The sequence below is a fragment of the Curtobacterium sp. VKM Ac-2861 genome, from assembly GCF_013204965.1.
In the GTDB taxonomy this organism is placed as follows: domain Bacteria; phylum Actinomycetota; class Actinomycetes; order Actinomycetales; family Microbacteriaceae; genus Curtobacterium.
On sequence record NZ_JABMLA010000002.1, the window covers coordinates 1 to 230686 of the forward strand.

Consider the following 230686-nt stretch of genomic DNA (forward strand, 5'->3'; position numbering starts at 1 on the left):
TGAGCCCGGTTCAATACCGAGCTCACGCCCTCGCGGCCTAATCTGACTTCACGGTCCAACAAACCGGGACCAGTTCACTGGCACCGCGCCTCCCGTCCGTCGGGTCCGTGCCATCAGGGCACGTGACCAGTCGCGTGGTCTCGCTCTGGTCAGTCGGTGCCGGAGTCGAAGGCTGCGCCCTCGGAGGCGAGGTCCGTCCGGCGTCCGAGTGCGTCCTCGGCGTCCGAGGCGATGACGGCGCCACCGAGGATCTCCTCGGACTCGCCCGCCTCGAGCTCGCCGACGAGCTCGGCCGTCGCACCGCCGATGAGACCGGCGGCCGCGTACTGCTCGAGCCTTGAGCGGGAGTCCGCGATGTCGAGGTTGCGCATCGTCAGCTGACCGATGCGGTCGTCCGGACCGAAGGCGGCGTCGCCGACCCGCTCCATCGAGAGCTTGTCGGGGTGGTACGACAGCGCCGGACCCGTGGTGTCGAGGATCGTGTAGTCGTCGCCGCGGCGCAGGCGCAACGTGACCTCGCCGGTGACGGCCGACGCGACCCAGCGCTGCAGGGACTCGCGGAGCATGAGCGACTGCGGGTCGAGCCAGCGGCCCTCGTACATCAGGCGCCCGAGGCGACGGCCCTCGTTGTGGTACGACGCGACCGTGTCCTCGTTGTGGATCGCGTTGAGCAGCCGCTCGTAGGCGATGTGCAGCAGGGCCATGCCCGGTGCCTCGTAGATGCCGCGGCTCTTCGCCTCGATGATGCGGTTCTCGATCTGGTCGGACGCGCCGAGGCCGTGACGACCGCCGATCGCGTTCGCCTCGTAGACGAGTGCGACGGCGTCCGTGTACTCCTGGCCGTTGATCGCGACGGGGCGTCCGGCCTCGAAGCGGATGCTGACGACCTCGGTGGCGACCTCGACGTCGTCACGCCAGGCGGCGACGCCCATGATCGGCTCGACGATGTCCAGGCCGCTCGAGAGCTCTTCGAGGCTCTTCGCCTCGTGCGTGGCACCCCAGATGTTGGCGTCGGTCGAGTACGCCTTCTCGGTGGAGTCGCGGTACGGGAAGCCGCGGGCGACGAGCCACTCGCTCATCTCCTTGCGACCGCCGAGCTCCTCGACGAACTCGGAGTCCAGCCACGGCTTGTAGACGCGCAGACGCGGGTTGGCCATCAAGCCGTAGCGGTAGAACCGCTCGATGTCGTTGCCCTTGTAGGTGGAGCCGTCGCCCCAGATGTCGACGCCGTCCTCCTTCATCGCACGGACGAGCATCGTGCCCGTCACCGCACGACCGAGGGGCGTCGTGTTGAAGTAGGTCTTGCCGCCGGAACGGATGTGGAAGGCGCCGGTCTGCAGGGCGACGAGGCCCTCTTCCACCAGGGCGCTCTTCGCGTCGACCAGGCGGGCGATCTCGGCACCGTACTCGTGGGCGCGGCTCGGGACGGCGTCGATGTCCGGCTCGTCGTACTGACCGATGTCGGCCGTGTACGTGCAGGGGATCGCCCCCTTCTCGCGCATCCAGGCAACGGCGCAGGAGGTGTCGAGACCCCCTGAGAACGCGATGCCGACTCGTTCGCCGACGGGGAGACTGCTCAGGACCTTGGACACGGGGTCAATCGTACGGGGAGACCGGGGCACGCTACCGTCCAGCGCGACGGTTGTGGAGAACTCGTCCCGCGAACCGGGAACCGATCCGCTGCGCCCGGACAATACAGGGCATGAACCAGATCACGGGGGACCGAGCGGACTGGGCGCTGGGCATGGCCGGCGACGGCCGAGCGGTCGGACGCGTCTTCGACCGCCACGCCCCACGCCTGCGCCGGCACGCCGTCGGCCTCGTCCCCACCCCGGTCGACGCCGACGACGTCGTGGCCATCGCGTTCCTCGAGGCCTGGCGGAAGCGCGAACGCGTCCGCTTCGTCGACGACTCCATGTTGCCCTGGCTGCTCGTCACGGCGACGAACACCGCGCACAACCTGACCCGCGCCACCCGCCGTCACCGGCTCTTCCTCGGGAGGTTCCCGGTCGACGACCCCGCTCCCGACCCCGCAGAGTCGTTCACCGACGCCGAAGCGGTCGCAGCATTGCGCGGGCTCCCGATCGCAGACCAGCGGGTGCTCACGCTCTGCGTGCTCGAAGGCCTCGGCGAACGCGAAGCGGCCGCAGCCCTCGGGGTCGCACCGGGCACCGTGAAGTCCCGGCTCCACCGGGCGAAGGCACGACTCCAGCAGCAGTACTCGACGTCAGCGGAACCCCTCGGAGGCACACTGTGAACGACCACATCTCCCCTCGTCTCGCCGCGATGCGCGACGCCCTCGTCGCCGACGTCGACGCGACGGCCACGGCCACGGCCACGGCCACGGCCAGCCCACCGGCCCGTCGACGCCGCCGACCGACGCGGGGAACGGTGATCACGGTCGCGGCGGCCTTCCTCGCCGGTTCGGCCGTGACCGGTGGGATCACCGCGGCGGCCCTGCCCGCGACCGACCAGGACGCCGTGCTCGAGACCGCCCTCGCCACGTCGACGCGCTACCAGGTGGAGGAGGGGAACCACGCGACACTGCTCGGCACGCCAGCGTTCGCCGTCACCCGCGGCGAAGGCTCGTTCCCCCTCGGCACCCGTCCCGACGGCGCGGATCGCGTGACGCTCACGTGGGAGTGCCTCGAGCCGGGGACGTTCACGATCCGGGTCGACGGGACGACCGTAGACTCCGCCGCCTGCACCCCCACGAGCACGAAGGACCAGGTGACCGTGCTCGGCTCCCGCTGGGGCATGTACCCGGCGCCGGGATCGGGAGGAGCCACCGTGTCCGTGTCCGGCGAGGGTTCGGCGCGGTACGCGGTGTGGGCCTCGTGGGCGAAGTCGGCCTCGATCGCACGGCCGTCCGCCCAGCAGCGGGCGGAGACCGCCGACGGGAAGGTCACGCTCGACGAGTACACCGCGGCGTTCAACCGGCTCCAGGCCTGCCTGGCGCAGGCCGGTCAGTCGATGGGCACCGTCCCGCTGTCGTGGTACGCCGACGGCGCATGGACGAGCCGACCGACGGGAACCGGACCGTGGTACCTCTACTCGACACCCTCGGAGGGTTCGGAGACCTTCGACACCCAGTGCTACCCGCGCGAGTTCGGAGACGTCGACGCCGTCTGGCAGGACGAGCACCCCATGCCGGAGGACCCGCCGGTCCAGCCGGCCGCGGGGTGATCGTCGGTGCCCCTGGAAAGCGCTGCAGGGACGAGAACCCCTTCGACCTGCTGGTGCCCCTGGAGGGACTCGAACCCCCAACCGTTTCCTTAGGTTGCTGGGCTCCCGGGCATTCCTGGCACTACCCGCATATCTGGTCTGACCAGGCATTTCCTTCGGAACCGGTCGGACGCCGTCTCCCGGGTTTTCCCGTTGATTCCCGGCCGTTCCCGTCATAAACGTTGACCAAAGCGTTGACCTCGACGCCGCGTGTGCGGCGAAGCCGCATGTGCGACCGGCCAGAGGGGGCCAAGGCGACTTCCCGCGCTGTAGCCGCTCCTACGCACCGTACAAGACACCTTCCCACGGTGCGTCTGTGAAACAGAAGAAGCGCGAGCCCGGTGGGGCTCGCGCTTCTTCTGCCGCTCCTACGGCCGCGGTTCAGATCACCTCGTCGCGGTATGCCGGCTGCCCGTAGCTCAGGCCTTCCCACCGCACTTCGATTGGCCACCCGCCGCCCTTCGTGACGACTCCGCGCGTGCCTCCGGCCACGAACGACCTGCTCATGCCGCCGTGATCCTTCGCTGCCGCGACGACCGTGCCAGCCGAGATTGCCATGCTGTGCTCCCTTCACCGTGGGCCGCCATCCGGCCCCGCACCCTCCTTATGCGCGGACTCCGACCGTCAGCGGTCGACGGTACAATTCCCGCCCACACGACCCGCCGACCGGAAGGCAGCCACCGTGATTCTCGACCCCCGCATCGCGGTATCCGGCGACTGGCACGGGCGGCTGGACCTCGCGCCAGCCGTCATCGACGCGGTCGCCGAAGCCGACGTCCGCACGCTTGTCCAGCTTGGTGACTTGCAGATGCTCTTTCACGGGACCGCGCATGAGCATGAGCGGCTCCGGAGGCTATCCGCGCACCTTGAACTTCGTGGCGTGCAGCTGCTCGTGGTGCCCGGTAATCACGACGGGTACACAGCAATCAACAGGCTCCCCACCGACAGTGAAGGCGTGCGTCGTTTCAACGAACGCATCGGTTTCCTCCCCCGCGGCTGGCGAGCGCGGACCGCGACAGGCACTACCGTGGCGGCGCTGAGTGGCGCGAACAGCATTGACGTAGGCACCAGGGGCCAGCAGCTTTTCGAAGACTCGCTGCCGAACTGGTGGCCGGAAGAATCCATCACCGAATCGGACCTCACCGCCCTCGGCCACGAGCCCGTCGACCTGCTACTCGGCCACGATGCGCCGGCCTCCAGGGCGCTGGGTGAGGTGCTTGAGCGCGCGGACCACCTGTGGGATCCGGCGGGGCTTGCGTATAGCAGGCGTGGCCAGCGGATGTTCCACCGGGGGTTCCTGCAAGTGAAGCCGCGGCTGGTCGTTTCAGGGCATTACCACCTGAACTTGGACGCAGTGGAAGGCTACGTCGGGGACGACGGTGCATCGTTCGAATCGCGAAGCGTCATCCTCAACAAGCTGGGGTTGGGGCGAGCCAACGCAGTCGTAGGCATTGAGGAGCTGAGCGTCGAGCTGCTCGACGAATGAGGATGCGGCGTCGGCCGAGCATAGGGGCCCCACGGTCAACCGTCGTTCCTGAGTTCGAGTTTCAGGCCGAGCGCCTGCGCCACCTTGGCGATGGTCGCAGTTGTGACGTCGTTGTTCGCCTCGACGCGCGCGATCGTCGGGCGTGACACTCCGGACTTCTCTCCCAGCTCCGCCTGCGACCAGCCCTGCTTCTTCCGTGCCTCGCGGATGACGTCGCCGAACCCGTGCTGTTCCGCTTCGCCCATAGTCACGCGCCTTCCGTGTCGGAGCCCGCGCTCCCGCTAAGAAGGTGCTGAGCATGTAACGCGTCCGCAGCGATATCGGCGATCTGCCTGACAAATGCCGGATCCGTCATGTACGACTGGATTTCCTTCGACTCGTTCACCGTCTTGAGGACCGCGATTCCGACGGCGCCGCTGAAGCCCTCGGACGCCTTGAGCTGAGCGAGGGAGTTGTTCTTCGCCATCGCCACGGCCTCCTCATTGGCGTCGAGGAAACCCCAGAAGGTCGTAATGAAACCCGAGACGCTTTCGGGCCTGACGTCGACCCCCTTGGCCTTGAACATCTCGTTGACTTTGTCGATGGCTTCGTCAAGTGGTCCGCGCTTCGGTGCGGCGCTGCCGCCGTACTCTCCGTCAAAGATGGGAAGCTTGATGCCGTCTCCGCTGCCCTCGCTGACCGAGTGGTCCTCCTCGATCGCGGACGGGACGAGCTTGACGCCCGATAGCTGCACGCCCTCGAGGAAGCTGTCGTCGCGGTTATCGCCGTCGGCGTGGAGATTCCGGCCCAGCAGGGTCGCGAGGATGGCGCGGCGGTGCAGCTCCGGATCCTGGTAGTCGACGATCTGGCTGAGGAACTGCCATGCGTTGCGGTACCCGAGCACGTTGGCGCGGAAGGTGTCGAGTTCTTCCCTCCGCTTCTTGTCCTTCGACAACACAGCCTGCCACCGCTGGCCGTTCCACCGGCTCTTGATCGGCGACAGCGCCTTGGCGATAGCCTCCCCACCGGCGTCGTGGAGGAAAGCATCGGCGACCGCGTCCATCTCCTCGTGCGTGTAGAGCCCGGCCGTATCAAGCCGTTCACCGACTGTGATCAGTGCATTTGGGTCGATGTCACCGTCGACATGCGCGTCGGAGTAGTACAGCTTAAAGTCTGCCTGGACGCTCGCGGGCGTATTGCGGAAGTCGACGACCATCGGTGCGGTCTTGCCCGGGTAGATGCGGTTCAGCCGGGACAGTGTCTGCACGGTGGCGACGCCGGAGAGCTTCTTGTCGACGTACATTGCCGTCAAGCGCGGCTCGTCGAAGCCCGTCTGGAACTTGTTCGCGACGATGAGGACGCGGTAGACGCCCTCCTCCCGGAAGACCCTGCCCACGTCGCTGACGCCGTTGACCAAGACCTCGGTGACGCTCTCGCCGTCCTCGTCGGTGAGCGAGCCCGAGAATGCCGCGAGCGTGCGGAGGTCGTAGCCCTTCTCGGCGATGTAGGCGTCCATCTTCCGCGACCAGCTCAGCGCCTCCATGCGCGAGCTGGTGACGACCATGGCGCGCGCTTGGCCGCCGAGAAGCGGCTGCACATTGCGCCGGAAATGCTCGACCACGACCCGCACCTTCTGAGCAATGGCGGTCGGGTGGAGCCTCGCGTAGCGAACGATGCTCGAGACCGCCTCGCCGGTGTTGACCTGGATGTCACTCTCCGACTCCTCGCCGTCCAGAGTGTTCTTCACCCGGAGGAACATGTCATAGGTCGAGTAGTTGGTGAGCACGTCGAGGATGAAGCCCTCCTCGATCGCCTGCGCCATCGTGTAAGTGTCGAAGGCCTCCCAGCGGTCGCCGACCTGGGTGCCGAACAGGCGCAGCGTCTTCCCCTTTGGCGTCGCGGTCAGGGCAACGAAGGTGATGTTCGCGGACGCCGCGATCGCCGAGTCCTTCGCGGCGAGGAGGTCGTCGGCGCTGATCTCCTCGTTGGGGTCGACCTCGACGTCCACGAGCAGCTCCTTGAGCTGCTTGGCAGCCGAGCCCGACTGCGACGAGTGGGCCTCGTCGGCCACGACCGCCCAGCGCCGGCCCCGCAGCTCCTCGGTGTCCTCGATGAGCTTCATGACCTCGGGAAAGGTCTGCAGGGTGCAGGTGATGATGTGGTCGCCCTCGACGAGCGCCTTCCTCAGCTGCGGCGACTTAGCGCCGGACTTCTCGCCCACGGCCACGACGAGGCCCTTGCTCGACTGCACGAGGTTCATGTCGTCGCGGATGTTCTCGTCCAGGACCGTGCGGTCGGTGACGACGATGACCGAGTCGAACGTCGACTTCGAGTCGGCGCTCATGTGCCGGATCAGGCGATGGCTGAGCCACGCGATGGTCTTGGTCTTGCCGGAGCCGGCGGAGTGCCAGATGAGGTAGCGCGTGCCGGGCCCGTTCGCCTCGATGTCGGCGACCACGCGCTCAACGGCACGCAGCTGGTGGAAGCGCGGGAAGACGAGCCGACCGTCGTCTTTCTTCCCGGACTTGCCCGGCTCGAAGAGCGCGAAGTCTTTGAGGATGCGCATGAAGTTCGGGCGCGCGAGGATCTCCCGCCATAGGTAGTTGGTCGACGAGCCGGTCGCCGACGGCGGGTTGCCCTCGTGGCCTTCGTCGCCCTGGTTGAAGGGCAGGAAGACGGTGTCCCCGCCCTGCAGCTTGGTCGTCATGTAGACGAGGTCGTTGGAGACCGCAAAGTGAACGAGCGCCCGCCCGGGCGCGAGCAGCGGGCGGCTCCTGCCGGGCTTGCGGTCCTCCTTGTACTGGCGGATCGCGTGGTTGACCGTCTGCGTGTTGTCGGTCTTGAGCTCCAGCGTGACCACCGGCAGGCCGTTGGCGACGAGCACGACGTCGATGCTCTCGTTCGTCTTCGTGTCGAAGCGGACCTGGCGCAGGACCCTGAGCCTCACAGCCGCGGCCGCCTCGACGACCTCAGTCAGGTTCGGGTTCGCGGGCGGGAAGGCCATCATCGCGCCGAACTTCGCAGTCGGACGCCCGATCTGCGCATAGGAGAAGCCCTTGCGCAGCACGCCGAGCAGTCCGCCGACGGGATGCCCGGTCGTCGAGTCCATCCTCGTCGCCTTGGCAAGCTCCTTGGTGATGTGCTCGAGGAGCTTCCGCTCCGCATCGGCCCTCTGCGCGCCGACGAGGTCCCCGGGGATGGCCTTCTCGTACTCGTCCGGGTACTGGGTAGCCAGCCAGTGCAGCGCGTCGGCCGGCACCATGGCCAGACCGACGTCCCACCCGGTCGGCTTCCCGTCGCCCTCATACAGCCAGCCGCGCTCGGCCAGCTCGGAGCAGAGGTTCCCCTCGAACTCGCGCTCCATCAGCTGCGCGTGGCTCATGCGACTTCCTTCTTGCCGGTGACGACGTCGAGTAGGAACGCAGATGAGCGCTCCACGAGGAGGTCACGGAGGCTGGCGAGCTTCACCAGCATCCCATCGATGCGACCGGTGACTTCGTCGAGATGTGCAATGGCTTGACCAAGCTCCGCTGGAGGCGGAAGCGGTATCGAGAGGGCAAGTAGATCTCGGACGTTGATCCGCGGGGTGCGAACGTTGCCCTGGTCTGCCCCACCGATTCCGCGAACCCACTGGGCCATGAACTCGATGAACTGAGGGGAACGCATGACATACTCAACCCAGCTTGAGGAAACACCGTCACGAGGCCGAAGAACTGCATAGTCCGGGCTCACCAATCCGCTCGCGGCAGCCCGCCCAAGTCCACCTTGGAACGCACGCATTCGATTGACGACGATGTCTCCTGTCTGAGCGACCTTGTACTTGGTCAGATCCGCACCGGCCTGCTGTCCAGACAAGGAGTGCTCGCGAAGCAAAACACCGTGGTGGATTGAGACAGAGAGCAATGGGAGCCTCTGGTTCTCTTCTCCGGCTCGATCGTCCACTTCGTCCATCAGCCACTGAAGCCTGACCGTGTCGAAGCCCAGGGCATGGACGGTCGACCACGTTGCAGTTCGGCGGGCGCGTAGAAGTGAAGCAAGCTGGTCGAGCCGACCGTTCATGGCCTCGGTGCGGTCCATCCGATCTGCTACATGTCGTTGCACTTCAATCGGAGGCAGCGGGACCCTGATCCGAGACATCCGCGTGAAGTTCGTTGACCACAGATCGTCGACTATGCCCGTACCCCAGCGGAAGAACTCGTCCTGGAACGCGATGCTCCGGAAGAGGTGGTGGCCGTATTCCGGAAGCAGGATGTCACGCCTCGGAGTCATGACGGAGTAGACGACCGAGACACTCCCGTCCTGGCGGGCCAGACCGGACGCCCCACGTCGGTCGGATCGAGAGTTGATAACCAGGTCGCCGGCTCGGACGAGCTTCCGATCGCCTTCGGTCTGTGACTTGGCGACGCCCGCCAGCTGGGGCGTCACGCCCAGCTTCCCGACGGACAGCGCCGGAAAATCCGTCTCGCTGACCTTTTCGTTCCGTTCGGCCACCACGGACCCGATCGGAGCCATTACGAAAGCAGCGCTCTCGAGTAGCGATCGATGAACTGCCAGCTCGGTCACTGGTCGCTCACCAGCTTGAACATGGCTGCGAGCTCGCTCATGAGCCCCTGCACCTTGGAGTCGATCTCTTCGAGAGACCGTGGCGCCCGCGGCGTATAGAAAATCCTCGTGAACGGAATTTCGTTGCCCTGCTTCGCTTTGCCTTCGTCCCACTTTGCGTCGGGAGAAAAAGGCAGCACCTCTCTCGCCATATGCTCCGCCAGGTCTTCGCTCAGCTGTACGCGCTCGGTCATCTTCCAGCCGCTCGAAACGACTGGGTTGCCCTTCCGGTCCACGGCAGGTGGCGCTGACTCATCGGGCACCGCAAGTGCCTTCATCACGGCATCCACCAAGCCGAGCGATGCCTTCAGCCCAGCTGCCTTCACCGCTTGGGTGAAGGCCTGAGGAAGCTCGTTCCAGCTTGTGCCGTCGAGCGATTCGAGCACGGACACGTGCCCTTCCTCGAAGTCCTTCCGCTCGCGCAGCGCCTCGACTGCATCAATACTGAAGCGAGCTGAGAGTCGAGCCTGCTTGTAGACAGCGACATCTCGGAATCTGAAGTCGTCCGGAGCCATCACGCGCGATATCTCCGGGTCCGCGTCGGCGAACGCCTTGTACGCCTCGAGCACCGGGTGACGGTCCGTCGTGCTCATCTCCCGACGCTTCTCACCCATGGGCCTGCGCAGCAGAGTCCACTGGTCCGATCCGTCGATCAGCTGGATCTTTCCCTTCCGCAGCGGGTCCTTGTTCGTGTCGAGGATCCAGACGTAGGTCGGGATGCCAGTCCCATAGAACATGCTCGGTGGCAGAGCGATGATCGCGTCAATGAGGTCCTCATCGAGGAGCCACTCACGGATGGCGGTTGGCCCTTTGTCCCCGTTGAAGAGCGGAGCCGCGTTCGAGACAACGGCGGCGCGACCGCCCTGGCCGTTCTTGCCGGCTGGGCTGAGCTTCGAGGCGCAGTGGGCCAGGAACAGCATCTGGCCGTCGGCCGTGCTCGGGAGGCCGTGGCTGAACCGCGAGACCGGCACCTTCGCCTGGTCGCGTACAGATTTCTCGTCGGCCGACCAGTCCGTGCCGAACGGCGGATTCGAGAGCACGTAGTCGAAGTTCTGCCCCTCGTAGAGGTCCTCGACGAGGGTGTTGCCCTGCTTGATCGCGTCGGGGCGGCCGCCCTGGATGAGCAGGTCCGCCTTGCCGAGGGCAAATGCGGACGGCATGAGTTCCTGGCCGTAGAGCGTGACGTCGATCTTCGTGTTCATGCGCCGCAGCGCATCCTGGGCTATCAGCAGCATGCCACCGGAACCAGCCGTCGGGTCGTAGATCGAGCGCGCTGCGCTCTCCCCTGCGAGGGTGTCGTCGTCGTTGGCGATCAAGACGTCGACCATGAGCTTGATTGCGTCACGCGGCGTGTAGAAGTTGCCGGCGGCTTTACCCTTCTTGTTGAAGGCCCGGTACATGACGTCCTCGAAAACGTCGCCCATGCCGGTGTCACTAAGGTCCTTCGGTCCCAGCGGTAGCGTCGAGAAGTGCTTGACGACGGCATGCAGACGGTTGGCGTCGGCGAGGACCTTCGCGCGTCGGTTGAAGTCGAACGACACCCAGATGTCGGCGATGTTGTTCGAGAACCCGTCGACGTAGCTCTTGAGGGACTTGTCCACGTTGTCGTCGACCGACGCGATAGTGGTCAGGTTGAGCGGCGACACGTTGTAGAACCCCAGGCCGAACCGGTCCTTGACGGCTATGTCGATGAGGTGCTGCGGCATGCCGGCGAAGCTCTTGACGTACTTGACGACGTCGTCCTTATTGTCGGCCAGCATGCACTCCAGACGACGAAGTACCGTAAACGGCAGGATGTAATCGCCGTAGTCCTCCTCATCGACGATGTTGCGCAGATACTTGTCGGCCGTCTCCCAGACGATCCGCGCCGTGGTCTTCCTGGATGCCTCTGCCGTCTCGGCCATGCGTGCTCGTTCCCGCTCGTCGCGCTGCTCGCGCTCGTCCCCTGTATCAAGGACTTTACACGGCTGTTGTATCAGCAACGTGACATCTTGGGCTCGTGTCCGGGGCCGGCGGGCTCCTTCCTAGCGGCGGCCTTCCGTGCTGTCGGGACCGAGCAGCAGCGCTCAGCAAGCAGAAGCCTCCTCCTCCGCCAACGGGTGTGCGCCGCCGGGACGGCACTTCCCCGCGGCGCCCCGCGCCGGCACCCGGGTCACGGTGGGCTGCGGCGGCCAGCAGCGATGTCGGCCCACAAGTCCTCGGCGACGTGAGCTTCATGGAGCGAGCTGTGAAGGGAGCTCTCCGCGCACACCCACGCAACCACGTCGAGCGCCTGCTCCGGTGTGAGGACAGCGCCCGCTTGAATGCGGGCCACCCATCCGTGACGGATCAGAATCTGGCGCAGACTGTCGGATGCGCCGGCTGGCTTCACCCGCTGGTACCGATTTCCGCCGTTGCCGCATCCTATATTCACCTCTACCGCAAGCCGTCCCTGCGGCAGAGTGAGCAGTTGCACTGCAGCGGCCTGCTTCTCTTCCCCGGGCCGGTAGGCGGTGATGCCCGCCGCGGAGCCGGGCTTCGCGAGGGCCAACGCGGCGATGTGGCTCTCAAGCGCTGCCCACTCAACCGAGACGCCGGCATCGGTGACCAGCGCCGCGGTCGGTAGCTGCTCCCAAGTCATATATGAGGTATGCGCGGAACCTACACCGCGTCCGCAGCGGCCAATTCCGCCATCCGCCGGTACAGAGTGGCGCGTGACATGCCCAGATCTCGCGCTGCTTGAGCTGCGGGCACCCCCGCTTCGATGAGCCGCACCGCGCTCGCGATAGCCGAGGTTGAGTACGCCCTCCGCCTTCCGCCCAAATCATCGCCGGCTGCACGCCTTTTTGCGACGCTGTTCCGGATGCGCTCCCGCTTGATTTCGAGCTCCATTGTGGCCAGCGCACTCATGACCGTGAACACCATGGCGCCCATCGGCGTCGCTGTATCCACTTCCCCACCGCCGAGGTTCAGCACCCGCAGCCCCACCCCGCCCCCGCGGAAATCCGCCGCGAGGTCGAGCAGATTCTGAGTGCTGCGGCCCAAACGGTCCAAGGTTGTGACAAGGAGAGTGTCTCCATCGCGGAGAGCACGACGAGCAGCATCGAACGCGGGGCGTGAGGCTTTCCCACCGGAAACGCCGGAGTCGACGTAGAGGTCAGCGGGGAGGACGCCGGCGTTGAGAAGGTCTTGCTCCTGCCGATCAGTCCGCTGTGCGCCGGTGCTCACACGTGCGTATCCAATCAACTTCGCGGTCATCTGCTGGTCTCCCTGTCTCGCATCCTGCTTCGCTTACACGAACATGCGCGGAGCTTGCGAGACATGGATAGGAGACATGGGCTCGTGAGCACCCGCTCGAACTCGCCATCACGCCTTCGAGACATCTCTCAACCGACCAGTTGTGTGACAGCCCACCCGTCACCTACTTGACGGCGTCTCTCGACGCATTGGGCAGGGCCAACCTGCCGGTAGTACGACACGCCGCGCAGCCTCCTCGTCGCACACCAAACGCGTATGTCACCGCGCCCACCCGCGACGATCAGTTCAGGTCCCGCAAGACAGATCGTCAATCGTCGAACATGCCCCCCCCCCCCCGAACTGGGAGGTGGGGGTGGTTCTGCCTGTTGACCAAGGCAACATAAGCCGATGCTGAGTCAACTGTCAGTCGACGCTCGACGAACACTCCGCCGATCGGTAGGTCGCTCAGAGCAACGTTCTTCGAGCGCTCTCCCCGGGGATCCGCTTCATGAAGACCAGAATCGCCATAACCGCGCTCATTGCGAGCACGCTCACTTTGATCGCCCTGACCGGGTGCGCGCACCAACCGAAGACCGCCGACGAGGCCCTCTCGATCTACTTCCAGGACCTCGTCGACGGCAAGGCAGAGGCGGCGCAAGAGATTGTGCCACTGGCAGGGAAGACTCAGCTCGACGACGCGATCTACTCGAAGGCATCGAACCGCATCTCGGAGTTCGTCATCGGCAAGCCGCGGGAGGACTCCAGCGAACCGGGGACTGCCGTCACCAAGGCAACCTTCACAGTGAATGGTGAACGGGACACGGCTGAGTTCACGTCACACAAGACTTCAGACGGGTTCGAATTCGAACCGGCCGAATGGGACAAACTGAACCTCAAGCACCCGTTCGCCAAGGACGTCAAGGTCAACGGGGTGTCGGTGAAGGCACAGGATATGTCGGTCTTCCCGGGCAAGTACAAGGTCACGGCGTCGTCGAAGAACAGGTTCGTCGTGGTTGAGGGTCACGACTTGGATACCTCGAAGTCGTCGGGACCCGCGCTGACCGCGACCGTGGTGAAGGCGGAGCGCGACAAGGTCGTGAAGCAGCTCGACTCGGATATCCACGTGTGCATGGACGCGCCCATCTCAGAGCGTGCGCTCGCATGCCCTAACTGGGTACAGCACGACATGACGGCCGACGACAGCAAGGCCACGAACGTCCAGTGGACGATGGTCAAGTACCCGACTTACGAGAAGTCGATGACGGTGCGCGACGACGGCTATGTGTCGGATCCGACCATCGGCGGACGGATGCAACTGACCTTCGACTGGTCCAACCCGTGGAGCGGCGACCACTCGGAAAAGTTCGACAGCGATGTCGAATACCAGGACGGCTTGATCGACGGACTTCAGGACACCATGCAGGTGAGTTTTGCTGTCACCGAAAGCGGCGTCGAAATCGTCTACCCGAAGACGGTCAAAGCCCGCTTCCCCCACTCCGTTGATTCGGGCACGTGGGCGCAGACGGTCGACAGCGAACTGTTCTAACCCGCCTTCGTGGCAACTCAGTCGGCTCTCTTCAGAGGCGGGTGCGGGGCAGCACCACGATGCGCTCGCCGGCGACAGGTGCCGCCTTGAGCCTGGCAAGCCAAGGTGTCTTCGCGTTCGGACCGCTGGCGAGTGGTGAAGCACCGTACAGGGCACGGACAACCTCGTGGAAGAGGCCGTCCTTCGAGGTCAGCGTCTGGTCGTAGAAGAAGCGTCGATTAGCAAGGTCGCCGTCGTCGTCAGGCGCGCTCTCGGCGACGAGTAGCAGGCAGACGCGGTCTGGCTGCCAACGTGCTCGGCGCTCGGCGTACCAGTGTTCTTCGGACATGTGAGATCAGTCGGAGGAACTCGCCTGCGAATCCTTTTCGTCCGCATCCGGAGTATCGACGGAGGAATTCTCGGCGAGTTGCTTAGCCACGCTGCGTTCGCGGAGCTTGCCGACAGCCCATTTTCCGCCCACGACTAGGCCAGTAGCACCCAAGGTGGTCAGGGCGCCGACCGCGCCTCCCTGCTTCGCGCCGTCGCCAAAGCCCTTGTGGTACCCGTGTCCCCATGCCGGATTGCCCATATGCGTCTCCTCTGTCAGTCTGATCTTGGCATGGAGAGACCGCTCAGCACGGCATCGTCGCCGCCCGCCGGAACTCCGATAAGGCCGTCGGGAAGCAGAAACTCTGGGCCGTGACCGAGACGCTTCGCACCGGCGTTCCCGTTCCGCCGGTCAACTACGGTGCCGCGGCCGCGCCCTTGACCAGCGCACCACCGAGGTCTTCGTCTGCTCCGACCACCCCTGCTCCTCATAACGGCCCCGAGTGACGATCGACGGCAGAAAACCCAAAGCACGGCACCGACCGAAATGCTTACGAGCTACGCCGCCTCTTCTTCTTGGCTCCGGGTCGGGGTGCCGCTCCCACGAAGCCGGATGAAAGAGCCGAGGGCAGCCGGGCCGGTGGTGGCCCTCTCGAGCACGTCCGCGAAGGTGGGTCCGTACGCGACCAGCACCTGGCCGAACGCCGGTGATTCGCCGCGGCGGCCGGTGGCGTCGATGAAACGCAGGCGGGAGCGGATGAAGACCACCGCGTCGGCGTGAGTCATCACGGTGCTGTGCCACCACCGCGTATCCGTCCGCGCGGGCAGAAGAGCGAGCACCTCACCGCCCGCGGCTGCATGCGACGTAGCCCGGTGAGTGAATCTTGGGAGGAGTGGGCCGTAGGGCGGGTTCATCCAGCACTTCGTGCGAGAGCCCCAGGGCGTCGCCGGCTCCAGTGCGTCGAGGTCCTTCGTGATGAATCGGCTGGCCGGCACGGCGATGTGCGGGCTGGTGACGATGCCGTCGACGCCAGGCGCGGCGACATCAACATCGAAGTGGATAGGCACTCCGTCGTCGTCGGTGAGTGCCGCGAAAAGCTCCGGCGGTGTGTACCACTCCACCGCACCTGAGGCTGTATCGCCGAAGCGCACCCCGGTGCTCGGCCGCAGCGGCGACACGGCGCCAAGCCGTCTGTTCACGAAGTCACGTACCGTGTTAGGTGCGGTGCCCGCTGACAGCCCATACTCCGCGATCAGCCGGCGCCTCACCTCCGCTGGGCTGCGCACACCTGCTTGCAGCAGGTGGAGCACTGCATGTTCGAAGGGCGCCATCACCGGGGCCGCCCGCTTACCGACCACGGACGCCCGGGCCGTCGGCCCGGCGAGCAGCGCCGAGACCGTCCGCCGGTTCACCCCGAAGCGCTCAGCAAGCGCCCGCTGCGAGTGGCCCTTTCGCTGAAGGCGCCGCAGCTCAGCAGCAAGCGCAGCACGGCGGGCAGCGGATTCGGCGGAAGGGCGCGTCACCGAGAAATCGTGTCAGCACTCCCCAGTCACCCACCCGTCGACACTCCGTGGTGCAGATTCAGGGCGTCGTCGCTCCTTTCTCCGCACGTCCTGAAAGTGCACCGCCACGGCCATCTTGATGCAGAATCCCGACCCGAATCATTTCCGCATCCTGCATCACCCGAAGTACACCGGTGGGGTAGCCCGCGACGGCCATCGTGCCTTCGGGAAGGCGATGCCCAATCCCTAGCATCTGCCGGGTCACATACAACGGCGGCCAGTTCGCACTCCACGGCTCCGGCACCGCCGCCTCCAACAGGGCGTCCTTCCGTGCACGCAGCGCCCGCACCGAGTCTCCGGGAAGCGCTCCGGCGGCTTCACCGGGGATTTCGAGACCGCGACGACGGGCCCAGGCCGTCCAGGCGCTCCGCTGCGCACGCATCGCCGCACGCGCCACCGCGTAGGCGGGAATCCGGCGCGGTGTCCACTCGGATGTCGCCTCCAAGCACAGGATGCCGACGACCAGCGCGACGGGAGACTCCGCTGTGATGAGGCGCCCATCGCCGCGGAGTTCGTGAGCCCAGAGAAGTGCGCGTGTCATAGAAGCGGTATGCGCGGAGGCGAGACGAGCGAGAGGCGAAGGGTGGGGGTGCCGAGCGGCCGGGGATGCCATCCTTCATACCTCGTATGTGCACGGGCACGAAGCGGCCCCCGCCGCGGAGTGGAAGCAACGCAGGCAAGGGCCGATTCTGGAGAGCGCCGCCATCTGTAGGAGGTCCGGCGACGCGGGTCTTACTTCCTCCAGTGGGTGCCGAGGACCTCGGCGTCACCGGTGATGAGCACGGAGCCGAGCGTGCACGGCATCTGCTCAGCCAGCACCTGACGTGCAGACTCGGCTTGCGCGAAGGGTACGTGGAGGATGAGCTCGTCGTGCACGCCGAGGAAGAGTGCCTCGGGGCCGATGGCATCAGCTACTCGCATGACTCCTCCTTCAAAGATGTCGGCGGCGCTCCCTTGGATCATCCAGTTCAGTGACTTGTACAGCTCACCCCGGCCTAGCGCCGGAAGCGGTCGACCGCCGAGCGTCGTCATGAACTCAGATGCGGCGAAGCGGTCCTGCAGCTCAACGCGGTACTCCCGCAACCGGTTGTAGCGAGTCCAGACCGCGTCAATGAGCGAAGCGGCATCCTTCTCCGACATGCAGAGATCCGCTGCAGTGCTCGAGGGGCCGCGCCCGTACAGGCAGGCCAGGAAGGCCACTTTCGCCTGCGACCGATTGACGGGAGCCCCGCCGAAGGTCCATCCGGCAGCCGCCGCTGTGTACACGTCACCACTCGCCACATCCGCGGCGAGCCGCGCATCGCCGGACATCGCGGCAGCGACCGTTGGCTCCACCTGGTGGTAATCCAAGCTCACGAGCACGTAACCCGGATCCGCCATCAGCATGCCTCGGAGCGCCCGGCCGAGATTCTGCAACGCGGGGCGCCGCGCTAGCGCGCGACCGGTCTTCGTGTGCCGAACAATCATCTGCGGGTACACCCGGTCCCCTTGCCTTAGCCGGTCAAGCTCAAGAAGCTTCCCCCGGGTGCGGCCCAGCTCACGGGCGGCTAGCAACGCACCGTAGGAGACACGGGCGCGGGTTGTATCTTCCACCTGAGCCTGCGCGACGGCGTTCTGCTCCAGCGAGGGATGACCTGTTGCATCCCGAACGGTGACGCCATTGGCTGCCAACCACGCATGCGCCGCAGCAACGCCCGCATCCGACGCAGCCATCAGATCAACGCCGTTCTCCACCCGAAGCCGGCGCACCTCCTCCTCGACGACCGTCCGCTCACGCAGCAGACGGTCCACATCGAGACGGATGCCGCGAGCCTGTACCGGACGCCACGCGTGATCCTGCCGAACAGAGCGCATCGCTGCCGCACGGGAAGCCGAAGTGCTCTCCGCCGCCAAACCGGCCACGGCACGAGCACACGCAACTGCGGCCCGTGCAGCACCACGAGGCTCATCCGAGTATGTGACGCCTGGCCGGGGCAGCATCCAGCCCTCAGCCCCCGGCCGAAGCACCGCGTAGGCGGTTGAGACATCTCGCAGCCAGGTGAGCGTTGACAGTGCCACGCCGAAACGACGGTGCAGTGCTGTGGCCGCAGCTGATCCGCGAACGGCCCACACCTTCGATTCTTCGGGGCCCAGGCTCCGGAGGGCGGTCAGGGCCCTCCGGACGGTCGCGTCATCTTGTAGTGGCACGGTCCACGAGGACCCCGTCGCGTCGCCAACCGCGAGCTGAGTTTCAGTGACCGCGAAACCCAACCCACGACGCGATGACTGCAGCCACTGCTCGAACTTAGGCATGCCCTCGTACGTGAGCCGGGTCATCAGGCTGCCGCCGCTTCAGGTTCGGCGGCACGGCCCGGGATACGACGCTCGCCCTCGACGCTCGCGGTGATGAAGTAAAAGTTCGACCTCTTCGACGACGCTGCTTTCTGCACAGCCTGCAGCACATACCGGGTACCGCGGTACGGGATGCCAGTACCGAGGACTGCCTTCATCGCCTTACCCCACGCGGTGGCCTGAGCAGTTTCCGGCAACATCGGGCTGATCAGCGCCAGCGAAGACGGAAGATCGGGACGCTGCTGCCCCTGAAGAGGGCTCTTTGCGTCCTGGCGGATGTCGGCCGCCGTGCGGCGAGTTTCACCCCGACGCTCCCACAGATACTCGAGGATGGGCCCCCACTCCTCGCCGAGTTCGTCGTCCTCATCGACTTTCTCGAAGAAGCCCTCCATAGCGGCTTCGTGGACCGGGACGCCGCCCTCGTTCGTGACATGAGTAAGCGCGCCGAGAATGGTGGCCGCCCAGTTGTGCGAGAAGCCATAGCCGGGGGTGTCGACCGGGTTCTGCAGGCCGAAGAGGAGCACGGTATGTGCAGCAGCAACCAGCATCGGTCGGTTCTCCGCGATGTACTTCGGAAGGGAGGGGTGGCGGTACTCGGTTCGGGCAATCGGTGAACCCGCACCGAAGGAGCCGAGCCTGACCTCAACCACGCGGCGGTTGTAGTCGCCGCCGAGCTCGACATTGTTTCCAGCCATCGTCGCGATGACGCCGGTCTGCTTAACGGCGTCGTTCGAGCCGAGCTTGCGGCGCTCCTGCTCACCATCGAGGGCGGTCGGCAGCTCGGTCACGATGAGGCCGGAGAGCTTCACTCCGCGCGGCACCTCATCGCAGTGGAGGAAGCGCCCGCCCGCCATCAAAAGCGCGACGAGCCTCTTCTCGGTCTCGTCGTCGTTGAAGCCACCCACCCGGAAAGAGGTGGCCGCCGGTGTACCCGTGGCAAGCAGCCGGCCGATCAGCAGTAAGTAGCTCTTACCCGCACCGCGGTCGGCTGCGTTCGCGAGAAAAAGGGGTGAGCCGTTCAGCAGCGGTCGGCCCACGCACGTCAGTAGGTACACCATCGCGCGGGCGCGGTCGCCCGGGGTCGCGAAGTTGAAGTCCCAGAGGAGCTCGTCGTCAAGCATCTCGAAAGCGGCCTGCGCTTCCGCCAGAGTCGGCTTCTCCGGCACGGCGTATTCACGGGCCCAGCGGGTGCGGTCTCGGTGCGGAAGCGTGACGAACGCTTTCGAGGTCATGTCGTAGCCCGGCTTAGAGACCACCCGGCCCTCGCGGGTGAGCACTGGCTCACGGCCGACGTAGTGAAGTGGCGGGAGCGCCCCGTACCCTTTCAGCGTCTCGAAGACGCCCTGCACGACAGTCGGCGGTAGCTGGTGTGAGGGGCGGAAGCCTGGGGTACCGTCCTTGCTGGTGAAGCTGGTGCCAAGTTGCGCTGCTGCGATCATGAGGCGAGAGGCTGACTGAGAATCCCAATAACGGACGCGGCCGCCTGCGTCGATGTACACCGGGCCCGCCGGTTCTCCCTCCAGCACGTACGAAAAGGCGAGCGGCCGGGAGCGGTCTGATGCGCTTCGCGCGGCGCGAACCTCGGTCACGAAGTCCGAAATCACTTTGGTGGTCTCCTGCTGAACTTCGATCTCGGCGCGGGCGCCATGCCGGGTGAAGACCTCAGCGGTGACCGCGACGTGGCCTTCGTCGACGAGGTACTGCGCGAGATCTTCGGGTGAGGTGATGTCGGCGCGCGATGGGCACTCAAGGCAGAGGTCGAAGGCCCGTGCGACGACACCGTTACCAACGTCGAAACCATGGGCAAAAGCTCGTGCTTCTTCCAGCAGCTCGCCGTGCTCGGCCTCGCGGGAGAAGAGCCGGCCGGCTTCGCCTTCGCCGGATTCCACCCAGCCGGCGCTGGTCAAGAACCGGGTCATGTCCGCTGTGGTCGCCCCACGGTTGTAGCGGTCCCGGACGCTGTTGGTCTGCTCGTCGTGGGCCCGGATGTCGTACACCGACCGGGCGGTTCGCGGGTCGCGTGCGTCCGAGAGGCTGTCGAGCAATACGCCGAGACCGGCCAGCTCGCCATGCGTGACTGGCGTCGGTATCCCGACTTCGCCGCTCGCCAGCCGGTGTGTGCCAGTCTCGGTGATGGTTGGTGCGATGGGCGTGCTCCCGCCTACGGCGATGTCCGCGATGACGGTGCCGTCTTGCAGAGCGCGGCGGGTCGCGAGGCTGCTCAGTACCGCCCTGTACTCCTCATCACTTCGAGCAGTGACCCCGAGGACGCGGAGGCGGCGGCCATCCGGGAGGTCTTCACACCACCCGGCATCAACCAGCGTCATCAGCCGCCCAAGGCTTGCGCGGGTAACCGCGTCGCTCAGAGCCTCCCCGGTGGCGCCGTTCACGTCTGCGGCCCGGAGCGCCACTGGGTACATGAAGCTCCCGTCCGTACGGGCGACGCGGCCCGGGATCCCGAGACACAGGCCCACCTGAGTTCCGGCCATCACCTCGGGCAGGGCGTCAGTCGGTGCGATGGTCGCTCCGTCGATAGCGACGGTTAGGCTCTGCCCCCGCAGGAGCTCCAGCGTACGCAGGACGCGGTGGCCGCCCAGCGACTCTGAGGCGATGGCGTTTCCGCTGATCATCTCTTGCTTCCACTCTCGGGTCGCGGTGAGTTCCTACACTCAGTGGGCCGCGTGCCCGTTCGAAGGGAGCTATGCGGCGAGAAGCAGATCAGCCGGAGGTGGTCCTGCCGGATCGTCTTCGGCACGCGCGCACGGCGGGGGCGGGGGGGGGGAGGGTCGACTAGCGGTCGGGGTTGAGCTGCCCTTTCGACCGACGGGGGTGGAGGGGGTTAGGGGGGTCGGGGGGGTCATTTTCAGTCGTGTTGGGTGAGGAAAACGGAGTCTGCGCTCTGCTCACACTGGGAGCGACCGAAAAACAACCCCCCCCTTGCCCCCATCCCCCCCCCCCCCTCCCCTGGCTGGCTTTGAGGTGCGATGCGCACGCGGCCTGAGCGGGACTTCGGGTCAGGCGCTGACCCGAACGGACGCGCGCGCACGAGCTCCTCACTCCGCAGCGCTCCGGCAGCCGCCCGCTGCGTGCCGGCTGGGCGTGGGGCTTCGCGCACACTCCGCCTCCGGACGGCCCACACGGCATGGCTACGGCAGCAAGCCACTCTCAGGTCTCCCGCGGCCTGACCTTTGCTGTGGCAGACGCTTCTGCCCGACCAGCGCCAAGACCGCCTCCCCGCTCACCCCGAGCTGACGTCTTCGTGTTGGAGGACGGGCAGGTGATGCCGTCACCGGAGCAGGTTGAGCTGCTCCGCGCGGCTCTGTCGATGTCGCCGCAGAACCGGTCGGCGAGGCTGCGCGTCATCCGTGACCAGCAGGTCAGCCCGCGACCCCTCCCCCAGAGCGGTGGCCCGCGGCAGGGTCCGCTGACCCCTGAGCAGGAACAGCACCTCGAATCCATGTGAAGGTGCTGGCGGCCCTGCAGCCACTCATTTTCCGACGGGGTGAGCTGCTCGCCGCTGCGCAGGCGTCAGGGATCCCGATGGCCCCTTATCGGCAGGGAGACGGGCCTGCCCCTGCGGACGTACGCCGCAGCATCGACGCCGCGCACCGCCGGAACTCCTCAATCCAGCCGGGTTGATTCAGCCGAGATCAACCCGGCCGGTTGACCAGCACGCAGGTTCCTCCGCCGCTCACTTTGCAGGTGCGGACTTCCCGTCCTTGTCCTTCAACCACTTGTCGGTCGGAGCCCACCCGCCGGTGCGACTCATCGCGAACGTCAGGAGCACTTCGCGGCGCGCGGCCGGGTTCCACTTCAACCGCTGCCAGTCGTCGCGGTCGCGGAGGTCGGCGATGAACAGGTCGCTGGTCTGATCAAGCAGTGCGTACGCGGACCGCCACTCTTCGGTCACCCGTCCCGGCGCCCATCTGAGTGCGTACCCGGCGCCGACATCGTCGGCGGACCCTGCTCTGCTGCGGATGAACGCTTCGACGACCGGTTTCCGGGACATCGGCTTCGCCGCCCTCACCCCTTCATCGTCGATGGCCTCCTGGATGAGTTGCTGCGCACGAGCCATCCATGCACGGTGTTCCCGCGCTCGTTTCTCGTCCGCATCTTCCTGCGACTCTGCAAGTTCCGCGGTCAGGTCACGCCACCATGCTGCCTTCGCCCAGTACGCGTAGGACGTGCCGCCGCCGATCCAGCGCACGTCGATGCCGGTCCGGTCACCGTCGTGGCTACCGGCAGCGTTCCGCAGTCCAGCCGGCACCTCCTCGATGTCGTCGAGGAACTCCGCCGCGTCGAAGAGCTCCTCCGTCACGGACACAAACGCCGCCCCGACCTGCACAGCAACGTCCAGCGCATCGTCGAGGGACACCTCCGGCGCCATGAAGAACACCTCCGGCTCCCGCAACGTCGCCGGCAACACCCGAAGACCCCGAGCGGACGCCTCCAACGACGCCCGACTGAACAGCTCCTGCAACTCCGCAGCGGTGACAGCCGGGTCCGTGTCGTCAGTCATGGCTCGACCGTAGCGGCAGCAGTGACGAGAACGGTGTCACTTTGCCAGGCAGGTGGTCGCTCGTCCGCTGCCTGGTCCTTTGAGTCGGAGGGTGCAGGTCCACTTCGGTGTGGTCAGCACGGCCCGCACGCGTTCGTCAGCGGGAACCTTCTCGGCTTTCGCGGTAATTGTGGCGGTCCCGTAGGCGGGGGCTGTCTGCGCTGACCGGGCAACGACTCTCCCGTCCGCGGTGATGGTCAGGTCTCCTGGGGTTCTGCTTCCACCGGCGGTGAGTAGGGCTTGCACGTCAACGGTGAGGGTGTCGCGTTCACTCGTCGCTCCTGGCGCGGTGATGACCGTACCGGCGAGGACGGGAGTTCGGTCCGGGGCGCTGAGCATGGAGAACGCCGCAGCGAGTCCAGCGGCGACGACGGCGGCGGTGATGCACCTGCTCGCTGCGACGATGACCTGTCGGCGCCACACCATCGTGTGATTGAACCAATCCCTGACCTCATCGAGGTTCCCGGGGGCGAACGTGCTGACACGCATCACCTGGGTGACGGTCGCCAGAGCGATCGCGGCGATGGCGAGGAGGACCGCGACGACGGCAAAGAACCGGGGTGTGCCGGTGGCCATGATCGTGGCGATGGACGCCACACCTCCGACAGCGAGGACGGTGCCGAGGACGGACACCTGTTCGACGATGCGGGGCGCAGCCGCTTCGACTAACGCGAGTTCCTTGACGGGGGTGAACTGTTCCGCGATAGCGGCGTCGAGGAGGTCGTCCCGGGTTGGATCTTCCGCCTGTCCGATGCCACCGCCTTCGCCGCTCGGGACGATGTTCCCACGGACGATGACCTTGTGCGGTTTCGCGTCCCTTCCCTCTCCGCCGGGGCATTCCACCATCACGCGGAACGGTCCGAGTTGGACGGCTTGAACAGGCCGTGGTGGCGCAGGCCTTAGCCGGGGCTGACGAATCAGCTCTTGGACTTGGGTGAGGATCTCCTGTTGACCGAGTTGTTCCCACACGAGGCTCTTATCGATGATGTGACCCTGCGGACATCTGTAATCAGCGGGGTCCAGATCTGCTGAGCCGAGCATGGCGCACCTCCACGTCCGGCATCGTCGCCGTGGTGCTCACGGTCCTCCGGTCGAATCGTCGACGCAAGATGCCAAGCCGCAGAAAAACCGCAGGTCGCTACGGGGATCACCCATGCCCAGAGGCGCCAGTCAGTGGCTTGGGTGCCAGACCATCCACTTCTCGTCGATGGCCTTCTCGACATCGACTCCCATTCGCTTCGCAATGAGGAGCGTCTGCACAAGCACGTCCGCCAGTTCGTACTCGAGGTCCTGCCGCAACTGCGCCGCGCTCTTGCCCTTGTCGCGTGCCTGGCCACGGACTGCGAGGTAGGCCTGCGTCAGCTCACCTACCTCCTCGTTGAGCTTGAGCACGAACCAGTCGTCATTGCGGTCGATGTCGTGCATCACCGCGTAGTGAGCCGACACCTCTTCAACGTTGCTGGTGAGTTCGGTGATGTCCATGGCTTCTCCTCGGTTCCGGGTAGCGACCACTACGTCGACTGACTGTGTCGGTGGACACAGTTCCATCTTCCGGTGGATGTCCCGCCGTCGCCCGACGGGCACAGTACTGGGGTGTGGGGAATCCGTTCGGTCGCGGCTGCCGCCGTGGGGGTGGCAGTCGCGGCCAGCCTCACGGGCTGTTCCAGCGCCGGCTGGTGCGCACCGTTGGAGCCGGGTCCGTCGGTCACTGCGGACTACGCGCCGACCACGACACGTCTCGAAGCGCTGCCCGGAGTGACCCAGGTCTCGGCGGAGTACCGGCAGCCGGATGACTCGCACTGTGTGTCACGGCAGTCTCTCGAGACCGCCCCGTGGGCTGCGTCGTACACGGTGCATGTCCGCACCGGTTTCACGCTCGAGCAGGTAAACGCTGTCCGCGCAGCGCTCGGGTCATCGTCCGGCACTGTGTCCGCGAAGGCGGGTTCCGATGTCGCAGCGTGGGACCTGGAACTACCGGCAGCGTTGCCGGCGGATTTAACACCGTCCGCGTCGGAGTCGCCGAGACTCAGCGACGCGGACGGGTACCGGGTCGTGACCGAGGCTGCGACCCTTCCCGGGGTGTCCGTCGCGCAACGGGAAGCGACGTCGACGACGATCCGTGTCCGGTCCCCTTCGGCGGTCATGACCGCCGCCACATGGTTGCGGGCGCACTTCGACGAGTCGGCGTCCACATGGGTGTACGTCGGCACCCGAACGAAATGGACGATGTCCGCTGGGGTGACCGGACTGTTCGGGACATCGGACGCCGCACTCACCACCGCGGCGCGACTCACTGCTGACCATCCGGACATGGAACAACTCGACCTCGGCCGCACTCTCATCACGGCCATCACCCCGACCAGGCGGCAGGCGGAGCAGGTCGTCGCAGCGTTCGAGCGGACACCAGCGGACGGCAGGGAGCAGGAGGTGTCCGCATGGTGGCCGGACGGCAACGGGACGAAAGTGTCCGGCGTCGTCGGCGCCGAGTCGGCGGGACGTGGCACGCTGAGCCCATGACGTCTGACCTGGTGCGGCTTGCTCATGAGGTGGCATCGAAGGCGCATGCCGGGCAGGTGGACAAGGTCGGCCGGCCGTACATCGAGCATCCGACCGCGGTCGCGGAACGGCTCACCACCGACGACGAGCAGGTCGTCGGGTTCCTCCACGATGTCGTCGAGGACACGGACATCGCCCTCGCCGAGCTCCGCGCCATGGGGTTCACCGTCGAGCAGGTCCTCGCCGTCGATGCGATGACGAAGCGTCGCGGGGAACCGCTTGAGAAGTCGATGGCCCGGGTCCTCGCTGACCCCATCGCCCCACGGGTGAAGCGTGCCGACGTCAGCCACAACGCCGGCCCCACCCGGCTCGCCACCATCACCGACGAAGCCACCCGGACACGGCTGCAGCGGAAGTACGAACGGACCGCGGTCCTCCTCGGGACGACGCTGCCGGACATCTTCGACGAGTTCGGGGTCGAACGGTGACCGGTGAGTGGCTGGTTCCGCCGTCGCCGGAGCCGTTGACTGGGGACGAGGAGTTCACCGGGGTGCCGGCGACAGTGGGCGACTTCTGGCGGTTCGCGCTCGGGGACCTCCGGATGAACAACGCTCGTGGGTACCTGGCGGAGTTCCTCGTCGCGCAAGCACTCGGTCTCGGCAACGTGCGCCGGGTCAAATGGGATGCGTACGACCTGCTGCTCGACGACGGTGTTCGCATCGAGGTGAAGTCCTCGGCGTACCTGCAGGCGTGGGAGCAGCGGCAGCTGTCCCGCATCGGGTTCTCCGGTCTCCGCGGGACGCGCTACCACCCACGTCATGGCTACGACCCGGCAGGGAAGCAGTTCAACGCGCATGTCTACGTCTTCTGCGTGCAGACCGCGACGGTGCACGGCGAGTACCGACCGCTCGATGTGACCCAGTGGGATTTCCACGTCACGTCGAAGAGCGCGCTTGAGGAAGCAGGGGTTGGGCAGAGCATCACCCTTCCGACGGTGCTTCGCATCGCTACGCGCTCCGACGCGGCGCACCTGCGAGACGTGGTCGCCGCCGCTGCGGCGGGGCAGAACGTCAACGACGAACCGTGGTGGTGACGGTGACCCGCAGCTCACCGACGGCGTCAGTCGGCGGGTAGCTGGTCACAGTGTCGTCTCACCCTCACGTTGGTCGAGTTCTACGAGCATCGCCGCGGTGTTCCGCAGCGCTTTCGGTGTCTGCACGAGGGTGACGACGAGCATGACGAGGAACAGCGCCGCGGCAATCCAGAAGAACGGTCGGCCGGTGACGGCGAGGGTCACCTCGAGCACGAGCGCGAGGGTGAACACGACGGGGCCGAGCCATCGCTGCCGCCGGTACAGCTGTTGGTAGTGCGTGAGCGCTTGCCGCCACTGGTCAAGGTCAGCGTCCGCCGGCAGTTCTCCGCGGCGAACCGCTCGCCCGAACGCACGGTTCTGCGCTGCGGGTCCGATGTCCCGCCGTTGCCAGCCGAGGTAGAGGCCGAACAGCACTCCGAACATCGCGCCGGTGACGGTGCTGCTGACGACGCGGATGCTGACGGGAACGTCAGCGGGCAACGTCACGTACGTCGCCAGGTACCAGAACCCACCGAACGCGACGGCGAGGACCACCATCACCGCCCACAGCGGCCACCTGCTCATCAGACCCATGACCCCAGAGTGCCAGCCGGCATCCATGTTCGCCGCGGTCGCGGTGTCCCGACTTCGTCGTGAACTTCCGGGACGCTGGTCGTCCCGGGGTGCGGCGGTAGCCGGCGGCAGAATTCCAGGCCGAAACGGGTGGGGAAGGAGAGGTGAGATGTCTCGGGTCAGAAGTGGTCAACGTGATGGTGGTGAGCCATGAAGGTGAACGAGACAGTGCGGATCTGAACTGGACGAACGGTGAGACATCGACCGGGGTCAGAAGCTTGCAGGCGGGACATGCTGACGTCCGCCCGCGACTTCGTCACGGGCGAGCGGGCGGGACGTTCACGTGACGGCTGCCGGGTCGTGCCGCGGGTCGGACTCTGTCCGGGTCCGCTGGCGCGTCCCCGGCGTTGCCGGTGCGTGTTCGTTCCGTCCGCGTGATGTCTGCTTGTCCCGCTGTCCGCTTCGCTCCCAGCGGGCGGTGTCTGGTGCGGTGGCGGTGCGTGGTTCGGGGCGGTGGCTTGTCCCGGGTCCGCTGCGCTCCCCCGGGTGTGGTCGTGAACGTCGACGGGACGGGCGTCGGGTCGTTCACGATGCTCGCTCGTTCCTCGCTCGCGCCCTCGCTGGGGCTCGGGCTCTGCCGACTGCGTCGTCAGTGTCTGCGGTGCGGTGGGCGGTGTGGGTGGCGGTGCGGTGGCGGGTCGGGGCGTGGGGCGTTGCGGTGGCGGGACGGGTGCGTTGCGTCGGCGTGACGTGGGGTGTGGACGGGTGCAGGTGTGGTCGTGGTTGGGGGTTTGGGGGTCGCTCCCTCGTTCCTCGGTCGCGAGCGCCTGCGGCGTGCGGTGTCGGCTCGCGTGGCGGGTGGGGCGGCTGCGCGTGGTCGGTGGGCGTGACGGTGTCGGAACGGACGCGGTGCGGCGGTCGTGACGGGTGACGTGTCCGGGTGGGGCGGTGGCTTGAGGTCCTGACCGGGTTCGTTCCTCACCCGGTGCTCCCTCGTTCCTCGGTCGCAGCGCTGCGCGCACGTCGGGCGTCGCGTTGGCGGGACGGTGGCGGTGCGGTGAACGCGGCGAGGGCGGGTGGCGTGACGGTGGCGGTGCGTGGGACGTGACGGTGACGGTGCGAGGCATCGTTTCGGACGTGACCAGGCACCGCGCGGAGCGCTGACCACACCGAGGTGGCGAGACGACGACGACACGAGGTCCGATGCGACCCGTGACGAAGGTCTCGACAACGCGAGGTGCGGGGCGGACACGACCCGGGGGAACGTAACGCAGACGGGACGACAGCAGCACGTGACCGGAGCGACCCCGAGGGAGCGACTCGTGTGCGACGAGTTCAACGAGACGAACACGACGGGGACACTCCTGGGACGGTGGCGAAGCGACCGTGGAGGACCCCGCCGGGATGCGAGACCAACGAGCATGACGGGCATCGCTTGGAGCGAAGCGACGCGATGCGCGAGACGACGAGCCTGCGAGGAGCGAGCCCGCGAACTGAGGAACGAAGCAGCGGCGCCCACCGCACGGTGCGAACCACGGAGAACACACTGAGGCACGAAGGGGGCTGGTGAATCGGGTGAGGCGGCGGGGCCGCGGCGGCCGGCGGCTTGGGCGATATTGGCATGTCACAGATTCGATGGAGGGGTATGGCACGTCGCCTTTTTCGCCGCATCTGCACGGTCAGAACGCATCAACGCGTGCTGGCCATGCGGGCCGGGCGCTGACGACGAAGAGGGGTGCGCGGTGACAGGTCTCGACGACGCACGGGTGTGGCAGTTCACGCGTGCCGGTTCCATCGAACCGAACGCGATGACGGTGACGCAGCGGGCGTCGGCGTTCACGTCTGCTACGCCCGATGGAAGCGTGCTGCTGACGCGTCGCGATGAGGACGGCTTGCACCACTACTTGATGCTGCCGCCGGGTGGTCGCCTGCGGCGAGGAGGCGGTCCGCTTCGGCGGCGGTGAAGTCGATGATGGTCATGCTGTGGCCCATGGTCCCCTCCGGTTTCAATGCTGTGTCCGTCGCTGCATCTATGCGCGGAGCGGGGGCAGAAGTTGTGCGACAGCGAGGCGGAGCGGGCTGCGGCCGATAGTAGGCGGTGGGGCAAGTGGGCCCCTACTGGAAGGACTACCGACATGAGCACCAACGACTTCGGCGCGCAGGCCCGCAGCATCGCAGCCGACCTCGCCACCATCATCGAGGAGAACATCGCGGCCGGCCGCTGCGCGGACCGCCCGTTGTTCTGGGCTGAGCAGCGTGCGTTCTGGGGGCAGGTCCGAGACGGGAGCTGAACGGCGGGCACCGCATCCGCGAGACGAGGTGTTCGCGTGCGGGTGCGGCGTCACATGTCGTCAATGAGCCGGAGCGTGTACCCGTCGGGGATCGTCTGGTGGCTGACGTAGTGGGTGAAGATCGGCGCTGCTTCGTCCGCTGTGAAGACTTCTGCGGGGTGCCGGGACTCATGAGCGTCCTGCACGTCGACGGTCTCCGTGAGCGGCTCGCGGAGGTCGTGGGCGCGACCGACGATGTAGAACCGGCACTCCCCGTCGTCCTCACGACGGCGGAGTTCGACGCTGATCTTCTCGGCTGTGCCGCCGGCTTGCAGGTAGGAGCCGTCGAACTCGACCTCGACCTCGACCTCGACCTCGACCTCGACCTATTCTGTGTTAAACGTCCAGTCGGCGTCATCAGGGCACCACCAGATCCGCCACGCGAACCGCTCGTCGTCATCGAGCAACCGCAGCATGTGGCGCAGCTGCTCCGGCATCGGCCGGAACGTGTCTTTGAGGATGCTGCTGATGCTGCTGTTGGTCTCTTGGATGATCATGCGTTACTTCACTCGCTGGTAGTTGACCGACGTGATCTTGATGCGTTCGCCGTTCAGTGTGGCGTAGGCCGGGTGGTCGTAGGACACGGCGCTGTCGAACGCCTCCTGCGCCTTATCCGCGGACGTGCCGCCCTTCACCTCGATGCCTTCCCACGTCCCGTCGGGCTTCTTCATCAACCCGTCGTAGACGCCCTACTTCGTCGCGCTCCGCCCTCGGCTACACCACCACAGACGGGTCGAAGCGCATCGTCGTCAAGAAGGGCCTCAACGCTGGCAGCCGCGCCCGCGTCCTCGCGCACGTCTACGCTGGACACACCGAACGAGACGACTACCACGTCGGCGACGGCGGCCACCGCGGACACATGGAAATCGAAGCCGACAGCATCAGCTATCTCATGCTCCGCTTCAACGGCCTCTCCACCAACGTCGGCCGCGCGAACGCCGCGTACAACTTCGGCTGGGTCAAACACGCCGAGCACAGCCCGAAGGCCGTCCCCAAGACCGGCGACACCACCGCCACGGCGTTCGAGCAGCTCACCACCGACCACAACTGGCGGAACATGGTCGAACCCACCGGCGATGCGAAGAAGGCAGAAGCCGCCGAATGTGCAGCCATCCAGGCCCACATCCAGGCCGAGAAGGATGCCAAACGCGCCGAACAAAGCCTGCCGCCCGGAAGAAGCGCGGCGCTCCCGCTCGGAAGCGCATCACCGCGAAAAGGTCCCCGTCGCCGCCTGACCGGACCGCCGGCTGCCCCTCTAGGCTGAGCGAACATCATCTGGAGGGGAAGCACGCCATGGCGAAACTGAGCAAGAACGAACAGGACACACTCGTCAGCGACATGACCATGTCGATGGACGGCGGGTTCGACGAGGACCAGTTCGAAGCGGACTACGCCAAGCTCGACGCGAAGCACAAGGCAGAGGTGGACGAAGCCGCACGGCAGTTCGAAGCGAACGCCGTCGGATGGGACGACGACGACGACTGAGGGCCGTACCACCGCACATAAGTAGGCCTTGACGTTCAACGAGCATGACCACCCGCGTCACCACACCGGACGTTTCACCGAGAAGCAGCAAGTAGGCGACGTCATCGAACTGCGCCCAGCCGTCCGGCCACGGTTCGTGCACGCCTGGGATGGACTGCACACCAGGGCATCGGACGCAATCCCGGTCCGCAAGTGCGCTCCTGCGGACCGTAGGGTGTTTAAGCGAGCATCGGGCTGGCGTCGGGGCGCGCGGCGAGCATCGGCGCCAGCCCAGGATGCTCGTCGAGTCCGGCCGCTTCCCAGCCACGCACCGGCACGGGTGCGTTCTCATCCCGCAGGCGTGCAGGCTGGTAGATGGTCCACGGCTGGTTGCCCTGCCCGACGATGTGCACTGTGCGCCCCTTGCCGTTGCCCGCTTCGAGGGCGTCAGCGTGCTCGACGCCGTTCTCGGCGAACCCGCGGCCCTGGTGGATGAAGACGTCGTCGAGAACGATCTCCTCACCGAGGACGGTCGCGACGAACTGCTTCCGAACGGACAGCAGGGAGAGACCATCGCCGCGGAGCTGCTTGAGCAGGGTGTCGTCGTACTTGCCGCTGAGGGTGATGTTGTACCCGTCGACGCGGGGCATCGGCACGGCGAATCCGCGCAACATCTGGCGAAGCGTCGCCGCCCACAGCCGGTCCGTGACGGAGACGCCGTCTGCCGGGAACGTGAACGCGACGTCGAGTTCGTTCTCTATGGCGGCGAGGTCGTCGAGGAACGCGATGAACGCCGGGTCGGGAGCGTGACGGTCACCGGCGCCGAGCCGGAACGCCGCGAAGTCCCGGTCGTTCACACGGATGGTGACCAGGTCCGCCTCGTCGATGAGGCTCATGAACTTCGTCAGCCGGCGCACATCGCGGGCGGGTACCCCGCCGTTGCTGGTCTCAAACGTCACGTCTTGCGGTGGGGTGTCCTCGCTGTCCGGGATAACCCAGTGAGCAGTGAGCCCGCCGTCGATGTCGGCGACGAGCTGACTGCCCTCCGAACCGCGGGCGAACCGCTTCACCTTGCCGTTCACAGACCCGAGGCGCCGCTGGTTGTTGTCCTCTGCGATGAGGGTGACCTTCGCTCCTGCGCCGGCGTTCGACGGCATCAGGTGCACCTCGGACACTTGCTCCTCACCGTCGAACCACGGGGCGCCGCTGAACCCGACCGACGGGACGATGCGCGCGGGGAGGACGATGGTGTCAGCGACTCCGAAACGCATCGCCTCATCGAACTGGCGACGGAGGTCCTCATCCCCCTCAGCAAACGTCGCGGTCATCGTCGTCGTCAACGGTTCCGCGAGGTGTGCGCCCGGATGTCGGGCAACAAGATGCTGATACTGGCGGCCACGAGCGTCGATACCGACCGACCACATCCAGTGCGGGCTCTGCGCCTCCAGCTGCTTCTGCACCCGGTCAAGAACAACGCCGATGTCCTTCCGGTGAGCCAGCGCCTCCTCAGGCTTGTGCACTGCCGTGAGAAGCTCCACCGCACGGTCCTTCGCGAAGTAGTCCAACAGGTGCGGATGCTTCCCGAACAGACCGTCGAGTTCGGCGCGGCCCAGGATGTCCACTCGAACGTCGTGGTCCGCGCCGAGGCCCAGGACGTACTCCCGCTCCTCACGCGTCGGGTTCCTCGGGATGACGAGCGTCCACCGTGAAGGCTTGTGGTTCTTCCACGCTGTGTCGAAGGACTCCTTCACCTGCTGCTTCCGCCGACCCCACATTCCGGAGAAGCCCTCGGGGAAGTACTTCAGCTGGAAGATCCGCACGACCTTCCCCTGCGGGTCCCAGACGCCGACGTCGACACCTCCGTCACCGCCGCGGCCGTCGAGGGCTTGAGCGGTGAACCCACCGCCGGTGAACTCCGCCACGAGGAGCGCTTCAACCACACGGTCGAACTCCGGCTGCCCCATCGTCTCAAACGGCACGTTCTGTCCAGCCACACCAGCCCCCTTCACGTCCCCTTGAGCGTACTGAGTGCGACCGACGCGCCCCGTGCGTCCTCGAATCTCGTCACCACGGAGCCCGCGGGCCCGTCTCCTGCTCGTGGACGAGGCGGCCAACGACGCAGACAGCGTGGACCTGGTTGACCGTGGCGCAAAGGAATAGGGCGATGGCGGTCAGCAGAAAAGCCCCCGGAGTGTTGCCGTGGATGTTACCGATTCAGGCCTTTCACATGTCCGCTGTCCGGCCGATGCTCACGCCGGCCATGGACGCACGCTGAGGCGCTGGACACCGACCCGATGCGCGACTTGTTCGCGTCCGCGACGATCACCGTCGCAGCCGACAACGACGCCAAGCGCGCGGCCGGCCTCTGCGGCCTCCTGTCCATCTCCGCTACCGCTGTGTCAGCGCTCGGGGCAGCGGTAGTCGCCGTCGTCCTCGTCCTCGTCGTCGTCGTCGTCGTCGTCGTCGTCGTCATCGTCATCGTCATCGTCATCGTCATCGTCATCGTCATCGTCATCGTCATCGTCATCGTCATCGTCATCGTCATCATCTGGCCGATTCTCGCGTGGGTCATCGGCCTCATCGCGCTCGGGTAACGGGGTACGAGACTGGTTGAGCTCAAGCGAGATCCCGCTGGCTCCGGGGGACACGTAAAAGGCCCCGGCATCGCGCCGGCAGCCGAGCCCGCACCCACGGCCTCCGCGCATACCTCATCCCGTGGACCTCAAATGGAGTGAGAAAGATCGCTCGGCGCGCCGTGTCAGTGAGCACCGGCGCTGGGTGCAAGCCGGAATTCTCCGTCGGTGGCAGGAAAGCCCCGAATATCAAACCGCCGTCGCACCGCCTCTGTTCCGACTCCTCTGCTACGTAGACCTCGAGCTCTACGGGCCGATGTGGGATGCCCTGACCGACGCCGAACCTCAAGCGGCCCATCTTCTCCTCGAGACCGTCGAGCCCCTACGGATACCCCGTGCCCTCATCATCACCGGGGGCTTCATCGAGCACTGGGGTGACCGCGGCCCGGCACTCGTAGCCGGCGAAATCGGCAGCGTGACCCGCGCGACACGGACGGTTCTCGCCCTCCTCGAATCCCGCATCAGCGACGCTCACAGCCCCGCCGACGCCCATCTCCGTGCCGCCATCCGCGGCGCCGCTGAAGCGGTCCCCGAGGCGTTCACGGAAGCGGCACGGAAGCATGAGCGGGCGGTGGAAGTGGTCGAAATGGTGAGTGCTGGTGGGGATGCGGCGTATCAGGCGGCGGCGGAGCTACTCAGCCGGGAGTGAGCGGCTACGGAAAATCCACCACGCCGCTCTCACACAGGAGCCGGAACAGCGTCAGGACCGTGGCCGCGGCGCGTATGACCTCCACGTTGCCGTCGGGAGCGACTCCCGCCGGCAGTTGCGTATCCAGCAGGTACAGCGTGGGAAGCCGAGGGCGCCAGAAGGAGACTGCGACCGGTGTGTGCCGGGGCGCGTAGTACGCGGCCCGCTCCGCCACGGTCATCAACGCCTCCGGTGTGCGGCCGCGCACTTGCATCCAGTATCGGCGCTCCGCTGCCTGACACGCGGATGTGACCGCAGCAGCAAGAGTGGTGGCGGTGAGCGCTGGGAAAACGTGCGCCAGCACAGCAGCCGGCAGCGCCTGGCCGCCCAGACAGAAGAAAGCCCAATCAGGGCCAGAAGGAAGGGTGAACCGCAGCAACGGCACGGTGCAGGTATGCGCGGGTAAGACGGAGCGATTGAAAGCAGGCCTGACCGGGGCTTTCTCAGTACTTCCCGGAACCTCCCGCTGGGGCGCGCATCCGCGCATAGGAGGAGAGCACGCGAGCGCGTGCTCCGGTAGCCACCTGGTGGCCGGGACACCTCACACAGAAAACCACCGCCGTGCCCGCTACAGCGCTCCCTTTCCCGGACCTCGTCTCCGATGTCGATGTCGCCGCCCTCCTCGGTGTAAGCCCGAAGACGCTCGCCAACTGGCGCTCCGCCGGAATCGGCCCGTCCTACTTCAAAGTCGGCGGCCGTGTGCGCTACGACCAGGCCGTCATCCTCGCGTGGCTTGACGCTGTTCGGGTCGCCTGATGGGGCGACAGAAGCTCCCCACTGGACAGCACGGCTCAATCAGCACCACCGAAGTGGCCGCCGTACGCGGCCACGACGGGCAGCTTGTGCAGAAGAAGTATGTCGTCGCGAAAACCCGTCTCGGTGTCGCTGCGGGCCCCTCCCGGCTCGTCGAAGCGCGAGGTGCAACCGCGGGCGCCGCTCGACGAGCCCTGCAGGCGAAGCTCGCCACGCTCAGAGCGGAGCTGGAGCAGAACCCCACCGAGCCGAGCGGCCCCACGATGGCCGAACTCGTAGAGAAGTGGTGGGCGATGAAGACCGCAGGGCGCCTCGCCGAAAACACGCGTCTGGCTTACCGCGATGTCATCGACCGACTGATTCTGCCCAAGCTCGGGGAAACACCGGTGCGGGACGTGCGCGCCGACGTGCTCGCCAGCTGGCTGCACGAAGAACGCCAGATTCGCCGGGTACAAGCAGAGCACGCTCGCACGTTGCTCAATCAGATGCTCAACGCTGCGGTGGCGTGGCAGTGGCGTGACTCAAACCCGGTCCGCGACGTGAAGCCCCTCAGCAACGAGCAACCCGAGACCGACCCACGCGGCGACGAAGAGCGATGGCTCGGGTCGGCGGACCTCGAAGCGCTGCGGGAGGGTCTCCACGGGATGCGGCAGCGGTCTTTCGTACCCGACATGGTCGAGCTGATGCTGGGGCTCGGGCTCCGTATCTCCGAAGCGATTGCGCTGCGGGCCGGCGACATCGAGTGGGAGCACCCAGACGGAGTCCTCGTACACGTTCGGCGTGCCGTCATCACCCCGGCGTACGGGCAGCCGTTCCTTCAGGCTCATACGAAGAGCGGCCCAGACGGGGCCCGCGCTGTGTTTGCAGCGGCCTTCGTCGTCGAGATTCTCAGACGCCTTGCCTCGGCTGCCGCATCCGAAGGCTTCCTCCTCGTGAACCGTGACGGCGGGATGGTGAGTGCTCGGAGCGCGCGTACGTCTCTTCGTATGGTGCGCGAGCGGGTGGGCCTCCTGCGCGTGACGGCGCATACTTTCCGCCGGACGGCCGGACGGGCGGCAGCAGACGAAGGTGGCGTGGCTGCCGCTACCGCCCTTCTGGGGCATGCGAGCGAGGCCACGACGGAAGAGTTCTACCTCCCGAAGATGAGGAAGGCACCCGCTGATGCGCGAGCAGCCCTACAGGCGCTCGCCCCGTCTCAGACGCCGACCGACTGACCCCGCCCGATGAAAGCGCCTGCATCCACGTGGATGCAGGCGCTTTTCCGTGCCCGACCGGTGGTCATAAGCGTTGAGTAAACGTTGACCTAGATGGCACGTGAGGCTGCGGACCGCCTTACTTCCGCTTGTTTGTGCCCCTGGAGGGACTCGAACCCCCAACCGTTTCCTTAGGACGGAACTGCTCTTCCATTGAGCTACAGAGGCTGGCCCGTCCACTCTAGCGGCGGAACGGCTCCAGGAAGGTCGTCAGCTCGTCGACGTACAGCGCCGGCTGCTCGAACGGCGCGAAGTGTCCCCCGCGCGGCATCATCCGGTACGACACCAGGTTCGTCGTCCGCTCGAGCCACGCCCGCGGCGGCTCCACCAGGTCGCCGGGGAACAGCGAGAAACCGGAGGGCGCCTCGACCCGTCGGGCCGACTGCTCCGGCGGGATGGCGGCGTTCGCGCGGTACATCCGCATCGCGGAACCGATCGTGCCGGTGGCCCAGTACTCGGTCAGCAGCGCGAGCACCTCGTCCTGCGTGTACACGGACCACAGGTCGCCGTCGCAGTCACTCCACGACCGGAGCTTCTCGACGATCCACGCGGCGAGTCCGGCGGGTGAGTCGTTCAGGCCGACCGCGACGGTCTGCGGCTTCGTGCGGTGCATCATCGCGTAGGCACCCTCGGCGTCGCGCCACCGGGCGGTCGCGGCGACGAACCCGCGTTCCTCCGGCGACAACGTGTCGAGGTCGATGCCAGGCCAGGCGAGCCCGCCGTCGATGCGGTGCACGGCGACGACCCGGTCGGCGTGGTCGAGCGCGAGGTAGCGGGCGACGTGCGTGCCGATGTCCCCGCCGGCGACCGCGAAGCGCTCGTAGCCCAGCTCGGTCATCAGCTCGGCCCACATGCCGGCGACCGCGCGGGCGTCGATGGGCTGCGGCGGGGCGTCGGAGAACCCGTACCCGGGCATGTCCGGCACGATCACGTCGAACCCGGCTTCGACGAGCATCGGCAGGACCTTGCGGTACCGCCACCCGGAGTCCGGCCAGCCGTGGGCGAGCAGGAGCGGCAGCGCATCGGGCGTGCCCGCTCGGGCGTGCAGCACGTGGATCCCGGTGCCGTCGATCGTCAGCCGTCGGCTGGGCAGTGCGGCGAGCGCCGCCCGGTGCGCGTCGAAGTCGAAGCCGTCGGCCCAGTACTCGATGAGCGACCGGAGCTCGTCGACGTCCGCCCCGAGCGACCATCCGGTGCCGGCGGGTGCGTCCGGCCAGCGCGAGGCCCGCAGTCGTGCGCGGAGGTCCTCGATGGTCGCGTCGTCGATCTGCGGTGTCTCGCCCATGCCCGCGACGCTACTCAGCGGGACCGACACGTGGACGGCGGTCACCGCACCCGAGCCCGCGTCAGCAGCAGTCGCAGGCGTCGGCCGCGCGCTCGCCGGTCAGGGCGGCGACCGGCTGCTTGCACGCGTCGCCGCGCCAGGCCTCGAGTCCCTCGCGCACCGCGAACACGACGACCACCAGGCCAGCCACCGGATCAGCCCACGACCACCCGAACAGTGTGTTCAGGAGCAGCCCGACCAGCACCGCGGCGGACAGGTAGCTGCACACCAGGGTCTGCTTGGAGTCCGCGATCGCCGACGCCGAACCGAGTTCCTTGCCGGTCCGCCGTTCGACCAGGCTGAGGAACGGCATCACGGCCAGGCTGACCGCCGCCAGCACGATACCGACGGTGCTGTGCTCCGGCTCGCGCACCCCGGTCAGGGTCAGCACCGCGTCGACGCTGACGTACAGCGCCAGTGCGAAGAACGACACCGCGATGACCTTGAGCGCGACGCGCTCCCGCGCCTCGGGGTCCGGCCCGGCGAACTGCCACGCGACCGCCGCGGCGGACAGGACCTCGACGACGGAGTCGAGTCCGAAGCCGATCAGGGCGGTCGACGATGCCACCGAACCGGCGGCGATCGCGATGACCGCCTCGATGACGTTGTACGTGATCGTCGCGGCGACGATCCACCGGATCCGCCGCTGCAGCACACGTCGGCGATCGGGAACCGCCCGGACGGTCGCGTCGGTCACGCGCCGGGTCCGCAGCAGAGCGGGACGTCGCAGTCCTCATCGGTGCACGCCTCACCGTCGTCGACGGCGAGCACGACCTCGAGGAGCGAGCGGATCGCAGCCCCGAGGTGCGGGTCGGCGATCTCGTAGCGGGTGGAGCGCCCCTCGGGCACCGCGACGACGATGCCGCATCCGCGCAGGCAGGCGAGGTGGTTCGAGACGTTCGAACGGGTGAGCCCCAGGTCGGTCGCGAGCCGGCCCGGGTAGACCGGCGCTTCGAGCATCTCGAGCAGGATCCGGGAGCGCGTCCGGTCCGCCATCGCCCGGCCGAGCCGGTGCATGACGTCGAGCCGCGGAACCATGGTCAGCATGCGCTGACCATACAGCACACGCTGACGTATCGAGTGCCCCACCCCGGCAGGCAGACCCGGGATACGGCAGGCTGGGACCGTCTGCCACCTGCCAGGCGCCACACACACCACAGAGGAACCACATGACGGATCAGACGACCGCGAACGCGTGGCAACGCTTCTGGGCACGCGGCGGGTGGTGGCGTTCGGTCCTGCTCGCCGCCGTCTACCTGCTCGTGTACCTCGGCATCAGTCAGCTGATCGGCCTGTTCGTGCGGCCGTTCATCGACCTCGACGACCTGTACGGCGACCCCATGAGCGTGCTCTTGGCCTCGATCCTGCCGATCGGCCTGATGGGCCTGCTCCTGCTGCTGTTCGCGCGCTCGCTCGGGTGGCTGCCGCACCTGTTCCGCCGCCGTACGGCAAGCGCCCCGCGGTGGATGTGGATCGCGGTCGTCATCACCGTCGTCCCGCCGGTGATGAAGCTCGCCGGCACCGACTGGTCCCGCTTCACCCCCACGCTCGTCCTCGCGATCCTGTTCTTCGGCCTCTGCGTCGGGTTCGCCGAAGAACTCCTCACCCGTGGTCTCACGGTCGAGCTGCTCGAACACCACGGGTACAGCGAGCGTGCGGTCTACGTGCTGTCGTCGGTCGTCTTCGGATTGATCCACCTGCAGAACCTGCTCGGCGGCGGCAACCCACTGCTCGTGTTCGCGACGGTCGGCTACGCGATGGGCTTCGGCGCGATGATGTTCCTCGCGCTCCGGGTGAGCCGGTGGCTGATCGTCCCGATGCTCCTGCACGCCCTCACCGACCCCACCACCCTGATGGCGGCGGGCGGCATCAACGATGCGCACGCCGTCGTGACCGGCGGATCGCCCGCGCTGGTCACCTTCGCGTCGCTGTTCAACTTCGTCTACATCGCCTTCGGGATCGTTGCGGTCTTCCTCCTGCCGGGCCGCAAGCGCGCGCTCTGAACGCACCCACCTGACGGCCTGGAGGCCCGTGGCGGCCCCGCCACGTGCCTCCAGGCCGTCATCGAGTGAGCACAAGACGACGGGTCGCCACCCGCGACCCGTCGCCTTCTGCTCACTCGGCGCCGCGCACGACCCGCGCGGGGCGCGCCCCCTTCTCGTCGGCGCGAGCTTCGCGTCAGCGCGGTTCCCTCGTGTCGGCGGTCGCGCGGCGTTCGCGGCGATTCCGGAGCGTCTCGCGGAGGACACTGATCGCGATCGCGACGGACAACGCGATCAGCACGATCTCGATGACCCCGGTGGTGGCCGGGGGTTCGGCACCCTCGTGGTTCCGCCCGGCGGTCTGCAGGAACAGCGCAGCGTCGTTGAGCCCGTGCAGGAGCATCGGCACCCACAGCCGCCCGGTTGCGCGGCGCGCGGCGTAGTACAGGGCGCCGTCCATGCTGATGAACGCCACCTGGAACAGGATCAAGCCGAGCGGCAGGCCCGCGATCAGGTACCCCACGACGTGCGCGAGGCCGAACATGACCGAGGAGACGATGAGGACGACGAACTCGGAGTGGTGCGCGCGGAGCGCGGTGACGAGGATCCCGCGGAAGTACAGTTCCTCGCCGACGCCGACACCGAGGGCCCCGATCAGGACGACGACGATGATCCCGGCAGAGGCCTCGGACCACGGCACGAGGCTGAACAGGATCACTGTGGAGACGAGAGACAGCAACGGTGCGGCGAGCCACCACCAGCGCCGAGGACGCCCGACCGCAACGGGACGCTCGTGCCAGATGTCCTTCCACCAGCCGGAGCGACGGGCGAAGTACAGCCCGACGATGATCATGATGCCGACCGGGATCCAGGTACCGGCGAGCCAGTCGGCGATCGGGTGGTTCTCCCCGTCAACCGCGGCGCTGAGCAGGTTCCCCAACCCCGCGGCCATCACCACGTAGACCGCGCAGGCGACGAGCGCGATCCAGAACAGCCGCGGGACCTCGCGGCGTCGACCGATGTCGGTGGTCACGCCGCTGCCCCGGCCGACTGCGCCTCGGGGGCCCGACCGCTGACACGACCCTTGATGAAGAAGAGCACCAGGAGCGCGAGCACGGGGTAGACGAAGTTGAAGATCCCGGCGAAGCCGATCAGGCCAGCATCGCCAGCGGTCGCCGCGGTGGTGTCGATGCCGCCCGTGGCGAGGATCGTGGTGGGGTCGGTCGCGGCGTGCAGGAGCATCGCGGGGACGATGCTGCCGGTGACCCGCATCGACAGGAAGAACATCATGCCGATGCCGAAGGTGTAGACGACGGTCACAGCGACCGTCGGCAACGCCGCCCCGCCGATCGCGTTCGACGCGTGCATCAGCCCGAACAGCAGCGACGACAACAGCGCGACCGTCCGCTCGGTGTGGTGCCCACGTCGGAGGAGGTTCACGGCGACGCCACGGGCGATGAGCTCCTCGGCGAACCCGATGCACAGGCCGAGGAACAGCACCGCGAAGACCACGGAGACCGAGTACGACGACCAGTTCGTCGCGATGAGCCGGATCACGATCGGCACGAGCAGCAGGACCACGGCGATCCACATCCACCCGCGCCCCGGCAGCGGCTGCCGCCCGAAGACCTCGCGCCCCCACCCGAGGGTACGGACGAAGACCACGGTCAACAGCCCCATCACGATGATCGGCAAGGCGACGCCCACGATGGCGCCACGGGGTGTGGCGAACAGCTCGTCAGCGGTGATGCCACGGGCGAGCGTGTGGGCGTTCAGCCAGCCGAGCCCCTCGTAGACGGCGAGGTAGAGGACGACGGCCAGCACGGCGCGCCACCAGCCGCCGCGGTTCCAGAACCGCTGCCATCCGTTGGTCTCGATCGCACTGTGGTGGGCAGGGGCAGTGTCCATGACGGGGTCCGTTCGTCCTGAGTGAGCGGGCGGAGCGCTACGACTGAGCTGCCCTCACCTGAGCGTAGCGACAGGGGGGGACGACGGACGAGGGCACACGGCTCGCTACGCGGCCACGAGGTACTCGTCCCACTCCGCCTGCGGACGCTCGATGCCGCGCACGACCCACGACGAACCGTGCGGGATCTTCGGACGGAAACGCAGCCGCCACCCCATCTCCTGCGGGGTGCGGTCACCCTTCTCGTTGTTGCAGGCCAGGCAGCAGGCCACGAGGTTCTCCCACGAGTCCTGCCCGCCGCGCGACTTCGGCTGCACGTGGTCGATCGTCGTCGCGTGCCGGTCGCAGTACGCGCACCGGTTGGCGTCACGGCGCAGGACTCCGCGGCGCGACACCGGCACGAGTCTCGAGTGCGGGATGCGCACGTACCGGGTGAGGATGATGACGGACGGCCGATCGAAGCTCGAGGTCGCCCCGGTCACCGGGTGTTCGAGGTCGGCTGCGACGACGGAGGCCTTCTGGTTCATGACCAGCACGAGGGCTCGTCGGAACGAGATCACCGCGAGGGGCTCGTAACCGGCGTTGAGGACGAGAGTGCGCATTGGTTCCCTTCCGACGTGCCTGGACGGCTTCCAGGCGCTGCGGGTGCGTCGGACCGGGGTCCTTCGCAGGTGACCGTCGCTCGCGCACACGTCCCCTGAACCACGAAGAGCACCACCCGGATGGGCAGTGCTCTGGTCATGCAGGGGCGTGCTCGTGCACGCAGGCGGTGGTCGACCGTATGTCGATGCGCGCGCGCCGACCCATGGTGCGGGTCGTGCGGAACAACGACATGGGGTCTCCCTGCTCGGGGCCTTGCGGACCGGTGCAGCGCCAGGCTACGTCAGAAACCGGCCCGGCACGAGGGTGCACGGGCCGGTTTCGGCGATGTTCACGGGTTCGATGCCCCGCGGTCGGGTCTGATGCCTCAGATGCCGAAGCGGACGATGTGGTAGTCGCTGGTCCAGATCGGACGGATCGACACGGAGCCACCGGGCTTCGGGGCGTCCATGATCATGCCGTTGCCCATGTAGAAGCCGTCGTGCGCCTCGTTGTTGAAGATGACGACGTCGCCGGGCTGCGCCTCGGACTCGGGGATCGTGGTGCCGGCCTGGTCCTGCAGCGGCACCGAGTGCGCGAGGTTGATGCCGTACTGGGCGTAGACGAACATGACGTAGCCCGAGCAGTCGAAGCCGGACGGGTCGGCACCACCGAAGACGTACGGGGTGCCGATGTACTGCTTGGCGGTGGCGACCACGGCCGGCAGCGAGAACGGGGTGTCCGCGGCGCTGGAGCTCGCCACGTAGTCGGCGGCGGACGGGCCGGTGTACGAGGCGTACTGCTCGGCGGTCTGGGCACGCGCCGCCTGCGTGGCGGATGCTGCCTGCTCGGCCTGCTCAGCGGCTGCCTCGGTCGCTTCGGCCTGGTCGGCTGCAGCCTGCTTGGCCGCTGCGCGTGCGTCGAGCGTCGCGGTCGACGTGGCACCGTAGCCGTCGCGGCTCGTGCCGGCCAGCGCGACGGCGTCGGACACCGAGAACTCCTGGCTCTCCGTCGCACGGACCTGGCGCTGCGCGTTCGCCGCCTCGGTGCCGGTGGAGGTCTGCGCGGCGAAGGCAGGCGCGACCGCCACGGTGCCGAACATGCCGGCGGCCACCGTCAGGACGATGGGGGCGAGGAACTTGCGCTTGCGCGACGACGAGCTCGCCTTGGCAGCGGTCGCGGTGGCCGCGGCCTGTGCGGCACGACGGCCACCGGGGAGCGGGGCGGAGCGGACCGGGACGACCTTGCGGGTCGGGCGCGCGTCGGCCTGGCGGACGGACCGCCGGGTGAGCGGTGCGTCGGTGGCGTTCTCGGTGTTCGTCGGGTTGGCGGGCGTCTGGTCGTCCGCGGCGGAACCGGTCTGCGTCAAGGGTGTGGTCTCCGGCGTCTCGTCATCACGCTGCCGTGGGTGTCCGGCGACGTGCAACCCCATCCGTTCGTCATCGTTTCCGATCGAGGCAGGAGACGGGTTCGAGACGTCCTGCCACGGGTCTCCGGCTCAGGCGCAGCGCGGGGACTCGACGAGTGTACGGGGCCGTCGTTACCTTGTCGAGATGAAACGGGCCGTTTGTAACGAAACGGTAAAGAAGCCCTGGTCAGGGCACTGAAATCAGTCCCGCTCGATGTAGACGTGCTGCGCGACCTCGACGGGGAGCTCGATGCCCGAGTCCTCACCCTCGACGCGGACGGCGACGTAGGCCCCGGCGCGCTGCACGCTCGCCAGACGACCGGGCATGACCCCGGCCGTGCGGAGCTGGTGCAGGAGCTCGGGCTCGAACTGCACGGGCTCGCCCAGACGACGGATCACACCGGTCGCGACGGCGTCGGTCCCCTCGGTCGCGGCGACGATGTTCTGCACGCCGTCGAGGAACCCGGCGGCTGCGGGGCCGCCGATCTCGGCCAGGCCGGGGATCGGGTTGCCGTAGGGCGACTCGGTCGGGTTGCCGAGCATCTCGAGCAGGCGGACCTCGACCTGCTCGCTCATGACGTGTTCCCACCGGCAGGCCTCGTCGTGGACGAACGCCCAGTCGAGTCCGATGACGTCGGCCAGCAGGCGCTCCGCCAGACGGTGCTTGCGCATGACGTGGGTGGCTCGGGAGCGCCCTTCGTCGGTGAGCTCGAGGTGGCGGTCTCCGGAGACGACGACCAGGCCGTCGCGCTCCATGCGGGCGATGGTCTGCGAGACCGTCGGGCCCGAGTGACCGAGGCGCTCCGAGATGCGAGCGCGCAGCGGAACGATCGCCTCCTCCTCCAAGTCGAGGATGGTGCGAAGGTACATCTCCGTGGTGTCGACGAGATCGGTCACGGTCCGCCTCTCATGTCTGGGCCCAGCGGCCACCACCCTACTTGTTCGGACCGACGAACTCCGACCGACACTTGCACGGGGCAAGAACAGGGCCGTGGCCGCAGCGCTCCAGCCCTCCCCGTCCGGCCGGTACAGGCGCACCAGCACTGGGATCGCGCTCGGTAGGATCGGTGCATGGCAGACATCGTCATCCCCGCCGAACTCCTCCCCACCGACGGCCGCTTCGGCTGCGGACCGTCCAAGATCCGCGGCGCGCAGCTCGAGTCCCTCGTGACGCGCGGGGCCACGATCCTCGGCACGTCCCACCGCCAGAAGCCCGTGAAGGACCTGGTCGGCAGCGTCCGCTCCGGGCTCGCCGACCTGTTCCAGGTCCCCGAGGGCTACGAGGTCGTCCTCGGCAACGGCGGCTCGACCGCGTTCTGGGACGCCGCCGCGTTCGGCCTCATCGAGCGTCGCGCAGAGAACCTGTCCTTCGGCGAGTTCGGGTCGAAGTTCGCCAAGGCCGCCGGCGCCCCGTGGCTCGAGGCACCGCACGTCGTCGAGGCCCCCGGCGGATCGCTCGCCGCGCTCGAGCCCGTCGACGGCGTCGACGTCTACGCCTACCCGCACAACGAGACCTCGACCGGTGTCATGGCCCCGGTCGTCCGCGCCGCCGGTGACGCCGGAGCACTGACCGTCGTCGACGCCACGAGCGCCGCCGGTGGTGCCGCGTTCGACGTGGACGCCACCGACGTCTACTACTTCGCCCCGCAGAAGAACTTCGCCTCCGACGGCGGCCTGTGGCTCGCGCTGTTCTCCCCCGCCGCGATCGAGCGCGTCGAGCGCATCGCAGCGAGCGGTCGGTACATCCCCGAGTTCTTGTCGCTCAAGAACGCCGTCGACAACTCGCGCCTGAACCAGACGCTGAACACCCCGGCGATCTCGACGCTGCTGCTGCTCGACGACCAGGTCCGGTGGATCAACGAGTCGGGCGGCCTGGCCTGGGCGGACACCCGCACGAAGACCTCGTCGTCGACGCTGTACGACTGGGCCGAGTCGGTCGACTACGCGACGCCGTTCGTGACCGACCCCGCAGCCCGCTCGCAGGTCGTCGCCACGATCGACCTCGACGACTCGATCGACGCCAAGGCCGTCGCCGCGACCCTGCGCGCGAACGGCATCGTCGACACCGAGCCGTACCGGAAGCTCGGGCGCAACCAGCTGCGCGTCGCGACGTTCACCGCGATCGACCCGGACGACGTCGCGAAGCTCGTGCAGGCGATCGACTTCACGGTCGGCGCCCTGCGCTGACCCGTCCGTCGCGCGGGCCAGCGCCGGCGACGAACACCACGGAAACGACGAAGCACCACGGGATCCCGTGGTGCTTCGTCGTTGTTCGGGTGCGTGTCAGGAGCGGTGGAAGTCCGGGTCGACCTCACCGGCATCGAGCTGGGCGCCGTCGAGGTCGGCGTCCGGGTCGACGGGCTGCACGCGCTGCGCGCGACGACGGCGAGGGGGCTGCGGGGCGTCGTCGACGTCCTCGTCAGCGGTGTCGGCGAGCGCGTCGACGTCCACACCATCGATGTCGTCGTCGTCCGGTTCGTCGAGGTCGTCCTCGTCCGCTTCGAACTCGGAGTCCTCGTCGTCCTCGTCGTCATCCGACTCGTCGTCGGCTTCGTCGTCGTCCGAGTCGTCGTAGTCGGCGTCCTCGTCGTCGTCCGAGTCGTCATCGAAGTCGTCGTCGTCCTCGTCGTCCGACTCGTCGTCGTCGCCCTCGTCGTCGGACTCGTGGTCCTGCGCCGCCCGGTACTCGGCCAGTCGCTCGGACCACGGCACCCACTCCGGTGCGACGAGCGAGCCGTCGCCGGGCATCAGCTCGACCTCGAGCACGGTGGGGTCCTCGTCGCCGACCTTCGCGACGCTGACGGTCCAGCGCCAGCCGGGGTAGCCCGGCATGCGGTTCGCGAACAGGACGGAGACGACGCCGTCGCCCTCATCCACGGTGCCGACGGGCGCGCCGATGCTCGACTCGGGGGTCACCTCGAGCAGCGCGGTCCGCGCCAGGTCAGTGAAGTCAACGGGTGCTGCGTCAACAGGTACTGCGTCGCTGTCTGTCATGGCGTCACGCCTCCAACTGGTCTGCGACGTGCCGCAGGATGGCGGCGAGTCGATCGCCGTTCTTCGGGTAGCGGCCGTGGCGGAGGTCTCCGCTGATCCGGTCGAGTTCCTTCACCAGGTCCTCGACGATCACGGCCATGTCGTCTGCGGAGCGACGGGTCATCCGGGACAACGACGGCTGCGGGTCGAGGAGCCGCACGGACAGTGCCTGCGACCCCTTCTTCCCCTGCACGACGCCGTACTCGAGCCGGGATCCCGCCTTCACGGTCACGACGCCCTCGGGCAGCGAGGACGCGTGCAGGAACACCTGGTCGCCGTCGTCTCCGGTGATGAAGCCGAAGCCCTTGTCGTCGTCGTAGAACTTGACCTTGCCGGTGGGCATGCGTGGACTCCTCGAGGTCGTGGTACGGCCGTGGTGCGTCGGATATCCTGGGTCGATGGCCAATCCGACCCGATCAACCGGGAACCCGCAGGATTCCGCAGAACCCCCGGTGACGTTCAATCGTACCGAACGCGCTCTGGCGTTCATGGTCGGTGGCATCTTCATCGCTGCGTTCCTCTGCATGGCGGCGATGATCGTCATGTGGTTGACGGTCCCGAGCGCGCAGGGCTCCATGCCGTGGCCGGTGATCATGGCGATCCCGCTCGTCGGCTTCCCGATCGGCATGGTCCTGGTCTTCACGCTCCTCGCCATCACCTGGACGCGCCGCGCACGAGCCAACCGGACGGCTCGCTGACGTCCGCCCCGGACGCTGGCACCGGACGATGACGACCACCGCCGACCTGGCCGCCCGACTCCGGGCGTTGCCGGACGACTCCCTCGAACGACTCGTCGCTGCGCGGAGCCTGCCCCCGGCCGCCCTCGGCGAGACCGGTCCGCAACGGATCACCGACTTCTTCGACCTGGCCGAGGCGCTCCGCACCGACGACGCGGTCGACGCCGCCGTCGAGCACCTGCCCCGCGCCACGATCCTGGCGCTCCGCGACGGCGGGGACGCCGACCGCCTCGGTCCGGCGATCACGCTCGGCCTGGCCGACGAGGACGGCGCCGTCGACGACGCGGTCGCCGCACGCGTGGCCGCCCACCCCGACCTCGTGGCACTGCGATCGACGGGAGGCCCGGATCGCCCCGACCGCGCCGCCCACGCCGACGACGTGGCCGGCCAGGACCGCGCGCGCACCACCGGCGCGGAGCAGGCGTTCTCGAGCATGACCGTGCTCGCCGAGCTGCTGCGTGCGGTGGACGCCGGCACCGTCCGCGAACTCGTCAAGGGCGGCATCGGGACGCCGCTCGCGAAGACCCTGGCCGAGCGCATCGGCACCGACGCCGACGTCGTGCCCGGCCGCCTCGCACTGCTCGACCGGGTCGGGTTCGCCGACCCGGGCTCCGGCCGGTGGACGGTCACCGACGCCGGACAGGACTGGCTCGTCGCCGACTGGCCGGACCGCTGGGCGACCCTCGTGTCGGCCTGGGCGGACACCCTCGGCCCCGCGGTGCACGAGGTCCTCGCACTCGCCGACGACGACCTGCGCGATCTCGTGGCACTCGGCCGCTGGGCGTACCCGGCGGGCTCCCGCTGGCTCGACGCCGTGCTGCTCGAGGCGGCCGGCACCGCCGCGTCGCTCGGACTCGCGGTCGACGGCATCGTCACGAGCACCGGCCGCGCGTTGCTGGACGGTGACGCCAGGCCTGCGGCGGACGACCTGCCCGGCACCGTCAGCCAGGTGTACATGCAGCACGACCTGACGGTGATCGCCCCCGGGCCCCTCGCCCCGGTCGACGACGCCGCCCTGCGCACGGTCGCCGTGCTCGAGGCACCCGGTCTGGCCGCCCGCTACCGCATCTCCGAGGACACCCTGCGCACGGCGTTCCGTGCCGGGCACTCCCGTGACGACGTCCTGGCGCTGCTCACCCGGTTGTCGTCGACCGGCGTCCCGCAGCCCCTCGCCTACCTGGTCGACCAGGTCGCCGGACGCGACGGCAGCATCGTCGTCGACCGCGGCGAGGGCGGGGTCGGCACCGTCGTCCGCGGCACCGCGGACCAGCTCGACCTGATCGGTGTGGACGCCGAACTCCGGCAGATGGCGTGGGAGCGCAGCGACCTGACGACGCTCACCACCCGCTACCCGGCGCACGTCGTGCACACCGCGCTCGAGGACCAGCGCTACCCGGCCGTGCTCGCGACCGGCGCCCGCCCCGAGACGCACCACGGGCCTCCCGGTCGGCGCAGCCCCACCGGACGCTCGCCGGAGCAGGCGGCGCACGCACTCGTGGAACGGCTCCGCCTGACCACCCAGCGTGGCGATGCGGAACCCGAGCAGGAGTGGCTCGGGCGGCAGATCGACCTGGCCGTGCGCGGTCGCACACCGATCCGGCTGACGGTGCGGATGCCGGACGGCTCCGAACGGCCGTTCTCGATCATCCCGACCTCGGTCGCCGCCGGACGCGTCCGAGGGCGCGACACCAGCGTCGACGTCGAGCGCACGCTGCCGCTGTCGCTCGTCGTGGCGGTCGAGAGCGACGCCTGAGGTGCACGGTCACCCGAACGCAGGTGACGACGGCTAGGCTGGCAGGTCATGAACGGACCGCTGATCGTGCAGAGCGACCGCACCGTGCTCCTCGAGGTCGCACACCCCGACGCCGAGGACGCACGCCACGAGCTCGCGGCCTTCGCCGAACTCGAACGCGCCCCCGAGCACGTGCACACCTACCGCATCACCCGCCTCGGCCTGTGGAACGCACGGGCCGCCGGACACGACGCCGAGGCGATGATCGCCACCCTCGAGCGCTTCGCGAAGTTCCCGGTCCCGCAGAGCGTCACCGTGGACATCCGCGACACGGTGTCCCGCTACGGCCGACTCGTCATCCGGCGTGAGGAACGCGAGGACGCCCCGGTCATCGCGAACTCCCCCGCCGAGGAACTCGAGCGCCTGCCCGTCCTGCTCCTGACCGCCGAGGACCCGTCCGTGCTGGCCGAGGTCATCCGGTCGAAGCGGATCAAGCCACTGCTCGGCGACATGCGGACCCCCTCCGAGGTCGAGCTGCAGCCGTGGGCACGCGGCCAGATCAAGCAGGAACTCGTGAAGCTCGGCTGGCCGGCCGAGGACCTGGCGGGCTACACCCCCGGGCAGCCGCATCCGATCGACCTCGACACGACCGAGTGGCACATGCGCCCGTACCAGGAGCAGGCCGTCGACACCTTCTTCGCGCAGGGGTCCGGTGTCGTCGTGCTGCCCTGTGGCGCCGGCAAGACCCTGGTCGGCGCCGGGGCGATGGCGACCGTCAAGGCGACCACGCTCATCCTCGTGACGAACACCGTGTCCGCACGGCAGTGGCGCAGCGAACTCCTGAAGCGCACGACCCTGAAGGCCGAGGACATCGGCGAGTACTCGGGCAGCGTCAAGGAGATCCGGCCGGTCACGATCGCGACCTACCAGATCCTGACCGCCCGTCGGAAGGGCGAGTACACGCACCTGTCCCTGCTCGACGCCCTCGACTGGGGCCTCATCGTCTACGACGAGGTCCACCTGCTGCCGGCCCCGGTGTTCAAGCTGACCGCCGACCTGCAGGCCCGCCGACGCCTGGGACTGACCGCGACGCTCGTGCGCGAGGACGGCCGCGAGGGCGACGTCTTCTCGCTCATCGGTCCGAAGCGCTACGACGCTCCGTGGAAGGAGATCGAGGCCCAGGGCTACATCTCCCCGGCCGAGTGCTACGAGGTGCGCATCGACCTGCCGCACCAGGAACGCCTGGAGTACGCGGCCTCGAGCGACGACGAACGGTACCGGCTCGCTGCCACCTCGCCCGCGAAGACCCCGGTCGTCCGCGAGCTCATCGAGAAGCACCGCGGCGAGCAGATCCTGGTGATCGGGCAGTACATCGACCAGCTCGACGCACTGGCGGCGTCGCTCGACGCGGCCGAGATCACGGGTGCGACCCCGGTCGACGAACGTGAGCGGCTGTACGACGCGTTCCGTGCCGGCGAGGTGGACGTGCTCGTCGTGTCGAAGGTCGCGAACTTCTCCATCGACCTGCCCGACGCCACCGTCGCGATCCAGGTCTCCGGGTCGTTCGGGTCACGACAAGAAGAGGCGCAGCGCCTCGGTCGACTGCTCCGTCCGAACAAGGACGGCCTGCCCGCGTCGTTCTACACGCTCGTGGCGCGGGACACCGTCGACCAGGACTTCGCGCAGAACCGGCAGCGGTTCCTCGCCGAGCAGGGGTACTCCTACACGATCCTGGATGCCGACCAGGTCCAGGCGCCCGTGGGCTGACGTACGCACCGCTCTCAGGAAACCATTAGGGAACGGTCAGAAGATAGGACCATGAGCGATGGCCCCAAGATCCTGATCGTCGACGACGAGCCGAACATCCGCGACCTCCTGACGACCTCGTTGCGCTTCGCCGGGTTCGCCGTCCGTGCCGTCGGCAACGGCGCACAGGCGATCTCGGCCGTGCTCGAGGAAGAACCCGACCTGATCATCCTCGACGTGATGCTCCCCGACATGAACGGCTTCGGCGTCACCAAGCGCCTGCGGTCGTCCGGGTACACCTCGCCGATCCTGTTCCTCACCGCGAAGGACGACACCGAGGACAAGATCACCGGCCTCACCGTCGGCGGCGACGACTACGTCACCAAGCCGTTCTCCCTCGACGAGATCGTCGCCCGCATCAAGGCCATCCTCCGTCGCACCATGAACGACGAGGAAGACGCGATCATCCGCGCTGGCGAGCTCACCATGGACCAGGACACGCACGAGGTCACGATCGGCGACGCGCAGATCGAGCTCTCCCCCACCGAGTTCAAGCTGCTCCGCTACCTGATGCTCAACCCGAACCGCGTGCTGTCGAAGGCGCAGATCCTCGACCACGTCTGGGAGTACGACTTCAACGGCGACGCCGGCATCGTGGAGAGCTACATCTCGTACCTGCGTCGCAAGCTCGACCAGTACTCGGCCGAGCCGATCATCCAGACCAAGCGCGGCTTCGGGTACATGCTCAAGGCGTCCAAGGCCTCGTAGCACCTCCGTTCTTCACGGCGGTCGTCCGGTTTCACCGGGCGGCCGCTGTCTATCGTTGGGGCAGCATGCACACGCGAATGAGCCGCTGGTGGGACGGGATCTCCCTGCGCACCAAGATCACCGGGATCACGGTGCTCCTGGTGGCGCTCGGCCTGCTCGTCGCCGGGCTCGGCACCATGACCGTCCTGTCGACGTACCTGATGGCGCAGCTCGACAACAACGTCAAGGGCACCACGGAGCAGCTCGAGGGCCAGAACATCAGCGACGGCGAGCAGTACTGCAAGCTGTCGGTCGTGCTGTCGCAGAGCGCCTACGTGGCCGCGTACGACGCCGACGGCGACCAGATCTGCCAGACGAAGGCATCGAGCCGCCCGGACATCCGCGAACTGGACTTCTCCGCAGCGGCGCAGAACGGTGCGCGCTTCTCGCTCTACGACAGCCAGCACAACCACGAGTGGCGTGCCCAGGTCATCCCGGCGTCACTGCAGAACCAGACGAGCGGCTCCACCGAGACCGGCTTCGTGCTCGTCGCGGTGTCGAGCGCCGACACGGACCAGACCATCGCCCGGTTCACCGTCATCTTCCTGGGCTTCGGCATCTCGGTGATCCTGCTCGGCGCCATGCTCACGCGGCTGCTCGTCACCGCCACGTTCGACCCGTTGCGCGACGTCGAGGACACCGCCGCACGCTTCGCCGCCGGTGACTTCAACCAGCGCCTCGAGGCCGACACCCCGAACACCGAGGTCGGGCGACTGAACCGCTCCCTGAACGTCATGCTCGAGCGCATCGACACCGCGTTCGAGGACCGCCAGCGCACCATCGACCAGATGCGCCGGTTCGTCGGCGACGCCTCGCACGAACTCCGCACCCCGCTGGTGTCCCTGCGCGGGTACGCCGAGCTGTACCGCATGGGTGCCCTCCGCAAGGAAGAAGACGTCGCCCAGGCGATGGAGCGCATCGAGAAAGAGGCGAAGCGGATGGGCCTGCTCGTGCAGGACCTGCTCCAGCTCGCCCGCATCGACGAGTCCAAGCCGCTCGAGCTCGGCCCGGTCGACCTCGTCGCGATCGCCCGTGACTCGGCGCTCGACACCATGGCGTCCAACCCCGACCGCGAGATCCAGGTCCTGGTCGAGGACGCCATGACGGGCGAGAGCGTCCCCCAGGCAGTGCGGCCGCCCGCGTCGTCGTCGTCGCTCTCGTCGGGGTCGTCGGACTCGTCGGGCTCCTTGTCCGACACGGGCGAGGTCCCCCCGGCATCGCCCACGTCGGCGAACACCACGGGGCCCATCGCGTTCTCGCGGCAGACGATCGCGCGGCTGCGTGCTCGGAGGACCCGGGCGATGGACATCGAGGCCGGTACCGCCCCCACCGACGAGACGACGCCACTGCCGACGGTCGTCATGCCCCAGCGTCCCCCGATCGTGCTGGCGGAGGAGAACAAGATCCGCCAGATCGTCACGAACCTGATGGGCAACGCCATGCGGTTCACCGAGCACGACGACCCGATCGAGATCGGCGTCGGGGTGGACGACGACCGCGGCATGGCCCACATCGACGTCATCGACCACGGTGAGGGGATCCCGGCGCAGCTGCGCGACAAGATCTTCCAGCGGTTCTGGCGTGCCGACACCTCGCGTGCGCGGGACACCGGTGGTTCGGGCCTCGGGCTCGCGATCGTGTCGGGCATCGTCGCGGCACACCACGGCTCGGTCGAGGTCTTCGACACCGAGGGCGGCGGCGCGACCTTCCGCGTCTGGCTGCCGCTGCTGCCGCGCGACTACGCCGCCTGACGCGGGCGCGCGGCGCGCGGGCGTCCGCGCGCCCGTCCGTCTCGCCCGAGGTTCCAAAATCTCGGCATCTCGCGCCACATCGCGCTCGGGTTCGGAACCTCGGCGTCCAGCACACGGCGAGTCGTGGAACCTCGACGGGACAGGGCGACCGGGTAGCCACCCCGTCCGGAGCCGCATCACAACGATCAGCGAGGGCGTCCCTCGACCAGAGCCGCGCGATGCCCTCGCCCGGACCGGGGCATCGCCCACGAGACGCCGGCCCCGGCCACGGTCGGACGCAGCTGCGGAGAACGGCGCTGCACGGGCCTCCAGTCCGAACCCGACCGCCTCGGTGAGGTTCCGCGACATGCCGCACGTTGATCGCCGAGGTTCCAGACCTCGACGAACGGGGCGCCGAGATGCCGAGATTTCGGAACCTCGGGGGACGAGATCCGCGCCAGGCGCCACGCCCCACGCGCCCCGCACGCGGAAGGGCCCCGCACGCGCAGCGTGCGGGGCCCTTCGAACAGGACTGCTTAGAAGTCCATGCCACCAGTCGGGTCGCCGGCCGGAGCAGCCGCGGCGCGCTCGGGCTTGTCGGCGACGACGACCTCGGTCGTCAGGAACAGACCAGCGATCGACGCAGCGTTCTGCAGCGCCGAACGCGTGACCTTGGCCGGGTCGATGATGCCCGCGGCGATGAGGTCGACGTACTCGCCGGTCGCGGCGTTGAGGCCCCAACCTGCTTCGAGCTCGCGGACCTTGGCGGCCACGACACCCGGCTCGAGACCGGCGTTCAGCGCGATCTGCTTGAGCGGTGCGTCGATGGCGACGCGGACGATGTTCGCACCGGTCGCCTCGTCACCCTCGAGGGTGAGTGCGTCGAGCGCGACCTTGCCGGCCTGGATGAGGGCGACGCCACCACCGGCGACGATGCCCTCTTCGACGGCAGCCTTCGCGTTGCGGACGGCGTCCTCGATGCGGTGCTTGCGCTCCTTGAGCTCGACCTCGGTCGCGGCACCCGCCTTGATGACGGCGACGCCACCGGCGAGCTTCGCGAGGCGCTCCTGGAGCTTCTCGCGGTCGTAGTCGGAGTCGGTCGCGTCGATCTCGGCGCGGATCTGACGGACACGGCCGGCGATCTGCTCGGCGTCGCCGGCACCCTCGACGATCGTGGTCTCGTCCTTGGTGATGACGACCTTGCGGGCACGACCGAGCAGGTCGAGCGTCGCGTTCTCGAGCTTGAGGCCGACCTCTTCGGAGATGACCTGGCCACCGGTCAGGATCGCGATGTCCTGCAGCATGGCCTTGCGGCGGTCACCGAAGCCCGGGGCCTTGACGGCGACGGACTTGAAGATGCCGCGGATCTTGTTCACGACGAGCGTGGCCAGGGCCTCGCCGTCGACGTCCTCGGCGATGATCAGGAGCTGCTTGCCCGCCTGGATCACCTTGTCGACGACCGGCAGGAGGTCCTTGATGTTCGAGATCTTCGAGTTGACGATCAGGATGTAAGCGTCCTCGAAGACGGCTTCCTGACGCTCGGGGTCGGTGACGAAGTACTGCGACAGGTAGCCCTTGTCGAAGCGCATGCCCTCGGTCAGCTCGAGCTCGGTGCCGAAGGTGTTCGACTCCTCGACGGTGACGACACCTTCCTTGCCGACCTTGTCGATGGCCTCGGCGATGAGCGCGCCGATGGTCGGGTCTGCAGCCGAGATCGACGCGGTCGCGGCGATCTGGTCCTTGGTCTCGATGTCCTTCGCGTTGGCGAGGAGCTGGTCGGAGACGGCGGAGACGGCCTTCTCGATGCCGCGCTTGAGCGACACGGGGTCGGCGCCGGCTGCGACGTTGCGCAGGCCCTCGCGGACGAGTGCCTGGGCGAGGACGGTCGCGGTGGTCGTACCGTCACCGGCGACGTCGTCGGTCTTCTTGGCGACCTCCTTGACGAGCTCCGCACCGATCTTCTCGTACGGGTCGTCGAGCTCGATCTCCTTGGCGATGGAGACACCGTCGTTCGTGATCGTGGGGGCGCCCCACTTCTTCTCGAGGACGACGTTGCGGCCGCGCGGGCCGAGCGTCACCTTCACGGCGTCGGCCAGCTGGTTCAGGCCGCGCTCGAGGCCACGGCGGGCCTCCTCGTCGAAAGCAATGATCTTAGCCATGTGAGTTCTCGTCCCTCCCGGACGTCGTGGGGTCGTGCTGGCACTCAACGTGAGCGAGTGCCAACGCCGATTCTGGCACTCGACCGGTGCGAGTGCAACACGATCGGGAGGCTCGTCACGTCTTCCCAGGACACGCCCCGCCAACAGCGCACCCCGACCACCGCCGCGGACCGCCCGCCACGCACGTCATGCAGCGCGGGTCACGCACGACGAACGCGCCGCCCCTGACGGGACGGCGCGTTCGCGATGAGTGTCGTGCGTTCAGGCCGGTCGGACTGCCTCCGCCTGCGGGCCCTTCGACCCGGTGCCGACGTCGAACACCACTGCCTGGCCCTCCTCGAGGACCTTGTAACCCGACATGTCGATGGCCGAGTAGTGCACGAACACGTCCTGGCCTCCTCCATCGACGGTGATGAAGCCGAAGCCCTTTTCAGCGTTGAACCACTTCACGGTTCCGTTGGCCATGATCTCTTGCTCCCTGGTACTGCTGTGCGAACGACGTGTTCGTCGTCTGCAAGGGACTCTGCTCGAAGCGCGCCGATCAGGCAAGAGGTGTGACGTTGTTTCACGTCGATTCCGTCAGAAATCAACGTGCCCGAAACACGACCGTCACAAATGCGGGTGGGGAGCGCCCGCGGAATGCGGATCAGCCGGTGTAGTCGGCCCCGAGCACGACGCTCACGTCGGCGTTCGGGAACGCTGCCGACTGCTGCACGGCGGCGACCCCGAGCTGCTTCGCGATGCCCTGCGCGACCGCCGCCTGTGCGGCCTGCTGGTAGTACACGACGGTCGAGGTCGACCCGGTCGTGCCGGCGTCCCCGGTCGAGGCGACCTGCCAGCCGGCACCGGTCAGCGTGGCGCTGGCGCGGGCGGCGAGACCGGTGGTCGTCGTGCCGTTCAGGACGACGACGGTGGTCGTGCCCTGCTGTGCCGGCGTCGCGGCAGCGGCTCCGGAGTCGGCACCCGACCCGGCCGACGACGATGCCGAGGGCTTCGAGGTGGCGGACGCGGACGGCTTCGACGTGGCCGACGAGCTCGTCGACGCCGAGGGCGAGTCCGAGCCGCTGAACGAGTAGCTGCCGTTCAGGAGCGCGAGGACGAGCACGCCGATGCCGACGAGCACACCGGTGGCGAGTGCCGCCCAGGCGAACGCGATCCAGCCACGGCCGCGGCGCTGGGCACCGCGGTGTGCGCCGACCCGAGGGCCGTCGGCGACGTCGTCGAACCGGTCACGGGGGAATCTGGTGCTCATCGTTCCTCTTCACGTCCTTCGGGAGCAGCACCGGGCGCGACGAAGCTGCGCGTCGCCCGGGCGCTGGTGCGCGCGTGCCGGAGCCGCTGCAGCCTGGTGACGAGCTGCGGGTCGTACGCGAGTGCCGCGGGCGAGTCGATCACGCGGTTCAGCACCTGGTAGTAGCGCGCCGCCGACATCTCGAACTCGACCCGGATCTCCGCTTCCTTCGTGCGGTCGTGCCGTGCCCGGTCGTGCTCGAACGACAGCACACGCTGCGCGAGCTCACTGAGCTGGTCAGCGCGGTGCTGGTCAGCGCGGTGCTCGTCAGCACGGTGCTCGTCGGTGGAGCTGGTCACGGCGGTTCCGATCACGGTCGGGTAACGGGTCTCGCACATCGTAGGGGCGGAGAGCATCCGGACCCTGGCACGGCGCTGGACTGTCGCGAACACCGGTCACAGGTTCAGGTCGCGGAACCAGCGCACACGCGTGCCGAACGGGTCCGAGACGGCGACCGCGGTGCCGTCGATCGAGGCCGTGGCGAAGGCGTCCGGATCCGCCGCGTCGACGTCGTCGGGCAGCGTCGCCGCCACACCGCGCAGGATCCCGGTGCGTTCGAGCGCGATCCAGTGCACGCCGCGTTCGCGGACGCGGTCCACGAACCGCTGGCGCTCGGCACCCGGCACGTAGACCAGGGTGCCGGTGGTCAGCACGACCGGCTCCACGTCGTCCGGCAGGGCGTCCAGTGCGCGGTCGAGGTCGCCGGGCAGCGTGCCCCGGATCCGCACGGGAGGCACGGCGAGCGTCGCGCGCGCCGCCTCGCGCATCAGGGCGGTCCGGTCCAGGGCCTCTGGTGGGACCGCTTCGACCAGACGGTCGAACGCGCCGTCCGCCCACAGGTCGATCGGGTTCGGGTCGAGCAGCACCCGCGCACCGACGCGGATCGGCGCGCGGGCCGGAGCCGGCACCGTCCCCGAGGCCGCGACGACGAGCCGGATCGACGGATCGTCCGCTGCCGTGTGCAGCCGCACGAGTCCGTCGCGCTCCGCGACGCGGTGGTCGAGCGTGACCCGGTCCGGGATCGAGCAGAGCCCGGCGGCACCCCCTGCGTCCACCAACCCGAGCGGCCGCGAGGCCCGCTCGGCGAGCGCCGCGAACAGCGGGACGACGGGACCGAGCCGCCGCGGGTCGTTGGCCTGCACCGTGGCGGAGGCGAGGGCCGTGACCAGGGCGGGGCGGGCCTCCCGACCGATCGCGCGCAGCGCACCGGGGTCCGACGGATCCGCGCCGAGCCGCCGCGCGACCGCGAAGAAGAGTTCCGGCTGCCGCTGCTGCTCGGCGACCTCGTCGAGGAGCGCGACCAACACGGGGTCGAGCGACCGCGCCCAGGCGGCGTAGGACGGGGACACGGCCCCGATGCGGTCGGCGTAGGCGGCGTAGCGGCCGAGGGTGTCCATCAGCGCCCCGGGCGGTGCATGCCGACGTGCCGGATGCCGGCTTCGTCGTAGGGGGTCCCGAACCGGACGAAGCCGTGGCGTTCGTAGAGCGCAGCGACGTACTCCTGGGCGTGCAGGACGACGGGTTCGTGCCCGTGGGCCGCGAGCACGGCGGCGACGAGCCGGCCAGCGATGCCCTGCCCGCGGTGGTCGGGGTGCGTCGCGACCCGGCCGATCACCCAGGACGGCGGCGGTGCGTCCGCCGGGTGTTCCTCGTCGGCAGCCGGTCGGATCAGGCGCAGGTACCCAACCGCTTCGGTGTCCGTACCGAACCACCAGTGCTCGGTCTCGGGCTCGCGGTCACGGCCGTCGAAGTCCTCGGCCGTCACCCGTTGTTCGAGTGCGAAGACGCGGTTCCGGAGCACCACGATGCCGTACAGTTCGTCCGTCGTCAGACGGGTCCAGCGGGCGTGGTGCACGGAATGCTCGGACATCGTCGCGAGTTTACTGAAGTGGTCGGGAGTGCCCGGAAGAACCCGACCGGAAGCAGGAGGAAACAATGGCATACAACGTCGACAAGTCCGACGCCCAGTGGCGCGAGGATCTCTCCCCGGACCAGTACGCCGTCCTGCGTCAGGCGGGGACCGAACGGCCGTGGACCGGTGAACTCCTCGACGAGGAGCGTGCCGGCGTCTACACCTGTGCGGCCTGCGGCGCGGAGCTGTTCAAGAGCGGCACGAAGTTCGACTCCGGCTGCGGCTGGCCGTCGTTCTACGAGTCGGTGAACCCCGACGCCGTGCAGCTGATCGACGACAAGTCGCTGGGCATGGTGCGCACCGAGGTCCGTTGCGCGAACTGCGGTTCGCACCTGGGCCACGTGTTCCCCGACGGCTTCGGCACCCCCACCGGCGACCGGTACTGCATGAACTCGATCTCGCTGAACTTCGCGGAGAAGCCGGCCGAGTGAGACCCCGACGCCCTCACCGGTAAGATGAGCGGCGTCAGCCGGCATGGCGCAATTGGTAGCGCACCGTACTTGTAATACGGGGGTTGCGGGTTCAAGTCCCGCTGCCGGCCCCACAACCGCCGTCAGGCGAAGCGATGCCCCGGGTGATCACTCACCCGGGGCATCGGCGCGTGTGGAACACGGATCAGGGAGTGTTCCGGGCGCTGGACGCGGTAACCAGCCGGTCGTGCGACGAGGATGACACCTCACCGAACCGTGCGTCCACACCCGGACCCCACATCAGCGCGAATCCGCACGAACGTGCACGGATCTTCAGCGCCCGCCGGTGATCTTGCGCCCCCGCTGGGCGACGCCCGCGGTGCCGTACGGGTAGTCGTCGATGCGCGGGGCGCTGGCGTCGGTGAGCTGCGCGAGCTCCGCGTCGGTCAGCACGAGGTCGGCCGCACCGAGGTTGTCCTCGAGCTGGGACACGGTCCGGGCGCCGAGGATCACGCTCGTCACCGCCGGCCGGGCGAGCAGCCAGGCGAGGGCGACCTGCGACCGCGAGGCGCCGTGCGCGTCGGCGACGGCGGACACCGCGTCGAGGACGGCCCAGGTGCGCTCGTCACCGTTCCGCGCTTCCCAGGCCTCCATGCCGCGTGCCGGGTTCTCGCCGAGGCGGGTGGAGCCGGTGGGCGCTTCGTCGCGCTGGTACTTGCCGGACAGCCAGCCGCCGGCCAGGGGCGACCAGGGCAGCAGGCCGATCCCGGCGTCGAGGCTGGCGGGGACGATCTCGTGCTCGATGTCGCGGACGAGCAGGTTGTACTGCGGCTGCAGGGTGACCGGCGGGGCCCACCCGTGCGCCTTCGCCTCGTACACGGCCTTCGTGATCTGGTACCCGAGGTAGTTGGAGAACCCGTACGAGCCGATCTTGCCGGCGGAGACCGCGTCGTCGAGGAACCGGAGCGTCTCCTCGATCGGCGTCAGGGCGTCCCAGGCGTGCATCTGGTACAGGTCGATGTGGTCGACGCCGAGGCGCTCGAGCGAGGCGTCGAGCGCGACCCGGAGGTGCCGGCGCGACAGGCCGACGTCGTTCGGGCCGTCACCCTGCGGGAAGCGGCCCTTGGTGGCGAGGACGACCTGCTGCGCCTCGGTGGGGTGCGCCGCGAGCCAGCGACCGATGATCCGCTCGGACTCGTTGCCCGAGTAGACGTCGGCCGTGTCGATCAGGGTGCCGCCGGCCGCGACGAACGTGTCGATGATGGTGTGGGAGGTGGGTTCGTCGGCTTCGCTGCCGAACGTCATGGTGCCGAGGGTCAGCGTCGACACCGATGTCCCGCTGTTGCCGAGGAGTCTGTAGTCCATGGCGGGGACGGTACGCGCGGTGTCCGGCGACAGCGAGGACCTACGAGTACCCCTCAGCGCGGGGCGGACAACGCGCGCCGGTCAGGAGCGCAGGAACGCCAGCGCGGCTTCGCGGAACGCCCGCGACGTCGGCGCGTTGAAGTGGTTGCGCCCCGGGATCTCGAAGAACGACGCGTCCGGGGCCGCCTGCGCCAACCGCACGGCGCTGTCGCGGATGCCGTCCTCGCTGCCAGCGGCCATCAGGATCGGCTGCGCGGGGGCGTTGTCGGGCGTCGGCTCGATGCTGTTCCGCATCCCCTCGACCATCGCCACGAGCGCCGCGAGGTCGTTCCCCTCGACGTTCCCCGCCATGGTCAGGTAGCCGTTGGTCACGCGGTCCTCGATCGGGGTGCCGTCCGCCAGGTACGCCTTCGCCTGGTCGACCCGCACGCGGCGCATCGGGTCGGCGTCGGGGATCCCGCCGAACACCGCGCGGGTGATGCGGTCCGGCAGCCGTTCGGCGGTGTGCCACCCGACGCGTGCACCGAGCGAGTACCCGAGGAACGCGACCTCGTCGAGCAGGTACGTGTCGATCACGGTGGTGACGTCCGCCACGAGCAGGTCCATCGAGTACGCACCGGGGTCGCGCGGCTTCGCGCTCGCGCCGTGCCCGCGCTGGTCGAACGCCAGCACGCGGTACCCGGCGCGGACGAGGTCGCGGGTCCAGCCGGAGGCGTGCCAGTTCAGCACCGCACCGGAGGCGAACCCGTGCACCGCGACGACCGCAGGGGCGTCGGGATCGCCGAAGTCGTAGGTCGCGATCCGGAGGCCGTCGGGCGACATCACGATGCGGGGACGGGGCGCTTCGGGGACGAGTGACATGTCCCCTCCAGGGTACCGGGGCACTGTGGTCGCCATGGACGGCTACGGCGGTGACCAGATCCGGGCGGCAGAGCGGCCGCACCTCGATGCGGGTGAGCCCCTCATGCAACGAGCGGCCGACGGGCTGGCCCGCATCGTCGGCGACCTGCTCGACGATCCGGCCGTCCGGCCGGGCGACGGACCGGGGTCCGTCCTCCTGCTGGTGGGCAGCGGCGACAACGGTGGTGACGCCCTGTTCGCGGGTGCGCGGCTGGCGGCGGCCGGGAGGCACGTGGCAGTCTTGCGCGTCGGCTCACGCGTGCACGAGGCGGGCCTGGCAGCGGCGCTGGACACCGGGGCGCGCCTCCTCGATGATCCTGCCGGACCGGAGGCTGCGGTGACGGACGCGGCACTCGACGCCGACCTGGTGCTCGACGCGATCCTCGGGATCGGGGTGCAGGGGCCTGCGGCCCTCCGCTCCCCCGCCCGCGAGGTCGTCGACGCCATCCGTGAACTCGCCCGCGACCAGCGCGCACCGTTCGTCGTCGCCGTCGACGTGCCGAGCGGCATCGACGTCGACACCGGCGGGATCGCGGACGACCACGTCCTGCACGCCGACGTCACGGTCACATTCGGCGGGGTGAAGGCCGGGTTGCTGACGGGGCCGGCCGCCACCCTCGCCGGACGGATCGAGCTGGTGGACGTCGGGATCGGTGCGGACCTGGCGACGATGGAGCCGCTGGTCCGCACCTGACCCCGATCCGTCAGCGCAGCCGTCCCTCAGTGGTGCTGGTACAGGACCGGCTCCGGCAGTCCGTGCTCGGCGCGGATGCTCCGCGCGATGCCCTCGACGGCGATGAGCGCGTCCACCACGAGCTCCGGCGTGACCGGGAACGGCATGTTGTGGATGGTCTCGCCCTCGACGGTCGCGGCCTCGGCCACGGCGCGGAGCTCCGTCGTGTCGTCGACGGTCAGGCCGATCTCGGTCAGGGTGTTCGGCAGGCCGACCTTCGTGGTGAAGACGACGAAGTCCTCGATCTCCTCGGCCGGTGCACCCTCGAGCACGAGCTGCGCGATCGTGCCGATGTTGACCTTCTGCCCGTGCGCCAAGCCGTGCGCCTGCGGAGCGGCGGTCAGTCCGTTGTGGATCGCGTGCGCTGCCGCCAGTCCGCCGGACTCGAACCCCAGGCCCGACAGCAGGGTGTTCGCCTCGACGACCTTCTCGAGCGCGGGCGTGACGACCTTGGCCTTCACGGCCTCGATGGCCTGCAGGGCGTTCTCGTGCAGCAGCTTCCAGGACAGCTCGGCGAGCGCGACGCCGGTCTCGGTCTGCAGCCCGCCGGCCATGGTGTCGGCGTTCGCACGCTTGGCGGCACGGGCCTCGACCCAGGTGGCCAGGGCGTCGCCGATGCCCGCGACCAGGAACTGGACGGGAGCGTTCGCGACGAGCTTCGTGTCGATGAGGACGAGGTCGGGGTTGTGCGGGAAGAACCGGTACTCGATGAACTCCCCTTCCTCGGAGTAGATCACCGCGAGCGCCGAGGTCGGGGCGTCGGTGCTCGCCGCCGTCGGGACACTCGCCCAGCGGATGCCGGCCAGGTGCCCGGAGGCCTTGGCCGCGTCGATCGCCGAACCGCCGCCGAGCCCGACGATGACGTCCGCGTCGGTCGACCGGATCTGCTCGACGAGGTCGTCGACCGCCTTCGGCGTCGCGAAGCGACCGAAGCCGACCCGCTCGACCCGCAGGTCGGCCGCCTGGAAGCTCGTCGTCACCGCGGCCTCGACGATGCCCCACACGACGTCGTCGGCGACGATCAGGGGGCGCTTGCCGATGGGGGCGACGAACTCGCCGACGCGGGTGATCGCGTCCTTGCCCTGCACGTAGCGGGCGGGGCTCATCACGGTGCTGATGGGAGTGGCCATGGTTGCGGTTCCTTCCGGTTGTACGACACGTGTCGGGGTCGCCGACGTCCCAGACGGTACGCGCGGGGCATGCGTGCGGCGTGCGAGTCCCGTGGGCCGTACATTCGGGGGCATGACGTTCAACGACGATTCGCAGCTCAAGGGCGGCAGGGTGAAGCGCCGGGGTCGGACGGCCGCGGTCGGCGGCGGCGCCGTCGGCGTCACGGCGATCGTCGTCTTCCTGATCGCGCAGTTCACGGGCTTCGACCTCAGCGGGTTCGTCGACGGCGGCAGCGGCACGACGCAGATCCAGCAGCAGGGCGAGACCGTGGACGCCGCGCCGGAGTGCCGCACCGGGCGAGACGCCAACCTCAAGGTCGAGTGCCGGATGGAGGGCGCAGCCGAGTCACTCGACGGCTACTGGACGGCCGAGGCCCGGAAGCTCGGAATCTCGTACACGGCGCCGGACTTCTTCCTGTTCGACGGCTCGACTGACACGTCGTGCGGTCAGGCGTCCGCTGCAACCGGGCCCTTCTACTGCCCGCCGGACCGCGCGATCTACCTCGACACCGCGTTCTACGACGACCTGCAGTCGAAGTACGGGTCGTCGGGCGGGCCGCTCGCGCAGATGTACGTCGTCGCGCACGAGTGGGGCCACCACATCCAGCAGCTGCAGGGTGCCTTCGCGAGCACGGACCGATCGGGCACCGGGGCCTCGTCCGGCAGTGTCCGCGTCGAGCTGCAGGCCGACTGCTACGCCGGCGCCTGGGTCGGCGACGCGGCGAACACCGAGGACGCGAGCGGCGAGACCTTCTTCGAGCCGATCAGCCGGTCCGAGATCGCCGATGCCCTGTCCGCCGCGAGCGCCGTGGGCGACGACAGCATCCAGGAGCGCTCGAGCGGCCGGGTCGATCCGGACTCGTTCACGCACGGCTCGAGTGAGCAGCGCCAGAAGTGGTTCGTCCGCGGCTACCAGCAGGGCGCGACGAGCTGCGACACGTTCAGCGTCCCTGGTTCGTCGCTGTAGCGATCAGCCCTTCGTCGGCGTGGGCGTCGGTGTCGCGCTCCGCGTGCGGGACGGCGTCGCGCTCGGCGTGGGGGTCGGGGTGGGGGTCGGGGTGGGCGTCGCCTCGGTGGCACCGGCCGCGGTGACCACGAAGGTGCGGAAGTCGTCGTTCGTGATCGGCGACGTGAGCTCGTACTGCTGCCCGTTGACGAGCACCAGCGGCGTGCCGGGGAAGTCGCTCAGGGTCGACCCGGGGATGTCGCCGCCGGACACCGCGGTCGTCTGCTCGTCGACCCACTTGCTGTAGTCCTGGTCGGCGATGCAGCTCGTGACGGCCCGGCGGTCCTGCAGGCCGGAGACCCCGGTGACGACCTTGGTGAGCTGCGCGTCGGTGAGCCCGGGTGTGCCTTCTTCCGGCTGCTCGGCGTAGAGCGCCTTGTTGACCGCGTAGAACTGGTCCGGCGAGTGCTCGGCGACGCAGGCCGCGGCGTTCGCGGCGCGCAGTGAGTACTTGGTGCCCTGCGATCGGTTCGACAGGACCGCGAGCGGGTGGATGTCGACGGTGGCGGCGCCGGAGTCGACGAGGCTCTCGATGTAGTCGCCGTTGGCCTGTTCGAACTCGCCGCAGGTCGGGCAGAGGTAGTCGACGTACAGCGTGATGCGCACCGTGCCCGCACCAGCGGTCGCCGAGGCGCTCGGCGACGCACTGCTCGACGCGGTCACGGGCTTGAGCCCCTCGCCGAGGGTGATGCCGCCCTGCGACATGGTCGAGGGCCCGGGGCCTGCTGGCTTCACGGAGTCGACCAGGACGAGCGTGACGACGGCGGCCGCTGCGAGCAGCACGACACCGAGTCCGATCTGGAGTCCGAGCCGGGTGCCGCGCTGGCGGCGCTTCTGCTGTGTCCTGTGGCGCTGCGCTCGCTGTCGGGCGGCTTCGCGGCGCTCGTTCCGCGCGGCGCGGGCGTCACCCTCGGGGCGGTTGGTCATCGGTGCGTCGTCCTCCTGATCGGCGTCCGCACGACCTACCCCCGCTCGGCGGACGGACCCGGCGATTGTAGTGGGCCGCTCTGGGAACCACCCAACCACGCTCTGGGAACCGACCGGCCAGGGGGAAAACACTGGCGCACCCGCGAGAACTCGTGTTGTATGAACCTCGATGGTCGACGACGACCATCCGGGGCCCTCGCGGGCTGACCGCTTCACTCGGATCGTCCGGCACGTACCTGCCGGTGAAGAAAGGACCGAACGCTCATGGCGTCCGTCACCTATGACAAGGCAACCCGTCTCTACCCCGGAGGCAACCGTCCCGCGGTCGACTCCCTCGACCTGGACGTCGCCGACGGCGAGTTCCTCGTCCTCGTCGGCCCCTCGGGTTGTGGCAAGTCCACCTCGCTCCGCATGCTGGCCGGCCTCGAAGAGGTCAACTCCGGTCAGATCCGAATCGGCGACCGCGACGTCACGGACGTCCCGCCGAAGGACCGCGACATCGCGATGGTGTTCCAGAACTACGCGCTGTACCCGCACATGACCGTCGCCGAGAACATGGGCTTCGCGCTCAAGATCGCCGGTGTCGGCAAGGACGAGCGCGCCACCCGCGTGCAGGAAGCCGCGAAGCTCCTCGACCTCGAGGACTACCTCGGCCGCAAGCCGAAGGCGCTCTCCGGTGGTCAGCGTCAGCGCGTCGCGATGGGCCGTGCGATCGTCCGTCAGCCGCAGGTGTTCCTCATGGACGAGCCGCTGTCGAACCTCGACGCCAAGCTCCGCGTCCAGACCCGTACGCAGATCGCGTCGCTCCAGCGTCGTCTCGGCGTCACCACGGTCTACGTCACGCACGACCAGACCGAGGCACTGACCATGGGTGACCGCATCGCGGTGCTCAAGGACGGCATCCTGCAGCAGGTCGGCACGCCGCGTGACCTGTACGAGAAGCCGAACAACGTCTTCGTCGCGGGCTTCATCGGCTCGCCGGCGATGAACCTGCTGCCGGCCGACGTCGTCGAGGGCGGCATCAAGTTCGGCACGCTCAACCACGCGATCGACCGCGACACGCTCTCCAACGCGCGTTCCGCCCAGATCACCGTGGGCATCCGCCCCGAGGACGTCGTCGTGGCGCAGTCGGGCGAGGGCCTGCCGGTCACGGTCGACGTGGTCGAGGAACTCGGCGCCGACGGCTACCTCTACGGTCACGCCGACGTCAAGGGCACGCGCGTCGACATCGTCGCTCGCGTGGACGGCCGTTCGCACCCGTCGATCGGTGACACCATCGTGGTGACGCCGAAGTCGGGCCACGTGCACGCCTTCGACACCGAGTCGGGCGAGCGCCTGGACGACAAGGCCGTCGTCAGCGCGTAACCGAAGCGCACTCCCCGAGAGCCCGCGCCGCCTCACAAGGGCGGGTCGCGGGCTCTCGGCTGTCCCCCACGACACCGAAGGATCCACCGTGCCCGACTCGATGTCCATCACCGCAGCCACCGTCGACCCCGGCCTGCTCGACCTGCCGTGGGACCTGCCGCTGGCGGATTGGCCGGACGACACCATCGTGGCCCTGCCGAAGGGGATCTCGCGGCACCTCGTGCGCTTCGTGCACCTGAGTGGGTACGTCGCCGCCGTGAAGGAGACCGGCGAGGAGATCGCGCGATCCGAGTACGAGATGCTCCGCACGCTGCAGCGCATGGACGTGCCGTGCGTCGACCCCGTCGCCGTCATCACCGGTCGGGTCGACGCGGACGGCGAGCAGTTGCACCCCGTGCTCGTGACGCGGCACCTGCGCTTCTCGCTGCCGTACCGCGCGCTGTACTCGCAGACCCTGCGCCCGGAGACCGCGACCCGTCTCGTCGATGCCCTGGCGCTGCTGCTCGTCCGGCTGCACGTCATCGGCTTCTACTGGGGCGACGTGTCTCTGTCGAACACGCTGTTCCGTCGCGACGCGGGCTCGTTCGCCGCGTACCTGGTCGACGCCGAGACCGGCAAGCTCTACCCCGGCGGCCTGTCGAACGGGCAGCGCGAGAACGACCTCGAGGTCGCGCGCGTGAACATCGCCGGCGAGCTCCTCGACCTCGAGGCCGGCGGCCGTCTCGACGAGAACGCCGACCCCGTGGACGTCTCCAACCGGATCGTGGCGCAGTACCGGACGCTCTGGACCGAGCTCACGGGCACCGAGCAGTTCGACATCAAGGAACGCTGGCGCATCAACGACCGCGTCGAGCGGCTCAACGAGCTCGGCTTCGACATCGAGGAGCTCTCGATCCACACGACCGAGGGCGGTTCGCAGGTGCGGATCCAGCCGAAGGTCGTCGACGCCGGACACCACCAGCGACGCCTGCTGCGGCTGACCGGCCTGGACGCCGGCGAGAACCAGGCCCGACGCCTGCTCAACGACCTCGACTCGTACCGGGCACGCAACGGCCGCGACGAACTCGACGAGGAGATGGTGGCGCACGAGTGGGTCTCGCGGGTCTTCGAGCCCGTCGTCCGCTCGATCCCCCGTGACCTGCGCGGTCGCCTCGAACCCGCGGAGGTCTTCCACGAACTGCTCGAGCACCGCTGGTTCATGTCGCAGGAAGAGGAGCGGTCGGTCTCGCTGCCCGAGGCCACCACGGCGTACATCAACGACGTGCTGCGCCACCGCCGCGACGAGCGCCTGCTCATCAACCCGCCGACGTCGTCGATGACGCTGCCGATCCCCGTGGTCGACGACGCGGACCCCGCAGACGACGACGCCGACGTCCAGGACTGGCGCACCACCGTCTGACCCGCCCGGGCCCGCGCCCGTCCCGTCCCGCACGCCCGGGCCGTTCCGCGCGCCCGCCCCCGTTCCGTTCCGTTCCGTTCCGTTCCGCCGAGGTTCCGAAATCTCGGAACCTCGGCGCGCAAGACGGCCGTGTGTGGAACCTCGGCAGAACGCACTCGGCGAGTCGTGGAACCTCGACACGACGCACGCGGCGCGTCGCGGAACCCCACGGACGCACAGGAGGCCCGGTGCCGGTCTCGCGGACCGGCCCCGGGCCTCCAGGCAGTGCCGTCGACGGCCCCCAGCGGCCGGGCGGACGCCGGTGCGGCTACTCGGCGCGACGGCGCCGGGCGACCTCCCACAGGGTGACGCTCGCGGCGATGCCGGCGTTGAGGGACTCGGTCGCACTCGAGATCGGGATCGACACGATCGCGTCGCATGTCTCGGTGACCAGGCGCGACAGCCCCTTGCCCTCGGAACCGACGACGATCACGATCGGGCGGTCGGCGAGCGCGAGGCCGTCGAGCTCCACGTCGCCGTCGCCGTCCAGACCGAGGACGAACAGGCCCATCGACTTGAGGGACTTCAGCGTCTGGGTGAGGTTCGGGGCCATCGCGACGGGCGTGCGGGCCGCGGCGCCGGCGGAGGTCTTCCACGCCGACGCGGTGACGCCGACCGAACGACGCTGCGGCACGATGACGCCGTGTCCGCCGAACGCGGCGGTCGAGCGGATGATCGCCCCGAGGTTGCGGGGGTCGGTGATGCCGTCGAGCGCGACGAGCAGCGGGACCTGGTCGCGCGAGAAGGCCTGCTCGACGATGTCCTCGGACACGGCGTACTGGTACGCCGGCACCTTGAGCGCGACGCCCTGGTGCACGCTGTCGTGGCCGGTGATGCGGTCGAGCTCGGGGCGCATGAGCTCGATGATCGGCACGCTGCGGTGGTTCGCGAGCGTCAGGATCTCCTTGACGCGGTCGTCGACCTCGATGCGCGACGCGATGTAGAGCGTCGTCGACGGGGTCTTCGTGCGCAGCGCCTCGAGCACGGAGTTCCGTCCGGTCACGAGCTCGGAGTCATCGGTCTTCCGGGCCGGCGGACGACCGGTGCGGCCCTGCGGGGTGCTCGAGGAACCGTGACGGCCCTTGGCTGCCTCGAAGCGGTCCTTCGCCGCCTTGCGCTTGCCGGCGGGGTGGTACGGCCGGTCCTCGGCCTTCGGGGTCGGCTTGCGACCCTCGAGCGCCTGGGCACCCTGACCACCGGAACCGACCTGCTTGTTGCCCTTGCGACCGGTGCGGACGGCGCCGGGCCGACCCTTCTTGCTTCCCGAGACGTTCTTCATGCGTAGCTCCTGTTCGGCACTGCCGTGTTCAGGCGATGCTCCAGCGTGTTCCGGACGGCGTGTCCTCGATCGTGATGCCCGCGGCGGCGAGGTCGTCGCGCACGCGGTCGGCCGCAGCGAAGTCCCGTGCTGCCCTGGCGTCCGCGCGCTCCTGCACGAGGCGTTCGACGAGAGCGGCGAGCGGGCCTGCCGAGGTGTCCTGACCGCCCCCCGACCAGTGGGCGGCTCGCGGGTCGATGCCGAGGACCTCTACCATGGCGGCCACCTGATGGTACGCGACCCCGAGCGTTTCCGCATCGTCGGTGTCCAGGGCAGCGTTGCCGGTGCGCACGGTCTCGTGCAGGACGGCCAGCGCCTGGGGCACTGCGAGGTCGTCGTCCATCGCGGCGGCGAAGGCGTCCGGCACGGCGGGGGCGTCGGCGAGGTGCACGCCTTCGAGCCGCACCTCGGCCCGCTGCAGGAACCCGTCGATGCGGTCGTAGGCGGCCTCGGCCTCGGCCAACGAGCCGTCGTGGTGGTCGATCGAGGAGCGGTAGTGCGCGGCGCCCAGGAAGTACCGCACCACGGCCGGACGGGCAGCGGCCAGGAAGTCGGCGGCGAAGATCGAGTTGCCGAGCGACTTCGACATCTTCTGGCCCTCGACCGTGACGAGCCCGTTGTGCAACCAGTACGACGCGAACGGGTCGCCCGCCGCGGTGGACTGCGCGAGCTCGTTCTCGTGGTGCGGGAACCGCAGGTCGAGTCCGCCGCCGTGGATGTCGAACGCCGGACCGAGGTACCGCCGCGACATGGCGGAGCACTCGATGTGCCAGCCCGGACGACCGGGGCCCCACGGGGAGTCCCACGACGCGGTCGACGGCTCGCCGGGCTTCGCACCCTTCCAGAGCGCGAAGTCGCGGGCGTCGCGCTTGCCACGGGGGTCGGCGTCGGCGGCCTCGACCATGTCCTCGCGACGCTGCCGGGTGAGCGCCCCGTAGGACTCCCAGCTGCCGGTGTCGAAGTAGACGTCGCCCGAGTCGTCGGCTGCGACGTAGGCGTGGCCGCGGTCGATGAGCTTCGTGATGATGTCGTGCATCTGCGGCACGCTCGCTGTTGCCCGCGGCTCGTAGGTCGGGGGCAGGATGCCGAGGGCGTTGTACGCGGCGGTGAACTCGAGCTCGACGCGGTAGGCGCGGGCGAACCACGCTTCGTCGGTGCCGGCGGCCAGGTCGAGCACCTTGTCGTCGATGTCGGTGACGTTCCGCACGAGGGTGACGCGCAGACCGCGGTACGTCAGCCAGCGGCGCCAGATGTCGTAGACCAGGGCCGAGCGCAGGTGTCCGATGTGCGGCGACGACTGCACCGTCGGACCGCAGACGTAGACGCTGACCTGTCCGTCGACCAGGGGGACGAGGTCGACGACGGCTGCGGCGCGGGAGTCGTAGAGGCGAACGGTCACGATCCCAAGCCTAGGACGTCAGGCCGGTCGGGTGACGGCCGTGGCGATCGCGGCGAGCCCCTCGCCCCGGCCGGTGAACCCGAGGCCGTCGGTCGTCGTGCCGGACACCGCGACGGGGGCACCGACGACGGCGGACAGGGCATCCTGCATCTCCGCACGACGGGCCCCGATGCGCGGCCGGTTCCCGATGATCTGCACCGTGACCGACACGGGTACGAGGCCGGCGTCGGCGAGCAGCCCGACGGCACCGCGGATGAAGACGTCCCCGGCGGCTCCGGCGTAGGCGGGGTCGGCGGTGCCGAACGTCCCACCGATGTCACCGAGGCCACCCGCGGAGAGCAGGGCGTCGCACACCGCGTGTGCCACGGCGTCACCGTCGCTGTGCCCGGAGAGGCCGGGTTCGCCGGGGAAGTCGAGCAGGCCGACGCGGCACGGCGACTCGACGTCGAACGCGTGCACGTCGACCCCGAGCCCGAGCCGGACCGCCGAGGCATCCGGGACTCCCGAGGCCGTCGCGCGTGACCGGACGATCGACTCTGCTCGTCCGAGGTCCCACGGCGTCGTGATCTTGAAGGCATCGGCGTCGCCCGGCACGAAGCGCACCGTGCCACCGGCCGCCTGGAACACGCCGGCGTCGTCGGTCTCGGACTGCGTCGACACCGCGTACGCCCGTCGGAGTGCGTCGAGCGGGAAGCCCTGCGGCGTCTGGACCCCGACGAGCGCGGACCGGTCGACGGTCTCGACGACCACGTCGCCGGACACCCGCTTGACCGTGTCGGTGACGGGGAGCGCGGGGACGACGCCGTCACCGGTGCCGGTCGCGACCGAACCCTCGACCGCGTCGAACACCCGGTCGAACTGCGCGGCCGGCGTGAGGCACCGCGCCGCATCGTGCACCAGCACCGCGGTGACGGAGTCCGGCAGCACGCCCAGGCCGGCCTGGACCGAACCATGGCGATCCGTGCCTCCCGGAACCACCGCCGTGTACGCGACCGCGGCGCCCGCGACCGAGGCGACCACCTGACGGCAGTCCTCGAGCAGGGTCGACGGCGCGACCACGACGACCAGCGTCGGAGCCGACAACGTGAACAGCGGCTCGAGCGCCCGCGCGAGCATGAGCTGCCCCGCGACGGGCACGAACGCCTTCGCGGTGCCGATGCCGAGCCGGGTTCCGGACCCGGCTGCAACGACGACGACCGCCCGGTCCACCCCTTCGGGGAACCGTGCGGTCGTCGTGGTGTGCAGTGCGCTCAGGACGCGAGGACTTCGTCGAGGACGGTCGATGCCTTGTCCTCGTCGGTCTTCTCGGCCAGGGCCAACTCGGAGATCAGGATCTGCCGCGCCTTGGCCAGCATCCGCTTCTCGCCCGCGGACAGGCCGCGGTCCTGATCGCGTCGCCAGAGGTCGCGGACGACCTCGGAGACCTTGATGACGTCCCCGGAAGCGAGCTTCTCGAGGTTCGCCTTGTACCGGCGCGACCAGTTGGTGGGCTCTTCGGTGAACGGCGCCCGGAGGACCTCGAACACCTTGTCGAGCCCTTCCTTGCCGATCACGTCGCGGACTCCGACCAGGTCGACGTTGTCCGCCGGTACCTCGATCGTCAGGTCACCCTGCGTGACCCGCAGTTTCAGGTAGACCTTTTCCTCGCCCTTGATGACGCGCGTCTTGACTTCAGAGATGGTTGCCGCCCCGTGGTGGGGGTAGACGACGGTCTCGCCGACCTCGAATTGCATGTATCAGGCTCCGTTCCCAGACTTCCAGTTTACCACAAGGGGTGTTCGGGTAAGGGGACCCTCAGCACTGGGCCTTCCCGGTGATCGCTAAGATGGAGCGGGACCGTCTGGTCCTCATCGACTTACGGAGGAATCTCTTGCGAGCTCGGGTACTCGTGTCCGTCGCCGTTGCGGCAACCATCGCGCTGGGCGCCACCGGGTGCGAGTTCATGTCGCCCGCGCACACCGTCGACATCAAGCAGATCACCGACGGCGTCAACGTCTCGACCGGCAAGGTCGACGTGCGGAACGCCATCCTCATCTCGGACGACGGCGAGGGTGCGCGGTTCATCGGCACGCTGGTGAACAACTCCGACACCGACGGCATCACCGTGTCGGTCGAGATCGGTGGCGACACCGAGACCGTGCTGGTGCCGGCGAACTCGCACGTCGACCTGGCGAACGACTCGCAGCACGACACCCTCGACTTCGACAGCGCGGACGCGAAGCCCGGTTCGCTCGTCAAGGTGTACTTCTCCTACCCCGACGCCGAGGGCGTCTCGGCCAACGTGCCGGTGCTGACCACCTCGCAAGAGGAGTACGCAACCCTCGCGCCGACCTCGACCCCCGAGCCGTCCAGCCAGATCACGCTGCCGGTCGAGACCCCGTCGGCCACGCCGACGGACGGCGAGTAGCCGCTCCGCGCAAGCGCCACCGCGTCAGACAGGAGGTCCGGTGCGAGTCCCAGGGACTCGCACCGGGCCTCCTGTCCGTCCGTCTCAGGCCTCGATGCGGTACCCGAGACCGCGGACCGTCACCAGGATCTCCGGGGTGGACGGCACGCGCTCGATCTTCGAGCGGATGCGCTTGATGTGCACGTCGAGCGTCTTGGTGTCGCCGAAGTAGTCGGAGCCCCACACCCGGTCGATGAGCTGCCCACGGGTGAGCACCCGGCCGGCGTTCCGGAGCAGCAACTCGAGCAGCTCGAACTCCTTGAGCGGCATCGCCGTCTCCGACCCGTCCACCGACACCGTGTGCCGCTCGACGTCCATCCGGATGCCGCCGACCTGCAGGATCCCGCTGTCCGCCGGGTCGTCCTCGGTGCGGCGGCGCAGGACGGCACGGATGCGGGCCAGCAGCTCGCGCGTCGAGTACGGCTTCGTCACGTAGTCGTCCGCGCCGAGCTCGAGCCCGACGACGATGTCGACCTCGGAGTCCTTCGCCGTCAACATGATGATCGGCGCGTTCGACCGGGTGCGGATCTGGCGGCAGACCTCGGTGCCGGAGAGCCCCGGCAGCATGAGGTCGAGGAGCACCAGGTCCGGGTTCTCCGAGTCGAACTTCGACAGCGCGGTCACGCCGTCGGCCGCAACGGAGGTCTCGTACCCCTCACGCTGCAGCAGGAACTCCAGGGGCTCGCTCAGGGCCGGCTCGTCGTCGACGATGAGGATCTTGGTCACGATGGCTGCTCTTCCAGTTGCTCTTCGAGTGCGGTGGTCAGTTCGGTGTCCGCCTCGGGCAGGCGGATGGTGAAGGTCGAGCCCTTGCCGGGCTGCGACCAGACACGGACGTCGCCGCCATGGTTGCCGACGACGTGCTTGACGATGGCGAGCCCCAGGCCGGTGCCGCCGGTGGCCCGTGACCGTGCCGGGTCGACACGGTAGAACCGCTCGAACACGCGGTCCAGGTCGGCCTCGGGGATGCCGACGCCCTGGTCGGTGATCGCGATCTCGACGAAGCCCTTCGCGGACCGGACGCCCACGCCGACGCGGGTGCCGTCGGGCGAGTACTTCACCGCGTTGGCGATGAGGTTCGAGACGGCGACCTGCAGCAGGCCCGGGTCGCCCATCACCCGGAGCTTCGACTTCTTCGCCCGGATGATCTCGATCGAGCGGGCGCGCGCGACGACCTCGTTCGCGTCGACCGCGGCCTGCACGATCTTGTCGACACCGGTCTCCTCGCTGTTCTCCAACGCGTCGACCGACTGCAGCCGGGACAGCTCGATGATGTCCTTCGTCAGGGCGCCGAGCCGCTCGGACTCGGTGATGAGCTGCGCCGCGAACTTCTTGACGTGCTCCGGGTCGTCGGCCGCGATCACGAGCGTCTCGGACAGCAGGCCGATGGCGCCGATCGGGGTCTTCAGCTCGTGCGAGATGTTGGCGACGAAGTCACGGCGGACCTCGTCGATGCGCCGGCTCTCGGTCAGGTCGTCGGCCGTGATGAGCACGTACCGGTTGCCGAGCTGCGCGGCCCGGAAGCTGAGGTAGCCGATGAGCTCCCCGTGCCGTCCGCGCGGGAGCTCGAGGTCCTCCGCCCCCATCTCGCCGCTCTTGCGCACCCGGTCGACCAGGTCGAGGAGCTCCTGGTGCACGAGCCGGCGCCGCACGACGAGCCCGACGGTCAGTGCCTGGGGCGATGCGGCCACGACCGTGTTCGACGGGTCGATGACCACCGCCGGGTTGTGCATCGTCGCGATCACCGCTGCGACGCCGTCCGGCAGGGTGCGTTCCGCCACGTCTGCTGCACGAGCCGTGCGCTCGGCGGTGATGATCAGCACCACGACGCCCGCGCCGAAGACCCCGCCGAGGAGCATCGACAGTGGCACGAGCCACGCGTTGTCCATGCCGCCAGTGTAGGGATGGTCATGCGGGGTTCCGGTACCGTTCACCCGTCCCGGAAGGCCGGATCGCGAAGCGTTCAGCCCCACGTCACCGTTCGTTCACCTGGGCTGACGACACTCGTCCGGTACGCAGAGAGAGGTACTCCCCCATGCGCGAAGTCTTCCAGCAGGAACTCCAGGACGTCCAGGAGCGACTGACCGAGATCGCAGGACTCGTCGAGTCCGCCATCACCCGGGCCACCCAGGCCTTCAGCGACTCCGACGTCGCCCTCGCCGAGGAGGTGATCGCGGACGACCAGAAGATCGACGAGGCCGCCAACAGCCTCGACGAGATCGCCATCGACATCCTGGCCCGCCAGGCTCCGGTCGCCCGCGACCTGCGCGTCGTCGTCACCGCCCTGCGCGTGAGCTCCTCGCTCGAGCGCATGGGCGACATGGCCGAGCACATCGCGCAGCTCGCCCGCCAGCGCTTCCCCGAGAAGGTCGTGCCGAAGGGACTCCGCGGCACCTTCAAGGAGATGGGCAAGCACGACGTCGCGATGTCGCAGAAGCTCACGCGGCTGCTCGCGACCGAGGACATCGCCCTGGCCGCGGAGATCCGCGACGAGGACGACGCCGTCGACGAACTGCACGCGAGCGTGTTCGACTTCGTGCTCGGCGAGGCGTGGAAGGGCGGGCCGATCGACACCGTCGACGCCACCCTGGCCTCCCGCTACCACGAGCGCTTCGCGGACCACGCGGTGTCGATCGCCAAGAAGGTCGAGTACCTGGCGACCGGCGACTGGACCGGCGCCTCGAGTTCGACCGCCGCGGTCTGAGCGCCGTGGTCTGACCGCGGTTGCGCGGTCTGCGAGGATCGAGGCATGGCTCAGGTCGCGATCATCGTCAACGGCATGCCCGGTTCCGGCAAGAGCACGATCGGCGCTGCGCTGGCCGAGGTGCTCGGCTGCCCGTTCCTGTCGAAGGACCGGATCAAGGAGCCCCTCGCCGACATCGTCGGGCCGATGATCGCGTCGCGTCCGCTCGGTGGCATCGCGATGGACACCGTGTGGGCGATGGCCGGCGCGGTCGAGAACGGCGTCGTCCTGGACGCCGTCTGGGTCACCCCGGAGAGCCGGGACTTCCTGACCGCCGGGCTCCTGACGGCCGGTTCGCCGCGTGCCGTCGAGGTCTGGTGCCACGTCGACCGCGCGACGGCCGACGAACGCCTGCGGGACCGCTACGAGCCGGACGCTCCGATCCGGCACGAGGTCCACGGCGACCTGGCGTCGATCCTCGACACCTGGGACACCCTCGGCTCCACCGCGGGACCGACCGGGCTGCTCCCCGTCGTCCGCGTCGACACGACGAAGCCCTACGACGTCGGTGCCCTCGTGCAGGAGATCGCGTCGCACTTCGTCTGATCAGGAGCCGACTGCCCCGCCGAAGCGACACGTCGTCGGAGCGGTGATCCGTTCCTCCCGGCAGAGCGACAGGAGTCGGCGGAACGTTCGCGGCACACTGTCGCTTTCGCGGCCCCCACAAGCAGAACGACGAACGCCCCGCCCGGAGACCGGACGGAGCGTTCGTGTGCGCGGTGCTACTTCTTGGCGCCCTGGGCGGCCACGGCGGCAGCGCCGGCGGCAGCGGCCTCGGGGTCGAGGTAGTACGCCGGCTTCGTCGGACGGAAGTCGTCGTCGAGCTCGTACACCAGCGGGATGCCCGTCGGGATGTTCAGCCCGGCGATGTCGTCGTCGGAGATGTCGTCGAGGTGCTTGACGAGCGCGCGGAGCGAGTTGCCGTGGGCGGTGACCAGCACGGTCTTGCCCTCGCCCAGGTCCTTCGTGATGTCCGACTCCCAGTAGGGCAGCAGGCGGTCGATCACGAGCTTGAGCGACTCGGTGCGGGGCAGCTGGTCGCCGAGGTCGGCGTAGCGGCGGTCACCGGCCTGCGACCACTCGGCGCCGTCGGCGATGGGGGGCGGCGGGACGTCGAACGACCGGCGCCACTCCATGAACTGCTGCTCGCCGTACTCGGCCAGCGTCTGGGCCTTGTCCTTGCCCTGCAGGTCGCCGTAGTGGCGTTCGTTGAGGCGCCAGTCGCGCTTGACCGGCAGCCAGGCGAGGTCGGCCTGGAGCAGCGCGATGTCGGCCGTCTGGATCGCGCGGGTGAGGAGCGAGGTGTACAGGACGTCGGGGACGATGCCCGATTCGGCGATGAGGTCGCCGGCGCGCTTCGCCTCCTTCTCGCCCAGCTCGCTGAGCCGGACGTCGACCCAACCGGTGAACAGGTTCTTCTGGTTCCAGTCACTGTTTCCGTGACGGAGCAGGACGAGCGTGGAGGTCATGCTCCCGAGTCTACCGAGCGTCGGCAGGCCCGTACCCTTGACGTCATGCCCATCGGGAACGTGACGCGCGGGACGACCGGGTACAACCGGCTCCGCCGTGTCGACCGGTGGATCGCGTCGCTGCCGGCGCTCCGCAAGGCCGACGACCCGCTGGTCGCCGACGTCGGGTACGGGGCCTCGCCGACGACGACGCTCGAGCTGCGCGACCGTCTGGCCCTGGTGCGTCCGGACGTCGAGGTCACCGGCATCGAGATCGAACCGGCACGCGTGGCGTTCGCGAACGCGGGCACCCGCGACGGCGTGACGTTCCGGCTCGGCGGCTTCGAGACGCCCACGCCCGGGCAGCGCCGACCGGCCGTGATCCGGGCGTTCAACGTGCTGCGGCAGTACGACGAGTCCGCCGTGGTGGGGTCGTGGCGGATCATGCAGGACCGGCTGCAGCCCGGCGGCGCGCTGGTCGAGGGGACGTGCAACGAGGTCGGGCGGGTGGCCTCGTGGGTGACGCTCGACGAGCATGCGCCGGTGTCGTTCACGGTGTCGCTGCGGCTCGCCGGACTCGACGTGCCGTCGATCGTCGCCGAACGGCTGCCGAAGGCGCTCATCCACCGGAACGTGCCGGGTGAGCGGGTGCACGCGTTCCTGCGCGACCTCGACCTGTCGTGGGCGGTCGCGGCGCCGCTCGGCACGTACGGGCCCCGGCAGCGGTGGATCGCCACGGTGCGGGGCATGCGCGACCGCGGGTGGCCGGTGCTGCACGGGCCGACGAGGTGGCGGCTCGGCGAGCTCAGCGTGCCGTGGGCCGCGGTCGAGCCCGCCTGACGGGGGCGGCGGCGGCGCGGCGGCGGGACTGCGCCACGGCGGCGGCGCATTCGCGACGATCCACGAGTCGATCACCGCGTGCGCTGTCGGAAGATGCACACGCACACGATGCGTGCGCATCACCCGACGGAACACCAGTCGATCAACTCGTGGACCGTCGGAAACCTGCGCACACACCAGGCGACCGACGACCGGCGGACGGAGCCTACGAGCGCTTGACGGCTCCGAGCCGGGGCAGCCGAGGGACGTTCGCCGTGGCGCCGGCCTCCGGCGGGACGATGGTCTCCTGCGCCGCCGTCACCACGACGTCGTCGGCGGTGAGCGTCAGCGTCGCGGTTGGGTCGAGGGAGCGCTTCACCACGGCGAGCCCGATCGGACCGAGCTCGTGGTGGACCGCCGAGGCCGACAGTCGCCCGACTTCCTTGTCACCGAGCATCACGGGCGTGCCCGGAGCCGGCAGCACGGCGTCGGAGCCGTCGAGGTGCAGCTGCACGACCCGACGCGGCGGGTGCCCGAGGTTGTGCACCTTCGCGACGGTCTCCTGCCCGCGGTAGCAGCCCTTCGTCAGGTGCACGGCGGAGCGGAGCCAGTCGAGCTCGTGCGGGATGGTGCGCTCGTCGGCATCGGACAGCGTCGGACGCCAGGCGGCGATCCGCAGTGCCTCGTACGCGAGCAGCCCCGCGACGGGTTCGTCCGACGCAGCGATCGCGTCCGAGGTACCGGGCGTGACCACGGCGATGCGGAGGGTCCAGTCGGAGCCGGGGTGGGCCTCCTGGGCGGCGTAGCTCCACCCACCGGGCGTGACGGCTGCCCACGGGTCGACCCACTCGACGACGGGTGGGTCCGGCAGGACGGTCGACGCGAACGGAGCGGCCTCGCCGAACCAGCCGAGGGTCGCGAAGTCGGCCGAACGGTCGGCGACCTCGACCCGGAGCATGAAGCGCATCGAGTCGAGCCAGGCGGCGAGCGGTGCGGCGTCCTGCGACTCGGTGAGGAGCCACACGACCGCACCGTCGTCGGCCACGCGGGCGGCGTGCTCGACGCGGCCGGACTGGTCGAGCACGAGGGTCTCGGTGCTGACACCGGTCGGCAGACCGGTCAGCTGCTGCGAGGTGATCGAGTTGAGCCACGACAGGCGGTCCGGCCCGGAGACGGTGACGACACCGAGACCGAGCTCGACGACCGCGCGGCCACGGGCCAGCAGCCGCTGCTCACCCAGGGGGTTGCCGAAGTGGGCTGCAGGTGCGCCGGGCGCATCAGACGCCGCGACGAAGCCGTCGCGCACCGCCAACGCCGACATCAGTCGACCTTCGCGAGCTGCCCCGAGGCGTGCGAGGTGAGTTCGCGACCGAGGGCGGCGATGTCCCACGCCCAGAACAACTTGCCCTCGACCAGGCCGTACAGGCGGGTCGCGGCGGAGTAGTCCTTCGCGTTCGGCGAGCGCATCACGGCGTCGGTGGCCAGGTCGATCCGGCCCTTGAGGACGCGGCCGACGTAGAGCTCGTTGACGCCCGTCGGGTGCACGATCGCGGCCTCGACGTCGAAGCCGTCGGTGGTGTTGCGCAGCGCCTCGACGCTCTCGACGGTGGTGAACGGCGTCGGTCCCTCACCCAGGAGCATCGCGGGGCCGCGGTCACCGGGTTCGGTCGGACGGTCGATCCGCCAGTAGCCCATCTCGGCAGCGAGCGGGGTGTGGTCGTCGTCGAGCAGCCACGTCGTGGACGAGTAGTTGAGGTACGGCAGGCCGTCGTGGCTGAAGCTCACGCGCTGGCCGAACTCGTAGGTGCGGGGTGCCTCTTCGTCACCGACGGGGTACTCCACGACGCCGGTGCCCTCCCAGACGCCGACGAGCCACGACAACGGGACCAGTTCGGGCGCCAGGCCCTCGGGGAGCTCGATCAACGCTGACCCTTGAACAGCTTCACGACGACGACGACCGAGATGAACGCGATCGCGAGCGACGCCAGGCCGAGGAGGCCCACGTAGAACAGCTCGAGCGCAAGCAGCGAATCCATGCCCCGGAGTCTACGCGGCTCGGCTCAACGCGCCAGGAGCACCACCGCGGTGACGAGCACCACGACGAAGGCACCGGACGACGCGATGCTGATCCGTTCGACCAGTCCGTCCTTCGTCGCGGTGATGAGCTGGAGCACGAAGCTCACCATCACGCAGGCGACGAACACGAGCAGCAGCCAGGCGAAGGCGTCGCGCTCGGCGAGCGTCAGGACGAGCACCGCCCCGACGACGGCCAGGATCCAGACCGGCAGGACGGACGTCAGCTTGAGGCGCCGCTGGTCGGTGGGCTGCACTGGCTGGGTCACGCGTTCCATCATGACAGGGGTGACGCCCGGCGCGCAGGCGCAGCGGCTCCGCGCCCGGCGCGCGCTTGCGGGTTGCCGCGCAAACCGTCCGGCCGGATGAGGACTTCCCGAGCATCACTAGGATGTGTCCACGACGTCATCCACCTGCGGAGGTCCTGTGGCACAGCTCCTGGTACTCACCTCGACCGCGCCCGGCGACGTCCTGCCGAGCCTCGGTCTCCTGAGCCACAGGATCCGTCACGTGCCGGCCGAGGCCGCACAGCTGGTCAACGCGCCGCAGAGCGACCTGATGTTCGTGGACGCCCGCACCGACCTGGTCAGCGCGAAGGCCCTGTGCAAGATCCTCGCCTCGTCCGGCTCGACGACGCCCATCGTGCTCGTCGTGACCGAGGGTGGCCTGACCGCCGTCAACAGCGAGTGGAACGTCGACGACGTGGTGCTCGAGAGCGCGGGCCCGGCCGAGATCGACGCCCGCATCCGGCTGTCCGCGGGCCGTGCGGCAAAGGGGCAGTCCAGCTCGAAGATCCAGGCGTCGGGTGTCGTCATCGACGAAGCCAGCTACTCGGCGAAGGTCCGCGGCCGGCCGCTCGACCTGACGTTCAAGGAGTTCGAGCTCCTGCGCTTCTTCGCCACGCACCCGTCCCGCGTCTTCACGCGCGAGCAGCTGCTCAGCGAGGTCTGGGGCTACGACTACTTCGGTGGCACCCGAACGGTCGACGTGCACGTCCGACGTCTCCGCGCCAAGCTCGGCGACCTCGAGTCGCTCATCGGCACCGTCCGCAACGTCGGGTACCGCTTCAACGTCTACGACGACGAGGCCGAGCGCCTGATGGGCCAGTAGTGCCGGACCTCGCACGGTTCGTCGTGCCCGGTGAAGCACCGCCGTTCTCGGACCAGACCCTGGTCGACGTCCGCGCCGGGCGCGCGACCGTCCTCGCCGTCGACGACGGGGTCGCCGTGGTCCGTGACGGCGAGCTGGAACTCGTGGTCGACCGGGAGGCCCGTGGTCGCGGCACCGGCACCGCCCTCGTCACGCAGGCGCTCGCGCTGGGCGGCGGGGCCGCTCCCGTGCTCGCGTGGGCGCACGGGGACCACCCCGCAGCGCGGGCCCTGGCCGATCGGTTCGGCTGGCGCGCGGTCCGCACCCTGCTGCAGCTCCGGGCGCCGATCGACGGTACCGACGCCCCGTCCGTCGACGTGCCGGCTGGGTACAGCCTGTCCGCCTTCAGCCCCGGGTCCGAGGACGAGGCCGACTGGCTCGCCCTCAACGCCGCGGCCTTCGCGCACCACCCCGAGCAGGGCCGGATGACGCTCGACGACCTGCACGCCCGCGAATCGGACGCCTGGTTCTCGGGCGAGGACCTGTTGCTGCTCCGCGACGCCTCGGGGCAGCTCGCCGGCTCGTGCTGGCTCAAGGTCGAGGACGGCATCGGCGAGTTCTACGCCGTCGCCGTCCGACCCGACCTGCAGGGGCAGCGGCTCGGCGGGGTGCTCATGCGTGCGGGGACTGCTCGGTTGACCGGGCGTGGGCTGACCGCCGCTGCACTGTACGTCGAGGGGGACAACGAACCCGCGCTGGCGCTGTACCGGCGATCCGGGTTCGAGCAGCACGCGATCGACGTGCAGTACGCCGCGCCGGAGCAGGCAGAGGCGCCGACCGGCCGGTAACATTGCGTGGTCGGCGAGGGGTCGGCCAGCGGGGGAATCGGGAAGTCGGGGACGCAGTGGCGCAGTACGGTCAGGGTGAGCCACTCGGTGCGTCGTACCGGTTGGTCGAGCTGCTCGGGACCGGTGCCACCGGCGAGGTCTGGCGGACAGAACACACCGCGACCGGCGAGCACGTCGCTGCGAAGCTGCTCCGCGCTGAGCTCGCCGCCGACCCGCAGATCGTCGAACGCTTCGTCCGCGAGCGCTCGGTGCTCCTCGCGCTGCAGCACCCCTCGATCGTGCGGGTGCGGGACCTGGTCGTCGAGGGCGACCGGCTCGCGATCGTCATGGACCTGGTGCCCGGTGGGTCCGCGCGCGATCTGCTCGCATCGAACGGTCCGCTGACCCCGCGGGACGCTCTGACGATCACCGCCGAGACCCTCGATGCCCTCGCCGCGGCACACGAACGCGACGTGACCCACCGCGACGTCAAGCCCGACAACGTGCTGCTCCAGACCCCCTGGGCCGCCGGTGCGACGGGCGACGTCCGGGTCACCGACTTCGGCATCGCGTCGGTCGTCGCCGAGCGTGAGCGCACCACCACCGGGCTCCTCGGCACGCCGCAGTACATGGCGCCCGAGTCGATCAGCCACGGCCGCGCCGGTCCCGCTGCGGACGTCTACGGCGCCGGGGTCATGCTCTACGAGCTGCTGTCCGGCCGCACGCCCTTCGCCGGGCCCGGCACGGACTTCGCCGTGGCGTACCGGCACGTCACCTCGAACCCACCGCCGCTCGACGTGCCCGATGCGCTGTGGTCCGCGATGTCCGCCCTGCTGACGAAGGACCCGAACAGCCGTCCGGCAGCAGCGGACGCGGCGGCGACCCTGCGGCGGCTCGCCCGGTCCCTCGCCTCGGCCCCTGCGCTGGCCGCGACGAGCGACCCGGACGCGTTCGACGAGGTCGAGCGGCCCGCCACCGTGCTCCGCGGGGTCCGTCCCGAGCGCGATGCTGATCGGGATGACACCGGGGTACTAGAGGACGAAGCCCTGGCAGGGCCGGCTCCGGAACTGGGCCCGGCCGGATCGCAGACCGTCATCCGGCCGATGGCCCGACAGCCGCTGCCGGCCGCCCCCGCTGCCGAGCCCCCACCGGCGCGTCGGTTCGCCCGTCCCGAGTGGCTGACGAACCGTGCGCTCCTGTTCGGCGGCATCGGCGTCGTGCTCGTGGCCGCACTGGTCGTCGGTGGCGTCGTGTGGCTGCCCGGTGCGCTGCGGAAGACGCCGGGCGCCGGCACCGCGACCGCACAGGCCGCCAACGCCTACCAGCAGGACCGCCCACTGCCCACGGGCCTCGCCACCACCCGCCGCGCGACCATCGACCCCGCGAAGGGCACCGTCGACCTGCGCGTCACGTACGCGGCGCAGGCGTCGGCCCTCACCGGTCCGTTCCTCGAAGTCGTGCCGGGCTCCCGCTCGGGGGCGTCCTGCCCCGCGGTCACCTGGTCCGGCGAGGGCATCTCGGCGAAGCGCAACCAGCCCTCGCTGACTGGTGTCGACACCGCGTGCGCCTGGGCCCTGTCCGGGGTCGAGGTTCCCGCCGGCGGCGACGTCACGGTCGAGGCCTCGGTGCCGCTCGCTTCCGTCACGGACGGCGCGGCGCTGCAGACGTGGCTCGACAGTGTCGGCGAGGCGACCACTGCTGCCGTGAGCGACGACTCGGTGCGCGGGACCGCCTACCCGGTCCAGCGGCTGCAGGGCGTCGAGGTCCGCACGCCCGACCGCACGGTCAGTCAGACGGCCCTGCCGGTCACCCTGGTGCCGGTGTGGCCGAACGGTGCCGACGAGCTCAACCCGCTCTACCGCAGTCCCGCCACGGGACGCCCGTCGCAGATGCTCGTCGACGTGGCCGGCGGGGAGTCCGGCGTGCGGTTCGCCGACGGCTGCTCGGGGGCGTTGGCGGTGTCGTCCGACGGGCTGGTCGTCACGGCGCTGTCGGTCGCGCCGTCGTGCACGGTGCGGGCGACGGTGGGGAACTTCACGAACCTCGAGAGCTCGCCCTTCGGGATCACGACGCGCGACTGAGCGCGCTCTGGTCGTGACTGCGGGTCGATCCTGCCGTCCGTGGCGGACGCAGCCACGGGCCTCCAGGTCGACGGTCTCGGCGTCTCCGTCAGCTGACAGCAGACGCGGTCTGCACGAGACGGACGGTCCCGCCTGAAGCGGCGTAGCCGCGGCCGACGGTCAGCGCGACCGGTGCACGACGCGGGAGCGTGACACCGAGGAGCTCGCCGTCGTAGTCGACGTCCGGCTGCAGCAGGACGCCACACCGGGACTTCCGGACCGCTCGGGTCCAGTGGCTGTACAGCGACCGGAGGTCCGCGGACCGGCCGGCCGCCACGACGCACAGTCCGGGGCGCTCGGTCGTGAGCAGCGTCGCGATGGCCTGGTCGCCGTCCTCGAACCGCTCCGCGTCGTCGATCAACAGCAGCACCGGTCCACGCTCGAGCCGCAGCCCGGCCAACAGGGCCGGGACCTCGTCCGGGCCGACGGCGATGCGGTCGAACGAACCCGAGGCGAGCGGCGACCGGCGGTCGCAGATCGCCCAGACCGCTGGACGGACACCCTCGGCTGTCCGTGCGAGCTCGGCGACGGCGAGGAGCACGCTCGACTTGCCGGACCGCGCCGGGCCGGCGACGAGCACGTGTTCGCCGTCGTAGACCTCGACGGACGCCGGCTGCAGGTCGTCCTCGGCGATGCCGATCGGGATCCGCCAGGGCTCACCCGCGAACACCGCTCCGGCACCGAGCTCGTCCACGAGCACAGCGTCGGGCAGCCGGCCGACCGCACTGGCCTTCTTCGTACCGTCCGACCGGATCTCCGCGATCCGTGCGACCGCCTGCGCGAGCGGGACGTCCGGCGTCGCGACGTGCGACTGTAGCCGCCTGGTCGAGTCGATGAAGCGGCCGGGCACCGGCGGCGGGACGTCCTTGGGGCGGACCCCGATGGACGCGTAGTCGTAGGGATCCGCGAGGCGGAACATCCACTTCTGCGTGGTGACCTCGTCCATCGCCGACGGCACCGCCTTCGCGCGCGTCGTGGAGACCGCGAACGAGATGCCGAGCGCCGGACCCTCGGCGTACACCCGGTAGAGCGCGTCGAGCAGCTGCTGCCCCTCGAAGTCCTGGTACTCGTCGCGCAGGGCGGCGAGGCCGTCGATGAGCACCACGGCACGGCGCCCACCGGGTGCCGCACGGCGACGCTCGAGCTCGACGCGGAGGTGCCGCAGGAACCGCGTCTGCAGCTCCCCCGCACCCGCACCGGAGCCGACGTAGGCCGTCGTGTGCGGTAGCTGTGCGAGCGGAGCGAGGTCCCCCGGACCCATGTCGAGCACGAGGAGGTCGAGCTCGTCGGGGCTCGACGCGGCGGCGAGCTGGAGCGCGATCGTGGCGAGGGCGGTGCTCGTCCCGCTGCCGGGGATGCCCATGAGCATGAGGTTGCCCTCGTCGAGGTCCCATCCGGTGGTGACCTGGCGCTGGTGGTCCGGGTCGTCGGCGAGCGCGACGGGCACCGTCGTGGGTCGCCCGTCGGTCAGGGCGGCGAGCCCGACGCGGTCGCCGAGCGCCTCGGGCCAGATCGGACGCGGCGGGAGGTACCCGGCAGCCTCGTTCGCCTGCCCGATCGCCTCGATCAGCTGGTCGAGGTCGGTGACGTCCGACGCGGTCGGAGCCGGTGCCGGCATCGGCGCGGGGACACCGAACACATCCGTCGGACGGACCGAGACCGGCTGCTCGGCACGCTCGTCACGGGCTCGGCCCGTGACCAGAGCGGTCTGCACCGGGGTGATGTCGTCCTGCCCGAGCTTCACGTAGGCGCGGCCGGTCTGCTGTCGACCGATCCCGGCTGCGGCGGGGACACCGATGACGTTCGTCGAGTCCTCGCGGCTCTGCACCCGCAGGGCGACCCGCATGTTCGTGTTCGCGAGGATGTCCTCGCTCACCACACCGGCCGGCCGCTGGGTCGCCAGGATCATGTGGACGCCGAGCGTTCGGCCGACGGCCGCGATGCTGACGAGCGACGTCAGGACGTCCGGGAAGTCCTTCGCGAGCATCGCGAACTCGTCGACGACCAGCAGCAGCCGCGGCATCGGCTCGACCGGCTTCGTCGCCAGGTAGGCATCGAGGTTGTCGATGTCGGCTCCGGCTGCCGCGAACACCCGCTGACGTCGTTCGAGTTCGGCTTCGAGTGCCCGGATCGCACGGTCGGCGAGCTGTTCGTCGAGGTTGCTGATCGTGCCGATGGTGTGCGGGAGGCGCTCACACGCCGCGAAGGCCGCACCGCCCTTGAAGTCGACGAGCAGGAAGTTCAAGCGTGTCGGGTCGTTGCGCGCGGCGAGCCCGGCCACGAGGGACCGGAGGAACTCGCTCTTACCGGAACCCGTCGTGCCGCCGACCAGGCCGTGCGGGCCGTCGCGCACCAGGTCGATCTCGAGCACACCGCTCTCGGACGAGCCGATCGGGGTCGAGAAGCCCGTGCGGGCGTCCCACGCCGCGCGGATCCCCGCGCTCGACAACAGCTCGGGCAGGCGGACGAGCGAGGGCAAGGACGCCCCCGGCACCAGCAGTTCAGGATCGTCGAAGTGGGCGACGCTCCGGGCACTGCGCTCGGCGGTCTCGACGCTGAGGCCGGCGAGCACGACGTCCTCGACACGGGTCCGGTCCTCTGGGCGGTAGACCGTGGCGGCGGCATCGGCACCGACCGTGATGATCGACGTGCAGGCGGCTGGGAGCTGCTGCTCGTTCGTCGCGATGACGATCCCACTCACCCGCCGTGGTCGCTCCCCCGGGCGCAGGGACCGCCCGGGCACCGAGCGGCCCTGGCCGAGCAGGTTGCGGGCAGGGGCATCCCGTCCCTCGGTGAGCACCTCGGAGTCGACCACGACGAGCAGGTTCGGCGTCGGCAGCTCGTCGAGCGACTCCCGCAGGCCACGGAGCATCGCCGCGCTCTGGTCGCGCTGCGCCGACATCCAGCGGGCGCCGGTGCTGCTCCCCGCCACACGCGCGTGCGGCAGCCAGGAGGCCCACCCCCAGTCCTCCGCGCGGCCCGCGTCGCAGAAGACGCCCACCGTCAGGTCCGCTGGACCGCAGTGCACGGTGGCCTGCGTGAGCAGGCTGCGCGCCAGGGCGAGGGCGCCCTGACGGTCGCCGACGATCCCGACGACGCCGGCGTCGGACAGGTCGGCAACCACCGGCGCGGCCGTCAGACGGCTGTCGGCGATGGCGGCCTTCGCCTCGTCCTCGAGCTTCGCGGACGCTGCACGCTGGTCGACCTCGGGCCGCCAAGGAGCGTCCCCGGTGCCGGCGTGCAGGCTCAGGAAGTCCTCGTCATCCGAGCGGCGCTGCCACAGCAGGGTGGTCGGCAGCTCGGCTCGCCGCACCACGGTCGCCGGATCGGGCACGAGCTCCTGGCGGCGGGCGGCCTCGACGGCCGCGGCTTCGGAGATCTCACCGCGGAAGGACTCCACGGCCTCGGCGAAGCGGGTGTCCTCTTCTTTGAGGTTCTTCGCGCGGCGGTGCTTCTGCTCGAACCACATACCGATCGCGGTGACCGGGGAGAGCAGGGCGAACAGCGCGAACCGCGCGTCACCGAGCAGGAGCACCATCGCACCGGCGAGCACCAGGGGCGCCGCGACGGTGATCCAGCTGAACTTCGACGCCGGCGGCACGTCCTTGCGTCCGGGCGGCACGACCGTCTCGGCGTCGGAGGTCCGTCCGGCGCGCGGTGGACGGTTGAACGGCGCCGTCGCCGCCGGGGTCAGGTTCGCCATCGAGCCGGCCGCCGGCACGGGCACCTCGTCGAGCGCCGGCCGGACGAGCAGCACAGCCCCGCCCACGATGACGCTCGTCGTCCCGGTGAGCAGGACCCCCTCGGCATCGATGCGCTCCCCGGCGATGACGGTGCCGTTCGTCGATCCCGCGTCGCGCACCCGGACACCGTCGTCCTCGCGCTCGACGGTGCAGTGCTCCCACGACGCGCTCTCGGTGGGGAGCACGACGTCGGCCTGCGGTGCCCGTCCGACCACGAGCTTCCGCCCGCGCGGGACCGGCACCACGAGGCCGGCTTCGAGCCCGCCGGCGAGCGTGACGGTCCAGCCGTCGGTGCCGATCGGACGTTCCTCGGGGGTCCGGCCGATACGGGAGCCCTCGAGCAGCACGAGGTCACGGAGCGGGGTGTCGACGCTGGTACGGTGCCCGTCGACCGCCAGGGTGGTGCCGGGTTCGAGCGTGAGGCCGATGACCGCGGACACGAGGTCCCCGAGCGAGGATGCGCCGGACCACCCGTCGACCTCGACCGCATCACGTCGGTCGTCGAGCTCGATCAACAGGCGCATGCTCGCGTTCCTCTTCCGGGTCGGTGCGTGGGTGGGTCAGTCCGTGCTGGAGTCGTCGAACCAGACGAGCGACGCGGTCCGGGCAGCGTCGGTTCCGCTCCCGGTGCCGTCGCCGGACGCGGTGCTGGCCGGACGGAGACCGAGCTGCTGTGCCGACGCCGCGAGCACCGTCGCGGGCGTCCCGAGGGCCTGCTGCCGCGTGAAGTCGAGTGCCGGACCGGCGATGCCCGCATCGGCGTCGAGGTCGAGCGTGGCGAGGGCATCGGTGACGTCCGCCGGCTCGACGCTCCGCGCCGAACCGACGGCGCGGACCAGGGCGATGACGGCGTCGTGGCTGCGCGAGTCCGCTGCGCCCGCGACCGCCGAGAACGGCTGGTCACCGGTCAGGTTCTCGGCGTCCTGGTCACCGGCGAGCACCCGGACACCGCCGAGGAAGGCGGACATCGCGCGGCCCCCGGCATCGGAGGCGAGCGCTCGGGCGTCGTCGGTGGCGACACCCACGGTCCGGAAGGCGCCGCTCAGGCTGCCGCCGGCTTCGACGAGCGCTGCGCCGAACGCCGGGCTCGTCGCATCCGGGGTGAGGACGACCGGCACCGTGACGTTCTCGGCCTGGAGCGCGGCGACGAAGGCACCCTGGCGCTGCGCGGAGCCACTGACGACGACCGCGTCGGAGTCCGGCGTCACCGTCTTCGCGTTGGCATCGGCATCGGCGTCTTCCTCGTTGCTCGTCGCGCCGGTGCGCTCGGCGACGGTCGTGGCCAGCGCTGCAGCGTCCGCGGTGTCGTCCCCGTCCAGGACGTGCGCGACCCGCAGGCCCGCCGGAGCACCGCCGCCCAGGTCGACCAGCAGTGGCGCGTCGGCGTCGCCGAGTGCCGTGGTCATCGCCGTGCTGATCGAGCCAGCCGCCGGCGCCGTCGACCAGGAGTCCTTCTCCGCCGGAGCGTAGGGCAGGACGACCGGGATGCCCTTCGCCGCAGCAGCAGTGAGGGCGCCGGACACGTGGCTGCCCGACGAGGCGACGACGATGCCCGCGACCCCGCTCTTCGCGAGGGCCTCGACCGCGGCCGTGCCCCCGGCAGCGGTCCCGCCGTCGTTCTTCGTGACGAGCGCGACGTCGGTGCCGCCGAGTGCGAGCCGACGCTCCGCCACCAGCGCACCCTGCGCCGCTTCGTTCCACTCGGATCCCTCGCCGTCGCCGAGGGTGACGATGACGCCGATCGTCGTCTTCGCGGGGACGTGCCCCACCGTGATCTTCACCGGCACGGTCGCCGAGACCGCTTCGGCCGGGGTGCTGCTGCCGAACACCCGGAACGTCAGGACGGCGGCGACCACCGCGGCCACCAGGAGCACCGCGATGCCGACGAAGAGCAGCGGACGGCGGCTGCGCGGACGCGTTCCGTCGGCGCTCTCCGTCGCCGTGACTTCGGTCGTCTGGTCGCTCATCGGTCCGCCCCGATCCGGAAGGTGTACAGCGTGGTCGACGTCGCGCTGGCGGGGACCTTCAGCTGGAACGCCGGCAGGGTCGTCGCCGCATCGAGCGATGCACGGAACTGCTCCTGCTGGAGCAGGATGCCGGCGACGTCCTCGGCGCGGACGTTCGCGTACCCCGCGGCGTTCTGCGATGCCAGGGCGAGCTGGTAGTCGGCGGAGTCGGACTTCGCCGCGCTCGTGGCCATGGCGCCGAGGATGCCGGAGCCGTTGACCTTGCGGTCGCCGAGGTCGAGCATCACCCGGTTGAGGTCGCCGGTCAGCAGCGTCGAAGCACCCTGCACGTCACGCGTCGAGGCGCTCGTGCTGGCCGCGATCCGCTCAAGGCTGGACGCCGTCTGCCGGTCGACCGCCGAGGAGAGCTCCGAGCCTTCCTGCTCGAGCGTGCTCTTCTGCTCGTCGATCGTGCCCTTCGAGTCCTTCGTGACCTCTCCCGAGGTGGACCGGAGGCCGGCGATCGACTTGTCGAAGGCCGAGATGACGGCGTCACGACTGCCCTTCGCCGTCTCGCTGACCTGCCGCACCTGCTGGTCGATGATCTTCTGGACGTCCTTCTCGGACTGCGTGGACGCGTCTGCGAAGGCCTTGCGGACGGCGTCCTGCAGCTCGGTCTGCTGGGCGCTGATCGCGGTCAGCTGGGTGCCGACCACATCGCTCGACTTCGTTGCCTGCTCGACGAGTTCCTCGAGCTGGCGGGCTGCGCCGTCGACCGAACCCCCGTCGTTGCGCACCGCTCGACGCACCTCCGCGATGCCGTCGTCGAGTGCATCGACATCGTCGGACAGCGTCGTGATCGCGGCACCGATGCCGGTCGCGGAACGGAGATCGGTTGCCGCGATCACCGCGTCCCACTGCTTCGCCTGGTCCGTGAGGCGTTCATCCATCGGGGTGCTGAAACGTCCACCGGGCTTCAGCGTCGTGCCCTCTTCGGCGCCGGGGCAGGGGGTCGCGGTCAGGTAGCCCCGCAGCGCATCCGCCTGTTCCGCGTCGAGCTGGTCGGTTGCCGCGAGGGCGCAGAGCTGGTCGGCGACCACACGGTTCTGCGCCTGCATCGAGGTGCTGAACAGACCATCGTCGACGTTGCCCACGAGCCCGCTCGCTGCGATGGCCTGCCGGTTCACCGTCGTGACGGCGTCGCGCACGGGGCCGAGGTCGTCGGCGGTCTGGTCACGCAGGTCCTGCAAAGTCTGCAGGGAGCGAGCAACCTCGCCGGTGCCGTCGCTTCCGAGGGCCTGGACCGCGGTGTCGATCTCGCCGAGCTTGGCGCGCAGGGCATTCGACTGCTCGATCGCCGTGTCCGCGAGCTTGGGGTCGAGCTGGTCGGCGAGCTGCTGCCCGGTGCTGACCAGACCGATCAACGAGGTGCTCACCGCACGCGACGATTCCCAGAGCGCGCAGGTCAACGATCCACGGGCCTCCTGAGGGGCGCACGTCGCTGCGTCCGGTGACGCCGGGCCGACGGATCCCGCCAACTGCGCACTGACCTGCTGCTTGCACGCCTCGCTCGCGTCGGCGTAGCCCTCGAGCTGCGACGAGACGCGGAGCAGGTTGCCGTAGACGCTGCCGCCCGCGGCCGAGGTCTTCGGCGTCGCCGCGCATCCGTTCCCGTCGAGTACCGGAGCGGGCGCCGTCGACGAGGTGTCGCCGAGCAGGCTGTCGAGACTCGTGGTGGTCTGCTGGAGCTGCTGCAGCACGGTGGACTGTGTCGCCTTGACGGTCGCGCCGAGGTCGCCGTTCAGGGAGCCGAGCTCGCCGGACAGGGACCGCATGGTGCCCGCCAGGGACGAACTGCTCTCCTTGAGCCGCTCGGCCGTGCTGACTCCGAGGGTCTTCGACGTGGTCTCGAGGTTCGACCGGACCTCGGTGATCGTGCCGCCCGCTCGTGCGAGCACCTCGTTCACCTGCGAGATGAGGTCGATGGTGCGGCGCTGGAGCGCGAGTTCGGAGTCACTGTCGGACCCGAAGGCCGCGTTGACGACGCCCGTGGAGGACAGGTCCGTGGACAGCCCGGGCTGCGCGGCGACGTCGAACGTGGGCGCCGTGAAGTCCTTGACGTCGGCGACGAGGTGCAGCGTGCTGCTCGCGCCGGACGTCGGCGGGGCCAGCAGGCGGCCCCACTGGACGACCGCGTCGCCGTCCTCGTTGGTGCTGACGACGCCGTCGGTGGACGAACCGGAGTCGGCGGCATCCGTGACGATGCGGTCGGCCGCGGTGCCGGTGAGGACGGTCGAGGCCGCGACGCTGAAGGGCGCACCCACGAGCGCCGGCGTCGAGCGGGAGGTGCCGGCGACGTCGTAGGTCAGGTTCTTCGACGTGACCGTGAGGTTCTCGATCGTCAGGTCGATCGCGATCCGGCCCGAGTACCCGTCGAGGTCGGCGAGGTCGGTACCGGTCTTCTTGGACGTCGAGTACTGCGTCGTGATGCGGAGCGGGAGGTCGCCAGCCGCCTTGGCGGGGTCGTGGTCGGTCGTCGCCGACGAGGAGTCCTTGCCCGCGACGGAGATCGCAGTGTCGGAGATCGACGTGATCGAGCCGTCCGCGGCCAGACGCGTGTCGACCGTCTGCAGGATCCGTGAGGGGTCAGCCACCGGCTTGTCGTCGGACGTGCACCCGGCGAGCACCAGCGCGGCGATGCCGGTGACGGCGACCGCCCCCACGAGCCGGCGAGTGGTGCTTCGTGCTCCGGTGTTCCCGGCACGCTGGTTGATCACGGTCTTCCCCCCAAGAGAATCGTCGAGCACATCGATGCTAGTTGCTCGATGACGTCGGGTCCGCGCGGATCGGCCACCCTGGCCGCCCCCGTTCGGGCCACAGGCCCCGACTGGCATACAACGTATCGCATCCCGAGCGTCGCGCGATTGCTGTCCACAACCGCGCTGGTACTCTCCACGCATGATCCAGGGGGACCAGGGCTTCGGGCCCATCGAACGACGACGTCCGCACGCACGACCGGGGGCAGATCGGTGACGCTCAACCTCTCGCCGGTCCTCATCGCGATGATCGCGATGATCGCGATCCCGGCCGCCGTCAGCGCGCTCGTCCGCCGGAGCGATCGCAAGCGACCACCGTCCACCGTCGTCGGCGACGAGGCGTACGGCGTGCTCTTCACCGTCCGCGCACGCCGGTGGAACTACCTGCTGCTCCGCATCATCGGGATCGTGTTCATCGTCGTGGGAGGGTTCTTCTTCCTCGCCACGCTCACGCTGCTCGACGACCCTGACGCGATCGGGATGCTCATCACTGCTGTCGCCATGGTGCTGTTCGGGATCCTGTTCGTCTACCTCGGCGTCGGGCAGAAGCGCCGTCGTGTCGAGGCGTACGACTCCCAGCTGGTGGTCACCCCGATGTTCCGCGCAGCACGGACCGTCGACCCGACGGCGATCAAGCACATCCGTCCCACGACCAACCGGTTCGGCGGCCTGGACATCAAGGTGAACGGGCAGCGCGGCGTCATCAGCGTCATCTCCATCGATGCGGCCTACCCGGAACTGTGCGGATGGCTCGAGCAGCGTGCGCCGACGCAGTGGAACGACTTCGTGCGGGTCTTCGGGCGCTGACCGCGCGCCGCTTGTGCAATCGCAGACATGACGGCGCAGATTGGATCTGCTCACTATCGCGCGTCGTACACGCGGCGAGAGGGCTCGGTCGCGCCAGGAACCAAAGCCCCACCCTCGCGTGCAAGAGCAGCACTACGCCATTCATCCGCCAACCGTCTAGATGCTATCCGGGTACCTCTGCGTAGCGGTAGATCGTGGGGACCACTTTCACGACCTTGAGCATTTTCCGTAGCTTGAACGAGCCAGCGCCAAGTTCGAAACGGTATTCTGCGCCCGCATTCACTGCGGACGCTATATCGCTCATGTTCGAGCGATTCACACCAACCCAAAGCAGATTCCCACAGTCGGTGTGGAAGTTCACTTGGGGCTGCGAACCACCCCTCGACGAATGAACTTCCGCAGCAACGGACCGGACGCGACAGACAACGTTCACGCGGTGCTCATCGTCATACTGCCCTAATACCCACGGGCCGACACCGAATGCCAAGACAGGGACCACCACGACACCCGTGAGAACGACGATCGCGCTAGCGCGGTCACGAAGAACACGACCACGGGTACTTCTTATGTGCCGCGCAGTCCGTCGGCCATGCTCCCTGCTGCGTTCTATACGTCGACGGCGTCGCACCATTACTCCTGGTTCATCCACTCACATCGGGAAAGGATCGAGAACTGTAATATGTTCGCCGCGACGCAAGCTTCACCGGACCATGCCTGCTGCCATTCGCGTATCCGATCGAAGATGATTCAAGTCTTGCCGTCAGCCGAGGCCGATCATGCTTCCGATCCAGCTCGCCATCTCGATAGTCGCTACGCCCGATCCGGCCAACGCCACCACGCAGCTGGTTCAGAGGCTCACGGCATCCTGCCGGCTCGTCGCAGCAGCGGGAGCCTCATTCATTCGTCCGTTGCCTTTCTCATCGAGCCCAATCCCACCGCTTCGCATTCAGTATTTCCGATGCAGACGGCCGACAGACTGCTCGAAGCTGCAGGGGAGCCGATCAGCCGACGCAGGATCTCCCCTCGCGCAACGCTAGGCGATGTAGATGCTGCAAGAATCAAGACAAGGAAAGCGAACTCATCGCTCGTAATCGAATGCCGTTGGGTATCGATTTATCACGTGAAGCGCACTCCGGAACCACCATGACCCTTTGCCTACAGAAAACCGCGTCTCCCCACCAGTCGCTAAGTCCCGTGCGACCCGTTCTTGTACTGTCTTCTTGACACCCTGCAAGATGAGTACGCCACAATCTCGCGTCTCGACTTTCACGTACGAGAACGGGGCACCCAAGCCGGTCCGGCTCACCGTGGACCCTGCATAGACTTCTGCATCAGAAACATCGCAGGCCACGGCCCTCCGGTGCGTTTCGTCGTACGCGCTCATCCAATAAGGCCACACAAGCAGGATCATGAGTGATGCCCCGACGCCGAATGCCCAAACGGCGAGGATGACCCAGGGCTTTCGCCCCCCTTCTTTGGTTGGATTCGGGATGGTGGATGACCCAGTCAATGCGACGAGCTATGCAGCGCGGAACCCGTAAGCGGTAGGTAAGCGGTTTATCAAGCCAAGAATCGATCGGATGGCGTAGGACCCCGACCCTACTTCGATCTGGACCTTCGGACTTTTCTCCAAACTGGTGGCAACGCGCTTTGAGTTCGCCTGGGTGACACCTTCGCGCAGCAGCAGCGACCCGCAACCCTTCGTGCGTATTTCAACCTCGGCACGTGAACCGCCAATTCCCGTTCGACTTACGTTACTACCGGTCTCCGCATGGGCGGACTGCACTTCGCAGGATATCCAGGTGTGGTGTGCCGCATCATAGGCATTCAGCGACGCCGGAGCCACAAACACGGCAAGGACTATCAGAATCAATACACCGAGCGCCGAAAAATAGCGAATCCAACGCGACCTCGAGTAGGCTTCCCTGTTCACATGACCTGGACCGTTGCTGACGGATCGCGCGGTTGAACCGTCGCTCATTACACACACCCTCTCAATGTCCGGGCCAACGTGGCCCCTTCGCCCCGGAGATGAGTCCGCCCAGAGCATCCGGGAGCAAATCCGCCCCCCGGTCACCGTTGGGTCGCACGATCTCGTTGGCCACGGACTGTCCCGCTCCGACAACATGATTGACAGCGAGGTCTGCGCCCTCGTTGACCAGTCCGGCAGCTCGAGACACGACGCCATCATTATTCACCAGAGGCAGCCGAAGGTCACCGGCGAGCTTGCCAGCGAAGACGCTGCCGCCTGCGCCAGTAGCGAAGCCGCTCCCGAACGCTTGCGCGTATCCACCGATGTTCTGGTACTCGCCGTTGATCCGGTAGTCGAGCACGTTCGAAGTCGCTTGCTGCAAGCCTCCTGAAACCGCTCGTTGCCCCGTAGTGCCTACTGCAGCACGAACTGCGTTCCGAACGCCCGTGTTACCGATGCTCTGAATCGCCGGGAGGGCTGCCCTGGTCGCCTGAGTTCCATACTTGGCGATGGCTCCGGCGGCACCACCTCCGACCAAACCCGCCGCTCCGCCGATCGCCATCTGGCGCCCCACGTCTCCCCAGTTCACTTTTCCGCTGTCGGGACCTTGCTGAATGATCGAGATCCCGCCGGCCATGAGCGCACCCGACCCGGCTGCGGCCAACGCCATCACTGCGATGTTCACTCCAGGAACGAACATGAGGGCCACAGCCCCGACGATCATCGCGGTTGCCAGGATCGCTTCTTTGTGGTCGGCGATCCACTTGCCGGCGCCAGCGATCGCCCCCTGGTTCGCATCCCGGTACGCCTGCAGGTCCTTGTCCGTCGCCGGCCGGAGCCCGAGCGGGTCGACCGCGTGCAAGGGGTCGTTGCCCGCGTACGAGTACGGGTTCCCCGACCACGCCGCACCCAGGATCGGCGCGAGCGGGTCGACCGACAGGAAGCCCCGCGCCGCAGGGTCGTACACACGGGCGCCGAGCCACTCGAGCCCGGCGATGGACACCCCGCCGGAACCGGTCAGTGCCACCCCCGCGGGCAGTCCGACGTCGGTGACGGCAGCGAGCGCGGCCCACGGATCCGCAGCATCGGTGGCGCGAGCACTGCGCCACGCGGGCCGCGTGACGACATCGCCGATCGCGGTGACACCCCCCGGCAGGTCGAGCAGCGACGTGTCGGCGATGCTGATGAGTGACGGCACGACCGCGGCGGAGTCCCACCACGCCGCGACCCCGCCCACCTCGGCGAGTTCACCCAGGGCATCGACCCAGACGTCGATCCGGCCGGTCTCAGCGTACGAGGCGTCGCGGTCAACGACGGCAGCGAGGTACCCCAGGTCCGACCACGCGTACTCGGTGGTCGAACCGTCAGCGGCGGTCCGCCGGATGCGTCGGCCGACCACGACTGCACCAGATCGTCCGTGGTTGCCTGGGCGATACGACCCAGGCGTCGCAGGAGAACGTCTCGGCAGCGGCGCCGTCACGATCCATCCCGACGACGGCATCGCGGCGGTCGGCTGCGTCGTGCTCGCGTCGAGTGGTCCCGCCGGCAGGGCCTGTGATTGTCGCCAGGCACCCGCGCTCGTCGTACTCGAACGAGGTGCCGCGTCGAGACCGTTGACGAGGATCGTCTCGGCCGTCGCGACATCGCGAGAAAAACTCCCGGCGGACGCCCGTCGGGTCGACGGTCGCCGCGACGTCGCGCCAGCGGGGTCGGCGACGCCCTGGAGGCGCGACAACGCGTCGTGCGCGAACGTCCGGACCGCGCCGCCAAGCACCGCGAGCTCCGCCAGGTTCCCCTGGTCGTCGAACGTCCGCGAGATGCGGCGACCCAATTGATCGGTCGCAAGCGTCGTCCGACGCCAGAAAGGACGATCCTCAGCAGGATGGCCTGCGAGATCAGGTCTGAGGCGGGTCAGTCCGCCCGCGCCGTCGTCGGCTTCAAGGGGACGGCCGTCGGCGCCGAGGGTGATGGAGCCGTCTCCGTTGGACGTCGATCTGACCGGTTCAGCGGGGTCTGCGAGGGCCTTCTTGCTCGCGGGCGGCCCGCCCAGCAGCACACGTCAGTAGCATTTCGGCATGTTCGAAAAGCGTGCCTCCAGGGCGGGAGCGATCCAGATGCCGTCACCGTCGACGTGGGATTCCGGCGGTCTTCGGATCACAGCTTCCGCCGAACCCCGCGGCTTGACCCGTCGCCTCCAGCTCATCGTGACAATGGAGTTTGCGAGCGTCGTCGCCGTGTTTCGTGGCGAAGAGCTCTCGAGCCTTGTCAACCGTCGGGTGCAACAGATCGAGTCTGATTCGACTCCGACCGCATTCCTGTTCTTCGGCGGAGAACAGGTCACGGGAGCACCCATCGATGCGGCGCGACAGAACGTGCCGGGCGACGCAATCGCTCTCGTCATCACGCCGAACGTCGAGGCCGTCGCGCACACGCTCACGGCGGTCGAAGTTGAGCGACTGCATTCTTGGCTACGAGAATGTGCGCGCTGACCCACTGCCCCGTCGACTCCGCAACGGACACCGCTTGTCTGTACCAAGCAGCTCACACAGGATTGGTCAGCGTTGGATCCTCGGTTGCGCAGTTCCCCGGAGCCGTACGCTCACGCGATCGCCGACCGCTGCGCCACTGATCAGACCGGCAAAGGCGGTGAGAAGCCACAACCATTGAAGACCCGCAATCGGCCGAGCAGCGCCGACGAGGCCGATGAAGACCAAGATCACAACCACCATCAGCGCGGCCAGTACCACCGGGCGACGATCGTTCAGCTTCGACCAGCATCCGACGGCGCTCCCGTAGCCGAGCGCAACGGCACCGACAATGATCGCCGCGGGGACGTTGATGTCCTGGGGACCACTCCGCAAGCGCCACCAGGCGATTGCCAGGCAAGCGAGGGCTGCAACGGCATCGACGAACCAAGGTCGCATTCGACGGCTTGATCGACTCGTCATCCGAAAAGACCTCCCACGACCGAACCGCCGACGGCCGATCCCCACAAGGTGCTCGTGTTCTTCTGCAAGAAGTTGAACGCGCCGGAGGGGGTTCGCGGGTGGAAGTAGGGCATCTGCGCAAGGGTATCCACTCCGTGCTGACCCGGGAGGATCCTCCCGCTGACGTACGTGCCCGCCATACCCGTGGCTCCGTTCTGCGCCACAGTGCCGAGATCCACTCCGTCCCCGCTGATCACCTGACTAACTGCCGTCCCGGCCGCCGTTGATGCGCCGCTCAGCACCAGGGACGTCCCCTGAGCGAGCGCTCCGGACGCTGAGTACCCGATTTCCTTAGCGATCGTGCCCCCGGCCGGACCAGCCATTCCTCCGGCAGCACCGGACACACCACCGCCGACGACGTCCCCCGCAAACTCCCACCCGTTGCGGATCTGCCAGCCGTTCTTCTGAAGGTTGGTCACACCACCACTCACAGCACCGACCCCTCCGTTGACACCCATGTTGACCGCGACGGCTCGCGCCGCTTGGCCTGCAGGTGCGCCTGCCATGGCAGCCTTGCCGAACATCATTGCTCCGCCACCGGCTGCACCGAGCACGCCGCCCACAGCAGTGTCAACTCCGACTCTGCCCCAATCTACTTTTCCGGTCTGTGCTTTCTGCGACGCCACCGAGACGCCCCCGCTGAGCAACGCCCCAGACGCAGCCATGAGCGCGATTCCAGCAGGGCCGCCGACCCCGGTGCACATGAGCGCGACACCCAGTCCGATCGCAGCACCTGCGGCGACGTACTCCCAGTTGTCGTTCCACCAGCTCCCGGCAGCCGCGATCGCACCCTGGTTCGCATCCCGGTACGCCTGCAGGTCCTTGTCCGTCGCCGGCCGCAGCCCGAGCGGGTCGACGGCCTGCAACGGATCGTTACCCGCGTACGAGTAGGGGTTCCCCGACCACGCCGCACCCAGGATCGGCGCGAGCGGGTCGACCGACAGGAAGCCTCGCGCCGCAGGGTCGTACACACGTGCGCCGAGCCACTCCAACCCGGCGACGGACATCCCGCCCGAGCCGGTCAGTGCCACCCCCGCGGGCAGCCCGACGTCGGTGACGGCAGCGAGCGCCGCCCAAGGGTCCGCAGCGTCGGTCGCGCGAGCAGTGCGCCACGCGGGCTGCGTGACAGCATCGCCGATCGCGGTGACACCACCGGGCAGGTCGAGCAGCGACGTGTCGGCGATGCTGATGAGTGACGGAACGACCGCGGCGGAGTCCCACCACGCGGCGACCCCACCCACCTCGGCGAGCTCGCCGAGGGCATCGACCCAGACGTCGAGCCGGCCGGTCTCAGCGTACGAGGCGTCGCGGTCGACGACGGCAGCGAGGTACCCGAGGTCCGACCACGCGTACTCGGTGGTGGATCCGTCAGCGGCGGTCCGTCGGATGCGTCGACCGAGACCGTCGTGGACGTACTCGATCCGGCCGGCTTCGGTGATCGTCGCGACCAGCTGACCGGCAGCGTCGTACTCGTGGCGTGTCTCGGCCCCGCCGACGGTCTCGGCGACGAGCCGCCCACGGTCGTCGTAGGTCCACGTCGAGACCCCGGCGCGGACGAGCTGGCCGGCAGCGTCGTACTCGTACGACACCGTTCCGGACGGTCCGTCGACCGCGGTGATCCGCGCATCGGCATCGCGCTCGATCCGCGTGCTGGTGGCACCGTCGAGCGTGGTCGAAGTGTGTGCGACGAGGGCGCCGCCCTCGTACGACCACGACTGCACCAGGTCGCCCGTGGCCGCCTGGACGATCCGCCCCGAGGCGTCGTAGGAGAACGTGCCGGCAGCGGTGCCGTCACGGTCCACCCCGACGACCCGGCCGACGGCGTCGCGACGGTAGGTGGTGCGGGTCCCGTTCGGGTCGACCCGAGCGGTGCGGTTGCCGTCGGCGTCGTACTCCCACGCGACGGACTGGTCGCCCCGGGCTCGGCGGACGAGCAGGCCACGGCGGTCGTGCTGGAGCTCGTGCTCGATCGTCCGGCCTGCCCCACGGGTGTGGTCCGACACGACGACCGTTCGGTGGACGGCATCGCGGGTGATCTCCGACTGCACGGCACCGTCAACGAGCACGGCCCGCTGGCGGCCGGCTGCGTCGTACGTCCACTCGGTGGTGCGGCCGTCGGGATCCGTCTGGCGGATCTGGCGCCCGGCCGGGTCGTAGGCCGCCGTGGTCGTCCGTCCGAGCGGATCGGTGACAGCGACCACGTGGTCGGCGGCGTCGTACTCGCGTCGAGTGGTCCCGCCGGCAGGGTCGGTGATCGTCACCAGGCGCCCGCGCTCGTCGTACTCGAACGAGGTGACCCCGTCGAGACCGTTGACGACCTGGATCAGCTGGCCCGCGGGGTCGTAGCGGAACCGACGACGGCCGAAGCGTGCGTCGTGGCTGGAGACGAGCCTCCCGGCCTGGTCGTAGCGGAACCGCGCGGTGCCGGAACCCGGAGTCGTCTGCGTGACCACGCGCCCGACGGCGTCGTACGTGATCTCCTCGACCTCGTCGGTGGGCAGGGTCCGGGCCACGACACGGGAGTCCGCGTCGTAGGTGAGCGTCGTCCGCTCCCCCGCGGCGTCGGTGGCTGCGGCGGGACGCCCGCAGGCGTCGTACTCGTACGTGGAGCGCGCGCCCGAGGGAGCGACCAACGCCACGACACGGCCGGCGAGGTCGCGCTCGAGTCGGGTCAGGCCGCCTTCGCCGTCGACGAGTTCGACGGGTCGGCCGGCAGCGTCGTAGGTGACGAGTTCGGAACCGGTCTCGTCGGAGCTCGACTCGACCGGTCGGCCGTACTCGTCGAACCGGACGGTCGCCGAGTCGAAGGCGTCGCGCAGGGTCGCGACGCCGGTCGCTACGTCGTCCGAGAACTCCTGGCGGACGCCCGTCGGGTCGATGGTCGCCGTCAGCTCGCCGACGACGTCGTACTCACGACGCCAGGTCGCGCCGGCAGGGTCGGTGACGGCCTGGAGGCGCGACAAGGCGTCGTGCGCGAACGTCCAGACCGCGCCGCCCGGCAATGCGAGCTCCGCCAGGTTCCCCTGGTCGTCGAACGTCCGCGAGACACGCCGACCCAGCGGGTCGATGGTCGTCGCGAGTTCACCGTTCGGGGCGTAGTCGAACGTGGTGCGTGCTCCGAGTGGGTCCACGACCGCTGCGACGCGTGAGCCGGCGCCGTACTCGAAGCGCCAGACGGCCCCGTCGGCGTCACGCCGTTCGACGAGGAGCCCCGCTGCGTCGTAGCGGTACTCGCTCCGGGCGCCGGACGGGCTGACGGCGGCGACCGGGCGACCGGCGGCGTCGCGCTCGATCCGAGCGGTGGCGTCGACGGCGTTCGTGGTCGCGACGAGCTCGCCGAACGCGTCGTGGTCGAAGGTCAGGACCACGCCGGTCGGGTCGACGACGTGGGTGAGCGCGCCGTCTCGCCAGGTCAGCTCCGTCCGGCCGCCGACCGGGTCGGTGATCACCGACGGGTCGCGGTCGTCGCCCACGTACTCGTAGGTGACGACGGCGCCGGCCTCGGTGACGACGGTCGTGACGCGGTCCTGCTCGTCGTACCCGTAGGTCAGGTCACCGCCGGACGGCGTGACGGTGCGGGTCTTCCTGCCGCGGTCGTCGTACGCGTGCACGGTGACGGACCCGTCGCGCTCGGTCGCCGACACCAGGTTGCCGTGGCGGTCGTAGCTCATCGACTGGCGGCGGTCGTCGGAGTCAATGACCCCGACGAGACGCCCCTTGGCGTCGGCGATGTACGAGTTGGACCGGGAACCGTCGTGGTCGGACACCACCGTGACACGACCGGGCAGGTAGGCGAAGCGCACGGTGCGGCCGTGCGGGCTGACCTGCTCGACGACGCGGCGCTGGTCGTCGTAGGTGTTGTCGACCTCGACGACACCGGCCGCGCTCGTGACCGTGGTGATCAGGTCGTCGTCGTTCCAGCCGTAGGTCCGGGTGCCGACGGCATCGGTCACCGTGACGAGGCGGCCCCGGTCGTCGTACCCGTACTCGACGCGGCGGCCGTCGGACGCGCGGAGCACCGTGACCCGGCCGTCGACGTGGTCGACGTCGATCGAGCGGCCTCGCTCGTGCACCAGGCGGACGACGACGTCGTCGCTGTTCCGTTCGATGCGGACCGCTGTGCCGGCTCCGCCGCGCTGTCCGAGCCACTGCCCCGACGGCGAGAAGTCGATGCGCCCGCCCTGGTTGTCGCGGACGACGAGCCGGTCACCCTCGGCCGCGAGCCAGCGGTTCTCGCCGACTCCGCGCGCCCAGCCCTCGCCGTCGCGCGGGAACCGGACCTGGCGGCCGTCAGCACCGACGAAGGACGCGCCTTCGTCGTCGATGAGCAGCCGGGTCTCGAGGATCGACGCCCACCCCGGACCGAAGAGCCCGACGTGCTGGTCGAGGGAGTTGTACATGCGGGTGACCTGCAGCGCTGCAGATGCACCGGTGAACCCGAGGTCGAGCTCCGGCTCGAGGAAGTTGCCCGTCGTGGTGTTGACCGGGTCCATCGAGTAGCCGGTCGTCGGCTGGGCCCCGTAGGCGGACGGCGGATCGAACTGCAGGTCCGTGCGGGACTGCGAGACCCCCGCGGCAGCCAGGGCTGCGGCGAGCGCGGCATCCGAGACCGTGGAGACGGCGCCTTCACCGCCGGCAGCAGCGAACGCGTCGGCGATGGTGTTCGCCCACGTGACGTCCTGGCCGTTGGCGGTGATCCACTGCTCGAAGGCGTTCACCAGGCTCGTCGCGTCGATGTGCCCCCAGGAGCACTTCGCCGCGAAGTCGGTGAGCTTGCCGCGCAGACCGGCAGGCTTGCCGTCGAGGGACTGGTTCAGCGTCGACGACCCGGTGGCGAACGAGCGGAGGTCGGCGGGCTTCGCGGACGACGTCCCGCCCCCACCCCCGCCAGCGGAGCCGGGGTTCGGCGTCTGGCGCGGAGTGCTCGGTCCGGTCGCCTGGTCGAAGGTCGGTGCGTCCTCGTGGTGGACGGTGGGCGGCACGGGCGCCCCGGCGACCTTGTCGTGCACCCACTCGAAGAAGTTCCGGTCGCCGTACTCCGCTTCCCAGTCGCGGGCTTCCTTGCGACGAGCGTTCTCCCGCTCGGCGGCAACCTTCATCTTGTCGACCCACCCCGCGACGGTGCGGAGGTTCGCGGCGATCGTCGAACCGTCGGACGCTGCCGTCGACGCGTTCTGCGCGAAGAGCTCGGAGAAGTGCCCGCGGAACTCTTGCGACGCGGTGGTGACGTAGGACTGCCGTGAGCCGGCCTGTCCCTCGATCGACTCGGCCGCGCCGTTCAGTGCCGTGCTGAGTGCGTCGGCCGTGGCGTTGTCGAACTCGACCGGATCGTTGCCGTGCAGGTCAGCCATGGTTCATCCCCCGAAGTCGTACTGGTCGTGCTGGTCACGCGGCCCCACCGACCGCGAACGCCCGGACCGCCGCGAGCGCGACGGTCCGGGCGGAACGAGTGGCTGCTTACGCGCCGCCACCCGCGGTGAAGATGTCCTGCGAGATCTTGTCGAGCTGCGTGCGGAGCTGCTCCAGTTCGGTCTTCGCCTTGTCGAGGGCGGCCTTGGTCTCCGGCCAGGTCGACCCACGGAAGGTCGCCGCGAGCGGGCCGTCCCAGACGTTGGAGTCGGACAGGATCCGGCCCTGGGCGTCGAGCTGCGAGATCTGGTCGGTGAAACCACCGTTGATGATCGACTGGACCTGACGGATGGCGGTCTTGGCCTGCTCGGTCGAAAGGACACGCGACATGATGAACCTCTTTCATTCGTAGCTGCACCCCCGCGCAGTGGAATCCCCCCGGAGGCTCTGACGGGACCCACCATACCCACAATCCGGCGCAGATGTCACCGTTCGTATATCGTGACCATTCCTCCTCGCCGTAGCGCGGTACTTCTGGTGATGTACGGAATATCATCCGTCGGAACGACGCGAGACCGGTGCGCCCTCCGCTGGGATCGGAGGCATGACCACCTCGCCGCAACTCCCCCACCGCGCACACCTGCTCGACGCCGTCCGCGGGTTCGCACTCGCCGGCATCATCGCCGTGAACATCGCTGACATCACCGAGATCGGGGCAGCCCTCGACCCGATGCACGACGACCCCGTGCGGGACGTGCTCGACTTCACCGTGCAGACGCGCTTCGTCCCGGTGTTCGCGTTCCTGTTCGGCATGGGCCTGTGGTTCGTGCAGGACGGCGCGCGCCGACGTGGTGCGGCCGTCTGGGCGGTGCTCGTCCGCCGGTTGGTCGCCCTCTTCGCCATCGGTGCCCTGCTCTGGCTGATCTACCCCGGGAACATCCTGGCGGAGTACGGCGTGGTCGGTCTCGTGGTGATGCCGTTCGTCCTGCTGCTGCCCCGGCTCCCCGTGCTGCTGCTCGGGGCCGTGGGGACGGTCGCCGCGTACGTGTCCACCGGCGGCGGTGTGCTGAGCCTGCCCGGACTCATGCTGCTCGGCGCCGGGTCGGCCGCGTTCGGGCTGCCGTGGGTCGCCGAGCGCGGCACCAGGTGGATCGGCGTGGTGTTCGGCGTCGCTGCCGTCGCGGCGGTCCCGGCAGTGCTGTGGCAGACGACCACGCCCGGCGATCCGCGCTTCACCACACCGGGCGGCATCGCCGGGGTCGTCATGGCGATCGCGTACACGGCCGGGTTCGCCCTGCTCTGGCACACTCCGGCGCAGCGCGTGCTCGCAGCCGTGTTCGAGCCGCTCGGCCGGATGGCCCTGACGAACTTCGTGGCCGCGGCCGTGATCGCCTGGGTCGCGGGACCGGCCCTCGACCTGCGGCACAGTGCCGATTCGTGGCCGGTCGTCGTGATCGGAGTCCTCTCGATCACGGTGCAGTCGATCGCGAGCCGGCTCTGGCTGCGCCGGTTCACGTACGGCCCGGTCGAGTGGTCGTGGCGCGTCGTGACGCGGTGGGGCCACGTCCCGCTCCTGCGCCGACCGTCGACGTCCGGCTGAGCGCGTTCACCGCGTGTTTCCACAGCGTCCACCGGACGCCCTCCGGCCACGGAGCCCGGGTGGCAGGATGTGGACATGGACACCGAACCGCAGCTCGACGGCGAATCCGTCGCACCCGACCTCGACGACTTCGACGAGGTCGTCGAGATCGAGCACGAGTCGCTGCCGTCGGACCGCTACTTCGACCGCGAGCTGAGCTGGCTCCGCTTCAACCAGCGCGTGCTCGAGCTGGGCGAGGACCGCACGCAGCCCCTGCTCGAGCGGGCGAACTTCCTGGCGATCTTCGCGTCCAACCTCGACGAGTTCTTCATGGTCCGGGTCGCGGGCCTGAAGCGCCGCATCGACACCGGCATCGCCGTGCCCACCAACGTCGGCCGCGCCCCGAGCGACGTCCTGCGCGACATCGCGAAGAAGGCACACGAGCTGCAGGACCGGCACGCCCAGGCGTTCATCGGGTCGCTCAAGCCCGACCTCGATGCCGCCGGCATCCACGTCGAGCACTGGTCCGACCTGGACGAGGCCGACCGGCTCCGGATGCGCGAGTACTTCAACGAGCAGATCTTCCCGGTGCTCATGCCCCTGGCGGTCGACCCGGCGCACCCGTTCCCCTACATCTCGGGGCTCTCGCTCAACCTGGCGGTCCGGGTCCGCAACCCGAAGTCGCAGCGCCAGGAGTTCGCGCGCCTCAAGGTGCCGCAGAACTTCTCCCGCTTCATCAAGCTGCCGGACGACAACTCCGGCCGGATGCGCTTCATCCCCCTCGAAGACCTCATCGCGAACCACCTCGACGACCTGTTCCCGGGAATGGAGGTGCTCGAGCACCACGTGTTCCGGGTCACCCGCAACGAGGACGTCGAGATCGAGGAGGACGAGGCCGAGAACCTCATCCAGGCACTCGAGCGCGAGCTGCTGCGTCGCCGGTTCGGTCCGCCCATCCGTCTCGAGATCACCGAGGACATGGACCCGGTGACCCTCGACCTGCTCGTGCGCGAACTCGACATCACCGAGCAGGAGGTCTTCCGGCTGCCGTCGCCGCTCGACCTCGGTGGCCTGTTCGAGCTCTCGAAGATCAACCGCCCGGACCTGCACTACCCGAAGCACGTGCCGACGACCCCGGTGCAGTTCCAGCCGGGCGAACCGAACACGAAGCCCGACCTGTTCCGTGCGATCAAGGCGAACGACGTCCTCGTGCACCACCCGTACGAGTCCTTCGCGACGAGCGTGCAGGCGTTCCTCGAGCAGGCCGCGGCCGACCCGCACGTGCTCGCGATCAAGCAGACGCTGTACCGCACCTCGGGTGACAGCCCCATCGTCGAGGCCCTGATCGACGCGGCCGCCGCGGGCAAGCAGGTCCTGGCGCTCGTCGAGATCAAGGCGCGCTTCGACGAGCAGAACAACATCACGTGGGCCCGCAAGCTCGAGAAGGCCGGCGTGCACGTCGTCTACGGCCTGGTCGGGCTGAAGACGCACTCGAAGCTCGTGCTCGTCATCCGGCAAGAGGGCGGCACGCTCAAGCACTACAGCCACATCGGCACGGGCAACTACAACCCGAAGACCTCGCGCATCTACGAGGACATGGGCCTGTTCACCGCCGACGACACCGTGGGCAAGGACCTGACGCGCCTGTTCAACGAGCTGTCCGGCTACGCGATCGAGAAGAAGTTCAAGCGGCTGCTGGTCGCGCCGTTGCACCTGCGCAAGGGGCTGCTCAAGCGGATCCAGACCGAGTCCGACAACGCGCGTGCCGGCAAGCCGTCCGGCATCCGGATCAAGGTCAACTCGATGGTCGACGAGCAGATCATCGACGCCCTGTACCTGGCCAGCCAGGCCGGCGTGCCGGTGGACGTCTGGGTGCGCGGCATCTGCTCCCTCAAGCCGGGGATGGAGGGCGTGAGCGACACCATCCGGGTGCGGAGCATCGTCGGGCGGTACCTCGAGCACTCCCGTGCGTTCGCGTTCCACAACGACGGCGACCCGGCGGTGTTCATCGGCAGCGCCGACATGATGCACCGCAACCTCGACCGCCGCGTCGAGGCCCTCGTCCGGCTGACGGCTCCGGACCACATCGACGAGGTGCTCGCGATGTTCGACCTGGCGATGGCCGACACCGCGAGCTCGTGGCACCTCGAGTCCGACGGTGAGTGGACGCGGCACTCGACCGACGATGACGGTCGCCCGCTCGAAGACGTGCAGAATGTGACGATGCGGAAGATCTCGGCTCGGAAGCGCTCCACTCGGTGAGCGGCGGTCCCTCGGGCCCCGTCCTCGCCGCCGGCGCAGTCGTCTGGCGCGAACAGGACGGCACGCCCCTCGTGCTGCTCATCCACCGCGACCACCACAAGGACGTCTCCCTGCCCAAGGGCAAGGTCGACCCGGGCGAGGCCGTCCCGACGACCGCCGTGCGCGAGATCGACGAGGAGACCGGGTACCGCGTGCACCTCGGCGCCCCGCTCGGCACTGCGGAGTACGTGCTGCCGAACGGTCGCGACAAGGTCGTGCACTACTGGGCCGCCCGCGTCTCGTCGAAGGAGTACGCCCGCGCGGGTGACTTCACCCCGAACCACGAGGTCGCGGCCCTCGAGTGGGTCACGATCGACGACGCCCGCAACCGTCTGACGTACGAGCGCGACGTGGCGATCCTCGACCGGTTCGCCGAGCGCGCCGCCGCGGGCCACCACCGCACGTTCGCCCTGATCGCGCTGCGACACGCGAAGACCGTGCCCGGTTCCGACTGGAACGGCCCGGACGCCACCCGTCCGCTCCTGCCCGTCGGTCGTTCCCAGGCCAAGGCCGCTGCGTCGCCCGTCGCCGCGTTCGGCCCGAAGAAGATCGTGAGCAGCACGGCGGCCCGGTGCCTCGCCACCGTCGAACCGCTGTCCGCCACCACGAAGCTCGGCGTCTCGAGCACCCCCGACATCAGCCAGGACGCCCACGACCGCGGCGCCGCCGACGTCAAGGGCATCGTCCGCCGCCGGCTCGACAAGGGCAAGACCGCGGTGCTGTGCTCGCACGGGCCGGTGCTGCCGGACATCATCGCCCGGATCGCCACCGCGACCGCCGACGACTCCGGCCGGTTCGACCTCCGCCGCGCCGCGATGCTCTCGGTCGGCGACTTCTCGGTGATGCACATCGCCGGCGAGACCCTCGTCGCCGTCGAGACGCACCGCAACACGATCCCGGCGTAGCGACCGCACGCCCTGCACCCGGCCACGTGCCGGGCGTCCGCCGCGCCCGGAACGCGATCCGCGCCTCCCGGTCGGCACAACCCCTCGTTCACCTTCCGTTCACCAACGCGCGTGATCCCCGTCACCTCGCGTCCCTACAGTCGCTCCCGGGTCGGCACCGGCCCAGGGACCGCAGTGGTCCCACTGCACCCCATCCCCGAAGGGACCCCTGTGAACATCAAGCGAATCGGTTCGATCGCAGCAATCGCGATCGCCGGCGCAGTCGTGCTCTCCTCGTGCGCGGCGAACGAGGACGCGGGCAGCACCGAGTCCTCCTCGAGCAACACCGGCTCCTCGAGCCTCACCGGCACCCTGACCGGCTCCGGCTCGTCCGCCCAGCAGACCGCGCAGGCCACCTGGGCCGCCGGTTTCCAGGACGTCGCCAAGGGCGTCACGGTGAACTACTCGCCCGACGGCTCGGGCGCCGGCCGCAAGAACTTCATCTCGGGCGCCGCGGACTTCGCCGGCTCCGACGCAGCACTGAACGACGAGGAGCTCTCGGGCTCCTTCGACCTGTGCAAGGCCGACACCAAGGCCATCGACATCCCGGTCTACATCTCCCCGATCGCGATCGCCTACAAGGTCGACGGCGTCAGCGACCTGACCCTCGACGCGAAGACCATCGCGGGCATCTTCTCGGGCAAGATCACCAAGTGGAACGACTCGCAGATCGCCGACCTGAACGACGGCGTCGACCTGCCGGACGCGAACATCACGGTCGTGCACCGCTCCGACGACTCGGGCACCACGCAGAACTTCTCGGAGTACGTCTCCGCGAACGCCGGCGACGTCTGGACCGAAGAGCCGAGCCAGACCTTCCCGTACTCGGTCGGTGACAGCGCGAAGGGCACCTCCGGTGTCGCCTCCGCCATGGGCAGCGCCTCCAACGCGATCACCTACATCGACGACTCCGGCGCGGGTGACCTCGACAAGGCGAAGCTGATGGTCGGCGACAAGGCCACCGAGATCTCGGCCGACGGCGCCGCGCAGGTCGTCGCCGACTCGAAGGTCGCCACCGGCCGCGAGGACAACGACCTCGCGATCGACATCGACCGCAAGGACACCGCTGACGGCGCCTGGCCGCTCGTCCTCGTCTCCTACGCCATCGCGTGCCAGGAGTACAAGGACTCGGACAAGGCCGACCTGGTCAAGGGCTTCCTGAACTACGTCGTCTCCGGCGACGCCCAGGACGCTGCGGCGAAGGAGGCCAAGTCGGCCGCCCTGTCGTCCGACCTGGCCGACAAGGCCGCTGCCGCGGTCGACTCCATCAAGTAAGACCCTCAAGCGCCCGGACGCCGGTCCCACCCACCTGACCGGCGTCCGGGCCCTTGCTCGTCGCGACGCGAGCAGCCCGGCTCCACCGCCAGCGCCCGTCCGACCAGCGCCACGCACCACGCACCATCCCCGAACCCGTCGCCTCCCCCGGCGTTCCTCCGACAGGAGTCCCATGACGACCGCACCGGCCCAGCCAGGGGCCACCGTCACCCCGACCAAGCCGAAGGCCGTCGTCCGCGTCGGTGACCGGGTGTTCTCCGCTGCCTCGGTGATCGCCGGCGGCCTCATCCTCTTCGTGCTCGTGCTCGTCGCGGCGTTCCTCGTCTGGCAGAGCATCCCGGCGTTCGCCGCCAAGGTCGGCGACCTGCCGAACAACGCCACGAACTTCTGGGACTACGTCGGCCCCTTGGTCTTCGGCACCGTCTGGTCCGCGCTCATCGCGCTCGTGATCGCGGTCCCGCTCGCACTCGGCATCGCCCTGTTCATCTCGCACTACGCACCGCGACGCCTCGCGCCGGTGCTCGGCTACGTCATCGACCTGCTCGCCGCGGTCCCGTCGGTCGTCTACGGCCTCTGGGGCATCGTGGTGCTGGCGCCGTTCGTGAAGCCGTTCTACGGCTTCCTGAACGAGTACCTCGGCTGGTTCCCGCTCTTCTCCGGCCAGGTGTCCGGCACCGGCCGTACCATCCTGACCGCATCGATCGTCCTCGCCGTGATGGCGATCCCGATCATGACGGCCGTCATGCGCGAGATCTTCCTGCAGGCGCCCACGCTCAACGAGGAAGCCGCCCTGGCCCTCGGTGCGACGCGCTGGGAGATGATCCGCCTGTCCGTGCTGCCGTTCGCGAAGTCCGGCATCGTCTCCGCGATCATGCTCGGGCTCGGACGTGCCCTGGGCGAGACGATGGCGATCGCCCTGGTGCTGTCGGTCTCGACGAACGTCACCTTCCAGATGCTGACCTCGCAGAACCCCTCGACGATCGCCGCGAACATCGCGCTGCAGTTCGCCGAGGCATCGGGGACCGCCCTGAACGCCCTGATCGCGACGGGCCTGATCCTGTTCGTCATCACCCTGGTCATCAACATGCTCGCGCGGTACATCGTCCGCACGCGGGTCAGCTGAGAGGTCGCACCCGATGTCCCTCGCGCTCCGTCACACCGGCACCGCCGGCAACGTCTACGCCAACGGCAAGCTGCACCGCTCGGTGCCGTGGCTGCTGCTGGTCGGCAGCTGGGTCGCCCTGGTGGCCGTGTTCGCCCTGCTCAACGCCGGCGGTGCGGTCAAGGACTTCAACGTCGTCGCCGCGCTGTTCCTCGGCACCGTCCTGTTCGACGTCCTGATCGTGGTCGTCTCGCGCATCGTCGAGGGCGGTCGTCAGGCCGTCAACCGACTGGTCACGTCGCTCGTCATCACCGCCTTCGTCATCGCGGTCCTGCCGCTGGTGTCGCTGCTCTGGACCGTGATCGCCGACGGCCTGGCCCGCTTCGACGCGAACTTCTTCTCGTACTCGATGCGCGGCGTGATCTCCGAGGGTGGCGGCGCGATCCACGCGCTGGTCGGCACGCTCGAGATCACCCTGTTCGCGGCGCTCATCTCGGTGCCGATCGGGCTGCTCACCTCGATCTACCTGGTCGAGTACGGCCGCGGCGCGCTGGCGAAGGGCATCACGTTCTTCGTCGACGTCATGACGGGCATCCCCTCGATCGTCGCCGGTCTGTTCGCGTACTCGCTGTTCGCGCTGTTCCTCGGCCCTGGTGCCCGCTTCGGCCTGGTCGGCTCCGTCGCCCTGTCGGTGCTGATGATCCCGATCGTCGTGCGCTCCACCGAAGAGGTGCTGAAGATCGTGCCGATGGAGCTCCGCGAAGCGTCCTACGCCCTCGGGGTGCCGAAGTACCTCACGATCCTCAAGGTCGTCCTGCCCACGTCGCTCGCCGGCATCACCACCGGCGTCATGCTCTCCATCGCCCGCGTCATCGGCGAGACGGCTCCGCTGCTCGTCACCGCCGGCTTCACCGCGAGCATGAACTACGACCTGTTCAAGGACCCGATGATGACCCTGCCGGTGTACGCGTACACGCAGTACTCGCAGCAGGGCGCCAACCCGCAGCCGTTCGTCGACCGTGCCTGGACCGCCGCGCTGGTGCTCATCCTCATCGTGATGGCGCTCAACCTGCTCGCCCGGTTCGTCACCCGACTCTTCGCCCCCAAGCTCTCGCGCTAGCGAACCCACTTCCCCACCCACCAGAAGGATCAACGTGTCCAAGCGCATCGAGGTCGACGGCCTCAACGTCTACTACTCGAAGTTCAAGGCGGTCGAGGGTGTCGACATCACCATCGAGCCCCGCACCGTCACCGCCTTCATCGGCCCGTCCGGCTGCGGCAAGTCCACCTTCCTCCGCACCCTGAACCGCATGCACGAGGTCATCCCCGGCGCATGGGTCGAGGGCTCGGTCAAGATCGACGGCGACGACCTGTACGGCCCCGGGGTCGACCCGGTGCTCGTGCGTCGCCAGGTCGGCATGGTCTTCCAGCGTCCGAACCCGTTCCCGACGATGTCCATCAAGGACAACGTGCTCGCGGGCGTGAAGCTCAACAACAAGCGCGTCTCGAAGTCCGAGGCCGACGACATCGTCGAGCGCTCCCTGCAGGGTGCGAACCTGTGGAACGAGGTCAAGGACCGCCTCGACAAGCCCGGCATGGGCCTGTCCGGTGGGCAGCAGCAGCGTCTCTGCATCGCCCGTGCCATCGCGGTGCAGCCCGACGTGCTGCTGATGGACGAGCCCTGCTCGGCGCTCGACCCGATCTCCACCCTGGCCATCGAGGACCTGATCGGCGAGCTCAAGAAGGAGTTCACGATCGTCATCGTCACGCACAACATGCAGCAGGCGTCGCGCGTCAGCGACAAGACGGCGTTCTTCAACATCGCCGGCACCGGTGCGCCGGGCAAGCTCATCGAGTTCGACGACACCGCCACGATGTTCTCGAACCCGTCCGTCCAGGCCACCGAGGACTACGTCTCGGGTCGCTTCGGTTGATCGCTGTCCGTCCGTCGTGCTGACGGACGACCGGGAGGCCCGGTGCACGTCCGCCACGGACGCGCACCGGGCCTTCGTGGTTGCGCTGGGCGCGGGGGCCGTGCGGGGTGCGTGCGTGCGCATGTTCCGACGATCCACGCGTCGATCGTCTCGTGGTTCGTCGCTCGATGCGCACGCAGACGGTGCGTGCGCATGTTCCGACGATCCACGCGTCGATCGCCTCGTGGAACGACGAAAGGTGCCCACGCATCGATCGCGTGAGCACCTTCCGGGGAGGGTCAGGCCGAGGTGGTCGGGACCGCCATGATCGGCGTCGTGGTCGGCTGCTCCGAACCACCGGCCGGCTCGACCGTCATGCCGATCGTCGCACCGTCGGACATCGAGCCCTTCAGCACGGCCGAGTGCACGCCGTCGGCGACACCGTCGACCAGGCCAGCCGACTTGATCGTGCCGCCCTCGTTCTCGGAGCCGATGTACCAGAGCTCGTACGTCTTGCCCTTCGGCGCCTGGGCGACACCGTCGAGGATCACCGCGGACTTGCCGAGGTCGCTCGACCACACGACCGTGGCCGTGCCGCCGCCCTCGACCTTGGTGGTGCTGCGTTGGAAGTCCGACGCGGCGTAGATGCGGTCGAGGCCGCTCGATGCCTGCGTGGTGCCGGTGCCCGGTCCGTCGGCCGGACCGTTCGCGACGCCGACCCCCAGGCCGACACCGAGGAAGACCACGGCGACCGCAGCCGCACTGGTGAGCATGGCTGCCGGACGCTGGAACCAGCGGCGGCGAGCCTCGGAGGTCGCCCGGCCACCGGTGGTGGAGCCGTCGGCGATCGAGGCGACGTGCCTGGCGGGCTCGGGACGGGCCTCCTGGACGGAGGTCGTGTCGACGGCAGGAGCCGTCTCGGCCAGTGGTGCAGCCTGCGGGGTCGTCGCGATCTGGGCCAGCAGCGACGCGCGGAGCGACGTCGGCGGCTCGATCGGAGCGGCAGCGAAGGCCAGCTGCAGCGCGGTCTCGCGCAGCGAGTCGGCCTCGGCCTGGAGTTCGGGCGACGTCGTGAGGACGTCCTCGAGGAGCATGCGCTCATCGTCGGACAGCGCGTCGAGTGCGTAGGAACCCGTCAGCAGGGCGGGGTCGTCGTGTCGTTCGGTCATGAGGTCACCCCCATCTCGTCTCGGAGTCGGATCATCCCGTCACGGAGACGGGTCTTGACGGTGCCGATGGGGACACCGAGTTGTTCGGCCATCTCGCTGTGCGAGAAGCCTCCGTAGTACGCGAGCTGCACGGCCTGCCGCTGGAACTCGGTCAGCTTGGCCAGGGCCCTGCCGACACGTTCGTGTTCGATGCGGATCTCGACCGACTCGGAGACCTGGTCGAAACCGGACTCGAGGTCGCGGATACCGATCTTCGTGTCCCGGTCGTGCGAGGCCTGCGACGCCCGGACCCGGTCCACCGCTCGGCGGTGCGCCATGGTCAGGACCCAGCTGGAGGCGGTCCCGCGCTTCCGGTCGAACCGGGTGGCTTGTTGCCAGACTTCGAGGAAGACCTCTTGCGTGACCTCTTCGGACTGGGCGCGGTCCCGGAGGAGCCGCGTCACGAGTCCGAGGACCCGGCCGGAGAGGGCGTCGTAGAGGTCCGCGAAGGCGGCTTGGTCACCGGAGGCAACCCGCGCCAAGAGGTCGTCCGGCGATGCCTGGGCTGGCTCTGACGAGCTCCAGCGTTCGGTGTCGCTATCCACGAGGGCAAGCATTGCAGGTTTCCCTCCTCTCGGGTGCGTCGGCGACCGGTTGTGGCCGTTCTGTCAGGGGTGCTGCGTGATGCGGTGGTGCTGGTGGTGCTGTGCTGCGGTGGTGCTGTGCTGCGGTGGTGCTGTGCTGCGGTGGTGCTGTGCTGCGGTTGGAGCTGTGCTGCGGTCCCGCCCCGGGTAGGACGAAGCCGCCGCGTCGTGCGGAGACGAGAGGCCAGCGTGACCCACAGGGAATTGACCGGCGGATACCGGTCCGGGTCACGCCGGGCCTCTCGCGTTCGTGACGGTCATCAAGTCCGTCACGCTGATGATTCGGCGCGGTGCCCGTGGTGGATTGGATCGGATGCCGAGAAGTTGTCGGGACGCCGCGTCCGGGCCGTCTGCCGGGCACGCCCGGGTCCGGATCTGTCCACCGAGAGTGAACAGGGCAGCAGACTCAGCCGACGCGTCGTAGAGTTGGTCTCGCCGGGCCGCAGCAAGCCCCGGGCTCCAAAATTCGCCGCTTCGAGCGGCCTCGCGCCGAGAGGCGCTTCTGCGGCCCGGTCTTTCTCTGCCGTCTTGCGTTCGGTCCGGTCTCGCTTCGTCTCGTCTCGCTTCGTGAGCAGAAATGGTCGCTTGCATCGTTGCGACCCGACATCTTCTGCTCACCATGCGCAGCCAGCCGGGAGGCCCGGTGCGGGTCCGGCGCGTTCGCTCGCTAGTCCAGGCTCTCGCGACGCCAGAGCGCCGCCGCCTCGGTCAGGTCGGCCGCCAGCTCCGTGAGACGGAGCGCCCGCCGCGTCAGTTCGCTCGCGCGGCCGGTCGCGGTCAGGTCGGAGTCGTCCGCCACGGCAGTCGCACCGGCCGCGGTCAGCCGGCAGAACGCCGCCCCACGGTCGAGCGCCACGGCGAAGTCGCCCGTGTACAGCCCGTGCAGGATGCGGTCCGCCAGGGTGAGGATCTCGGCAGGACCGGTCGGCTGCTCCGCCCCCGCGACCGCCTGGTCGATCGTGCCGATGCGCTCGGTGCCCCGCTGGAAGAAGTACGCGATCTCCTCCGGGTTCTGCCGGATCACCGTGCGGACGAGGTACACCCGCCACAGGGCACCCGGCAGGGTGTGCGCACCCACCCGTGCCCAGAGTTCGGCGATCGCGTCGATGCCGTGCACGTCCGTGTAGGTGACGAGCCGCTCCACCACCGCGGGGTCCGGGTCCTGACGCACCCGGTGCAGCAGCGCGTTCGCGGTCTCGTGCGCGACACGGTTCACGACTGCCGGGTCCTCACCGCCCTGGATCGCGGCGAACTCAGCATCGGTGAAGTGGACAGGACGGTGGTGATCGCGAGGCACCGCGTCAGTGTAGGCACGGCCGGTGACACGCCCGCCCTCCGTTCGCCCAGAACGCAACGGCAGCGCCGCGGGTACGGTGTCTCGTCGGGAGGCGCTCCTCCCGAACGTGAAGGAGAGGACTCCCCCATGAACCCGTTGCTCATCATCCTGGCCGTCATCGCGGTCATCCTGCTGTTCGTCGGTGGCTTCACCGCGAGCCTCAAGTTCCTGCTGTGGGTCGGCATCGTGCTGCTCATCGTGGCCGTCGTCCTGTGGCTGCTGCGGACGCTCACCGGGCGTCGCGGCTGACCCTCGACACCAGGTTCTTCCCAGAGGCCCTCACCCGCTAGCCTTGCGGGTGAGGGCCTCTAGCTCAGTTGGTAGAGCACCGGACTTTTAATCCGAGGGTCGTGGGTTCGAGCCCCACGGGGCCCACCTCAGCTGCCGTTCCGGTCCCGTTGTCTAAGATGTGGCGGATGGCACGACGACTCCTCCCCGGCATCGCGCTCGGAGCTATGGCTCTCGGCGTGAGCGGGCTGCTCGTCATCCTGCCGACCGTGTCGAGTGCTTGCCAGCCCGTCACGACGTCGTCGAGCGTCTCCTCCGCCGAGGTCTCCGACGCGATCGCCCCCGGCTCGCACGTGTTGATCGTCGGCGACTCGTACACCTCCGGCCGCGGCTCGACCAGCGGCATCGACGGGTGGGCACAGGACCTCGCGGCCGACCGGGACTGGAAGGCCACGATCGACGGCTACCCGGGGACGGGCTACGTCGACACCGGCCGCACCGGGTCCTCGCACTACACGTTCGGCCCCCGCCTCGAACGGCACGCCGCGACCGTCGATCCCGAGCTCGTCATCGTGCAGGGCAGCCAGAACGACTGGCTCGTCGACGCGTCGGTCCTGCAGGCCCGCGTCGAGAAGACCCTCCGCGACGCCGAACAGACCTGGCCGGACGCCGTCGTCGTCGCGCTCGGGCCGTCAGCGCCGTTGCCGTGGGCGAAGTCGACGGTCGGGGTCGCCTCCTCGGTCTCCGCGGGGGCGGCGGCAGCGGGCGTGCCGTACATCGACGCGCTCGCCGGGCAGTGGTTCACCGCGGCGAACAGCCCGGGCTACGCGGCGATCGACGGCGGACACCTCAACGACGCCGGCTACCAGTACCTGGCGGACCGGGTCTCGGACTCCCTCGACGCGCTCGCTGCCTCCGACGACGAACGCTGCGCCTGACCTCGGGCTCGTGTTCGGGGTACAAGTCGTCCCCAGCTGGCTCATGGCAGATCCCCTGCACACATCAGCCCGCGCACAGCCGGCTGTTGGGCTGCCGCCGATAGTGTCGTTCCCGGATCCGATCACCGGATCCTGCAGCACCGCATCACCACGAACGAACGGGGTACACCGTGATCGAGCCCATCGAAGCCACGCAGACCAGCAGCACCGGGGACGCGCGCCGCATCGTCGAGCTCGCCGCAGCGACCAACACGACGATGAGCAACGAGCTCCTGCTCGACACGCTCCGTCGCAACGCGCAGGTCACGACCCGGCACATCCGCAAGGACTTCATCGAGGTCGCGACGGCCACCGCGGTGCTCGGCTACGTCTGCCGGCAACGCAAGGACTTCATCGCCCTGCGCGGAGACGACCCGGCCTGGGCGCACGAGGTCGGCCGGTACGCCAGCGAGTCCCTCGCGGTCGAGGCACTCCGTATGCGCCGCGGCTGACTCAGCCATCAACACCGCACCCAGTCGCTCTCTGTGTAATCTTCTACACAGAGGCCTCGGGAGGGCGAGTGAACGAGATTTTTGAAGAGCGGGCTGCGTACTCGCAGGAGCGCAATACCGAACTCAAGCAAGCAATATCCGATCGAATAGCTGGAATCCAGCTACCAGGACTCGCAATCTTCACGGTTGGCTCTTACGGGCGTCTCGAGGCAAGTCGCCATTCCGATGTCGACCTATTTTTCACATATAACGATGATGACCCACACGGCACCCGTAGAACCAACGAATATCGGCTATTCGGGCGCTTAATCGACATTGTCGAAGAACTCGAGTATCCGGCACTTTCGAATGACGCTGAATTTTTGCAGTCACACCTGCTCAAGGATATGCTGAAGAATCTCGGCAGTCCGGAGGATGACCATCGAAATTACTTCACGAGTCGAATGCTGCTGCTTCTGGAGAGCCGTGCTCTTTATGGCGAAGAAGAGTATTCGAGCATCCTCGACTCCATTATTGAGACCTATTACCGTGACTACCCTCGGCATGAGGATGCCTTCCGACCGTGGTTCTTACTGAACGACATCATGCGGTTCTGGAAGACGCTTCTTCTGAATTACGAAAATAGGCGTAATGACGCACCTCAAGCTGTCCTTGTGAAGAGTCGAGTCAAGAATTTCAAGCTGAAGTACAGTCGAGCCACAACTTGCTTTGCGACGATCGCAGCAATCGGAAGCGCGCAGGAGCCAGTGACGAAAGATGCAATCAGAGCGATTGTCTCAGCATCTCCGCGGCAGCGTCTAGAGATGGTAGCTAGCGACATTCCTTCCTCAGCGTCCACGGTCGACGATGCCCTCGAAGAGTACGCGTGGTTCCTGGAGCAGACGGCCAAACCGACGGAGGATCTGCAGCAGAGCTTGGAACACCCGACGTCACGCAAGGAAATGTTCGACCGCGCGCAGAGTTACACTGAACGTCTCTACCAGATTATCCGCGAGATCGACGCCGTTGGGGACGGCAAATTCCTTCGTTCGCTGGTCGTGTAGCAGTGCCACGTTCCGTTCAGCTTGCATTCCTGGCCGAGGGCAGCCCTTCAGCAGAGTTAGAAATTCTCCGCCGACTACTCCAGCCATCGAGTACATCCTTGCCTCACTTAACGCTTCGTCATGCCCCTCGGGGACCTCGCAATTTCTGGCCGGTAGACGAGACTGCTTCAGGAACTCTCGCCTTCACCCTCGAGAACGCAACTTCGTTTGACGACCTTAATGAACCTGCGATTTCGACGCTTGTTATCGCGAGTACATCGGAACCACTCGAGCTTCTTAGCTATAAACCAGATTTCCCAACCAGTTTTCTACATTTCACCTTATACGCTGGCGAGGCCAGCCCCTTTGCCGCAAGAGCCCTCCGCGTCCTCCGCGAATTCCCGTGGCAGCTGGAGTTCGAAACCAGCCTGTTGCTCTACGGTTCAAGCCGGGAAGCGCGCGCGCAGTCGTCATCGAAACATGTCTACGGCGTCGCGCTCACTCAGCCAGCCCACGAAATCACCGATGAGCTTTTTGACAGGTTCAAAATCGCGCCTCTGCCATTCGCTGATCTGAGCGAGGAAGCGCGGTTGCTTTTGGTGTCGGCAATCGGCGAACGACTCCACCTCCAGGGCCGGAGCCCGGTAGGTGCAGTCCGCGGGGATAGCGGTTTGCAGTCGCTGACTGTATCCCCAGATACTCAACTAGCCTTCTGGTCCGACGACGAGTTGACCGCAATCACCGGCAGCGATGTTGAAGGGAGCAGAGCCCGTCAGCGACTGCGAAGTGCCATCGCAACCCCGCCAGAGCTTGCCCTCGACGTCGCGATGCTCGCGGAACGCTTCCTTGCCCGTGACGGCCTTGTTGACTTCGGTGAGCCGGCCGCCGGAAACGGAGTGCTGTTCGCAGCCGCGCGAAGGGCGGTCGGTATCGACCGCCTCAACTCTGCTCAGCTTGTAGAACTCGACGCGACATCGGCGCGTCTACTTCAGCGGAAATGGTCTCGACAAGGAACAAATGTCCTAGTCGCGGACTTCCTGCGGACCCCCCCACAGGAGCACGCGTGGACGATGCTCCTGGCGAATCCTCCATATCGTCGGTCTCAACTTGTAAGCGCTGACCTTCAGCATGTAAGGACCAAACTGAGCAGCGAGCTCGACCTGAATATCTCGGCTCGGTCGGATCTCTACCTCTACTTCATCCTCCGCGCTCATGCGTGGCTCCGCGCGGGAGCGATTGCAGCTTGGATTGTGCCGTCGGAGTTCATGGTAACGCGGTACGGTCGTGCATTGCGCGATTATTTATCAAAGACAGTCTCCCTTCTCCGTCTCCACACTTATGACGCCGCCGAACTCCTCTTCGATAATGCTCTCACATCGACCACTGTGATTATCTATCGCAAGGAGTCTCCCCGGCCTGAAGGAGAGGTCACCGTGAGTCAAGGTGGCTCCGCAGCCTCTCCAACGGATCGAAGACGACTTCCCATCAGCCAACTTCAACGCGGCGACAGATGGTCCTTTGCGAACATTACCCTGCCTGCTTCCACAACAAATCACGTAGTAAGTGACTTTTTCGACGTCTCCAGGGGCGTCGCTACCGGGGCAAATAGTCTTTTCATCCTATCGGACGAGCAATTGCTGCGGCTGGGGGTGCGCCCAGATTGGGTCCGCCCAATGGTACCTCGCGCGCGCGCCATCCCTAACGGGCTGATCAAAGCGACTGAGTCGGGAATACCGATTCCTTCGGACAGCAAATGGCTAATTGACACAGAGCTGTCTCTCTCGGAAATTGCTGAGGAATCGCCCCTTTTCGCGGACTATCTGGCCGATGTCAGCCGGAAGGTGGGGAGTCGAGCACTGGTATCAAGGCGGGCCATTCCATGGAAACAACAAAGTGTAAGGGTCGCTCCATTGCTGTTCGTCTACATGGCGAAGCAAGATTCTTCGCGGCCACGTTTCATTCGGAACCTTTCTAAGGCCGTCCACCTCAACAACTACCTCGGACTTTACCCGAAGCCGATATCCGGGCTCTTGGACCAAGCCCTAGACATCGATGATGCTCATTCAGTGCTGTTAGATCTCGCGACCAGCGTGCTATCCGCTTACGGACGCAGTTATGGTAAAAATTTGTTGAAGCTTGAGCCTCGCGAAGTGGGAGCACTACCGTTCAAACTCGAGGAATTCAGGAATTAGGACCAGACGCGGCGGATGCCCCAGGAGCCGGTCCAGGTCTCATCGGGCTCGAGCCAGCGCAGGCCCTCACCGGAGTTCAGTGCGTTGGCCGGAGCGGTCATCGGCTCGACCGCCACGGCCAGACCCTTCCCGTCGCCGCGGGGGTACTCCCGAGAGGTGAACACCTGCACGTACGGGAACGACGCGTCCTGCCAGAGCTGCACGCCGTCACCCTCGGGGCCGTGCAGCGTCGTGTGACGGACCCCGTCGGCATCCGGGGTGATGTCGGAGTACGCGGTGTCGAGATCCGCGTCACCGGCACGCAGTCCCCGTCGCAGGTCGAACGAAGTGCCCTCCACCGACACGGACCCGTTCGGCACCTTCTGCTCGTCGACGGTGAAGGCGGTGGCGGCGTCGAGCGTGACGACGAGGTCGTCGGCCGGGGTGTCACCGGCGCGCAGGTACGGGTGCGCCCCCACCGCGAAGGGTGCGCGGGCCCCGGAACGGTTCGTGATCTCGTGCGTCACCCGGATGCCGTCGTCGACGAGCTCGTGGTGCACTCGGGTCTCGAGCGTGAACGGCCAGCCGTGCTGCGGGTGGATCGTGGCTTCCTGCACGATCCCCGTCTCGGTCTGCGACACCACACGGTACGGCGCGAAGCGGAGCAGGCCGTGCGACGCGTTGCCGTACTTCGGCTCCGAGACGTCCAGCTGCTGCCGCTTGCCGTCGAGTTCCCAGACCCCGCCGGCGACGCGGTTCGGCCACGGTACGAGCACGATGCCGTTGGCGCCGGGCGGCTGCTCGGTGACGGGGAACGGCTCGGTCAGGTCGAAGCCGGCGACGCGGAGTTCTCGGATGCCGGCGGCGACCTCGGTCACGACGGCCTCGACGACGCCGTCCGGTCCGGCGTGGTGCAGGCGGTACTGGCCACCGGTGGGTGCTGCGGTCATGGGGTGTGGTTCCTTCCGGCTGTGTCCTCGCCGTCCGCGACGACGACCTCGACGCCGGCCGCCCGGATCGTGGCGACCGCGTCGGCTTCGGCCTCGGCGGTGACGACGACGTCGATGTCCTCGAGCGCGCGGACGACCCCGATGTGGGCCCGGCCGAACTTCGACCCGTCCGCGACGACGACGGTACGCCGAGCCGTGGCCGCGAGCACCCGCTTCGCCTCGGTCTCGGGCAGGTTGACGTTGGTCAGACCGTGCGCGACGTCGACACCGGTGCCACCGAGGAACACGACGTCAGCGGCGATCACCGGCAACAGGGTGTTGTTGAACGGTGCGACGAGCGAGTGCTGGAGCGGTCGGAGGGTGCCGCCCGTGACGATCACCGTGAACCGCGGCACGGCGCGCTCGAGGGCCAGCGCGGTAGTCAGCGAGTTCGTGACGACGGTGAGGTCGGACAGCTCCGTGCGGGCGACGAGCGCCTCGGCGACCGCTGCCGGGGTGGTGCCGACGTCGAGCACGACGCACTCGCCGGACCGCACGAGCGCTGCGGCCGCGCGGCCGATGGCGGCCTTGGCCACCTGGTGCTCGACGGCGGTCTCCTCGAAGGGGCGCTCGGTGGACCCGGCCCCGAGGCGGACCGCTCCGCCGTGCACCCGGCGGATCCGGGCCTCCTGGTCGAGGACCGCGAGGTCCTGCCGGACCGTCACCTCACTCGTGCCGAGCGACGCGGCCAGCGCGGCGGTCCGGACCATGCCGGGCGCGCCCTCGACGATGGAGACGATGCGGTCCTGCCGCAGCGGCGCGGGCAGCGATCCGGCCAGGAAGGAGAGGTCGTCGTCGGTCACGGCTCTAGTTTCGCTTGCTTCCGAAGTCTTTCGCAACGCTTCGGATCGGCGCTAGGCTGTTCCGGTGATCACCAAGCGCGTGACGAAGCTCGCGGACGGCCGCGACCTGTTCTACTTCGACGATGCGGACAGCACCCTGCCCGCTGAGCGTGCCATCGACGAGCGTGCGCTCGACCCTCGGCCCGAGACCGCGCGGATGCGCCAGGACGTCCTGACCGGCGAGTGGGTCTCCATCGCCGCGAGCCGGCAGAACCGTGCGTTCCTGCCGCCGGCCGACCAGGACCCGCTCGCGCCGCAGACACCGCAGAACCCGTCCGAGATCCCGAGCACCTACGACGTCGCCGTGTTCGAGAACCGGTCACCGTCGTTCGGTCCGCTGCTCGAGGCCGATGACGCTCCGTCCTCGCTCCAGTCCTTGTCCGACGTCGGCCTGAACCGGCAGCTCCGCAGCGTCGGCCGGTGCGAGGTCGTGTGCTTCTCGCCCGCGACCGAGGGGTCCTTCGCGTCGATCTCCGAGTCGCGTGCCCGCACCGTGGTCGAGGCCTGGGCGGACCGCACCGCCGCGCTCTCCGCCATGCCCGGCATCCAGCAGGTGTTCCCGTTCGAGAACCGCGGCGAAGCGATCGGCGTCACGCTGCACCACCCGCACGGGCAGATCTACTCGTACCCGTACGTCACGCCCCGCACGCAGCGTCTGCTCGACTCCATCGAGCGCTTCGGGCCGGACCTGTTCGAACAGCACCTGGCGAACGAGCGGGCCTCGGACCGGGTCGTCCTGCAGGGCGAGCACTTCACGGCCTTCGTGCCGTTCGCCGCACGCTGGCCCATCGAGATCCACATGCTGCCGCACCGCCACGTCCCCGACTTCGCCGGCCTGACCGAAGCCGAGAAGGACGAACTGGCCCACATGCACCTGCGCCTGACGCGGGGCATCGACGAGCTCTACGGCGACCCGACCCCGTACATCGCCGCGTGGCACCAGGCGCCGGTGCACGTCGGGCGGGACACCGTGCGGCTCATGCTGCAGATCACGTCGCCACGTCGGGCGGCGGACAAGTTGAAGTTCCTGGCCGGCAGTGAAGCCGCCATGGGTGCCTGGATCGGGGACCTCGTGCCCGAGAAGGCAGCCGAGTTCATCCGACAGGGAATCGAGCGAGCATGACGTTCCAGCAGGTCTACGGGTACGAGCCGGCGGTGCGGTACTCCGCCCCCGGCCGGGTCAACCTGATCGGTGAGCACACCGACTACAACGACGGGTACGTCCTGCCGTTCGCGATCGACCGGCGCACCACCGCGTCGATCGCCCCGCGGCCGGACCGTGTGCTGCGCGTCTCGTCCGCGTTCGACGCCGACACGGTGCTCGAACTGTCGCTCGACGACCTCGACCCGTCGAACATGACCGGCTGGTCGGCGTACGTCTTCGGCATCGCCTGGGCACTCCGCGAGCAGGCCGGCGCGGACCTGTCCGACAAGACCGGGTTCGACGTCTTCATCGAGTCCGACGTCCCCGTCGGGGCCGGCCTGTCGTCCAGCGCCGCGATCGAGTGCGGCGTCGCGCTCGCCTTCAACGACCTGTGGGAGCTCGGGCTCGACCGCAAGACCCTCGCCCGCGTGGGGCAGTACTCCGAGAACCACGCCGTCGGCGCACCGACGGGCATCATGGACCAGTCCGCGTCACTGCTCGGCGAGCAGGACGCCGTCGTGTTCCTGGACTGCCGCACGCTCGACACCGCCGTGGTCGACCTGGCGCTCGAGGCCAACGGGCTCGAGGTCCTGGTCATCGACACCCGGGTCGAGCACGCCCACGCCACCGGTGGGTACGCAGCTCGTCGGGCCTCGTGCGAGAAGGGTGCGCAGGTGCTCGGTGTCGAGGCCCTGCGTGACCTGAGCGTCGATGACCTGCCCCGTGCGCAGGAGCTGCTCGACGACGAGACCTTCCGCCGCGTGCGCCACGTCGTGACCGAGGACCAACGAGTCCTCGACACCGTCCGGACGCTGCGCGAACAGGGCCCGCGGGCGATCGGCTCGCTGCTCGTCGCGTCGCACGAGTCGATGCGCGACGACTTCGAGATCTCCGTGCCGGAGCTCGACCTGGCCGTCGCGACCGCCGTCGAGCACGGCGCCGTCGGTGCGCGGATGACCGGTGGTGGGTTCGGTGGTGCGGCGATCGCGCTGGTCGACCGGGAGGCCCGTGGCGCGATCACCGAGGCCGTCACCGCCGCCTTCGCAGCCGCCGGGTACCGCGAGCCGAACGTCTTCACGGTGCACGCCGCGCAGGGCGCCCGCCGCGACTGAGCCTGACCGGCGGAGTTTCGCGCTCACCGACACGTCACGCGGCGCACGGCCCGTGAGGTGTCGCTGACCGCGAAACTTCGGCGCAATCCAGCGCGAGACTCGGACGTCAGTGGGTCATGTGACCCGTGGTGACGGTGACGCCGCCCCACGGGAACCCGTGCGGGTGCAGCACCTCGTGCTGGAGCTGGTCCATCACGACGTGGCCCTGCCACACCGTGTAGACCAGCACGCCGACGACGATGCACACCGGGACCGCCAGGTACGCGGAGTACCGCACGATGTCGCCGAGGGTGCGGTGCCCGTAGCGCGCGAGCGTCGGCGGTAGGACGATCCCGACGACGACAACGAGCAGCAGCAGTGCGAGTGCGGCCGGTGCGACGTGCGCTTCGACCTGCACCGTGATGGGCGCGGTCTCGAGGACCTTGCCGCCGTTGTCGATCCAGTTGTCGTCGGCGTCGACCCCGCCGTAGCCCGTCGACGTGCTCCAGAGCACCAGGTTCGGGGACAGCACCAGTGCGACGATCCCGACGAGTACGAGTCCCCACGCACGCGGACGCAGCTTCCTGCCGGTGGCCGCCATCACGGGCGCGGTCTGGACGTTCTCCCCCATGCGGTGACCGTAGCACTGGGGGCGGCTCCGCACCCGTCCCCCGAACGCGCGGGGCGGGGGCGAGCCGCGCCTCCCGGCCGCACCTGGTGAGCAGAAATGGTCGAGTCCCACGACGGGACCCGACCATTTCTGCTCACGATGCCAACGCGCGCCTCGTGAGCCGACCGCCGCACCTACTTCAGGTGGCGCTCCGCAGCCTCGACCACGTTCTTCATGAGCATCGCGCGGGTCATCGGGCCGACGCCGCCGGGCACCGGCGACATGAACCCAGCGACGGACGCGACCGCGGGGTCGACGTCCCCGTGCAGCTTGGCCTTCCCCGTCTCCTCGTTCACCACGCGGGTGATGCCCACGTCGATCACGGCCGCACCGGGCTGCACCCAGTCCGGCTTGACGAGCCCGGCGACCCCGGCCGCCGCGATGACGATGTCGGCGCGACGGCACTCCGCGGCGACGTCCGCCGTCAGGGAGTGGGTCAGGGTGGCGGTGGCCTCGAGGCGGGTGAGCAGCAGACCGAGCGGCCGGCCGACCGTCAGCCCCTGCCCGATGATCGTGACGTGCGCGCCGCGGATCGGGATGTCGTACGCCTCGAGCATCGCGACGATGCCCCGCGGGGTGCAGGGCAGGGGCGCGTCGATGGTGCCGGCACCACCGGGCACGGCGAGCACGAGCTCACCGAGGTTCGTCGGGTGCAGGCCGTCGGCGTCCTTCGACGGGTCCATCAGCTCGAGCATCGGCGTCGGGTCGATGCCCTCCGGCAGCGGCAGCTGCACGATGAACGCGGTGACCCGGGGGTCGTCGTTCATCTGCAGGATCGCGGCTCGGATGTCTGCGGCGGATGCCGTCGCCGGCAGGTCGATGCGGTGCGAGTCGAGCCCGATCTGCGCCGAGTCGCGGTGCTTGCCCGCGACGTAGGACAGGGAACCGGGGTTCTCCCCGACGAGGATCGTGCCGAGCCCCGGACGGATGCCGTGCTCGTGCAGGCGGTCGATGCGGACCCGCAGTTCGTCGAGGGTCCGGGCGGCGAGGGCGGTGCCGTCGATGCGGACGGCAGTGCCCTCCCCCGCCCATCGCTCGACGGGCAGGGGGCTCAGGGCGTCGCTCACGCGTAGAGGGGGAACGCGTCGGTCAGGGTCTTCACCCGGGCCGAGAGCGCTGCGATGTCCGGGTTCGGCATGAGGGTCAGCGCGATGATGTCCGCGACCTCGGTGAACTCGGCGTCACCGAAGCCACGCGTGGCGAGCGCCGACGTGCCGATGCGGACACCCGAGGTGACCATCGGCGGACGCGGGTCGAACGGCACGGAGTTGCGGTTCACGGTGATGCCGACCTCGTGCAGCAGGTCTTCGGCCTGCTTGCCGTCGACCTCGGAGGTGCGCAGGTCGACGAGCACCAGGTGCACGTCGGTGCCGCCGGTGAGGACGTCGACGCCGGCCGCGCGGGCGTCCGGCTGCGTGAGCCGATCCGCGAGCAAGCGGGCACCGCGGATGGTGCGCTCCTGGCGGGCCTTGAACTCGGGGGTGCCGGCGAGCAGGAACGCGGTGGCCTTGGCGGCGATCACGTGCATGAGCGGGCCGCCCTGCTGGCCCGGGAAGACCGCGGAGTTCAGCTTCTTGAACAGGGTCTCGTCGTTGGACAGGATGATGCCCGAGCGGGGGCCGCCGAGGGTCTTGTGCACGGTCGACGAGACGACGTGGGCGTGCGGGACCGGGGACGGGTGCAGACCGGCGGCGACGAGGCCGGCGAAGTGCGCCATGTCGACCCAGAGCTTCGCGCCGACCTCGTCCGCGATCTCACGGAACTTCGCGAAGTCGAGCTGGCGCGGGTACGCGGACCAGCCGGCGATGAGGACCTTCGGCTGGTGCTCGATCGCCTTGGCGCGGATGTCGTCGTAGTCGACCTCGAACGTCTCGGGGTCGACGCCGTACGCGACGGCGTTGTAGATGCGGCCGGAGAAGTTGAGCTTCATGCCGTGGGTCAGGTGACCGCCGTGCGCGAGCTCGAGGCCGAGGATCGTGTCGCCGGCCGAGGCGATGGCGTGCAGGACCGCGGCGTTGGCCGTGGCGCCCGAGTGCGGCTGGACGTTGGCGTAGGCAGCACCGAAGAGCGCCTTGGCACGGTCGATGGCGAGCTGCTCGGCGACGTCGACGTACTCGCAGCCGCCGTAGTAGCGCTTGCCGGGGTAGCCCTCGGCGTACTTGTTGGTGAGGACGGAGCCCTGGGACTCGAGCACGGCGCGCGGCACGAAGTTCTCGGACGCGATCATCTCGAGGGTGTCGCGCTGACGGCCGAGCTCCTGCTGCAGGACGGCGGCGATCTCGGGGTCGACCTCGGTGAGCGGGGCGTTGAAGGCTGCGCGGTCGGTGTCGACGGAGCCGTCGACGGCGGGTAGATCGGTGATGGACACGGTTCTCCTACGTGGGTTGGCGACGACCGGTGGGTCGCGCACGGACGATCGGTCGGTGCAGCCCAGGCGTACGGCCGCGCACCGTGTCAGGTGTCGCTCCCCGATGGTGACCCATCCAACGCCAGTCGCGACGTGACGATCGTACCGAGCCGCCCGCCCTGTGTCACCCTGGATGCATGACGCTGACCTCGCCCGACGTGGATGAACGGACCACCCCGGACGATCGCACCAGTGCGCGCGCGGACACCCCGTGGGTCACCGTCGTGTGGGACGACCCGGTGAACCTGATGTCGTACGTCACGTACGTCTTCCAGCGGCACTTCGGCTTCGGTCGTGCGCAGGCCGAACGGCTCATGCACCAGGTGGACACCGAGGGTCGGGCCATCGTGGCGACGGGTCCGCGCGAGGCGATGGAGGCCCACGTCCAGTCGATGCACGGCTACGGCCTGCAGGCGACCGTCGACAAGGCCCCCGAAGCGTGATCCCCTTCGTCCGCCGGGCCGACGGCGTCCACCTCGGCATGTCCTCCGGCGAGCGCGGGCTGCTGACGTCCCTGACCGAGCAGCTGCGCCAGGTGCTCGACGGCGACCTGACGGCGGACCCGGTGGCGACACGGATGTTCCCGGACGCCTACCCGGACGACGACGACGCCAGCGCGGAGTTCCGCAAGTACACGCAGTCCGACCTGCTGGCGCAGAAGACCTCGAACGCGACGACCGTGCACGAGTGGCTGACGGGGACCCGCGACGGCGCCCTCGACCCCGAGGACGAGCAGGCCTGGCTCCGCACGCTGACCGACCTGCGGCTGACGATCGCCGACCGCCTCGGGATCGTCGACGCCGACGACGAGGAGCGTTCGGTCGAGGCCGACGCGGGCGTCGGCCTGCGCGACGTCTACGACTGGCTCGGCTACGTGCAGGAGCACCTGATCACGACGATGACCGAACCGCGGTGACGGTCACCTTCCGCGCGACCACCGAGGACGACCGGGAGGCCCTGCTCGCGTTCTCGACGTCGGAACCGGTCGCGTGGATCGGTCCGGACCGGTACCGCGCCGAGTCCGGCACGCACAACTACCGCCCGGGGTGGTCGTGGCTGGCCGAGCGCGACGGCCGTCCGGTGGCACGGGCGCTCTGGTGGGGTGGCGCGGACGCCGAGGCGCCGTCGACCCTCGACGACCTGCTGGTCGCTCCGGACGTGCCCGAGGACGAGCGGGTGGCGATCGCCGCCGGGCTGATCACGGCGGCGACCGCTGCGTTCGGGGCGCGACCGGAGTGGATCGTCGACGTCGCGGTGGACTGGCACGACGATCCCGCGGCCGTCGCCGCGGTGTCGTGGCGCACGGCGGCCGCCCGGGCTGCAGGGCTCGGACGATCGACGGAGCGGGTGAGTGTGGCGTGGACGCCGGACCGCGGGCTGCCGATGCCGTCCTCGCTGCGCTTCCGCGCCGGTGACGACGACGAGTTCGTGGACCTGTTCGCCCGCGTCGCGGTGGGGAGCCTCGACGCCCACACAATGGCATCGGTGGACGAACTCGGCCCGCGGGGCGCCGCCGCCGACGACCTCGAGTTCTACCGCTCGCTGCCGGGGTCGCGCGACGGCTGGCGGGTCGCGCTCGACGCCGACGGACTGGTGGTCGGGTTCGTCCTGGCGACGCGGACGGCGTACGACGCGGCGATCAGTTTCATCGGCGTGCTGCCGCAGCACCGTGGGCGCGGTGTGGTCGACGGGCTGCTCGCCGAGGGGCTGCGCGTGCACGCCGAGGCCGGGGAGCCGAAGGTGGTCGGCACGACGGACGCGGCGAACACCCCGATGCGCCGGGCGTTCGAACGGGCCGGCTTCGTGGTGACGAAGCGCCGCATCGTGTTCGAGCACTGAGCCGATCCGGAGCGGCGGACCCGGAACTCGCAAGGCGACCTTGCAAGTTGCACTGTCGAAGTAGTACCGTGCCGGTATGGAATCACCCGATCCGACCGCGCTCGCCGGTGACCTGCTGACGCTCTACGGTCGGATCCGTCGCACGCTGCTGACCGGCAAGGCCGACGAGGTCACGGCGTCCCAGACCGCCGCGCTCGGCCGCCTGCTGCGGTACGGCGAGAGCACGGTCGCCGAGCTCGCCCGCGCCGAGGGCGTCCGGCCGCAGTCGATGGGCGCGACCGTCCAGGCGCTCGAGGACCTCGGCCTCGTCGAACGACGTCCAGACCCCGCCGACGGCCGCCGTGCGCTCATCCGCGCGACCGACCAGGGCGCCCGTGCCCGCGAGGACGCCTGGACCACCCGCACCCGCGTCCTGACCGACCGGCTCGCCGCGCTGCCCGACGCCGACCGCGACACCGTCGCCCGAGCGATCGCGATCCTCGCCCCGCTCACCGAACGCTGACCCCGGAAGAAGCACTCCCACGTCCACCTCGACCACTCCCACCCCCGTCGTCGCGCCGGGCAGCACCGGCAGTGGCTTCGGCCCGAAGCTCCTCATCCCGGTGCTCGTCGGGCCGCTGCTCAACCCGATCAACACCACGATGGTGTCCGTCGCGCTCACGCCGATCTCCCGCGACCTGGGGATCGGTGCGGCGCAGGCGATCTGGCTCGTCGCCGCCCTGTACCTGGCGAGTGCGATCGCGCAGCCGACGATGGGCAAGCTCGCCGACCGCTTTGGCCCGAAGAAGGTGTTCCTGACGGGGCTCGTGATCGTCGGTGTCGCCGGGGTCGTGCCCGAGTTCCTGACCGGCTTCGGCGGCGCGGTGTTCGCCCGCGTGCTCATCGGCATCGGCACCTCGTCGGCGTACCCGGCAGCACTCACCACCCTCCGACAGCACTCGGCACGGATCGGGAAGCCGACCCCGCCGCTCGTGCTCGGAGCGCTGTCCATCACCTCGCTCGTGTCCGCGGCGGCCGGGCCTCCGCTCGGCGGCGCGCTGATCGCCGCGTTCGGCTGGCACGCGATCTTCCTGGTGAACGTGCCCCTGGCGGCGTTCGGCATCGTCGTGGCGTCGATGTGGCTGCCGTCCGACCGGCTCCGTCCGCGTGACGACGAGGCCCTGCCCGTCCTGCAGGCGCTCGACCCGTTCGGCATGCTGCTCATGACGGGCACCGTCTCGGCGCTGCTCGTCTTCCTGCTCGACCTGTCCGCCGGCCTGTGGTGGCTGCTCGCGGTGGCGATCGTGCTGCTCGTCGCCCTCGTGCTGTGGGAGCTGCGCGCGGTCCGACCGTTCGTGGACGTCCGGATGCTCGCTCGGAACGGGGCGCTGTCCCGCACCTACGTGCGGCTGTTCCTGACCTACCTGCTCGCGTACACGATGACCTACGGGTTCTCGCAGTGGGTGCAGGACGTCGCCGGGTACTCGAGCGACGTCGCCGGGTACATCCAGCTGCCGGCCGCGATCGTGGCCGGGATCGCGTCGTTCGTCGTCGCCCGGAAGACCGCCGTGCGCGGACCCCTGATCGTCGCGGCCGTCGTGCCGATCGTCGGCGGGGCGCTCCTGCTCTTCCTGCACACCGGGTCGCCGGTCGTGCTGCTCGCGCTGGCGCCGGCGCTGTTCGGCGTCCCGCAGGCCCTGGCGTCGGTGTCGAACCAGGCGGCGCTGTACCGGCTCGTGCCCGCGTCGTACATCGGCACCGCGGCCGGGCTGTCCCGGACGGCGGTGTACATCGGGGCGATCGGGGCCTCGTCGCTCATCGGTGGCGTGTTCGGCCAGGCCCCGACCACACCGGACCTGCACGTGCTGGCGTGGGTGATCCTCGGCGTCGCGGTGCTCCTGACGGTCCTGACCCTGGCCGACCGCCGCCTCCGCACGGCCGCCGCCGCCACGCCCGCTTCGTGAGCAGAAATGGTCGGGTCGCGTGACGGCACTCGACCATTCCTGCGCACGAAGCACCGCGCTCGCGGCGCCCGGTACCCTGATCCGGTGACCGACCCGACCCCCACGCACTGGACCCTGACGCTCGTCTGCGACGATCAGCCCGGGATCGTGCACGCTGTCTCCGGAGCGGTCGTCGCCGCCAACGGCAACATCACCGAGTCGCAGCAGTTCTCGAGCGTCGACACGAACACGTTCTTCATGCGCCTGCAGGTCATGGCGCCGGTGGACCGCGCGACCTTCGAGGCGGCCCTCGCCCCCGTCGCCGCCCGCTACGACGCCCGCGTCCAGCTCGACGTCGTCGGTCGCCCGCTGCGCAGCCTCGTCCTCGTGTCGAAGGCCGGCCACTGCCTCAACGACCTGCTCTACCGCCAGCGCGGTGGGCAGCTGCCGATCGAGGTCCCCCTCGTGCTGTCCAACCACCCGGACCTGTCCGAGCTCGCGTCGTTCTACTCGGTGCCGTTCGAGCACCGTCCGGTCACCGACGCGGACAGCAAGGCGGCCATGGAGCGCCGTGTCCTCGAAGCGGTCGAGGAGCACGACATCGAACTCGTCGTGCTCGCCCGCTACATGCAGATCCTGTCGCCGGAGCTCTGCGCGGCGCTCGAGGGCCGTGCGGTCAACATCCACCACTCGTTCCTGCCCGGCTTCAAGGGCGCGAACCCCTACCGCCAGGCGCACGCACGCGGCGTGAAGCTCATCGGTGCGACGGCCCACTTCGTCACGAGCGACCTCGACGAGGGCCCGATCATCGAGCAGAACGTCGTGCGCGTGGACCACACGAAGGACCCCGCCGAGCTGGTCTCCATCGGCCAGGACGAAGAGTCCCGCACCCTCACCCAGGCAGTGCGCTGGATCGCCGAGGACCGCGTCCTGCTCGACGGCGCCCGCACCATCATCTTCAAGTAGGCAGCACCATGACGAACGCCCCGCAGTCCCCCGTCGACTGGGAATCAGTCCCCGGCCCGGCACCCGCCGGCAAGCAGCGACGGCCGTTCGACGCCTGGCGCGTGCTCCGCGTCCTGGTCTGCACGTTCGGTCTGCTCTCCCTGGCGTTCTGGGGCTACTGGTCGTGGCAACTCCCCCTGCCCGGTTACCTGTTCATGGTCGGCGCCCCGCTGTTCGCCGCCGTCGTCTGGTATTTCTTCCGCTCGCCGGCGTCGCCGATCGAGACCGACATCGTCGGCAAGACGATCGTCGAGGTCGCGTTGGTCATCGCCGCGGGCGCGACCTGGATCTCCATCGGCCACCCGGTCGTGGGCTTCGTCTTCATCGTGATCGCCGCCCTGAGCGGCGTGATCGCGTTCCGCAGGGAGACCGCATGACCGTCACGGGCCTCCAGGCCGGCCGGGAGGCCCAGCGCACCCTGGTGCGCGCATCCCGCGTCGTCGACGCGGCCGGGTCCACGGCGGAGGGCTGGGTCCTGCTCGCCGGCGACGTGGTGCACGCGGTCGGCTCCGGCCCCGAAGCCCCCGCGGCGGACCAGGTCGTCGACCTGGGTGACGCGGTCCTGACGCCCGGGTTCACCGACCTGCACGGGCACGGCGGTGCGACCGAGTCGTACGAGGACGACTCCTTCGCCGAGTCGCTGGCAGTCCACCGGGCCCACGGCACGACCCGGTCGGTCCTGTCCCTCGTCGCGAACCCGGTCCCTGCGCTCGCGGACTCGCTCGCGCGGATCCGTTCCGTGATGGCGACCGACCCGCTCGTGCTCGGCGTGCACCTGGAGGGGCCGTTCCTGTCCCCGCACAACAAGGGCGCCCACAACGAGTCGTTCCTCATCGACCCGTCCCCCGCAGCGGTCGACGCACTGCTCGAGGCCGGCGAGGGCGTCATCCGCCAGGTCACCATCGCGCCGGAACTGCCGGGCGCGCTCGACGCCGTCCGCCGGTTCGTCGCCGCCGGGGTCACCGTCGCCGTCGGCCACACCGTCGGCACCTACGACCAGGCCCGTGCCGCGTTCGACGCCGGTGCGACGCTGCTGACCCACGCGTTCAACGCGATGCCGGGGCTGCACCACCGCGCGCCGGGGCCGATCGGTGCCGCGGTGGCCGACGACCGGGTGACGCTCGAGCTCATCCTCGACGCCGTGCACGTGCACCCGGTCGTCTCGGACACCCTGTTCCGCGCTGCCCCGGGCCGGGTGGCGCTCATCACCGACGCCATGGGTGCTGCGGGCGCTGCCGACGGTTCGTACCGACTGGGGTCGCTCGACGTCACCGTGACGGACGGCGTCGCGCACGTCGCCGGGACCGACACCATCGCGGGGTCGACGTTGACGCAGGACGTGGCGTTGCGGAACGCGGTCTCGCTCGCCGGACGGACGCTGCCCGAGGCCGTCGCGGCCCTGACGAGCGTGCCGGCCGCGGCGCTGGGGCTCGGCGACCGACTGGGGCGGCTCGCGCCGGGGTACGCGGCCGACCTCGTGGCGCTGTCCCCGGCGCTCGAGGTGCAGCGGGTGTGGGGCGGCGGGCGCGAGCTGCGCTGATCAGCGCCGGACGAGTGCCCCCGCGACGAGCCGGAGCAGCAGGGCGACCGCACCGAGCCCGGCGACGGCGACCCCGATGACGACCACGATGACGAGCCGGGTGAGGAAGTGCACCTCGGACTCGTCCTCGCGCACGCCGAGGGACGACGCACCCACGAACACGAACACCGCCGCGATGAGCAGCAGCACCCCGATCCAGGTGGTGGCGCGCAGGGCGGCCGGTGCCGGTGGCCGGTTGCGATCGTCCGGGGTCGTCGGTCGGGCCTTGGCGCCCTCGGTCTCCCAGTCGGCGAGTTCGGTCATGGTGGTCCCCCTCTGTCGGGTCGATCGTAGGGCCTGCCGGTCCGTCGGTCAGGGCAGGTCGGTGGGGCGTGGGTTCAGTGGTTCACCGAACTTCGGAGCCTTCCCCGGCACGCAGTGCCCGTCGATGGACACGTCGGCGTAGGAGTCGAACGCCTGGAAGAAGATCGCGAACCCGTCCGGAGCGGTGCCGCGGAGGTATCCCTGTGGGTAGCTGATGACGGTTCGCCGCGGCGTGAGCTCCTCGTCGTGCTCCACCACCGCACCGTCGTACCCGATCCCGGCGAGCGCCGTCACGACCCGCTCGGCGACCTCGTCGGGCGTCCCGGCGAGCGGGAGTCTCCGGGTGCTGGCGTACGTGTACTGGGCTGCGTCTTCGCCGTCGCTGCCACAGAGGAGCCAGGCTGGATCGTCATCGCCCCAGCCGTCCTCGCCGACGACCGACCGGACGGCAGCGAAGACGTCCAGGACGTCCTGGTGGGATTCTTCGACGTTCATCGACGTGTCCTTCTGCATCGGGGAGTACGGGGCGGCGGCGGCGCACCCGGCCAACAGCATCGCGACGGCGATCGATGCCACGACGGCTCCGCCCCACCGTTCAGAGCCTCGGGTCACCGGTGAGTCCTGTCTGCCAGCCGTACATGAGCCAATCGTCCTTCGTCTGCTGTCGCATCCGGTCGAAGGGACCGCCCTGTTCGGGGATCTCGTCACCACGCCCCATGGCGGCCAGCGCGCTGTTGTGCTGCGCCGTGGTGCCGTCGTCGAAGTACGAGTACCGGCCGTCGCCGTTCCCACCGACGTAGGGGCCGTGCTGCGTGACGCCGTGCAGCGTGCCGTCACTGCCCCGCTGGGTCTCCGAGCTGAACTCGTGCGCGTCCCACGAGGACTCGGTCGGATCCCGCCGACCCGACAGGTTCTGGCCGGTGACGGCCCAGCCGTCCTCGGCACCCTGGCTGGCGAAGACCTCGCCCGCCGGCACGTGCAGCGCCGAAGCCTTCGGTGCGACGTCCGTGACCCCGGCCGAGCCGAGCAGCACCACGTGGTCGGCGTGGGTCCTCGTCAACGCGATCGTCGCCACGTTCGTGCCGTAGGAGTGCCCCAGCACGGTCAGGTCCGCGTCGTGCCCGGCAGCCGCTCGGACTGCGTGGAACCCGTCGAGGTCGGCCACAAGCCGGTCAGCGCCCTCGTGCGCCCGGCCGTTCGCGACCACGGCCGCGAACGACGGGTCGTCGGCCATCGGCGGGTGGTAGCCGATCCAGGACACCACGGCGATGTCACTGCGTCGGACACCACCCACGCGAGCTTGCTCGCGGCGCATGCCCCGTGCGATCGCGCTGTAGTTCTGCACCGTTCCGCGCTGGTCCGTCGCGGTGTTCATGCCCGGCACGATGACGCTGACGTGCGCGGCGCGGTCGAGGTCACCAGCGACGATCTGCGCGAGTGGTGGACGGTCGTCGACGAGTGACACGAGCGACACCGGGGTCGTGTCGAGGGTGTCCTGGATGTTCCGGTAGGCATCGCGCTGCCGCGACCACGTGGACAGCTCCGCTCGGGCGGCGGCAGCTCCGGCCGGGGTCTTCGCGGCGTCGAGCTGCTCCCGCCAGTGCGCGACCTGCCGTTCCGCGTGGGCGAGCCGGTCGACCAGCACCGTCGTGTTCGCCCGAACCCGTGCCCAGTACGCGACGCCGTTCAGGTTCCCGATCACCGTGGGCAACGCCGCGACGAACGCCCGCTGGGCTGCCGACGGCGCTCCGTCCGGACCGGACATCGCCTGCCACCACCCGGCGACGTCGGTGGCGTCGAGCCCTGCGAGACGCCGGGCGATGCGCGGGTCGTCCCGCAGCGCCGCGATGCTCTCGTGGTCGAGGGTGCCGAGCCAGGTCGTGAACTGCCCGTCGCTCATCGCCCGGGCGGCCGCAGCTGAGACCAGGCCGCCGAGCACCGCTCGGTCGTCGAGCGCAGACGCAGCCGCACGGTCCGCGGCAGCGCGTCGGGCGACGAGCTCGTCCCACTGCGCCGACAACCGCGCCTCGAGCCCCGCGAGCCAGACGCCGCTGGTCTGCACCTGCTGCAGGAGGACCTCGTCCGCCTCGACCGCATCGGGCCCGGCCGCCGTCCGGGTCGCGGCGCGGACCGCCCGCGCGTTCACCGCGATGTCGTCGGCCGTGTTCCGGAGCGCCGTCTGCAGGCGAGCGGCTTCGTCCTGGATCTGCTGGACCTCGCGCGCGTAGTCGGCGAGCGCCGTCGCCGCGGCGTCCAACCGTGCGGCGACGCGGTGCGCACTCGCCGGCACCGTCGCTGCGACCGTGAGGAACTGCTGCTGCGCTACACCCTGCCACCCGGCCGCCGCGGACTCCGCCGCGACGAGCACCTGACGGGCTCCGTCGCGGACGGCATCCGCGTGGTCGTCGTGCAGGCGCGCGACGCGTTGGATGCCGTCCGGGTCTCCGGCGGTGGGGTCGGCACTCACCGGACCCGCCGGGCGAGGTCGGCGTCGGCGCGCAGGACCGCTTCGGCAGCGGTGGTCACGTACCCGCGCAGGGTGTCCGCGTCGTCGCCGAGCGAGCCGATCATCGCGTCGAGGGCCCGGGCCGACTGGACGAACGCCGACTCGACCGTCGCCGACCCGAACGTGCCGCTGTCCGCCCCGGACAGCGCACGCTCGGACCGGAAGTCACCAGCCGCCTGCAGGACCCCTCGTGACACCGCCTGCATCGTCGACAGGTCGACCACCAGATCCCCCATGCTGCCCCTTCCGCCCTCCGGACGGGGTCAACATATCAGTACTGGAGTACGACGTGTCAAGCGGTGTTCAGCGGTCGACCGGGCGCCCCCAAGCACCGCTCGCCCACGTCGTGTCCGCCGCGTCTGCGACCCGGAGCGACAGCGTGCCGCCCCGGGTGACGAAGGACGCCGGGACCCACGACTTCTCGAGGGTCCGCCCGTCCAACCGCGCACCGTGCACGTACGGCGCGGTGCCGGAGGACCGGACGACGATCCGCTCCCCGCTCGACCGCCGGATGTCGACCGTGCTGAACGTCGGGCTGCCGATGAGCATCTCCGCCCGCCCCGGCGTCTGCGGGAACAACCCGATCGACGCGAAGACGTACCAGGCACTCATCGTGCCCAGGTCGTCGTTGCCCGGCAGCCCGCTCGGCCCGGTCGTGTAGGCGTCGTCGACGACCCGGCGCACGGTCTCCTGCGTCTTCCACGGCTTCCCGAGCGCGTTGTACATCCACGGCGTGTGGATGTCCGGCTCGTTGGTCGGGTCGAACTTCGTCGCGTCGCCGCCGGTCACCGCGAACGCACCAGTGCTGTCGTGGAAGAACGCGTCCAACCGAGCGGAAGCGGCATCGTCGCCACCCAGGGCCGTCGACAGCCCCCGTACGTCCTGCGGCACGAGCCAGGTGTACTGCGCACTCGTCCCCTGCGCGAACCCGGTGCCGGTCGAGGGCGACCAGTCGGGCGTCCACGATCCGTCGGCCTGGCGAGCAGCCTGGTAGCCGACGGCCGCGTTGAAGGTGTTCTTCCAGTAGGCCCCGCGCTCCGCGAACATCCGGGCGTCCGAGCGCAGCCCCAGGGAACCCGCCCAGTACCCGAGCGCACTGTCGGAGATCGAGTCCTCCAGCGTCTCGGCAGCGCCACCCCAGCACGAGCAGTCGTCGTTCGCGGCGTACTGGCGCTGCAGGTACTCGTCGAGCGCCGGGCGTTGGGCCAGGCACTGGCCCGGGCACCCGATGTCGCTCTCGGCGTCGGCGTTCTCGACGGTCGCCTGGTGCTTCAGCGAGGCGTAGGCGGCCCGCACGTCGAAGTTCCGGACCCCCATCGCGTACCAGGTGGCGAGGGTCGCGGCCGAGGGGTCACCCGTCATCACGTGCGTCGGCGCCCCGAGGTGGAGCCAGCGGTCCCACACCCCACCGTTCTGCTGGGCGAACCGCAGCATCGACTGCGCCATGTCCCCGGCGACGTCCGGCCGCAGCAGGGCGAGCAGTTGGATCTGCGCCCGGTACTGGTCCCACCCGGAGTACGTGCCGTAGACGGCGCGGTGCCCCCGGTCCATGCGGTGCACCCGCTGGTCCGGCCCCAGGTAGCGGCCGTCGCGGTCGTTCAGCGTGTTCGGCTGCATGAGCGCGTGGTACACGGACGTGTACAGCTGGGTGGTGCGGTCCGCGGTGCCGCCTCCGACGCGCAGACGCGACAGTTCGCGGTTCCAGGAGGCCCGTGTGCCGGCCGCCACGCTGGCGACGGTCGAGCGCTGGGTCACCTCGCCGTCGCGGTTCGCGATCGCTCCTGCGGCGCTCACGTACGAGATGCCGATCTTCGCGTGCACCGTCGCACCGCGACGCGCGTCGAACCCGACCCATGCGCCGGAGCCGCGTCCGGCACGGTCGGCGCCGGTCAGGTAGCCCTCCCCACCGGAGGAGGACGTGCCTCCCGGTCGGACCGTGCCGTCCTGCCAGGTGCCGGTGCTCGTGAACGCCTTGTCGAAGGTGGCCGTGAAGAACAGCCGGTAGTAGCTGCGCCGGTCGGGGTTGGTGGCCCCGCCGCCGTTCGCCCGGCGGCTGCAGAAGCCGCCGGTGAGGACGCTGCCGCTCACTGTGCGGGTGCGGGCGTCGACGCGGGTGGTCGCGGCCTCGCTGCCGTTGATCGAGTTCGATGTGCGGAAGAGCAGGTTCGCGGCCTTCCCGGCGGGGAACGCGAACTCGCCGATCCCGGCCCGGGTGGTGACGGCGAGGTCGGTGCGGACGCCGTTGTCGAGTGCGACGCCGTAGCGCCCGGGGCTCGCGGACTCGTCGTCGTGCGAGTAGCCGGCGGCGTAGACCGCGTCGGTGGAGTCGGCCGACGGCGACGTCGTGATCGGGGTCGTGACCGGCATGATCGGCACGTCACCGGCGGCCCCCGGCGCGCAGCCGGCACCGTTCAGGTGCGTCAGGCTGAAGCCGCGCAGCCGGTTCACGTCGTAGGAGTAGCCGTTCGCGACCGGGGTCGAGGTCTGGTCGCCCGCGGTGCCGGTGGGGCTCCACTGGAGCATGCCGAACGGTGCGGTCGCGCCGGGCCAGGTGTTGCCGTCGCCGCTCGTGCCGATGAACGGGTCGACGTACCGAGCCGGGTCGGAGACGGTCCGCCCCGTCTGCGCTGCCTGCCCTGACGGCGAGGCGACGGCCGGTGCCGCGACGACCCCCGTCCCGAGCAGCGCGGCGATCGTGGCCACCGCGGCGAGCGGGAGCGGGCGGACGAGCGGGCGACGGTGCACGCGAGAACGGTTCACGTCGGCGACGCTAGCCCCCTCGGACGGGGGACGCGCGATCCGTCACCGAGCCCTCTCCTGCTGTTCACCACGGTCGGCGTGTTCGGGGCCCACAGGCGGGTTCACCGCCGCTGGTAGCGTCCGGGCATGGTGTCGACGACCGACGAACCGGCCCGAGGACGCGTCCGCGACCTGCTCGGGCTGCCGTCCCCTGACGAGCTCCGTCCGGTGGCGGTCCGCCTGGAGCCGCTCGGACGCGACGGGTCGGTGCGGTGGGCACGCGTCGAGCTGGACACGGCCGACGGCGACACCATCCCGTGCTTCCTCCTGACCCCGGACCACGGCACGGGAACGGACGTCATCGCCGTCCACCAGCACGCGGGCGACTTCACCTCCGGGAAGAGCGAGGCCGCCGGGCGGGCGGGGGATCCGACTCTCGCCTACGGCGTGGTGCTCGCTCGCAGTGGGGCCCGCGTGGTCATCCCCGATCTGATCGGTTTCGAGGAACGCCGACGCGACTGGACTGACGACCCGGCGGCCGACGAACGCCTCGACGCGCTCTTCCGTGTGGCAGACGGCAGCAGCCTGCAGGCGAAGCACTCGCGTGACATCGCCACGGTGACGTCCTGGATGATCGAGACGAGTACTGCCGACACCGAACTCGGCATCGTCGGACACTCCCTCGGCGGACAGGTGGCGCTGTTCGCACTCGCCGTGGACGCCCGACTCACGCGGGGCGTGGTCAGCTGCGGACTCGGTACGCTGGCCTCGTTCGAGGACGCTCGGATCCGCCACAACCCGGCCTGGTTCGTCCCGGGACTCACCGCCGCTGGCGACGTCCCCCTGGTCGCGTCGGCCGTTGATCAACCGGTCCTCGTCGCGGCGGGACGGGACGACGGACTGTTCCCCCTCGCCGGCGTCCGGCGCGTCCTCGACGCGTTCCCTCCGGGTGTCGCGACGACCGAGGTGTTCGACGGCGGCCACACGATGCCGGCGCGCATCACGGAAGCGGCACTCCGGCACCTGCTGCCCACGTGAACGGATGATCAGGACCCGTCGCGCACCGCGACCTGGTCCACGAACGCCCGGACGCGAGCGCGGAACGCCGGGTCCGCCGCCGGGCCCTTCACCGGCACGACGTGCAGCCGCCGGTCACCACGGCGGAGGGCAGGTCCGACGAACACCCCCTCGGTGACGTCCGCGGCGGTGGCTGCCCAGAGGGTCGAACGAGCGCCGTCCGCAGCGGTCCGGGCCAAGCTGCGTGCGACCATGCCGCCGAGGCGCTGCGTCAGGGTCTCCGCCTGGTCGTTCATCCCCGTCGCCGCGATGCCGGGGTGCGCGATCACCGTCCGGATGTCCGAACCCGCAGCACGGAGTCGTTCACCGAGGTCGACGCTCAGCGCTGCGGCCGCGGTCTTCGAGTCGGTGTACACACCGAACTGCGAGTAGTCGTCCGGACCGTCGACCCCGCCGGGACCAGGCACGCGGCGGGTGCGCTGCGACAGGTTCGAGCCGACGAGCACGATGCGGGGCGACGGCCCGCCGAGCAGCGGGAGCATCGCCTCGGCGAGCACGGCCGGCCCGACGACGTTCGTCGCCCAGGTCCGTTCGATGCCCTCGTCGGTGCGCCCGAACGTGCCGATCGTCGCACCGGCGTTGTTGACGAGGGCGTCCACGGCGATGCCGTCCTCGGCAAGCTGCCGGGCGAACGCCGTGACGGACGCGACGGACGCGGTGTCGACGAGCCGCGCCTCCAGGTCGAGTCCCACGGGGAGGACGCGAGCCGCCTTGTCGAGGTCGCGCACCCCGGCGACGACGCGGGCGCCGGCCGAGGCGAGGGTCGTGGCGATGACGAGGCCGAGCCCACCGGTCGCGCCGGTGACCACCACGGTCCTGCCGTGCTGGTCGGGCATCGCTGCCGGTTCCCATTCGAAGCTGTCCATCGTCGTCTCCTGCTCGTTCGGCGCACCCAATCGGATGATTCATCCGGAACGCTAGCACAACCGGATAGAGTGTCCACATGACGATCGCGATGGCCCGACCCGAGGCGCTGCGCTCCGACGCCCAGCGCAACCGGACGGCACTGCTCGACGTCGCCCGCACCTTCGTCGACCGGGGCGAACCGGCCCTGCTCAACGCCGTCGCGCACGAGGCCGGAGTGGGGGTCGGGACGGCCTACCGGCACTTCCCGAGCCAGCAGCACCTGCTCGAAGCGCTCGCGATCGACGCGCTCGAGGACATGCTCGACCAGGTCCGCGACGCCGTCGTGCTGCCGGACGCAGCCGATGCGCTCCGCGGGGTCGTCACGGCCGCGTTCCGGAGCATGGTGGACGACGCAGCCCTCGGTGACCTGCTGACCAACGGCGGGTTCTCCTGTGCGGACACCGCTGCCCTCGCCGGCGACCTGGTGGTGTCCGTCGACGCGCTGCTCGCGAGGGGACGCACCGAGGGGATCGTCCGGACCGACGTCGACGCCGACGACCTCCGCCGGCTGCTGTGCGGGCTGCGCGAAGCGGCCGTCGCCGGCGGCACCCGGGTCAGCGATCCGGAGCGCTACGTCGAGATCCTGCTCGCCGGGCTCCGTCCGACGAGCTGACCGACGCCCTGATCGCGGCGAGACCGACGAGCGCCCCGAACCCGCAGACGGCCACCGCCGCCACCGCGACCGCGATGTAGGCCGCTTCGGTCGAGGACCCCCGGTAGGGCATGTCGTCGAGCCATCCCAGTCCGGCGATCACGATCACCAGGCCGATCGCGACGCTGCCGGCCACCACCAGCACCGCATCACGGGCGGCCCGGAGCACGGTACGCGAGCGGGGTTCCACGGGTTCATCCTGCCGGGCGGCGACGGGCACTGTCAGGATGGGCGCATGAGCGTCATGGTCTCCGTGTTCGATGCGCACCGCAGCCGTACGAGCGAGAAGTACACCGCGTACCCGCCGGACGTCCTGCCGATGTTCGTCGCCGAGATGGACTCGATGCTCGCGGAGCCGGTGCGTGACGCCCTCGTCGCCGCGGTCACCAACGGTGACACCGGGTACGTCGGCCACGGTCGTGCGCTGCCCGAGGCGTTCGCGGACTTCGCTGAGAGCCGGTGGGCCTGGCGCGTCGACCCCGACCTCGTCCGCACCACCACCGACGTGTCGGTCGCTGCGGTGGAGATGCTCCGCCGGATCGTCGAGCCGGGCGACCAGGTCGTCATCATGCCGCCCGTGTACCCGCCGTTCTGGGAGTACGTGTCCGAGGCCGGAGGCACCGTGACCGAGGTCCCGTTGCTCGCACCCGACGGTCCCGCGGACCCGTTCGACACCACGGCCGGTTGGCGGATGGACCTGGACGGCCTCGCGCAGGCGTTCGCCGACGGCGCGCGTACCGTGCTGCTCTGCAACCCGCACAACCCCCTCGGCCTGGTGCACGACCGCTCGTCGCTCGTCGCACTCGCGAGGCTCGCCGCCGAGTGGGATGCCGTGGTCGTCTCGGACGAGATCCACGCGCCGCTCGTGCACGCCGACGCGGTCTTCACGCCGTTCCTGGAGTCCTGCCCCGAGGCCGCCGCGCTCGGGGTCTCGTTGACGAGCGCGAGCAAGGCCTGGAACCTCGCGGGCACGAAGTGCGCGCTCATCGTCGGCGCCTCGGAGCGGGCCCGTGCCTGGTTCGACGCCCTGCCGACCGAGGTCGTCGAGCGCACCGGGATCCTCGGCTACACCGCGAGCGTCGCCGCGTTCAGCGAAGGCGGACCGTGGCTCGCGTCCCTGCTCACCGAACTCGCCGCGAACCGCCGCACCCTGGCCGAGCGGATCGGTGACGTCCTGCCCGGGGCGGAGTACCGGCAGCCGCAGGCGTCCTACCTGGCGTGGCTGGACCTGCGCGCCCTGCCGTGGGGCGACGACCCCGCGGCGCTGCTGGTCGACGAGGCGAAGGTGGCGCTCGCCTCCGGCCCGGCGTTCGGACGCCAGGGTCAGGGCTTCGCGCGGCTGAACTTCGGGTGCTCGGCCGAGACCCTGGACGACGGCCTCAGCCGCCTGCGCACCGCGTTCCGGCAGCGTGCAGACGGCTGATCGTCGGTCCTACTCGAACACCTGCCACGCCGGCTTGTTCGCGTACGTGTAGCGGTAGTAGTCGGCGAGCTGCAGGCCGGCCGCGGCTTCCTCGTCGACGACGACCGTCGCGTGCTCGTGCAGCTGCAGCGCAGAACCGGGGACGAACGAGCTGAGCGGTCCCTCGACCGCGGCTGCGACCGCGTCGGCCTTGGTGGAGCCCTGCGCGACCAGGACGAGCTGCTGGGCGTCGAGGATGGTGCCGAGCCCCTGCGTCATGCAGTGCGTCGGGACCTGCTCGGGCGAGTCGAAGAACCGCGCGTTGGCGTCACGGGTCGACGGCGCCAGGGTCTTGATCCGGGTGCGCGAGGCGAACGAGGACGTCGGCTCGTTGAACCCGATGTGCCCGTTCGCGCCGATCCCCAGGATCTGCACGTCGATCCCGCCGGCGGCACGGATCGCGGCGTCGTACTCCTTCGCCGCGAACTCGAGGTCGTCGGCACGACCGTCGGGCACCCGCACCCGCGAGGGGTCGAACCCGAGCGGCGCCACGACGTCGCGCGCGATGACGCTGGCGTACGACTCCGGGTGCTCGAGCGGGATGCCGACGTACTCGTCGAGGGCGAACCCGCGAGCCTCGGCGAACGAGATCTCGCCCGCACCGACCCGACGCTGCAGGTCGGTGTAGATGCCCTGCGGGCTGGATCCGGTGGCGAGACCGATGACGGCGGACGGCTTCTTGGCGACGACGGACGCGATCTTGGCCGCGGCGACGCGACCGACCTCAGCCGGCGTGGGCAGGATGATGATCTCCACATGCCCATGCTACTGGTCATGACCAGTCTCCGACAGGGCGGGATCGGTAGCGTGGGGACATGCCCACCCCCGACTTCGTCCTGTCCCTCCGCTCGAGGATCGGCACCGATCCGCTGTGGCTGACGGGCGTCACCGCCGTGGTCACGCGGGGTTCCGGTGCCGACCAAGAGCTGCTCGTGGTCCGTCGTGCGGACAACGGTGCCTTCACCCCGGTGACCGGCATCGTCGACCCGGGCGAGGAACCCGCCGTCGCCGCCGAGCGCGAGGTCCTGGAAGAGGCGGACGTCGTCGCCGTGGCCGAACGGCTGGCGTGGGTGCAGGTGCTGCCGGAGATGACGTACCCGAACGGCGACCGGGCGCAGTACCTCGACCTGGTGTTCGCCTGCCGGTACGTCTCGGGCACGCCGAACCCCGCGGACGGCGAGAACACCGAGGCGTTCTGGGCCCGGCTCGACGACCTGCCCGACATGCCCGCGAACATGCGTGCCCGCGTCGCGGCCGCCCTGTCCGACGAGCGCGAGGCGCGCTTCCAGCGCTGACCCCACCGGCCTGGAGGCGCGGGGCGGCCCCGCCCCGCGCCTCCAGTCCGCCCGTGGTCGCGCCCACCCCGCGAAAGCGACAGTGTGCCGCCGACGTTCCGCGGGGAACTGTCGCTTTCGCGGAGGGGACGCGCCTGGGCCGGCGAGGACTGTCGCTTTCGTCGAACGAGCAGTCGCGGTCAGGTGAGCGGGGCGACCGCGACGGGGGCTCCGAGCAGGCGGACGGCGACGGACTCGCCGGCGGCGCGACGGTCGCCGACCTCGTGCTGCACGGTCACGACGGTGTCGTCGTCGAGCCGGACCGTGGTGCGGCGGATCGAGCCGAGGAAGCTCGACGACACGACGGTGCCGCTGATGCCCTCCGGGGCGAAGGCGACGTCCTCCGGTCGGACGTAGGCGAGCACCGGCCCATCGGCGACCGAGGCGTCGAGCGCGGGCACGCGGAACCCGTACACGAACACGTCGCCGCCGCGCAGGTCGCCCTGCAGCCGGTTCGACTGGCCGACGAAGTCCGCCGTGAACGCCGACGACGGAGAACGGTAGAGCTCCTCCGGCGTGCCGATCTGCTCGATGTCGCCGGCGTTCATCACGGCGATGCGGTCGGAGACGGCGAGCGCCTCTTCCTGGTCGTGGGTGACGAACACCGTGGTGATGCCGAGGTCGCTCTGGATGCGGCGGATCTCCTCACGGAGCGAGACCCGCACCTTGGCGTCGAGGGCGGACAGCGGCTCGTCGAGCAGGAGGACGCGGGGCCGCGTGACCAGGGCCCGGGCGAGGGCGACGCGCTGCTGCTGGCCACCCGACAGCTGGTGCGGGTAGCGCTCGGCGAACTCGCCCAGGTGCACCATGTCGAGTGCCTCGACGACGCGGCTCCTGCGCTCGGCGGCGGGGACACGGCGCATCTCGAGGCCGAACGCGACGTTCTGCCGCACCGTCATGTGCGGGAACAACGAGTACTGCTGGAACACCATCCCGATGTCGCGCTTGTTCACCGGGGTGGCGGCGACGTCCTGGCCGTCGATGCGGATGGCGCCGGCGTCGATGGCCTCGAGGCCGGCGAGCGCCCGGAGCGCCGTCGTCTTGCCGCAGCCGGACGGGCCGAGCAGGGACACGAACTCGCCCGGTTCGACGCGGAGCGACAGTCCGGCCAGGGCCCGGTGCGTGCCGTAGTGCTTCTCGACGGCTTCGAGCTCGACGACGGCGCCGGTGGAGGCGAGGGACGCCGGGGCTGCCGGTGCGGTGACGGTCATGCGGACTCCTTGACGCGGGTGGTGCGGACGGTGCGGGCACGGCCGGCACGACGGCCCGTCCCGATGCGGCCGATGACGACGAGCAGCACGAAGCCGAACAGGAGGGCCGCGACCGAGAAGATCGCGGCGACGTACGGGTCGGTCTGCTGCACGAGCACGAGGGCGGTCTGGAAGGTGGTGCGGGACAGGAACGCGGCGAGCGTGTACTCGCCGAGGACCACCGTGATGGTGAGGAAGCACGCGGCGGTGATGCCCCGGCGCAGGTTCGGCAGGAGCACTCGCCAGGTGACCGTCCACCACGAGGCGCCGAGCGACCGGGCGGCCTCGGACAGCACCGTCATGTCCGTCGCGGTGATGGCGGCGGCGATCGGGCGGAACGCGAACGGCAGCGTGACGATGCCGATCGCGAAGGCCAGGGTCCAGGCACCGGACCCGAAGACCCGCGAGACCACCTGGTACACGGGGATGAAGCCGACGACGAGCACGACGACGGGGACCGTGATCGGGACGATGCAGACGAACTCGAGCACGCGGCGGAGCCTCGGGTAGCGCAGCGCCGTGATGATCTGGGCGGGCAGCAGGACGAACAGCACGATGCCGACGGTGATGACCGCGATGAGCAGCGATGCCCCGAGGCCGTCGAACACCGGCTGGTAGGTGAACGCGTTGACCGGGTCGACGATGGCCGCCCAGTGCGCGACGGTCAGACCGTCGTCGGTGCCCTGGCGGAAGGTGAACTGCACCAGCGCGGCCAGCGGGACGGCGAAGACGATCCCGACGACCGTGAGCACGGCCGTGGCGGTGCCCCGTGACGGGGCCGTGCCGAAGCGGCCGACGCGGGGCGAGCCTCCCGTCCGACCGGACGCGACCGACGTCGGACGCGACGGCCCCACCGGCGTTGCCGCGCTCATCGCTGCCACCTTGCGGCCCGGCGCTGCAGCAACGAGTACGCGCCCATGACGACCGCCATCACGACGACCATGCCGAACGCGAGCACCCCGGCGACGTTCTGCAGGCCGACGAGCGTCTCACTGGTGAGCTGCGTGCGGATCGTGAGCGGCACGATCCCGCCCTGCGAGATGAGTGCCGCGGCGGTGGCGAACGACGAGAAGCCGTTCGCGAACAGCAGGAGCAACGAGCCCCAGAACGCCGGTGCGAGCACGGGCAGGGCGATCCGGCGCCAGTACGTGGCGCGGGAGGCGCCGAGGGTGGCGGCGGCCTCGCCCCACTGCGTCTTCACGCCCTCGAGCGCGGGCATGAACGTGAGGACCATCAGCGGCACCTGGAAGTAGACGTAGGGGATGACGAGACCGGGCACCGTGTAGAGGAAGGCGCCGGTCGCGTTGCGGTCCACGTCGACGAGGGACACCAGCCACGTCGTGACGAGACCCTGCACGCCGATCGTGGCGATGAACGCGAACGCGAGCATGACGCCGCCGAACTGGGCGAGGACGCTCGCGGCCGAGTCGATCATCGACCGGACGAGCCCGTCGGGCCGCAGTGCCGACAGTGCCCAGCAGACGAGCGCTCCGATGACGGCGCCGATCACGGCGGACACGGCGGACAGGCCGAACGAGCCGCCGAAGGCCCGCAGGACGGAGGGCTCGGCCAACGCTGCGAGGTTCGCGAGGGTGAACGCGCCGTCGTCGGTGAAGAACCCGCTGCCGACCGCGATCACCGCGGGGACGGCGAGGAAGAGCAGGACGTACGCGGCGAACGGGGTGAGGCCGAGCCAGGCCAGGCCGACACGGCGCCGGACACGGGGTCCGGCGCCGTGGGTGGCATCGGCGGACGCTCGTGCGGACGTCGGGAGCACGGGGCTCGTCGCGCTCGTCGCCGGTGCGCTCGCCGCTGGCGCTGGCGCGCCCGCCGATGCGGTGGTCATGCTGGTCAGGACCCCATGGTCGAGGACCACTTGGCCGACAGCACCTTCGCGGCGTCTGCCACCTGTGCGTCGGTCAGCTCGACGTAGTCCTTCGGCGCACCACCGGCGGCGTCGAGGGCGTCCTGGTCGACCTTGCCGGACTCCTCCAGGGCGGCGAGGGTCGACGGGAACGCACCGGCCTGCAGGTACAGGTTCTGGCCCTCGGGGCTGGCGATGTACTCCTGCCACAGGCGCGCTGCGGCGGGGTGCGGGGCGTCCTTGTTGATCGCCTGCGAGTAGTACGAGCCGAGCGCCTGACCCTCGGGCACGACGGTCTTCCAGTCCTTGTTGCCGCTCGCACCCGCTGCGGGGCCCCACGCGAGGTTGTTGTACGACCACTGGATGACGACCGGGGTCTCGCCCGACGCGACCGTGGCCTGCGTGGGCAGCACGTTCTGGAAGTTGCCGGCCTGCTTGAGCTTGCCGAAGTAGTCGACGCCCTTGGTGATGTCGTCGGCCGAGCCGCCGTTCTCGAGGGCGGCCAGGTACACGGCCGATGCGGCCTGGTTCGCCTGCGTCGGGTCGCCCGCGATCGAGACCTTGCCCTTGTACTCGGAGCCGAGCAGGTCCGTCAGGTCCTTCGGGGCTTCGGTGATCTTCGAGGAGTCGTAGCCGATCGACATCAGGCCCGTGTAGTCGCGGGTCCAGGCGCCGTCCTGCTCCTTGAGCGTGTCCGGGATGTCGCTCCAGTTCGCGACCTTGTAGTCCGTCAGCAGGTCCAGGTTCTCCTGCAGCACGGCGTTGCCGAGGTCGAGCACGTCGGGAGCGGTGGACTGCCCCTTCTGCGACTTCACCGCGGCGACCTCGTCGGCGCTGGAGCCGTTCGGGTTCGCGGAGTTGACCTTGATGTCGTACTTCTTCGTGAAACCGTCGATGATCTTGCCGTAGTTGGCCCACGACGGCGGCAGCGCGATGACGTTGAGCTGCCCCTCGGCCTGCGCGGCCTTCACGAGGGCGTCCATGCCACCGGAGGCCTCGGCGCTCGTGGCGGTCTTCCAGTTCGTGTCGTCCTTCGTCGTGCTGGCCGAGCTCGTGGCCGAGCATCCGGCGAGGGTGACGATCGCTGCGGCGGCGAGGGCGATGCCGGCGATGGTGCGCTTGTGCTGCACGGGAGGTGCCTTTCGGGTGGGTGCTGCGGGTGCTTCAGGCGGGGCCGCGGTTCTCGGCCCGGGACGATCGTGGAGGCGGCCGGTTTCCGGCCCGTGCTGCGCCGGTGAACGGTGGCGGAACAGCGGGTACGCCTGTACCGTTCTGCTGGTTTCCCACCTCGGACGCATGGTCGCGTCCACATCGCACTGGAGGCACGGATGCAGTTCACGACGACGGTCCTGCTGGCGAGGAAGACGGCGACAGGGCTCCCGGTCCCGTCGTCCGTGATCGATGCGTTGGGTGCGGGGAAGCGCCCGCCGGTGGTGGTCACGATCAACGGCGGCTACACCTACCGGTCCACCGTCGGGGTCATGGACGAGCAGTTCCTGGTGCCGCTGTCCGCGTCGCACCGCGAGGCCGCGGGCATCGCTGCCGGGGACACCGTCGAGGTCACGCTCGTCGTCGACACGCAGCCCCGGGTCATCGACCTGCCCGACGACCTGGCGGCGGCACTGCAGGACGCTGGGGTGCGTGCAGCGTTCGACACCCTGTCGAACTCACGGCAGCGAGCGCTCGCCGACCCGGTGTCGCAGGCGAAGGCGCCGGAGACCCGAGCGCGGCGCATCGCGAAGGCCGTGGAGGCGCTGCAGGGCTGAGCGGCGCGGCGCGGGCGGCGTACCTGGTCGATTCGGGCGTACCTGGTCAGAAGTTCCTGGCAGGTATGCCCGAAAGCACGAGGTATCGCGCGCGCTCTGGGAAAGAACGGGCGAGCTCAGGCGCCGAGTTCGACGAGCACCCGCGGGATCTCGGTCACGAGTTCGCTCGCCAGGTACCCGAGGGGCCCGACCTGCACCGCGAGCCGATCACCGGCAGCCGCTTGCACGTAGGACGCCCACGCCACCGCCTGTGCCGGTTCCGCGCCACGAGCGAGCAGGCCGGCGACCGCACCCGACAGGACGTCGCCACTGCCGCTGGTGCCGAGTCCTCCGGAGCCGGTGCCCTTGATCCAGCTCCGCCCCTGGGGAGTCGCGATGGCGTCCCCCAGGGCCACGACCGCACCGAACCGCTGCGCGATCGCCATCGCGTCGGCCACGTCGTCGCCGCTGCCCTCCCGACCGAGGAGCCGTTCGGCTTCGCCGGAGTTGGGCGTCATCACCAGCCGACCCGGAGCGGTTCCAGACGGTCCCGCACGTCGGCCGCCACCCCGAGGGCGAACGCATCGAGCACGACGGTGGTCTGTGGTCCGACGACGTCGGCGAGTTTGGCCACCAGGTCACGGGTGCCGTTCGGCTCGTCGAGTCCCGGGCCGACCAGCAGCGCGTCCGCACTCGCGGCGGAGGTGGCGATGCCCTCGATGGCGCCCACGGCGACGTGACCGTCCGCGTCCTCGTCGAGCGGTTCGACCCCGGACTCGGGCACGGCGACCGCGACCTCGTTCGCGATGCTCCGCCCCACCGCGAGGGTGAGCCGCCCCGCTCCCACCCGGAGTGCCGCGAGCGCCGAGAGCATCGCGGCGCCGGGCGTCCGCGCTGCGCCGCCGACCACGAGCACCTGCCCGCGACCGTACTTGCCGGCGCCGGGCTCGGGGAGCGGCCAGTCCCGCAGGAAGTTCGGGGTGACGGTCTCAGCGGAAATGCTCGTCGTCCTTCCGGCCGGTGTGCGCCGTGACCTCGTCGTCGTCGAGGTGCCCGACGGAGGAGAACTCCTCGAGCACCCACGGTGCGCCCGCCCGCTCGCGGCGGAGTCGGGTGAGGGAGGCGTTCGCGACCGCGTGCGTCCGAGCGAACTCCATGAGCGCCGGCTCGTCGAGGTCGAGGCACACCGCCACGACCAGCATCACGACGGCATCGTGCGCCGCGACGACGAGCCGCTCGGTGCCCTCGATCCGTTCGACGTCGACGAGTGCCGATCGGAGCCGGAGCATCACGTCGGCCCAGGACTCGCCGCCCGCTGGCCGGTGGTAGTACTTGCCGAGCCACTGCCGGCGACGTTCCTCGTCGGGGTACCGGTTCCGGACACCCTGCAGGGTGAGCAGGTCGAGCACACCGAGCTCGCGGTCGCGGAGCCGCTCGTCCACCCGTTTCTCGGGCTCGGCCAGTCCGCCGGCCCCGAGCGCGATCTCGATGGTCTGCTGCGCACGCAGGTACGGCGAGACCCACAGCGCCACGGGGACGTCGTCGATGCCACGATCGGCGAGTTCCTGTCCGAGCGACCGCGACTGCGACTCGCCGAGCGGGCTCAGCGGGACGTCGGCGTCCCGGTACTCGACGTCGATGACGTCGTCGCCCGCGCCCTCTGCTCGGGCGGCGGCGACGTTCGCGAGCGATTCACCGTGGCGGACGAGCCAGATCTCCTGCACTGCCATGCCGCCACGCTAACCACGCCGCGCTGAGCCGGCTCACCGACGCCCACCGACTGCGGTGCGGCGGGCGCTCCGGACCGGGCGGATCGCACACGGCAACCCCGCGGCGCGGAACCGGAGCGCCAGCGCATCGAGGTCGAACAGGTCCCGCCACTCGAGCCGGATGATCGTCCGCACACCCGGCACCGTGAGCAGTCTGGCGTGGCGACGTTTCTCGTCCAGGAACACCTCGGTCTGGCTGCGACCGCCGAGGTACCGGTCCTGCGTGTACTTCGCGCGTCCGTCGATCTCGACGACGACGCCTTCTGCGGGGAACCAGAAGTCGACGGCGGACCGGCGGCCATCGACGACGAACTCCTGCTGCAGCACGGGGGCGGGCAACCCGAGCTCGCGGAAGACCACGCGCGCGAGTGACTCCGCCGGCGACCCCGAACGCCCGTCGGCCAGGTCGAGGACCTGTGCGGCCCGGGCCCGCCCGCGAGCACTCGGGTGCACCGCTCGCCACAGCTCGTCGCGCTCGGTCCCGTTGCGCAGTGCAGCGTCTGCCACGACGACCCCAGTGCGCAGGTCCCCGCTCATCGCGATGTCGATCACCGTCCGCGGGACCGCGGTCACGGCGAGGTCACCGATCCGGACCCGTTCGGCGCCGGACACCGGTCTCGTGTGCAGGACCAGCTCGGGGGTCCTGCCCCGGTACATCGACTCCGGCACGGTGGCGTGCACCGGGACGCTCCACCCGCCGAGCGCGGGCAGCCCGTGCACCGCGGCCGCTGAGTCGTGCGAGGCCGTCGCCCGCGGGCCGAGCCGGCCGAGCCGCGCGTACACGCGGGTGACGTACCGCTGCCGTGGCCCGGCCGCGTCCCACGCTGCGCCGTCGACGAACGCGTTCGGGCCTGCCCGGACGAGTCGGCCCGGACCCTGGAGTCGGGTCCGGCGGCGCAGGGTGGTGGCGTCGAGTCCGGCCTCACGCGTGGCCGAGGCTCGGAGGATGGGCAGCGGTTCGTTCATGGAGGAGACGTTGCCCGACCCGCCATGCGCCCAGCGGGCTGACGTCGAGGTCTGTGGACGGGCCTCCAGGACTGCCCGCCTGTGGAGGGAGGACGTTCCTTCCCAGAACGGCCGCGATGCCAAGCGGAATCGGGCGTACCTGGTCGGAACTTTCGACCAGGTACGCCCGAATCGACCAGGTACCCCACCACCCACACACAGAAGGCGGCGCCGGACGGAACGCACCCGTGTCCCGTCCGGCGCCGCGGTCTCTCCCCCGAGGGGGACCGGCCCCGCTGCCTCAGGCCCGGCGTACCCGCAGGGTCACGATCTCGAAGGGCCGGAGCGTGAGCACGACCGGCTCCCCCGAGTCCCACGAGTCCCCCAGCGGGCGTTCCAGCAGGTCCACCGTCGCCACCGAAGCGACGTCGAACCCGAACGACACCCCGACGTCGGTCGCCCGACCACCGGAGGCCTCGTACAGTCGCACGACCACGTCACCGGAGCGGTCCTCGGCGAGCTTCACTGCCTCGACCAAGACCTGCGGCGACGACACCGAGACCAGCGGCGAAACCGCGGTCGTCCCCGCGACCGAGCGCACCGGCAGGTTCAGCCGGTATCCCGAGTCGGCGGCGTCGAGCACCGAGGCCCCCACCCGCAGCACCGTCCGGAACACGTGGTGCCCCTGGTCGGCGTTCGGGTCCGGGAACGTCGGCCCGCGCAGCAGCGATTCGCGCACGAGCGTCGTGGTCCCGCCGTCGGGCCGCGTGGAACGCGTGATGTCGTGCCCGTACGTGGAGTCGTTCGCCACCGCGACGCCGAACCCGGGCTCGGCGACGTGCACCCAGCGGTGCGCCGACGTCTCGAAGCGGGCGTGGTCCCACGAGGTGTTCTGGTGGGTCGGCCGGTCGATGTGGCCGAACTGGATCTCGCTCGAGGCGGACGACGCACGGACGTCCACCGGGAACGCGAGCTTCAGCAGCTTCTGGTGCTCGTGCCAGCCGACCTCGGTCTCGATCACCAGCTCTGCGAGCCCGGCGACCGCCGAGTACCGGGTCGTGAGCGTCGACGACCCGAAGGACCGTTCCACCACGAGCGAGGAGCCGTCGATCGCGACCGACGAGGCCGACAGCACGGTGCCGTTGCGCTGGTACGCGCGGTCGATGTCCCACGCCTCCCACTGGTTCGGGGTGTCGCGGAAGACGGTGTACTCGGCAGCTGCCGCACCCGGTGCGATCGCGTCGCGCCCGCTGGCGCGGTCGACGAGCGACACGACGTGGCCGGCGCCGTCGATGGTCGCCGTGACGACGCCCGTGTCGAACACGAAGTGGTCGCCGGAGCGGACGGGAGGCACGGGTCGCGGTTCCGAGCCGAGCGAACCGCCCAGGGCGGCCGCGTCTCCCGCCGCGACCGGCGAGGCGTTGAAGCGCACGACGTTCCCGGACGAGCCACTGCCGCCGACGGCGTCGGCGCCGGACGGCGCGTCGAGCAGCGCGCTGCTGCCGCCGGCGGTGGCCGACGACGAGGCCCCGACCCCGGCAAGCGCCGCAGCGCCCCCGTTCGCGAGCGCGGTCGTCGCGTTGCCGATCAGCCCCTCGAGCACCTGGGCGATCTGCGCGTAGTTCTCCTCGGCGTTCTCGTAGACCCAGGCGATCGAGGACCCCGGCAGGATGTCGTGGAACTGCTGCAGCAGGACGGTGTGCCAGGCGCGCTCGAGCTCTTCGTAGGGGTAGTCGAGCCCGAGGCGCACGGCCGCGGTCGACGCCCAGAGCTCGGCTTCGCGGAGCAGGTGCTCGGAGCGACGGTTGCCCTGCTTCGTGCGGATCTGCGACGTGTAGGTGCCGCGGTGGAACTCGAGGTACATCTCGCCGGACCACACACCGGGGGTCGGCAGCACCCGTTCGAGCTCCTCGAAGACCTGGGCGGGGGTGCCGAGCTGCACGCGCGGCGAGCCGTCCAGGTCGTGCTGGCGTCGGGCGGCCGCGACCATCTCGCGGGTGGGTCCACCACCGCCGTCGCCGAAGCCGTAGAGCAGCATCGAGGTGTTGGCGACGCCGCGCTCCTTGTTGTTGCGTTCGCCCCGGTGCAGATCGGCGGCGGAGACGTCGGAGTTGTAGGTGTCGGCCGGCGGCAGGTGCGTCAGGACGCGGGAGCCGTCGATGCCCTCCCAGTGGAAGGAGGTGTGCGGGATGACGTTCGTCTCGTTCCACGACGGCTTCTGGGTGACGAACCACTTCGAGCCGGCGGCGCGGACGATCTGGGGCAGGGCGCCGGAGTAGCCGAACGAGTCGGGCAGCCAGGCCTCGGGGGTGTCGATGCCGAACTCCTCGAGGAAGAAGCGCTTGCCGGCGACGAACTGTCGGGCGAGGGCTTCACCACCGGGCAGGTTCGTGTCCGACTCCACCCACATGCCACCGACCGGGATCCACCGGCCCTCGGCGACGCGCTGCTTGATGCGGGCCCAGATCGACGGGTAGCCGTCGCGGATCCACGCGTACTGCTGCGCCGACGAGCAGGCGAAGGTGAAGTCCGGGTCGCGGTCCATCAGGTCGAGGACGTTCGAGAAGGTGCGGGCGCACTTGCGGATCGTCTCGCGCACCGGCCAGAGCCAGGCGGAGTCGATGTGGGCGTGGCCGACGGCGATCGCCCGGTGTGCGGCGGCACTGGCCGGGACGGCCAGGACGGGTGCGAGCACCTGACGAGCATCGGCGGCGGTGCCGGCGACGTCGTCGGGGTCGAGGGCGTCGGCGGCGAGCTCGAGGGCGTGCAGGATGTCGGCGCCGCGCGTGCCGTCCGTGGGGAGTTCCGCCATCAGGCCGCGCAGGACCCAGAAGTCCTGCTGCAGCTCCCACACGGTGTCGTCGCGCTCGACGAGTTCGAGGGCGCGCACGCGGTAGATCGGCTTGTCACCCGCGGTCGACCGCGACCCGAGGGGCGTCGCCCCCTGGAACGAGTCGCCGCCGATGTCCGGGTTGGCGCCGGCCTCGACGTACAGCTCGAACGACTCCCCTGCACCGACCTCGACGGGCACGGTGTCGTTCCGCGGCTCGACGCCCTTGATCGTGGAGCCGTCGGGCCGGTACGCCAGTCCCTCGGCCTGGAACCCCGGGTGCCGCTTGGTGAACCCGAGGTCGACGAGCAGTTCCGCGGTGGTCCCCGGCGCGGTGCCTAAGTCGGCGGGGACGGTGCCGGTGATCCGGAACCAGGTGGTCCCCCACGGCCGACCGCCCCACGCGCTGCCCACGGTGAACGGTGTGTACGCCTGCTGGACGGCGGAGTCGAACGGCACCGGCTCGTCCGGCACCTCCCACGCCTCGATCGTCACCGGCGCCGAGCGGCGGTGGACGGCGGGGTCGACACGGTCGCGGACGAGGCGGGCGATCCGGGCCTCGACGAGCGGTTCGTCCTGGTGCATGTGGTTCCTTTCGAGAGAGCCGGCCGGGGCCAGCAGATCAGCCCTTGATGCCGCCGGCGAGGGCGTTGCCGCCGCCGAGGCCTCGGGACACGATCACGTAGAGGGCGATGACGGGCACGGAGTAGACGATGGAGAACGCGGCGAGCTGTCCGTACGCGACCGCCCCGTTCTGCCCGAAGAAGTTGAAGATGCTCACCGCGGCGGGCACCTTGTCGGGCGAGAGCAGCAGGACGAACGGGACGAAGAAGTTCCCCCACGCCTGGATGAACACGAAGATGAACACGACGGCGATGCCCGGACGCATGAGCGGGACGACGATGCGCGTCAGGGTGGTCATCATCGACGCCCCGTCGGTCCACGCAGCTTCTTCGAGCGAGATCGGCACGGAGTCCATGAAGTTCTTCGCCATCCAGATCGCCATCGGCAGCGACGTGGCGGCGAGGAAGAAGATGCAGCCCCACACGTTGTCGATCAGGTTGAGCGACACGAACAGCGCGTAGACCGGCACCATCATCGCGGTGATCGGCAGGCCGGTCCCGAACAGGATGCTGTACAGGAACGGCTTGTTGACGCGCATCTTGTAGCGGGACAGCGGGTACGCGGCGAGCAGTGCGAAGACCACGGTGACGACCGCCGTGCCACCGGAGAGCAGCAGGCTGTTCGCGAGCGGGATGAACGACAGCTCGGGCGTGAGCACCTTCGTGAAGTTGTCGAGCGTGAACTGGGTCGGCAGCTTCACGGACAGCGACGCCTGGGTGTCGACCGAGGCGAGGACGAGCCAGAGCAGCGGGACCGCGAAGCACACCGCGATGACGAGCAGCACGGTGTTCGCCACCCACCGCATGGTGCGGCCGCGGGGCGACGTCATGTGCAGCGAACCGGGAGCGGTCACCGAGCGGGTGGTGGTCGGGTCGAGGGACGGGGCAGTGATGGCCATCAGTCCACCTCCGGCTTGAGGGCTCGGATGTAGATGATCGAGAAGACCGCCCCCACCACGAGCAGGATGGTCGCGATCGCGGTCCCGAAGCCGAGCTGCGAGAACTTGAACGCCTCTTGGTAGGCGAGGATCGGCAGGGTCGACGAGTTCGTGCCCGGCCCACCCCCGGTCATCACGAAGATGAGGGTGAAGACCGACAGCGTCTGCAGCGTCGTCAGCATGAGGTTCGTCGAGATGCTCCGTCGGATCACCGGCAGCGTGATGTAGACGAGGCGCTGCCACCCGGTGGCACCGTCGACCTCGGCGGACTCGGTGATCTCCTCGGGGACCTCCTGCACGGCGGCGGAGTAGACGAGCATCGAGAAGGCCGTACCGCGCCAGATGTTCGCCAGGATCACGGCGAACATCGGGAACGTGTAGAGCCAGTTCGGTCCGCTGATGCCGATGGACTTCAGGAACTCGTTGAGCGTGCCCTCGTCGTTGAAGAAGGCGTACGCGGCGAACGAGGCGACGATCTCCGGCAGGACCCAGGCTGCGACGACGAAGGTGCCGACGATCGCGCGGACGGCCTTGTTGGCCGAGCGCATCAGGAGTGCGAGGCCGAGCCCCAGCACGTTCTGTCCCACGACCGCCGAGGCGAGCAGGAACACGACCGTCAGGATGACGGACTTCGGGAAGTCCGGGTCCTGGAAGAGTTCGACGTAGTTCTGGAAGCCGACGAACTGCTGGTCGGCAGCGCCGGCGCCGGTGAGCGCGGAGTTCGTGAACGACCCGTAGAACGACGAGATGACGGGGCCGAGCAGGAAGATGACGAGCAGGACGAGGGCGGGCAGGAGCGGGACCACTCGGCCGACGTTCCGCAGTGGGCGCCGCTTGCGCGGCACGGGTGGATCGGTGCGCTTCGGCGCACCGGGCGCCGACAGCGTCGGCGCGAGGGGGGTGCTGGACACGATGGGTGCCTTCCGGGTGCGGAGGGGTTCCGAAGGTGGGGAAGGACGGACCGGGAGGCGCGGTGCGTGGCCGCCCCGCGCCTCCCGTCCGTCAGTGGGTGACGTCCGTCAACCAGCCGAGACGGTGTTCTCCTTGCCGACCACCTGCGTGACGGCCTTGTCGTACACGGCAGCCGCCTGCTTCGGTGTCTGCTGTCCGGTCATGACCGACTCCATCGCGACCTGGATCGCGTTGGACACCTGCGAGTAGTCACTCGTCGCCGGGCGGAAGTTCGTGTTCTCCACCAGTCCGGAGAAGAACTTGAACGTCGGGTTGGCGTCGGTGTAGGCGGTGTCGTCCGCGACGTCCTTGCGGACGGCGATCTGGCTGTTCTCGGTGTCGTACTTCAGCGAGCCGTCCTTGTCGAGGAAGCTCGTGATGAAGTCGAACGCCGCCTGCGGGTTCTTCGACTTCGCGCCGACCGCCAGGGTCCAGCCGCCGGACATCGAGTTGTAGCCCGGGTCCTGACCGTTCTGCGTCGGCATCGGCGCCTGACCCATCACGTCGTTCCACTCGGCCCACGGCGCGGTGCCGGACTTGAGCCACGTGCCGGACTGCCACGAACCGTCGAGGTCGATCGCGAGCTTGCCCTTCGGCAGCCACGTCTGCGCGATGGTCGTGCCGACGTTCGTGTCGAGCGCCTGCTGCGGTGTCGGGCCGAGGCCGCCCTGGTAGACGTCCTTCACGAACTGCAGCGAGTCCTCGAACTGCTTCGAGCCCGTGACCCACTTCTTGTCCTTGTAGAGCGTGTTGCCGGAGCCGTCCGCCCCGTACAGGAGCATCTCGAAGCCCTGCATGGTCGACGCCTCACCCTGCGCCTTGCCCGAGTAGATGTTGAACGGGATGAGGTCGGGCTTCTTGTCCTTGATCGTCTTCGCCGCGGCGAGCACGTCGTCCCAGGTCTTCGGCTGCCACGGCACGGGCAGGCCGACGGACTTGAAGATGTCCTTGTTGTACCAAAGCGCGCGGGTGTCGGTACCCATGGGGACGCCGTAGATCTTGCCGTCGTCACCCTGGCCGGCCTGCTTGGCGTTGTCGAAGAACTGGTCCCAGTCCTTCCACTTCGCCGTGTACTTGTCGAGCGGCAGGAGGTAGCCGGCCTCGGCGTCGGCCTTGACGAGGAACGTGTCCTCGTACATGACGTCGGGAGCCGTCGCGGGCGCCTTGTTCATGAGCGCGAGCTTCGTGTAGTAGTCGTTGCCCTGGGCCTGGATCGGGACGAGCGTGACCTTCTTGCCCGGGTTGTCCTTCTCGTACTCCTTCTTGACGACCTTCATCTGGGCGTCGAGCTGCTGGAAGGCTCCGAACTTCTGGTACGCGATCTTGATCGTGTCGCTCGAGGCGGACCCCGAGGCTGAGCAGCCTGCCAGGCCGACCGCGGCGACGGCCACGGCTGCGAGTCCGGCGATGATGCGGGTGCGTTTCATCGGTGCTCCTTTGCACGGGTGACATCCGCGGGCTCCATCGCCCGCGCGCAGGATTAGTCCAGCGTATGGACTTATCCGTGTCAAGGAGTTTTTCGCGCCGCGCGCGTCGGGGCGTTGCTGTTTGGGGAGTACCGTGCCGAATCGGGCGTACCTGGTCGGAACTTTCGACCAGGTACGCCCGATTTCGCTTCCCATCGCACGCGCTCTGGGAAGGAACGTCCGTCAGTCGATCGGTGTCGCGCTCCCCGTCACGGTGATCCCGCCGGACTCCGGCACGTCGACGAGCAGCAGGCTCGGACGACCGACGTGCCGCCCCTGCCGGATGACGACGCGGTCCCCCGGCTCGACGGCACCGACCTCGCGCAGGTACGCCCCGGTCGACGCCGCAGCCGAACCCGTCGCCGGGTCCTCGGTGATGCGGCCGGCGGGGAACAGGTTCCGCGCCTCGTACTCGCGCTCCCCGGTCCGGTGCAGCACCGTGACCGTCCCCTGCCAGTCGGCCTCGCGCTTGAGGTCGGCGAGCGGGCCGGGTGCGAACCGGAACTGGTGGAAGAGCTCCCGGTCGTGCAGCACGAGCACCGGGTGCCAGTTGCCGGCGAACGACTCGAGCACCGGGAAGCCCGGCGCGATGTCGTCGGCCGTGAGCCCGAGCAGGTCGAACAACCGCCCGAGGAGCGCCGGGTCGATGTCCCGCGTCGCCGGTTCGACGCTCGTCATCGCGACCTGGACCACCCCGTCCGGACCGGTGGTGGCGTCGAGGGCGACCTCGCCGGCGGCCGTCGTGAACACTCGGCGGCCGAGCCCCTGCCGTTCGGCGAGCGCCACCGCGAGCGCGACCGTCGCGTGCCCGCAGAACGGCACCTCGGCGGCGGGCGAGAAGTAGCGGACGTGCGGGCCCGTCGCCGTGGCGCCGACGACGAACGCGGTCTCGGGGTAGCCGACCTCGCGGGCGACGGCGAGCATCTCGTCGTCGGTCAGTGCCGCTGCGTCGAGGACCAGTCCGGCGGGGTTGCCACCCCCGGGCTCGGCGGCGAAGGCGGTGTACCGGAGGACGTCGATGCTCATGCTCCGACGCTACTGCGGGGGCGGCGAGGACTGCTGATCACGCATGGTGAGCAGGAATGGTCGGGTCCGCTGAGCGAACCCGACCATTCCTGCTCACGAAGTGCCCCGTGGGGCGTGGGGACTACTCCGCGGCCGCCCGGCGGCGACGGACGATCAGCACACCCGCACCCGCGACGAGCAGCAGGAACGCGATGAGTGCGCCGGCACCGAGGCCCTCGGCGCCCGTGAACGCGAGCTGCCCGTCAGCGGTGATCGTGATCGGGGTCCAGCCCAGCACCGTGCCGTCCTCCGCGGTCACGACGATGCGGTGCTCGCCAGCCGGAGCATCGGCCGGGATCGTGACGCGCACCGTGCCGTCAGCGCCGACCGTCACGGTGCCGAGCAGCGTCGGCGTCGAGTACAGCCACACGTTCACCAGGTCGCCGGCGTACTGCGTGCCCACCGTGACCGTGATGGTCTCCCCCGCACGAGCGGACGACGGGGCCGAGACGCTCCCACGGTTCGTGTCCGTCGGGCCGGTCTCCGAGGGAGCCACCGGGGCGATCGGAGCGGCCGGCGACGGGGTCGGCGTCGGCGTCGGTCCGCCGGTCCCGGGGGTCGGCGCAGGCGTCGACCCACCGTCACCCGGAGCAGGCGTGGGCGTCGGCGTCGGCGTCGGCGTCGGGTCGGTGCCCGGGTCCGTGCCCGGATCGGTGCCGCCGCCCTCGCACGGGTACGTCCCGGTGCGGAGCGAGAACCCGTCCGTGTCGTTGTCGTCGGCGTAGAACGTTGCGCGCTCCCCGTCGGCGCAGACGCCGGAGATCGCGAAGCCCTCGTTGGCGAGCGTCCGGTCCGCGTTCGACGGTGCCTCGAAGACCTTCGCGGCGGTGAAGGCACCGTCGGTCAGCTCGTACAGCGCGGTGCGTCCGGCGCAGGCGTCGTCGCACACCACCCAGAGCGCGTCGAGGGTCGGGTCGAACTGCACGTCGGCGACGACCGCGAACGGCGAACCGATGGTGGCAACGCGCTGGGACGAACCGTCCGCCATCAGGGCGTAGGCGTAGACGCTCGCGGTGCCCTCGACGCCGACGAAGAAGAGCCCCTCGCCGTGCCCGGCGTACGTCGACGGTGCGTAGGCCGCGCCGGTGTGCTCGTCGGCGAAGCCCTGCTCGGTGAGCCACGAGTCCGGGATCCAGGTGACGCCCTCGAGGCCGGCGTTCGCACCGAGCCCCGGGAAGTCGGCTGCGAGGTCCCACTCGTCGGTGGCGCGCAGCGTCGACTCGGACCCGTCCGTGGTGGCGTACCGCAGGACCGACGGACGGCTGGTCTTCGACACGTCGTTGTCCCGCTCGGTCGACACGTACACGGCGCCCGGGTCGTCGCTCGTGACGGTGACGCCCTCGGCGTCCGGGGTCCCCGTGCCGTCGGCGTACCGCAGGTCCGTGCCCGCGGCGTTCGACGGCGCCCAGCCGCCCTGGCCGTCCGAGGTCAGGTGGTAGAGCAGGCCGTCGCCGTTCTGCACGGCCCAGAGCTGGCCGTCCTCGGACGTGCTCGACGTGCTCGACGTGGTCCAGTCGATGCCGCTCAGGTCACCGGTGAAGGTGTCCTCGTCGTCGAGCACGGTCTCGTCCGGGCCGCCGGGCCACGGCTCGGCGGTGACGACTCCGGCGAACCGGTTCGCGGTGCCCTTCGTCGACTCGGCGGTCTCGGCGAAGTCGCCGGTGCCGTCCGGGTTGCGGCCGTACGTGGCGGCAGCGTGGGCCGTCCACGAGTACGAGTCGACCAGCGCACCCCGCGGATCGAAGACCCGGGCGGAGTCGGCCTTGCCGAGTCCGAAGCCGAAGTCCGCCTCGTCGAGGACGGTGAAGCCCCCGGCCGCGATCGTCGTGCCGGCGGGGATCGTGTACGCGTGGTCGTCCTCGCTGTCCTTGAGGACGTACCCGCCCAGGTCGACCGTGGTGCTGCCGACGTTGGTCAGCTCCACCCAGTCGCCGGGGGTGCCGTCCTGCGACTCGACCTCGTTGATGCGCACGGGCGAGGAGCAGTCGTTGGCGGCCCCCTTCGTCGACGCGGTGGTGTCGACCAACGCACCGGTCCCGTCGGCGCACCGGCCGTACGTGACGACCGCGTGGCTCGTCCACGAGTACCGGAGCACCAGGTCGCCGGCGGGGTCGTACACCCGCGCGGTGTCGGCGCCGCCGAGCCCGAAGTCGAACCCGGGCGCGGTCGCCGAGAGCTGGTCGATGACGAAGTACCCGCCGGGGGCGATCGTCGAGCCGGCGGGCAGGACGTAGGCGTCGTGGGTGCTGTCGTCGTCGAGGAACGCGTACCCGGTCAGGTCGATCGACGCCGACGACGTGTTCGCGAGCTCGACCCAGTCGGTGTCGTCGCCGTTCGACTCGACCTCGTTGACGACGAGGCCGTTCGGGGCGGCGGCGCCGACGCTCGGGTCGTCGTCACCGACGGCGGCGAGTGCCGGGCTGGCCGTGACGACACCGGCGCCGAGGGCCAGCGCGGTGACGATGGCAGCACCGATCCGCACGGAGCGGGGGCGCAGGGCAGGAGTGCGCATGCAGGTCCTTCTCGGGAGGGGAGGGGAGACCTGCACGACTGTTCAGCACCCGGGCATCCGACCGGTGGCCGCCCGGTGAACGACAGGTGTCGCGCGGCGCCCGAGCGCCGGGATCCCTCGGTGACGCGACCCCGCAGTGCCCGCGACCCCTCAGCCCTGCGCGACCCCGGAGAAGTCGGGCGACCCGTCGGGCAGCGCCGGCAGTGGCGTGCCGTCGACGTACCGCGGCCACGCCAGGGCACGCGACGACGTCGGACGCGGCTCGTACCGGTACCGGTCCCCGCTGACCGGGCCGGCCGCCGTGGCAGTCGTGGCAGCCGTCGGGGCATCGGGCACCGGAGTGGCGGCCCACGTCGCGATCGGTGCCGCGGGCGCCAGCGGGGGTGCTGCCGGCGGCGCTTCCGGCGTCGGCCACGCTCCGACCGCCCCCGCCGGGACGGCGCCCCGCGGGCGGAAGAGCGCGTTGCTGAGCGGGACGACGACCGTTCCGAGGAGGTCGAGGATGACCACCACCCAGACGAGTCGCCAGTAGCCGCGGGCGTAGTCCACGTCGGGTGCGAGCAGCGGGATCGACAGCAGCAGTGCGAGCAGGGCGATGACCCCGACGGTGGCCTTCGCGACGACCTGGAGTGCCGGTGTCGGGTAGCGGCGGTGGATGACGAGCAGCAGGTGCACGTGCAGGAGCGCCACGCGGGCGACGCCGACGAGCCAGATCCAGTGCCAGAACCGCTCGCCGACGAGCCAGAGGCCGTCATCGCCGGAGGAGTCCGTCGGGGCGAGCCACACCTTGTACAGCCCCGCGACGAGCAGGTACATCGACGTGGCGATGCTCACGAACGCGAACGTGCCCGATCGGCGTGACGAGACGTCGGCGTCGTACCAGGACAGCAGGGCGAAGACGACCACCACGACGATCGTCAGGAGCAGCTGCACCGCGACCCGTCCGAAGTCGCCGACCAGCACCGCCACGATGCCGACGAGCCCGGCTGCGACGACCGCGCCGATGATCGTCCGGAACACGAGTGGCCGGACCTTCGCCCAGCGTCGGTCGATCGTGCCCGCGGCGCCGTTGTCCGTCATGTGTCCCCCGTCGTTCGTCGCCCACCTGGCGGATCCGTCGGTTCGCAGCGTAGCGGGCGGTGCGAGCCACCACCGACCGCCGTCAGCGGCGGATGAACCGCGGTCAGCGGCGGACGAACCGCGGTCAGCGGCGGATGAGCAGCCCGCTCGCCCGCGGGGACAACGCGGCGTCGAGCACCAGGCACGCGGCTCCCACCGCGGCGACGTCGGCACCGCGGTCGCTCTCGACCACGTCGACCGCGTGCTTCGGCACGAGCAACGGCGACCCGACGATCGCCGCGCGGGCCGCCGGCAGTGCTGCGCTCGCGATGCGGGACCAGAACGGTCCGCCGAACACGACCCGGTCGATGTCGAGCAGGTTCACGATGACGACGGCGGCGTCGCCCATGACGGTGCCGGCTTCGGCTGCGAGCGTGATCGCGGCCTCGTCGCCGGCGGCGATGGCCTCGGCGAGTTCGTCCCAGGCACGGTTCACCGCGTCGACCGACCCGTCGGACGAGACGGGCGAGACCGCACCGGCAGCGTCGCCGCCGCCGGACAACGCCACCCCCCGCTCCCGCGCGATCCGCACGAGCCGGTCCGGCGCCACGGCCGCACCCACCTCTCCCCGGGTGCCGGACCCGTCGGGGGTGCCGGCGAGCGATCGCTGGTCGACCATGATGTGCCCGGCGTCGCCGGCGTTCGACCCGACCCCGCGCACGGGTTCGTGGTCGACGACGAGCCCGACGCCGAACCCGGTGCCGAAGTACACGAACGCGAAGTTGCGCGCCGACGACTCCCCCGCCAGGAACATCTCGCCGACCGCGGCGGCCGTGACGTCCTTCTCGAGCAGGACGGGGTAGCCCGTGGCCTCGGCGAGCGCGTCGCGCAGGGGCACGTCCCGCCACCGGGGCAGGAACGGCGGGTCGACCACGATGCCGGCGTCGACGTCGATGGGTCCCGGGCTGGCGATCCCGACACCGAGCACTCCGTCGACGTCCACGCCGGCGTCGGCGATCAGGCCGTCGACGGCGGAGCCGATGGTGCGGACGACCTCGGACGGGTCGTCGGCGGTCGGCGTCGAGGTGGTGGACGAGGCGATGACGGTGCCGGCCAGGTCGAGGAGCACGTAGGTGACGACGGCCGGGTCGACGTGCACGCCGACGGCGTAGCGGCTGCCGGGTTCGAGCCGCAGGATGGTGCGCGGCTTGCCCCGACCGGCGACGACGGTGCCGGACTCGACGATCATGCCGGCCTCGATCAGGAACCGGGTGACGTTCGACACCGTCTGCGCGCTGAGACCGGTTCGCGAGGCGAGTTCGACGCGACTCAGGCCGTCCGGCGAGCGTCGGACGGCATCGAGCACGACCGTGCGGTTGAACCCGCCGATCGACGGGAGGTTCGCTCCACGCCGATGTTCTGCCATTCCGCGACCATACCGCGGCAACGGTGCGGTCTCGGTCTGCCGTCCGCGCTGGCCCCCACACGGGTCGCACCGTTACCCTGGCCGCATGGCCGACCTGCGTCTCGAAGAACTCTCCGCGAAGACCGCTGCCGCGGCGAACTCCCTGACGCTCAAGCCGGGTCAGGAACAGTTCGTGCAGCCGACCACCTACGGGGTCGCCGAGTCCGACGTCAAGCCGAGCTCCGCGTGGACCCGGGTGGTCCTGGACGGCGACGAGGTCCTGGGCCTCATCATCGGTTCGTTCGACGCGGACAACGCGCAGGAAGAGCTGCGCAGCGCCATCTGGCGGGTCAACGTCGCCGGCACGGCGCAGGGTCGCGGCGTCGGCCGCTTCGCCGTGCACGGCCTGGCGGACGAGGCCCGCAGCCGCGGGCAGGAACGCCTGACGGTCGTGTACGAGCCCGGTGGCGACGACAGCCCCGAGGCGTTCTTCCGTGCCGTCGGCTTCGAGGTCGTCCGCGAGACCCAGTACGGCGACCACTTCGCGGTCCTGACGCTCTAGTACGTCTCCGACGACGTACTCACCAACGACGTGACCGAGGGCGACGCCCCCGCGCCGGAGCAGGACTTCGGCGCGGCGGTGGCCGAGGTGGTCCGGATGATCCCGCCGGGTCACGTCATGACGTACGGCGACGTCGCCGCGGCGCTCGGCTCACGCGCGTCGCGTGCGGTCGGCAAGGTGATGGCGCACGAGGGCGCCGACCTGCCCTGGTGGCGTGTGGTGCGCGCGGGTGGGCACCCGCCGCTGCACCACGAGGCCCGGGCGCTCCAGCACTACCGCGCGGAGGGCACGCCGCTCGTGCAGGGGACGGCGGCCTGGAGGCTCGACATGCGTCGCGCGCGCTGGTCTCCGGACGACGGTGACCGGTCAGGGACAGCGACCGGCGGGACGGGCGCTGGACGGGCCTCCCGGCCGAATGTCGGCTACGACTCGACGGACCCGGGGTTCCCGTCGGACCCGTTCTGAACCGTTAGGGTCCAGCGGGTCCCCTCCCGAGCTGGCCTGCCGCGCCCGGTCACGGGTCCGCCGAGTTCGATCGCGGCGTCGAGCCTCTGCCGACTCAAATCCCGGCTATCCAGCGGTCGAGCGCGGACTCAGGCGATCGCATACTTCCGCTGTCTACGAACGGAAGGAGTAAGCCGCTCAAGCGAGAACGCTTCCCGCTCACTACCTCGCTCGCAACTACTCGCCCTGCTCCGGCGATCCAATCCGCAATCTGAACACGTGGATCATCCTTCGACTCGACTTGCACGATCCGCTTCAGCTGCGCTCCCCAGAGATACTCCGCATTCAACTGAACTATTTCGAGCATCTGATCGGTCATCTGGCGGTACTCATCCATCAACAACTCAAACTCAGATCCCCGAAGGCGCTCGTGCCACGTGGTTGTCACCACCAGCAGAGTCGGCAGCATCGGTTCAAGGTCAAGCGTTTGCGAGAAGTCCTTCTCAATGAGGTACGCCTCAGATCGAGCCTTCCAAAGGAGGTCCAGCATGCTAGAGGCGCGTCGGTCATGCGACGCATTAAGTATCGCGAGCCGGAGCGCGTTGATAAAGTCTTGTGCCCGATTCTTAGGTGCATGGGCTTCTTTGTAGGACCGACACAGACGGTTGAAACTTTCGAGCAATTTTGCTCTGATCGCCTCCCCCAATATCGGCAGAACGTGGTCTGCGATCTCATTCGCATAAAAGGCTTCGTACTGGACGCCAATGGGACGCCTTGAGGCATAGGAGTCCTCTTCGATCAAGAGGGACACCATTTTCCCCGCGAGGAATTTTTCCTTGTCAGCCAAGTACACGCTCGCCTTACCGTCCAACGGCCCACCCGCCTCGAACAAGGCTTCGACGATAGGGCGGTGCTTTTTGATCAGTCTTGGCAGCTTCAGCTCGGCACCCGATAGAGCCTCGTCCTCGGTCGACCCGATCTCCCTGCGTGTAGCAACGACCAAATCACGCGCGGTCGACTCGTCCAGGTTCGTTGTGCCGTAACTGAAAACACGATGCGTCGGACGACTGAGATTCTCCCCATCGGAGCCTGACTCGTCCCCGACGACCTGCGCGATCATACGGAAATCATAGAGGTTGCCGTTGCGAGACGGCGTCGCCTGAGCCGCGGAAAGGCAGATTGAAGCGCGGGAGATCCACCGCAACTGGTCGGCTACGCCCCCAGCGAGTCGATCTGGTTCGAACTGTTCTGATCGACCGACGGATCCGGCACGTCGCCGGCCGGACCAGGCGCCGGTCCGCCCGCCCCAATCGCGACGGGGACCAATGCGGCGACGTCCGCCACGCTCGCGGACTCTGCGGGCCGGAGATCGCGGACGCGCCGCGCGGGCACCCCGGCGTACAGCCCGCCGGAGCGCAGGTGCCCCGCGACCACCGCATCGGCGGCAACCTCGACGTAGTCCTTAATGACGGCGCTGGAGAACACCATCGTCCGGGCGCCGATCCAGACCCGCTCGCCGATGGGTACCGCACGCCCCGAAGCCGTGCGGTCCCAGTCGCCAGCGCCGTCGATACCGTGGTTGCTCGTCACGATCAGCGTCTGGACGCCGATCGCCGTGTCGTCGCCGATCATGCCGGGGAGCGACCGACTCGATCGAGACGTGCTTGTTGCAGAAAACGCCGTTGCCGATGGCGAGGTTCCGCGCCGAGCCGGTCAGCGCGAACTCGACGCCGCGACCGGACCCGACGTGTGCACCGGCGAGGTCGAGGAGTGCACGGCGGACGACCCGGGGAGCGAGTGCCGAGCCGAGCAGGGTGCTGAGAGGACGTTCTCGGTGCCGTAGACCAAGTCTCACGCCGACGGGTGGCCAGGCCGCTCTTCGTGTGGGTCACACGCAGACAGAAGGTCCGGATCGCTGTGATCATCTCCGCGTGGTGCGACTCATGCAAGTTCCCGCCGTCGTCGTCCCGGGACTTCACGCGTCGAGCATCCCGCCGCCGTCGCCTCACACGTCGAAGCGCTCGCCCTTAGGGCTGGTCGGGATCAGGCACAGCAGGTAGACGCCGAGCGAACCGATGCCCGGCACGACGTGCAGGAACTGCCAGAAGCCGGACAGGCCGGCGTCGTGCAGCCGTCGGGCGCCGAGGGCGAGCGACCCGACCAGGGTCGCGAGGCCCCAGAGCACGAAGAGGTAGGACCCGACGGGGTTCTCGAACAGCGCGGTGTCCGGCGTGAACGCCTGCGGGACGAGCTGCAGCACGAGGCCGATCGCGAGCGACGTCAGCCACCACCACCAGAACTCGGCACGCGAGGCCCGACCGGTGAACACGGTGTACTTCCGCCAGAACCGCCGGACGCCCTCGGTGAAGGGTGCGCCGTAGAAGGGGTCGCGGAGGGCGACGCCGCCGGGTTGCACGCTGTCGTTGCTCATGGAGCAAGCCAACCACGTCACCACGCGCTCATGGCACTCCCGTGTCCACTGATAGCCGCTGAAACTGTGCTCTGAAGTACGTTATCGATTGCTTCCCCGAGGGAGCTAAAGAACTCCATCATCTCGCTAAGCTCATGCGGCCCGACAGTCGGCAAGGCGTTGCTGTGCGCGATCGAATGACGATGAGTGATCCAGCTCTCAAGTTCTTGCTGAGCGCTCGGAATAGCCTTAAATCCCGGATTGGATCCAGCAATCGCGCCCCAGATGGGCTGAAACTCTTGTTCAATTTTGGCCCATGGCCCTGCAACACCCGCCAGAGTCATAATCTCCTTTACCACTGCCGAATTCGGATTCGATTTAGTATCGATCGCGTTGTCTCCCCAGACCTCGCCGTCGGCTATGCGGTTTGCTACCGAGTCAAGGCTAGCGATACGAGTCACCGCTGGTATCGGGACTCCATGATCAGCCTTTCGCAAGGCAGAATTCAGATTACCGACGAGAACACCGAGCTGCATCTCGTGCGGCAAATTGATCCGATGTATCGGAGGGGTGGCCATCCCGTAGTGTTCTAAAGCCCGATTTCCTTGATCCTTCAAAAATTGCTCAAATCTTCCCACCAGAAGGACGATACAGGCTGCGGCCGCTGGCGGAATAAGGCCAACAGATAATCCAATTTTGACAATGGACTGTTGACTGGTAGCCGCCACTTCAACAACCTTCAAAAGCGGGCGTACGCTTTCGATGTCCAACTTATACCCAGCAAGAGACATCAGTTCCCCAGTTCGGCCTCGACCATATTCCGAACCCGCTGAACACGCTCCCGCACCGAGCTCGGAGTGTTTGTCGCCGCTCCAATAACTCCGGTAAAATCAGTGTCGGCGAAAAGGGCGCGCATGCCCTGCTGAAGTTCAGCCTTCGCCCGACCCACACGATCCGCGTCGAACGGCTGGACACCTAGCATCTGGGCATCAAACAGCGAAGCAACAACAGCCGCTCCAGGCCTACCGCTTCTCGCGTTAGGTCGCCTAAACGCGTCGATCCCGAATACAGTTCGAACCTTGTCTACCGTCTCAGTGAACGACCTTTGAAGAGCCAACAATTCACGTCCGGACGAATCTTTATGGGACCCCATGAAGTCATTCATCTCGCGCACAAGCGAGCCCGAGAATCGCGACCACGATCTTGACAAGGTGAAAAATCGGAGCACCAATTCGACGTCGCGCATCTGACGCCAAAGAGCGGAGCGCTGACGAGTCTCGACATCGGATAGTCGGAGCAGCTCTCGAAATGGCTCGTATTCCGCTAGAGTGTGGAGCAGATCATTTAGAGGTCCAGCATAAGCGACATTACGCAGTTCCTGGGCGTTGAGTCGCACACCCCCGGTATTCAACCTCTGAAAGACTTGGTACTTGATGTCAGGATCGGACATCCGAAGGATTATGATCGCGCGGAGACTGGCCCGAGTTTCAAGCACGGATCGGAGATCCCGGTCAAGTTCGGAGAACTTTCGACCTTCGGCTTCCGAAAACACATCAAGGCCGGTTAGCGCAAAGCCGTCCCTCATGAACTCCGACACCGCGGTCAACCGCTGCTTGCCATCGATAATTGAGTAGCTACCAAAGTCGTCTTCGTTCAGAAAAATCGGCGGTAGAGGAACATTCATCATGAATGACTCAATCAATTGGGACTGACGCCGCCTGTCCCACCTATGCCTTCTTTGAAACGACGGGTCCAGGTCGATAGAATTATCAGATACGAGGCGCGAAATAGTACTCAAGTTGTAGTCGAGTGTCGTCGTGACGAGGTCACGCTGCGCTTTGAGCCATTTATCACGCGTGATCGCGGCACTTGTCTCCTCGTCGAAGCCGTCCCCAATATCAGCGCGCTCTGCGGCAACCCTAACCATGCGCCCAATCTTGCACTATCTCGAGCTGAAAGTGAGTTAGACACGAAAACATGTTGGAGCGAGGAGTGACAGGGCGACGCCGCCGGGCTGCACGCTGTCGTTGCTCATGGAGCAAGCCAACCACGTGGTGCAGCCCGGCTGCGTCCTACACGAGCGAGTCGCGCCAGGCCGCGTGCAGCTGGGCGAACCGTCCGGTACCCGAGATGAGGTCGGCGGGGGTGCCGTCCTCGACGATCTTCCCGTGTTCCATCACGAGCACGCGGTGGGCGATCGCGACGGTGGACAGGCGGTGCGCGATGATCACCGCGGTACGGTCGGCGAGCAGGGTCTCGAGCCCTTCCTGCACCAGCCGCTCCGAGGGGATGTCGAGCGACGCCGTGGCCTCGTCGAGGATGAGCACCTTCGGGTCCGCGATGAACGCCCGCGCGAACGAGAGCAGCTGCCGCTGTCCCGCCGAGACACGACCACCGCGCTTGTTCACGTCGGTGTCGTACCCGTCGGGGAGCGCCATGATGAACTCGTGCGCGCCGACCGCCTTGGCGGACGCCTCGATCTCGGCGCGGGAGGCCCCCGGCTTGCCGAGCGCGATGTTGTCCGCGACCGTGCCGGAGAACAAGTAGGCCTCTTGCGTGACCATGACGATCGCGCGGCGCATGTCCTTCGTGTCGAGGTCGCGCAGGTCCACGCCGTCGAGCCGCACGGAACCGTGCGACGGGTCGTAGAAGCGCGCCATGAGCTTGGCGAGCGTCGACTTGCCCGCGCCGGTGGATCCGACGAGCGCGATGGTCTGCCCGGACGGGATGTGCAGGTCGAACTCCGGCAGGACGACCTTGCCCGCGTTGTACGCGAACACGACCTCGTCGAAGTCCATCTTGCCCGTGGCGTCGGCCAGCTTGGTCGGCTTCACGGGGTCCGGCACGCTCGGCCGCTCCTCGAGGACGCCGGAGATCTTCTCCATCGCCGCCGAGGCCGACTGGTACCCGTTGTAGAACATCGCGAGCTCCTGCGCCGGGTCGAAGAAGCGCTTGGCGTACAGCGCGACCGCGAGCAGCGCACCGACCTCGAGCGTCCCGCCCACGATCCGGAAGCCGCCGACGACGACCACCGCAGCGAGCGTGGCGTTGCCGATGAGCACGAGCACCGGGTCGAACGTCCCGAACAGGTTGAACACCTTCGTGTTCGCCAGCCGGTAGTCCTCGACGAAGCCGCCGTACTCGTCCTTGTTGCGGGACTCCTTGCGGAACGCCTGCACGGCACGGATGCCCGTCATCGTCTCGACGAAGTGCACGATCACGCGCGCCGAGGTGACGCGGGTGGCGCGGAACAGCGTCTGCGAGTTCTTCTGGAACCAGCGGATCAGGAACCAGAGCGGCACGAGCGACACCGCGAGCACGAGCCCGGACGTCGGGTCGAGCAGCACCAGGGCCACGGCGGTGAACACCATGTACAGCACGCCCTGGATGAGCTGGTTCAGGCCGGAGTCGAGCAGCTCGCGGATCGAGTCGAGGTCACTCGTCTGGCGGGAGATGATCCGGCCGGACGTGTAGGTCTCGTGGAACTCGAGCGACAGCCGCTGCGTGTGCAGGAACACCCGCTTGCGCAGGTCGAACAGGATCGCCTGGCTGATCCGTGCGGCGAGCACGGTGTACCAGGCGGTGAGCACCGCGCCGAGGACGGCCACGACGATGTACGTCGCGACGACGCCGAACGCCGGCACCCAGTCGTTCTGGTCCATCACCGCGGGCAGGGCGTTGTCGATGCCCCACGCGATGAGCGCCGGACCCGCGACGGTGCCCGCCGTGGAGACCACGACGACGATCCCGAGCAGCACCAGGCGGAGCTTCAGCGGGGCCGCGAGGGAACCGAGCAGGGCGAGGGAGCGCCGCCGCAGGCGCTTGCTCTCCGCCTTGGTGAAGTCTTCGCGCTCCTCGCCGCGCACGCCCAGGGTGGTGATCGAGGCGGTGACGGGCGCGGCAGACTGCGCGTCGGCGATGTCGTCGACGACGGGATCCGCGCCTCCCGGCCCGGCCGACGTGTCGAGCGGCAGGTTCTTCTCTTGCTGGCTCATGCCATCGCCTCCTGTCGTGCGGTCGCGTCGTCGTCGTCGAGCGACGAGATGACGTAGCGGTAGTGCTCGTTGGTGGCCATCAGGTCGTGGTGGGTCCCGACGGCGGTGATGACGCCGTTCTCCATCAGGGCGACCCGGTCGGCCAGCGTCACCGTCGACGGACGGTGCGCCACGATGAGCGACGTGGTGTCGGCGAGCACGCGGCGCAGGCCCGCCTCGACCCGTGCCTCGGTGTCGACGTCGAGCGCCGACAGCGGGTCGTCGAGCACGAGCACCGACGGCCGCGCGGCGATCGCACGAGCGAGCGCCAGGCGCTGGCGCTGTCCACCGGACAGCGACAGCCCCTCTTCGCCCACCCGGGTGTCCACGCCGTCGGGCAGGTCGTCCACGAAGGACGCCTGCGCGATGTCGAGTGCCTCGCGCATGAGCGCCTCGGCCTCGGCACCCTGCACATCCGGACGACCGAGCAGCACGTTCTCACGCACGGTCGACGAGAACAGGGTGGCGTCCTCGAAGGCGACGCCGACGTGCCGGCGCAGTTCTTCGCGGGTGAGGTCGCGGATGTCGACCCCGTCGATCGTCACCGATCCGCCGGTCACGTCGTACAGGCGCGGCACGAGCGAGAGGAGCGTCGTCTTGCCACAGCCCGTGAGCCCGACGAGCGCCATGGTCTCGCCCGGCTGCAGCTGCAGTTCGACGCCGTTGATCAGGTCCGGGTACTGCGGCGCGGAGTCCTGGTACCGGAAGTGCACGCCGTTGAACGACAGCGCACCGTGCGGCTCCGCGATCGTCTTCGGGTCCTGCGGGTCCGTGATGGTGTTCTCGGAGTCCATGACCTCGAAGAAGCGGTCGACCGCCGTGCGGGTGTCGAACGTCATCGAGAGCAGGAAGCCGATCGACTCGATCGGGAACCGCAGCACCGTCGCCGTCGCGAAGAACGCGAACAGCTGACCGACGGTCATCTCGCCCTGCGACGCCAGCCAGATGCCGGCGAGCAGGCACAGCGCGAACGCGACGTCCGGCACGAGCAGCAGCCACAGCCAGATGCTCGCGATGGCCTTCGCCTTCTTGATCTCCGTGCCACGCAGGGCTTCGGCCTGCTCGCTGAACTCCTCGAGCTTCGACCCGCCGCGACCGAACGCCTTGAGCACACGGATGCCGTGCACCGACTGCTCGACGCTCGTCGCGAGGTCACCGACCTGGTCCTGGCTGCGGCGCGCGACGACGGAGTACCGACGCTCGAACAGCAGCCCGTTGATCCACAGCGGAATCGACGCGATCAGGAAGATCAGCCCGAGCAACCACCCGAAGGTGAACAGCACGACGAAGCCGACGACGATCGTCACGACGTTCACGACGAGCAGGACGACACCGAAGGCCAGCCAGCGGCGGATCAGCGACAGGTCCGACACGGAACGGGACAGCAGCTGCCCCGACTCCCACCGGTCGTGGAACGCGACGGGCAGATCCTGCAGCTTCGCGTACAGCGAGTTCCGCATGCTCGCTTCGATCCGCGTCGAGGGGCGCATCACCATGCGGCGGCGCGAGGCGATGAAGAACGCCTCGAGCACACCGAGGGCGAGGACACCGAGACCCGCGGGCCAGATCTGTGCGCCGTCCTTCGATGACAGCGGACCGTCGACGAGCCACTGCAGGACGTAGGGGATTGCGAGCGCCACCAGGGAGGCTCCCATCGCTGCGGCCATGCCGCCGATGAGGCGCCCCTGGTAGGGCTTCACGTAGGGGTAGATCCGCGCGATCGCGCGGAAGGTGGACGGGCGCGCCGTGGTGGGCGACTTGGACATGCGTTGCGTCCTCATGCGTCTGCCGGGTCCCCGGGTCGCGCTGCGCGGTACCGCCTGCTGCGTGCGTACTTGCGTGCGGCTGGCGTGCGGTGCGTGCGCGGCCTCGACCTGGAGGCTCGGTGTGGCGTTGCGTGTTGATCATCGGCCGGGCGCGTGGTCGCGCCTCCGCCGTCACTCGCGTGACGTCGGTCGGGCCGGAGGGCACCGGGAGACACTCGTCCCCCGGGTTCAGGCGGGTGGTTCGCGGACGCTGGTCGTGCGGCGCCGCGAGGCCGTGGGAACGGCCTGGCTAGACGGCGGCCGCGACGCGCGGTCGCGGTGCGATCAGGGATCGCCGTGCGGGAGTGGTCCCCACGACGGACACGAGACCTGCGCGGGCGGCCGTCGCCACGGTTCCGGTCATGTTGTCCATCGTCACTCCAGTCGTCGTCTTCGTCACCGTTGTGTCCGCGGTGCCACCGGTCCCGAGGGATCGTCGGCTGCCTGTCGCGGAGCCTTACAGACTATTCACAGTGACTCTCAGCGCGCAATAGGATGCCGCGATTTGTTCACTTCAGTGGAAGAAGTGGCGCTCGCCCGTGAAGTACATCGTGACGCCCGCGGCCGTCGCCGCGGCGATGACCTCGTCGTCGCGGACGCTGCCACCGGGCTGGGCCACCGCGCGCACACCGGCGTCGAGCAGCACCTGCAGGCCGTCGGCGAACGGGAAGAACGCATCGGACGCCGCGACGCTGCCGGTCGCGCGGTCACCGGCACGGTTCACCGCGAGGTGGCACGAGTCCACCCGGTTGACCTGGCCCATGCCGACCCCGACGCTCGCGCCCTGGTTCGCCAGCAGGATGGCGTTCGACTTGACCGAACGGCTCGCCTTCCACGCGAAGGCCAGGTCGGCGAGGGTCTGGTCGTCGGCGGGCGCGCCGGCGACCAGGGTCCACGTGGACTGGTCGAACGCCGTGAAGCGGTCGGCGTCCTGCACCAGGAAGCCGCCGGAGATCTGCTTGACCTCGCGCGGCGCCAGGGCGAAGTCGGCCGGCAGCGTGAGCAGGCGGATGTTCTTCTTGCGCGACAGGATCTCGAGCGCCTCGGGGTCGAAGCCCGGGGCGACGACGACCTCGGTGAAGATGTCCTTCACGGTCTCCGCCATCGCCACGGTGACCGGACGGTTCGCGGCGATGACCCCACCGAACGCCGACAGCGGGTCGCAGGCGTGCGCGGCGGCGTGGGCCGAGGCGATCGGGTCGGCGGCGTCCGCCGGGGCGATCGCGATGCCGCACGGGTTGGCGTGCTTGATGATCGCGACCGCGGGGGTGTCGAAGTCGAACGCCGCACGGACGGCCGCGTCGGCGTCGACGTAGTTGTTGTACGACATCTCCTTGCCGTGCAGCTGCGTCGCCTGCGCGATGCCGGCGCCGTCGGTGCTCGTGTAGAGCGCGGCTGCCTGGTGCGCGTTCTCGCCGTAGCGGAGCGTGGCCGACAGGTCGGCGGTGAAGCCGAGGTGCTCGTCGAACGCGCCGGGCGTCTGGATGTCGCCGCTGGTCGTCGGCGCCGCAGCGGCCGCGACGACGTCGCTGGCGAAGTAGGACGCCACCGCGGTGTCGTACGCCGCGGTGTGCGCGAAGGCCTGGGCCGCCAGACGCTTGCGGAGCTCGAGCGAGGTGCCGCCGGCGCGGACGGCCTCGACGACCTCGGCGTAGGACGACGGCGAGACGACGATCGCGACGTTCGGGTGGTTCTTCGCCGACGCACGGACCATCGCGGGGCCGCCGATGTCGACGTTCTCGACCACGGTCGCGGTGTCGGCACCAGAGGCCACCGTCTCGACGAACGGGTACAGGTTCACGACGACGAGCTCGAACGCCGCGATCCCGAGGTCGGCGAGCTGCTGCTCGTGCGACTCGAGGCGCAGGTCGGCGAGCAGGCCCGCGTGCACCGAGGGGTGCAGCGTCTTGACCCGGCCGTCGAGCGACTCCGGGAACCCGGTGACGCTCGCGACGTCGGTGACGGCGTACCCGGCGTCACGGATCGTCTGGGCGGTGGACCCCGTCGACACGATCTCGACACCCGACTCGGCGAGGGCACCGGCGAGCTCGAGCAGGCCGGACTTGTCGCTCACCGAGATGAGTGCGCGGCGGACCGGCACCACGTCACGGTCGCGGTAGAGGCTGGGGTCGGCTGCGTGCACGCTCATGCGCTCGGGGTGCCCTTCAGGTCGGTGGTGCCGTTGGCGATGTCGAGGATGGTCTGGATGAGCAGGCGGCGCTCGACCGGCTTGATGCGGTCGTGCAGCGTCGACTCGGAGTCGCCCGGGAGCACGGGAACGCGCTCCTGGGCCAGGATCGGGCCGGTGTCAACGCCGTCGTCGACCGCGATGACGCTCGCGCCGGTCTCGGTGACGCCGGCGGCCAGGGCGTCCCGCACGCCGTGGGCGCCGGGGAACTCGGGCAGGTACGCCGGGTGGGTGTTGATGATGCCCGGGGCGAACTCGGACACCACGGCCGGGGGCAGCAGGCGCATCAGGCCGGAGAGCACGAGCAGGTCGGGCGACCACGGGCGGATCTGCTCGGCGAGGGACTGTCCCCACTCGGCACGGGTCTCGTAGCGCGAGAACGGCACCGTGAAGGTCGGGATCGAGAACTCCTCGCCCAGACCGAGCCCCTCGGCATCGCGGTCGGCACCGATGGCGACGACACGGGCGGGGTACTCGGCGTCGAAGGTCGCTTCGAGCAGGGCTCGGAGGTTCGACCCGGTACCGGAGATCAGGACGACCAGTTCGAGCACGGCACCAACCCTACCGGGACCCGCGCGTCGTGACGTCGGCGCTAGCGATCGTCCTTCGGGCGGCGCCACCAGGGCAGCTCCTCGTCGGGGATCTGGTCGGTGACGTCCCAGTTCGTCGGACGGGCCGCCTGGGTGGGAGCGGCTGCGGGGGCCTCGGGTGCGGCCGGCTCGTCGTCGACGTCGTCCCGACCGGCGACGAACTCCTCGGTGCTCCACGGGAACGCCGGCTGCGCGTCGGTGTGGTCGGGCGTGGACGTCGACGTGGCGGGCCGTTCCGGAGCGGGCGCAAGGCGCTGCTGCTCCGCTACGGCGTCGGCACCGGTCACGCGGTCGCGGAGTCCGCCGGCGCGGTCGCGGAGTCCACCAGCTCGCTCGCGGAGTCCACCGGCACGCTCCCGCACACCGTCGGCGGCACCGTGCAGTCGATCGCGCAGGGCACCCATCGCGGCACGTCCCGACGAGGGGGGCTCGGTCGGGCTCTCGTCCGCCAGACGCTCCGAGGCGACGGCGTCGGTCTTCGCCCAGGCCGGCAGTTCCACGTCGTGGTCCGGGTCGCGCGGGGGCGTCCGAGGCGCTGCGATGGGCGCAGGCGCGACCGGTTCGTCGGCGATCGGTTCCGTCGGGCTGTCCACGGCGGCGCGCGAGCGGGCAGCGGTCGACCCGTCGTGGGACTCCTCGACCACGAATCGGTGCACGTCGGTGGTCCGTCCCGCGCCGGCCTGGTCGAGCGCGGCGAGCAGCGATCCCGTCCCGGCCTCGGCTCCGTTCCGGTCTGCGTCGTCGTCGTCCGCCTCGGTCCAGCGCTCCCGGGTCCAGCCCCGGTCCGGCAGTCGGACGAGGTCGCTGCCCGCGGCGAGGGCGATGACCGCCGGCAGGCCGATCTCGAGCGCGGCGAACCCACCCACCACCAGGGCGTGCGGGCCGACGTCGGCCAGTCGTCCGGGGCCGAACGATCCGGACGACACCCAGGCGATCAGCCCGGTCAGGACACCGGCGACGATGCCCGTCACGACACCGGCGAGCGCTCGGTGGAGTGCGGAGTCGGCGCTCCCCAGCGCACGGACGAGTCGCGGGCGCATCGAGCCGCCGATCGCGAAGCCGGCGATCACCGGCACCAGGATCCAGACCAGGCCGAAGGTGTGGCCCGAGGTCGGCAGTGCGCCGAAGACCGGCAGTCCGGGGATCGGTCCGAGGGTCGTGGCGATCGGGGACACGCTCGAACCGGTGCCGATGGCGAACCCGGGGCCGATCAGCCACGACGTCGCCCACCCGACGAAGTCCGGCAGGAACGCGAGCTGCCCGACGGTGAGGGCGATGCCGCCGATCACGCCGGCGTGGGACTGCTCGTACAGGGTGATCACCTCGGCGAACGAGGTGAAGAGCAGCAGCGCGACGACGACCCCGGCGAACGCGACCACGACTCCGGTGGCGGCGGTCCCGGCGCGGAGACCGAACCCGGCGATCGCACGCCAGAGCACGGGCACGCGGTCGAGCAGGTCGAGCACACGCTGGGTGGCGGGGTCCGCCGGCAGGTCCCGTCGTCGTCGGCAGACCTCCGAGCTGATGAGCGCCGGGATCCCGAACCACAGCGCGGGCAGGACCACGGCCTGCCAGATCGTCGGCTGTGTGGCAGCGGAGGTCGACGACAGCGCGACGCCCAGGCCGAGCGCCGCGACGACCGCCGTTCCGACCAGCAGGCCGGTGGTGCGGTGCTCGGTCTCCGCGAAACGTCGACCCGCACGGGCGCCGAGCCAGGCGGTCACGACCGCGAAGCCGAGCGCCGCGAGCGTCACGTGGATGGGATCGGCGGCACCGCTGACCCCGGAGCTCTTCGCCAGCGCGGACCCGAGCAGGAACGAGACATCGACGCCGTGGCCGACGAGCCAGACGCTGCCGGTGGCCTTCCAGAACACGTCCCAGTCGATCTGCAGGCCGTACTCGAAGCCCCACAGCAGGGTGAGCGGCACCAGTGCGATCCCGATGCCGACGCCGACCGTCACGACCGCCTCGATCGCGGCGAGCAGAGCGGTTCCCAGGCGGTTCATCGCAGCGAGGATACGTGAGCCGACCCCCGAACGACGGGAGGCTCGGCGCGGAACCCGCACCGAGCCTCCCGGCTTCGTCCCGACCGTGTGCCGGGCGATGGCTACTAGCGGGCGGCGACGACCTCACGCAGCAGCGCAGCGGTCTCGGACGGTGTCTTGCCGACCTTGACGCCTGCGGCCTCGAGCGCCTGCTTCTTCGCCTCGGCGGTGCCGGCGGAACCGGACACGATCGCTCCGGCGTGGCCCATCGTCTTGCCCTCGGGGGCGGTGAAGCCCGCGACGTACCCGACGACCGGCTTCGTGACGTGCGCCTTGATGAACTCGGCTGCGCGCTCCTCGGCGTCGCCACCGATCTCACCGATCATCACGATGGCCTCGGTCTCGGGGTCGGCCTCGAACGCGGCGAGCGCGTCGATGTGCGTCGTCCCGATGACCGGGTCGCCGCCGATGCCGATGGCGGTCGAGAAGCCCAGGTCCCGCAGCTCGTACATCATCTGGTAGGTCAGGGTGCCCGACTTCGAGACGAGGCCGATCGGGCCCTTGCCGGTGATCGTCGCCGGGGTGATGCCGACGAGCGATTCCCCCGGGGTGATGATGCCGGGGCAGTTCGGGCCGATGATGCGGGTCGTCCCGCCGAGCGCCTTGGCGTGCGCCCAGAACTCGGCGGCGTCCTGCACGGGGATGCCCTCGGTGATGACGACGACGAGCGGGATCGCGGCATCGATGGCCTCGAGCACGGCGTCCTTGGCGAAGGCCGGCGGCACGAAGACGATGGAGACGTCGGCACCGGTGGTGTCGATGGCCTCGCGCACGGTGCCGAAGACGGGCAGCGACACGTCACCGTGGGTGACGGTGGTGCCGGCCTTGCGGGCGTTGACGCCACCGACGACCTGGGTGCCGGCCTTGAGCATGAGGGCGGTGTGCTTGGTGCCCTCGCCGCCGGTGATGCCCTGGACGATGACCTTGGAGTCCTTGTTGAGGAAGATCGACATGGTCAGTCCCTTCAGGCCGCGGCAGCGGCGAGTTCGGCGGCCTGCTCGGCCGCGTCGTCCATGGTCGCGGCGACGGTGACGAGCGGGTGCGCTGCCTCCGCCAGGATCCGTCGGCCCTCTTCCACGTTGTTGCCGTCCAGGCGCACGACGAGCGGCTTGGTGGCCGCGTCACCGAGGATCCCGAGGGCGGCGACGATGCCGTTCGCGACGGCGTCGCAGGCGGTGATGCCGCCGAAGACGTTCACGAAGACGCTCTTCACCTGCGGGTCGCCGAGGATGACGTCGAGGCCGTTGGCCATGACCTCGGCCGAGGCGCCGCCGCCGATGTCGAGGAAGTTCGCGGGCTTCACGCCGCCGTGGCGCTCACCGGCGTAGGCGACGACGTCGAGCGTCGACATGACGAGGCCCGCACCGTTGCCGATGACGCCGACCTGGCCGTCGAGCTTGACGTAGTTCAGGCCGTGGGCCTTCGCCTTGGCTTCGAGCGGGTCCTCGCTGGCGGAGTCCTCGAGGTCCTTGTGCGCGGGGTGGCGGAAGTCGGCGTTCTCGTCGAGCGAGACCTTGCCGTCGAGCGCCAGGATCTGGCCGTCGCCGGTGCGGACGAGGGGGTTCACCTCGACGAGCGTGGCGTCCTCGCCCTTGTAGACGTCGTAGAGCTTCGAGAAGACGTCGGCCACCTGGTCGACGAGCTCCGCCGGGAAGCCGGCCTGCTCGGCGATCGCGCGACCGGCGGCCGCGTCGATCCCGGTGAGCGGGTCGACCTCGACGCGGGCGAGCGCCTCGGGCTTCTCGACTGCGAGCTGCTCGATCTCCATGCCGCCCTCGACGCTGGTGAGCGAGAGGTAGGAGCGGTTGGCCCGGTCGAGCAGCACGGAGAAGTAGAACTCCTCGGCGATGTCGGCGCCCTGGGCGATCATGACGCGCTGCACGGTGTGGCCCTTGATGTCGAGCCCGAGGATGGCCTGGGCGTGCTCGAACGCTTCGTCGGGGGTCTTCGCCACCTTGACGCCGCCGGCCTTGCCGCGCCCGCCGACCTTCACCTGGGCCTTGACGACCACGACGCCACCGATCTTCTCGGCCGCCGCTCTCGCCTCTTCCGGGGTGTCGGCGATGATCCCCTGGAGGACGGGGACGCCGTAGGACTCGAAGAGGTCCCTGGCCTGATACTCGAAAAGATCCACGCTGTTCTTCTTCCCGCACGGTTCGTGCGATCGGCATCGGTTTCCCGGTCGCGCACTCCACATCGAGGGTCGCTCGATGTCGAGACAACGGCCGTCACGCAGCCTAGCGCGGCGACATGGACGTCGAGACAACGGGCGGCGCGGGACGCAGGGGAAGGCGCGGTCGCTCGACCACCCGTCGGCGACCGCGCTCCACTCCCCCGAGCACCGGCAGTGTGCACGGCCGTCGTGACGGGGAGGTGTCCCGGAGGTGAACTCGCGCACCCTGGACGCCGCTCTCACCGACCCGGCGTACACCGGAAGGCCCGAACCACCGGCAGGCCCGAACCACCGGATGGCCCGAACGAAGGAGCGCGCATGACCGCGGAACAGAACCAGCAGGCACAGGAACGACTCGGCGAGATCCTGGAGGCGCGCGCCTTCGACCGCTTCCCCGAGGTGTGGGCGGAGGACGTCGTGGACCACGACCCCGCGCCCGACCAGCAGCCCGGCCTCGCGGGGATCGTCGACTTCTGGACCGAGTTCACCACCGCGTTCCCGGACCTCACGCTCGAGCCCGACCCGCTCGTCGTCACGGACGACTACATCACCGCGGTGTTCACGATCCGCGGGACCCACACCGGTCCGTTCCAGGGCCACGCGCCGACGGGTCGCGCCTTCGAGGTCCGCGGCATCCAGGTCTCGAAGTTCCGTGACGGCAAGATCGCCGAACGCTGGGGCTCGACCGACGAGAAGGGCCTGGCGGAGCAGCTCGCGCTCGGCTCCGGCGACGTCCACTTCGTCAGCGCCTGAACACGATCCGACACCCGGCACCACCCACACCCAGGAGGACACCATGAGCGATCCCGGCATCAGCCCCGTCGACGACTTCGAGGCCCAGCAGCGCCGCGACGACGACATCGACCGCGAGCACGTCGGCCCGTACGAGGTGGACGAGTCCGAGGAGTCCCTCGAGACCGTGACGAACGACGCCGTCGCCGGCGAGACCGTCGAGCCGCAGCCCGGTGACGGTACCGACGACGGCCCGACCGGCGGATCTCCGCGCGAGGGCTCCCCCGACTTGTGGGAGCACGACGCCGACGAGGACCGGCCGGACCTGGGAGGCGACCTCGGCACCAAGCCGCTCTGACCCGCATCCCCTGACCAGCGCCTCCCCCAGGGATCCGCGGAACACGGCCCGTAGCATCGGGCCGTGTTCCGTCGCGTCCGAGCCAGCGTCCGCAGCATGCCGTCGGCCGCCCGCCTGGTGGCCATCGCGGCGATGCTGCTCGTCGCGGCCTCCGCACACCTCGCCGCGCAGTCCGAGCCGGCAGGTCGATGGGTCCCGCTCCTCGCGGTCGCGGTGGTCGGAGCCGTCGTCACCGGAGCACCGAGCCGCCTCTGGCCGCTCCCCGCGATCTGGCTCGTCGCCACCCTGCTCGCCCTGACGGGCGACGCCCGGGTGGACGGCACGTACCTGGTGATCGCCCTCGTGACCGGCGTGGTCGCGCTCGTCGCGGCGATCGTCGCTGACCTCGTCCCTGTCCTGCGGGCGCGACGCCGACGGGGTGGACCGTGACCACCCCACAGCCTGGAGGCCCGGTGCCGGGCCCGCCACGTCCCTCCAGTCACGGCCGTCACCCCGCTGGCGCGGTGCGCCGGAACCGGCTGGTGGGGCCCACCTCCCGTCCGTCGTCCGGTCGCGTCCACGACCGCAGCCTGCGTCGGTTCCTCGCCGACAGCACGCCCGTGGCCGCGGGCGGCCGCGCCATCCTCCTGCAGATCGCCGACCCGGTCGTCGCGGCGGGGGTCCGTCGGCACTCGGACTTCGCCCGTCGACCGCAGCAGCGGCTGGCCCACACCCTGATGTTCGTGTACGCCGTCGTCTCCGGCACGGAGCAGGACGCCGCGATCGCCGCGGGTTTCGTGAACCGGGCCCACACGCCCGTGACCGGCGCGGACGACGTCGACCGGCAGCTGTGGGTGGCCGCGACCCTGTTCGACTCGGCTCGTCGGGCGCACGACCTGTTCGGCGCTCCCGTCACGGCGGAACGCGCCGAGGCCGTGCTCGCCGCCTACGCCCCGATCGCGACGACGCTGCGGGTGCCCGCCGAGCGCTGGCCGACCTCGGTCGCGGCCTTCGACGAGTACTGGGCCGACGCCCTCGGGCGGCTCGAGGTCACCGACGACGCCCGCGGGGTGGTGCGTGACCTGCTCCACCCGCGGTTCGCGCCGCTCTGGGTGCGTGCCGCGATGCCGCTCGTCCGTATCGTCACGGTCGGGATGCTGCCGGAGCGGCTGCGGACCGCGTACGGGTTCGCGTGGGGGCCGCGCGAGCACCGTCGGTTCCAGCGGACGGTCGCCGCGGTCAGCGGGGTGCGGTCGGTCCTGCCCGGGGCCCTGCTGCGGCTGCCGGGTCCGCTGCTGCTGCGGGCGATGCGCCGGACGGCCGGGCGACACGCCACGGTACGGTAGCGGGCATGTCGGTCGACCACTTCGCCATCACGGTCCCGCGCTCCTGGTTCGAGCTGCCCGTCGAGCCGGAGCGCCGCGACGACCGGATCAGCGCCCTCGTGCAGGAGCGCATCGAGGACCAGCGCGAGCTCTGGGACCACCGCACCGAGATCGTCCGCGCCCTCCGTCGGTTCGCGCGGTCGGCGTGGGACAGCGGTGCGCGGTACTGCGCGGCCTTCGCCGAGCCGAGCGAGGACGGCATCGTCTCCGGCGCCCTGACCGTCACGGTCCTGCCCGCGCCGGAGGCCGGCGGCGACCCGCTCGCCGCCCTGACCGACCACGTCGCCGCGCTCGGCGGTGACGACGACGGCATGCACGTCGACGTGCACGAGGTCCCGCGCGTCGGTCGGGTGCCGCGCGTCTGGGGCGTCTCGACCGTGCAGGCGCCGGACGGCCGCGGCTCGTTCGACGTCGTGCTGATGCAGACGTTCGTGCCGGCCGGTGACCAGGTCGCGCTGGTGAGCGTGTCCTCGCCCGCGACCGACCTGGCCGAGCCGCTGTACGAACTGTTCGAGACCGTGACCGACACCTTCGAGCTCATCGACTCGGCCACGGTCGGCGGCGGGGTCGACTGATGCGGATCTGGCCGTTCCGGAAGCGTCGGAAGCCCGTCGAGCCCGTCGTCGAGCGGGTCACCGTCGACGACCTCGCGCGGATGGCGCAGCGCGGCGAACTCGCCCGCGCGGTCGTCACCCCGCCGCCGGCTCCCCGCGCCAGCGCCGACCGGGTGCGGGCGACCGTCGCGCAGCTGCCAGGGCGTCCCCTGGGCTCCGCCGGTGGCACGGCTCGCCGCGACGCGGCTCCGGCCCGGCAGACCGCGGCGGCCGTCCTGGTGCTCGACGACCACCAGCGGGTGACCGTGTCCGGTGGCGGGCTGATCGGCCGTGACCCGGCGAGCGCCCACCCGGACGGCGGCTACGCGCACATGATCGCGCTCGAGGACCCGGACAAGCTGCTCAGCCGCACGCACCTGGAGTTCGGCTTCGGTGCCGAGGGGTCGCTCTGGGTGCTCGACACGGCGTCGGCGAACGGCGTCGAGCTGCAGCGGCCGGGGTTCCCGGCGACGATGGTGCCGCCAGCGCAGCGCACCGTGGTGCAGCCGGGCGACGTGGTCGTGTTCGGCGGCCACACCCTGCGCGCCGAGCCGCAGACCGCGCTGGTCGGCGAAGCCCCACTCGGCTGACGCCGGCGCGCGACCTCGCGCCGTCCCCGTCAGTCGGCGGGCACCTGCACCAGCCGCAGCGCCTGGTCGGCGTCGTTGAGCAGCGCACGACCCGGCACCCGGTCCTGTGTCACCAGGCTCTTCGACAGCTTCGTGCCGATCAGGTCGCCGTCGACCGTGCTGAGCGGTGCGAGCAGCATCCCGCGACGGGCCTTCTTCGCGTCGACCTGCCAGCCACGGAACCCGCTCGCGACGCCCTCGACGTCGCCGGCGATGACGAGCCCGACCGAACGGCCCCGGTCGGAGTCCATGACCGCCCGGAACACCGGTTCGGCCGGGGTCTCCTTGAGCGCCTCGGCGTCGTCGACGAGCACGAGCGTGAAGCCGTCCGAGCCGGTGTCGATCGCGGCGGAGAGGCCCTCGGCCCCGATCCCGCCGTCGGTGACCACGGTCGCGCGCGGTGCGCCCTCGAGTGCCCGGAGCGGGGAGTCCCGCGGCGTGACCGCGACGACCGACCCACCCGCGGACAGGACGTGCCGGGCCATCGCGACGAGCGCGGTGCTCTTGCCGGAGCGCGGGCTGCCGGCGACGATGAACACCGGGGTGTCCTGCACGAAGTCGTGGGTGAAGAGCCGGAGCTCGTCGCCGCCGACGCCGAGCGCGACCCGGCCGACCGAGGCGTCCGCCGAGGGCAGGTACCGCACGGCCTCCTCGAACGTGACGGACCGCGGCAGCACGTCGATCCGGAACGGCTTCGGCACGGTCGCGGGGACGTGGGCGCGGACCTCGTCGCCGATGCCGCGGATCGCCGCCGCCTGGTCGCGTCCGCCGAGGCCGCCGGGCAGCACGGCGACCTGGGTCTCCGTCGCGGTGGCGTTCCGGAAGCCGCGGCCGGGCGGGATCGACTCCGGCAGCTTCTTGCCGTTGATGCCCTCGTAGTTGTAGTCGCCGCGGTCGGCCAGGGCGAGCAGCAGCTTCCGCTCCACCTGGCTCGACATCCGGCCGGAGGTCAGCGTGCGGTCGCCGGAAACGATCAGGTGCACGCCGACGCCGACGCCCTCGCGCAGCAGCGTCTGGACGGCGTCGTGCAGCGCACCGTTCTCGGCGTCGGCCAGGGTCGCCATGAAGCTCTCCCACTGGTCCAGGAACACGACGACGTGCGGCAGCGGGGTGGTGTGCTCGTCGGACCGCTGCTCGGCGATGGACGAGTACCCGCCGCTCGCGAAGGCCGCCTGGCGCTCCTGCACGGTGCGGAGCAGGATGCCGAGCAACCGCGAGACCCGGTCAGGCTCGTGCCGCTGCACCACGGCACCGCAGTGCGGCAGGGCCCCGAGCGCGAGCAGGGCGCCGTTGCCGCAGTCGATCCCGTACATGTGCACGTCACCGACGCCGAGGCGCAGGGCCATCGCACCGGCCAGGGTGCGGAGCGTCTGGCTGCGGCCGGAGCGCGGCGACCCGATGACGAACAGGTGGCCGTCGGCGTCGAGGTCGAACACGGCGGGGCGCTGCTGTTGGTCGGCGGGGTGGTCCTCGATGCCCCAGGCCACGGCGAGCGGCGGCAGCTCGGTGGCACCGGCAGCACCGGCGGCTTCGACGTCGTCGAGTCCGACGACCGCACCGAGGGGCGGCAGCCACGGCTTCCGCTGCTCGGGGGTGCCGAGGGCGCGGGTGGCGTCGCCGATCGACGCGACGAGGACGCTCAGGTCGGTGACCTCCACGTCGCTGGCGGCGGCCTCGACGGCTGCCGGGCGGGGGGCTGGTTCGCTGTACGAGGCGAAGGTGAGTTCGCGGACCAGGGCGGGCCGGGCCTCCTGGTCGTCCGTGCCGGGCCGACGCCCGCCCACCCGACCGGACTGGAAGGGCAGCAACGAGGCCGCGCCGAGCCGCACGTACGCGCGACCGGGCGTCGTCTTCGCGATCCGCGCGGCGTCGTTCGCGCCGATGACGTCCTGGCTCTCCGACTGGTCGGTGACGCGCAACGCGATCCGCAGGTTCGTGTTGGCGCGGATCTCGGGCGACACGACACCGCCGGGGCGCTGTGTGGCGAGCACGAGGTGGATGCCGAGCGACCGACCGCGCTGGGCGATGTTCACCAGGCCCTTGACGAAGTCCGGGAGCTCGCGGGCGAGCGAGGCGAACTCGTCGATGACGATGAGCAGCCGCGGCAGGCTCGGGATCGCGTCGCCCGACGCCGCGCGCTTCGCCTGCAGGTCCTGGTAGTCCTCCAGGTCCTTCGCGCCGACCTCCGCCAGGGCGTGCTCGCGGGTGCGCAGTTCCGCGCCGAGCGACTCCAGCGCCCGCTCCACCTGGTGGGTGTCGAGGTCGGTGACCATGCCGACCGTGTGCGGCAGGTCGACGCAGTCCTTGAACGCCGCACCGCCCTTGTAGTCGACGAGCACGAAGTTCATCTCGTCCGGCCGGTTCGCGACGGCGAGCGACGCGACGATCGTCTGCAGCAACTCGGACTTGCCGGAACCGGTCGTGCCGGCGACGAGTCCGTGCGGACCGTCGTTCCGCAGGTCGATCGCGAACGGCCCGTCGATCGAGGCGCCGATGACGGCGGTCGTGCTGCGTCCGCCGAGCAGCCAGCGGGCCTGCACGGCCTCGGACGTCGGCGGTTCGAGCTGGAGGACGTCGAGCAGCCGCGCCGACGACGGGATGGCGCCGTCCTGCACGTCCGGGCTGGCGTCGACGATCGGCGACAGCGACCGGGCGACCCACTCGAGCCAGTCCTGGTCGACCAGGTCGGGCCGGGCGTCGTCGATGCGCTCGCTGCGCTGCTGCGTGACCCGGATCCGGTCGTCGCGGACGACGACCACGGCGTCGCACTCCTCGGGCAGGAGCCGCTCGTCCAGGTCGAGGCAGATGCTGAACACCCCGACCGCCGGACCCTCCTTCAGCACCTGCACGAGCGACGGCATCGCTCGCAGGCGCCGGGCGCCGTCCATCACGACGACGATCTCGTCGGCCGGCGGCGTCTTCTTGCCGATGCCGGCTTCCTTCCGGGCGTCGATGACCGCCGCGAGCTCGGCGATGGCCCGCGCGGTCGTCGCGGCGTTCGAGGCGATGCTCGTCATCGGCTGGTCGGCGCCGTCACGGCGGACGTGCGGCAACCAGGACATCCACTCCCACAGCGCGGTCCGGGTGGTGTCGGTGAGCAGCGTGAAGGTGACGTCCTTCGGGCTCTGCAGCGTCGCGAGCTGCGCGACCACCCAGTTCGCCAGCCGTCGGGCGTCGTCGTCCGGACCGGCGATGCCGATCACGCCACGCTCCGCCAGGCGGATCCGGACCGGCACGTCGGTCGCGTCCCACGCGACGGTCCGCTTGTGCGACAGCTGTTCCGGGTCCTCGATGGTCACCTCGGACCGCTGCGTCGCCGTGCCGACACGGACGAGCAGGTGGTCGGGGTCGGTCCGACGCCGCTCCCACAGGCGCGGCAGCGGCGTGACCGCCGTCTCGTAGACGGCAGCCGGGTCGGGGGCGCTCGCGATCCAGCGCGCCCGTTCGGACTGGAGGCTCTCGGTCGCGTCCGCCTCGATGCGCGCCTTGGTGTCCTCGTACTCCACGATCCGCTGGCGGTACGTCTTCTTGCCCTGACGGCGACCCTGGAGGCCCGTGATGATCATCAGGATCGGTGACAGCAGGGCGATGAGCAGGTAGATCCAGCGACCGGTGGTCGACACGAACATCACGGCCATGCCCATCGGCGCCAGCGCCATCAGGATGGGCAGCGCCCGCGCCGGGGGTTCGGTCGGCGGGGCCGGCAGCTGGTAGCGGGTGTGCTCGTCGGGCGGCAGGATGCGCGGCGGGCGGTTGTACTCGAGCGACATGCCGTCGTCGGCCAGGGACAGGTGCGCCCCACGGTCCGGCGCCCGACCGAAGCCGAGCAGGACCCCGCCGATCGCGAGCTGCGCGGTCTCCGGCCAGTCGGTCTCCTCGGTGACGGCAGCACCGTCGAGCACCGCCCCGGAGAAGCCGTTCGCCGGACGGACCTTCGCGCCGTCGGCCGTGACCGACACGAGCAGGGCGACCTCCGGTACGGTGTCGGCCCCGGTGACCTCGGCCTCGACCTCGGCGGTGGCGCTCACCGGGATGCGCACCGTGGCGTTCGTCGCCGTGCCGATCGTCACCGTGCCGGTGCCCACCCGCACGATGGTGCCGGCGTGCAGGCCCGAGACGATCCGGATCTCGGCATCGGTCAGCGGACGGAGCGGCTGCGGCGGCACCTGCTCGAGGCTGCGGGCCACGACCACTCCCTCGCGCACACCGGACTCGGCGACCGTCGCCGCCAGGTCGAGCGGCTGCTCGCCGACGAAGTACGCCGGGGTCCGTCCGGAGGCCACGACGTCCGTCGCGATGAGGCGTTCGGCCTCGGCGACGAGCTCGCCGACCGCACGGGTGTCGTCCCCGTCGACGTAGACGTTGGCGGTCTGACCGCTCTCGCGGTCGACCATCGTGAACGTGAAGGTCATGGCATCCCCCGTAGCATTGACTACATGTCGCAGGACGATGGTAGTGTCCCCTGCAACACGCCCCGTTGGGGGGACATGACGAAACTCCGGGGAAAGGGAGTCACACCGTGGCGAACATCAACGTCTCGTACGCAGACCTCGAGGCAGCAGCCTCCGACCTCAAGGCGGGTCAGGCGGACATCGAAGACCGTCTCTCCGCCCTGCAGCGCAAGATCCAGCAGCTCATCTCCGACGGCTACGTCACCGACAAGTCGTCCGTCGCGTTCGGCGAGTCCTACGACGAGTTCAACCGTGGCGTGACCCAGACCGTCCAGGGGCTCGAGGGCCTGTCGACGTTCCTGTCGAAGGCGTCGCAGACCCTGTCCGAGACGGACGAGTCGCTCGCTTCCGGCCTCAAGGGCTGACACCGCTGACGACCCCGTGTCCCGCGATCTCGTGGGGCACGGGGTCGACGCGGTTCCGGTGGCGGTGGCTTCCGGTTCGTGATCGGGGAGGGATTGTTCCGTGGCTTCGAGACTGCTCGTTGACCTGATGGGGCTCGGGGAGCTCCAGACCGACCTGTCGACCGTGCACAGCACGCTCGAACAGGCGCACAAGCGCGTCGACGCGTCCGACGACGAGATCGGCTCGGGCACCGTGCAGGACGCCCTGCACGACTTCGACCACCGTTGGGGCGACAAGCGCGACAAGATCAGCGACTCGACGAAGGCGCTGGCGGACATGCTCAGCGCGTCCGTCGAGACCTACACCGAGACCGACGAGCAGCTCGCACAGGCACTGCAGGTCAACGACGAGAACGGCGGCGGCGGACCCGCTGCCTCGAGGGCGGAGTAGTCATGGGGCGGCCGTCGGGGTGGGATGTCGTCGATCAGGGTGATGATCCGGTCAAGGGTGATCCGTCGACGTTGCGGATGATGTCGCGGGAGTACCAGCGCATCTCCGACGCGGCCGATGACGCCTCGACCCGGCTGAAGTCGGTCAAGGGGTCCGGGTGGCTGACCGACTGGGAGGGTGAAGCCGCCGACGTGTTCGTCGACGCGATCGAGGACACCCCCTCGGACCTGACCAAGCTCGTCGACTCGTACGAACTCGCCGCGACCGCCCTGTCGGGGTGGGCGGACACCGTCGACGACACCCAGTACCGGGCTGACGGTGCGCTCGCGGACGCGAAGGACGCCTCCGGGGACCTCGCCGCGGCGCAGGACCGGCTCGCCGATGCACAGTCGACCCTGTCGCACTACCAGTCGGCATCGTCCGACCTGTCGAAGGTCGCGGAGAAGTACCCGGCCGGCTCCGACGTGCCGGACGGGGTGGACGTTCCCTCGCCGGCGCAGTTGCGGGCGGCGTCCGACAACGCCTCCGTCGCGCAGGGCTCCGTGTCGTCCGCGCAGGGCGACATCGCGGCGGCGCAGTCCCGGATCGACGCGGCGAAGCGACTCGTCGCCGACGCGAAGGGCGACTGGCAGGACGCGGAGCGGCGGACCGCGACGAAGATCGGTGAAGCAGCCGACGCGGGGCTGGGGAAGCAGTCCACGTGGGACAAGATCTTCGGGTCCGAGGCGTGGGAGACCATCGTCTCCATCGCGAAGGTCGTCGTCGCCGTGGGCGGCATCATCGTCATGATCATCGGCGGGCCGCTCGCGTGGATCGTGCTCGGCGCAGCCCTGCTCGTCCTCGCCGACACCCTGTACAAGATGTCGAAGGGCACCGCTGACGGGTGGGACCTCGCCTTCGCGCTGCTCGACTGCATCCCGGGGATGAAGGGGATCACCACCGCGGCGAAGATCGGCGAGGAGTTCGCGAAGGGCGCCTCACTCGCCGCGAAGTTCAGCTCGGCCGGTCGACACGTCGCCTCGGAGAGCCGACAGCTGTTCGCGCCGGGTCTGCACCTGGTCAACAACCTTCGCCACGGTGCCGCACTGCGCTCGGTCGAGTCGCTCCGCGCCCTCGCCGTGCACGGCGGTTCCGCGGCGGTCGGTGCACTCCGACGTCCGGGCGACGGCTTCATCGCCTCGGTCCGGTCGATGCCGGAGATCGCGAACAAGGCCACGCAGGCGTACTGGGACAACGGCGGGTCCTCCCTCGCCGAGCTCGCGCGGCACTGGCAGGGCGGCAAGGGCGGCTTCCAGAGCGGCTACCTCGGTGTCGACCGCTGGGCGAACGGCGACGCCGACTCGCTCGTCGGGCAGACGCTCCAGATCAGCGGTCCTGGCCACGGCAACTTCTACGTCCCCGACGGCACCATGCACGCCGGCGGCAGCGCCTCGAACTACAGCGAGTCCGTGCAGGTGGGCGTGCAGTCCCACGCCGGTCACGACGGCGTCCCGGCAGGAGCTTCGACGCACCCCGACTACCGCAACACCGGCGACAGCTACCTGGTGAACCAACCGCTGCCGCACGCCGAGGGCACCGCGCAGGCGAACACCCAGTTCGGCGGTGGCGGGCAGCACCAGCTCTTCACGGACAGGTCGACGAGCGACCTGGTGAACACCGGCGTGCTCAGCCCGGTCGACCAGGCGGGGAACGTCGTACCCGACGGGATGAACCAGGTGCTGATGGACCCGGCCACGCGGAGTCCACAGCCGGGGGTCCTCACGACGAACCAGTACGCGAACGCGCTGCACGACCTCGGCTCGCGCGGGCCGGCCGTCGCGGCGGGCATCGTGACGGCGCCGTGGGACATCAGCGAGGCGACGCAGTCCGTCCAGGACCGACTGCGGTGACCCGCAGCGGCGTCACCCGGGCGGGTCACGAGCTCCTGGACCGTTCACCGTCCTGGAACGCCCTGCCCGAGCGCGCCGCGGACGGCCGGTGGACCATCACCGACACCGTCGACCCACTGTGGCCGGAGTACGGCGCGAGCCTGCGACTGCTCAACGCCCTGTCGGACGATGGCCACGAGGTCGAGGACCTCGACGGCACGCTGTTCGAACGCGGGCGACAGGTCGTCGTCCCGCGCGCGGCGCTCGTCCACACGGCTTCCGCACCCGCGGTCCTCGAGTCGGTGGCCCTGCCGGACTCGTTCCACGTCGCATCGTTCGCCGTCGACGGCCGGACCGACGCGAACATCGAGGACGGCTGGCGGAACGAGTACGAACCGCGCCGCTTCCGCACGACGTTGAGCCCGGACCGAGCAGCGATCGACCGCCACGAACCCGGGGTGGTGCCGACGACGGTGTCCCGCATCGAGAAGACCGTGGAACCCCTGCCGGCCGATGCCCGCGGAACGTACACCGTGCCGTCGACCGGCCCGTACGAACAGGGGTGGGGCAGACTCGCTCCGATCGTCCGCACGATCGGCGATCTCGGGTACGACGTGCGTCCCGACCTCGGCGCGTACGCGACGCTGTCCGGCGTCGTCCGCCCGACGTGGGGCACCGAGATCCGCGGAGCCGACGACTGGACCGAACTGCTCGCCCGGTTCGTGTTCCCGCAGGGCGTCCAGTCAGAGGTACTCTCCGACGGGTACGCGATCATCCGCGACATCCCCCATCCCGGCGACCCGCTGCACCCGACGTTCGCGCTCGTGTTCACACCCCCGTCGGCGGCACGACCGAGCCTGTTCGCGAGGATCTTCTCCTGATGAGCACCACCACGAACCTCACCTCCGCACAGCGACGCGCCCTGATGGTGCGCTCGCGGTTCGCGTTCGCAGCTGCCGAGGTCGTCGCGCTCCGACACGACGAGCAGGGAATCCCACTCGGCGTCGTCAGCCCCGAGGGCATCCCCCTCGCGCTGGCCTTCACCGATCCCGCAGCGGCCGTCGCCCGCATCCCGGCCGGGGTCGCCGCGACGCCGCTGTCACTGCCGATGTCACGTCTGGTCGCCGGCCTGCCCGCTGACTGGGGTCTCGTGCTCGACATCGACCAGCCCTACCCGCAGGTCGTGCAGCCCGACGAGAAGCAGACGGTCATCGCCGCCGGCGGTCCGTTCCCCGACGGAGCCGAGGTCACGCTCCGCCCGGCACCGTCCGCGTCCCAGGGGTTCTCCGACGCGCTCGCCGAACGAGCCCCGCTCACGCCTGGCGTGGTCCGCGTGTGGCTGTTCCGCCACGGCGTCGACATCGTGCCCGAGGACCTCATGGTCGTGGTCGCGACGGCGGACCGTGACGCCGCGTTCGCCTTCTCCGAGATCGTGTTCGAGGTCGCACGCGCGCACGACGTGCCGGTGCCGGTCCTCACCGCCTGGATCGACGAGCTCCCCGTCGAGCACGCCACGTGGGTGCGTCAGCAGCCGCCGCTCGCGCACGTCGAACGGCACTGAGCCCGATGCACCGTGGACACCCGGCGGTCGTGGTCCAGCGGGTCGGCGTCCCGGTAGAGCTGCACGTGGTCGTCGACTCGCGCGGCCGACCGGAACGGGAGCAGCTCGACCACGGTGCCGCGGTGCACTGGGCCTACAGCGATCCGGCCGACCGTCCGACCGACTTCGGTGCCGGGACGCAGTGCATCTCCAGCGACACGCTCCGCCAGCGCGAGGCCACGGGCTCGGTACGGTTCGTCATCGACCCGGCGGGCCCGTCCCGCGCCGGTACGGAGTTCCTCCCACCTCCTCGGCCGCCGGTGCTCGCCACGCTCCGGTCCGTGACGCCGACGCCGCTCGGGACGGCCGCCGGCCTCTGGGCCGCGATCACCGCCGACACCGTCTCGCCCGGGCGGTCGCTCATGCTCCGTTCGGGTCGGTGGTCGCTCCCCGTGGTGCTGGCCCGAGACCCCCGGGCGACGGCTGCGGCGATCAGACATGCCCTCGGCGACCGCCCGCACCCGGCGATCTTCGTCGTGGAACGTCCCGGAGGGCTGCCGCGGCCGTGGCGGGCTGGAGCGCAGGCAGCAATCGAAGCCGCGTTCTTGTCCTCCTGACAAATACCGTGGTACGGTCGAGCCATGGCAGTCGAACTCAGCACCTGGGACGCCCAGGGCAACCAGACGACAGCGACGTTCTCCACCATGCGGTTCCCCGCCGGTGAAGCCCACGTCAAGGTCGCGAACGACACCGCCGAGCCGGGGAGACTCACCGAGATCGCGACCCTGCGCGGCACGAGCGGCGACGACCTGATCATGCTCGGCATGTGGGCGGACGCCGTACGGCAGCGCGGATCGAGGTCCGTCGCGCTCGTCCCCTACCTGCCCGGTGCCCGGCAGGACCGCGGCTTGCCGTTCGGCGCGAAGGTCTACGCGGACGTCCTCAACGGCTTCCACCTCGACCAGGTCATCGCGTTCGACCCGCACTCGCCGGTCATCGTCGGCCTGGTCGACAACCTGACCGTCGTCACGAGCGAGCAGGTCGTCCGTGACGCCGTGGTCGGCGCACCCGAGCACGACGGCGGCGCCCCGTACACCGGCATCATCGCTCCGGACAAGGGCGCGGTCCCCCGTGCAACCGCGGTCGCCGAGGCGTGCGGGCTGCCGCTCTACCGGGCCGAGAAGCACCGCAACCCCGACACCGGCAAGCTCGACGGCTTCACCTGCGAACCCCTGCCCGACACCGGCCGGTTCCTGGTGGTCGACGACATCTGCGACGGCGGCGGCACGTTCATGGGGCTCGCGGGCTCGACGGGCCTGCCCCAGGAACGCCTCGGCCTCTGGGTCTCGCACGGCGTCTTCTCCGGCCGGGCAGCACAGCTCGCCGACCACTTCGGCGAGATCGTCACCACCGACTCGTACCCGGCGCAGAACGCCATCGACGGCCTGCGCACGATCGCACTCACCCCCTACCTGACGGAGCAGATCCGATGACGCAGACCACGAGCACCACGACCACCGCGAACGCCGGAACGACCACGGGGATCGAGCCGCGCATCACCACGGCGAGCCCGATCGCGCCGCTGCTGGCCGTCGACGGCTACAAGCACTCGCACCGGCAGGTCTACCCGGCCGGCACCACCCGCATCCTGATCAACTGGACGAACCGGTCGAACGCGCACATGCCCGAGTCGACGCACGCCGTGGTCTTCGGGCTGCAGGCGTTCATCCAGCGCTCGCTCGTCGAGGCCTGGGCACCGTTCTTCGCGGCGGACGAAGACGAGGTCGTCCGGCTCTTCGATGAAGCACTGCAGAGCTACTTCGGCCCGAACCACATCGGCACCGACCACGTCCGGGCCCTGCACCGCCTCGGCTACCTGCCCCTCGAGATCCGTGCGCTGCCCGAGGGCACCCTCGCACCGATCGGCGTCGCGACCCTGACCGTCGAGAACACGATCGACGAGTTCTACTGGCTGCCCAACTACATCGAGACCGCCCTGTCGGCGTCGATCTGGCACCCGTCGACGGTCGCGACGAAGGCGCTCGAGTACCGCGACCTGATGGAGGACTGGGCCGCCCGCACCGGCGCGGTCCCGGCCGGCATCGACTTCGCCGCGCACGACTTCTCGTTCCGTGGGCAGTCGAGCATCGAGTCGGCCGCAGCGGGTGGCGCGGGCCACCTCCTGTCGTTCCTCGGCACCGACTCGATGCCGTCGCTCGACTTCATCGACCGCTACTACCCGGGCGACAACGGTTGGGTGGCCGCGAGCGTGCCCGCCACCGAGCACAGCGTGATGTGCGTCCGCGGCGCCGACGGCGAGCTGGCGACCTTCAAGCAGATCCTCGACGTGTACCCGACGGGCATCGTCTCGGCGGTCAGCGACGGCTTCGACCTGTTCAAGGTCATCACCGAGACCCTGCCGCAGCTCAAGGACCGCATCACCGGTCGTGACGGCAAGCTCGTCATCCGACCCGACTCGGGCGACCCGGTCGACATCGTCACCGGCACCGTGCACGGTGTCGACCAGGCCGAACTGTTCGCCGCTGACCGCAGCCACGAGCAGAAGGGCGTCGTCGAACTGCTCGACGAGATCTTCGGGCACACCGTGAACGAGCAGGGCTTCAAGGTCCTCGACCAGCACATCGGCGTCATCTACGGCGACAGCATCACGCTCGACCGTGCCCGTCGCATCTACGAGCGCCTGGCCGCCAAGGGGTACTCGAGCGACAACATCGTGCTCGGCATCGGGTCGTACACGTACCAGTACATGACCCGCGACAACCTCGGCAGCGCGGTCAAGGCCACATGGGCACTCGTCGACGGCGAGCCCGTCGACATCCAGAAGGACCCGAAGACCGGCAGCGGCAAGAAGAGCGCGAAGGGCCGCATCGCCCTGCACCGCGACGAGACCGGCGAGATCCGGCAGACGGACCAGGCCACGGCCGACGACGAGGCGACCAGCCTGCTCCAGCCGGTGTGGGTCGACGGCCGCTTCACGCGCCTCCAGTCCTTCGCCGACGTCCGCCAGACGCTCCGCGACGAGCGTTCGGCTCGTGCCACCCGCCGGGGGGCCACCGCGTGACCGATGCCGCAGCGGCGATCCGCGACCAACCGCTCATCGCGATCGACGTCGTCCCGGTGTCCTTCGTGACGACGGACGGTCTACGGGTCGCCACCGCGCGTCGGGCGTACGCACCGTTCGCCGGACAGGAAGCGCTCCCCGGCGTGCTCCTCGACGGCACCGAGATCCTCGCCGACGGTGCGCGGCGCGCCCTGCGGACCAAGACCGGCGTCGGCCCGGCAGCGGTGCGCCACCTCGCGCAGGTCGGCGCGTTCGACGGACCTGACCGCGATCCACGGAGCTCCGCGATCAGCATCGCGTTCCTCGCGGTCATCGACCCGGCAGCACACGCCGACGCGACGTGGCACGACGTCGGCGCGCTGCCGCTCGGACTGCCGTTCGACCACGACCGGATCGTCGACTCGGCGCTCGAGCGCGCACGGGTCCTCCTCTGGTCAGACCTGCCGTTCACACGAGCGCTGCTCGGCGATCCGTTCACCACGGCGGACGCCGCTCGGCTGCGGATCGCCCTGACGGGGACCACACCGGATCCGGGCAACCTCAACCGGACGCTCCGTACGAACACCGCGCTTGCCCGGGTCGACCTCCCAGCGAGTGCGGGACCCCGGGGCGGGCGTCCCCCGGCAGCCTGGACGTGGCAGAACTGAGCACGGTTGGGTGGACCCATGTCCTCTTCCTTGTCCGGTGACGACTCCCTGCACCTGCCCGAGTTCGACGCACCCCCGGCGTCGCCGCTCGACCTCGCGCAGCAGTGGCTGGATGCCGCGGACGAACGCGACGTCTCCGAGCCGAAGTCGATGACCCTCGCCACGGCCGGAGCGGACGGCCGGGTGTCCGCCCGCACGGTCGACGTGAAGCGACTCGACGACCGCGGGCTCGTGTTCGGCACCTCGACGCTGAGCCCGAAGGGTCGTCAGCTCGCCGACAACCCGCACGCGGCACTCCAGGTCTACTGGCGCGAGACCATGCAGCAGCTCCGGTTCGAGGGCCGGGCGGTGCAGCTGTCCGACGACGAATCCGACGCGCTGTTCGCCGACCGGTCGCCGAAGTCCCGCGCCGCCACCGCCATCGCGGACCAGTCCGCCGTGCTCGAACCGCGGACGCTGCAGGACTTGATCGACGACGCCAACGTGCTGCTCGACGAGTCCGACGACGCCGTCCCACGGCCGGCCGGGTGGGTCGCGTGGCGGCTCGAGCCCGACGTGGTGGAGTTCTGGCACGGCAGCCGCGACCGGATGCACCGCCGCTTGCAGTACGTGCTCGCCGACGGCGCCTGGTCGGCCACCCGCCTGCAGCCGTAGTCGAGTCCGCTCCCGGTCAGTCCCGCTGCCACCACGACGGCTTCGCGGACTCGACGGTGATCGTCAGCGACCGGGCGTCGTCGGACTTCCTGGCCACCACGAACACCGTCGCCGTGGGGTCGGTGGTCCGCACGCGCCACACCGGCCATGTGTGCGGACCGAGCTTCGGGTCGTACCAGGGCCCCGGTCCGTTGTCGGTCTCGACCAACACACGTCGAACGCTGGCAGGGTCGAGGTCGGGGACGCCAGCAGCCCGCGCCTGCGTGAGGACACGAGCGACACCGGCATCGACGGCCGTCGTCCGCGCAGCCCGGGCCAGCCGGAGCCGGCGTCGCGTGACCAGGTACCCGAGGGCGATGAGCCCCGCGGCAACCAGCACCGTGCCGACCAGGACCACTGCCGTACCGCGGTCTCTCGGCCGGTCCGCGACGACGACTCCCCCGACGAGGACCGCCCCGCCGAGCAACAGTCCGGCGCCTCGGATGCGCCTGACTGGCCGGAATGCACGGCGCCAGGTCTGATCCGCGTCGAGGACGTCCCCGAGGTCGACCGTGACCTCACCCGTCGCGCCGCCCCCGCCCGTCTGCACCCGTCCAGTCTCCCGCACCCCACACAACCAAAGTGCACTCGAACCGCGGGATTCCGCGGCGCGAGCGCACTTTGGTTGTGCGAGTGGGAGCGGAACCGGCCGACGTGACGCCGACGCACCTGCCGACGCAGAGCGAGCGCGGAACGGAACCGCGCTACCGTCCGATCGGGTTCGTCATCGCCCCCGCCCGGATGAGCGACGACGACTGGTCCGTCAGGTCGACCATCGACAGGGTGTTCCGCAGCTGCAATCGGTTCAGGCAGGAGTGCTCGAACGTCGGCACCCGCAGGTCCAGCGGCCGCCGGCGGTCCGGGTGCGCGGCGGCGTGCGCGTCGATGCACTCCCCCACGACCTCCCAGAACCGGCCTTCCGGCAGCACCCCGTCGTCGTCGAGGATCGCCGCGACGAACCGCAGCACCCCGTCGAACACGTCGGTGAACACGGCGAGCGCGGCTTCGTCGTCGGACACCGGGTGCACGATCCGGTCGATGTCGGCGGGCACGGGACGATCGTCGTGGCGCCCGAGCACCGCTGCCTCTTCCCCGATGTCCTTCATGACGGCACGGACGACGGCGCCGTCGCGGACGACGAGCACGAGGTTCTCGCCGTGCGGCATGAACACCAGGTCGTGCACGGTCAGGCAGTGCACGACGGGCAACAGGTAGGCGTCGAGCCAGCGTCGGACCCACTCGTCGGCAGGCAGCCCCGATGCCTCGATCAGCGCCGAGACGACGGCGTTCCCCGAGGCGTCCCGGTGCAGCAACGCCGCCATCGTCAGCAGTCGCTCGCCGTCCGTCACCCGCGGCAGCGGGCTCTCCCGCCACAGGGCCGCGAGCATCTTGCGCTGCGGCGACGACACGTCGACCCGGTGGTACGCGTCGCCGGTGTAACCGATGGCGGCGTGCTCACGGAGCACCGAGAACCCGACCGAGGCCAGCGTCGGGTCGGCGCTGACGATCGACTCGACCCAGTCGTTCACCGCCGGAGTGTTCCGCATGTACGCGGGCGACATCCCCCGCAGGAACCCCATGTTCTGCACGGCGAGCGCCGTCTTGACGTACGAGCGCGTCGGGTCCGAGCGGTCGAACGCGGTGCGGATCGACTGCTGCGGCTGGTACTCGTCCGGCCCCTCGCCGAGGTCGACGAGGTCCTGCCGCCCCAGGTCGGGTGCGAACGTCACGGCGATCCGGTGCTGCCACTGCCAGGGGTGCACGGGGATCCACACGTAGTCGTCGGGGTCGAGGCCCCGACGTTCCAGCGTGGCGCGGAACCCGGCCACGACCGCTTCGGGGAGCTCCGCCTGCCAGTGCATCTGCTCCGTCCGGTCGGCGGCGAGCGCCAGGTGCGTGTGCTCCCGTCGGGCGGCGAGCCACCGGTACCGGAACCGGCCGCCGACCTCGGGTGCGAAGGCCCGGTACTCATCGAGTCCGAACCCGATCCGCCCGTTCGCGGCGACGAAGGCCGGGTGACCCTCGGTCATCGCCGCCTCGACGTCCTGGAACGAGGCGACGGCAGCCTCGACGGACGAGCCCGCAGCGGACCGACCACGCGCGAGCTGCGCGGCGGACGGCCCACCCCGCCGGTGCTTCGCAGCGGCGCTCGCCAGGGTCGAGGCGATCTCCTCCAGGTACGTGCCGAGGAGCTCGTCGGGGATCCCGAGCACCTCGTGTAGTTCGAGCACGAAGTCCTGCGCACTGAGCGACGCCGGCATCCCAGCGCGAGTGCGCGTCAGCGAGGCTTGGTCGATCGACCAGTGCTCGAGCACGTGCTGGCGTGCCCGGAACCGGTAGGTCGAGTCCCCCGCGTCGAGCCGCCACCCCTCCCCGTCCGGCACGGGTGCGATCAGCCGCTCGTGGGTGAACTCGGCGATGGCCTTCGCCACCAGGTGGCGTTCGGCGGGTTCCAGGTGCTCGGGTCGCAGGTGCGCGGCCGGACCGCCGTCGTCGGGCACGCCGATCCGGTCGGTGTCGAGCACCGACAACAGTGCCCGCTTGCCGTCGACGTCGATCTGGCGCAGCGCGCGGAAGCCCACCTCGGCGTTCTTCGCCTGCACCGCGGTGTTCCGCACGTCCGGCTCGACGACGACCCGCCGCGCGCCGAGGACGTCGCGGCAGTGCTCGACGACGGCGCGCATCACGGCGCTCGTCAGCCCGTGCACGCGGCCGCCGGCCGGCACCGGTGCGACGAGCAGGTGCATGCCGACGTCGCCGGGCTCCGCCGCCCACACGTCGGTGAGCAGGACGGCGGCGGGGTCGTAGGTCTCGACCAGGAAGCACGGCTCACCGTCGCGTCGGCCGAGCCACGCAGCCTGCGCCGGGTCCGCCTGCACGCCGGTCAGGTAGTCCCGGACGCCGTCCACGTCGAGGTCGCCCATCTCCCACCACGACGACGCCGGGTGGGCGAGCCACGACTGGACGACGGCGGCGTCGCGTTCCGGGTCCACGGGTTCGACGGCCAGGAGGCCCGGAGCGGCTCCGGCAGACACCGTCGCCTCGGGCGCACTGGTCAGTCCACTACCCGTCACGTCGGCACCCGTCAGGTGCGCGCTCATGCGGGCACCTCCGTGCGCTCGGTCGCCTGCCGGGCCGGCGCGCGGTGCGCACCGGCGGGAGCGGCGGTGGACTGGTCCGTGGCGGGCAGGCCGAACTCCTGGAAGGCGATCCGGGCCTCCAGGCCGTACACGGGGCGACCCGTGACGGACCGGATGATCGACGCGTTCCGCCACGCACCCATGCCGAGGTCGGGCGCGGTCAGGCCGTGCGTGTGCTCCTCGGCGTTCTGCACCCAGATGCGTCCGCCGAGGGTGTCGACGTGGTGATCGCGCGCGACGGCCAGGCGACCACGGGAGTCACGGTCGACGAGGTGCTCGACGGGGTCGAGGAACCGCGGCGTGCGCGGCGTGTAGCCGGTCGCCAGGACGAGCCGCTCGACCTCGTGCTCGTAGGTCTCGCCGAGCTGCTCGTGGCGGAGCGTCAGCCGGTACGTCCCCCGGTCGGCGAGCCACTCGGCGTCGACGACACTGGTCTCGGTGCGCAGGGTCGTCGGGATCGGGCCTCGAGCGCTGATGCGGTACAGCTGGTCGTAGAGCTCGTCGACCAGGCCCGCACTGATGCCCTTGTACAGTCCGCGCTGCTCGCGCCCGAGGCGGTCGCGAGCATCCTCGGGCAGGCCGTGGAAGTGGTCCGTGTACTCCGGACTCGTCATCTCGAGCGTGAGCTTCGTGTCCTCCATCGGGAAGAACCGCGGCGACCGGGTGATCCAGTCGAGTCGGTAGCCGTCCTGGCGCAGGTCCTCGAGCAGCTCGCGGTAGACCTCGGCAGCGGACTGCCCGCTGCCGACCACCGCGATCGAGGCGGCACCGCGGAGCGCGTCGCGGTTCGGCAGGAACTCGGCGGAGTGGATCACCGGTCCGGCGATCCCCCGCAGCGGGGCGGGGACCGACGGCTCCGTCCCGATGCCGACCACGACGTGGCGTGCGCGGTACGTCTCGGGACCCTGATCGGTCTCGGCGTGCACCGTGAACACGTCCGTCGCCGGGTCGTGCTCGACCGCCGTGACGGACCGGCCCCACCGGAGCGTGTCGAGCCGGTCGGCGGCCCACCGGCAGTAGGCGTCGTACTCGCTGCGCAGGGGGTGGAAGTCCTCGCGGATGTAGAACGGGTACAGGCGGCCGGTCTCCTTGAGCCACGCGAGGAACGAGAACGGCGAGGTCGGGTCGGCCATCGTCACCAGGTCCGCCATGAAGGGCACCTGGATCGTGGCGTCGTCGAGCATCATGCCGTGGTGCCAGGCGAAGCCGTCGGCGGCGTCGAGGAACACCGCGCCGAGGTCGTCGAGCGGGTCGGTGAGGCAGGCGAGGCCGAGGTTGAACGGGCCGATGCCGATGCCGATCAGGTCGTGGACGGGCTGCTCATCGTGGCTCATCGGATCGCTCCTTCCGTGGTGGTGGTGACGGCTCGGACGCGCTCCGCCGTCGCGGCGACGTGGTCGAGCGAGGCGCGCATCTGCGCCGGGGTGGTCTCGGGGTTGAGCAGCGTCAGCTTGTTGCAGGGTCGGCCGTCGATCACGGTCTTCGCGATGAGGACCCGGCCCTCGGCGAGCAGCGCCGCACGGATCGGGGCGACGAGCGCGTCGGCCTGCTCGTCGGTCACCCCGGCCGGCTGCCAGCGGAAGAGCACGGTGCTGAGCTGCGTCGGGGCGACGAGCACCAGGTCGGGGTGCTCCTCGACGATCCGGTGGGTGGCGGCGGCGAGGTCGATGACGGCGTCGAACGCGGTGCCGATCGCGTCGGCCCCGGTCGCGCGCAGGGTGGCCCAGAGCTTCAGGGCGTCGAAGCGGCGGGTGGTCTGCAGCGACTTGTCGACTTGGTTCGGCTCGGCGGCGTCCTCGGGGTTGAGGTAGTCGGCGTACCAGGCCGTTCGGCGCAGGTCGGCCGGGTCACGGACGAGCAGCGCGCTCGAGGACACCGGCTGGAAGAACGACTTGTGCAGATCGGTCGTCACGCTGCGCGCCCGCTCGATGCCGGCGAGCAGGTGCCGACGCGTCGGGGAGACGAGCAGCCCGCAGCCGTACGCGGCGTCGACGTGCAGCCAGACGTCCTCGAGATCACACACGTCGGCGATCGGCTCGATCGGGTCGATGACCCCGCGGTCGGTGGTGCCGGCGGTCGCGACGACCGCGATCGGGGTACGGCCCGCTGCCCGGGTCGCGGCGATCGCCTCCGCGAGGGCTGCCGGTTGCATCCGACCGGTGTGGTCGGTAGCGACGTCGACCACGGCCTCGAGACCGAGGAGGCGTGCCGACTTCGCGATGCTGAAGTGGGTCTCCGCCGTCGTGAACACGGTGCCGGCGACTCCGACGGCTTCGCGTGCCAGCAGCAGCGCCTGCAGGTTGGACTGCGAGCCACCCGAGGTGAACACTCCGTCACCGGCAGCGAACCCAGCCCGGCGGGCCAGCCAGTCGACCACGTGGCGTTCGATGTCCGTGCCGATGCGGGACTGGTCCCAGGTGTCGACCGACGGGTTCACCGCGGCGAGGACGGACTCGGCGGCGACCGCGGGCAGTGCGACCGGGCAGTTCAGGTGCGCGAGGTAGCCGGGGTCGTGGAACCACACGGCCTCGCGGACGAACAGGTCGTCGAGTTCGGCGAGCGCCCGTTCCGTCCCGACGGGAGCGGCGTCCAGGTCGACCGCGCGCACCCGGTCGTGGAGCGCGTCGGGGGCGGTCGCGGTCGTCGGGCGGTCGACCGTGGCGAGTCGGTCGGCGAGCTGGTCCACCGTCGACCCGACGGTCGACCGGTAGCGCTCGGCGTTGGCAGTGGTCAGCAGTTCGATGGGTGTCACGTTAGGTAAGGCTAACCTCACCTGGATTTCGGTGTCACCCGAACAGGGGTGGACTCCCAGGTCTCGGGCGTGGCGCGACGTCGTCGTACCCACGACGAACGCACCCCGCCGGGGAACCGGCGGGGTGTACGGACGTTCAGCCGGCTCTGGCTAGAGCTTCTCGATCGGCGCGATCTTGATGAGCAGCTTCTTGCGGCCCGCGGAGTCGAACGCGATCTCGGCGATGCGCTTCGCGCCCTGGCCGGTCACCGCCGAGACGGTGCCCTCGCCGAAGTCGACGTGCTTGATCCGGTCGCCGGCGACGAGTTCCATGTCGCCGTTGTCGCGGACCTGGCCGGACACCCGGTTCGCCCACTCGGTCTTCGGGCGGGTCTTCGACGCAGCGGCCGCGCGGTCGTACGAGCCACCGCCCCAGCCGCCACCGCCGCGGTAACCACCGCCACCGCCGCCGCCGCCGATGCCGCCCTCGCGCTTCGCGTTGAGCGCACGGGGCTGCGTGCCACCACGGCTGTTCGCCATGCCCGGCGACTGCTTCCACTCGATGAGCCCCTCGGGGATCTCCTGCAGGAAGCGCGACGGCATGGCGACGTTGACGTCACCGAACTGGGCGCGGGTCATCGCCAGTGACAGGAACAGGACCTTCTTCGCGCGGGTGATGCCGACGTAGAACAGCCGGCGTTCCTCGGAGGGACCGCCCGGTTCGTTCGCGGACATCCGGTGCGGCAGCAGGTCTTCCTCGACCCCGGTCAGGAACACGGCCTCGTACTCCAGCCCCTTGGCCGTGTGCAGCGTCATGAGCGACACCGTGCCCGACGAGTCGTCGAGCTCGTCCGCCGCGGCCACCAACGAGACCTCGGTCAGGAAGTCCGTCAGGGTGCCCTCGGGGTTGTTCTTCTGGAACTCGCGCGTCACCGCCACGAGCTCGTCGATGTTGTCGGCGCGAGCGGCGTCCTGCGCGTCGGGCGACTTCCGCAGGTTCTCGAGCAGGTGGGAGCCGTCGAGCAGCTGGGTCAGGGTGTCGACGACCGGCTGCGTCGGTGCCTTCTCGGACACGGAGTCCAGCAGCGCCGCGAACTCGGTGATGGCGTTCCGCACCTTCGGCCCGAAGCCGAGCTCACCCGCGTGCCGCAGGGCATCGCGCATCGTGGTCTCGTGCTCGTCGGCGTAGCGCTGCAGGGTCGTCTCGGTGACGGAGCCGATGCCGCGCTTCGGCACGTTGAGCACACGACGGAGCGCCATCGGATCGGCGGGGTTCGCCACGGTGATCAGGTACGCCATGGCGTCCTTGATCTCGGCGCGCTCGTAGAACTTCGTACCGCCGAGCACCCGGTACGGGATCGCCGCGCGGATGAAGATCTCCTCGAGCGCACGGGTCTGCGAGTTCGTCCGGTAGAACACCGCCATGTCGCGGTAGTCCATGCCGTCCTCGCGCAGGCGCTGGATCTCGTCGGCGACGAACTGGGCCTCGTCGTGGCCGGTGTACCCGGTGAAGCCGACGATCTTCTCGCCCGCGCCGACGTCGGTGAACAGGTTCTTCGCCTGCCGGTCGAAGTTGTTCGCGATGACGGCGTTCGCGGCGTCGAGGATGGTCTGCGTCGAGCGGTAGTTCTGCTCGAGCAGGATCACCTTGGAGTTCGGGAAGTCGCGCTCGAACTCGACGATGTTGCGGATGTCCGCCCCGCGGAACGCGTAGATCGACTGGTCCGAGTCGCCGACCACGGTCAGGGACGCTCCGGCGATCGACCCGTCGCGCTCGCGCATGCGGGCGACGTGCTGGCCGGAGTCCTCGAGCTTGTCGACCTGCTCGACCGGCACCGGACGCGTGAGCTCGCGGATCAGGGAGTACTGCGCGTGGTTGGTGTCCTGGTACTCGTCGACCAGGATGAAGCGGAAGCGCCGCTGGTAGAGCGCAGCGACCTCGGGGAACGCCCGGAACAGGAAGACGGTCTGGCCGATGAGGTCGTCGAAGTCGAACGCGTTCGCCCGGCGCAGGTCGTTCGTGTACCGACGGAAGACCTCGGTGAACATGACTTCCTGCGGGTCGTTCACGTTGATGTTGCGCGCGTACGAGTCGATGTCCTGCAGCTCGTTCTTGAGCTTCGAGATCTTCGACGCCGCGGCGCCCACCGTGAGCCCGAGCGTGTCCGCCTCGAGGTCCTTGATGATCCGCTTCAGCAGGGCCTTGGAGTCGGCGGAGTCGTAGATCGTGAACGACTGCGCGAACCCGAACCGCTCCGCCTCGCGCCGGAGGATGCGCACGCACGCCGAGTGGAACGTCGAGATCCACATGCCGTCGGACTCGCCACCCACCAGGGCCCGGACGCGCTCACGCATCTCGGCCGCGGCCTTGTTCGTGAAGGTGATCGCGAGGATCTGCGACGGCCAGGCTTCACGGTTGGCGAGCAGCAGCGCGATGCGACGCGTGAGGACGCTCGTCTTGCCGGATCCGGCACCGGCCACGATCAGCAGGGACTCGCCGCGGTACTCGACGGCTTCCTTCTGCTGGGGGTTCAGACCCGCGGTGAACGGGTCTTCGTACGCACGGGCACCGGCGCCCGGCTCGGGCGTCGATTCGAAGGGGTCGAGCACGATCGTCATGTTCGGGACAGTCTAAGCGGGACCCCCGACAGCCGACCGGGCGAGGACCGCCAGGTCGGTGTGGTCCGCGAACACCCCGTCGAGGCCGGTCCGGATCACCGAGGTGTACCAGCGCTCCCAGTCACCGAAGGCCGCGACGTCCCCACCGCGGCGCAGCGGCCCGGGCAGGAACCGGTTCTCCGGTCGGAGCGTCCACGTGTACACCGCGAGGCCCACGGCGTGCGCACGGTCGACGATCGCGCTCCGGACCGGCGTCGGGTCCTCGAGCGCGACGCTGTCCACCCCGGCCATCAGCGTGCCGAGGTCGACGCTGATGCCGTGGAACTCGGTCGCGAACGACGCGAGCGCGTCCTCGGAACGCTCCGCGGCGTAGGTGGGGGCGAGCGATCCGTGGGACGCGACCTCGTCGGCGGCACTGCCACGGGCCTCCTGGAGGTACACCAGCCGACCACCCGTGTGCCGCTCGCGCAGGTCGCGGAGCACGCCCTTCTCGAAGCTCTCGACCGTGAGCCGCTCGTCACGGCGCCACCCGGCGTCACCGAGCGTGCGGTCGACGAGTTCGCCCATCGGGAAGCCCGCGCGGTCGAAGAACGCCGCGTGCTTGACCTCGGCGACCAGCCCGACCGGACGAGGCGCGGCGTCGAGGATCGCGAGCAGGTCCTCGAGGCGCAGGATCGGCTCCTCGCCGTCGTGCTCGGCCGACCCGGGCCGCAGGGCGGGCAGACGTTCCCGGGTGCGGAGCGTCTGCAGCTCGGCCCAGGTGAAGTCCTCGGTGAACCAGCCGGACAGGCTCTGGCCGTCGACGGTCTTCGTCGTGCGCAGGTGCCGGAACTCCGGGTGGTCCGCGACGTCGGTGGTGCCGGACACCTCGTTCTCGTGGCGGAGCACGAGCACGCCGTCCTTCGTGGGCACCAGGTCCGGCTCGATCGCGTCGGCACCGAGCTCGATGGCGAGTTCGTACGCGCTCCGCGAGTGCTCGGGGCGGTAGCCGGACGCACCGCGGTGGGCGATCACGAGGGTCATGGCGCGACCATACTGGGCCAGGGTGACGGCGGACCGTCCTGTGTCGCGGGACACACGCGCCCGGCCGGAGCCCGTGCATCTCAGCATCGGCGCTGACCATCGCTGCATGACCGTCCGATCGCTCTCCACCGCCGTCGAGGCCAGGATCGACCGTGCCGCCCGCCGACTGCTCGACGCCGGGCACCAGCCGCACCGGCCCGTCCGGCTGTTCGTCACCGAGTTCCTGGTGTTCGGCGCGAAGCAGGCGTGGGCGTGCGCGTTCGGGGCGCTGCTGCTCGGTTCGATGGCCGTGGCCTCGCTGACCGTGCCGGCGGCGTTCCGGAACGACGTGCTGACCGTCGTGGCGGTGCTGCTGCAGCTCGGCATGCTCGTGTTCGGGCTCGAGACCGTGCGGGAACTCCGGGTCGTCCTGCTCTTCCACGTCGTCGGCACTGCCATGGAGGTCTTCAAGACGCACATGGGCTCGTGGTCGTACGAACCCGGCGGGCTGCTCGTCATCGCCGGGGTCCCGCTGTTCTCCGGGTTCATGTACGGCGCGGTCGGGTCGTACATGGTCCGTGTGCACCGCCTGTTCGACCTGCGGTTCGACCGGTACCCGCGTCAGTGGCTGCTCGCCGTCGTCGCGGCTGGCGTGTACCTGAACTTCTTCGGCCACCACTTCCTGCCCGACGCCCGCTGGGTCCTGTTCGCACTCGTCGTGCTGCTCTTCGCCCGCACGACCATGCACGTCCGGATCCACCGATCGACGATGCGCATGCCGGTGCTCGTCGCCATGGGACTCGTCGCCGTGTTCATCTGGTTCGCCGAGAACGTCGCGACCTGGGCCGGGGCCTGGAGCTACCCCGCGCAGCTCGCCGTCTGGCACCCGGTGGCCCCGACGAAGATCGTGGCGTGGTTCCTGCTCATGACGATCTCGGTCGCGCTCGTCACCTGGCTCTACCCGGCGCTGCCGTCCGGCTCGGCGCGTTGGACGGCGGACTCTCGACGACTTCGAGGCGCGCGCGCAGCGGGTGCCCATAGGCTGCCGTCGTCAGGGCCTCCGGGCCCGCGTCCGCTCGCCGCGAATCCTCAGCCTTCCGCGACCGAGCGCACCTAGGCTGAGAGGACTCATATCTCCTAGGAAGAGGACACCATGGCCTTCAAGCCCGGTTTCGACCAGTCCCCCGCCTTCAACGCCCAGGGACCCAACACCTGGGGCGGGCGCGGCGCTGGTCAGCAGCAGGCCGGCTGGGGACAGACCCCGCAGCAGGCACAGGGCGGGATGACCCCCGAGCAGCTGCAGTACATGTACGACCGCCCGGCGGCATCGACGGTCGACACCGACCGCATGTCGTACGAGGACACCATCGTCAAGACGCTGCTCGCCTTCGGCGTGCTGCTCGTCGGTGCGGTGGCCGGTTGGAACCTGCCCCCGATCGTGTGGATCGTCGGCGCGATCGTCGGGTTCGTCCTGGCGCTCGTGAACACCTTCAAGAAGAAGCCGTCGCCGGGTCTGATCCTGACGTACGCGTTCTTCGAGGGGCTCTTCGTCGGCGGGATCTCGAACTTCTTCGAGTACAACTTCACGCAGACTGGCGGCATCGTCGCCCAGGCCGTGTTCGGCACCCTCGGGGTGTTCGCGGTCACGCTGCTCCTGTTCCTGTCGGGCAAGGTCCGTGCGACCCCGAAGGCCACCCGCTTCTTCCTCATCGCGATCGTCGGGTACATGGCGTTCTCGCTCGTGAACCTCGTCCTGATGTGGACCGGTGTGACCCAGAGCGCCTTCGGCCTCATGGGTGTGACGTTGTTCGGTATCCCGCTCGGCGTCCTCATCGGCATCTTCGTCGTGGTCATGGCGGCGTACTCGCTGATCCTCGACTTCGACCAGATCAAGACCGGTGTCCAGCGTGGCGCCCCGAAGATCTACGCGTGGACCGCGGCGTTCGGCCTCATCGTGACGCTCGTGTGGCTGTACCTCGAGATCCTGCGCATCCTCGCCATCGTCGCGAGCAGCGCGCGCAACTAGCACCACCGCGTCCACGAAGGGCCCCGGCGCTGCCGGGGCCCTTCGTCGTTCCCGGGGCGCTGTGGGGGCGTGGGGCTGTGGGGCCGTGACGACTCGCCGTCCCTGCGGCGCTGAGGTTCCACGACATGCCGCCAGTCCGACGCCGAGGTTCCACTGGCGCCCCGGGGGAGGCTCGAGATGCCGAGATTTCGGAACCTCGGGGACGCCCGACGCCCGACGCACGCGCACGCCCGCACGCCCGACGCACGCGCCCCCCCCGGACGCGCGGAGGCCCGGCACGCAGGGCGTGCCGGGCCTCCGGTCGTTCAGGGGAGCGTCACTCCCACTCGATCGTCCCCGGCGGCTTCGACGTGACGTCGAGCACGACCCGGTTGACGTCGGGCACCTCGTTCGTGATGCGGTTCGAGATCTTCGCGAGCACGTCGTACGGCAGGCGCGTCCAGTCCGCGGTCATGGCGTCCTCGGACGAGACCGGACGGAGCACGATCGGGTGCCCGTACGTGCGGCCGTCACCCTGGACACCCACGGAGCGGACGTCGGCGAGCAGGACGACCGGGCACTGCCAGATCTCCCCGTCGAGGCCCGCTGCGGAGAGTTCCTCGCGCGCGATCTTGTCGGCGGCGCGGAGCAGCTCGAGCCGCTGCTTGTCGACCGAACCCACGATGCGGATGCCGAGCCCCGGTCCGGGGAACGGCTGGCGGCCGACGATGACCTCGGGAAGGCCGAGCTCGCGACCGACGGCACGGACCTCGTCCTTGAAGAGCGCACGGAGCGGCTCGACGAGCTCGAAGGTCATGTCCTCGGGCAGGCCGCCCACGTTGTGGTGCGACTTGATGTTCGCGGTACCCGCTCCGCCGCCGGACTCGACGACGTCGGGGTAGAGGGTGCCCTGCACGAGGAACTTGACCTCGCCGTCGTCACCGTCCCCACGCGCCTCGAGCACGAGTGCCTCGGCCGCGGCCTCGAACGTGCGGATGAACTCGCGCCCGATGATCTTGCGCTTCTGCTCGGGGTCGCTCACGCCGGCGAGGGCGTCGAGGAACTGCTGCTCGGCGTCGATCGTGATGAGCCGGACACCGGTGGAAGCGACGTAGTCCTCTTCCACCTGCTTGCGCTCGTCGGCGCGGAGGAGCCCGTGGTCGACGAAGACGCAAGTGAGCTGGTCACCGACGGCCTTGTGCACGATGGCTGCGGCGACGGCGGAGTCGACACCGCCGGACAGGCCGGCGATCACGCGGTTCGACCCGACCTGGGCCTGGATCCGGGCGACCTGCTCGTCGATGACGTTGCTCGAGTTCCAGTCGCCGGGCAGACCGGCGGCGCGGTGCAGGAAGTTCTCGAGGACGGCCTGGCCGTGCTCGGAGTGCTTCACCTCGGGGTGCCACTGCACGCCGTAGAGCTTGCGCTCGTCGGACGCGAAGGCCGCGACGGGGGTCGACGCGCTCGACGCGAGGACCTCGAAGCCCTCGGGGGCCTTCGCCACGGAGTCGCCGTGCGACATCCACGTGACCTGGGACCCGGGCTGCCCGCCGAGCAGGACGCTGTCGGTGCCGCTGACGTCGACGGACGTCGCGCCGTACTCACGCAGGCCGGTGTTCGCGACCTCGCCACCGAGGGCGGTCGCCATGGCCTGGAAGCCGTAGCAGATGCCGAGCACAGGGACGCCGAGGTCGAGGATGTCGCCGTCGAGGGACGGCGCACCTTCTTCGTACACGGACGACGGACCACCGGACAGCACGATGGCTGCGGGGTCCTTCGCGCGGATCTCCTCCGCCGTGATGGAGTGCGGGACGATCTCGCTGTAGACGTTCGCTTCACGGACCCGACGCGCGATGAGCTGCGCGTACTGGGCCCCGAAGTCGACGACGAGGACGGGACGCTGTTCGGTCTCGCTCACCGAGCGGCCTCCTTCTCACGCTGCTGGGCAGCGATCAGCTCGTGGTAGGTGTCCATGGCCTTCTGCTGCATGCGGTGTTCGACCACGAAGGACATGAACGGGATGATGCCACCGAGGGCGATGAGCAGGAAGCGGGAGGGCTTCCAGCGCATGATGCTCCACAGACGGAAGTCCGTGAAGAGGTAGAGGACGTACAGCCAGCCGTGCGCGATGAGGATCGCGATCGACAGGTTGAACGTGCCGGGTGCTTCACCGGCCGTGCCGTTCGGCACGAAGAACGGGCCGTTGCCGAGCTGCATCTCGAGCTGGAGCGGCGTGTACTTGATGATGACCTCGATCACGAGGGCCAGCAGCAGCACGCCGGTGATGTACGCGGAGACGCGGTACCACTTCACCGCACCCGGGATCTTCGGGATGTCGCGGGTTCGGACGGTCAAGGCCATGACGACCAGCCTACCGTCGGTCCGCGAGGGCCCCGTCGACGCTGAGGGCAGCCTCACGCCGCTCCTCTTCCTCGCGCTCCCAGGCGTCCTTCACGAACCGGTACCAGAGGAACACCGCGAAGCCGGCGAAGACGACCCACTCGATCGCGTAGAACAGGTTCAGCCAGTCGAACTGGACCTCGCGCGACGGCGCCCGGTCGGCGATGGTGCCGAGGTCGGCGGCCTGCGCGGTGGCACCGTCGGCGACGACGTACCCGAGGTACATCCGGTCGTCGAACGCCTTCCACGTGTTCACGAAGCGCGCGGGTGCCACGGCGGAGTACTCCGCCTGCTTGTAGGTGTCCTGGTCGGGCGACTCGGCGGGGTAGTACCGGCCCTGCACCGTGAGCGTCTGCCCGTCCGTCAGGCGGTCACCACCGGCGACGGCGGCCGACCGTTGGTCGGACCACCCGATGACGACCGGGAGGCTCGCCCCACCATCCGAGTCCACCAAGTGGCCCACGGTCTGGTACGTCCCACCCCCGGTGCGGCCGGTCAGGATCGTGGTGTCGCCGGCGACGAACGTGCCGGTGACGGTGACCTTCTGGCCGGCGATGGTCTCGCTCGCGGGTTCTTCCGGGGCGGTGACCGCCTCGAGCGTCTTGCGGGTCTCGGTGGTCGCCGGCAGCGGTTTGCCGTTGGCGATGCTCCGCTCCAGCTGCCACTTGCCCAGCCCGGCGAACACCGCCGCGAGCACGAGCGCCAGCAACAGCAGCGCGATCCACCTCGGTCGTCGGGCAACGGCCCACATCTGTATCAGTACTCCGGATCGCGCTGTCGGACCGGACGCTCGGGGCGTTCGGTGGGGATCTCGACGGGCGACGTGACGGGTTCGTCGGTCGCCTCCGGTGACCCATTCTCCTGCTCGTCCCTGCCAGCGGCCTCCACGAGCGCGAACTCCTCCGCGAACTGGCGGTCCCGCTCGGCACGGCGGACCGCGGCCGCGGACGCTGCTTCGGCTTCCTCGGCCTCTGCCGCCTCGGCGGCGGCAGCCGCGGCGACCGCCCGGCGACCACCGAGTCGTCCGCGCAGGCGGGCGAGGCGGGCGGGGCGCACCACGAGGCGGCCGATCCGCTCCGAGTTCACCGCGAGCAGCGGCCCGAGGATCGCCATGACGAGGACGTAGAGGCCCGCGAACGCGGTGATCCGGGCCTCCAGTCCGGCGGCAGCCGAGAGCGTCGCGAGGATCAGCGCGAACTCGCCACGGTTCACCAGGATGACGGCGGTGTTGATCCCCTGTTGGACGTTGAAGCCGTTCATGCGCGCGACGATCTGCCCGGCGACCGCGTTGAGCACGACCGTCATGCCGATCGCACCGAGGACCGGCCAGAGCACCTCGCCGAAGGTCGACAGGTCGAGGCCGAGGCCGAAGTTCACGAAGAAGAACGCGGCGAAGACGTCACGCATCGGCAGGGCGAGCTGTTCGATGCGGTCGCGGTACCGGGTGGCGCCGCAGAGCAGCCCGATGACGAACGCGCCGATGGCGTCGGTCACGCCGAGCAGGTCGCCGATGCCACCGAACATCACGGCGAGCCCGAAGAACAGCACCGTGAAGAGTTCGTCGTCACGCGTCGCGAAGATCTTCGACACCCACTTGCCGGCGAACCGGGCGAGCGTGAACATCACGATGAGGAAGCCGAACGCGAGCGCGAGCTTGCCGACGACGGCCCAGGCGTTGGTGTCGCCGGACAGCACGACGGAGACGATCGCCAGGTAGACGGCGATGAAGACGTCCTCGATGACCGTGACGCCCAGGATCATCGGGGTCTCGTCGTTCGCGAGTCGTCGCAGCTCGATGAGGAGCTTCGTCACGATCGCGCTCGACGAGGTGGCCGTCATGCCGGCGATGATCAGGGCTTCACGGGTGCCCCAGCCGAGCGAGAACCCGAACGCGAACCCGACGCCCATGTTGATGACGACGTAGGTGCCGCCGGACACCAGGAGTTTGCCGGCGTTGCCGTAGAACTCCTCTTGGTCGAACTCCAACCCGAGGTTGAACAGCAGCAGGATGAGCCCGAAGGTCGCGATGAGCTCGATCGTGTGCGACTCGACGTTCAGGCCGATCCACGGCGTGTGCGGGCTCGCGATGAGCCCGACGATCATGTAGATCGGGATCGCCGGCAGACCGATGGTCTTGCCGAGCCGCCCGAGCACGTAGGCGATGACGAACAGCACCCCGATGGTGAGCAGTTCACCGCCCAGGTGCATGCGCTAGCTCTTCCGCGGGGCCTCGGCCGATGCGGCCGCAAGCTCTCCGCTGCGGTAGAAGGAGAAGGCCTTGGCGACCTTCTCGGGGGAACCGGCGACGACGATGGTGTCACCGGGGAAGACGACGAAGTCCGGCGAGGGTGCCGGGTTGGCGCTGTCGCCACGGACGACGGCCACGACGGTCAGGCCGATGAAGCCGGAGTCCTGCAGGTCACCGAGCGGCTTGCCGGCGATCGCGTCGTCGTAGTCGACCGAGAACCAGTCGATGGACAGCCCGGGGATCTCGTCGAGCTTGTCGAGGCCCTCGGTGATCCGGGTGCCGCCCAGGAGTTCGGCGAGGGTGTGCGCCTCGTCCTCGCTGAGACGCAGCGAGACCTTCTCGGACTTGTCCGCGCCGTCGGAGACGTCGGCGAACGAGATGAGGTCGGAGTGACCCGACCGGTGCGTGATGACACCGCACTTGCCACCGTCGTCGGTGTAGAAGCTGTGCAGCACGCCGACTCCGGGGAGTTTGACGCGATGGACGTCGACCATGATGGCTCCCTTTTCGAGTACGCCCATGCTAACCACCGCACGGCCCCGCGCATTCCGGTCGCTACTGTTCTGTGGATGGGGAGAACTCGGATCGTCGTCGGGGTCGTCGGGACGCTGGTCGTCACGCTGTACGCGGGGTTGCTGGCGCTCAACGCGCTCGTGCTCGATCCGCTCGGCGCGGTGCCGGGGCAGTCGCTCGGTGCGATCTACGGCCACCTCGACGCGCAGGGGTACCGGGTGCGGACCGACGTCGTGGCCGTGCTCGTGATCGCGGCGGTCGGCATCGCGTTGGCGGTCACGGTCCTGATCGTGACGCTGGTCCGGAGGACGACGGCACACGTCGCCGCCGCCTGGCTGCTGGCGATCGTGGCCGCCGGCGCCGTCCAGGTGTTCGGTTCCGGTTTCCAGCTCGGGATGGACGTGGCCGACGGCTACGGCATCGGCGGCGAGGACCACACCATCTGGGCCGGTGTCCTCTACGTCACCAGCCTCGTCGCGCTGCTCGCGATCCCGGTCGTGCTCGTCGTCGGCGAGCGACGCCGTGGCCGCGCCGTGTCGGGGACGCTGGCCGCCTGACGGACGCACCACGGGCCTCCCGTCCGGAGTTCCCGGTCTGGGCCCACGCCGCCGGTTCCGGGGCGACGCGCCAGCGGCGTCACGGCCGTGCCGGTGGGGAGAGGCCCGTGGCCGCGTCCGCAACGCGGGTCGCTACTCCGGCTCGCTCGTCTTCTCGCCGACGACCTGCTCGTCGGAGGCCTTCGCGCCCTCGGCGCCGTCCGAACGGCCGCCGCCCACGACCACGTCGTCCTCGTCGAAGCCGAACGCGATGTCCGGTGCCTCGAGCCGCACCCGGTCCGCGCTCTCGTCGTCGGGCTGCAGCTGCGACTCGCGTTCCGCGGCCACACGCTTCAGGTAGTTCGACACCTCGTGCTCGGTGGTCTCCTGGTCCCAGCCGAGCACGTCGGCCATGAGCTTCGCGGCGACCGGGGCCGCCGACTCGCCGCGGTCCCAGGCCTCGATCGAGATGCGGGTGCGGCGGGCGAGGACGTCCTCCAGGTGCAGGGCCCCCTCGTGCGAGGCGGCGTAGACGACCTCGGCACCGATGTAGTCGTCGGCTCCCGGCAGCGGCTCGGCCAGGGCAGGGTCGTGCTCGACGAGCTGCAGCACCTCGGTGGCCAGGGTGCCGTAGCGGTTCAGCAGGTGCTCGATGCGGACCTTGTGCACGTTGAAGCTGCGGGCGGTCCGTGCGCGACGGTTCCACGCGGCCGGGTAGCCCTCGGCCCCGAGCAGTGGGATGTCCTCGGTCGTCGACGCCGGGATCTTGCCGTCCATCGCGGCGACGGCCTCGTCGATGGCGTCCTTGCCCATCACCCGGTAGGTGGTCCACTTGCCGCCGGCGACCACCACGAGCCCGGGCACCGTGTGCGCCACCACGTGTTCGCGGCTGAGCTTCGAGGTCTGGTCGGACTCCCCCGCCAGCAGGGGACGGAGGCCGGCGTAGACGCCCTCGACGTCCTCACGGGTGAGCGGGACGCGGAGCACCTTGTTGACGTGCTCGAGGATGTAGTCGATGTCGGCCGCGGTCGCCGCCGGGTGCGCCTTGTCGAGGTACCAGTCGGTGTCGGTCGTGCCGACCAGCCAGTGCCTGCCCCACGGGATCACGAACAGCACGCTCTTCTCGGTGCGCAGGATCATGCCCATGTTCGACTGGAACCGGTCGCGCGGGATGACCAGGTGCACGCCCTTCGACGCCCGCACCTTGAACTGCCCGCGGGTGCCGATCATCGCCTGGGTGTCGTCCGTCCAGACGCCCGTGGCGTTCACGACCTGCTTCGCGCGGATCTCGAACCGCTCGCCGGTCTGGATGTCGTGGGCCTGGGCGCCGACCACGCGCTCCCCCACCTTGATGAAGCCCTCGATCCGGATCCGGCTCGCGGCGTGCGCGCCGTAGGATGCCGCCGTGCGGACGAGCGAGGCCACGTAGCGGGCGTCGTCGACCTGCGCGTCGTAGTAGGTCATGCCACCGACGAAGGCGTCCTTCTTGAGCGACGGCATCGAGCGGAGCACCTGCGTGCGGCTGAGGTGCCGGTGGTGCGGGACCCCGGGCGGTCGCCCGCCGGACCAGCTGAAGGCGTCGTACATCGCCATGCCGATGCCGATGTAGAACCGCTCCCACACGCGGTGGTTGAGCGGGTAGAGGAAGCGCACCGGCTTCACCAGGTGCGGGGCGATCCGCTGCAGCAGCAGGCCGCGTTCGATGAGGGCCTCGCGCACGAGCCCGAAGTTCAACTGCTCCAGGTAGCGGATGCCACCGTGCACGAGCTTCGACGAACGGCTCGACGTGCCGGAACCCCAGTCACGGGCCTCGACGATGCCGACGGTCAGGCCGCGGGTGACGGCGTCGAGCGCACTGCCCGCACCGACGATGCCGCCGCCCACGACCAGGACGTCGAGTTCCTTCGTCTTGAGGGTCTCGATCGCCGCCGCGCGTTCGTCGGGGCCGAGCTTGGCCGCGGGGTCGAATCCCGCCCCCGGCACGACGTCGCCAGGACGTCCGGCCGAACTGGTCTGCTTCGTGGTGCTGGACTTCGCCATCGTCGCCTCCGGGTCACGGTCGGCGCCGAAGCGTCACCCGCGTCGGTGCGCGGGTGCCACCAGGATCACTGGTGGTACGGCGCCACGACCACTTCTACTCGCTGGAACTCCTTGACGTCGGAGTATCCGGTCGTCGCCATCGAGCGGCGCAGCGCACCGACGAGGTTGGCGCGGCCGTCGAACGTCGGGGTCGGGCCGTTCAGCACGTTCTCGAGCGGGGCGATCGTGCCCACCTCGACCCGCCGGCCTCGGGGCAGCTCCGGGTGGTGCGCCTCGGCACCCCAGTGGAAGCCGCCGCCCGGTGCCTCGGTGGCACGGGCGAGCGCGGTACCGAGCATGACGGCGTCCGCACCGACCGCGATCGCCTTGACGACGTCGCCGGCGGTGTCGAGACCGCCGTCGGCGATGACGTGCACGTAGCGGCCACCCGACTCGTCGAGGTAGTCACGACGCGCACCCGCGACGTCGGCGACCGCGGTGGCCATCGGCGCGTGGATGCCCAGCGCGGCACGCGTGGTGGACGCAGCACCGCCGCCGAAGCCGACGAGGACACCGGCGGCACCGGTGCGCATGAGGTGCAGCGCCGACGTGTACGTCGAGGCACCGCCCACGATCACCGGGACGTCGAGCTCATAGATGAACTTCTTGAGGTTGAGGGGCTCTTCGTTCTGCGACACGTGCTCGGCCGAGACCGTCGTACCGCGGATGACGAACAGGTCGACACCGGCGTCGACGACCGTCTTCGAGAACTCCTGCGTGCGCTGCGGGCTGAGCGAGCCGGCGACCGGCACCCCGGCGGCACGGATCTCGGCCAGGCGCGCGGTGATCAGCTCCGGCTTGATCGGCTCGGAGTAGATCTCCTGCATGCGCTTCGTGACGTTGCCGTCGGTGAGCGACTTGATCTCGTCGTAGTAGGGCGTCGGGTCCTCGTAGCGGGTCCACAGCCCCTCGAGGTCGAGGACGCCCAGGATGCCGAGCTTGCCCATCTGGATGACCGTGGCCGGCGAGGACACGGAGTCCATCGGCGCGGAGAGGATCGGCGACGCGAAGGTGAACGCGTCGATCGACCACTGCACGCTGACGTCGCGCGGGTCACGCGTGCGCCTGGAGGGGACCACCGCGATGTCGTCGAACGCGTACGCCCGACGTCCGCGCTTGCCTGCACCGATCTCGACTTCGCTCACCCGGCAAGCCTACCGGGCAGGTCCGGGGGCGTGCACGGACCGGACGGTGCGGTCAGCGGCTGGCGGCCTCGCACCGTGCGAGGTGCGCCGCGCATGGTGCGAGGTCAGCGGGGGCGGCGCGGTGTCCGGCGTCGCTTGCGGAGCACCCGCAGCACGAAGCCGAGCAGGAGCGCGAGCACCACGAGCACGACCAGGAGCGCAGCCGCCACCTTCACGAGCAGCGCCGCACCGACGAACAGCGCGACGAAGACCACCCACACCAGGGCGTCCATCGCACCCGCCGACAGTCTCTGCACCTGCGGAACGATACCGACCCGGCGGACGCGGGGCGGGCCTCCCGGCAGAACCGGAGCCGGCCACGCACCGGGGTGGGCCAACGGACAACCGCATGCAGGAGCGGGGCCGTGCGGCGCGAAGCGACCACGCACGGCCCCGCCCGTCGCGGATACCACCCCCACAGCGGTACCCGCAGTCGACACAGTGCGCTAGCGCCCCGCGTCGACGTCCTTGGCGAGCGTCCCGAGGTACAGCTCGATGACCTTCGGGTCGTCCGCGAGTTCCTTCCCCGTGCCCGAGTACGCGTTCCTCCCCTGGTCGAGCACGTACCCACGATCGCAGATCTGCAGACAGCGTCGCGCGTTCTGCTCCACCATGACGATCGACACACCGGCCTTGTTGATCCGGCGGGTCCGCAGGAACGTCTCGTCCTGCCGCACCGGGGACAGCCCGGCACTCGGCTCGTCGAGCAGCAGCACCTTCGGGTCCATCATCAGCGCACGTGCCATGGCGACCGACTGCCGCTCACCGCCGGACAGGGACCCCGCACGCTGGCCGCGGCGCTGCGCGAGCACCGGGAACAGGTCGTAGATGACCTCGAGGCGCTCGGCGAACTTGCGGGGCCGCAGGTACAGGCCCATCTGCAGGTTCTCCTCGATGGACAGCGACGGGAACACGTTGTTCGTCTGCGGGACGAAGCCGACGCCGGCCTGCACGAGCTTGTTCGCCTTGAGGTTCGTGATGTCCTCACCCTGCAACGTGACCGACCCCTCGCGGATCGACACGAGACCGAACAGGGCCTTGAGCAGCGTGGACTTGCCCGCACCGTTCGGCCCGATGATCCCGATCAGCTCACCGGGGTAGCAGTCCAGGTCGCAGCCGTTCAGGATGTTCACCCCCGGCAGGTAGCCGGCGACGAGGTTCTTCGCGCTCAGCACCGGCTCGCGTTCCAGCGTGGCGGTGCTCGCCTTCGGCGCTTCCGGACTGGAGGCGCTGCTCGCGTTCGTGGGGTCGACTGCGTCCGTCATCGGGTCTTCTCCTCTGCTGCTGCGTCCGCCGCGTCTTCTTCCGCGACTTCCTCCGCCAGTTCCTCGAAGGTCTCCTCGGTGAGGAGCGAGTCGTCACCCAGGTCGGTGTCGTGGTGCGCGCCCAGGTACGCGTCGATGACCGCCTGGTCGTCCATCACGGTGTCCGCCGGGCCCTCGGCGACGACCTTGCCCTCGGCCATCACGACCACCCAGTCCGAGATGTGCCGGACCATGTGCATGTCGTGCTCGACGAACAGCACGGTCATGCCGTCGTCGCGCAGGGACTGGATGTGCCCGAGCAGCGACTGGGTCAGCGCGGGGTTCACGCCCGCCATCGGCTCGTCGAGCATGATCATCGTCGGGTCGGACATCAGTGCCCTGGCCATCTCGAGGAGCTTCCGCTGGCCGCCCGACAGCGACCCGGCGTAGTCGTCCGCCTTGTCGTCGAGCTTGAAGCGGGCGAGGAGGTCCTCGGCCTTCGCGGTGATCTCCCGCTCGCGCTTCGCCCACACCGGCTTGATCAGCGCGGCGAAGAAGTTCTCGCCGGGCTGGTCGCGGGCGCCGAGCAGCATGTTCTGCATCACGGTGAGCCGCGACAACGCCTTCGTCAGCTGGAAGGTGCGGACCATGCCGCGGTTGGCGATGTGGGTCGCGCTGGTCTTCTGCAGCGTGGCGCCGTTGAACTGCGTCCGGGCGCCGGGGCTGGGCTTGTCGAAGCCGGTCAGCAGGTTGAAGAAGGTCGTCTTGCCGGCGCCGTTCGGGCCGATCAGGGCCGTGATGGAGCCGCGCTGGACCTCGAGGTGGTCGACGTCCACGGCGGTCATGCCGCCGAAGTGCCGGGTGACGCCGTCGACCGTGAGGATCGGGTCGGCCTTCGTGTAGCCGTAGGTCTCAGACACTGAACGTCAGCTCCTTCTTGTTGCCGAGCAGGCCCTGTGGTCGGAACACGATCAGGAGCATGAGCGCGACGCCGACGAGCACGTACGAGAACTGCTCGGCCTGCTGGGCGTTCATGATCGAGTCGGGGATGAAGTCGCCGGCCAGGGTGCGGATGAAGAGCCGGACGACGAAGAACAGGACTGCGCCGAGCACCGGACCGAACACCGTCGCGGCACCGCCGAGGATGAGCGCCGTCCAGATGAAGAACGTCATCGAGCGGCCCATGGCGTCCGGTTGCACCGAACTCGGCAGGACGTAGATGATCCCCGCCAGCGCTCCGAGCGCACCACCGAAGACGAGCGCCTGCATCTTGTACGAGTAGACGTTCTTGCCGAGGGAGCGGACGGCGTCCTCGTCCTCGCGGATCGCCTTCAGGACACGGCCCCAGGGGCTGCGCATGAGCAGGAAGAGCACGAAGGTGAACAGCGCGACGAGGGCCCAGGCGGCGATGCGGATCCACCAGCCGTTGACGCCGTTGTTCGCGTAGGTGAACCAGAGGATGGTCGTGGTGCCGTCCGGCAGCGGGCTCAGGGCGGTGAACGGGTCGCGGTAGCTCGACCCGGTGATGCCGTTGGAGCCACCCGTCGTCGTGGTCAGCAGGCTGGAGCGGCCGACCATGCGGATGATCTCGGCGCCGGAGATCGTCACGATCGCCAGGTAGTCGCCGCGGAGCCGCAACGTCGGGACGCCGAGGATGATCGCGAACACGATGGCGACGAGCAGGGCGATGAGCACGGCCATCACGAACGGCAGCCCGTTCGTGATCGAGATCGCGAATCCGTAGGCGCCGAGCAGCAGGAACGCCGCCTGGCCCATGTTCACGAGCCCGGTCAGGCCGAAGTGCACGTTCAGTCCGATGGCCGCCAGGGCGAACGCCGCGGTGGTCGGGGCGAGGGCCTCCTGGGTGAGCGAGGACAGCAGGTTGAGGATGTAGTCCATGCGCGTGCTCCCTTAGCCGACCCGCTCGGCGCGGCCGAAGATGCCCTGCGGCCGGAACAGCAGGATGAGGATGAGGATGACGAGGGCGGTGGCGTACTTGAAGTCACCGGGGAGCACGAGGTTCGTGAGCTCGACGACGACGCCGATGATCATCGATCCGACCAGCGCGCCGTAGGCCGTCCCGAGACCACCGAGGGTCACCGAGGCGAACATGAGCAGGAGCAGCTGCAGGCCGGTCTGCCAGTTCACGCCGTTCAGCACCAGGCCGAGCATCACGCCGGACAGGCCGGCGAGACCGGCGGCGAGCGTCCACACGAACCGGATGACCCGGTCGACGTCGATGCCGGACGCCGCGGCGAGCGCCGGGTTGTCCGACACCGCGCGGGTGGCCCGGCCGAAGCGGGTCTTCGCCAGGAACAGGCCGGTCGCGATCAGGACGACCAGCGCGATGCCCATCGCCACGTAGGACTGCACCGTGAGCGTGACCCCGGCGAACCGGACGGTCTCGGGGTTGCCCTGCTGGATCCGGACGGTCGCGGCGCCGAAGAAGTACTGGAACGCGTACTGGGCGGCGATCGACAGACCGATCGTCACGATCATGAGCTGCGTGAGGCTGATCCGCTTGCGCCGCAGTGGCCGCCAGATCCCGGCGTCCTGCAGGTACCCGGTCGCCGCGCACAGCAGCGTGACGACGATGCCGGTCACCCAGATGTTCCAGCCGAGCTGGTTCGCGAACACGTAGGCCAGCAGCCCGCCGAGGGTGACCTGCTCGCCGTGCGAGAAGCTCGACAGCCCCGTCGTGCCGTAGATGAGCGAGAGGCCGATCGACGCCAGCGCGATGAGCAGGCCGAGGCGGATCCCCGAGGCGAACTGCTGCCAGGCCCGCTGCGGGCTGACGCTCGACGAGTCCGTCGTCGTGGTGGCGCCCTTCTGGTCGGACAGCTGGAAGATCTGCCCGACGTTGGCGTTCAGGGTCGCCTGGACCTTGCGCTCCGCGTCCGCCGCGTTCGTCAGGTACTGGCCCTTCGGCAGGGTGTCCTGGTCGACGCTCACGGTGTACTCGCCGGCCTCGTCGACGCTGACCGACCAGCGGCCGTCGGCGTTCGTGGTGGCGGTCTCGGCGAAGCCGCCGGGCCCGGCGACGTCGACGTCGACGTCGTCGGCCGGTTCCCGCTCGGAGTCGGTGATCGTGCCCTGGATGCACCCGTTCGTCGGGCTGACGGTGCAGGCCTGGCTGGTCGCCGGTGCCGACGTGGCACTGAAGGCCGGCAGGGTGACCGCCCAGTCGATCAGGAAGGTCGCCAGGAACGCGGCGACGAGCACGGCCGCCAGGACCGGTCGTCGCCGGGCCTGGCGGAGGCGGAACAGGCGCGGCTGCGCCCGTCCCGGAGGAGTGATGGATCCCACGGAAGAGCCTCTCGTTCGGATGTCGAGTGACGCTATGGGGATTGTGTGACACCCGTGTTTCCAACTCGTTCCCGCTGTGAGTCGTCGCGCAACCGTGACCTGTGTGGAGGAGAGCCGCGATCCGTTCTCCCAGGCGGAACGCGGAATAGCGGGACGGCCCACGCGCGTTACCATGTGCTATCCGGAACCCGCCGTTGCGTTCTCGGTGTCTCGACCACTTCACTCGCCCACGAAGGGGACCCATGGACCAGCCGGATCCGTTCGGATTCATCGGACTCACGTACGACGACGTCATGCTCCTGCCGGGGCACACCGACGTCATCCCGAGCGAGGCGTCCACCGCGTCCCGGCTCACCAGGCGGATCTCCGTCAACGTCCCGCTGCTCTCCGCAGCGATGGACACCGTCACCGAAGCCCGCATGGCCATCGCCATGGCGCGGCAGGGTGGCATCGGGATCCTCCACCGCAACCTCTCCATCGAGGACCAGGCGGCCTACGTCGACAAGGTCAAGCGCTCCGAGTCGGGCATGATCACCAACCCGGTGACCACCACCCCGGACGCCACCGTGGCCGAGGTCGACGCGATCTGCGGACAGTTCCGGGTCTCCGGCCTGCCCGTGGTCGAAGCGGACGGCACCCTCGTCGGCATCATCACCAACCGCGACATGCGGTTCGTGGCGACGTTCGAGCAGTCGACCACCTTCGTGCGCGACGTCATGACCAAGGCGCCGCTGATCACCGCGATGGAGGGCATCGACCCCGAAGAAGCCATCGCGATCTTCGCGCAGCACAAGATCGAGAAGCTTCCGCTGGTGGACGCCGAGGGCAAGCTCCGCGGCCTCATCACCGTCAAGGACTTCGACAAGAGCGAGCAGTACCCGGACGCCACCAAGGACGACGAGGGCCGACTGCGCGTCGGTGCCGCGATCGGCTTCTTCGGCGACGCCTGGCAGCGTGCCGAGGCCCTGCGTGACGCGGGCGTCGACGTGCTCGTCGTCGACACCGCCAACGGCGAGAGCGAAGGCGTGCTCGACATGGTGCGCCGTCTCAAGGCCGACCCGTCCTTCGCGGACATCGACGTCATCGGCGGCAACGTGGCGACCCGTGCCGGTGCGCAGGCGCTCATCGACGCCGGTGTCGACGCCGTCAAGGTGGGCGTCGGACCCGGCTCGATCTGCACCACCCGCGTCGTCGCCGGCGTCGGCGTCCCGCAGGTCACCGCCGTGTACGAGGCGTCCCTGGCTGCGCGCGAGGCCGGCGTGCCGATCATCGCCGACGGTGGCCTGCAGTACTCGGGCGACATCGCCAAGGCCCTGGTGGCCGGTGCCGACACCGTCATGCTCGGTTCGCTGCTGGCCGGCACGGACGAGTCCCCCGGCGACCTGGTCTTCGTGGGCGGCAAGCAGTTCAAGGCGTACCGCGGGATGGGCTCCCTGGGCGCACTGCAGACCCGCGGCAAGAAGACCTCGTACTCGAAGGACCGCTACTTCCAGGCGGACGTCCCCAACGACGACAAGCTGATCCCCGAGGGCATCGAGGGCCAGGTGCCCTACCGCGGCTCGGTCGGCAACGTCGTGTACCAGCTCACCGGTGGACTCCGGCAGTCGATGTTCTACGTCGGCGGCCGCACGATCCCGGAGCTCAAGGCCCGCGGCAAGTTCGTCCGCATCACGGCTGCCGGGCTCAAGGAGTCGCACCCGCACGACGTCCAGATGGTCGTCGAGGCACCGAACTACCGCAGCTGAGCCGACTGCACCCCGAACGCCCCGCTCCCCACCGGAGCGGGGCGTTCGTCGTCTGCCGGCAGTAGTGTCACGGCATGGTCAGCGCCGTCTCCCACACCACGATCGACTGCCGTGACGCCTTCGCCCTGTCGGAGTGGTGGAAGCAGGTCCTCGGCTACGTCGACATCACCGACGACCCGAACGGCCCCGGGCACGAGGAGTGCATGATCACCGCTCCCGACGGCTCGCACCAGGTGCTGTTCATCCAGGTGCCCGAGGCGAAGTCCGTGAAGAACCGGATCCACTTCGACCTGCGTCCCACCGACCGCACGCGCGATGCCGAGGTGGAGCGGCTGCGGGGCATCGGTGCGACCGAACTCGCGGACCTCCGACACGACGACGGTGGGTGGGTGGTGTTCGCCGATCCGGAGGGCAACGAGTTCTGCGTGCTGCGTTCCGTGGCTGAACTCGACGGCTGACGCGCGGGCTGCCCGGATCGCCGATCCCTGATCCTCCGCACAGAAACGATCACGGCTCGGTAACGAAACACTTTCCGTACCGCCCCGTCACACGGGCGAAACACCGGGACCCTACGTTTCTCGACATCCAGTGGAGGCGCCGCGTTCGACCCGAAGCGGCACGGCCTCCGCGCAGAGAAAGGGCTCCACGGATGATCAGAACCACCCGTGCCACCACGGCACTGGCGTTGGCAGGCGCAGTAGCCGTCCTGCTCGCCGCGTGTTCCACCACCAGCAGCGGCGACTCCCCGTCCAGCTCGGCGTCGAGCGGTGCGAAGAAGGACCCCGCCGCCAGTTGCAAGGCCCCCGACACCCCCAGCACCGATGCGCTGAAGATCGGCACGATCCTGCCGCTCACCGGTTCGCTGGCGTACCTGAACCCGCCGGCCGAGTCCGGTGTCGGCCTCGCGGTGAAGGACATCAACGCCGCGGGCGGCGTCCTCGACAAGGACGTCACCATCGACCCGGCGACGGACTCGGGCGACAGCAACGACATGACCGTGTCGAGCTCGGCGGCGACGAAGCTCGTGAACGCGAAGGTCCCGGTCGCGATCGGCGCCGAGTCCTCGTCGGTCACGCTCAACGTCATCGACCAGCTCACCAGCAACTGCATCGTCGAGATCTCACCCGCGAACACCGCGAGCGACCTGTCCGGCTACTCGTCGTACTACTACCGGACCGCTCCGCCGGACTCCGTGCAGGGTTCGGCACTCGGTCAGCTCGTGACCGGTGACGGCAACGCCAAGGTCGCGTTCCTCGTCTTCAACGACACCTACGGCACGGGCCTCCGCAACTCGGTGCAGTCCGCGGTCGAGGCCTCTGGTGGCCAGGTCGTCTACGGCGGCAAGGGCGAGGGCCAGGAGTTCCCGCCCGGTCAGACCACGTTCTCGTCCGAGGTGACGGCCGCACTCGCAGCCAAGCCGGACGCGATCGTCGTCCTGGCCTTCGACGAGACGAAGTCGATCATCCCGGAGCTCGTCTCGCAGGGGAACACGGCGAAGATCTACATGTCCGACGGCAACACGGCGGACTACTCGAAGGACTTCGACAAGGGCACCCTGACCGGCGCCCAGGGCACCATCCCCGGTGCCTCGCCGAAGGACGACTTCAAGAAGCAGCTGTCCGCCTTCTACAAGGACTCGTCGAACAAGACGCTCGCCGACTACTCGTACGCGGCGGAGTCCTACGACGCCACCGTCCTCGCCGCCCTCGCCGCGGTGAAGGGCAAGGGCACCGACTCGGGCACGATCCAGGCCAACATGGCCGCGGTCTCCGGAGCGGACGGCGGCACCGAATGCGCCACGTACAAGGAGTGCGTCGCGCTCCTCGACGACGGTGAGGACATCCACTACACCGGCCCGTCCGGCATCGGTCCGTTCGACGACAACAACGACCCGTCGAGCGCCTACATCGGCATCTACAAGTTCGACGGCGACAACAAGCCCGTCTACCAGAGCGCCATCCAGGGCGCGGTCAAGAAGTAGGGCACCGGCTCCACCTCACGAAAGCGACAGTTCCCTGCGGATCATCCGCAGGGAACTGTCGCTTTCGCGTGTGGGACGGGCGGACGGGAGGCCCGGGGTGCGTCCGTCAGGCGGGCTCGGCCGGAGCAGGTGCGAGCGCTCGGCGACGGGACGCCCGCGCGGCGACGAACGAGTCCGCCGTCAGCACCACGAGTGCCAACCACACGATGCCGAAGCCGAACCAGCGCGCGGGCGGCATCGCCTCGTGCTGCACCACGACACCGACGAGCAGCTGCATCACGGGCGCGAGGTACTGCGTCAGCCCGAGGGTCGACAGGCTCACCCGCCGCGCCGACGAGGCGAACAGCAGGAGCGGGACCGCCGTCGCCGGACCGGTGAGCACCGTCACGAGGACGTGCACCCAGCCCTCGCTCGTGAACGTCACGCCGCCGCCGAGCCCCGTCGCGCCGAGCACGACCAGCGCCACGACCGCGATCGGCAGCAGCCACACGGTCTCGATCGTCAGACCACTCAGCGCGTCGACCGTGCCACCGACCCGCTTCTTCACCAGGCCGTACAGGCCGAACGAGCACGCCAGCACGAGCGAGATCCACGGCACCTGGCCGTAGCCGACGGCGATCACGACGACCGCCACGACGCTGATGCCGACCGCGGCCCACTGCGCCGGCCGCAGGCGTTCGCGGAGCACGACGACGCCGAGCGCGATGGTGACGAGGGGGTTGATGAAGTACCCGAGGGCAGCCTCGACGGTGTGGCCGGTCGTGGTCGCCAGGACGTACACGGTCCAGTTCACCAGGATCAGGACCGCGGCCAGCCCCATCACGGCCATCACCCGGCGCTGCACCATCAGGGTGCGGGTCCGGAGCCACGAGCGGGTGACGGCGATCGCGACCGCGCAGAACACCAGCCCGAAGACGATCCGCCAGGCGACGATCTCGAACGCGCCGGCCGGGGCCATCGCCGCGAAGAGCAGGGGCATGAGGCCCCAGAGCCCGTACGCGATGATCGCCTGCACCACGCCGACGGATGCCTCGCTGCGGACGGGTCGCGCGGGACTCGGTTCACTCACGGAACCATCCTAGGAACGGCCACCGACGGGCCGGGCGTGCCACGGGCCTCCCGGTCGGAGCACGTGCACGCGACGGACCCGCCGGAAGCCCGCAGACGCACGAACGCCCCGCCGGCCGACAGGCCGAACGGGGCGTTCGCGTGGAGTACTGGACTCAGTTGACGACGACCGCGAGGACGTCGCGGGCCGACAGGACCAGCAGGTCCTCGCCCGAGTACTTGACCTCGGTTCCGCCGTACTTGGAGTAGATGACCTTGTCACCCACGGCGACGTCCAGCGGGACGCGGTTGCCGTTGTCGTCGATGCGACCGGGGCCCACGGCGACGACCTCGCCCTCCTGGGGCTTCTCCTTCGCGGTGTCGGGGATGACCAGACCGGATGCAGTGGTCTGCTCCGCCTCGACCTGGCGGATGACGATGCGATCCTCGAGCGGCTTGATGCTGACGGCCACGGTGACCTCTTCTTTCTCGGTACGGACTCGGTACAGATGAAAACCGGGTTGGCACTTCGCACAGGAGAGTGCCAACGCCAACTCTAGGGGGCCACTGGCACTCGGTCAATCCGAGTGCCAGCACATCAGGGGAACATCCAGCACCTGGGAGGATCGGGACATGGAAGCCGCCGAACTCGCCGCACTGCTGACCCCCGACGGGATGGCCCTGCTCGACCGTACCCCCGGCGTCTCGGACGGCGGCGAGATCGTCCGAGTGGTGTCGCGGCTCCGAGCCGAGGGGCACGACCCGCAGCTCGTCGCGGCGGTCCTGACCCAGGCAAAGCTCCGGCAGAAGGCCCGTGGCAAGTTCGGCGACTTCGCCGGACGCATGCTCTTCACCGAGGCCGGACTCGAGCAGGCCACCCGCCTGCAGGTCGCCGCGCAGCACGCCGGGCGCTTCGCCGCTGCCGGGCTGACCCGGGTCGCCGACCTCGGGTGCGGGATCGGCGGCGACGCGATGGCGATGGCGGCCCTCGACCTCGACGTCACGGCGGTCGACCGTGACGAGGTCACCGCGGCGGTCGCCACGCACAACCTCGCGGTGTGGCCGAACGCCCGGGTCGAACTCGGCGACGCGGCCTCGTTCGACGTCTCCCGCGTCGACGGCATCTGGATGGACCCCGCACGTCGGACCTCCGGCCATTCCGACACCCACCGGCTGGCCGACCCGGACGACTGGTCACCCTCGTTGGACACCGTGTTCGCCACCGCGACGACGACGCCGACCGGCGTGAAGCTCGGGCCGGGCATCGACCGCGACCTGATCCCGGACACCGCCGAGGCGCAGTGGACGTCCGTCGACCGCGAGGTCGTCGAGCTCGCGCTGTGGTTCGGACCCCTCGCACGACCGGGCATCCGCCGAGCGGCGACCGTCATCGGTGCACACGGCATCGCCGAGATGACCGGCCCGGCAGACTCGGACGACGCCGAGGTGGGGCCGCTCGGAGCCTACCTGTACGAGCCGGACGGCGCCGTCATCCGCGCACGGCTCATCGGCGACCTCGCCCGCACCCTGGACGGCCACATGCTCTCCGACGGGATCGCCTACGTCACCTCGGACCGTGCCGTGTCGACGCCCTTCGCCCAGGGCTTCCGGGTGCTCGACACCATGCCGCTCGACGTGAAGCGCCTGTCAGCGCGGCTCGCCGCCGACGGCATCGGCACCGTCGAGATCAAGAAGCGCGGCGTCGACGTCGACCCGGCGCAGTTCCGCAAGCGCCTGCGGCTGCGCGGGACCGGTCGTGTGACCCTCGTGCTCACCCGGCTCGAGGGCCGGCACAGCGCGATCCTGTGCGAGCGGCTCAGCTGAGGAACGCGCCGGTCCCCGAGTCGTAGCCGTAGTCGGAGTACGAGCTCTGGCCGATCACGCCGAGGAAGATGATGAAGGCGATCCAGATCAGCCAGACGCCGGTCATCACCCAGCCGGCGATGATGCCGGTCAGGGCGAGCCCTCGGCCGGCCTCACCGTTCTGCTTGATCTTGCCGAGCGCGACGTGGCCGAGGATCGCGCCGGCGGGGCCGAGCAGGATCGCGATGAACCACATCGGGACCGCGGCGAGTCCGAACACGATCGACAGGATCGCCAGCGTGTTCGTCTTCGGGCGCTGCGCGTAGGGCTGGTACCCCGTCGGACCGTAGGCACCCGCGGGCGCGTACGGCTGCTGCTGCGGCTGCGCGTAGGGGTTCTGGCCGCCCTGCTGCTGCGCGTACGGGTTCTGCTGGCCGTACGGGTTCTGGGCGGCGCCGTACGGGTCCTGCGGCGCCTGCGGTGCCGAGTACGGGTTCTGCGGCTGCTGCGGAGCCGCGTACGG

The 230686-nt window shown here is 69.5% G+C and carries 214 protein-coding genes, 3 tRNA genes and 1 riboswitch (1 of these 218 cut by a window edge); of the genes, 89 read left to right on the top strand and 128 right to left on the bottom strand.

Going from position 1 to position 230686, the window contains the following annotated elements; all coding sequences use genetic code 11:
- Positions 1-149: 149 nt before the first annotated feature.
- Complete coding sequence (gene argG, locus HQQ88_RS04790) at positions 150-1592, bottom strand: argininosuccinate synthase (protein WP_131877443.1); 1443 nt, start codon at positions 1590-1592, stop codon at positions 150-152.
- 110 nt (positions 1593-1702) lie between these two features.
- Between argG and HQQ88_RS04795 the strand changes: the two genes are divergently transcribed.
- Both HQQ88_RS04795 and HQQ88_RS04800 read left to right on the top strand, forming a co-directional pair.
- Positions 1703-2257: an RNA polymerase sigma factor gene (locus HQQ88_RS04795; RefSeq protein WP_123312044.1), complete on the top strand. Its 555-nt coding sequence runs from the start codon at positions 1703-1705 to the stop codon at positions 2255-2257.
- Entirely contained in the window at positions 2254-3186 is a 933-nt protein-coding gene (locus tag HQQ88_RS04800) for a hypothetical protein (protein ID WP_173168802.1), read from the top strand. Before HQQ88_RS04795 ends, HQQ88_RS04800 begins: the two co-directional genes overlap by 4 nt.
- A 420-nt stretch (positions 3187-3606) precedes the next feature.
- Here HQQ88_RS04800 and HQQ88_RS04805 read toward each other — a convergent pair whose 3' ends face one another.
- Positions 3607-3783 carry a hypothetical protein gene (locus HQQ88_RS04805; protein WP_173168803.1) on the bottom strand — a complete coding sequence of 59 codons (177 nt, stop codon included), beginning with the start codon at positions 3781-3783 and terminating at the stop codon, positions 3607-3609.
- Positions 3784-3907: 124 nt separating this feature from the next.
- Between HQQ88_RS04805 and HQQ88_RS04810 the strand changes: the two genes are divergently transcribed.
- Positions 3908-4711 carry a metallophosphoesterase gene (locus HQQ88_RS04810; RefSeq protein WP_173168804.1) on the top strand — a complete coding sequence of 268 codons (804 nt, stop codon included), beginning with the start codon at positions 3908-3910 and terminating at the stop codon, positions 4709-4711.
- Between the two features lie 35 nt (positions 4712-4746).
- Here the strand turns inward: HQQ88_RS04810 and HQQ88_RS04815 are convergent, their stop codons facing one another.
- The 6 genes from HQQ88_RS04815 to HQQ88_RS04840 form a co-directional block, all read right to left on the bottom strand.
- Entirely contained in the window at positions 4747-4956 is a 210-nt protein-coding gene (locus HQQ88_RS04815) for a helix-turn-helix transcriptional regulator (protein ID WP_173168805.1), read from the bottom strand.
- Between the two features lie 2 nt (positions 4957-4958).
- Positions 4959-8072, bottom strand: a complete 3114-nt coding sequence (locus HQQ88_RS04820) for a DEAD/DEAH box helicase family protein (RefSeq protein ID WP_173168806.1) — start codon at positions 8070-8072, stop codon at positions 4959-4961.
- On the bottom strand, positions 8069-9253 hold the full coding sequence (locus HQQ88_RS04825) for a restriction endonuclease subunit S (RefSeq protein ID WP_173168807.1): 1185 nt from the start codon (positions 9251-9253) through the stop codon (positions 8069-8071). The genes HQQ88_RS04820 and HQQ88_RS04825 overlap by 4 nt, the downstream gene beginning before the upstream one ends.
- Positions 9250-11196, bottom strand: a complete 1947-nt coding sequence (locus HQQ88_RS04830; RefSeq protein WP_173168808.1) for a type I restriction-modification system subunit M — start codon at positions 11194-11196, stop codon at positions 9250-9252. Before HQQ88_RS04830 ends, HQQ88_RS04825 begins: the two co-directional genes overlap by 4 nt.
- 248 nt (positions 11197-11444) lie before the next feature.
- Complete coding sequence (locus HQQ88_RS04835; protein WP_173168809.1) at positions 11445-11912, bottom strand: hypothetical protein; 468 nt, start codon at positions 11910-11912, stop codon at positions 11445-11447.
- Positions 11913-11932: 20 nt separating this feature from the next.
- Positions 11933-12529 carry a recombinase family protein gene (locus tag HQQ88_RS04840; RefSeq protein ID WP_173168810.1) on the bottom strand — a complete coding sequence of 199 codons (597 nt, stop codon included), beginning with the start codon at positions 12527-12529 and terminating at the stop codon, positions 11933-11935.
- Positions 12530-13016: 487 nt separating this feature from the next.
- Between HQQ88_RS04840 and HQQ88_RS04845 the strand changes: the two genes are divergently transcribed.
- Positions 13017-14054: a hypothetical protein gene (locus tag HQQ88_RS04845; protein ID WP_173168811.1), complete on the top strand. Its 1038-nt coding sequence runs from the start codon at positions 13017-13019 to the stop codon at positions 14052-14054.
- 31 nt (positions 14055-14085) lie between these two features.
- Here HQQ88_RS04845 and HQQ88_RS04850 read toward each other — a convergent pair whose 3' ends face one another.
- The 8 genes from HQQ88_RS04850 to HQQ88_RS04885 form a co-directional block, all read right to left on the bottom strand.
- Positions 14086-14382: a hypothetical protein gene (locus tag HQQ88_RS04850; protein ID WP_173168812.1), complete on the bottom strand. Its 297-nt coding sequence runs from the start codon at positions 14380-14382 to the stop codon at positions 14086-14088.
- A 6-nt stretch (positions 14383-14388) separates the two neighbouring features.
- Entirely contained in the window at positions 14389-14622 is a 234-nt protein-coding gene (locus tag HQQ88_RS04855; RefSeq protein ID WP_173168813.1) for a hypothetical protein, read from the bottom strand.
- Positions 14623-14918: 296 nt separating this feature from the next.
- Entirely contained in the window at positions 14919-15884 is a 966-nt protein-coding gene (locus HQQ88_RS04860) for a DNA N-6-adenine-methyltransferase (RefSeq protein WP_173168814.1), read from the bottom strand.
- Between the two features lie 771 nt (positions 15885-16655).
- Positions 16656-17714, bottom strand: a complete 1059-nt coding sequence (locus HQQ88_RS04865; RefSeq protein ID WP_173168815.1) for a DNA polymerase — start codon at positions 17712-17714, stop codon at positions 16656-16658.
- A gap of 524 nt (positions 17715-18238) precedes the next feature.
- Positions 18239-20884: a hypothetical protein gene (locus HQQ88_RS04870; protein ID WP_173168816.1), complete on the bottom strand. Its 2646-nt coding sequence runs from the start codon at positions 20882-20884 to the stop codon at positions 18239-18241.
- A gap of 1061 nt (positions 20885-21945) precedes the next feature.
- Positions 21946-22773 (bottom strand): hypothetical protein, encoded by an 828-nt coding sequence (locus HQQ88_RS04875; RefSeq protein WP_173168817.1) that lies wholly within the window; start codon positions 22771-22773, stop codon positions 21946-21948.
- Between the two features lie 36 nt (positions 22774-22809).
- Positions 22810-23853, bottom strand: a complete 1044-nt coding sequence (locus tag HQQ88_RS04880; RefSeq protein WP_173168818.1) for a hypothetical protein — start codon at positions 23851-23853, stop codon at positions 22810-22812.
- 129 nt (positions 23854-23982) lie between these two features.
- A complete protein-coding gene (locus HQQ88_RS04885) occupies positions 23983-24294 on the bottom strand; it encodes a MazG nucleotide pyrophosphohydrolase domain-containing protein (RefSeq protein ID WP_173168819.1) in 312 nt (103 codons plus the stop codon).
- Positions 24295-24891: 597 nt separating this feature from the next.
- Between HQQ88_RS04885 and HQQ88_RS04890 the strand changes: the two genes are divergently transcribed.
- From HQQ88_RS04890 to HQQ88_RS04900, 3 genes are all read left to right on the top strand, one after another.
- Positions 24892-25329, top strand: a complete 438-nt coding sequence (locus tag HQQ88_RS04890; protein WP_173168820.1) for a hypothetical protein — start codon at positions 24892-24894, stop codon at positions 25327-25329.
- On the top strand, positions 25326-25796 hold the full coding sequence (locus tag HQQ88_RS04895; RefSeq protein WP_173168821.1) for an HD domain-containing protein: 471 nt from the start codon (positions 25326-25328) through the stop codon (positions 25794-25796). The genes HQQ88_RS04890 and HQQ88_RS04895 overlap by 4 nt, the downstream gene beginning before the upstream one ends.
- A 62-nt stretch (positions 25797-25858) precedes the next feature.
- On the top strand, positions 25859-26401 hold the full coding sequence (locus tag HQQ88_RS04900; RefSeq protein ID WP_173168822.1) for a hypothetical protein: 543 nt from the start codon (positions 25859-25861) through the stop codon (positions 26399-26401).
- Between the two features lie 45 nt (positions 26402-26446).
- On the opposite strand, the gene HQQ88_RS04905 is transcribed toward HQQ88_RS04900, so the two are convergent.
- Positions 26447-26974 (bottom strand): hypothetical protein, encoded by a 528-nt coding sequence (locus tag HQQ88_RS04905; protein ID WP_173168823.1) that lies wholly within the window; start codon positions 26972-26974, stop codon positions 26447-26449.
- Between the two features lie 1824 nt (positions 26975-28798).
- Positions 28799-28933, bottom strand: a complete 135-nt coding sequence (locus HQQ88_RS19805) for a hypothetical protein (protein WP_301952671.1) — start codon at positions 28931-28933, stop codon at positions 28799-28801.
- A 155-nt stretch (positions 28934-29088) separates the two neighbouring features.
- On the opposite strand from HQQ88_RS19805, the gene HQQ88_RS04910 reads away from it, so the two are divergent.
- The gene (locus HQQ88_RS04910) at positions 29089-29244 is read left to right on the top strand and encodes a hypothetical protein (protein WP_173168824.1); all 156 of its coding nucleotides are present in this window, start codon (positions 29089-29091) and stop codon (positions 29242-29244) included.
- 50 nt (positions 29245-29294) lie between these two features.
- Here the strand turns inward: HQQ88_RS04910 and HQQ88_RS19810 are convergent, their stop codons facing one another.
- The 3 genes from HQQ88_RS19810 to HQQ88_RS04920 form a co-directional block, all read right to left on the bottom strand.
- On the bottom strand, positions 29295-29429 hold the full coding sequence (locus HQQ88_RS19810) for a hypothetical protein (RefSeq protein WP_301952672.1): 135 nt from the start codon (positions 29427-29429) through the stop codon (positions 29295-29297).
- A 180-nt stretch (positions 29430-29609) separates the two neighbouring features.
- A complete protein-coding gene (locus HQQ88_RS04915; RefSeq protein ID WP_173168825.1) occupies positions 29610-29780 on the bottom strand; it encodes a hypothetical protein in 171 nt (56 codons plus the stop codon).
- A 3-nt stretch (positions 29781-29783) separates the two neighbouring features.
- The gene (locus HQQ88_RS04920) at positions 29784-29954 is read right to left on the bottom strand and encodes a hypothetical protein (RefSeq protein ID WP_173168826.1); all 171 of its coding nucleotides are present in this window, start codon (positions 29952-29954) and stop codon (positions 29784-29786) included.
- Positions 29955-30142: 188 nt separating this feature from the next.
- Here HQQ88_RS04920 and HQQ88_RS04925 point away from each other — a divergent pair, with 188 nt between their 5' ends.
- Both HQQ88_RS04925 and HQQ88_RS04930 read left to right on the top strand, forming a co-directional pair.
- A complete protein-coding gene (locus tag HQQ88_RS04925) occupies positions 30143-30547 on the top strand; it encodes a hypothetical protein (RefSeq protein WP_173168827.1) in 405 nt (134 codons plus the stop codon).
- A 29-nt stretch (positions 30548-30576) separates the two neighbouring features.
- Positions 30577-30768, top strand: coding sequence for a hypothetical protein (locus HQQ88_RS04930; protein ID WP_173168828.1), 192 nt, complete (start codon positions 30577-30579; stop codon positions 30766-30768).
- A gap of 218 nt (positions 30769-30986) precedes the next feature.
- Here the strand turns inward: HQQ88_RS04930 and HQQ88_RS04935 are convergent, their stop codons facing one another.
- Entirely contained in the window at positions 30987-32756 is a 1770-nt protein-coding gene (locus HQQ88_RS04935) for a hypothetical protein (protein ID WP_173168829.1), read from the bottom strand.
- A 285-nt stretch (positions 32757-33041) separates the two neighbouring features.
- On the opposite strand from HQQ88_RS04935, the gene HQQ88_RS04940 reads away from it, so the two are divergent.
- Both HQQ88_RS04940 and HQQ88_RS04945 read left to right on the top strand, forming a co-directional pair.
- Positions 33042-33341: a hypothetical protein gene (locus tag HQQ88_RS04940; RefSeq protein WP_173168830.1), complete on the top strand. Its 300-nt coding sequence runs from the start codon at positions 33042-33044 to the stop codon at positions 33339-33341.
- Positions 33342-33462: 121 nt separating this feature from the next.
- Positions 33463-34029, top strand: a complete 567-nt coding sequence (locus HQQ88_RS04945; RefSeq protein WP_173168831.1) for a hypothetical protein — start codon at positions 33463-33465, stop codon at positions 34027-34029.
- A gap of 4 nt (positions 34030-34033) precedes the next feature.
- On the opposite strand, the gene HQQ88_RS04950 is transcribed toward HQQ88_RS04945, so the two are convergent.
- The gene (locus tag HQQ88_RS04950) at positions 34034-34453 is read right to left on the bottom strand and encodes a hypothetical protein (RefSeq protein WP_173168832.1); all 420 of its coding nucleotides are present in this window, start codon (positions 34451-34453) and stop codon (positions 34034-34036) included.
- A 176-nt stretch (positions 34454-34629) separates the two neighbouring features.
- Here HQQ88_RS04950 and HQQ88_RS19395 point away from each other — a divergent pair, with 176 nt between their 5' ends.
- Positions 34630-34824 (top strand): helix-turn-helix domain-containing protein, encoded by a 195-nt coding sequence (locus HQQ88_RS19395; protein ID WP_173168833.1) that lies wholly within the window; start codon positions 34630-34632, stop codon positions 34822-34824.
- The gene (locus HQQ88_RS04960) at positions 34824-36035 is read left to right on the top strand and encodes a tyrosine-type recombinase/integrase (RefSeq protein ID WP_173168834.1); all 1212 of its coding nucleotides are present in this window, start codon (positions 34824-34826) and stop codon (positions 36033-36035) included. The genes HQQ88_RS19395 and HQQ88_RS04960 overlap by 1 nt, the downstream gene beginning before the upstream one ends.
- Before the next feature lie 135 nt (positions 36036-36170).
- Here HQQ88_RS04960 and HQQ88_RS04965 read toward each other — a convergent pair.
- The 4 genes from HQQ88_RS04965 to HQQ88_RS04980 form a co-directional block, all read right to left on the bottom strand.
- A tRNA-Arg gene (locus HQQ88_RS04965) sits at positions 36171-36242 on the bottom strand.
- A 13-nt stretch (positions 36243-36255) separates the two neighbouring features.
- Positions 36256-37359 (bottom strand): epoxide hydrolase, encoded by a 1104-nt coding sequence (locus tag HQQ88_RS04970; RefSeq protein ID WP_173168835.1) that lies wholly within the window; start codon positions 37357-37359, stop codon positions 36256-36258.
- A 61-nt stretch (positions 37360-37420) separates the two neighbouring features.
- Entirely contained in the window at positions 37421-38095 is a 675-nt protein-coding gene (locus HQQ88_RS04975; RefSeq protein WP_173168836.1) for a cation transporter, read from the bottom strand.
- Positions 38092-38445: a metalloregulator ArsR/SmtB family transcription factor gene (locus HQQ88_RS04980; RefSeq protein ID WP_173168837.1), complete on the bottom strand. Its 354-nt coding sequence runs from the start codon at positions 38443-38445 to the stop codon at positions 38092-38094. Before HQQ88_RS04980 ends, HQQ88_RS04975 begins: the two co-directional genes overlap by 4 nt.
- A 122-nt stretch (positions 38446-38567) precedes the next feature.
- On the opposite strand from HQQ88_RS04980, the gene HQQ88_RS04985 reads away from it, so the two are divergent.
- Entirely contained in the window at positions 38568-39401 is an 834-nt protein-coding gene (locus HQQ88_RS04985) for a CPBP family intramembrane glutamic endopeptidase (protein WP_173168838.1), read from the top strand.
- Between the two features lie 175 nt (positions 39402-39576).
- Here the strand turns inward: HQQ88_RS04985 and HQQ88_RS04990 are convergent, their stop codons facing one another.
- The 5 genes from HQQ88_RS04990 to HQQ88_RS05010 form a co-directional block, all read right to left on the bottom strand.
- Positions 39577-40413 carry a type II CAAX endopeptidase family protein gene (locus HQQ88_RS04990; protein ID WP_173168839.1) on the bottom strand — a complete coding sequence of 279 codons (837 nt, stop codon included), beginning with the start codon at positions 40411-40413 and terminating at the stop codon, positions 39577-39579.
- Positions 40410-41288: a CPBP family intramembrane glutamic endopeptidase gene (locus tag HQQ88_RS04995; RefSeq protein ID WP_131921906.1), complete on the bottom strand. Its 879-nt coding sequence runs from the start codon at positions 41286-41288 to the stop codon at positions 40410-40412. Before HQQ88_RS04995 ends, HQQ88_RS04990 begins: the two co-directional genes overlap by 4 nt.
- 105 nt (positions 41289-41393) lie before the next feature.
- Positions 41394-41888 (bottom strand): HNH endonuclease, encoded by a 495-nt coding sequence (locus HQQ88_RS05000; protein ID WP_173168840.1) that lies wholly within the window; start codon positions 41886-41888, stop codon positions 41394-41396.
- Positions 41889-42253: 365 nt separating this feature from the next.
- Complete coding sequence (locus HQQ88_RS19815; protein WP_123293317.1) at positions 42254-43297, bottom strand: C40 family peptidase; 1044 nt, start codon at positions 43295-43297, stop codon at positions 42254-42256.
- A gap of 177 nt (positions 43298-43474) precedes the next feature.
- On the bottom strand, positions 43475-44170 hold the full coding sequence (locus tag HQQ88_RS05010) for a metal-dependent transcriptional regulator (RefSeq protein WP_111085212.1): 696 nt from the start codon (positions 44168-44170) through the stop codon (positions 43475-43477).
- A gap of 174 nt (positions 44171-44344) precedes the next feature.
- Between HQQ88_RS05010 and serC the strand changes: the two genes are divergently transcribed.
- A complete protein-coding gene (gene serC, locus HQQ88_RS05015) occupies positions 44345-45460 on the top strand; it encodes a phosphoserine transaminase (protein WP_173168841.1) in 1116 nt (371 codons plus the stop codon).
- A gap of 96 nt (positions 45461-45556) precedes the next feature.
- On the opposite strand, the gene HQQ88_RS05020 is transcribed toward serC, so the two are convergent.
- Both HQQ88_RS05020 and HQQ88_RS05025 read right to left on the bottom strand, forming a co-directional pair.
- Positions 45557-46267 (bottom strand): DUF3027 domain-containing protein, encoded by a 711-nt coding sequence (locus tag HQQ88_RS05020; RefSeq protein ID WP_173168842.1) that lies wholly within the window; start codon positions 46265-46267, stop codon positions 45557-45559.
- Between the two features lie 4 nt (positions 46268-46271).
- Entirely contained in the window at positions 46272-46649 is a 378-nt protein-coding gene (locus HQQ88_RS05025) for a cold-shock protein (RefSeq protein WP_131846066.1), read from the bottom strand.
- Between the two features lie 109 nt (positions 46650-46758).
- Here HQQ88_RS05025 and HQQ88_RS05030 point away from each other — a divergent pair, with 109 nt between their 5' ends.
- The 5 genes from HQQ88_RS05030 to HQQ88_RS05050 all read left to right on the top strand — a co-directional run bounded on the left by HQQ88_RS05030 (position 46759) and on the right by HQQ88_RS05050 (position 53079).
- On the top strand, positions 46759-47004 hold the full coding sequence (locus HQQ88_RS05030; protein WP_123340886.1) for a hypothetical protein: 246 nt from the start codon (positions 46759-46761) through the stop codon (positions 47002-47004).
- A gap of 28 nt (positions 47005-47032) precedes the next feature.
- Entirely contained in the window at positions 47033-48796 is a 1764-nt protein-coding gene (locus HQQ88_RS05035; protein WP_173168843.1) for a helicase-associated domain-containing protein, read from the top strand.
- A gap of 48 nt (positions 48797-48844) precedes the next feature.
- Positions 48845-50542 carry a DNA repair helicase XPB gene (locus tag HQQ88_RS05040; protein ID WP_173168844.1) on the top strand — a complete coding sequence of 566 codons (1698 nt, stop codon included), beginning with the start codon at positions 48845-48847 and terminating at the stop codon, positions 50540-50542.
- 51 nt (positions 50543-50593) lie between these two features.
- Positions 50594-51289, top strand: a complete 696-nt coding sequence (locus HQQ88_RS05045; protein WP_017888045.1) for a response regulator transcription factor — start codon at positions 50594-50596, stop codon at positions 51287-51289.
- A 65-nt stretch (positions 51290-51354) separates the two neighbouring features.
- Positions 51355-53079 (top strand): cell wall metabolism sensor histidine kinase WalK, encoded by a 1725-nt coding sequence (locus tag HQQ88_RS05050; protein ID WP_131846063.1) that lies wholly within the window; start codon positions 51355-51357, stop codon positions 53077-53079.
- Positions 53080-53594: 515 nt separating this feature from the next.
- Here the strand turns inward: HQQ88_RS05050 and groL are convergent.
- From groL to HQQ88_RS05080, 6 genes are all read right to left on the bottom strand, one after another.
- Positions 53595-55217 (bottom strand): chaperonin GroEL, encoded by a 1623-nt coding sequence (gene groL / locus HQQ88_RS05055; RefSeq protein ID WP_111085221.1) that lies wholly within the window; start codon positions 55215-55217, stop codon positions 53595-53597.
- 261 nt (positions 55218-55478) lie between these two features.
- Positions 55479-55682, bottom strand: coding sequence for a cold-shock protein (locus HQQ88_RS05060; RefSeq protein WP_111085222.1), 204 nt, complete (start codon positions 55680-55682; stop codon positions 55479-55481).
- A gap of 181 nt (positions 55683-55863) precedes the next feature.
- Positions 55864-56469 (bottom strand): LytR C-terminal domain-containing protein, encoded by a 606-nt coding sequence (locus HQQ88_RS05065; RefSeq protein WP_123293309.1) that lies wholly within the window; start codon positions 56467-56469, stop codon positions 55864-55866.
- Positions 56466-56807, bottom strand: coding sequence for a DUF3263 domain-containing protein (locus tag HQQ88_RS05070; protein WP_243692318.1), 342 nt, complete (start codon positions 56805-56807; stop codon positions 56466-56468). Before HQQ88_RS05070 ends, HQQ88_RS05065 begins: the two co-directional genes overlap by 4 nt.
- A 96-nt stretch (positions 56808-56903) precedes the next feature.
- On the bottom strand, positions 56904-57905 hold the full coding sequence (locus HQQ88_RS05075) for a DUF2332 family protein (protein WP_173168845.1): 1002 nt from the start codon (positions 57903-57905) through the stop codon (positions 56904-56906).
- Positions 57905-58378, bottom strand: a complete 474-nt coding sequence (locus HQQ88_RS05080; protein WP_165901127.1) for a GNAT family N-acetyltransferase — start codon at positions 58376-58378, stop codon at positions 57905-57907. Before HQQ88_RS05080 ends, HQQ88_RS05075 begins: the two co-directional genes overlap by 1 nt.
- 65 nt (positions 58379-58443) lie before the next feature.
- On the opposite strand from HQQ88_RS05080, the gene msrB reads away from it, so the two are divergent.
- Both msrB and HQQ88_RS05090 read left to right on the top strand, forming a co-directional pair.
- On the top strand, positions 58444-58851 hold the full coding sequence (msrB, locus tag HQQ88_RS05085) for a peptide-methionine (R)-S-oxide reductase MsrB (RefSeq protein WP_123340893.1): 408 nt from the start codon (positions 58444-58446) through the stop codon (positions 58849-58851).
- A gap of 37 nt (positions 58852-58888) precedes the next feature.
- Positions 58889-58964 (top strand) — tRNA-Thr (locus HQQ88_RS05090).
- Between the two features lie 199 nt (positions 58965-59163).
- On the opposite strand, the gene HQQ88_RS05095 is transcribed toward HQQ88_RS05090, so the two are convergent.
- Complete coding sequence (locus tag HQQ88_RS05095; protein ID WP_173168846.1) at positions 59164-60195, bottom strand: aldo/keto reductase; 1032 nt, start codon at positions 60193-60195, stop codon at positions 59164-59166.
- An 81-nt stretch (positions 60196-60276) separates the two neighbouring features.
- Complete coding sequence (locus HQQ88_RS05100; protein ID WP_111085229.1) at positions 60277-61056, bottom strand: alpha/beta fold hydrolase; 780 nt, start codon at positions 61054-61056, stop codon at positions 60277-60279.
- A gap of 34 nt (positions 61057-61090) precedes the next feature.
- Here HQQ88_RS05100 and HQQ88_RS05105 point away from each other — a divergent pair, with 34 nt between their 5' ends.
- Positions 61091-61789, top strand: a complete 699-nt coding sequence (locus HQQ88_RS05105) for an NAD(P)H-hydrate epimerase (protein WP_173168847.1) — start codon at positions 61091-61093, stop codon at positions 61787-61789.
- A gap of 26 nt (positions 61790-61815) precedes the next feature.
- On the opposite strand, the gene HQQ88_RS05110 is transcribed toward HQQ88_RS05105, so the two are convergent.
- Positions 61816-62958 carry a glycerol dehydrogenase gene (locus tag HQQ88_RS05110; protein WP_131921918.1) on the bottom strand — a complete coding sequence of 381 codons (1143 nt, stop codon included), beginning with the start codon at positions 62956-62958 and terminating at the stop codon, positions 61816-61818.
- A 112-nt stretch (positions 62959-63070) separates the two neighbouring features.
- Between HQQ88_RS05110 and HQQ88_RS05115 the strand changes: the two genes are divergently transcribed.
- Complete coding sequence (locus HQQ88_RS05115; protein ID WP_159570316.1) at positions 63071-63964, top strand: neutral zinc metallopeptidase; 894 nt, start codon at positions 63071-63073, stop codon at positions 63962-63964.
- A gap of 3 nt (positions 63965-63967) precedes the next feature.
- Here HQQ88_RS05115 and HQQ88_RS05120 read toward each other — a convergent pair whose 3' ends face one another.
- Positions 63968-64930 carry a thioredoxin domain-containing protein gene (locus HQQ88_RS05120; protein ID WP_173168848.1) on the bottom strand — a complete coding sequence of 321 codons (963 nt, stop codon included), beginning with the start codon at positions 64928-64930 and terminating at the stop codon, positions 63968-63970.
- 264 nt (positions 64931-65194) lie between these two features.
- Between HQQ88_RS05120 and HQQ88_RS05125 the strand changes: the two genes are divergently transcribed.
- Positions 65195-66295: an ABC transporter ATP-binding protein gene (locus HQQ88_RS05125; RefSeq protein ID WP_123293301.1), complete on the top strand. Its 1101-nt coding sequence runs from the start codon at positions 65195-65197 to the stop codon at positions 66293-66295.
- Positions 66296-66383: 88 nt separating this feature from the next.
- Entirely contained in the window at positions 66384-67694 is a 1311-nt protein-coding gene (locus HQQ88_RS05130) for a DUF4032 domain-containing protein (protein WP_173168849.1), read from the top strand.
- 307 nt (positions 67695-68001) lie between these two features.
- On the opposite strand, the gene rlmB is transcribed toward HQQ88_RS05130, so the two are convergent.
- From rlmB to HQQ88_RS05150, 4 genes are read right to left on the bottom strand one after another with little or no spacing between them, the layout of a single operon-like run.
- Positions 68002-69012: a 23S rRNA (guanosine(2251)-2'-O)-methyltransferase RlmB gene (rlmB, locus tag HQQ88_RS05135; RefSeq protein ID WP_123936859.1), complete on the bottom strand. Its 1011-nt coding sequence runs from the start codon at positions 69010-69012 to the stop codon at positions 68002-68004.
- 28 nt (positions 69013-69040) lie between these two features.
- The gene (cysS, locus tag HQQ88_RS05140) at positions 69041-70450 is read right to left on the bottom strand and encodes a cysteine--tRNA ligase (protein WP_173168850.1); all 1410 of its coding nucleotides are present in this window, start codon (positions 70448-70450) and stop codon (positions 69041-69043) included.
- Positions 70451-70468: 18 nt separating this feature from the next.
- A complete protein-coding gene (ispD, locus tag HQQ88_RS05145; RefSeq protein ID WP_173168851.1) occupies positions 70469-71659 on the bottom strand; it encodes a 2-C-methyl-D-erythritol 4-phosphate cytidylyltransferase in 1191 nt (396 codons plus the stop codon).
- A 41-nt stretch (positions 71660-71700) separates the two neighbouring features.
- Positions 71701-72183, bottom strand: a complete 483-nt coding sequence (locus HQQ88_RS05150; protein ID WP_017888066.1) for a CarD family transcriptional regulator — start codon at positions 72181-72183, stop codon at positions 71701-71703.
- 155 nt (positions 72184-72338) lie between these two features.
- Between HQQ88_RS05150 and HQQ88_RS05155 the strand changes: the two genes are divergently transcribed.
- Positions 72339-72857: a DNA modification methylase gene (locus HQQ88_RS05155; protein WP_173168852.1), complete on the top strand. Its 519-nt coding sequence runs from the start codon at positions 72339-72341 to the stop codon at positions 72855-72857.
- Positions 72858-72941: 84 nt separating this feature from the next.
- Here the strand turns inward: HQQ88_RS05155 and HQQ88_RS05160 are convergent, their stop codons facing one another.
- Positions 72942-73622: a response regulator transcription factor gene (locus HQQ88_RS05160; RefSeq protein WP_111085241.1), complete on the bottom strand. Its 681-nt coding sequence runs from the start codon at positions 73620-73622 to the stop codon at positions 72942-72944.
- Positions 73619-74785, bottom strand: coding sequence for a cell wall metabolism sensor histidine kinase WalK (locus HQQ88_RS05165; protein WP_111085243.1), 1167 nt, complete (start codon positions 74783-74785; stop codon positions 73619-73621). The genes HQQ88_RS05160 and HQQ88_RS05165 overlap by 4 nt, the downstream gene beginning before the upstream one ends.
- Before the next feature lie 146 nt (positions 74786-74931).
- On the opposite strand from HQQ88_RS05165, the gene phoU reads away from it, so the two are divergent.
- The gene (phoU, locus tag HQQ88_RS05170) at positions 74932-75600 is read left to right on the top strand and encodes a phosphate signaling complex protein PhoU (protein WP_123293296.1); all 669 of its coding nucleotides are present in this window, start codon (positions 74932-74934) and stop codon (positions 75598-75600) included.
- A gap of 45 nt (positions 75601-75645) precedes the next feature.
- Positions 75646-76185, top strand: coding sequence for an AAA family ATPase (locus HQQ88_RS05175; RefSeq protein ID WP_173168853.1), 540 nt, complete (start codon positions 75646-75648; stop codon positions 76183-76185).
- 176 nt (positions 76186-76361) lie between these two features.
- On the opposite strand, the gene HQQ88_RS05180 is transcribed toward HQQ88_RS05175, so the two are convergent.
- Entirely contained in the window at positions 76362-77108 is a 747-nt protein-coding gene (locus HQQ88_RS05180; RefSeq protein ID WP_123293294.1) for a phosphoglyceromutase, read from the bottom strand.
- Between the two features lie 45 nt (positions 77109-77153).
- Between HQQ88_RS05180 and HQQ88_RS05185 the strand changes: the two genes are divergently transcribed.
- A complete protein-coding gene (locus HQQ88_RS05185) occupies positions 77154-77927 on the top strand; it encodes a class I SAM-dependent methyltransferase (RefSeq protein ID WP_132099064.1) in 774 nt (257 codons plus the stop codon).
- A 205-nt stretch (positions 77928-78132) separates the two neighbouring features.
- Here the strand turns inward: HQQ88_RS05185 and HQQ88_RS05190 are convergent, their stop codons facing one another.
- The 3 genes from HQQ88_RS05190 to HQQ88_RS05200 all read right to left on the bottom strand — a co-directional run bounded on the left by HQQ88_RS05190 (position 78133) and on the right by HQQ88_RS05200 (position 80248).
- On the bottom strand, positions 78133-79227 hold the full coding sequence (locus HQQ88_RS05190) for a folate-binding protein YgfZ (protein WP_173168854.1): 1095 nt from the start codon (positions 79225-79227) through the stop codon (positions 78133-78135).
- The gene (locus HQQ88_RS05195; protein ID WP_123293291.1) at positions 79227-79829 is read right to left on the bottom strand and encodes an FABP family protein; all 603 of its coding nucleotides are present in this window, start codon (positions 79827-79829) and stop codon (positions 79227-79229) included. Before HQQ88_RS05195 ends, HQQ88_RS05190 begins: the two co-directional genes overlap by 1 nt.
- A 137-nt stretch (positions 79830-79966) precedes the next feature.
- The gene (locus HQQ88_RS05200) at positions 79967-80248 is read right to left on the bottom strand and encodes a hypothetical protein (protein WP_123936868.1); all 282 of its coding nucleotides are present in this window, start codon (positions 80246-80248) and stop codon (positions 79967-79969) included.
- A 157-nt stretch (positions 80249-80405) separates the two neighbouring features.
- Here HQQ88_RS05200 and HQQ88_RS05205 point away from each other — a divergent pair, with 157 nt between their 5' ends.
- From HQQ88_RS05205 to HQQ88_RS05215, 3 genes are read left to right on the top strand one after another with little or no spacing between them, the layout of a single operon-like run.
- Complete coding sequence (locus tag HQQ88_RS05205) at positions 80406-81089, top strand: winged helix-turn-helix domain-containing protein (protein ID WP_123293289.1); 684 nt, start codon at positions 80406-80408, stop codon at positions 81087-81089.
- A complete protein-coding gene (gene mshD / locus HQQ88_RS05210) occupies positions 81089-81916 on the top strand; it encodes a mycothiol synthase (protein ID WP_132099066.1) in 828 nt (275 codons plus the stop codon). Before HQQ88_RS05205 ends, mshD begins: the two co-directional genes overlap by 1 nt.
- Positions 81917-81972: 56 nt before the next feature.
- Complete coding sequence (locus HQQ88_RS05215) at positions 81973-83976, top strand: serine/threonine-protein kinase (protein ID WP_123293287.1); 2004 nt, start codon at positions 81973-81975, stop codon at positions 83974-83976.
- 88 nt (positions 83977-84064) lie between these two features.
- Here the strand turns inward: HQQ88_RS05215 and HQQ88_RS05220 are convergent, their stop codons facing one another.
- The 3 genes from HQQ88_RS05220 to HQQ88_RS05230 are packed head-to-tail and all read right to left on the bottom strand — an operon-like array spanning position 84065 to position 92481.
- Entirely contained in the window at positions 84065-88282 is a 4218-nt protein-coding gene (locus HQQ88_RS05220; protein ID WP_173168855.1) for an FtsK/SpoIIIE domain-containing protein, read from the bottom strand.
- Positions 88283-88318: 36 nt separating this feature from the next.
- A complete protein-coding gene (locus tag HQQ88_RS05225; RefSeq protein ID WP_173168856.1) occupies positions 88319-89725 on the bottom strand; it encodes a hypothetical protein in 1407 nt (468 codons plus the stop codon).
- Positions 89722-92481, bottom strand: coding sequence for a hypothetical protein (locus tag HQQ88_RS05230; RefSeq protein ID WP_173168857.1), 2760 nt, complete (start codon positions 92479-92481; stop codon positions 89722-89724). Before HQQ88_RS05230 ends, HQQ88_RS05225 begins: the two co-directional genes overlap by 4 nt.
- Positions 92482-92733: 252 nt before the next feature.
- Here HQQ88_RS05230 and HQQ88_RS05235 point away from each other — a divergent pair, with 252 nt between their 5' ends.
- Complete coding sequence (locus tag HQQ88_RS05235) at positions 92734-93327, top strand: hypothetical protein (protein ID WP_173168858.1); 594 nt, start codon at positions 92734-92736, stop codon at positions 93325-93327.
- 1519 nt (positions 93328-94846) lie between these two features.
- On the opposite strand, the gene HQQ88_RS05240 is transcribed toward HQQ88_RS05235, so the two are convergent.
- Together HQQ88_RS05240 and HQQ88_RS05245 are read right to left on the bottom strand one after the other, a co-directional pair.
- A complete protein-coding gene (locus tag HQQ88_RS05240; RefSeq protein ID WP_131846035.1) occupies positions 94847-95308 on the bottom strand; it encodes a hypothetical protein in 462 nt (153 codons plus the stop codon).
- Between the two features lie 13 nt (positions 95309-95321).
- Complete coding sequence (locus HQQ88_RS05245; RefSeq protein ID WP_173168859.1) at positions 95322-96497, bottom strand: RHS repeat-associated core domain-containing protein; 1176 nt, start codon at positions 96495-96497, stop codon at positions 95322-95324.
- An 877-nt stretch (positions 96498-97374) separates the two neighbouring features.
- On the opposite strand from HQQ88_RS05245, the gene HQQ88_RS05250 reads away from it, so the two are divergent.
- Positions 97375-97788, top strand: coding sequence for a hypothetical protein (locus HQQ88_RS05250; RefSeq protein WP_173168860.1), 414 nt, complete (start codon positions 97375-97377; stop codon positions 97786-97788).
- Positions 97789-97854: 66 nt separating this feature from the next.
- Here HQQ88_RS05250 and HQQ88_RS05255 read toward each other — a convergent pair whose 3' ends face one another.
- The 3 genes from HQQ88_RS05255 to HQQ88_RS05265 all read right to left on the bottom strand — a co-directional run bounded on the left by HQQ88_RS05255 (position 97855) and on the right by HQQ88_RS05265 (position 104025).
- Complete coding sequence (locus tag HQQ88_RS05255; RefSeq protein WP_173168861.1) at positions 97855-98223, bottom strand: hypothetical protein; 369 nt, start codon at positions 98221-98223, stop codon at positions 97855-97857.
- A gap of 20 nt (positions 98224-98243) precedes the next feature.
- Positions 98244-103637, bottom strand: a complete 5394-nt coding sequence (locus tag HQQ88_RS05260) for a DUF6531 domain-containing protein (protein ID WP_173168862.1) — start codon at positions 103635-103637, stop codon at positions 98244-98246.
- A 106-nt stretch (positions 103638-103743) separates the two neighbouring features.
- The gene (locus HQQ88_RS05265; RefSeq protein ID WP_027466625.1) at positions 103744-104025 is read right to left on the bottom strand and encodes a hypothetical protein; all 282 of its coding nucleotides are present in this window, start codon (positions 104023-104025) and stop codon (positions 103744-103746) included.
- 214 nt (positions 104026-104239) lie between these two features.
- On the opposite strand from HQQ88_RS05265, the gene HQQ88_RS05270 reads away from it, so the two are divergent.
- From HQQ88_RS05270 to pstB, 7 genes are all read left to right on the top strand, one after another.
- On the top strand, positions 104240-105235 hold the full coding sequence (locus HQQ88_RS05270; protein WP_173168863.1) for a DUF418 domain-containing protein: 996 nt from the start codon (positions 104240-104242) through the stop codon (positions 105233-105235).
- A 75-nt stretch (positions 105236-105310) separates the two neighbouring features.
- Positions 105311-107476, top strand: a complete 2166-nt coding sequence (locus tag HQQ88_RS05275) for an RNA degradosome polyphosphate kinase (RefSeq protein WP_123293277.1) — start codon at positions 105311-105313, stop codon at positions 107474-107476.
- Complete coding sequence (locus tag HQQ88_RS19820) at positions 107473-108420, top strand: NUDIX domain-containing protein (RefSeq protein WP_123293276.1); 948 nt, start codon at positions 107473-107475, stop codon at positions 108418-108420. Before HQQ88_RS05275 ends, HQQ88_RS19820 begins: the two co-directional genes overlap by 4 nt.
- Before the next feature lie 210 nt (positions 108421-108630).
- The gene (gene pstS / locus HQQ88_RS05285; protein WP_123293275.1) at positions 108631-109734 is read left to right on the top strand and encodes a phosphate ABC transporter substrate-binding protein PstS; all 1104 of its coding nucleotides are present in this window, start codon (positions 108631-108633) and stop codon (positions 109732-109734) included.
- Between the two features lie 172 nt (positions 109735-109906).
- Positions 109907-110857, top strand: coding sequence for a phosphate ABC transporter permease subunit PstC (pstC, locus tag HQQ88_RS05290; RefSeq protein ID WP_111085280.1), 951 nt, complete (start codon positions 109907-109909; stop codon positions 110855-110857).
- A gap of 13 nt (positions 110858-110870) precedes the next feature.
- Complete coding sequence (gene pstA, locus HQQ88_RS05295) at positions 110871-111956, top strand: phosphate ABC transporter permease PstA (RefSeq protein ID WP_173168864.1); 1086 nt, start codon at positions 110871-110873, stop codon at positions 111954-111956.
- A gap of 34 nt (positions 111957-111990) precedes the next feature.
- Entirely contained in the window at positions 111991-112770 is a 780-nt protein-coding gene (gene pstB / locus HQQ88_RS05300; protein ID WP_123293274.1) for a phosphate ABC transporter ATP-binding protein PstB, read from the top strand.
- Positions 112771-113048: 278 nt separating this feature from the next.
- Here pstB and HQQ88_RS05305 read toward each other — a convergent pair whose 3' ends face one another.
- The 3 genes from HQQ88_RS05305 to HQQ88_RS05315 all read right to left on the bottom strand — a co-directional run bounded on the left by HQQ88_RS05305 (position 113049) and on the right by HQQ88_RS05315 (position 115838).
- Positions 113049-113918: an anti-sigma factor gene (locus tag HQQ88_RS05305; RefSeq protein WP_173168865.1), complete on the bottom strand. Its 870-nt coding sequence runs from the start codon at positions 113916-113918 to the stop codon at positions 113049-113051.
- Positions 113915-114514, bottom strand: a complete 600-nt coding sequence (sigK, locus tag HQQ88_RS05310) for an ECF RNA polymerase sigma factor SigK (protein WP_123340923.1) — start codon at positions 114512-114514, stop codon at positions 113915-113917. Before sigK ends, HQQ88_RS05305 begins: the two co-directional genes overlap by 4 nt.
- Positions 114515-115208: 694 nt before the next feature.
- Positions 115209-115838 (bottom strand): DNA-directed RNA polymerase subunit beta, encoded by a 630-nt coding sequence (locus HQQ88_RS05315; protein ID WP_173168866.1) that lies wholly within the window; start codon positions 115836-115838, stop codon positions 115209-115211.
- Between the two features lie 126 nt (positions 115839-115964).
- On the opposite strand from HQQ88_RS05315, the gene HQQ88_RS05320 reads away from it, so the two are divergent.
- The 6 genes from HQQ88_RS05320 (at position 115965) to HQQ88_RS05345 (ending at position 120748) form a co-directional block, all read left to right on the top strand.
- Positions 115965-116126 (top strand): DUF2207 domain-containing protein, encoded by a 162-nt coding sequence (locus tag HQQ88_RS05320; RefSeq protein WP_146249745.1) that lies wholly within the window; start codon positions 115965-115967, stop codon positions 116124-116126.
- Between the two features lie 53 nt (positions 116127-116179).
- A tRNA-Lys gene (locus HQQ88_RS05325) sits at positions 116180-116252 on the top strand.
- Positions 116253-116293: 41 nt separating this feature from the next.
- Positions 116294-117043 carry an SGNH/GDSL hydrolase family protein gene (locus HQQ88_RS05330; RefSeq protein ID WP_173168867.1) on the top strand — a complete coding sequence of 250 codons (750 nt, stop codon included), beginning with the start codon at positions 116294-116296 and terminating at the stop codon, positions 117041-117043.
- A 170-nt stretch (positions 117044-117213) separates the two neighbouring features.
- Entirely contained in the window at positions 117214-117534 is a 321-nt protein-coding gene (locus tag HQQ88_RS05335; protein WP_111085292.1) for a hypothetical protein, read from the top strand.
- Between the two features lie 68 nt (positions 117535-117602).
- The gene (locus HQQ88_RS05340) at positions 117603-118577 is read left to right on the top strand and encodes a nucleotidyltransferase domain-containing protein (protein ID WP_173168868.1); all 975 of its coding nucleotides are present in this window, start codon (positions 117603-117605) and stop codon (positions 118575-118577) included.
- Between the two features lie 98 nt (positions 118578-118675).
- The gene (locus tag HQQ88_RS05345) at positions 118676-120748 is read left to right on the top strand and encodes an Eco57I restriction-modification methylase domain-containing protein (protein WP_173168869.1); all 2073 of its coding nucleotides are present in this window, start codon (positions 118676-118678) and stop codon (positions 120746-120748) included.
- Here the strand turns inward: HQQ88_RS05345 and HQQ88_RS05350 are convergent.
- Positions 120745-121677 carry an aldose 1-epimerase family protein gene (locus HQQ88_RS05350; protein ID WP_173168870.1) on the bottom strand — a complete coding sequence of 311 codons (933 nt, stop codon included), beginning with the start codon at positions 121675-121677 and terminating at the stop codon, positions 120745-120747. The two genes, HQQ88_RS05345 and HQQ88_RS05350, sit on opposite strands and share 4 nt — an antisense overlap.
- A complete protein-coding gene (locus tag HQQ88_RS05355) occupies positions 121674-122519 on the bottom strand; it encodes a DeoR/GlpR family DNA-binding transcription regulator (protein ID WP_173168871.1) in 846 nt (281 codons plus the stop codon). The genes HQQ88_RS05350 and HQQ88_RS05355 overlap by 4 nt, the downstream gene beginning before the upstream one ends.
- Positions 122520-122583: 64 nt before the next feature.
- Between HQQ88_RS05355 and galT the strand changes: the two genes are divergently transcribed.
- Both galT and galK read left to right on the top strand, forming a co-directional pair.
- Positions 122584-123681 (top strand): galactose-1-phosphate uridylyltransferase, encoded by a 1098-nt coding sequence (galT, locus tag HQQ88_RS05360; RefSeq protein WP_123340927.1) that lies wholly within the window; start codon positions 122584-122586, stop codon positions 123679-123681.
- Positions 123678-124814, top strand: coding sequence for a galactokinase (gene galK / locus HQQ88_RS05365; RefSeq protein ID WP_173168872.1), 1137 nt, complete (start codon positions 123678-123680; stop codon positions 124812-124814). Before galT ends, galK begins: the two co-directional genes overlap by 4 nt.
- Positions 124815-124920: 106 nt before the next feature.
- Here galK and HQQ88_RS05370 read toward each other — a convergent pair whose 3' ends face one another.
- From HQQ88_RS05370 to glyA, 3 genes are all read right to left on the bottom strand, one after another.
- On the bottom strand, positions 124921-125424 hold the full coding sequence (locus HQQ88_RS05370) for a hypothetical protein (RefSeq protein WP_173168873.1): 504 nt from the start codon (positions 125422-125424) through the stop codon (positions 124921-124923).
- A 173-nt stretch (positions 125425-125597) separates the two neighbouring features.
- Positions 125598-126530 carry a bifunctional 5,10-methylenetetrahydrofolate dehydrogenase/5,10-methenyltetrahydrofolate cyclohydrolase gene (locus HQQ88_RS05375; protein WP_243837126.1) on the bottom strand — a complete coding sequence of 311 codons (933 nt, stop codon included), beginning with the start codon at positions 126528-126530 and terminating at the stop codon, positions 125598-125600.
- Positions 126527-127825, bottom strand: coding sequence for a serine hydroxymethyltransferase (glyA, locus tag HQQ88_RS05380; RefSeq protein WP_173169117.1), 1299 nt, complete (start codon positions 127823-127825; stop codon positions 126527-126529). The genes HQQ88_RS05375 and glyA overlap by 4 nt, the downstream gene beginning before the upstream one ends.
- A gap of 59 nt (positions 127826-127884) precedes the next feature.
- A riboswitch (ZMP/ZTP riboswitch) is annotated at positions 127885-127970 on the bottom strand.
- A 37-nt stretch (positions 127971-128007) separates the two neighbouring features.
- Between glyA and clpS the strand changes: the two genes are divergently transcribed.
- From clpS to nagA, 8 genes are all read left to right on the top strand, one after another.
- Positions 128008-128313 (top strand): ATP-dependent Clp protease adapter ClpS, encoded by a 306-nt coding sequence (gene clpS / locus HQQ88_RS05385; protein WP_173168874.1) that lies wholly within the window; start codon positions 128008-128010, stop codon positions 128311-128313.
- Complete coding sequence (locus tag HQQ88_RS05390; protein ID WP_173168875.1) at positions 128310-128786, top strand: DUF2017 family protein; 477 nt, start codon at positions 128310-128312, stop codon at positions 128784-128786. The genes clpS and HQQ88_RS05390 overlap by 4 nt, the downstream gene beginning before the upstream one ends.
- Positions 128783-129709, top strand: a complete 927-nt coding sequence (locus HQQ88_RS20080) for a GNAT family N-acetyltransferase (RefSeq protein WP_173168876.1) — start codon at positions 128783-128785, stop codon at positions 129707-129709. Before HQQ88_RS05390 ends, HQQ88_RS20080 begins: the two co-directional genes overlap by 4 nt.
- A gap of 76 nt (positions 129710-129785) precedes the next feature.
- Entirely contained in the window at positions 129786-130211 is a 426-nt protein-coding gene (locus HQQ88_RS05400) for a MarR family winged helix-turn-helix transcriptional regulator (RefSeq protein WP_123293262.1), read from the top strand.
- Positions 130212-130311: 100 nt separating this feature from the next.
- Positions 130312-131652 carry an MFS transporter gene (locus HQQ88_RS05405; RefSeq protein ID WP_123936889.1) on the top strand — a complete coding sequence of 447 codons (1341 nt, stop codon included), beginning with the start codon at positions 130312-130314 and terminating at the stop codon, positions 131650-131652.
- Positions 131653-131736: 84 nt separating this feature from the next.
- Positions 131737-132597 carry a formyltetrahydrofolate deformylase gene (gene purU, locus HQQ88_RS05410; RefSeq protein ID WP_123293261.1) on the top strand — a complete coding sequence of 287 codons (861 nt, stop codon included), beginning with the start codon at positions 131737-131739 and terminating at the stop codon, positions 132595-132597.
- 8 nt (positions 132598-132605) lie between these two features.
- Positions 132606-133013, top strand: a complete 408-nt coding sequence (locus HQQ88_RS05415; RefSeq protein WP_173168877.1) for a YrdB family protein — start codon at positions 132606-132608, stop codon at positions 133011-133013.
- On the top strand, positions 133010-134176 hold the full coding sequence (gene nagA / locus HQQ88_RS05420) for an N-acetylglucosamine-6-phosphate deacetylase (RefSeq protein WP_173168878.1): 1167 nt from the start codon (positions 133010-133012) through the stop codon (positions 134174-134176). The genes HQQ88_RS05415 and nagA overlap by 4 nt, the downstream gene beginning before the upstream one ends.
- Here the strand turns inward: nagA and HQQ88_RS05425 are convergent, their stop codons facing one another.
- The 5 genes from HQQ88_RS05425 to HQQ88_RS05445 form a co-directional block, all read right to left on the bottom strand.
- Positions 134177-134479 (bottom strand): hypothetical protein, encoded by a 303-nt coding sequence (locus HQQ88_RS05425; RefSeq protein WP_131846019.1) that lies wholly within the window; start codon positions 134477-134479, stop codon positions 134177-134179.
- Between the two features lie 48 nt (positions 134480-134527).
- Positions 134528-135091, bottom strand: a complete 564-nt coding sequence (locus HQQ88_RS05430) for a hypothetical protein (protein WP_367916978.1) — start codon at positions 135089-135091, stop codon at positions 134528-134530.
- Complete coding sequence (locus HQQ88_RS05435; protein WP_173168879.1) at positions 135075-136946, bottom strand: alpha/beta hydrolase; 1872 nt, start codon at positions 136944-136946, stop codon at positions 135075-135077. Before HQQ88_RS05435 ends, HQQ88_RS05430 begins: the two co-directional genes overlap by 17 nt.
- A complete protein-coding gene (locus tag HQQ88_RS05440; protein WP_173168880.1) occupies positions 136943-137221 on the bottom strand; it encodes a hypothetical protein in 279 nt (92 codons plus the stop codon). Before HQQ88_RS05440 ends, HQQ88_RS05435 begins: the two co-directional genes overlap by 4 nt.
- 67 nt (positions 137222-137288) lie before the next feature.
- Entirely contained in the window at positions 137289-139745 is a 2457-nt protein-coding gene (locus tag HQQ88_RS05445; RefSeq protein WP_367916979.1) for a GH92 family glycosyl hydrolase, read from the bottom strand.
- A gap of 126 nt (positions 139746-139871) precedes the next feature.
- Here HQQ88_RS05445 and HQQ88_RS05450 point away from each other — a divergent pair, with 126 nt between their 5' ends.
- Positions 139872-140762: a S9 family peptidase gene (locus HQQ88_RS05450; protein ID WP_131846018.1), complete on the top strand. Its 891-nt coding sequence runs from the start codon at positions 139872-139874 to the stop codon at positions 140760-140762.
- Positions 140763-140770: 8 nt separating this feature from the next.
- Here the strand turns inward: HQQ88_RS05450 and HQQ88_RS05455 are convergent, their stop codons facing one another.
- Positions 140771-141667 carry an SDR family NAD(P)-dependent oxidoreductase gene (locus HQQ88_RS05455; protein WP_173168881.1) on the bottom strand — a complete coding sequence of 299 codons (897 nt, stop codon included), beginning with the start codon at positions 141665-141667 and terminating at the stop codon, positions 140771-140773.
- Positions 141668-141744: 77 nt separating this feature from the next.
- Here HQQ88_RS05455 and HQQ88_RS05460 point away from each other — a divergent pair, with 77 nt between their 5' ends.
- Entirely contained in the window at positions 141745-142320 is a 576-nt protein-coding gene (locus HQQ88_RS05460; RefSeq protein ID WP_123671477.1) for a TetR/AcrR family transcriptional regulator, read from the top strand.
- On the opposite strand, the gene HQQ88_RS05465 is transcribed toward HQQ88_RS05460, so the two are convergent.
- Positions 142262-142549 (bottom strand): hypothetical protein, encoded by a 288-nt coding sequence (locus HQQ88_RS05465; RefSeq protein ID WP_123671476.1) that lies wholly within the window; start codon positions 142547-142549, stop codon positions 142262-142264. The genes HQQ88_RS05460 and HQQ88_RS05465 overlap by 59 nt on opposite strands.
- A 45-nt stretch (positions 142550-142594) precedes the next feature.
- On the opposite strand from HQQ88_RS05465, the gene HQQ88_RS05470 reads away from it, so the two are divergent.
- Entirely contained in the window at positions 142595-143782 is a 1188-nt protein-coding gene (locus tag HQQ88_RS05470; RefSeq protein WP_173168882.1) for an aminotransferase class I/II-fold pyridoxal phosphate-dependent enzyme, read from the top strand.
- A gap of 9 nt (positions 143783-143791) precedes the next feature.
- Here the strand turns inward: HQQ88_RS05470 and nagB are convergent, their stop codons facing one another.
- Entirely contained in the window at positions 143792-144577 is a 786-nt protein-coding gene (gene nagB / locus HQQ88_RS05475) for a glucosamine-6-phosphate deaminase (RefSeq protein WP_173168883.1), read from the bottom strand.
- A gap of 59 nt (positions 144578-144636) precedes the next feature.
- Between nagB and HQQ88_RS05480 the strand changes: the two genes are divergently transcribed.
- On the top strand, positions 144637-145116 hold the full coding sequence (locus HQQ88_RS05480) for an NUDIX domain-containing protein (protein ID WP_123936898.1): 480 nt from the start codon (positions 144637-144639) through the stop codon (positions 145114-145116).
- 179 nt (positions 145117-145295) lie between these two features.
- On the opposite strand, the gene HQQ88_RS05485 is transcribed toward HQQ88_RS05480, so the two are convergent.
- Genes HQQ88_RS05485 through HQQ88_RS05500 form a run of 4 tightly spaced genes read right to left on the bottom strand, consistent with a single transcriptional unit; the run spans position 145296 to position 149399 of the window.
- On the bottom strand, positions 145296-146366 hold the full coding sequence (locus HQQ88_RS05485; protein ID WP_173168884.1) for an ABC transporter ATP-binding protein: 1071 nt from the start codon (positions 146364-146366) through the stop codon (positions 145296-145298).
- A complete protein-coding gene (locus tag HQQ88_RS05490; RefSeq protein ID WP_173168885.1) occupies positions 146363-147277 on the bottom strand; it encodes an ABC transporter permease subunit in 915 nt (304 codons plus the stop codon). Before HQQ88_RS05490 ends, HQQ88_RS05485 begins: the two co-directional genes overlap by 4 nt.
- The gene (locus HQQ88_RS05495; protein WP_173168886.1) at positions 147274-148251 is read right to left on the bottom strand and encodes an ABC transporter permease subunit; all 978 of its coding nucleotides are present in this window, start codon (positions 148249-148251) and stop codon (positions 147274-147276) included. Before HQQ88_RS05495 ends, HQQ88_RS05490 begins: the two co-directional genes overlap by 4 nt.
- Positions 148252-148256: 5 nt before the next feature.
- Positions 148257-149399 carry an ABC transporter substrate-binding protein gene (locus HQQ88_RS05500; RefSeq protein WP_173168887.1) on the bottom strand — a complete coding sequence of 381 codons (1143 nt, stop codon included), beginning with the start codon at positions 149397-149399 and terminating at the stop codon, positions 148257-148259.
- Positions 149400-149597: 198 nt separating this feature from the next.
- Between HQQ88_RS05500 and HQQ88_RS05505 the strand changes: the two genes are divergently transcribed.
- A complete protein-coding gene (locus HQQ88_RS05505) occupies positions 149598-150035 on the top strand; it encodes a YdeI/OmpD-associated family protein (RefSeq protein ID WP_123936903.1) in 438 nt (145 codons plus the stop codon).
- 116 nt (positions 150036-150151) lie between these two features.
- Here the strand turns inward: HQQ88_RS05505 and HQQ88_RS20085 are convergent, their stop codons facing one another.
- The 12 genes from HQQ88_RS20085 to HQQ88_RS05560 form a co-directional block, all read right to left on the bottom strand.
- Complete coding sequence (locus HQQ88_RS20085; RefSeq protein WP_308222000.1) at positions 150152-150532, bottom strand: NAD(P)H-hydrate dehydratase; 381 nt, start codon at positions 150530-150532, stop codon at positions 150152-150154.
- Positions 150532-150930, bottom strand: coding sequence for an NAD(P)H-hydrate dehydratase (locus HQQ88_RS20090; protein ID WP_367916980.1), 399 nt, complete (start codon positions 150928-150930; stop codon positions 150532-150534). Before HQQ88_RS20090 ends, HQQ88_RS20085 begins: the two co-directional genes overlap by 1 nt.
- 73 nt (positions 150931-151003) lie before the next feature.
- The gene (locus HQQ88_RS05515) at positions 151004-151744 is read right to left on the bottom strand and encodes a histidine phosphatase family protein (RefSeq protein ID WP_173168888.1); all 741 of its coding nucleotides are present in this window, start codon (positions 151742-151744) and stop codon (positions 151004-151006) included.
- 33 nt (positions 151745-151777) lie between these two features.
- Positions 151778-152749 (bottom strand): hypothetical protein, encoded by a 972-nt coding sequence (locus HQQ88_RS05520; RefSeq protein ID WP_173168889.1) that lies wholly within the window; start codon positions 152747-152749, stop codon positions 151778-151780.
- A 280-nt stretch (positions 152750-153029) separates the two neighbouring features.
- A complete protein-coding gene (locus tag HQQ88_RS05525) occupies positions 153030-156143 on the bottom strand; it encodes a glycoside hydrolase family 38 C-terminal domain-containing protein (RefSeq protein ID WP_173168890.1) in 3114 nt (1037 codons plus the stop codon).
- A gap of 37 nt (positions 156144-156180) precedes the next feature.
- The gene (locus HQQ88_RS05530; protein ID WP_173169120.1) at positions 156181-157011 is read right to left on the bottom strand and encodes a carbohydrate ABC transporter permease; all 831 of its coding nucleotides are present in this window, start codon (positions 157009-157011) and stop codon (positions 156181-156183) included.
- Between the two features lie 68 nt (positions 157012-157079).
- The gene (locus tag HQQ88_RS05535) at positions 157080-157964 is read right to left on the bottom strand and encodes a carbohydrate ABC transporter permease (RefSeq protein ID WP_367916993.1); all 885 of its coding nucleotides are present in this window, start codon (positions 157962-157964) and stop codon (positions 157080-157082) included.
- Positions 157965-158138: 174 nt separating this feature from the next.
- The gene (locus HQQ88_RS05540) at positions 158139-159497 is read right to left on the bottom strand and encodes an extracellular solute-binding protein (protein WP_123293238.1); all 1359 of its coding nucleotides are present in this window, start codon (positions 159495-159497) and stop codon (positions 158139-158141) included.
- 222 nt (positions 159498-159719) lie between these two features.
- A complete protein-coding gene (locus HQQ88_RS05545; RefSeq protein ID WP_173168892.1) occupies positions 159720-160562 on the bottom strand; it encodes a PhzF family phenazine biosynthesis protein in 843 nt (280 codons plus the stop codon).
- 121 nt (positions 160563-160683) lie between these two features.
- Entirely contained in the window at positions 160684-163113 is a 2430-nt protein-coding gene (locus tag HQQ88_RS05550; protein ID WP_173168893.1) for a lamin tail domain-containing protein, read from the bottom strand.
- Between the two features lie 150 nt (positions 163114-163263).
- Positions 163264-164193, bottom strand: coding sequence for a hypothetical protein (locus HQQ88_RS05555; protein WP_173168894.1), 930 nt, complete (start codon positions 164191-164193; stop codon positions 163264-163266).
- A 124-nt stretch (positions 164194-164317) separates the two neighbouring features.
- Entirely contained in the window at positions 164318-165598 is a 1281-nt protein-coding gene (locus HQQ88_RS05560) for an ROK family transcriptional regulator (RefSeq protein ID WP_173168895.1), read from the bottom strand.
- An 85-nt stretch (positions 165599-165683) separates the two neighbouring features.
- Between HQQ88_RS05560 and HQQ88_RS05565 the strand changes: the two genes are divergently transcribed.
- Positions 165684-166139 carry a GNAT family N-acetyltransferase gene (locus HQQ88_RS05565; protein ID WP_111085338.1) on the top strand — a complete coding sequence of 152 codons (456 nt, stop codon included), beginning with the start codon at positions 165684-165686 and terminating at the stop codon, positions 166137-166139.
- Between the two features lie 30 nt (positions 166140-166169).
- Positions 166170-166604 (top strand): MGMT family protein, encoded by a 435-nt coding sequence (locus HQQ88_RS05570; RefSeq protein ID WP_367916981.1) that lies wholly within the window; start codon positions 166170-166172, stop codon positions 166602-166604.
- 94 nt (positions 166605-166698) lie between these two features.
- Here HQQ88_RS05570 and HQQ88_RS05575 read toward each other — a convergent pair whose 3' ends face one another.
- The 12 genes from HQQ88_RS05575 to sucC all read right to left on the bottom strand — a co-directional run bounded on the left by HQQ88_RS05575 (position 166699) and on the right by sucC (position 181789).
- Positions 166699-167703, bottom strand: a complete 1005-nt coding sequence (locus HQQ88_RS05575) for a DUF3800 domain-containing protein (protein ID WP_173168896.1) — start codon at positions 167701-167703, stop codon at positions 166699-166701.
- 92 nt (positions 167704-167795) lie between these two features.
- Positions 167796-168215: a hypothetical protein gene (locus HQQ88_RS05580; protein WP_173168897.1), complete on the bottom strand. Its 420-nt coding sequence runs from the start codon at positions 168213-168215 to the stop codon at positions 167796-167798.
- A gap of 373 nt (positions 168216-168588) precedes the next feature.
- Positions 168589-169014, bottom strand: a complete 426-nt coding sequence (locus HQQ88_RS05585; RefSeq protein ID WP_173168898.1) for a DUF805 domain-containing protein — start codon at positions 169012-169014, stop codon at positions 168589-168591.
- 17 nt (positions 169015-169031) lie between these two features.
- On the bottom strand, positions 169032-169763 hold the full coding sequence (locus HQQ88_RS05590) for a HEPN domain-containing protein (protein ID WP_173168899.1): 732 nt from the start codon (positions 169761-169763) through the stop codon (positions 169032-169034).
- Between the two features lie 20 nt (positions 169764-169783).
- Positions 169784-170920: a DUF262 domain-containing protein gene (locus HQQ88_RS05595; protein WP_173168900.1), complete on the bottom strand. Its 1137-nt coding sequence runs from the start codon at positions 170918-170920 to the stop codon at positions 169784-169786.
- 145 nt (positions 170921-171065) lie between these two features.
- Positions 171066-172988 carry an ABC transporter ATP-binding protein gene (locus HQQ88_RS05600; RefSeq protein ID WP_254066935.1) on the bottom strand — a complete coding sequence of 641 codons (1923 nt, stop codon included), beginning with the start codon at positions 172986-172988 and terminating at the stop codon, positions 171066-171068.
- Positions 172985-174793, bottom strand: a complete 1809-nt coding sequence (locus HQQ88_RS05605; RefSeq protein ID WP_173168901.1) for an ABC transporter ATP-binding protein — start codon at positions 174791-174793, stop codon at positions 172985-172987. The genes HQQ88_RS05600 and HQQ88_RS05605 overlap by 4 nt, the downstream gene beginning before the upstream one ends.
- 553 nt (positions 174794-175346) lie before the next feature.
- The gene (purH, locus tag HQQ88_RS05610) at positions 175347-176981 is read right to left on the bottom strand and encodes a bifunctional phosphoribosylaminoimidazolecarboxamide formyltransferase/IMP cyclohydrolase (protein WP_123936913.1); all 1635 of its coding nucleotides are present in this window, start codon (positions 176979-176981) and stop codon (positions 175347-175349) included.
- On the bottom strand, positions 176978-177571 hold the full coding sequence (purN, locus tag HQQ88_RS05615) for a phosphoribosylglycinamide formyltransferase (protein ID WP_111085342.1): 594 nt from the start codon (positions 177569-177571) through the stop codon (positions 176978-176980). Before purN ends, purH begins: the two co-directional genes overlap by 4 nt.
- A 41-nt stretch (positions 177572-177612) precedes the next feature.
- Positions 177613-179616, bottom strand: coding sequence for a DUF6350 family protein (locus tag HQQ88_RS05620; RefSeq protein WP_173168902.1), 2004 nt, complete (start codon positions 179614-179616; stop codon positions 177613-177615).
- A gap of 104 nt (positions 179617-179720) precedes the next feature.
- The gene (gene sucD, locus HQQ88_RS05625) at positions 179721-180608 is read right to left on the bottom strand and encodes a succinate--CoA ligase subunit alpha (RefSeq protein WP_123340958.1); all 888 of its coding nucleotides are present in this window, start codon (positions 180606-180608) and stop codon (positions 179721-179723) included.
- A gap of 11 nt (positions 180609-180619) precedes the next feature.
- On the bottom strand, positions 180620-181789 hold the full coding sequence (gene sucC / locus HQQ88_RS05630; RefSeq protein ID WP_123671459.1) for an ADP-forming succinate--CoA ligase subunit beta: 1170 nt from the start codon (positions 181787-181789) through the stop codon (positions 180620-180622).
- 357 nt (positions 181790-182146) lie between these two features.
- On the opposite strand from sucC, the gene HQQ88_RS05635 reads away from it, so the two are divergent.
- The 6 genes from HQQ88_RS05635 (at position 182147) to HQQ88_RS05660 (ending at position 185465) form a co-directional block, all read left to right on the top strand.
- A complete protein-coding gene (locus tag HQQ88_RS05635) occupies positions 182147-182581 on the top strand; it encodes an ester cyclase (RefSeq protein ID WP_131921957.1) in 435 nt (144 codons plus the stop codon).
- Between the two features lie 43 nt (positions 182582-182624).
- Positions 182625-182918, top strand: coding sequence for a hypothetical protein (locus HQQ88_RS05640; RefSeq protein ID WP_123340961.1), 294 nt, complete (start codon positions 182625-182627; stop codon positions 182916-182918).
- Positions 182919-182981: 63 nt separating this feature from the next.
- Positions 182982-183347 (top strand): hypothetical protein, encoded by a 366-nt coding sequence (locus tag HQQ88_RS05645; protein ID WP_173168903.1) that lies wholly within the window; start codon positions 182982-182984, stop codon positions 183345-183347.
- Between the two features lie 92 nt (positions 183348-183439).
- Positions 183440-184243 (top strand): oxygenase MpaB family protein, encoded by an 804-nt coding sequence (locus tag HQQ88_RS05650; protein WP_173168904.1) that lies wholly within the window; start codon positions 183440-183442, stop codon positions 184241-184243.
- Positions 184244-184248: 5 nt separating this feature from the next.
- Positions 184249-184857, top strand: a complete 609-nt coding sequence (locus HQQ88_RS05655; RefSeq protein ID WP_111085350.1) for a hypothetical protein — start codon at positions 184249-184251, stop codon at positions 184855-184857.
- Positions 184857-185465, top strand: a complete 609-nt coding sequence (locus HQQ88_RS05660; protein ID WP_123293218.1) for an FHA domain-containing protein — start codon at positions 184857-184859, stop codon at positions 185463-185465. The genes HQQ88_RS05655 and HQQ88_RS05660 overlap by 1 nt, the downstream gene beginning before the upstream one ends.
- A 29-nt stretch (positions 185466-185494) precedes the next feature.
- Here the strand turns inward: HQQ88_RS05660 and HQQ88_RS05665 are convergent, their stop codons facing one another.
- Positions 185495-189916 carry an FtsK/SpoIIIE domain-containing protein gene (locus HQQ88_RS05665; protein ID WP_173168905.1) on the bottom strand — a complete coding sequence of 1474 codons (4422 nt, stop codon included), beginning with the start codon at positions 189914-189916 and terminating at the stop codon, positions 185495-185497.
- Positions 189917-190023: 107 nt separating this feature from the next.
- Between HQQ88_RS05665 and HQQ88_RS05670 the strand changes: the two genes are divergently transcribed.
- The 10 genes from HQQ88_RS05670 (at position 190024) to HQQ88_RS05715 (ending at position 198541) form a co-directional block, all read left to right on the top strand.
- Positions 190024-190320, top strand: coding sequence for a WXG100 family type VII secretion target (locus HQQ88_RS05670; RefSeq protein ID WP_071404660.1), 297 nt, complete (start codon positions 190024-190026; stop codon positions 190318-190320).
- A 100-nt stretch (positions 190321-190420) separates the two neighbouring features.
- Entirely contained in the window at positions 190421-190750 is a 330-nt protein-coding gene (locus HQQ88_RS05675; RefSeq protein WP_123936922.1) for a hypothetical protein, read from the top strand.
- 2 nt (positions 190751-190752) lie between these two features.
- Positions 190753-192639 carry a putative T7SS-secreted protein gene (locus tag HQQ88_RS05680; protein ID WP_367916982.1) on the top strand — a complete coding sequence of 629 codons (1887 nt, stop codon included), beginning with the start codon at positions 190753-190755 and terminating at the stop codon, positions 192637-192639.
- A complete protein-coding gene (locus HQQ88_RS05685; protein WP_173168907.1) occupies positions 192636-193499 on the top strand; it encodes a hypothetical protein in 864 nt (287 codons plus the stop codon). The genes HQQ88_RS05680 and HQQ88_RS05685 overlap by 4 nt, the downstream gene beginning before the upstream one ends.
- Positions 193499-194179: a hypothetical protein gene (locus tag HQQ88_RS05690; protein ID WP_123293210.1), complete on the top strand. Its 681-nt coding sequence runs from the start codon at positions 193499-193501 to the stop codon at positions 194177-194179. Before HQQ88_RS05685 ends, HQQ88_RS05690 begins: the two co-directional genes overlap by 1 nt.
- Before the next feature lie 5 nt (positions 194180-194184).
- The gene (locus tag HQQ88_RS05695) at positions 194185-194775 is read left to right on the top strand and encodes a hypothetical protein (RefSeq protein ID WP_123293208.1); all 591 of its coding nucleotides are present in this window, start codon (positions 194185-194187) and stop codon (positions 194773-194775) included.
- A gap of 24 nt (positions 194776-194799) precedes the next feature.
- The gene (locus HQQ88_RS05700; protein ID WP_123293206.1) at positions 194800-195651 is read left to right on the top strand and encodes a phosphoribosyltransferase family protein; all 852 of its coding nucleotides are present in this window, start codon (positions 194800-194802) and stop codon (positions 195649-195651) included.
- A complete protein-coding gene (locus tag HQQ88_RS05705; RefSeq protein ID WP_173168908.1) occupies positions 195648-197240 on the top strand; it encodes a nicotinate phosphoribosyltransferase in 1593 nt (530 codons plus the stop codon). The genes HQQ88_RS05700 and HQQ88_RS05705 overlap by 4 nt, the downstream gene beginning before the upstream one ends.
- Positions 197237-197887: an NUDIX hydrolase gene (locus HQQ88_RS05710; protein ID WP_173168909.1), complete on the top strand. Its 651-nt coding sequence runs from the start codon at positions 197237-197239 to the stop codon at positions 197885-197887. The genes HQQ88_RS05705 and HQQ88_RS05710 overlap by 4 nt, the downstream gene beginning before the upstream one ends.
- Before the next feature lie 18 nt (positions 197888-197905).
- Positions 197906-198541: a pyridoxal 5'-phosphate synthase gene (locus tag HQQ88_RS05715; RefSeq protein WP_132099117.1), complete on the top strand. Its 636-nt coding sequence runs from the start codon at positions 197906-197908 to the stop codon at positions 198539-198541.
- 16 nt (positions 198542-198557) lie between these two features.
- Here HQQ88_RS05715 and HQQ88_RS05720 read toward each other — a convergent pair whose 3' ends face one another.
- The 6 genes from HQQ88_RS05720 to HQQ88_RS05745 form a co-directional block, all read right to left on the bottom strand.
- Entirely contained in the window at positions 198558-199130 is a 573-nt protein-coding gene (locus HQQ88_RS05720; protein WP_173168910.1) for a hypothetical protein, read from the bottom strand.
- Positions 199131-199284: 154 nt separating this feature from the next.
- Positions 199285-201681 (bottom strand): GNAT family N-acetyltransferase, encoded by a 2397-nt coding sequence (locus tag HQQ88_RS05725; protein WP_216834244.1) that lies wholly within the window; start codon positions 201679-201681, stop codon positions 199285-199287.
- A complete protein-coding gene (locus HQQ88_RS05730; protein ID WP_173168911.1) occupies positions 201678-203054 on the bottom strand; it encodes a SidA/IucD/PvdA family monooxygenase in 1377 nt (458 codons plus the stop codon). The genes HQQ88_RS05725 and HQQ88_RS05730 overlap by 4 nt, the downstream gene beginning before the upstream one ends.
- Entirely contained in the window at positions 203051-204472 is a 1422-nt protein-coding gene (locus HQQ88_RS05735) for an aspartate aminotransferase family protein (RefSeq protein ID WP_367916983.1), read from the bottom strand. The genes HQQ88_RS05730 and HQQ88_RS05735 overlap by 4 nt, the downstream gene beginning before the upstream one ends.
- A gap of 150 nt (positions 204473-204622) precedes the next feature.
- Entirely contained in the window at positions 204623-207070 is a 2448-nt protein-coding gene (locus tag HQQ88_RS05740) for a UvrD-helicase domain-containing protein (RefSeq protein WP_173168912.1), read from the bottom strand.
- 12 nt (positions 207071-207082) lie between these two features.
- Entirely contained in the window at positions 207083-208093 is a 1011-nt protein-coding gene (locus HQQ88_RS05745) for a glycerophosphodiester phosphodiesterase family protein (protein WP_123293190.1), read from the bottom strand.
- 106 nt (positions 208094-208199) lie between these two features.
- On the opposite strand from HQQ88_RS05745, the gene HQQ88_RS05750 reads away from it, so the two are divergent.
- The gene (locus tag HQQ88_RS05750) at positions 208200-209189 is read left to right on the top strand and encodes a DUF817 domain-containing protein (RefSeq protein ID WP_173168913.1); all 990 of its coding nucleotides are present in this window, start codon (positions 208200-208202) and stop codon (positions 209187-209189) included.
- Positions 209190-209225: 36 nt separating this feature from the next.
- Positions 209226-210098 carry a Bax inhibitor-1/YccA family protein gene (locus HQQ88_RS05755; RefSeq protein WP_111083414.1) on the top strand — a complete coding sequence of 291 codons (873 nt, stop codon included), beginning with the start codon at positions 209226-209228 and terminating at the stop codon, positions 210096-210098.
- Positions 210099-210414: 316 nt separating this feature from the next.
- Here the strand turns inward: HQQ88_RS05755 and guaA are convergent, their stop codons facing one another.
- The 5 genes from guaA to HQQ88_RS05780 are packed head-to-tail and all read right to left on the bottom strand — an operon-like array spanning position 210415 to position 215219.
- The gene (gene guaA / locus HQQ88_RS05760) at positions 210415-211995 is read right to left on the bottom strand and encodes a glutamine-hydrolyzing GMP synthase (RefSeq protein ID WP_111083415.1); all 1581 of its coding nucleotides are present in this window, start codon (positions 211993-211995) and stop codon (positions 210415-210417) included.
- The gene (locus tag HQQ88_RS05765; protein ID WP_111083416.1) at positions 211992-212438 is read right to left on the bottom strand and encodes a DUF3817 domain-containing protein; all 447 of its coding nucleotides are present in this window, start codon (positions 212436-212438) and stop codon (positions 211992-211994) included. The genes guaA and HQQ88_RS05765 overlap by 4 nt, the downstream gene beginning before the upstream one ends.
- 10 nt (positions 212439-212448) lie before the next feature.
- Complete coding sequence (locus tag HQQ88_RS05770) at positions 212449-213228, bottom strand: SURF1 family cytochrome oxidase biogenesis protein (RefSeq protein ID WP_123671443.1); 780 nt, start codon at positions 213226-213228, stop codon at positions 212449-212451.
- Between the two features lie 5 nt (positions 213229-213233).
- Positions 213234-214685, bottom strand: coding sequence for a cation:proton antiporter (locus HQQ88_RS05775; RefSeq protein ID WP_132099123.1), 1452 nt, complete (start codon positions 214683-214685; stop codon positions 213234-213236).
- Between the two features lie 3 nt (positions 214686-214688).
- Positions 214689-215219 (bottom strand): TrkA C-terminal domain-containing protein, encoded by a 531-nt coding sequence (locus tag HQQ88_RS05780; RefSeq protein ID WP_173168914.1) that lies wholly within the window; start codon positions 215217-215219, stop codon positions 214689-214691.
- 75 nt (positions 215220-215294) lie between these two features.
- Here HQQ88_RS05780 and HQQ88_RS05785 point away from each other — a divergent pair, with 75 nt between their 5' ends.
- The gene (locus HQQ88_RS05785) at positions 215295-215795 is read left to right on the top strand and encodes a hypothetical protein (protein WP_173168915.1); all 501 of its coding nucleotides are present in this window, start codon (positions 215295-215297) and stop codon (positions 215793-215795) included.
- Positions 215796-215927: 132 nt separating this feature from the next.
- On the opposite strand, the gene HQQ88_RS05790 is transcribed toward HQQ88_RS05785, so the two are convergent.
- The 7 genes from HQQ88_RS05790 to HQQ88_RS05820 all read right to left on the bottom strand — a co-directional run bounded on the left by HQQ88_RS05790 (position 215928) and on the right by HQQ88_RS05820 (position 223587).
- A complete protein-coding gene (locus tag HQQ88_RS05790; protein ID WP_173168916.1) occupies positions 215928-217814 on the bottom strand; it encodes a glycerol-3-phosphate dehydrogenase/oxidase in 1887 nt (628 codons plus the stop codon).
- A gap of 65 nt (positions 217815-217879) precedes the next feature.
- Positions 217880-218998: a GuaB3 family IMP dehydrogenase-related protein gene (locus HQQ88_RS05795; protein WP_123293181.1), complete on the bottom strand. Its 1119-nt coding sequence runs from the start codon at positions 218996-218998 to the stop codon at positions 217880-217882.
- 104 nt (positions 218999-219102) lie between these two features.
- Positions 219103-219294, bottom strand: coding sequence for a hypothetical protein (locus HQQ88_RS05800; protein ID WP_173168917.1), 192 nt, complete (start codon positions 219292-219294; stop codon positions 219103-219105).
- A 189-nt stretch (positions 219295-219483) separates the two neighbouring features.
- Complete coding sequence (locus HQQ88_RS05805; RefSeq protein ID WP_123293180.1) at positions 219484-220302, bottom strand: ABC transporter ATP-binding protein; 819 nt, start codon at positions 220300-220302, stop codon at positions 219484-219486.
- On the bottom strand, positions 220299-221201 hold the full coding sequence (locus HQQ88_RS05810) for an ABC transporter ATP-binding protein (RefSeq protein WP_123293178.1): 903 nt from the start codon (positions 221199-221201) through the stop codon (positions 220299-220301). Before HQQ88_RS05810 ends, HQQ88_RS05805 begins: the two co-directional genes overlap by 4 nt.
- On the bottom strand, positions 221194-222180 hold the full coding sequence (locus HQQ88_RS05815; protein ID WP_123293176.1) for a branched-chain amino acid ABC transporter permease: 987 nt from the start codon (positions 222178-222180) through the stop codon (positions 221194-221196). The genes HQQ88_RS05810 and HQQ88_RS05815 overlap by 8 nt, the downstream gene beginning before the upstream one ends.
- 12 nt (positions 222181-222192) lie before the next feature.
- Positions 222193-223587 (bottom strand): branched-chain amino acid ABC transporter permease, encoded by a 1395-nt coding sequence (locus tag HQQ88_RS05820; RefSeq protein ID WP_235035783.1) that lies wholly within the window; start codon positions 223585-223587, stop codon positions 222193-222195.
- A gap of 242 nt (positions 223588-223829) precedes the next feature.
- Here HQQ88_RS05820 and guaB point away from each other — a divergent pair, with 242 nt between their 5' ends.
- The 3 genes from guaB (at position 223830) to HQQ88_RS05835 (ending at position 227313) form a co-directional block, all read left to right on the top strand.
- The gene (gene guaB, locus HQQ88_RS05825) at positions 223830-225332 is read left to right on the top strand and encodes an IMP dehydrogenase (protein ID WP_123293173.1); all 1503 of its coding nucleotides are present in this window, start codon (positions 223830-223832) and stop codon (positions 225330-225332) included.
- 74 nt (positions 225333-225406) lie between these two features.
- Positions 225407-225790: a VOC family protein gene (locus HQQ88_RS05830; protein ID WP_173168918.1), complete on the top strand. Its 384-nt coding sequence runs from the start codon at positions 225407-225409 to the stop codon at positions 225788-225790.
- A gap of 191 nt (positions 225791-225981) precedes the next feature.
- Complete coding sequence (locus HQQ88_RS05835; RefSeq protein WP_173168919.1) at positions 225982-227313, top strand: ABC transporter substrate-binding protein; 1332 nt, start codon at positions 225982-225984, stop codon at positions 227311-227313.
- A 106-nt stretch (positions 227314-227419) separates the two neighbouring features.
- Here HQQ88_RS05835 and rarD read toward each other — a convergent pair whose 3' ends face one another.
- Both rarD and groES read right to left on the bottom strand, forming a co-directional pair.
- Positions 227420-228382: an EamA family transporter RarD gene (gene rarD / locus HQQ88_RS05840; protein WP_173168920.1), complete on the bottom strand. Its 963-nt coding sequence runs from the start codon at positions 228380-228382 to the stop codon at positions 227420-227422.
- Between the two features lie 154 nt (positions 228383-228536).
- The gene (groES, locus tag HQQ88_RS05845; RefSeq protein WP_110893972.1) at positions 228537-228833 is read right to left on the bottom strand and encodes a co-chaperone GroES; all 297 of its coding nucleotides are present in this window, start codon (positions 228831-228833) and stop codon (positions 228537-228539) included.
- A 160-nt stretch (positions 228834-228993) separates the two neighbouring features.
- On the opposite strand from groES, the gene HQQ88_RS05850 reads away from it, so the two are divergent.
- The gene (locus HQQ88_RS05850; protein WP_173168921.1) at positions 228994-230184 is read left to right on the top strand and encodes a class I SAM-dependent methyltransferase; all 1191 of its coding nucleotides are present in this window, start codon (positions 228994-228996) and stop codon (positions 230182-230184) included.
- On the opposite strand, the gene HQQ88_RS19825 is transcribed toward HQQ88_RS05850, so the two are convergent.
- A protein-coding gene (locus HQQ88_RS19825) for a DUF4190 domain-containing protein (protein ID WP_173168922.1) crosses the window boundary here: on the bottom strand, positions 230177-230686 show its 3' portion. Its footprint extends 261 nt past the window's final position; the window shows 510 of its 771 coding nt (coding positions 262-771); its start codon lies beyond the right edge, outside the window; the stop codon is at positions 230177-230179. The genes HQQ88_RS05850 and HQQ88_RS19825 overlap by 8 nt on opposite strands.

Bases quoted from the DNA above. Each gene is read 5' to 3' on its own strand.
- HQQ88_RS05440 (WP_173168880.1), bottom strand. From the start codon at position 137,221: ATGGGGGATCTGGTGGTCGACCTGTCGACGATGCAGGCGGTGTCACGA.
- HQQ88_RS05785 (WP_173168915.1), top strand. From the start codon at position 215,295: ATGGGGAGAACTCGGATCGTCGTCGGGGTCGTCGGGACGCTGGTCGTC.
- HQQ88_RS05050 (WP_131846063.1), top strand. From the start codon at position 51,355: ATGCACACGCGAATGAGCCGCTGGTGGGACGGGATCTCCCTGCGCACC.
- HQQ88_RS04905 (WP_173168823.1), bottom strand. From the start codon at position 26,974: ATGGGTCTGATGAGCAGGTGGCCGCTGTGGGCGGTGATGGTGGTCCTC.
- HQQ88_RS05770 (WP_123671443.1), bottom strand. From the start codon at position 213,228: ATGTGGGCCGTTGCCCGACGACCGAGGTGGATCGCGCTGCTGTTGCTG.
- HQQ88_RS05505 (WP_123936903.1), top strand. From the start codon at position 149,598: ATGCAGTTCACGACGACGGTCCTGCTGGCGAGGAAGACGGCGACAGGG.
- HQQ88_RS04960 (WP_173168834.1), top strand. From the start codon at position 34,824: ATGGGGCGACAGAAGCTCCCCACTGGACAGCACGGCTCAATCAGCACC.
- HQQ88_RS05690 (WP_123293210.1), top strand. From the start codon at position 193,499: ATGAGCACCACCACGAACCTCACCTCCGCACAGCGACGCGCCCTGATG.
- galK (WP_173168872.1), top strand. From the start codon at position 123,678: ATGACGTTCCAGCAGGTCTACGGGTACGAGCCGGCGGTGCGGTACTCC.
- HQQ88_RS05175 (WP_173168853.1), top strand. From the start codon at position 75,646: ATGGCTCAGGTCGCGATCATCGTCAACGGCATGCCCGGTTCCGGCAAG.
- HQQ88_RS05790 (WP_173168916.1), bottom strand. From the start codon at position 217,814: ATGGCGAAGTCCAGCACCACGAAGCAGACCAGTTCGGCCGGACGTCCT.
- HQQ88_RS05640 (WP_123340961.1), top strand. From the start codon at position 182,625: ATGAGCGATCCCGGCATCAGCCCCGTCGACGACTTCGAGGCCCAGCAG.
- HQQ88_RS05695 (WP_123293208.1), top strand. From the start codon at position 194,185: ATGCACCGTGGACACCCGGCGGTCGTGGTCCAGCGGGTCGGCGTCCCG.
- HQQ88_RS05740 (WP_173168912.1), bottom strand. From the start codon at position 207,070: ATGACGATCGTGCTCGACCCCTTCGAATCGACGCCCGAGCCGGGCGCC.
- HQQ88_RS04795 (WP_123312044.1), top strand. From the start codon at position 1,703: ATGAACCAGATCACGGGGGACCGAGCGGACTGGGCGCTGGGCATGGCC.
- rlmB (WP_123936859.1), bottom strand. From the start codon at position 69,012: ATGAAGAACGTCTCGGGAAGCAAGAAGGGTCGGCCCGGCGCCGTCCGC.
- HQQ88_RS05190 (WP_173168854.1), bottom strand. From the start codon at position 79,227: ATGTCGGCGTTGGCGGTGCGCGACGGCTTCGTCGCGGCGTCTGATGCG.
- sigK (WP_123340923.1), bottom strand. From the start codon at position 114,514: ATGCTTGCCCTCGTGGATAGCGACACCGAACGCTGGAGCTCGTCAGAG.
- HQQ88_RS04855 (WP_173168813.1), bottom strand. From the start codon at position 14,622: ATGGGCAATCCGGCATGGGGACACGGGTACCACAAGGGCTTTGGCGAC.
- purH (WP_123936913.1), bottom strand. From the start codon at position 176,981: ATGAGCGTGCACGCAGCCGACCCCAGCCTCTACCGCGACCGTGACGTG.
- HQQ88_RS04870 (WP_173168816.1), bottom strand. From the start codon at position 20,884: ATGATCAGCGGAAACGCCATCGCCTCAGAGTCGCTGGGCGGCCACCGC.
- HQQ88_RS05745 (WP_123293190.1), bottom strand. From the start codon at position 208,093: ATGACCCTCGTGATCGCCCACCGCGGTGCGTCCGGCTACCGCCCCGAG.
- HQQ88_RS05830 (WP_173168918.1), top strand. From the start codon at position 225,407: ATGGTCAGCGCCGTCTCCCACACCACGATCGACTGCCGTGACGCCTTC.
- HQQ88_RS05115 (WP_159570316.1), top strand. From the start codon at position 63,071: ATGACGTTCAACGACGATTCGCAGCTCAAGGGCGGCAGGGTGAAGCGC.
- HQQ88_RS05180 (WP_123293294.1), bottom strand. From the start codon at position 77,108: ATGACCTCCACGCTCGTCCTGCTCCGTCACGGAAACAGTGACTGGAAC.
- HQQ88_RS05780 (WP_173168914.1), bottom strand. From the start codon at position 215,219: ATGGTCGACGTCCATCGCGTCAAACTCCCCGGAGTCGGCGTGCTGCAC.
- HQQ88_RS05080 (WP_165901127.1), bottom strand. From the start codon at position 58,378: ATGTCCGAGCATTCCGTGCACCACGCCCGCTGGACCCGTCTGACGACG.
- HQQ88_RS04815 (WP_173168805.1), bottom strand. From the start codon at position 4,956: ATGGGCGAAGCGGAACAGCACGGGTTCGGCGACGTCATCCGCGAGGCA.
- HQQ88_RS05045 (WP_017888045.1), top strand. From the start codon at position 50,594: ATGAGCGATGGCCCCAAGATCCTGATCGTCGACGACGAGCCGAACATC.
- phoU (WP_123293296.1), top strand. From the start codon at position 74,932: ATGCGCGAAGTCTTCCAGCAGGAACTCCAGGACGTCCAGGAGCGACTG.
- HQQ88_RS04885 (WP_173168819.1), bottom strand. From the start codon at position 24,294: ATGGACATCACCGAACTCACCAGCAACGTTGAAGAGGTGTCGGCTCAC.
- HQQ88_RS05835 (WP_173168919.1), top strand. From the start codon at position 225,982: ATGATCAGAACCACCCGTGCCACCACGGCACTGGCGTTGGCAGGCGCA.
- clpS (WP_173168874.1), top strand. From the start codon at position 128,008: ATGACGCTGACCTCGCCCGACGTGGATGAACGGACCACCCCGGACGAT.
- HQQ88_RS05495 (WP_173168886.1), bottom strand. From the start codon at position 148,251: ATGACCACCGCATCGGCGGGCGCGCCAGCGCCAGCGGCGAGCGCACCG.
- HQQ88_RS05305 (WP_173168865.1), bottom strand. From the start codon at position 113,918: ATGACCGAACGACACGACGACCCCGCCCTGCTGACGGGTTCCTACGCA.
- HQQ88_RS04895 (WP_173168821.1), top strand. From the start codon at position 25,326: ATGACGTCTGACCTGGTGCGGCTTGCTCATGAGGTGGCATCGAAGGCG.
- groL (WP_111085221.1), bottom strand. From the start codon at position 55,217: ATGGCTAAGATCATTGCTTTCGACGAGGAGGCCCGCCGTGGCCTCGAG.
- HQQ88_RS05520 (WP_173168889.1), bottom strand. From the start codon at position 152,749: ATGAACGAACCGCTGCCCATCCTCCGAGCCTCGGCCACGCGTGAGGCC.
- guaB (WP_123293173.1), top strand. From the start codon at position 223,830: ATGGACCAGCCGGATCCGTTCGGATTCATCGGACTCACGTACGACGAC.
- HQQ88_RS05095 (WP_173168846.1), bottom strand. From the start codon at position 60,195: ATGGACTACAGACTCCTCGGCAACAGCGGGACATCGGTGTCGACGCTG.
- HQQ88_RS05715 (WP_132099117.1), top strand. From the start codon at position 197,906: ATGTCCTCTTCCTTGTCCGGTGACGACTCCCTGCACCTGCCCGAGTTC.
- serC (WP_173168841.1), top strand. From the start codon at position 44,345: ATGGCAGACATCGTCATCCCCGCCGAACTCCTCCCCACCGACGGCCGC.
- HQQ88_RS04805 (WP_173168803.1), bottom strand. From the start codon at position 3,783: ATGGCAATCTCGGCTGGCACGGTCGTCGCGGCAGCGAAGGATCACGGC.
- HQQ88_RS05035 (WP_173168843.1), top strand. From the start codon at position 47,033: ATGACGACCACCGCCGACCTGGCCGCCCGACTCCGGGCGTTGCCGGAC.
- HQQ88_RS05270 (WP_173168863.1), top strand. From the start codon at position 104,240: ATGACCACCTCGCCGCAACTCCCCCACCGCGCACACCTGCTCGACGCC.
- HQQ88_RS05515 (WP_173168888.1), bottom strand. From the start codon at position 151,744: ATGGCAGTGCAGGAGATCTGGCTCGTCCGCCACGGTGAATCGCTCGCG.
- HQQ88_RS05545 (WP_173168892.1), bottom strand. From the start codon at position 160,562: ATGAGCATCGACGTCCTCCGGTACACCGCCTTCGCCGCCGAGCCCGGG.
- HQQ88_RS04915 (WP_173168825.1), bottom strand. From the start codon at position 29,780: ATGATCATCCAAGAGACCAACAGCAGCATCAGCAGCATCCTCAAAGAC.
- HQQ88_RS05185 (WP_132099064.1), top strand. From the start codon at position 77,154: ATGCCCATCGGGAACGTGACGCGCGGGACGACCGGGTACAACCGGCTC.
- HQQ88_RS05530 (WP_173169120.1), bottom strand. From the start codon at position 157,011: ATGACGTCGCCCCGCGGCCGCACCATGCGGTGGGTGGCGAACACCGTG.
- HQQ88_RS04910 (WP_173168824.1), top strand. From the start codon at position 29,089: ATGAGCACCAACGACTTCGGCGCGCAGGCCCGCAGCATCGCAGCCGAC.
- HQQ88_RS05490 (WP_173168885.1), bottom strand. From the start codon at position 147,277: ATGAGCGCGGCAACGCCGGTGGGGCCGTCGCGTCCGACGTCGGTCGCG.
- HQQ88_RS04940 (WP_173168830.1), top strand. From the start codon at position 33,042: ATGCGCGACTTGTTCGCGTCCGCGACGATCACCGTCGCAGCCGACAAC.
- HQQ88_RS05635 (WP_131921957.1), top strand. From the start codon at position 182,147: ATGACCGCGGAACAGAACCAGCAGGCACAGGAACGACTCGGCGAGATC.
- HQQ88_RS05220 (WP_173168855.1), bottom strand. From the start codon at position 88,282: ATGCGCCTGTTGATCGAGCTCGACGACCGACGTGATGCGGTCGAGGTC.
- HQQ88_RS04880 (WP_173168818.1), bottom strand. From the start codon at position 23,853: ATGCTCGGCTCAGCAGATCTGGACCCCGCTGATTACAGATGTCCGCAG.
- HQQ88_RS04930 (WP_173168828.1), top strand. From the start codon at position 30,577: ATGGCGAAACTGAGCAAGAACGAACAGGACACACTCGTCAGCGACATG.
- HQQ88_RS05470 (WP_173168882.1), top strand. From the start codon at position 142,595: ATGAGCGTCATGGTCTCCGTGTTCGATGCGCACCGCAGCCGTACGAGC.
- HQQ88_RS05165 (WP_111085243.1), bottom strand. From the start codon at position 74,785: ATGGACAACGCGTGGCTCGTGCCACTGTCGATGCTCCTCGGCGGGGTC.
- HQQ88_RS04980 (WP_173168837.1), bottom strand. From the start codon at position 38,445: ATGCTGACCATGGTTCCGCGGCTCGACGTCATGCACCGGCTCGGCCGG.
- HQQ88_RS05575 (WP_173168896.1), bottom strand. From the start codon at position 167,703: ATGATCGCGCAGGTCGTCGGGGACGAGTCAGGCTCCGATGGGGAGAAT.
- HQQ88_RS05565 (WP_111085338.1), top strand. From the start codon at position 165,684: ATGGCCGACCTGCGTCTCGAAGAACTCTCCGCGAAGACCGCTGCCGCG.
- HQQ88_RS05585 (WP_173168898.1), bottom strand. From the start codon at position 169,014: ATGAGCAACGACAGCGTGCAACCCGGCGGCGTCGCCCTCCGCGACCCC.
- HQQ88_RS04925 (WP_173168827.1), top strand. From the start codon at position 30,143: ATGGAAATCGAAGCCGACAGCATCAGCTATCTCATGCTCCGCTTCAAC.
- HQQ88_RS05240 (WP_131846035.1), bottom strand. From the start codon at position 95,308: ATGAGCGACGGTTCAACCGCGCGATCCGTCAGCAACGGTCCAGGTCAT.
- HQQ88_RS05415 (WP_173168877.1), top strand. From the start codon at position 132,606: ATGACGAACGCCCCGCAGTCCCCCGTCGACTGGGAATCAGTCCCCGGC.
- HQQ88_RS05700 (WP_123293206.1), top strand. From the start codon at position 194,800: ATGGCAGTCGAACTCAGCACCTGGGACGCCCAGGGCAACCAGACGACA.
- HQQ88_RS05425 (WP_131846019.1), bottom strand. From the start codon at position 134,479: ATGACCGAACTCGCCGACTGGGAGACCGAGGGCGCCAAGGCCCGACCG.
- HQQ88_RS05120 (WP_173168848.1), bottom strand. From the start codon at position 64,930: ATGACCAACCGCCCCGAGGGTGACGCCCGCGCCGCGCGGAACGAGCGC.
- HQQ88_RS05525 (WP_173168890.1), bottom strand. From the start codon at position 156,143: ATGCACCAGGACGAACCGCTCGTCGAGGCCCGGATCGCCCGCCTCGTC.
- HQQ88_RS05225 (WP_173168856.1), bottom strand. From the start codon at position 89,725: ATGAGCGACCAGACGACCGAAGTCACGGCGACGGAGAGCGCCGACGGA.
- HQQ88_RS04875 (WP_173168817.1), bottom strand. From the start codon at position 22,773: ATGACTGACGACACGGACCCGGCTGTCACCGCTGCGGAGTTGCAGGAG.
- HQQ88_RS05560 (WP_173168895.1), bottom strand. From the start codon at position 165,598: ATGGCAGAACATCGGCGTGGAGCGAACCTCCCGTCGATCGGCGGGTTC.
- HQQ88_RS04845 (WP_173168811.1), top strand. From the start codon at position 13,017: ATGAAGACCAGAATCGCCATAACCGCGCTCATTGCGAGCACGCTCACT.
- HQQ88_RS05730 (WP_173168911.1), bottom strand. From the start codon at position 203,054: ATGAGCCACGATGAGCAGCCCGTCCACGACCTGATCGGCATCGGCATC.
- HQQ88_RS04820 (WP_173168806.1), bottom strand. From the start codon at position 8,072: ATGAGCCACGCGCAGCTGATGGAGCGCGAGTTCGAGGGGAACCTCTGC.
- HQQ88_RS05250 (WP_173168860.1), top strand. From the start codon at position 97,375: ATGTTCGAAAAGCGTGCCTCCAGGGCGGGAGCGATCCAGATGCCGTCA.
- HQQ88_RS05025 (WP_131846066.1), bottom strand. From the start codon at position 46,649: ATGCCCACCGGCAAGGTCAAGTTCTACGACGACGACAAGGGCTTCGGC.
- pstC (WP_111085280.1), top strand. From the start codon at position 109,907: ATGACGACCGCACCGGCCCAGCCAGGGGCCACCGTCACCCCGACCAAG.
- HQQ88_RS04840 (WP_173168810.1), bottom strand. From the start codon at position 12,529: ATGACCGCGAAGTTGATTGGATACGCACGTGTGAGCACCGGCGCACAG.
- HQQ88_RS05020 (WP_173168842.1), bottom strand. From the start codon at position 46,267: ATGACAGACAGCGACGCAGTACCTGTTGACGCAGCACCCGTTGACTTC.
- pstA (WP_173168864.1), top strand. From the start codon at position 110,871: ATGTCCCTCGCGCTCCGTCACACCGGCACCGCCGGCAACGTCTACGCC.
- HQQ88_RS05815 (WP_123293176.1), bottom strand. From the start codon at position 222,180: ATGGACTACATCCTCAACCTGCTGTCCTCGCTCACCCAGGAGGCCCTC.
- HQQ88_RS05620 (WP_173168902.1), bottom strand. From the start codon at position 179,616: ATGAACCGCCTGGGAACCGCTCTGCTCGCCGCGATCGAGGCGGTCGTG.
- HQQ88_RS05455 (WP_173168881.1), bottom strand. From the start codon at position 141,667: ATGGACAGCTTCGAATGGGAACCGGCAGCGATGCCCGACCAGCACGGC.
- HQQ88_RS05655 (WP_111085350.1), top strand. From the start codon at position 184,249: ATGTCGGTCGACCACTTCGCCATCACGGTCCCGCGCTCCTGGTTCGAG.
- HQQ88_RS05550 (WP_173168893.1), bottom strand. From the start codon at position 163,113: ATGCGCACTCCTGCCCTGCGCCCCCGCTCCGTGCGGATCGGTGCTGCC.
- HQQ88_RS05680 (WP_367916982.1), top strand. From the start codon at position 190,753: ATGGGGCGGCCGTCGGGGTGGGATGTCGTCGATCAGGGTGATGATCCG.
- HQQ88_RS05125 (WP_123293301.1), top strand. From the start codon at position 65,195: ATGGCGTCCGTCACCTATGACAAGGCAACCCGTCTCTACCCCGGAGGC.
- HQQ88_RS05765 (WP_111083416.1), bottom strand. From the start codon at position 212,438: ATGGCCTTGACCGTCCGAACCCGCGACATCCCGAAGATCCCGGGTGCG.
- HQQ88_RS19805 (WP_301952671.1), bottom strand. From the start codon at position 28,933: ATGACCATCATCGACTTCACCGCCGCCGAAGCGGACCGCCTCCTCGCC.
- HQQ88_RS05555 (WP_173168894.1), bottom strand. From the start codon at position 164,193: ATGACGGACAACGGCGCCGCGGGCACGATCGACCGACGCTGGGCGAAG.
- HQQ88_RS05805 (WP_123293180.1), bottom strand. From the start codon at position 220,302: ATGACGGACGCAGTCGACCCCACGAACGCGAGCAGCGCCTCCAGTCCG.
- HQQ88_RS05350 (WP_173168870.1), bottom strand. From the start codon at position 121,677: ATGACCGCAGCACCCACCGGTGGCCAGTACCGCCTGCACCACGCCGGA.
- HQQ88_RS05580 (WP_173168897.1), bottom strand. From the start codon at position 168,215: ATGATCGGCGACGACACGGCGATCGGCGTCCAGACGCTGATCGTGACG.
- HQQ88_RS05370 (WP_173168873.1), bottom strand. From the start codon at position 125,424: ATGGGGGAGAACGTCCAGACCGCGCCCGTGATGGCGGCCACCGGCAGG.
- sucD (WP_123340958.1), bottom strand. From the start codon at position 180,608: ATGTCGATCTTCCTCAACAAGGACTCCAAGGTCATCGTCCAGGGCATC.
- HQQ88_RS04835 (WP_173168809.1), bottom strand. From the start codon at position 11,912: ATGACTTGGGAGCAGCTACCGACCGCGGCGCTGGTCACCGATGCCGGC.
- HQQ88_RS05075 (WP_173168845.1), bottom strand. From the start codon at position 57,905: ATGGACACCCTCGGCCGCTACGCCGCCTACGCCGACCGCATCGGGGCC.
- HQQ88_RS05480 (WP_123936898.1), top strand. From the start codon at position 144,637: ATGCCCACCCCCGACTTCGTCCTGTCCCTCCGCTCGAGGATCGGCACC.
- HQQ88_RS05775 (WP_132099123.1), bottom strand. From the start codon at position 214,685: ATGCACCTGGGCGGTGAACTGCTCACCATCGGGGTGCTGTTCGTCATC.
- HQQ88_RS05255 (WP_173168861.1), bottom strand. From the start codon at position 98,223: ATGCGACCTTGGTTCGTCGATGCCGTTGCAGCCCTCGCTTGCCTGGCA.
- nagA (WP_173168878.1), top strand. From the start codon at position 133,010: ATGACCGTCACGGGCCTCCAGGCCGGCCGGGAGGCCCAGCGCACCCTG.
- HQQ88_RS05105 (WP_173168847.1), top strand. From the start codon at position 61,091: ATGGACGGCTACGGCGGTGACCAGATCCGGGCGGCAGAGCGGCCGCAC.
- HQQ88_RS05485 (WP_173168884.1), bottom strand. From the start codon at position 146,366: ATGACCGTCACCGCACCGGCAGCCCCGGCGTCCCTCGCCTCCACCGGC.
- HQQ88_RS05040 (WP_173168844.1), top strand. From the start codon at position 48,845: ATGAACGGACCGCTGATCGTGCAGAGCGACCGCACCGTGCTCCTCGAG.
- HQQ88_RS05540 (WP_123293238.1), bottom strand. From the start codon at position 159,497: ATGAAACGCACCCGCATCATCGCCGGACTCGCAGCCGTGGCCGTCGCC.
- HQQ88_RS05850 (WP_173168921.1), top strand. From the start codon at position 228,994: ATGGAAGCCGCCGAACTCGCCGCACTGCTGACCCCCGACGGGATGGCC.
- HQQ88_RS05320 (WP_146249745.1), top strand. From the start codon at position 115,965: ATGAACCCGTTGCTCATCATCCTGGCCGTCATCGCGGTCATCCTGCTG.
- HQQ88_RS05000 (WP_173168840.1), bottom strand. From the start codon at position 41,888: ATGCGCACTCTCGTCCTCAACGCCGGTTACGAGCCCCTCGCGGTGATC.
- HQQ88_RS05450 (WP_131846018.1), top strand. From the start codon at position 139,872: ATGGTGTCGACGACCGACGAACCGGCCCGAGGACGCGTCCGCGACCTG.
- HQQ88_RS05060 (WP_111085222.1), bottom strand. From the start codon at position 55,682: ATGGCCAACGGAACCGTGAAGTGGTTCAACGCTGAAAAGGGCTTCGGC.
- HQQ88_RS04830 (WP_173168808.1), bottom strand. From the start codon at position 11,196: ATGGCCGAGACGGCAGAGGCATCCAGGAAGACCACGGCGCGGATCGTC.
- HQQ88_RS04850 (WP_173168812.1), bottom strand. From the start codon at position 14,382: ATGTCCGAAGAACACTGGTACGCCGAGCGCCGAGCACGTTGGCAGCCA.
- HQQ88_RS04970 (WP_173168835.1), bottom strand. From the start codon at position 37,359: ATGGGCGAGACACCGCAGATCGACGACGCGACCATCGAGGACCTCCGC.
- HQQ88_RS05660 (WP_123293218.1), top strand. From the start codon at position 184,857: ATGCGGATCTGGCCGTTCCGGAAGCGTCGGAAGCCCGTCGAGCCCGTC.
- HQQ88_RS05755 (WP_111083414.1), top strand. From the start codon at position 209,226: ATGGCCTTCAAGCCCGGTTTCGACCAGTCCCCCGCCTTCAACGCCCAG.
- HQQ88_RS05330 (WP_173168867.1), top strand. From the start codon at position 116,294: ATGGCACGACGACTCCTCCCCGGCATCGCGCTCGGAGCTATGGCTCTC.
- HQQ88_RS05110 (WP_131921918.1), bottom strand. From the start codon at position 62,958: ATGGCCACTCCCATCAGCACCGTGATGAGCCCCGCCCGCTACGTGCAG.
- HQQ88_RS05100 (WP_111085229.1), bottom strand. From the start codon at position 61,056: ATGTCACTCGTCCCCGAAGCGCCCCGTCCCCGCATCGTGATGTCGCCC.
- HQQ88_RS04995 (WP_131921906.1), bottom strand. From the start codon at position 41,288: ATGGACACTGCCCCTGCCCACCACAGTGCGATCGAGACCAACGGATGG.
- HQQ88_RS04920 (WP_173168826.1), bottom strand. From the start codon at position 29,954: ATGAAGAAGCCCGACGGGACGTGGGAAGGCATCGAGGTGAAGGGCGGC.
- HQQ88_RS05275 (WP_123293277.1), top strand. From the start codon at position 105,311: ATGGACACCGAACCGCAGCTCGACGGCGAATCCGTCGCACCCGACCTC.
- HQQ88_RS05725 (WP_216834244.1), bottom strand. From the start codon at position 201,681: ATGAGCGCGCACCTGACGGGTGCCGACGTGACGGGTAGTGGACTGACC.
- HQQ88_RS05150 (WP_017888066.1), bottom strand. From the start codon at position 72,183: ATGCAATTCGAGGTCGGCGAGACCGTCGTCTACCCCCACCACGGGGCG.
- HQQ88_RS20085 (WP_308222000.1), bottom strand. From the start codon at position 150,532: ATGACGCCCAACTCCGGCGAAGCCGAACGGCTCCTCGGTCGGGAGGGC.
- HQQ88_RS05665 (WP_173168905.1), bottom strand. From the start codon at position 189,916: ATGACCTTCACGTTCACGATGGTCGACCGCGAGAGCGGTCAGACCGCC.
- HQQ88_RS05605 (WP_173168901.1), bottom strand. From the start codon at position 174,793: ATGTCCAAGTCGCCCACCACGGCGCGCCCGTCCACCTTCCGCGCGATC.
- HQQ88_RS05600 (WP_254066935.1), bottom strand. From the start codon at position 172,988: ATGAGCCAGCAAGAGAAGAACCTGCCGCTCGACACGTCGGCCGGGCCG.
- HQQ88_RS05265 (WP_027466625.1), bottom strand. From the start codon at position 104,025: ATGTCGCGTGTCCTTTCGACCGAGCAGGCCAAGACCGCCATCCGTCAG.
- HQQ88_RS05705 (WP_173168908.1), top strand. From the start codon at position 195,648: ATGACGCAGACCACGAGCACCACGACCACCGCGAACGCCGGAACGACC.
- HQQ88_RS05595 (WP_173168900.1), bottom strand. From the start codon at position 170,920: ATGGTTAGGGTTGCCGCAGAGCGCGCTGATATTGGGGACGGCTTCGAC.
- HQQ88_RS19815 (WP_123293317.1), bottom strand. From the start codon at position 43,297: ATGGGGTTGCACGTCGCCGGACACCCACGGCAGCGTGATGACGAGACG.
- HQQ88_RS04985 (WP_173168838.1), top strand. From the start codon at position 38,568: ATGACGGATCAGACGACCGCGAACGCGTGGCAACGCTTCTGGGCACGC.
- HQQ88_RS05750 (WP_173168913.1), top strand. From the start codon at position 208,200: ATGACCGTCCGATCGCTCTCCACCGCCGTCGAGGCCAGGATCGACCGT.
- HQQ88_RS05460 (WP_123671477.1), top strand. From the start codon at position 141,745: ATGACGATCGCGATGGCCCGACCCGAGGCGCTGCGCTCCGACGCCCAG.
- HQQ88_RS05260 (WP_173168862.1), bottom strand. From the start codon at position 103,637: ATGGCTGACCTGCACGGCAACGATCCGGTCGAGTTCGACAACGCCACG.
- HQQ88_RS05065 (WP_123293309.1), bottom strand. From the start codon at position 56,469: ATGAGCACCAGATTCCCCCGTGACCGGTTCGACGACGTCGCCGACGGC.
- msrB (WP_123340893.1), top strand. From the start codon at position 58,444: ATGGCATACAACGTCGACAAGTCCGACGCCCAGTGGCGCGAGGATCTC.
- HQQ88_RS05400 (WP_123293262.1), top strand. From the start codon at position 129,786: ATGGAATCACCCGATCCGACCGCGCTCGCCGGTGACCTGCTGACGCTC.